The 230,686-nt window shown below is 35.5% G+C and carries 222 protein-coding genes, 5 tRNA genes and 9 pseudogenes (1 of these 236 cut by a window edge); 69 read left to right on the plus strand and 167 right to left on the minus strand.

What is annotated here, in order from left to right:
• Window positions 1-173 precede the first annotated feature (173 nt).
• The 3 genes from CD003_RS07445 to CD003_RS07455 all read right to left on the minus strand — a co-directional run bounded on the left by CD003_RS07445 (window position 174) and on the right by CD003_RS07455 (window position 4,337).
• Window positions 174-1,238, minus strand: a complete 1,065-nt coding sequence (locus CD003_RS07445; RefSeq protein ID WP_096200524.1) for a TRAP transporter substrate-binding protein — start codon at window positions 1,236-1,238, stop codon at window positions 174-176.
• A gap of 161 nt (window positions 1,239-1,399) precedes the next feature.
• On the minus strand, window positions 1,400-2,296 hold the full coding sequence (locus tag CD003_RS07450; protein WP_096200525.1) for an NAD(P)-dependent oxidoreductase: 897 nt from the start codon (window positions 2,294-2,296) through the stop codon (window positions 1,400-1,402).
• 301 nt (window positions 2,297-2,597) lie between these two features.
• A complete protein-coding gene (locus CD003_RS07455; protein WP_096200526.1) occupies window positions 2,598-4,337 on the minus strand; it encodes a dihydroxy-acid dehydratase in 1,740 nt (579 codons plus the stop codon).
• Between the two features lie 276 nt (window positions 4,338-4,613).
• Between CD003_RS07455 and CD003_RS07460 the strand changes: the two genes are divergently transcribed.
• On the plus strand, window positions 4,614-5,246 hold the full coding sequence (locus CD003_RS07460) for a Crp/Fnr family transcriptional regulator (protein WP_096200527.1): 633 nt from the start codon (window positions 4,614-4,616) through the stop codon (window positions 5,244-5,246).
• A 309-nt stretch (window positions 5,247-5,555) separates the two neighbouring features.
• Window positions 5,556-6,011, plus strand: coding sequence for an OsmC family protein (locus tag CD003_RS07465; RefSeq protein ID WP_096200528.1), 456 nt, complete (start codon window positions 5,556-5,558; stop codon window positions 6,009-6,011).
• Window positions 6,012-6,084: 73 nt separating this feature from the next.
• Here the strand turns inward: CD003_RS07465 and CD003_RS22245 are convergent, their stop codons facing one another.
• The 8 genes from CD003_RS22245 to resA form a co-directional block, all read right to left on the minus strand.
• Window positions 6,085-6,210: a hypothetical protein gene (locus CD003_RS22245; RefSeq protein ID WP_257008258.1), complete on the minus strand. Its 126-nt coding sequence runs from the start codon at window positions 6,208-6,210 to the stop codon at window positions 6,085-6,087.
• Window positions 6,211-6,383: 173 nt separating this feature from the next.
• Window positions 6,384-8,843 (minus strand): heavy metal translocating P-type ATPase, encoded by a 2,460-nt coding sequence (locus CD003_RS07470; RefSeq protein WP_096200529.1) that lies wholly within the window; start codon window positions 8,841-8,843, stop codon window positions 6,384-6,386.
• A gap of 49 nt (window positions 8,844-8,892) precedes the next feature.
• Window positions 8,893-9,084 (minus strand): hypothetical protein, encoded by a 192-nt coding sequence (locus tag CD003_RS07475; RefSeq protein ID WP_142302857.1) that lies wholly within the window; start codon window positions 9,082-9,084, stop codon window positions 8,893-8,895.
• Between the two features lie 113 nt (window positions 9,085-9,197).
• Window positions 9,198-9,863 (minus strand): response regulator transcription factor, encoded by a 666-nt coding sequence (locus CD003_RS07480; protein WP_096200531.1) that lies wholly within the window; start codon window positions 9,861-9,863, stop codon window positions 9,198-9,200.
• Window positions 9,841-11,241 carry a sensor histidine kinase gene (locus CD003_RS07485; protein ID WP_096202283.1) on the minus strand — a complete coding sequence of 467 codons (1,401 nt, stop codon included), beginning with the start codon at window positions 11,239-11,241 and terminating at the stop codon, window positions 9,841-9,843. Before CD003_RS07485 ends, CD003_RS07480 begins: the two co-directional genes overlap by 23 nt.
• Before the next feature lie 153 nt (window positions 11,242-11,394).
• A complete protein-coding gene (locus CD003_RS07490) occupies window positions 11,395-12,393 on the minus strand; it encodes a F510_1955 family glycosylhydrolase (RefSeq protein ID WP_257008259.1) in 999 nt (332 codons plus the stop codon).
• A gap of 58 nt (window positions 12,394-12,451) precedes the next feature.
• A complete protein-coding gene (locus tag CD003_RS07495; protein ID WP_096200532.1) occupies window positions 12,452-13,183 on the minus strand; it encodes an urease accessory protein UreH domain-containing protein in 732 nt (243 codons plus the stop codon).
• A gap of 17 nt (window positions 13,184-13,200) precedes the next feature.
• The gene (gene resA, locus CD003_RS07500) at window positions 13,201-13,731 is read right to left on the minus strand and encodes a thiol-disulfide oxidoreductase ResA (RefSeq protein ID WP_179295477.1); all 531 of its coding nucleotides are present in this window, start codon (window positions 13,729-13,731) and stop codon (window positions 13,201-13,203) included.
• Window positions 13,732-13,898: 167 nt separating this feature from the next.
• Here resA and CD003_RS07505 point away from each other — a divergent pair, with 167 nt between their 5' ends.
• Entirely contained in the window at window positions 13,899-15,131 is a 1,233-nt protein-coding gene (locus tag CD003_RS07505) for a TolB family protein (protein ID WP_257008354.1), read from the plus strand.
• A 159-nt stretch (window positions 15,132-15,290) separates the two neighbouring features.
• On the opposite strand, the gene CD003_RS07510 is transcribed toward CD003_RS07505, so the two are convergent.
• The 9 genes and pseudogenes from CD003_RS07510 to CD003_RS07555 form a co-directional block, all read right to left on the minus strand.
• On the minus strand, window positions 15,291-15,518 hold the full coding sequence (locus CD003_RS07510; RefSeq protein ID WP_096200535.1) for a sulfurtransferase TusA family protein: 228 nt from the start codon (window positions 15,516-15,518) through the stop codon (window positions 15,291-15,293).
• Between the two features lie 60 nt (window positions 15,519-15,578).
• Entirely contained in the window at window positions 15,579-16,712 is a 1,134-nt protein-coding gene (locus tag CD003_RS07515) for an MBL fold metallo-hydrolase (protein WP_096200536.1), read from the minus strand.
• Window positions 16,713-16,761: 49 nt separating this feature from the next.
• A pseudogene (locus CD003_RS22250) lies at window positions 16,762-16,851 on the minus strand (DsrE/DsrF/DrsH-like family protein); the annotation flags it as partial.
• A gap of 4 nt (window positions 16,852-16,855) precedes the next feature.
• A complete protein-coding gene (locus CD003_RS07525) occupies window positions 16,856-17,428 on the minus strand; it encodes a sulfurtransferase TusA family protein (protein ID WP_096200537.1) in 573 nt (190 codons plus the stop codon).
• A gap of 75 nt (window positions 17,429-17,503) precedes the next feature.
• Window positions 17,504-17,983, minus strand: a complete 480-nt coding sequence (locus CD003_RS07530) for a DsrE/DsrF/DrsH-like family protein (RefSeq protein WP_096200538.1) — start codon at window positions 17,981-17,983, stop codon at window positions 17,504-17,506.
• A 432-nt stretch (window positions 17,984-18,415) separates the two neighbouring features.
• Entirely contained in the window at window positions 18,416-20,080 is a 1,665-nt protein-coding gene (locus CD003_RS07540) for a SulP family inorganic anion transporter (RefSeq protein WP_096200539.1), read from the minus strand.
• A gap of 271 nt (window positions 20,081-20,351) precedes the next feature.
• A complete protein-coding gene (locus CD003_RS07545) occupies window positions 20,352-21,287 on the minus strand; it encodes a TRM11 family SAM-dependent methyltransferase (RefSeq protein ID WP_096200540.1) in 936 nt (311 codons plus the stop codon).
• Window positions 21,288-21,591: 304 nt separating this feature from the next.
• Window positions 21,592-22,047: a BsuPI-related putative proteinase inhibitor gene (locus CD003_RS07550; protein WP_096200541.1), complete on the minus strand. Its 456-nt coding sequence runs from the start codon at window positions 22,045-22,047 to the stop codon at window positions 21,592-21,594.
• Window positions 22,048-22,107: 60 nt separating this feature from the next.
• Window positions 22,108-23,100 carry an NADPH:quinone oxidoreductase family protein gene (locus tag CD003_RS07555; protein WP_096200542.1) on the minus strand — a complete coding sequence of 331 codons (993 nt, stop codon included), beginning with the start codon at window positions 23,098-23,100 and terminating at the stop codon, window positions 22,108-22,110.
• A gap of 114 nt (window positions 23,101-23,214) precedes the next feature.
• Between CD003_RS07555 and CD003_RS07560 the strand changes: the two genes are divergently transcribed.
• A complete protein-coding gene (locus tag CD003_RS07560; RefSeq protein ID WP_096200543.1) occupies window positions 23,215-23,814 on the plus strand; it encodes a TetR/AcrR family transcriptional regulator in 600 nt (199 codons plus the stop codon).
• Between the two features lie 91 nt (window positions 23,815-23,905).
• On the opposite strand, the gene CD003_RS07565 is transcribed toward CD003_RS07560, so the two are convergent.
• From CD003_RS07565 to CD003_RS07575, 4 genes are all read right to left on the minus strand, one after another.
• Entirely contained in the window at window positions 23,906-24,997 is a 1,092-nt protein-coding gene (locus tag CD003_RS07565; RefSeq protein ID WP_096200544.1) for a class II aldolase/adducin family protein, read from the minus strand.
• A gap of 67 nt (window positions 24,998-25,064) precedes the next feature.
• Window positions 25,065-26,288, minus strand: coding sequence for a zinc-dependent alcohol dehydrogenase (locus CD003_RS07570; protein ID WP_096200545.1), 1,224 nt, complete (start codon window positions 26,286-26,288; stop codon window positions 25,065-25,067).
• 242 nt (window positions 26,289-26,530) lie between these two features.
• Window positions 26,531-26,674 carry a hypothetical protein gene (locus tag CD003_RS21810; RefSeq protein WP_179295478.1) on the minus strand — a complete coding sequence of 48 codons (144 nt, stop codon included), beginning with the start codon at window positions 26,672-26,674 and terminating at the stop codon, window positions 26,531-26,533.
• 124 nt (window positions 26,675-26,798) lie between these two features.
• The gene (locus tag CD003_RS07575; RefSeq protein WP_096200546.1) at window positions 26,799-27,008 is read right to left on the minus strand and encodes a hypothetical protein; all 210 of its coding nucleotides are present in this window, start codon (window positions 27,006-27,008) and stop codon (window positions 26,799-26,801) included.
• Between the two features lie 50 nt (window positions 27,009-27,058).
• On the opposite strand from CD003_RS07575, the gene CD003_RS07580 reads away from it, so the two are divergent.
• Window positions 27,059-27,280 carry a Uma2 family endonuclease gene (locus CD003_RS07580; RefSeq protein WP_257008267.1) on the plus strand — a complete coding sequence of 74 codons (222 nt, stop codon included), beginning with the start codon at window positions 27,059-27,061 and terminating at the stop codon, window positions 27,278-27,280.
• A gap of 63 nt (window positions 27,281-27,343) precedes the next feature.
• On the opposite strand, the gene CD003_RS07585 is transcribed toward CD003_RS07580, so the two are convergent.
• The 10 genes from CD003_RS07585 to CD003_RS07630 form a co-directional block, all read right to left on the minus strand.
• Window positions 27,344-27,832: a thioredoxin family protein gene (locus tag CD003_RS07585; protein ID WP_096200548.1), complete on the minus strand. Its 489-nt coding sequence runs from the start codon at window positions 27,830-27,832 to the stop codon at window positions 27,344-27,346.
• A 145-nt stretch (window positions 27,833-27,977) separates the two neighbouring features.
• Window positions 27,978-29,810, minus strand: coding sequence for a UbiD family decarboxylase (locus tag CD003_RS07590; RefSeq protein WP_096200549.1), 1,833 nt, complete (start codon window positions 29,808-29,810; stop codon window positions 27,978-27,980).
• A 134-nt stretch (window positions 29,811-29,944) separates the two neighbouring features.
• Entirely contained in the window at window positions 29,945-31,207 is a 1,263-nt protein-coding gene (locus tag CD003_RS07595) for an S-layer homology domain-containing protein (protein WP_096200550.1), read from the minus strand.
• Window positions 31,208-31,486: 279 nt separating this feature from the next.
• Window positions 31,487-32,395 carry an acetamidase/formamidase family protein gene (locus CD003_RS07600; protein WP_096200551.1) on the minus strand — a complete coding sequence of 303 codons (909 nt, stop codon included), beginning with the start codon at window positions 32,393-32,395 and terminating at the stop codon, window positions 31,487-31,489.
• Window positions 32,396-32,592: 197 nt separating this feature from the next.
• Window positions 32,593-33,162, minus strand: a complete 570-nt coding sequence (locus tag CD003_RS07605) for a class I SAM-dependent methyltransferase (protein ID WP_179295479.1) — start codon at window positions 33,160-33,162, stop codon at window positions 32,593-32,595.
• A 105-nt stretch (window positions 33,163-33,267) separates the two neighbouring features.
• Complete coding sequence (locus CD003_RS07610; RefSeq protein ID WP_096200553.1) at window positions 33,268-34,680, minus strand: MDR family MFS transporter; 1,413 nt, start codon at window positions 34,678-34,680, stop codon at window positions 33,268-33,270.
• A gap of 317 nt (window positions 34,681-34,997) precedes the next feature.
• Window positions 34,998-36,113: a cysteine desulfurase family protein gene (locus CD003_RS07615; protein WP_096200554.1), complete on the minus strand. Its 1,116-nt coding sequence runs from the start codon at window positions 36,111-36,113 to the stop codon at window positions 34,998-35,000.
• Between the two features lie 30 nt (window positions 36,114-36,143).
• Window positions 36,144-36,959 carry a uroporphyrinogen-III synthase gene (locus CD003_RS07620; protein ID WP_257008268.1) on the minus strand — a complete coding sequence of 272 codons (816 nt, stop codon included), beginning with the start codon at window positions 36,957-36,959 and terminating at the stop codon, window positions 36,144-36,146.
• A gap of 92 nt (window positions 36,960-37,051) precedes the next feature.
• A complete protein-coding gene (locus tag CD003_RS07625) occupies window positions 37,052-37,345 on the minus strand; it encodes a Dabb family protein (protein WP_096200555.1) in 294 nt (97 codons plus the stop codon).
• A gap of 109 nt (window positions 37,346-37,454) precedes the next feature.
• On the minus strand, window positions 37,455-37,640 hold the full coding sequence (locus CD003_RS07630) for a BshB3 potential contributor to bacillithiol synthesis (RefSeq protein WP_096200556.1): 186 nt from the start codon (window positions 37,638-37,640) through the stop codon (window positions 37,455-37,457).
• Between the two features lie 156 nt (window positions 37,641-37,796).
• Between CD003_RS07630 and CD003_RS07635 the strand changes: the two genes are divergently transcribed.
• Window positions 37,797-38,099: a hypothetical protein gene (locus tag CD003_RS07635; protein WP_096200557.1), complete on the plus strand. Its 303-nt coding sequence runs from the start codon at window positions 37,797-37,799 to the stop codon at window positions 38,097-38,099.
• 522 nt (window positions 38,100-38,621) lie between these two features.
• Here CD003_RS07635 and CD003_RS07640 read toward each other — a convergent pair.
• The 3 genes from CD003_RS07640 to panE all read right to left on the minus strand — a co-directional run bounded on the left by CD003_RS07640 (window position 38,622) and on the right by panE (window position 42,539).
• Entirely contained in the window at window positions 38,622-40,082 is a 1,461-nt protein-coding gene (locus CD003_RS07640; protein WP_096200558.1) for a PAS domain S-box protein, read from the minus strand.
• 170 nt (window positions 40,083-40,252) lie between these two features.
• Complete coding sequence (gene megL, locus CD003_RS07645; protein ID WP_096200559.1) at window positions 40,253-41,440, minus strand: methionine gamma-lyase; 1,188 nt, start codon at window positions 41,438-41,440, stop codon at window positions 40,253-40,255.
• A 157-nt stretch (window positions 41,441-41,597) separates the two neighbouring features.
• Window positions 41,598-42,539 (minus strand): 2-dehydropantoate 2-reductase, encoded by a 942-nt coding sequence (panE, locus tag CD003_RS07650; RefSeq protein ID WP_096200560.1) that lies wholly within the window; start codon window positions 42,537-42,539, stop codon window positions 41,598-41,600.
• 158 nt (window positions 42,540-42,697) lie between these two features.
• Here panE and CD003_RS07655 point away from each other — a divergent pair, with 158 nt between their 5' ends.
• On the plus strand, window positions 42,698-43,879 hold the full coding sequence (locus CD003_RS07655) for a MalY/PatB family protein (protein WP_096200561.1): 1,182 nt from the start codon (window positions 42,698-42,700) through the stop codon (window positions 43,877-43,879).
• A gap of 59 nt (window positions 43,880-43,938) precedes the next feature.
• Here the strand turns inward: CD003_RS07655 and CD003_RS07660 are convergent, their stop codons facing one another.
• The 5 genes from CD003_RS07660 to CD003_RS07680 all read right to left on the minus strand — a co-directional run bounded on the left by CD003_RS07660 (window position 43,939) and on the right by CD003_RS07680 (window position 49,737).
• Window positions 43,939-44,682, minus strand: a complete 744-nt coding sequence (locus CD003_RS07660; protein ID WP_096200562.1) for an SDR family NAD(P)-dependent oxidoreductase — start codon at window positions 44,680-44,682, stop codon at window positions 43,939-43,941.
• Window positions 44,683-44,694: 12 nt separating this feature from the next.
• The gene (locus CD003_RS07665; RefSeq protein ID WP_096200563.1) at window positions 44,695-45,444 is read right to left on the minus strand and encodes a ThiF family adenylyltransferase; all 750 of its coding nucleotides are present in this window, start codon (window positions 45,442-45,444) and stop codon (window positions 44,695-44,697) included.
• 78 nt (window positions 45,445-45,522) lie between these two features.
• Complete coding sequence (gene moaA / locus CD003_RS07670) at window positions 45,523-46,548, minus strand: GTP 3',8-cyclase MoaA (RefSeq protein WP_096200564.1); 1,026 nt, start codon at window positions 46,546-46,548, stop codon at window positions 45,523-45,525.
• Window positions 46,549-46,576: 28 nt separating this feature from the next.
• Window positions 46,577-48,493 (minus strand): molybdopterin biosynthesis protein, encoded by a 1,917-nt coding sequence (locus tag CD003_RS07675; protein ID WP_096200565.1) that lies wholly within the window; start codon window positions 48,491-48,493, stop codon window positions 46,577-46,579.
• A gap of 11 nt (window positions 48,494-48,504) precedes the next feature.
• Window positions 48,505-49,737: a molybdopterin molybdotransferase MoeA gene (locus CD003_RS07680; protein ID WP_096200566.1), complete on the minus strand. Its 1,233-nt coding sequence runs from the start codon at window positions 49,735-49,737 to the stop codon at window positions 48,505-48,507.
• 219 nt (window positions 49,738-49,956) lie between these two features.
• On the opposite strand from CD003_RS07680, the gene CD003_RS07685 reads away from it, so the two are divergent.
• On the plus strand, window positions 49,957-50,232 hold the full coding sequence (locus tag CD003_RS07685; RefSeq protein ID WP_096200567.1) for a ubiquitin-like small modifier protein 1: 276 nt from the start codon (window positions 49,957-49,959) through the stop codon (window positions 50,230-50,232).
• Between the two features lie 4 nt (window positions 50,233-50,236).
• Window positions 50,237-50,503, plus strand: coding sequence for a hypothetical protein (locus CD003_RS07690; protein WP_096200568.1), 267 nt, complete (start codon window positions 50,237-50,239; stop codon window positions 50,501-50,503).
• Window positions 50,504-50,606: 103 nt separating this feature from the next.
• Here CD003_RS07690 and CD003_RS07695 read toward each other — a convergent pair whose 3' ends face one another.
• Complete coding sequence (locus CD003_RS07695; RefSeq protein WP_096200569.1) at window positions 50,607-52,430, minus strand: aldehyde ferredoxin oxidoreductase family protein; 1,824 nt, start codon at window positions 52,428-52,430, stop codon at window positions 50,607-50,609.
• Window positions 52,431-52,599: 169 nt separating this feature from the next.
• Here CD003_RS07695 and CD003_RS07700 point away from each other — a divergent pair, with 169 nt between their 5' ends.
• Complete coding sequence (locus CD003_RS07700) at window positions 52,600-53,589, plus strand: ThiF family adenylyltransferase (protein ID WP_096200570.1); 990 nt, start codon at window positions 52,600-52,602, stop codon at window positions 53,587-53,589.
• 473 nt (window positions 53,590-54,062) lie between these two features.
• Here CD003_RS07700 and CD003_RS07705 read toward each other — a convergent pair whose 3' ends face one another.
• The 13 genes from CD003_RS07705 to CD003_RS07765 form a co-directional block, all read right to left on the minus strand.
• The gene (locus tag CD003_RS07705) at window positions 54,063-54,797 is read right to left on the minus strand and encodes an ATP-binding cassette domain-containing protein (protein ID WP_096200571.1); all 735 of its coding nucleotides are present in this window, start codon (window positions 54,795-54,797) and stop codon (window positions 54,063-54,065) included.
• A complete protein-coding gene (locus CD003_RS07710; RefSeq protein ID WP_096200572.1) occupies window positions 54,794-55,492 on the minus strand; it encodes an ABC transporter permease in 699 nt (232 codons plus the stop codon). The genes CD003_RS07705 and CD003_RS07710 overlap by 4 nt, the downstream gene beginning before the upstream one ends.
• Window positions 55,493-55,515: 23 nt before the next feature.
• Complete coding sequence (locus CD003_RS07715; protein ID WP_096200573.1) at window positions 55,516-56,352, minus strand: substrate-binding domain-containing protein; 837 nt, start codon at window positions 56,350-56,352, stop codon at window positions 55,516-55,518.
• A 3-nt stretch (window positions 56,353-56,355) separates the two neighbouring features.
• Complete coding sequence (locus CD003_RS07720; RefSeq protein ID WP_096200574.1) at window positions 56,356-57,270, minus strand: substrate-binding domain-containing protein; 915 nt, start codon at window positions 57,268-57,270, stop codon at window positions 56,356-56,358.
• Window positions 57,271-57,554: 284 nt separating this feature from the next.
• Window positions 57,555-58,652, minus strand: a complete 1,098-nt coding sequence (locus CD003_RS07725; RefSeq protein WP_096200575.1) for an HD-GYP domain-containing protein — start codon at window positions 58,650-58,652, stop codon at window positions 57,555-57,557.
• Between the two features lie 219 nt (window positions 58,653-58,871).
• Window positions 58,872-59,969, minus strand: coding sequence for a M24 family metallopeptidase (locus CD003_RS07730; RefSeq protein ID WP_096200576.1), 1,098 nt, complete (start codon window positions 59,967-59,969; stop codon window positions 58,872-58,874).
• Between the two features lie 128 nt (window positions 59,970-60,097).
• Window positions 60,098-60,913, minus strand: coding sequence for an alpha/beta fold hydrolase (locus CD003_RS07735; RefSeq protein WP_096200577.1), 816 nt, complete (start codon window positions 60,911-60,913; stop codon window positions 60,098-60,100).
• Between the two features lie 19 nt (window positions 60,914-60,932).
• Entirely contained in the window at window positions 60,933-61,997 is a 1,065-nt protein-coding gene (locus CD003_RS07740; protein ID WP_096200578.1) for an SDR family oxidoreductase, read from the minus strand.
• A 109-nt stretch (window positions 61,998-62,106) separates the two neighbouring features.
• Window positions 62,107-63,081: a potassium channel family protein gene (locus CD003_RS07745; protein ID WP_257008269.1), complete on the minus strand. Its 975-nt coding sequence runs from the start codon at window positions 63,079-63,081 to the stop codon at window positions 62,107-62,109.
• A 127-nt stretch (window positions 63,082-63,208) separates the two neighbouring features.
• Entirely contained in the window at window positions 63,209-64,453 is a 1,245-nt protein-coding gene (locus CD003_RS07750; RefSeq protein WP_096200580.1) for a glutathionylspermidine synthase family protein, read from the minus strand.
• A gap of 104 nt (window positions 64,454-64,557) precedes the next feature.
• Window positions 64,558-64,974 carry a DUF350 domain-containing protein gene (locus CD003_RS07755; RefSeq protein ID WP_096200581.1) on the minus strand — a complete coding sequence of 139 codons (417 nt, stop codon included), beginning with the start codon at window positions 64,972-64,974 and terminating at the stop codon, window positions 64,558-64,560.
• Entirely contained in the window at window positions 64,974-66,224 is a 1,251-nt protein-coding gene (locus tag CD003_RS07760; protein ID WP_179295480.1) for a glutathionylspermidine synthase family protein, read from the minus strand. The genes CD003_RS07755 and CD003_RS07760 overlap by 1 nt, the downstream gene beginning before the upstream one ends.
• Window positions 66,217-66,708 carry a hypothetical protein gene (locus CD003_RS07765; RefSeq protein WP_096200583.1) on the minus strand — a complete coding sequence of 164 codons (492 nt, stop codon included), beginning with the start codon at window positions 66,706-66,708 and terminating at the stop codon, window positions 66,217-66,219. The genes CD003_RS07760 and CD003_RS07765 overlap by 8 nt, the downstream gene beginning before the upstream one ends.
• Window positions 66,709-67,164: 456 nt before the next feature.
• Here CD003_RS07765 and CD003_RS07770 point away from each other — a divergent pair, with 456 nt between their 5' ends.
• The gene (locus CD003_RS07770; protein ID WP_096200584.1) at window positions 67,165-68,280 is read left to right on the plus strand and encodes a histidine kinase N-terminal domain-containing protein; all 1,116 of its coding nucleotides are present in this window, start codon (window positions 67,165-67,167) and stop codon (window positions 68,278-68,280) included.
• A 63-nt stretch (window positions 68,281-68,343) separates the two neighbouring features.
• Here CD003_RS07770 and mreBH read toward each other — a convergent pair whose 3' ends face one another.
• The 3 genes from mreBH to CD003_RS07785 form a co-directional block, all read right to left on the minus strand.
• Complete coding sequence (gene mreBH / locus CD003_RS07775) at window positions 68,344-69,351, minus strand: rod-share determining protein MreBH (protein WP_096200585.1); 1,008 nt, start codon at window positions 69,349-69,351, stop codon at window positions 68,344-68,346.
• A gap of 250 nt (window positions 69,352-69,601) precedes the next feature.
• Complete coding sequence (locus CD003_RS07780) at window positions 69,602-70,270, minus strand: TVP38/TMEM64 family protein (RefSeq protein WP_096200586.1); 669 nt, start codon at window positions 70,268-70,270, stop codon at window positions 69,602-69,604.
• A 279-nt stretch (window positions 70,271-70,549) separates the two neighbouring features.
• A complete protein-coding gene (locus CD003_RS07785) occupies window positions 70,550-71,254 on the minus strand; it encodes a DUF421 domain-containing protein (protein ID WP_096202286.1) in 705 nt (234 codons plus the stop codon).
• 168 nt (window positions 71,255-71,422) lie between these two features.
• On the opposite strand from CD003_RS07785, the gene CD003_RS07790 reads away from it, so the two are divergent.
• Window positions 71,423-72,805: a hypothetical protein gene (locus CD003_RS07790; RefSeq protein ID WP_096200587.1), complete on the plus strand. Its 1,383-nt coding sequence runs from the start codon at window positions 71,423-71,425 to the stop codon at window positions 72,803-72,805.
• 237 nt (window positions 72,806-73,042) lie between these two features.
• Here CD003_RS07790 and CD003_RS07795 read toward each other — a convergent pair whose 3' ends face one another.
• Window positions 73,043-73,912: a glycine betaine ABC transporter substrate-binding protein gene (locus tag CD003_RS07795; protein WP_096200588.1), complete on the minus strand. Its 870-nt coding sequence runs from the start codon at window positions 73,910-73,912 to the stop codon at window positions 73,043-73,045.
• A 512-nt stretch (window positions 73,913-74,424) separates the two neighbouring features.
• Window positions 74,425-75,333 carry a DMT family transporter gene (locus tag CD003_RS07800; RefSeq protein WP_096200589.1) on the minus strand — a complete coding sequence of 303 codons (909 nt, stop codon included), beginning with the start codon at window positions 75,331-75,333 and terminating at the stop codon, window positions 74,425-74,427.
• A 240-nt stretch (window positions 75,334-75,573) separates the two neighbouring features.
• Here CD003_RS07800 and CD003_RS07805 point away from each other — a divergent pair, with 240 nt between their 5' ends.
• Window positions 75,574-75,843, plus strand: a complete 270-nt coding sequence (locus CD003_RS07805; RefSeq protein WP_096200590.1) for a hypothetical protein — start codon at window positions 75,574-75,576, stop codon at window positions 75,841-75,843.
• 2 nt (window positions 75,844-75,845) lie between these two features.
• Here the strand turns inward: CD003_RS07805 and CD003_RS07810 are convergent, their stop codons facing one another.
• The 4 genes from CD003_RS07810 to CD003_RS21825 form a co-directional block, all read right to left on the minus strand.
• Entirely contained in the window at window positions 75,846-76,034 is a 189-nt protein-coding gene (locus CD003_RS07810; RefSeq protein WP_096200591.1) for a hypothetical protein, read from the minus strand.
• A 458-nt stretch (window positions 76,035-76,492) separates the two neighbouring features.
• Entirely contained in the window at window positions 76,493-76,648 is a 156-nt protein-coding gene (locus CD003_RS21815) for a hypothetical protein (protein WP_179295481.1), read from the minus strand.
• A gap of 2 nt (window positions 76,649-76,650) precedes the next feature.
• On the minus strand, window positions 76,651-76,803 hold the full coding sequence (locus CD003_RS21820; RefSeq protein WP_179295482.1) for a hypothetical protein: 153 nt from the start codon (window positions 76,801-76,803) through the stop codon (window positions 76,651-76,653).
• Between the two features lie 2 nt (window positions 76,804-76,805).
• Window positions 76,806-76,943, minus strand: coding sequence for a hypothetical protein (locus CD003_RS21825; RefSeq protein ID WP_096200592.1), 138 nt, complete (start codon window positions 76,941-76,943; stop codon window positions 76,806-76,808).
• 105 nt (window positions 76,944-77,048) lie between these two features.
• Between CD003_RS21825 and CD003_RS07820 the strand changes: the two genes are divergently transcribed.
• The gene (locus tag CD003_RS07820) at window positions 77,049-77,279 is read left to right on the plus strand and encodes a hypothetical protein (RefSeq protein ID WP_096200593.1); all 231 of its coding nucleotides are present in this window, start codon (window positions 77,049-77,051) and stop codon (window positions 77,277-77,279) included.
• Window positions 77,280-77,492: 213 nt separating this feature from the next.
• On the opposite strand, the gene CD003_RS07825 is transcribed toward CD003_RS07820, so the two are convergent.
• A complete protein-coding gene (locus CD003_RS07825) occupies window positions 77,493-78,629 on the minus strand; it encodes a CPBP family glutamic-type intramembrane protease (protein ID WP_096200594.1) in 1,137 nt (378 codons plus the stop codon).
• A 161-nt stretch (window positions 78,630-78,790) separates the two neighbouring features.
• Between CD003_RS07825 and CD003_RS07830 the strand changes: the two genes are divergently transcribed.
• Window positions 78,791-79,063: a DUF1292 domain-containing protein gene (locus tag CD003_RS07830; protein ID WP_096200595.1), complete on the plus strand. Its 273-nt coding sequence runs from the start codon at window positions 78,791-78,793 to the stop codon at window positions 79,061-79,063.
• 50 nt (window positions 79,064-79,113) lie between these two features.
• Here CD003_RS07830 and dacB read toward each other — a convergent pair whose 3' ends face one another.
• From dacB to CD003_RS07845, 3 genes are all read right to left on the minus strand, one after another.
• Window positions 79,114-80,553 carry a D-alanyl-D-alanine carboxypeptidase/D-alanyl-D-alanine endopeptidase gene (gene dacB / locus CD003_RS07835; RefSeq protein ID WP_257008270.1) on the minus strand — a complete coding sequence of 480 codons (1,440 nt, stop codon included), beginning with the start codon at window positions 80,551-80,553 and terminating at the stop codon, window positions 79,114-79,116.
• Between the two features lie 103 nt (window positions 80,554-80,656).
• Window positions 80,657-81,496: a 1,4-dihydroxy-6-naphthoate synthase gene (locus CD003_RS07840; protein WP_096200597.1), complete on the minus strand. Its 840-nt coding sequence runs from the start codon at window positions 81,494-81,496 to the stop codon at window positions 80,657-80,659.
• Window positions 81,493-82,164, minus strand: coding sequence for a futalosine hydrolase (locus tag CD003_RS07845; RefSeq protein ID WP_179295483.1), 672 nt, complete (start codon window positions 82,162-82,164; stop codon window positions 81,493-81,495). The genes CD003_RS07840 and CD003_RS07845 overlap by 4 nt, the downstream gene beginning before the upstream one ends.
• Window positions 82,165-82,277: 113 nt before the next feature.
• Between CD003_RS07845 and CD003_RS21830 the strand changes: the two genes are divergently transcribed.
• Window positions 82,278-82,430, plus strand: a complete 153-nt coding sequence (locus CD003_RS21830; protein ID WP_179295484.1) for a hypothetical protein — start codon at window positions 82,278-82,280, stop codon at window positions 82,428-82,430.
• 109 nt (window positions 82,431-82,539) lie between these two features.
• Here CD003_RS21830 and CD003_RS07850 read toward each other — a convergent pair whose 3' ends face one another.
• Window positions 82,540-82,731, minus strand: a complete 192-nt coding sequence (locus CD003_RS07850; RefSeq protein WP_096200598.1) for a hypothetical protein — start codon at window positions 82,729-82,731, stop codon at window positions 82,540-82,542.
• Window positions 82,732-82,928: 197 nt separating this feature from the next.
• Window positions 82,929-83,357: a PaaI family thioesterase gene (locus CD003_RS07855; protein WP_096200599.1), complete on the minus strand. Its 429-nt coding sequence runs from the start codon at window positions 83,355-83,357 to the stop codon at window positions 82,929-82,931.
• Between the two features lie 377 nt (window positions 83,358-83,734).
• On the opposite strand from CD003_RS07855, the gene CD003_RS07860 reads away from it, so the two are divergent.
• Both CD003_RS07860 and CD003_RS07865 read left to right on the plus strand, forming a co-directional pair.
• Window positions 83,735-83,932, plus strand: coding sequence for a YjcZ family sporulation protein (locus CD003_RS07860; RefSeq protein WP_096200600.1), 198 nt, complete (start codon window positions 83,735-83,737; stop codon window positions 83,930-83,932).
• 195 nt (window positions 83,933-84,127) lie between these two features.
• Window positions 84,128-84,607, plus strand: coding sequence for a DUF456 domain-containing protein (locus CD003_RS07865; RefSeq protein WP_096200601.1), 480 nt, complete (start codon window positions 84,128-84,130; stop codon window positions 84,605-84,607).
• Window positions 84,608-84,849: 242 nt separating this feature from the next.
• Here CD003_RS07865 and CD003_RS07870 read toward each other — a convergent pair whose 3' ends face one another.
• On the minus strand, window positions 84,850-87,399 hold the full coding sequence (locus tag CD003_RS07870; protein WP_096200602.1) for a DEAD/DEAH box helicase: 2,550 nt from the start codon (window positions 87,397-87,399) through the stop codon (window positions 84,850-84,852).
• A 160-nt stretch (window positions 87,400-87,559) separates the two neighbouring features.
• Between CD003_RS07870 and CD003_RS07875 the strand changes: the two genes are divergently transcribed.
• Window positions 87,560-87,859: a hypothetical protein gene (locus CD003_RS07875; RefSeq protein WP_096200603.1), complete on the plus strand. Its 300-nt coding sequence runs from the start codon at window positions 87,560-87,562 to the stop codon at window positions 87,857-87,859.
• A 65-nt stretch (window positions 87,860-87,924) separates the two neighbouring features.
• Window positions 87,925-88,590, plus strand: coding sequence for an SIMPL domain-containing protein (locus tag CD003_RS07880; protein ID WP_096200604.1), 666 nt, complete (start codon window positions 87,925-87,927; stop codon window positions 88,588-88,590).
• Between the two features lie 8 nt (window positions 88,591-88,598).
• Here the strand turns inward: CD003_RS07880 and CD003_RS07885 are convergent, their stop codons facing one another.
• The 10 genes from CD003_RS07885 to CD003_RS07945 all read right to left on the minus strand — a co-directional run bounded on the left by CD003_RS07885 (window position 88,599) and on the right by CD003_RS07945 (window position 93,388).
• Window positions 88,599-88,970, minus strand: a complete 372-nt coding sequence (locus tag CD003_RS07885; RefSeq protein WP_096200605.1) for a hypothetical protein — start codon at window positions 88,968-88,970, stop codon at window positions 88,599-88,601.
• 116 nt (window positions 88,971-89,086) lie between these two features.
• A tRNA-Gln gene (locus CD003_RS07890) sits at window positions 89,087-89,161 on the minus strand.
• A gap of 65 nt (window positions 89,162-89,226) precedes the next feature.
• Window positions 89,227-89,301: transfer RNA gene (locus CD003_RS07895), tRNA-Gln, on the minus strand.
• Between the two features lie 65 nt (window positions 89,302-89,366).
• Window positions 89,367-89,441 (minus strand) — tRNA-Gln (locus tag CD003_RS07900).
• A 64-nt stretch (window positions 89,442-89,505) separates the two neighbouring features.
• A tRNA-Gln gene (locus tag CD003_RS07905) sits at window positions 89,506-89,580 on the minus strand.
• A 484-nt stretch (window positions 89,581-90,064) separates the two neighbouring features.
• A tRNA-Gln gene (locus CD003_RS07925) sits at window positions 90,065-90,139 on the minus strand.
• A 345-nt stretch (window positions 90,140-90,484) separates the two neighbouring features.
• Window positions 90,485-91,156, minus strand: a complete 672-nt coding sequence (locus tag CD003_RS07930; RefSeq protein ID WP_373558535.1) for a peptidylprolyl isomerase — start codon at window positions 91,154-91,156, stop codon at window positions 90,485-90,487.
• A 41-nt stretch (window positions 91,157-91,197) separates the two neighbouring features.
• The gene (locus CD003_RS07935; protein ID WP_096200606.1) at window positions 91,198-91,956 is read right to left on the minus strand and encodes an exodeoxyribonuclease III; all 759 of its coding nucleotides are present in this window, start codon (window positions 91,954-91,956) and stop codon (window positions 91,198-91,200) included.
• Between the two features lie 23 nt (window positions 91,957-91,979).
• Window positions 91,980-92,354: a hypothetical protein gene (locus CD003_RS07940; RefSeq protein WP_096200607.1), complete on the minus strand. Its 375-nt coding sequence runs from the start codon at window positions 92,352-92,354 to the stop codon at window positions 91,980-91,982.
• An 89-nt stretch (window positions 92,355-92,443) separates the two neighbouring features.
• On the minus strand, window positions 92,444-93,388 hold the full coding sequence (locus CD003_RS07945) for a manganese-dependent inorganic pyrophosphatase (protein WP_096200608.1): 945 nt from the start codon (window positions 93,386-93,388) through the stop codon (window positions 92,444-92,446).
• Window positions 93,389-93,653: 265 nt separating this feature from the next.
• Here CD003_RS07945 and CD003_RS07950 point away from each other — a divergent pair, with 265 nt between their 5' ends.
• Entirely contained in the window at window positions 93,654-93,905 is a 252-nt protein-coding gene (locus CD003_RS07950) for a DUF3918 family protein (protein ID WP_096200609.1), read from the plus strand.
• Between the two features lie 60 nt (window positions 93,906-93,965).
• On the opposite strand, the gene CD003_RS07955 is transcribed toward CD003_RS07950, so the two are convergent.
• The 3 genes from CD003_RS07955 to CD003_RS07965 all read right to left on the minus strand — a co-directional run bounded on the left by CD003_RS07955 (window position 93,966) and on the right by CD003_RS07965 (window position 96,860).
• Window positions 93,966-94,262: a hypothetical protein gene (locus CD003_RS07955; RefSeq protein ID WP_096200610.1), complete on the minus strand. Its 297-nt coding sequence runs from the start codon at window positions 94,260-94,262 to the stop codon at window positions 93,966-93,968.
• A gap of 661 nt (window positions 94,263-94,923) precedes the next feature.
• The gene (locus CD003_RS07960) at window positions 94,924-95,436 is read right to left on the minus strand and encodes an acyl-CoA thioesterase (protein WP_096200611.1); all 513 of its coding nucleotides are present in this window, start codon (window positions 95,434-95,436) and stop codon (window positions 94,924-94,926) included.
• Window positions 95,437-95,921: 485 nt separating this feature from the next.
• On the minus strand, window positions 95,922-96,860 hold the full coding sequence (locus CD003_RS07965) for a beta-ketoacyl-ACP synthase III (protein WP_096200612.1): 939 nt from the start codon (window positions 96,858-96,860) through the stop codon (window positions 95,922-95,924).
• 183 nt (window positions 96,861-97,043) lie between these two features.
• Between CD003_RS07965 and kapB the strand changes: the two genes are divergently transcribed.
• Entirely contained in the window at window positions 97,044-97,427 is a 384-nt protein-coding gene (gene kapB, locus CD003_RS07970) for a sporulation phosphorelay system protein KapB (protein WP_096200613.1), read from the plus strand.
• A gap of 46 nt (window positions 97,428-97,473) precedes the next feature.
• Window positions 97,474-97,696: pseudogene (locus CD003_RS07975) on the plus strand (BCCT family transporter); the annotation flags it as partial.
• A 93-nt stretch (window positions 97,697-97,789) separates the two neighbouring features.
• On the opposite strand, the gene CD003_RS07980 reads toward CD003_RS07975, so the two are convergent.
• The 5 genes from CD003_RS07980 to pepF form a co-directional block, all read right to left on the minus strand.
• Window positions 97,790-98,296, minus strand: a complete 507-nt coding sequence (locus tag CD003_RS07980) for a ferritin (RefSeq protein WP_096200614.1) — start codon at window positions 98,294-98,296, stop codon at window positions 97,790-97,792.
• 189 nt (window positions 98,297-98,485) lie between these two features.
• The gene (locus tag CD003_RS07985; RefSeq protein WP_096200615.1) at window positions 98,486-99,217 is read right to left on the minus strand and encodes a hypothetical protein; all 732 of its coding nucleotides are present in this window, start codon (window positions 99,215-99,217) and stop codon (window positions 98,486-98,488) included.
• Between the two features lie 81 nt (window positions 99,218-99,298).
• Complete coding sequence (locus tag CD003_RS07990) at window positions 99,299-99,601, minus strand: hypothetical protein (protein WP_096200616.1); 303 nt, start codon at window positions 99,599-99,601, stop codon at window positions 99,299-99,301.
• 13 nt (window positions 99,602-99,614) lie between these two features.
• Window positions 99,615-100,946 (minus strand): flavin monoamine oxidase family protein, encoded by a 1,332-nt coding sequence (locus CD003_RS07995; protein ID WP_179295485.1) that lies wholly within the window; start codon window positions 100,944-100,946, stop codon window positions 99,615-99,617.
• Between the two features lie 134 nt (window positions 100,947-101,080).
• Entirely contained in the window at window positions 101,081-102,868 is a 1,788-nt protein-coding gene (gene pepF / locus CD003_RS08000) for an oligoendopeptidase F (RefSeq protein WP_096200618.1), read from the minus strand.
• Between the two features lie 290 nt (window positions 102,869-103,158).
• On the opposite strand from pepF, the gene CD003_RS08005 reads away from it, so the two are divergent.
• Window positions 103,159-103,233 carry a YjcZ family sporulation protein gene (locus CD003_RS08005; RefSeq protein WP_096202289.1) on the plus strand — a complete coding sequence of 25 codons (75 nt, stop codon included), beginning with the start codon at window positions 103,159-103,161 and terminating at the stop codon, window positions 103,231-103,233.
• A 140-nt stretch (window positions 103,234-103,373) separates the two neighbouring features.
• On the opposite strand, the gene CD003_RS08010 is transcribed toward CD003_RS08005, so the two are convergent.
• From CD003_RS08010 to CD003_RS08030, 5 genes and pseudogenes are all read right to left on the minus strand, one after another.
• Entirely contained in the window at window positions 103,374-103,610 is a 237-nt protein-coding gene (locus CD003_RS08010; RefSeq protein ID WP_096200619.1) for a hypothetical protein, read from the minus strand.
• A gap of 127 nt (window positions 103,611-103,737) precedes the next feature.
• A complete protein-coding gene (locus CD003_RS08015) occupies window positions 103,738-104,310 on the minus strand; it encodes a DUF2179 domain-containing protein (protein ID WP_096200620.1) in 573 nt (190 codons plus the stop codon).
• A 273-nt stretch (window positions 104,311-104,583) separates the two neighbouring features.
• Window positions 104,584-105,650: pseudogene (locus CD003_RS08020) on the minus strand (DmpA family aminopeptidase).
• A 9-nt stretch (window positions 105,651-105,659) separates the two neighbouring features.
• Window positions 105,660-107,291 carry a M20/M25/M40 family metallo-hydrolase gene (locus CD003_RS08025; protein WP_096200621.1) on the minus strand — a complete coding sequence of 544 codons (1,632 nt, stop codon included), beginning with the start codon at window positions 107,289-107,291 and terminating at the stop codon, window positions 105,660-105,662.
• A gap of 45 nt (window positions 107,292-107,336) precedes the next feature.
• Complete coding sequence (locus tag CD003_RS08030; protein ID WP_096200622.1) at window positions 107,337-107,795, minus strand: GNAT family N-acetyltransferase; 459 nt, start codon at window positions 107,793-107,795, stop codon at window positions 107,337-107,339.
• 108 nt (window positions 107,796-107,903) lie between these two features.
• On the opposite strand from CD003_RS08030, the gene CD003_RS08035 reads away from it, so the two are divergent.
• Window positions 107,904-108,110, plus strand: a complete 207-nt coding sequence (locus CD003_RS08035; protein ID WP_096200623.1) for an alpha/beta-type small acid-soluble spore protein — start codon at window positions 107,904-107,906, stop codon at window positions 108,108-108,110.
• Between the two features lie 134 nt (window positions 108,111-108,244).
• Here the strand turns inward: CD003_RS08035 and CD003_RS08040 are convergent, their stop codons facing one another.
• Window positions 108,245-108,994 (minus strand): pirin family protein, encoded by a 750-nt coding sequence (locus tag CD003_RS08040; RefSeq protein ID WP_096200624.1) that lies wholly within the window; start codon window positions 108,992-108,994, stop codon window positions 108,245-108,247.
• A 229-nt stretch (window positions 108,995-109,223) separates the two neighbouring features.
• Here CD003_RS08040 and rarD point away from each other — a divergent pair, with 229 nt between their 5' ends.
• Window positions 109,224-110,129 carry an EamA family transporter RarD gene (gene rarD, locus CD003_RS08045; protein ID WP_096202290.1) on the plus strand — a complete coding sequence of 302 codons (906 nt, stop codon included), beginning with the start codon at window positions 109,224-109,226 and terminating at the stop codon, window positions 110,127-110,129.
• Between the two features lie 702 nt (window positions 110,130-110,831).
• Here the strand turns inward: rarD and CD003_RS08055 are convergent.
• Together CD003_RS08055 and CD003_RS08060 are read right to left on the minus strand one after the other, a co-directional pair.
• Window positions 110,832-111,086, minus strand: coding sequence for a hypothetical protein (locus CD003_RS08055; RefSeq protein WP_096200626.1), 255 nt, complete (start codon window positions 111,084-111,086; stop codon window positions 110,832-110,834).
• 182 nt (window positions 111,087-111,268) lie between these two features.
• Window positions 111,269-112,864 carry a methyl-accepting chemotaxis protein gene (locus CD003_RS08060; protein ID WP_373558557.1) on the minus strand — a complete coding sequence of 532 codons (1,596 nt, stop codon included), beginning with the start codon at window positions 112,862-112,864 and terminating at the stop codon, window positions 111,269-111,271.
• 394 nt (window positions 112,865-113,258) lie between these two features.
• On the opposite strand from CD003_RS08060, the gene CD003_RS08065 reads away from it, so the two are divergent.
• Together CD003_RS08065 and CD003_RS08070 are read left to right on the plus strand one after the other, a co-directional pair.
• A complete protein-coding gene (locus CD003_RS08065; RefSeq protein WP_257008271.1) occupies window positions 113,259-114,410 on the plus strand; it encodes a glycosyltransferase in 1,152 nt (383 codons plus the stop codon).
• 202 nt (window positions 114,411-114,612) lie between these two features.
• Window positions 114,613-116,058: a glycosyl hydrolase family 18 protein gene (locus tag CD003_RS08070; RefSeq protein ID WP_096200628.1), complete on the plus strand. Its 1,446-nt coding sequence runs from the start codon at window positions 114,613-114,615 to the stop codon at window positions 116,056-116,058.
• Between the two features lie 213 nt (window positions 116,059-116,271).
• Here CD003_RS08070 and CD003_RS08075 read toward each other — a convergent pair whose 3' ends face one another.
• Entirely contained in the window at window positions 116,272-116,895 is a 624-nt protein-coding gene (locus CD003_RS08075) for a CAP domain-containing protein (RefSeq protein ID WP_257008272.1), read from the minus strand.
• A gap of 179 nt (window positions 116,896-117,074) precedes the next feature.
• Here CD003_RS08075 and CD003_RS08080 point away from each other — a divergent pair, with 179 nt between their 5' ends.
• Together CD003_RS08080 and CD003_RS08085 are read left to right on the plus strand one after the other, a co-directional pair.
• Window positions 117,075-117,272 (plus strand): YozQ family protein, encoded by a 198-nt coding sequence (locus tag CD003_RS08080; protein WP_096200629.1) that lies wholly within the window; start codon window positions 117,075-117,077, stop codon window positions 117,270-117,272.
• A 248-nt stretch (window positions 117,273-117,520) separates the two neighbouring features.
• On the plus strand, window positions 117,521-118,282 hold the full coding sequence (locus tag CD003_RS08085; RefSeq protein WP_096200630.1) for a metal-dependent hydrolase: 762 nt from the start codon (window positions 117,521-117,523) through the stop codon (window positions 118,280-118,282).
• Between the two features lie 118 nt (window positions 118,283-118,400).
• Here the strand turns inward: CD003_RS08085 and CD003_RS08090 are convergent, their stop codons facing one another.
• Entirely contained in the window at window positions 118,401-119,252 is an 852-nt protein-coding gene (locus CD003_RS08090; protein WP_096200631.1) for a patatin-like phospholipase family protein, read from the minus strand.
• Window positions 119,253-119,382: 130 nt separating this feature from the next.
• Here CD003_RS08090 and CD003_RS21835 point away from each other — a divergent pair, with 130 nt between their 5' ends.
• Window positions 119,383-119,541, plus strand: coding sequence for a hypothetical protein (locus tag CD003_RS21835; protein ID WP_179295486.1), 159 nt, complete (start codon window positions 119,383-119,385; stop codon window positions 119,539-119,541).
• Between the two features lie 176 nt (window positions 119,542-119,717).
• Here the strand turns inward: CD003_RS21835 and CD003_RS08095 are convergent, their stop codons facing one another.
• From CD003_RS08095 to CD003_RS08125, 7 genes are all read right to left on the minus strand, one after another.
• A complete protein-coding gene (locus tag CD003_RS08095) occupies window positions 119,718-119,972 on the minus strand; it encodes a sigma-G-dependent sporulation-specific acid-soluble spore protein CsgA (RefSeq protein ID WP_096200632.1) in 255 nt (84 codons plus the stop codon).
• Between the two features lie 55 nt (window positions 119,973-120,027).
• Window positions 120,028-120,339, minus strand: a complete 312-nt coding sequence (locus tag CD003_RS08100) for a heavy metal-binding domain-containing protein (RefSeq protein ID WP_096200633.1) — start codon at window positions 120,337-120,339, stop codon at window positions 120,028-120,030.
• On the minus strand, window positions 120,320-120,526 hold the full coding sequence (locus CD003_RS08105; protein ID WP_096200634.1) for a hypothetical protein: 207 nt from the start codon (window positions 120,524-120,526) through the stop codon (window positions 120,320-120,322). The genes CD003_RS08100 and CD003_RS08105 overlap by 20 nt, the downstream gene beginning before the upstream one ends.
• Entirely contained in the window at window positions 120,519-121,061 is a 543-nt protein-coding gene (locus CD003_RS08110; RefSeq protein ID WP_179295487.1) for a helix-turn-helix domain-containing protein, read from the minus strand. Before CD003_RS08110 ends, CD003_RS08105 begins: the two co-directional genes overlap by 8 nt.
• Before the next feature lie 146 nt (window positions 121,062-121,207).
• Window positions 121,208-123,172 (minus strand): electron transport protein, encoded by a 1,965-nt coding sequence (locus CD003_RS08115; RefSeq protein WP_096200636.1) that lies wholly within the window; start codon window positions 123,170-123,172, stop codon window positions 121,208-121,210.
• A gap of 92 nt (window positions 123,173-123,264) precedes the next feature.
• Entirely contained in the window at window positions 123,265-123,456 is a 192-nt protein-coding gene (locus tag CD003_RS08120) for a YwbE family protein (protein WP_096200637.1), read from the minus strand.
• A gap of 24 nt (window positions 123,457-123,480) precedes the next feature.
• Window positions 123,481-124,752, minus strand: a complete 1,272-nt coding sequence (locus CD003_RS08125) for a DEAD/DEAH box helicase (protein WP_306453945.1) — start codon at window positions 124,750-124,752, stop codon at window positions 123,481-123,483.
• A gap of 98 nt (window positions 124,753-124,850) precedes the next feature.
• Between CD003_RS08125 and CD003_RS08130 the strand changes: the two genes are divergently transcribed.
• The 5 genes from CD003_RS08130 (at window position 124,851) to CD003_RS08150 (ending at window position 129,339) form a co-directional block, all read left to right on the plus strand.
• Entirely contained in the window at window positions 124,851-125,579 is a 729-nt protein-coding gene (locus CD003_RS08130; protein ID WP_096200639.1) for a lipase family protein, read from the plus strand.
• Between the two features lie 62 nt (window positions 125,580-125,641).
• Window positions 125,642-126,268, plus strand: a complete 627-nt coding sequence (locus CD003_RS08135) for an RsiV family protein (protein ID WP_096200640.1) — start codon at window positions 125,642-125,644, stop codon at window positions 126,266-126,268.
• 273 nt (window positions 126,269-126,541) lie between these two features.
• Window positions 126,542-127,048 (plus strand): GNAT family N-acetyltransferase, encoded by a 507-nt coding sequence (locus CD003_RS08140; RefSeq protein ID WP_096200641.1) that lies wholly within the window; start codon window positions 126,542-126,544, stop codon window positions 127,046-127,048.
• A 113-nt stretch (window positions 127,049-127,161) separates the two neighbouring features.
• Window positions 127,162-127,635 carry a hypothetical protein gene (locus tag CD003_RS08145; protein WP_096200642.1) on the plus strand — a complete coding sequence of 158 codons (474 nt, stop codon included), beginning with the start codon at window positions 127,162-127,164 and terminating at the stop codon, window positions 127,633-127,635.
• Between the two features lie 531 nt (window positions 127,636-128,166).
• Window positions 128,167-129,339, plus strand: a complete 1,173-nt coding sequence (locus tag CD003_RS08150) for an MFS transporter (RefSeq protein WP_096200643.1) — start codon at window positions 128,167-128,169, stop codon at window positions 129,337-129,339.
• Window positions 129,340-129,461: 122 nt separating this feature from the next.
• Here the strand turns inward: CD003_RS08150 and CD003_RS22595 are convergent, their stop codons facing one another.
• A complete protein-coding gene (locus tag CD003_RS22595) occupies window positions 129,462-129,905 on the minus strand; it encodes a sulfurtransferase (RefSeq protein WP_096200644.1) in 444 nt (147 codons plus the stop codon).
• A gap of 126 nt (window positions 129,906-130,031) precedes the next feature.
• Between CD003_RS22595 and CD003_RS08160 the strand changes: the two genes are divergently transcribed.
• Window positions 130,032-131,339 carry a Glu/Leu/Phe/Val family dehydrogenase gene (locus tag CD003_RS08160; protein ID WP_096200645.1) on the plus strand — a complete coding sequence of 436 codons (1,308 nt, stop codon included), beginning with the start codon at window positions 130,032-130,034 and terminating at the stop codon, window positions 131,337-131,339.
• A gap of 122 nt (window positions 131,340-131,461) precedes the next feature.
• Here the strand turns inward: CD003_RS08160 and CD003_RS08165 are convergent, their stop codons facing one another.
• A complete protein-coding gene (locus CD003_RS08165) occupies window positions 131,462-131,896 on the minus strand; it encodes a hypothetical protein (protein ID WP_096200646.1) in 435 nt (144 codons plus the stop codon).
• A 258-nt stretch (window positions 131,897-132,154) separates the two neighbouring features.
• Entirely contained in the window at window positions 132,155-132,841 is a 687-nt protein-coding gene (locus tag CD003_RS08170; protein ID WP_096200647.1) for a hypothetical protein, read from the minus strand.
• 202 nt (window positions 132,842-133,043) lie between these two features.
• Here CD003_RS08170 and CD003_RS08175 point away from each other — a divergent pair, with 202 nt between their 5' ends.
• Both CD003_RS08175 and CD003_RS08180 read left to right on the plus strand, forming a co-directional pair.
• Window positions 133,044-133,928 (plus strand): 5'-3' exonuclease, encoded by an 885-nt coding sequence (locus CD003_RS08175; RefSeq protein ID WP_096200648.1) that lies wholly within the window; start codon window positions 133,044-133,046, stop codon window positions 133,926-133,928.
• Window positions 133,929-134,005: 77 nt separating this feature from the next.
• Window positions 134,006-134,197 carry a DUF2187 family protein gene (locus CD003_RS08180; RefSeq protein WP_096200649.1) on the plus strand — a complete coding sequence of 64 codons (192 nt, stop codon included), beginning with the start codon at window positions 134,006-134,008 and terminating at the stop codon, window positions 134,195-134,197.
• Window positions 134,198-134,437: 240 nt separating this feature from the next.
• On the opposite strand, the gene CD003_RS08185 is transcribed toward CD003_RS08180, so the two are convergent.
• From CD003_RS08185 to CD003_RS22600, 3 genes are all read right to left on the minus strand, one after another.
• Window positions 134,438-135,370, minus strand: coding sequence for a D-2-hydroxyacid dehydrogenase (locus CD003_RS08185; RefSeq protein WP_096200650.1), 933 nt, complete (start codon window positions 135,368-135,370; stop codon window positions 134,438-134,440).
• A gap of 25 nt (window positions 135,371-135,395) precedes the next feature.
• Entirely contained in the window at window positions 135,396-137,147 is a 1,752-nt protein-coding gene (locus CD003_RS08190) for an ABC transporter ATP-binding protein (protein ID WP_096200651.1), read from the minus strand.
• Window positions 137,148-137,452: 305 nt separating this feature from the next.
• Entirely contained in the window at window positions 137,453-138,274 is an 822-nt protein-coding gene (locus CD003_RS22600; protein WP_373558558.1) for a CAP domain-containing protein, read from the minus strand.
• 457 nt (window positions 138,275-138,731) lie between these two features.
• Here CD003_RS22600 and CD003_RS08200 point away from each other — a divergent pair, with 457 nt between their 5' ends.
• Together CD003_RS08200 and CD003_RS08205 are read left to right on the plus strand one after the other, a co-directional pair.
• A complete protein-coding gene (locus CD003_RS08200) occupies window positions 138,732-139,247 on the plus strand; it encodes a hypothetical protein (protein WP_096200652.1) in 516 nt (171 codons plus the stop codon).
• 96 nt (window positions 139,248-139,343) lie between these two features.
• Complete coding sequence (locus CD003_RS08205) at window positions 139,344-139,601, plus strand: DUF2524 family protein (RefSeq protein WP_096200653.1); 258 nt, start codon at window positions 139,344-139,346, stop codon at window positions 139,599-139,601.
• 27 nt (window positions 139,602-139,628) lie between these two features.
• Here the strand turns inward: CD003_RS08205 and CD003_RS08210 are convergent, their stop codons facing one another.
• Complete coding sequence (locus CD003_RS08210; protein WP_096200654.1) at window positions 139,629-139,997, minus strand: hypothetical protein; 369 nt, start codon at window positions 139,995-139,997, stop codon at window positions 139,629-139,631.
• A gap of 194 nt (window positions 139,998-140,191) precedes the next feature.
• Complete coding sequence (locus CD003_RS08215; RefSeq protein ID WP_096200655.1) at window positions 140,192-141,451, minus strand: DHH family phosphoesterase; 1,260 nt, start codon at window positions 141,449-141,451, stop codon at window positions 140,192-140,194.
• 238 nt (window positions 141,452-141,689) lie between these two features.
• On the opposite strand from CD003_RS08215, the gene CD003_RS08220 reads away from it, so the two are divergent.
• Together CD003_RS08220 and CD003_RS08225 are read left to right on the plus strand one after the other, a co-directional pair.
• The gene (locus CD003_RS08220; RefSeq protein WP_096200656.1) at window positions 141,690-141,887 is read left to right on the plus strand and encodes a cold-shock protein; all 198 of its coding nucleotides are present in this window, start codon (window positions 141,690-141,692) and stop codon (window positions 141,885-141,887) included.
• 286 nt (window positions 141,888-142,173) lie between these two features.
• Window positions 142,174-142,662: a CarD family transcriptional regulator gene (locus tag CD003_RS08225; protein WP_096200657.1), complete on the plus strand. Its 489-nt coding sequence runs from the start codon at window positions 142,174-142,176 to the stop codon at window positions 142,660-142,662.
• Between the two features lie 110 nt (window positions 142,663-142,772).
• Here CD003_RS08225 and CD003_RS08230 read toward each other — a convergent pair whose 3' ends face one another.
• The 5 genes and pseudogenes from CD003_RS08230 to CD003_RS08250 all read right to left on the minus strand — a co-directional run.
• The gene (locus CD003_RS08230; RefSeq protein WP_096200658.1) at window positions 142,773-143,984 is read right to left on the minus strand and encodes a proline-rich domain-containing protein; all 1,212 of its coding nucleotides are present in this window, start codon (window positions 143,982-143,984) and stop codon (window positions 142,773-142,775) included.
• Window positions 143,985-144,004: 20 nt separating this feature from the next.
• On the minus strand, window positions 144,005-144,712 hold the full coding sequence (gene sigI / locus CD003_RS08235) for an RNA polymerase sigma-I factor (protein WP_096200659.1): 708 nt from the start codon (window positions 144,710-144,712) through the stop codon (window positions 144,005-144,007).
• Between the two features lie 135 nt (window positions 144,713-144,847).
• Window positions 144,848-145,723: a DUF5667 domain-containing protein gene (locus CD003_RS08240; RefSeq protein WP_096200660.1), complete on the minus strand. Its 876-nt coding sequence runs from the start codon at window positions 145,721-145,723 to the stop codon at window positions 144,848-144,850.
• A gap of 73 nt (window positions 145,724-145,796) precedes the next feature.
• On the minus strand, window positions 145,797-146,288 hold the full coding sequence (locus CD003_RS08245; protein ID WP_096200661.1) for a hypothetical protein: 492 nt from the start codon (window positions 146,286-146,288) through the stop codon (window positions 145,797-145,799).
• 127 nt (window positions 146,289-146,415) lie between these two features.
• Window positions 146,416-148,296 (minus strand): annotated as a pseudogene (locus tag CD003_RS08250) (DNA topoisomerase III); the annotation flags it as partial.
• Window positions 148,297-148,510: 214 nt separating this feature from the next.
• Between CD003_RS08250 and CD003_RS08255 the strand changes: the two are divergent.
• From CD003_RS08255 to CD003_RS08270, 4 genes are read left to right on the plus strand one after another with little or no spacing between them, the layout of a single operon-like run.
• Complete coding sequence (locus CD003_RS08255; RefSeq protein WP_257008274.1) at window positions 148,511-149,749, plus strand: tyrosine-type recombinase/integrase; 1,239 nt, start codon at window positions 148,511-148,513, stop codon at window positions 149,747-149,749.
• Window positions 149,742-153,209: a helix-turn-helix domain-containing protein gene (locus CD003_RS08260; protein ID WP_096200663.1), complete on the plus strand. Its 3,468-nt coding sequence runs from the start codon at window positions 149,742-149,744 to the stop codon at window positions 153,207-153,209. The genes CD003_RS08255 and CD003_RS08260 overlap by 8 nt, the downstream gene beginning before the upstream one ends.
• A 21-nt stretch (window positions 153,210-153,230) precedes the next feature.
• Window positions 153,231-154,880, plus strand: a complete 1,650-nt coding sequence (locus CD003_RS08265; protein WP_096200664.1) for a tyrosine-type recombinase/integrase — start codon at window positions 153,231-153,233, stop codon at window positions 154,878-154,880.
• Complete coding sequence (locus tag CD003_RS08270; protein ID WP_096200665.1) at window positions 154,858-155,565, plus strand: hypothetical protein; 708 nt, start codon at window positions 154,858-154,860, stop codon at window positions 155,563-155,565. The genes CD003_RS08265 and CD003_RS08270 overlap by 23 nt, the downstream gene beginning before the upstream one ends.
• 149 nt (window positions 155,566-155,714) lie before the next feature.
• On the opposite strand, the gene CD003_RS08275 is transcribed toward CD003_RS08270, so the two are convergent.
• On the minus strand, window positions 155,715-156,071 hold the full coding sequence (locus CD003_RS08275; protein WP_096200666.1) for a helix-turn-helix domain-containing protein: 357 nt from the start codon (window positions 156,069-156,071) through the stop codon (window positions 155,715-155,717).
• Between the two features lie 138 nt (window positions 156,072-156,209).
• Between CD003_RS08275 and CD003_RS08280 the strand changes: the two genes are divergently transcribed.
• Complete coding sequence (locus CD003_RS08280) at window positions 156,210-156,596, plus strand: group I intron-associated PD-(D/E)XK endonuclease (protein WP_096200667.1); 387 nt, start codon at window positions 156,210-156,212, stop codon at window positions 156,594-156,596.
• A 515-nt stretch (window positions 156,597-157,111) separates the two neighbouring features.
• On the opposite strand, the gene CD003_RS08285 is transcribed toward CD003_RS08280, so the two are convergent.
• The 5 genes and pseudogenes from CD003_RS08285 to CD003_RS08305 all read right to left on the minus strand — a co-directional run bounded on the left by CD003_RS08285 (window position 157,112) and on the right by CD003_RS08305 (window position 162,112).
• Entirely contained in the window at window positions 157,112-159,595 is a 2,484-nt protein-coding gene (locus CD003_RS08285) for an ABC transporter permease (protein WP_096200668.1), read from the minus strand.
• Window positions 159,582-160,244 (minus strand): ABC transporter ATP-binding protein, encoded by a 663-nt coding sequence (locus tag CD003_RS08290; RefSeq protein ID WP_096200669.1) that lies wholly within the window; start codon window positions 160,242-160,244, stop codon window positions 159,582-159,584. Before CD003_RS08290 ends, CD003_RS08285 begins: the two co-directional genes overlap by 14 nt.
• A 281-nt stretch (window positions 160,245-160,525) precedes the next feature.
• Window positions 160,526-160,846, minus strand: a pseudogene (locus CD003_RS08295) (toprim domain-containing protein); the annotation flags it as partial.
• A 173-nt stretch (window positions 160,847-161,019) separates the two neighbouring features.
• Window positions 161,020-161,685, minus strand: coding sequence for a hypothetical protein (locus tag CD003_RS08300; protein WP_096200670.1), 666 nt, complete (start codon window positions 161,683-161,685; stop codon window positions 161,020-161,022).
• 184 nt (window positions 161,686-161,869) lie between these two features.
• Window positions 161,870-162,112, minus strand: coding sequence for a hypothetical protein (locus CD003_RS08305; RefSeq protein WP_257008275.1), 243 nt, complete (start codon window positions 162,110-162,112; stop codon window positions 161,870-161,872).
• A 263-nt stretch (window positions 162,113-162,375) separates the two neighbouring features.
• Here CD003_RS08305 and CD003_RS08310 point away from each other — a divergent pair, with 263 nt between their 5' ends.
• The gene (locus tag CD003_RS08310; protein ID WP_096200671.1) at window positions 162,376-163,932 is read left to right on the plus strand and encodes an ABC-F family ATP-binding cassette domain-containing protein; all 1,557 of its coding nucleotides are present in this window, start codon (window positions 162,376-162,378) and stop codon (window positions 163,930-163,932) included.
• A 140-nt stretch (window positions 163,933-164,072) separates the two neighbouring features.
• On the opposite strand, the gene CD003_RS08315 is transcribed toward CD003_RS08310, so the two are convergent.
• Window positions 164,073-164,558 carry a hypothetical protein gene (locus CD003_RS08315; protein WP_096200672.1) on the minus strand — a complete coding sequence of 162 codons (486 nt, stop codon included), beginning with the start codon at window positions 164,556-164,558 and terminating at the stop codon, window positions 164,073-164,075.
• Between the two features lie 207 nt (window positions 164,559-164,765).
• Here CD003_RS08315 and CD003_RS08320 point away from each other — a divergent pair, with 207 nt between their 5' ends.
• Entirely contained in the window at window positions 164,766-165,578 is an 813-nt protein-coding gene (locus CD003_RS08320) for an alpha/beta hydrolase family protein (protein WP_096200673.1), read from the plus strand.
• Window positions 165,579-165,629: 51 nt separating this feature from the next.
• On the opposite strand, the gene CD003_RS08325 is transcribed toward CD003_RS08320, so the two are convergent.
• Together CD003_RS08325 and CD003_RS08330 are read right to left on the minus strand one after the other, a co-directional pair.
• Complete coding sequence (locus CD003_RS08325) at window positions 165,630-166,418, minus strand: carbon-nitrogen family hydrolase (RefSeq protein WP_096200674.1); 789 nt, start codon at window positions 166,416-166,418, stop codon at window positions 165,630-165,632.
• A gap of 14 nt (window positions 166,419-166,432) precedes the next feature.
• Complete coding sequence (locus tag CD003_RS08330; RefSeq protein WP_096200675.1) at window positions 166,433-167,608, minus strand: pyridoxal phosphate-dependent aminotransferase; 1,176 nt, start codon at window positions 167,606-167,608, stop codon at window positions 166,433-166,435.
• A gap of 170 nt (window positions 167,609-167,778) precedes the next feature.
• Here CD003_RS08330 and CD003_RS08335 point away from each other — a divergent pair, with 170 nt between their 5' ends.
• Window positions 167,779-168,234, plus strand: a complete 456-nt coding sequence (locus CD003_RS08335; RefSeq protein WP_096200676.1) for a DUF2512 family protein — start codon at window positions 167,779-167,781, stop codon at window positions 168,232-168,234.
• Between the two features lie 134 nt (window positions 168,235-168,368).
• Here the strand turns inward: CD003_RS08335 and CD003_RS08340 are convergent, their stop codons facing one another.
• A complete protein-coding gene (locus CD003_RS08340) occupies window positions 168,369-169,544 on the minus strand; it encodes an MFS transporter (protein WP_179295488.1) in 1,176 nt (391 codons plus the stop codon).
• Window positions 169,534-169,992, minus strand: coding sequence for a MarR family winged helix-turn-helix transcriptional regulator (locus tag CD003_RS08345; protein WP_096200678.1), 459 nt, complete (start codon window positions 169,990-169,992; stop codon window positions 169,534-169,536). Before CD003_RS08345 ends, CD003_RS08340 begins: the two co-directional genes overlap by 11 nt.
• Window positions 169,993-170,056: 64 nt before the next feature.
• Here CD003_RS08345 and CD003_RS08350 point away from each other — a divergent pair, with 64 nt between their 5' ends.
• The 3 genes from CD003_RS08350 (at window position 170,057) to CD003_RS08360 (ending at window position 173,481) form a co-directional block, all read left to right on the plus strand.
• Complete coding sequence (locus CD003_RS08350) at window positions 170,057-170,677, plus strand: SDR family oxidoreductase (RefSeq protein WP_096200679.1); 621 nt, start codon at window positions 170,057-170,059, stop codon at window positions 170,675-170,677.
• A 157-nt stretch (window positions 170,678-170,834) separates the two neighbouring features.
• The gene (locus CD003_RS08355) at window positions 170,835-172,436 is read left to right on the plus strand and encodes an ABC-F family ATP-binding cassette domain-containing protein (protein ID WP_096200680.1); all 1,602 of its coding nucleotides are present in this window, start codon (window positions 170,835-170,837) and stop codon (window positions 172,434-172,436) included.
• Between the two features lie 346 nt (window positions 172,437-172,782).
• The gene (locus tag CD003_RS08360) at window positions 172,783-173,481 is read left to right on the plus strand and encodes a hypothetical protein (RefSeq protein ID WP_096200681.1); all 699 of its coding nucleotides are present in this window, start codon (window positions 172,783-172,785) and stop codon (window positions 173,479-173,481) included.
• 209 nt (window positions 173,482-173,690) lie between these two features.
• On the opposite strand, the gene CD003_RS08365 is transcribed toward CD003_RS08360, so the two are convergent.
• The 11 genes from CD003_RS08365 to CD003_RS08415 all read right to left on the minus strand — a co-directional run bounded on the left by CD003_RS08365 (window position 173,691) and on the right by CD003_RS08415 (window position 190,490).
• Window positions 173,691-174,899 (minus strand): sensor domain-containing diguanylate cyclase, encoded by a 1,209-nt coding sequence (locus tag CD003_RS08365; protein ID WP_096200682.1) that lies wholly within the window; start codon window positions 174,897-174,899, stop codon window positions 173,691-173,693.
• Window positions 174,900-175,103: 204 nt separating this feature from the next.
• A complete protein-coding gene (locus CD003_RS08370) occupies window positions 175,104-175,883 on the minus strand; it encodes an enoyl-CoA hydratase/isomerase family protein (RefSeq protein WP_096200683.1) in 780 nt (259 codons plus the stop codon).
• 15 nt (window positions 175,884-175,898) lie between these two features.
• Window positions 175,899-177,077: a thiolase family protein gene (locus CD003_RS08375; RefSeq protein ID WP_096200684.1), complete on the minus strand. Its 1,179-nt coding sequence runs from the start codon at window positions 177,075-177,077 to the stop codon at window positions 175,899-175,901.
• 24 nt (window positions 177,078-177,101) lie between these two features.
• Window positions 177,102-177,773: a TetR/AcrR family transcriptional regulator gene (locus tag CD003_RS08380; protein WP_096200685.1), complete on the minus strand. Its 672-nt coding sequence runs from the start codon at window positions 177,771-177,773 to the stop codon at window positions 177,102-177,104.
• A gap of 22 nt (window positions 177,774-177,795) precedes the next feature.
• Window positions 177,796-179,328: a class I adenylate-forming enzyme family protein gene (locus CD003_RS08385; protein WP_096200686.1), complete on the minus strand. Its 1,533-nt coding sequence runs from the start codon at window positions 179,326-179,328 to the stop codon at window positions 177,796-177,798.
• A gap of 47 nt (window positions 179,329-179,375) precedes the next feature.
• Window positions 179,376-180,206 (minus strand): 3-hydroxyacyl-CoA dehydrogenase family protein, encoded by an 831-nt coding sequence (locus CD003_RS08390; protein ID WP_096200687.1) that lies wholly within the window; start codon window positions 180,204-180,206, stop codon window positions 179,376-179,378.
• Window positions 180,207-180,506: 300 nt separating this feature from the next.
• Window positions 180,507-181,553: a TRAP transporter substrate-binding protein DctP gene (gene dctP, locus CD003_RS08395; protein ID WP_096200688.1), complete on the minus strand. Its 1,047-nt coding sequence runs from the start codon at window positions 181,551-181,553 to the stop codon at window positions 180,507-180,509.
• A 426-nt stretch (window positions 181,554-181,979) separates the two neighbouring features.
• Window positions 181,980-183,029 (minus strand): DUF3900 domain-containing protein, encoded by a 1,050-nt coding sequence (locus tag CD003_RS08400; protein ID WP_096200689.1) that lies wholly within the window; start codon window positions 183,027-183,029, stop codon window positions 181,980-181,982.
• 3 nt (window positions 183,030-183,032) lie between these two features.
• Window positions 183,033-185,180, minus strand: coding sequence for a DNA helicase RecQ (gene recQ, locus CD003_RS08405; RefSeq protein WP_096200690.1), 2,148 nt, complete (start codon window positions 185,178-185,180; stop codon window positions 183,033-183,035).
• A gap of 224 nt (window positions 185,181-185,404) precedes the next feature.
• On the minus strand, window positions 185,405-187,015 hold the full coding sequence (locus tag CD003_RS08410; protein ID WP_096200691.1) for a 2-hydroxyglutaryl-CoA dehydratase: 1,611 nt from the start codon (window positions 187,013-187,015) through the stop codon (window positions 185,405-185,407).
• A gap of 25 nt (window positions 187,016-187,040) precedes the next feature.
• Window positions 187,041-190,490 carry a BadF/BadG/BcrA/BcrD ATPase family protein gene (locus CD003_RS08415; RefSeq protein WP_096200692.1) on the minus strand — a complete coding sequence of 1,150 codons (3,450 nt, stop codon included), beginning with the start codon at window positions 190,488-190,490 and terminating at the stop codon, window positions 187,041-187,043.
• Window positions 190,491-190,843: 353 nt separating this feature from the next.
• On the opposite strand from CD003_RS08415, the gene CD003_RS08420 reads away from it, so the two are divergent.
• The 3 genes from CD003_RS08420 to CD003_RS08430 are packed head-to-tail and all read left to right on the plus strand — an operon-like array spanning window position 190,844 to window position 193,792.
• Complete coding sequence (locus CD003_RS08420; RefSeq protein ID WP_096200693.1) at window positions 190,844-192,046, plus strand: quaternary amine ABC transporter ATP-binding protein; 1,203 nt, start codon at window positions 190,844-190,846, stop codon at window positions 192,044-192,046.
• A complete protein-coding gene (locus CD003_RS08425; RefSeq protein ID WP_096200694.1) occupies window positions 192,043-192,873 on the plus strand; it encodes an ABC transporter permease in 831 nt (276 codons plus the stop codon). Before CD003_RS08420 ends, CD003_RS08425 begins: the two co-directional genes overlap by 4 nt.
• Window positions 192,874-192,892: 19 nt before the next feature.
• Window positions 192,893-193,792, plus strand: coding sequence for a glycine betaine ABC transporter substrate-binding protein (locus CD003_RS08430; RefSeq protein WP_096200695.1), 900 nt, complete (start codon window positions 192,893-192,895; stop codon window positions 193,790-193,792).
• A 129-nt stretch (window positions 193,793-193,921) separates the two neighbouring features.
• Here the strand turns inward: CD003_RS08430 and CD003_RS08435 are convergent, their stop codons facing one another.
• The 4 genes from CD003_RS08435 to CD003_RS08450 all read right to left on the minus strand — a co-directional run bounded on the left by CD003_RS08435 (window position 193,922) and on the right by CD003_RS08450 (window position 199,977).
• On the minus strand, window positions 193,922-195,382 hold the full coding sequence (locus CD003_RS08435; RefSeq protein WP_096200696.1) for an alanine/glycine:cation symporter family protein: 1,461 nt from the start codon (window positions 195,380-195,382) through the stop codon (window positions 193,922-193,924).
• Between the two features lie 375 nt (window positions 195,383-195,757).
• Window positions 195,758-198,115: an FdhF/YdeP family oxidoreductase gene (locus CD003_RS08440; RefSeq protein WP_096200697.1), complete on the minus strand. Its 2,358-nt coding sequence runs from the start codon at window positions 198,113-198,115 to the stop codon at window positions 195,758-195,760.
• A 179-nt stretch (window positions 198,116-198,294) separates the two neighbouring features.
• A complete protein-coding gene (locus CD003_RS08445; protein WP_096200698.1) occupies window positions 198,295-198,657 on the minus strand; it encodes a DUF2294 domain-containing protein in 363 nt (120 codons plus the stop codon).
• Window positions 198,658-198,717: 60 nt separating this feature from the next.
• Window positions 198,718-199,977: an L-lactate MFS transporter gene (locus CD003_RS08450; RefSeq protein WP_096200699.1), complete on the minus strand. Its 1,260-nt coding sequence runs from the start codon at window positions 199,975-199,977 to the stop codon at window positions 198,718-198,720.
• Between the two features lie 420 nt (window positions 199,978-200,397).
• Here CD003_RS08450 and fdhD point away from each other — a divergent pair, with 420 nt between their 5' ends.
• From fdhD to CD003_RS08465, 3 genes are read left to right on the plus strand one after another with little or no spacing between them, the layout of a single operon-like run.
• Complete coding sequence (gene fdhD / locus CD003_RS08455) at window positions 200,398-201,222, plus strand: formate dehydrogenase accessory sulfurtransferase FdhD (RefSeq protein WP_096200700.1); 825 nt, start codon at window positions 200,398-200,400, stop codon at window positions 201,220-201,222.
• Complete coding sequence (gene moaA, locus CD003_RS08460) at window positions 201,212-202,231, plus strand: GTP 3',8-cyclase MoaA (protein WP_373558559.1); 1,020 nt, start codon at window positions 201,212-201,214, stop codon at window positions 202,229-202,231. The genes fdhD and moaA (CD003_RS08460) overlap by 11 nt, the downstream gene beginning before the upstream one ends.
• 45 nt (window positions 202,232-202,276) lie before the next feature.
• Entirely contained in the window at window positions 202,277-202,501 is a 225-nt protein-coding gene (locus tag CD003_RS08465; RefSeq protein WP_096200701.1) for a group-specific protein, read from the plus strand.
• 107 nt (window positions 202,502-202,608) lie between these two features.
• Here the strand turns inward: CD003_RS08465 and CD003_RS08470 are convergent.
• Window positions 202,609-202,929, minus strand: a pseudogene (locus tag CD003_RS08470) (DUF3231 family protein); the annotation flags it as partial.
• 6 nt (window positions 202,930-202,935) lie between these two features.
• On the opposite strand from CD003_RS08470, the pseudogene CD003_RS08475 reads away from it, so the two are divergent.
• Both CD003_RS08475 and CD003_RS08480 read left to right on the plus strand, forming a co-directional pair.
• A pseudogene (locus CD003_RS08475) lies at window positions 202,936-203,037 on the plus strand (YjcZ family sporulation protein); the annotation flags it as partial.
• Window positions 203,038-203,225: 188 nt separating this feature from the next.
• A complete protein-coding gene (locus CD003_RS08480; protein ID WP_096200702.1) occupies window positions 203,226-204,767 on the plus strand; it encodes an FAD-dependent oxidoreductase in 1,542 nt (513 codons plus the stop codon).
• A gap of 47 nt (window positions 204,768-204,814) precedes the next feature.
• Here CD003_RS08480 and CD003_RS08485 read toward each other — a convergent pair whose 3' ends face one another.
• Together CD003_RS08485 and CD003_RS08490 are read right to left on the minus strand one after the other, a co-directional pair.
• A complete protein-coding gene (locus tag CD003_RS08485; RefSeq protein WP_096200703.1) occupies window positions 204,815-205,405 on the minus strand; it encodes a hypothetical protein in 591 nt (196 codons plus the stop codon).
• Window positions 205,406-206,302, minus strand: a complete 897-nt coding sequence (locus CD003_RS08490; protein WP_096200704.1) for a hypothetical protein — start codon at window positions 206,300-206,302, stop codon at window positions 205,406-205,408. It lies immediately after the preceding gene.
• A gap of 130 nt (window positions 206,303-206,432) precedes the next feature.
• Here CD003_RS08490 and CD003_RS08495 point away from each other — a divergent pair, with 130 nt between their 5' ends.
• On the plus strand, window positions 206,433-206,621 hold the full coding sequence (locus tag CD003_RS08495) for a hypothetical protein (RefSeq protein ID WP_096200705.1): 189 nt from the start codon (window positions 206,433-206,435) through the stop codon (window positions 206,619-206,621).
• A gap of 173 nt (window positions 206,622-206,794) precedes the next feature.
• A complete protein-coding gene (chbG, locus tag CD003_RS08500) occupies window positions 206,795-207,523 on the plus strand; it encodes a chitin disaccharide deacetylase (RefSeq protein WP_096200706.1) in 729 nt (242 codons plus the stop codon).
• Window positions 207,524-207,715: 192 nt separating this feature from the next.
• Here chbG and CD003_RS08505 read toward each other — a convergent pair whose 3' ends face one another.
• Window positions 207,716-208,789 carry an NAD(P)H-dependent flavin oxidoreductase gene (locus CD003_RS08505; RefSeq protein WP_096200707.1) on the minus strand — a complete coding sequence of 358 codons (1,074 nt, stop codon included), beginning with the start codon at window positions 208,787-208,789 and terminating at the stop codon, window positions 207,716-207,718.
• 292 nt (window positions 208,790-209,081) lie between these two features.
• Here CD003_RS08505 and CD003_RS08510 point away from each other — a divergent pair, with 292 nt between their 5' ends.
• The gene (locus CD003_RS08510; RefSeq protein ID WP_096200708.1) at window positions 209,082-209,291 is read left to right on the plus strand and encodes an alpha/beta-type small acid-soluble spore protein; all 210 of its coding nucleotides are present in this window, start codon (window positions 209,082-209,084) and stop codon (window positions 209,289-209,291) included.
• 386 nt (window positions 209,292-209,677) lie between these two features.
• Complete coding sequence (locus CD003_RS08515) at window positions 209,678-209,887, plus strand: alpha/beta-type small acid-soluble spore protein (RefSeq protein WP_096200708.1); 210 nt, start codon at window positions 209,678-209,680, stop codon at window positions 209,885-209,887.
• A 214-nt stretch (window positions 209,888-210,101) separates the two neighbouring features.
• On the opposite strand, the gene CD003_RS08520 is transcribed toward CD003_RS08515, so the two are convergent.
• The 12 genes and pseudogenes from CD003_RS08520 to htpG form a co-directional block, all read right to left on the minus strand.
• Entirely contained in the window at window positions 210,102-211,250 is a 1,149-nt protein-coding gene (locus tag CD003_RS08520) for a LysM peptidoglycan-binding domain-containing protein (RefSeq protein WP_096200709.1), read from the minus strand.
• Between the two features lie 128 nt (window positions 211,251-211,378).
• Entirely contained in the window at window positions 211,379-211,822 is a 444-nt protein-coding gene (locus CD003_RS08525; RefSeq protein ID WP_096200710.1) for a MarR family winged helix-turn-helix transcriptional regulator, read from the minus strand.
• Window positions 211,823-211,825: 3 nt separating this feature from the next.
• On the minus strand, window positions 211,826-212,305 hold the full coding sequence (locus CD003_RS08530; RefSeq protein WP_096200711.1) for a glutathione peroxidase: 480 nt from the start codon (window positions 212,303-212,305) through the stop codon (window positions 211,826-211,828).
• A 166-nt stretch (window positions 212,306-212,471) separates the two neighbouring features.
• On the minus strand, window positions 212,472-213,776 hold the full coding sequence (gene brnQ / locus CD003_RS08535) for a branched-chain amino acid transport system II carrier protein (RefSeq protein ID WP_373558560.1): 1,305 nt from the start codon (window positions 213,774-213,776) through the stop codon (window positions 212,472-212,474).
• Window positions 213,777-213,975: 199 nt separating this feature from the next.
• A pseudogene (locus tag CD003_RS22605) lies at window positions 213,976-214,088 on the minus strand (trehalose operon repressor); the annotation flags it as partial.
• A 121-nt stretch (window positions 214,089-214,209) separates the two neighbouring features.
• Entirely contained in the window at window positions 214,210-215,886 is a 1,677-nt protein-coding gene (treC, locus tag CD003_RS08545) for an alpha,alpha-phosphotrehalase (protein WP_096202298.1), read from the minus strand.
• 172 nt (window positions 215,887-216,058) lie between these two features.
• Window positions 216,059-217,474, minus strand: coding sequence for a PTS system trehalose-specific EIIBC component (gene treP, locus CD003_RS08550; RefSeq protein ID WP_096200713.1), 1,416 nt, complete (start codon window positions 217,472-217,474; stop codon window positions 216,059-216,061).
• 460 nt (window positions 217,475-217,934) lie between these two features.
• Window positions 217,935-218,375, minus strand: a complete 441-nt coding sequence (gene queD / locus CD003_RS08555; RefSeq protein WP_096200714.1) for a 6-carboxytetrahydropterin synthase QueD — start codon at window positions 218,373-218,375, stop codon at window positions 217,935-217,937.
• Between the two features lie 179 nt (window positions 218,376-218,554).
• On the minus strand, window positions 218,555-219,292 hold the full coding sequence (locus CD003_RS08560) for a MerR family transcriptional regulator (protein WP_096200715.1): 738 nt from the start codon (window positions 219,290-219,292) through the stop codon (window positions 218,555-218,557).
• A gap of 201 nt (window positions 219,293-219,493) precedes the next feature.
• Window positions 219,494-220,447 (minus strand): methyl-accepting chemotaxis protein, encoded by a 954-nt coding sequence (locus tag CD003_RS22610; RefSeq protein WP_373558561.1) that lies wholly within the window; start codon window positions 220,445-220,447, stop codon window positions 219,494-219,496.
• Window positions 220,439-221,467, minus strand: a pseudogene (locus tag CD003_RS22615) (cache domain-containing protein); the annotation flags it as partial. The pseudogene CD003_RS22615 and the gene CD003_RS22610, both read right to left, overlap by 9 nt.
• A 594-nt stretch (window positions 221,468-222,061) precedes the next feature.
• Complete coding sequence (gene htpG, locus CD003_RS08570; protein WP_096200717.1) at window positions 222,062-223,939, minus strand: molecular chaperone HtpG; 1,878 nt, start codon at window positions 223,937-223,939, stop codon at window positions 222,062-222,064.
• A gap of 325 nt (window positions 223,940-224,264) precedes the next feature.
• Here htpG and CD003_RS08575 point away from each other — a divergent pair, with 325 nt between their 5' ends.
• The gene (locus CD003_RS08575) at window positions 224,265-224,762 is read left to right on the plus strand and encodes a metallophosphoesterase family protein (protein ID WP_096200718.1); all 498 of its coding nucleotides are present in this window, start codon (window positions 224,265-224,267) and stop codon (window positions 224,760-224,762) included.
• 122 nt (window positions 224,763-224,884) lie between these two features.
• On the opposite strand, the gene menC is transcribed toward CD003_RS08575, so the two are convergent.
• From menC to CD003_RS08595, 4 genes are all read right to left on the minus strand, one after another.
• Window positions 224,885-226,003 (minus strand): o-succinylbenzoate synthase, encoded by a 1,119-nt coding sequence (menC, locus tag CD003_RS08580; RefSeq protein ID WP_179295586.1) that lies wholly within the window; start codon window positions 226,001-226,003, stop codon window positions 224,885-224,887.
• A 26-nt stretch (window positions 226,004-226,029) separates the two neighbouring features.
• Window positions 226,030-226,854: a GNAT family N-acetyltransferase gene (locus CD003_RS08585; protein WP_306453958.1), complete on the minus strand. Its 825-nt coding sequence runs from the start codon at window positions 226,852-226,854 to the stop codon at window positions 226,030-226,032.
• Window position 226,855: 1 nt separating this feature from the next.
• The gene (locus tag CD003_RS08590) at window positions 226,856-228,004 is read right to left on the minus strand and encodes a M20 peptidase aminoacylase family protein (protein ID WP_096200720.1); all 1,149 of its coding nucleotides are present in this window, start codon (window positions 228,002-228,004) and stop codon (window positions 226,856-226,858) included.
• Window positions 228,005-228,229: 225 nt separating this feature from the next.
• Window positions 228,230-229,078, minus strand: coding sequence for a MurR/RpiR family transcriptional regulator (locus tag CD003_RS08595; protein ID WP_096200721.1), 849 nt, complete (start codon window positions 229,076-229,078; stop codon window positions 228,230-228,232).
• A gap of 257 nt (window positions 229,079-229,335) precedes the next feature.
• Here CD003_RS08595 and CD003_RS08600 point away from each other — a divergent pair, with 257 nt between their 5' ends.
• The gene (locus tag CD003_RS08600; RefSeq protein WP_096200722.1) at window positions 229,336-229,515 is read left to right on the plus strand and encodes an H-type small acid-soluble spore protein; all 180 of its coding nucleotides are present in this window, start codon (window positions 229,336-229,338) and stop codon (window positions 229,513-229,515) included.
• 211 nt (window positions 229,516-229,726) lie between these two features.
• On the opposite strand, the gene CD003_RS08605 is transcribed toward CD003_RS08600, so the two are convergent.
• Window positions 229,727-230,452 carry an HAD family hydrolase gene (locus tag CD003_RS08605; protein ID WP_096202300.1) on the minus strand — a complete coding sequence of 242 codons (726 nt, stop codon included), beginning with the start codon at window positions 230,450-230,452 and terminating at the stop codon, window positions 229,727-229,729.
• Between the two features lie 127 nt (window positions 230,453-230,579).
• Between CD003_RS08605 and CD003_RS08610 the strand changes: the two genes are divergently transcribed.
• Window positions 230,580-230,686: the 5' end (the start) of an alkaline phosphatase gene (locus CD003_RS08610; RefSeq protein WP_257008278.1), read on the plus strand. Its footprint extends 1,282 nt past the window's final position; only the first 107 of its 1,389 coding nucleotides appear in the window; it begins with the start codon at window positions 230,580-230,582; its stop codon lies beyond the right edge, outside the window.

A 230,686-nucleotide genomic window follows, 5' to 3' on the forward strand; every position in this document is an offset into this window, starting at 1 on the left:
GTATAGACATAATATTCTGAATTTAATTCAACTAAATTCTTTTATAAATTTTAGCTATTTTACTTTTATTCATTACTAGAGTAATATAGACTGTTCTAAAAAGTTCTACCCCTTTTTAGAACAGTCTTTTTTAGGTGCATACTACCATTAAAAGTTTAAAGATACTTTACTGCTTAGTTTCGGAGCTTGTTTATTTCTTCTATAAATTCATTTACAAGATCCTCACCTATTTCTTTAGAATATTTATCAACAATAGGTTGAGTTAATTCTTGCATTTTTTCTCTTTCTTCTAATGATAATTCATTTACTTCAATTAAATTATCTTTAGTTAAATATTCAATTGTTTCTTCTTCCATTGCTCTATTTACTTCTCGTTGATATAGACTTGCTTCATTTGCTGCTTCTTGTACAATCGAGCGTTCTTGCTCTGTTAATTTATCCCAAAAATGTTTACTTAAAATTATGATTGCTGGGTTATAAACATAATTTGTAAGACTGAAGTTAGTCTGTACTTCATATAACTTTTCATGATCTACCATTGGTGTTGTGGCATCTGTGCCATCAATTGCTTTACTTTCTAGAGCAGAAAAAACCTCAGAAAAACCCATCGGGGTTGGATTCGCTCCCAATGCCCGATATATTTCTAAATGTATTTCGTTTTGCATAGTACGAATCTTTAATCCCTTAAAGTCTTCGACACTTTGTATGGCATGCTTACTATTCGTTACGCTCCGAAACCCATTCTCAGCAAAACTAAGACCAATCAAATTATGTTGAGATAGATTGTTTAATAACCCTTGCCCTACTGGTCCATCAAGTACTACATCAGCTTCTTCCCCACTATTAAATATAAACGGTAAGTCAAAGATACCAAATTCTTTTGATACCGCATATAAAGGACCCGTCGAAGAAATCGCTGCTTCTTGAATGCCTCCTTGTAACGATTCGATCACTTGTCTTTCATCACCTAATGTGCCACCGTAATATAACTCAACTTTCATTTTTCCGTCACTTTTTTCTTCAATAATCTCAGCAAACTTCGCTAAACCTTGACTTAACGGGTGTCTTTCAGGACTTGGAGCGCTAGCCTTAATTACATGCTCATTTATTCCATTTGTTTCTTTACTTTGAGGTGAATCTGTTCCGTTTGTATTGCCCACATCATCACTACCACACGCCCCGAGAAGAATTACCCCAGGTAAGATTCCAAACAGAATGTTTCTAATCCACTTTTTCATAATTTCCCCCTTATAGTATAAGCATAAATTTAAAATGTACCTACAAACAAAATTAACATTTACATTAGAATGAGATAATGAAGAATCTACTCATTCTTTTTCCATTCCTAAAGTCTTAACCAGCTGTAAAGAAAACGCTTTCATTTGTGTGTAACATCACTTTAATATTCTGCTAATCTAGAATCCTTAACAATTACATTACATTGTTTTTCAATAGGTTGTATAACTGCAGACATATCTAATTCTGATAAATCTTGTTTTATAGCAGTTACAAATGCTTTTTCAGCTAAACTTCCAGTTCTTTCTTTAATACCTGCTATTTCAAAAAGTTGGTTAGCAATTCTAATATCTTTTTCCATATACTTCAATGCTCCACCAAGACCAAAATCACGTTTTAACACATGGTTACCGATATGACGACGTAGCATACGACTGTCACCATAACTCGACTTTAAAATATCGAATAACTTTTCTGGTGGTAGTCCATGCGCTGTACCTGCAACCATTACTTCAGACGCTGCTAGAGAATGAACAGCTACTAGGTACTGATTCATTAATTTAGCCACACTTCCAAGTCCAGAGTCTCCCAAAAGGTGAATTTTTTCACCAATTGTCTTTAAGATGGGTAAAACTCTTTCAAAAGCAGTTTGATTCCCACCTACCATAATCGTTAACTTGCCTTGTTCTACACCTTCTGGGCCACCACTTATCGGTGCATCAAGGTAATGAATGCCTTTCGTAGATGCCTGGCTAGCGATCCTAATACTTGTATCCATATCAATTGTAGTAAAATCAACACAAACGGTATCTGCTTGGGCAAGTTCTATTACCGTGTTGTAAACTTGTTCAACATCCTTTGGCATCGATAAGCATGTAAAGACTACATCACAATTGGTAACAAGTTTTGGTATATTTTCTGCAGGCCTAGCTCCTTTTTCTATTAATGGAGCCATCTTTTTACGAGTTCGATTATAGACCGTAACCTCATAGTCTGCTTGAAGAAATCTTTCTACCATTCGTGCACCCATTACTCCAAGACCTATAAAGCCTATACGCATAAACCTTCCCCCTTTATCTTAGTTTTGAATTTTCAGTAATTTTAAGAATTCTTAAAAAGCATTAGGTTTAATGTAAATTTATCGATAAAACAAAATATCTCAATTTATAAATACAATATCAACTATGGAATCTCCTTCTTACGGAGCGATAATCGCAAACCATGATACTGTTCCTTGAATATAATTTATCATAGAAATAAATAGGTAGTTGTAAAATCGTTTACATAATTTTAACTAATTAAATGGAACTGTAATTAACTTGTTTACGAACTTATAAAGTGTATTTTAAACTTTCCTAGTTTTAGGTTTTTTTATTGTCTTTCTTAGAAGTCGACAATGAAGTTCGAGGAAGATTGCTATCAAGGAGGAAATCAAAATCTGCTCCTTCATTAGCTTGTGTCACATGCTGATGATAAAGCCAGTCGTAACCCCGGGATGGAGATTCTGGAAGTACTAGAGTTTTTCTTCTCTCCTCAAGTTCTTCTTCATTAACAAGTAGATCAAGGCGACACTCTACTGCATCTAGTTTAATTATATCCCCATCCTTTACTAAAGCTAATGGACCGCCTATCGCAGACTCAGGTGATACGTGTAACACGACAGCGCCATCTGCAGTTCCACTCATACGACCATCTGATATTCGAAGCATATCTCTCACTCCTTGATCCCAAAGTCTTCTTGGTATTGGTATTTTCGCTGACTCTGGCATACCAGGTCCACCAATCGGTCCTAAACCTCTTAATACTAGAACACTATTAGACTCAACTGGGAGATTCGGATCATCAATACGTTTGTTCATATCATCCAACCCATCAAAAACCAGGGCTGGACCACTATGTCTCCATAATTCTCGAGGTGCAGCTGCCCTTTTAAAAACAGCACCCTTAGGAGCTAAAGAACCTTGAAGAATAGCCAATCCACCAGCATCATTTATTGGGTTTTCCAAAGAGCGTAGGACAGGAGAATTAAATTCTGTCACCTCTCCAATAGCCTCTGCCCATGTTTCTCCTTTCACGTTTATCGTATCAAGGTGCATCTTGGGTGATAGTCGTTTAACTAATGCCGGAATACCACCCGCTTCGTTAAAGTCTTCAAGTAAATAAGGACCAGCAGGACTGACAGCAACTAATTGTGGTGTTGTTTCACTCCATTTGTTGAAACGCTCAACTCCAATTCTAATTCCAAGCCGACCTGCAATTGCTTCTAGGTGAAGTACTGCATTCGTTGAGCCACCTATTGCACATACTACACGAAAAGCATTCTCTAACGATTTTTCTGTTACTATCTGATCGGGAGTACGTTTTGCTTCCGTTAGTTGTACTGCTATTCTTCCCGTTTCTTCAGCGATACGTTGACGACCGGCACTTGTTGCAGGAAGAAAAGATGAACCAGGTAACGCTAAACCTAAACTTTCGACAATTGATGACATTGTTGAAGCTGTACCCATGACATTACAAGTACCGGCACTTGGAATTAGCTCACTAATAAATTTCTCCCATTCCTGATCTGTTACTTCTCCTTTTTGTCTTTCATCTTTCTTAGACCATAAATCATGAATAGTCATGACTTTTCCACCACATTTTGATGTATTACGTGGACCTGCTGATAAAGATATTGTTGGTTTACCAGCACTAATTGCCCCCATAATTTGTGCTGGTACTGTTTTATCACAACCATTAAGTAGAACTACACCATCTATTGGACTTCTTTGAATCATTTCTTCTACATCCATCGCCATTAAATTACGTAAAATTAGTGATGAGGGATTGTTTAATTGTTCATGAATTGATATTGTCGGAAATTCTACCGGCACCCCCCCTGCAGCGAGAATCCCTCTTTTTACTGATTCTGATATGCTGCGAAGGTTAATATTACAAGGATTAACCTCACTCCAACTTGTACAAATACCGATTACTCGACGGGTCTTAAGCATCTCATTAGAGAAACCAGCACCTTGCATAAAAGCACGTGAAACATCACCTTCTATGTTATCTGATCTAAATATACTTCCGTCGATACCATTATTCTTATTATTCGACATCTTTTCTCCTCCTTATAAAAATTACAAATTATTCAATCTATAAGTCAATAAATCATATTTAAAATAGAGGTATTATTTTATTTGCAAAACATAGTATGATTATAATATGAAGGTTTTCATTAGAATCTTCCCCTACTTTCCATAGACTTTATATTTAGCTATTTAGTTTCTAAAACTAATGTAACAAAGAATCTACTTATTAGTTGTAAAAGCGTTTACAAAAATTAAAACTTATTTATCTAGCAAAAGTAACTAACATAAAAATGAGGGATTGTAATGGAGAATGAACTACAGACATCACAATGGGAAACTTACTTAAAATATGGTACAAGAAAGTTTGCAAAGAAAGAGACCATTCTTTATAACATGGGTGATAGCGCAAACGGATTTTATTATATTAAAAAGGGAATAGTAAAAATCCTTACTTACACACAAGATGGTGAAGAAAAATGTTTTGATTTTCGTGGCCAAGGACAATTATTCGGAGAATGGGGGCTTATCAAAGAGCCGTACATAACTGGAGCTATTGCAAAAGAGGATTGTATTTTATATTACTTTTCAAACGAAAGTTTCCGAAAGATGATTAGTATATCTGAGGAATCACTCAAGCTCTTTCTCGATTTTGTCTATAAAGTTATTTGGGATCGAACACAACAAAATTTTTATCCTTCTAATACTGAGCAGCAAATGGCATATGCGATAAATAAGCTAAATGAGCTTTCAACCGCTACAAACGTTATACATATTTCTCAACAAGAGCTAGCAAATTATATTGGATTAACACGTATAACAGTTAACAAGTTTTTACAAAAATTAAAAGATAAAGACATTATTGAGTTAAATAATAAAGAAATTATTATTAAGGATGTAGAATATTTCCTTCAGATTAATAAAAGTGAAACTAGGTAACAATCCAACTAATCTGACTTATTTATTGGATAAAGCACTTTATTTGATAGACGTTTGTTCAAACGCTTGCTTTGTATATTCTTACATTTAGAATCTAGAAATTAAATAAATAATCTTTCTTAGGGCCTCATCCGTTGGATAGATATACATGTTTGTGCTCATTCAAATAAATGTTTATATTAAGTATACCCCTCTTGTATTAAGAGATTTAGTTTAATTAAGCTTATTGTGAAATTTCGAAAAATTCTTTACACTTCATCAAATTTTGTATATAATTCCGATATAAATACTATGTTATGAGGTGTAAAAATGGCAAAGACAAATACGTTAGTAAAAATTTCGGCAACAGGAAAATGGGATGAACAAGTTAAATCAAGCCACAACATTCGAGAGTTCAACTCGTTTATTATGGATGAACCAGTCGAGTTAGGTGGCACTGATGAAGGAGCAAATCCAATGGAGTATATTGCGGCAGCGTTAAATGGTTGTAAAGCTGTCATGATCCCTCTCATTGCAAAGGAACAAGGTTTTACATTTACGAATCTTGATTTTGAAACGACAGGTGTCATTGATATTAGAGGTTTAATGGGAGAAGAAGGTGTTAACCCTCATTTTCAAAAGGTACGATTTACGGTAAAAATCGAAACAGAAGAGTCAGAAGAGGCAATTGAAAAGTTAAAAAGTGAAGTAGAAAGACGTTGCCCAGTATATAACTTATTAGCTGATGCAAATGTGAAAATTGATGCAATCTGGAAAAAAGCATAATAGAATGCTGAGGTACGTTGATTTTAAAGGAGATAAGGTGACACTTCGAGTAAAGAACTTATTAGCGTCACCTTTATTTTCCTCTCTGCTTTCTCCAATTACAAATTAACCCTCTTTGTTTTCCACGACTATAATTATAAATAGCAAATGCTCCCACAATTCCTATGAGTAAAGCAATAAAGAAGAATAATTCATACATAACGTTTACACCCCTTTTTAAATAATTGACCCACTTAGTATCTCACTGTATTGAGACTTTATTAATCAAAGAGTAGCTAGCTTTTAAATAAGAAAACAAGCTAAAAAATTAAGAGGTTACCCAGAAGGATTTTCAACCTTATGGACAACCTCTATGTATAGTAAATTTGATTATTAAAAATCAGATTTGAATTTTCTAAGGCGTAATGTATTTAATATAACAGACACGGAGCTGAACGCCATCGCTGCACCAGCTAACATTGGGTTTAAAAGAATACCAAAGAATGGATATAGCATCCCTGCTGCTACTGGAATTAGAACGATATTATAACCAAATGCCCATCCAAGGTTTTGCCAAATCATTTTCATCGTTTGCTTTGACAATCTTAATGCAGTTACAACGCTTCTAATATCACCACGCATTAACGTAATATTTGCCGTTTCCATTGCAACATCAGTACCTGTTCCAATCGCTATTCCTACATCAGCTTGTGCTAAAGCAGGAGCATCATTGATACCATCACCGACCATTGCTACTATCTTTCCTTCGTCTTGTAATTTTTTTACTTCTTCTGCTTTATGCTCTGGTAATACTTCTGCAATATAGTTCTCGATACCAGCTTCTTTGGCGATTGCTTTTGCTGTACGTTCATGGTCACCCGTTAGCATGATTACCTCAATCCCCATTAACTTTAAGACTTTCACTGCAGGAATAGTTCCTGCCTTTAATGTATCTGCTACAGCAATGACTCCTGCAAATTGGCCATCAACCGCCACATACATTGGCGTTTTCCCTTGATCTGCTAAGGCAATTGCTTTTTCTTCAAAGCTTTGGATATCAACCGAATATTTTTTCATTAACTTAAGGTTTCCAATTAAAACTTCTTTGTTACCTATAACTGCTAGTAAACCATGACCAACAATTGCTTCAAAGGATTCTGGCTTATCAATGTCTAGCTCTTTTTCTTTTGCAGCTTCAACAATTGCTTCCCCTAGTGGATGTTCAGATGCTGTCTCAACAGAAGCAGCTATCTTTAATAATTCATCTTCTGAAAACTTGTTAGTTGTCAATAAATCGGTTAGTTTTGGCTTACCTTCAGTAATTGTACCGGTTTTGTCTAATACAACAGTAGTAATTTTATGAGCTCTTTCTAAACTTGCTGCGTCTTTTATTAAAATCCCGTTTTCTGCCCCTTTTTCCGTACCTACCATAATTGCCGTCGGGGTTGCCAGACCTAAAGCACATGGACATGCAATGATAAGAATAGCAATAAATGTTGTTAAGGCAAAAATAAGACTTGGATCAGGTCCTACAAAATACCAAACAATAAACGATAACACTGCTGTTAGGACAACTGCAGGAACAAAATAAGCAGAAATAACATCAACAATACGCTGAATCGGTGCTTTTGATCCCTGTGCCTCATTCACCATGCGAATGATCTGCGCTAGCGCTGTTTCTTTACCAACTTTTGTTGCTCTAAATGTAAAACTACCTGATTTATTTATTGTTGCACCAATAACGGCATCATCGACAGTCTTCTCGACAGGGATTGATTCACCTGTTAACATCGATTCATCTATAGTCGACCTTCCTTTGATTACAATACCATCAACAGGAATTCGTTCACCTGGTCGCACCATAATTTCGTCATTAACTAGTACATCATCCACCTGAATTTCTTGTTCTACTCCATTACGAACAACTCTTGCTGTTTTTGCTTGTAAGCTCATTAATTTTTTTATGGCTGTAGATGTTTTTCCTTTTGCTTTGGCTTCAAAATAACGTCCAAGTAAGATTAATGTTGTAATGACTGTTGTTACATCATAGTATAGTTGATACGGAAAACCGATTTCAGTTAACTGGACAGGAAATAATGTCATTGCCCCACTATAAGCCCACGCAGCTGTTGTTCCCATTGCGACAAGAACATTCATATCAGCAGACTTATTTTTTAAGACTTTGTAACTGTTTCTATAAAATCTCCAACCTGGAACTAGTTGAATGTAACTCGTTAATAGTAATAAGAAAAAGGGATTGGCTAACCAACCAGGTACCCATCCTCCCCATCCATGCATCATATGAGGAATGCTACCTATTAGAACAATCGTTGTTAAAATTGCAGCAATCGTAAAATCTTTAAATAATTTCTCTGATTCTTCTTCGTTTTCATTTGTTGTTTCTCGTTCAGCCTTTTCATCAAGTAAGGTAGCTTCATACCCTGTTTTCTCTATTGCGTTTATGATTGCTTCCGTATTAATGACACCCTTTTTCCCTTCAACTTGAGCTTGACTTGCAGCAAGGTTCACATTAACCTTTTCTACACCTTCGACTTTAGAAATCATTTTTTCTACACGATTAACGCAAGAGGCACAAGTCATCCCTTTGACAGAGAACATTAATTTTCTCAGGTGATCTTCTTCATCTATCCTTTTTACATCGTAGCCAAGCTTTTCAATTGCTTGAATCACCTGCTCTGGTTTTACTGTTTCGTCAGCTTCTATTTGAGCTTGATTTGAAGCTAAATTAACATTAACTTCATGAACTCCTTCGACTTTAGCAACAATTTTCTCTACACGGTTTACACAAGAAGCACATGTCATACCTTTAACGGAAAAAATCATTTTTCCCATTTTATTTCTCCCCTTCAATCAAACATTGGTAAATAAACTGTTAACTTTCTTATAGTTTATTTAATTTCCCTTTTAACCGGTCGTATTCTTCTTCTGTAATATCACCTTTCACAAGTCGTTCAGTTAATAATTCAAAATTTCTGTTATTCCCCTGTCTACTAGAGTTATTCATATAATTTTTGATGAAATAAATTCCTACAAAAATTAATAACCCCCAAAACAGAATCATGCCAAACATCATAGGCCATCCCCCCATACCAGCGCACGCTTCATAAAAGTTCATCCTAATCATCTCCTCTCGATGATTAAAGTATAATTTAAAAATGTGCAGAATCTTTTGATAAAGTTATAAAATTACTCCCATTTATAACCAACACCCCAAATTGTTTTTAGGTGGTCACTAATAGGAAAGCCTGCTTTTCGGCACTTCTCACGGATATTTCGAACATGGGAATCTACTGTTCTGTCTTCAGTATCTGAATCTAACCCCCAAATCGTTTCAATTAATTTTTCACGACTAAATACAGTTTTCGGATGTTTAATCAGAAGCCCAATCATGTCAAATTCTTTTGGTGTTAATGAAATTTTATTATCTTTATAGAAAAATTCATGGTGCTTTGCATCCCAGACAAGTCCGTTGAATTCTACTTTCTCGACATGAAGAGCTCTCCGTAGTACCGCTTCAATCCGAGCTAAAAGCACATCTTCATCGAACGGTTTTGTAATGTAATCATCTGCTCCAACTTTCAAGCCTTTAACAACATCAGTACTTTGATCTCGAGCAGTTAACATAATGATAGGAATAGATGAAAATTCCCGTACTTGTTTTGCCACTTCCCATCCATCCATTTCTGGCATCATAATATCTAGTAAAATGAGATCGAACGATTGGCTTTCAATTAGCTCAAGTGCCTCACTTCCTGTGCTGCTTGTATGACATAGATACCCTTTTGGTTCTAAAAATAATGTGATTAACTGTTGCATCCTTATTTCATCGTCAACGATTAGTATTTTCATCATGGTTCATTTCCTCCTCCAAAAGGATAGTAAAAGTAGTCCCAGTACCGATCGTACTGGCTACCTCAATTTCTCCCTCGTGCCTTTCAATTATCTCTTTAGCAATCGTTAATCCTAATCCACTTCCACCTGTAGCTCGGGAACGAGATTTATCCACTCTGTATAAACGATCCCAAATAAACGGAATGTCCTTTTCGGCAATGCCTTCTCCTTCATCAGAAATAACGATAGCGATTTTACCATCTTCGTTGCCAACGGAAACTTGCACATTAGAGTTTGGTGGAGAGTACTTTAGAGCATTATCTAAAAAATTAATAATCACTTGTTCAAATCGTTGAGGATCGATACAAACATAGTGCCTTTCACTGCAGGTTAGAACAAGTGATACTCCTTCTCCTTCATAAAGTGTTTTAACTCTTACAATAATTTTCTCAAGAAATGGACGTAAGTGAACCCGCACTTTATGAATTTCAAATTGATTTTGGTCCATTTTTGCCAAATCAAATAAATCCTTTACTAATCTTGTTACATTGCTTACTTCTTCTTGTACGATAGTTAGATATTGCTCACGGTCTGTTGAAGATAGATTTGGTCGCTTTAGAATGTCTGCATACCCCTTGATGTACGTGAGGGGCGTACGTAATTCATGAGAAATACTAGCTAAAAATTCATGCCTCTCCTTCTTTAAACGCTCCAAATCATCAGATAGTGTTTGAATCGACATAGCCAGGTCACCAAGTTCATCTTCCCGGTAAATATCTAACGTTACGTCACTGCTACCTTTACTTAGCTTTTCTGTTACTACCTTCATTTGTTTTAAAGGTTCTGTAATGAGCCTGGAAAGGAAAAAGGTTGTAATACCTAATAAGAAAATGGCTAAAACACCTACAATGATAAATTGACTAGTTAAACTTCTTATCATCGTATTAATTGCTTCTGTTTGTAAAAACATGTAAACATAACCTTTTACTGAGCCATCTACATATAATGGACTTACTGTGGCTAAATAGGGCTCGGTTTTCCACCTTGATTCCAAAACGATACCATGATGAGAAAAGTTAGCAGATTGACTTCGGGCTATTATCTGTCTGATGTCCTCAGACACTTGGTTAGAAGCGTCTATTACGGAAAAATGTTCATCAGTAATTACAACGATAGTTCTTGCTTCAGATTCCATCAAGGCTACATGATGAATTGTTGATGAAGTAAAATAATTCTCTAATACATCACGGTGACTGCTCCCTCGAGATAAGAGGTTTTCGGTTTCACTATCGACACGTTCATTGACAATCGAAATATAAAGAAAGAAAAAAAGAATTGACCCTATCAATACCATAAGAGTCAGAAACAACATTCCTAATTTAAAAGTTAGTTTTTTTATAAAGCTCACCTACTTTGTAAAAATCTAATAGAGGTTGTTCATGGCCAACGTTTAAGCTAATGAACAACCTCTTGAATGACTTATTTTTTTGCACAGCCTTCATTATTATTTTCTCTAATATGGCCACATTTTATTTTAATGAATACGAGCAACTTATTGAACCAACCCGTTTTCGGCTAGTTGGTCCCAAGAGTTCCCACCATCATTAGAAATATAAACATGACCGTCAAACGTTGTAAACACGATTTCATTGGGTTTTTTTGGGTTTTGCGCTAAATACATAACTGCATCTTCTACAAGTTTGGGTAACAAAATTTGCTCTTCCTCACCACTATCAAGAGAATATTTAACAAGTGTTGGCTCTTGTCCAAATGCACCATACCATAATGTATTATCTGAGAAAAAGACCGATGTTCCTTGTTGGTTTAGAGTTAATAGATTGAAACTCTCGCCACCATCCTCTGAGAAAAATATTCCATCGTTTGTCACTGCCGCAACTAAATGTTCATCTGTAGGGTGTGTCGCTAAACTAAAAATGCCACTTCCGAGATTAGATGCACGAAGCTCTGTCCATGACTCTCCATTGTCTTTTGTAACAAATAACCCAGTGCTAAACTTTGAGTTTGGAAATTCATTAAATACGTACACAATATGACTTTTAAAACCTACCGCCATTACATGAAAATCACTTTCTCCTTCTAAACCTAGGTCTTCAAGGGTTTGTCCATTATCGAAGCTACGCTTTAACCCTATTGGATCTGGCAAGTCTACTCCTACTCCTGGGTGACCACTAGTGTAAAATCCTTTATCTACCGCATTGAAGCCCATATAATCATTATTTTGCCCTATTGTTTGATACCACTGGCCATCTTCATAAACCTTTATCCCAGTATGTGTTGCAAAGAAAATAGCGTCTTGATTCCCTGCATACCCTAAACCGTGTAGGTGGTCTAGTTTACCTTCGAATGGTTCATAAAAACTATTCGAGGCGATAGTTGAATGATCATCACTTTCAAATGTACTTTCTTCTACTACTTCCTCAGTAGCAACTTCTTCTTGGGTTAATTCAGCCTCCTCAACTACTTCACCATCACCACAGGCCGCTAAAATAAGTGCCATTGACACTACTGAATATAGTACTTTCTTTTTCAAAACAATAACCTCCTAAAATGCCTACTTATTTCGTTATACTTTTCGATTTTTTTATACCTTATAGTCCCCAATAGGTAATTGTATCTAAGATACCTATGAAAATAATAAGTGCCCCTGCAAAGCGTTGAATCCATAGGCCGATATTACGTCCTCTTTTCATAAATTTGCCGCTTAAGCCAAAGGTCCAAATTAAATACATTGCTATAAATAATGGAATCGAGGTACCAAGAGAAAATATAGCAGGAAGTACAGCACCATATGGTGTACTTAATACAAGAGGCATTAATAAAAAGAAAAATAATGAAAACATCGTCGGACAAAACCCAAGAGAAAGGCTACTTCCTAATAGAAATGCGCCCCACTTCCCTTTTAACTTTTCATGATATCCCTTCTGTCTTAGTCCTAATGTCCATTTCCATGTAATAACACCAAGTAAATAAAGTCCAATAATAATCAAGATTGGACCAAATAACTTTCGGAACAAAGGTAGGTAACCAGTTAGTTCACGCTGAAATTCAGATCCTAATAACCAAACTATAAAACCTAGACTAGAAAAAACAACTATTTTTCCAAGCTGAAAAAAGATAACCTCTACCCAAGGAATCGATTTCTGTAGAGAACGATTTCCATAAAGGGTAATCGCACCAATATTACCTGTGAATTGACAAGGTGCAGCAGCTGCGATAACACCAAGTATTAGTGCTGATAGTAACGGTATATTGGTTCCGTTAGAGAGATCTATCAACGGTTGATAGAATAATTGACTAATTGAATTAAACAGTTCATACATAACATTCACCCACTAACTTAATAAGGCTTAATACTTTCCATGTAACTAATGACCCTTTCCCCACTTTTACCACCAGGGATGATATCTTTTACTATTCCATGCTTATCAATAAGAACCGTCGTAGGTAAATGAACAACACCATAGTCCCCTAATACATTTCTATCATGATCAATAACAGTAGTAAAACTTAGATCATGTTTTTCAATAAATGATTTTACCGATTCTTCTCGTTCACCTATATTCACACCTATCACTTCTATACCCTGTTCTTTATAAGCCTGATATTGTTCTTCTACTATAGGCATATTTCTTTCACAAATTGCACAAAATGTACTCCAGAAGGTTAAATAAACTCCTTTTCCTTCAAAATCAGCTAATTCTACTGTGTTTCCATTTGTATCGATTACTATAAAATCCGGTGCAACGGCACCGATTCGTATTGGCTCACTGTTATAATCTGAAGAAAAATTTGTGTAAAAGGTATACCCAAGTGCTATGATTAATAGAAAAAGCACTGAAATTCGTACATATAGTCGATTTTTTTCCACACTGCCCCCCTGTGACACATTTATTTGGCTGATTAACTCATTTTACAATGAAAATATGAAGAAAGTATGAAGAAAGAAAAGAAAATATCAAGTGGATATCCTAATTGTTACGGGTTCAGTGTTAAACAGATATTAGTTAAGAATAATGTAGGGGAGGCAACTTTTTGATGCGAATAATTGCTACTATCTTATTAATGATGCTGACTTTACTTCCAACCGCTACAGCAGCTGAGAATATAAAAGCAAGCTTTATACGCGACGGAAATATGTGGCTTTATGTAAATGATAAGGAAAAACAAATAACAGATAGCGGAAAAGTTTTTGGAATCCCAAAGTGGTCACATGATGGAAACTGGATTCTATACCAAAAGCATTCTCCTACCAAGCGTCCAGGGATACCAGAACAGAGCGAGATTTGGGCATATGAATTAGAAACAGGAAAAACTAAGAAAATTTTTTATGATGGAGATTCACCAAAATGGGCTCCCAATAAAAATGTCATCGCGTATCTGGATAGAGGCATATTAGACATTTCCGATTTGAAGCGATTTTATAACATAGCAACAGGTGTAAATAGTTATACATGGTTCCCGGATGGCAAAGGCTTTCTTTTAGCAACTTCAGGAGATTTAAAGCCAGATGGCTGGTCAAGTGCTATTCTTTATACAAAAAAAGTTAACAATAATTATGAGGACATTCATTTATTTGGAGATGTAGATGAACTTTTTACACTACCGAAAGAAGTTGGCATACACGGCAAAAGCGTGATTGCTGTATCTGCAAGCGACTTTACATTTTCCCCTAGTAAAGACTGGATTTCGTTTATCGTTTCACCGACAGCTTCTTGGTCAATGGATAGCAATATGCTTTGTGTGATATCTAAGGATGGCAAAAAATTCGAAGTGTTAGATGAAATTATTTTTGGAGTAGGTACACCGAAATGGGCACCTTCCCTTGATACAATTGCATATATTGCAGGTGGTGGTAGAATTATATTCGGCTTTAAAAATAAAGATTTAAAAGTGCGTGAAATGCCCGTTTCGAATTCATACACGCCCGCTAATTATATGGAGCTTGATTTTGATTGGATAACAGATAATGAAATTGTTACCTCAAGAGCAGAGGAACGAGAATGGTCGAACGATTTCAACAAACATCCCTTACCGTCTCTTTACTCAATTGAAGTCGAAACAAATAAACAAGCAGAGATTACTCAACCTCCTAAAGGATATGGTGATTATAATCCGCAGTATGTGAAATCAATCAATAAACTTGTTTGGCATAGAGGAACATCAATTACCGACCCAAATCGAACACTTTGGATTGCCAATACTGACGGTTCAAATGCAAAAGAGTGGCTCCAAAATGTAGATAGCATTGAATTTTATAGCAAGAGTTAATCCTCAACTCCATCCAAATTTAATAAAAAGTTAAACGAAATATTGATTTAAAAACGAATAAAGCGTACCAATTACTATCCTAATTGATACGCTTTTTCTAATGTTTTTTGTTGTTTACCTTCCCGGCGTCTTAATTAGCAACTCTCTTCTATAAGTCTATTACCCTTTTTTAATCCAGAATTTGAACACGCCATCTCCCTCAGTATCCTGTACTAACTCATGGCCACCAGATTTCGCCCACGCTGTTAAATCATTTTTAGCCCCTTTATCAGTAGCATGGATTTCTAGGACATCTCCAGACTCTAGTTCTGTCATAGCTTTCTTCGTTCTTACGATTGGCATTGGACAAGCTAAACCTTTTGCGTCTAATACTTTAGTTGAATTCATAAAGTATCTCTCCTTTGAGTGTTTAAATAAATTTTTATAATTGAGTATTATTTACCGAAATCAGTCAGTATGATGAACGGCACAACGGTTTGGACCGATCTCTAATTCTTGCTTTCTTTCGTTATTTGCGACTTCTACACCACGATTAATCATAATAATTTCTTCAAAGTTTGGTGGTTTAACAGAACTCGCAGACTTTTCAACATCATGTAAAAAGTCTTCTCTTGTTGCATTGAACATCTTTTCATTTCGTTCACGAATGTTTCCTAACGTATCGCCAATAAATCCATCAGCATTAATTTCACTATCAAAGTCAGCATAGTGAGCAGGTAATACAATGACATCATCAGCAATTTCAGCTACTTGGTTATAGACTGTGTCATATAAATCATTTGCCCATTCTCTTACTTTATTGCCTAAGTCTGGACGACCTAGCCCACTAACGAAGATGGTATCACCAGAGAATAATAGCTTTTTATTAACAAAGAATGATACACTACCAGGTGTGTGACCAGGTGTTTTTACTGCTAAAACTTCTAGTTCTACATTTTTGAAAACAATCTTTTCATGGTCTTCGAATGGTTTGAAATCAAAAATCGCACCTTCACTCTTCATTAGGTAGTATGAGCCACCTGTTTGGTCTGCAATCTCTTTGCCTCCAGAAATATGGTCAGCATGTAAATGGGAATCAACTATATGAGAAATAGTAGCTCCATCTTCTTTTGCAGCATTTATATATTCATATACAAATCGAGCTGGGTCTACAAGTAACGCTTCACCATCAGAAACGACCATATAGGATAAGCAACCTTTCCCTACACGAACAAATTGATATACTTTAATGTCTTCATCTTCATATACCTTTGCTTTGTATAAGTGCTCACTCCAAGATTTCATACCGCCTTTAAGGTAGCTGACATTCTCTCTTTCTTCTGCTATCATTTCAGCAACCATCATCGAAGAACCTTCTTTTGCACAGACAACTAAAATCTCTTTGTCCGTTGGGATTCTATCAATGATTTCTTCAACTCCATCAAGTAATTCGAAGTAAGGAACATTCACGTATTCAAAGTTTTCACCTTCAATTTTCCAATCTGCAAAATCATTTTCAGTACGAACATCTAAAATAAATAGGTTATCTTTGTTTAACACTCTATCAGTCACTTCTTTTGCTAACATTGCTTTTGCTGTCATATCATATTACCTCCATGGGTATAATTTGTGATAAAAATTTTAGGCCTTATTAAAATGTTAATGACACTTCTGCATCTTTAGCAAAATCTAAAAATGTAACAGCGCCACCCACTTCCATTCCATCAACAAATTCTTCTTTCTACTTATTTTACTGTTTCTTCTGTTTTGCCATTCCACTCACTCATACCAGGTACTACGTTCACCACATCTTTGAACCCTTTGGCAGTTAACTGTTGAGCTACTAAATCACTACGAGTTCCTGTTCGACAAATAACATAAATCGTACTATCCGTATTTAGTTCAGCTATCTTTTCATCTAGTTCTTCTAATGGAATTGACGTAGAACCTGGAATATGTTTGAAGGCATACTCGGCTTGCTCACGAACATCTAGTAATGTAATAGCGTCACCACTGTCTAACTTTTCTTGTAGTCCTTCATTTGAAATCACGTTTGGATGCTTTGTTTCTACATTTTCTTCACCACTAGACTTTCTAAGATAATGTTTTAAAAATCCTTCTTCTTCAACAGTTCCAATATATTGATGTCCAGTACTTTCAGACCAAGCCTTTAAATCTGCAGTTGAACCTTTATCTGTTGCTTGAATCTCAATTACCTTCCCTGGTTCTAATTCACCCATAGCTTTCTTCGTTCTTACGATTGGCATTGGACAAGCTAACCCTTTTGCATCTAATACTACATTTGCTTTAATATTCATCTTTACAATTCCTCCTAGTAAATTTAGATTTATACCATTATAGGTATTTTTATTATGAAAAATTTTTAGCCGTAATTAGATAAATAGATTTACATTTCCATCTTCAGCATCTGCAAGATACGCTGCGACACCTGCATACTCAATTCCATCAATTAATTCTTCTTTTTGAAGGCCTAATAGATCCATTGTCATTGTACATGCAACAAGTTTTACACCTTGCTCTTTTGCCATATCAACTAAATCTGGTAAAGGCATCGCATTATGCTTCTTCATTACATTTTTAATTAGTTTTGGACCCATGCCAGCGAAATGCATTTTTGAAAGACCCATCTTATCAACACCACGTGGCATCATTTTAGCAAACATTTTCTCAAGGAAACTTTTCTTCAATGGAACATGTTCGTCTTTTCTAAAAGCATTCAATCCCCAAAAAGTTGTGAAAATCGTTACCTCGTGGTCATAAGCAGCAGCTCCATTTGCAATAATGAAAGCAGCCATTGCCTTGTCGTAATCACCACTAAATAAAATAATTGTGGTCTTCTTTGTCTCTGTCATTTACGTCACTCCTCTAATATTTTAATACCCTTATAGGTATATTTTTTTGTAAAAAAATATGTGGATTAAATTATATTAAACATATCAATTATACCTCTATAGGTATAATAACTGATAGTAGAAGAATAGTCAACTCGTTATATATATCTTTTATCTCTTTGCACTAGTAAATTTACAGCTTCTTGTATTAAGGTTTCTGTTTCTTCACCTTTCTCACTTGGTCCCTTACACATTGTTCTAAATTAGAGCTTACAACGGCATTTGTGTACTGACTGAAGGACTTACTCATGAGTCACTACACGATAAAACAAAGAATTCAGGGGTTTGGCCTTTTTTTAGTTCATCGAAGAATGTTGGGTCATGTTCTTTAATTGTTTGGATAAATTCTTCATTCTTTTTTCTTAATTCAAGTTCTTTCTTTTTCCCCTCTCCTTACTTTCTGATTGCCTCTAGTGCTTGCTCAATCGATAAATAGTGAATTTGGTTACCGTACTTTTTGTCCCAATCTGCTTTTTGTAATAAATCCCTTACTGGACCTTTTACGGCAGCAAATAGAAATTCAATATCTATATGCTTAAACGACTGCATTATTTCTTCTAATGAATGTATCGCAACAGCGTCAATTGAATTTACACCTGAAAAATCTAAAATAACGTATTTCGTTTGAGGTTTCTCTCCTAATCGCTCGGTGAGCTTATTTTCCAAAAAGGTCATGTTTGCAAAATAAAGCGATGCATCTATTCGGAAAATCATGACTTCTGGGTCTACTTTTGCCTCAGGATAGCGTTTGATATTTCTAAAAACGTGTTCTTTTTCTAAATACCCTAACTCCGCAACATGTGGGTAGGCACTTCTCCCAATGAAAACTAGTAAAGAAAAGGCAACACCAACTAAAATTCCTTGCTCAATACCAATTGTTAATGTCGCAATGAACGTTATGATCCACGTCCAACCGTCAATTTTTTTTACTTTAAATAGGTGTTTAGCTTCTTTTACATCAATTAAGCTATAAACAGCTACCATAATAATCGCCGCGAGAACAGCATTTGGAAGGTAATAGAAGAAACCAGTGAAAAATAATAACGTTAAGATAATTAGGACTGCTGTAATCATTGTTGCGAGTGGTGTTTTAGCACCAGATTGGTAGTTAATTGCTGAACGTGAAAACCCACCAGTAACTGGGTAGCCAGCAAAGAAGGAACCTCCAATATTTGCAAGCCCTAGACCGACCAATTCTTTATTTGGGACAACTTTATATTTTTCTTTTGTTGCAATTGCCTTTGCCATCGCAATCGACTCCATAAATCCAATAAGAGAAATAGCTATCGCGATAGGTAATAATGCTAGAAAAGCTTCTAATGTAAATGCGGGTAATGACAACGATGGAAGTCCTTGTGGAACTTCTCCAATAATTTTCACTCCAGCTTGTTGTAGTTTTAATAAATAAATTGTCAAAATGCTTAATACGACTACGACAAGTGGACCAGGTATTTTTGGTATATATTTCTTAGACACAATTAATAGAAGGATACTTCCTAATCCTATTCCGAATGTTATTGGATTGATTTCTGATATTCGGCTTACTGATTCAAGTAATATCTGGAAAACATCTTTATCCGCTTCCAAACTCACACCTAGTAAATGTTTTAGCTGACTTAATCCGATAATAATTGCAGCAGCTGATGTGAAGCCACTTATAACAGCATGTGATAGGAAATTAACTAAGAACCCAAGTCTCAGTGCACCCATTAAAAATTGAATAAGGCCAATCATTAACATCAGCAGTAGTACTAATGAAATGTACTCATCTGTTCCTGGTTCAGCAATTGTGGACACACCTGCCAAAACTAATAATGAGACCATCGCTACTGGACCTACAGCTAACTGTCGAGAGGTTCCAAATAGTGCATAAATCAGTAGCGGTATCGTTGATGCATATAATCCAATAACGGGAGGTAGTCCAGCTAACATTGCGTATGCCATCCCTTGAGGAATAAGCATAATCGCAACAATTAATCCCGCTGACATATCATCGTTTAAATCTGATTTTTTATAATTTGGAATCCATTCAAAAGCAGGAATAATTTTTTTAAGCATAGTAGTTTTCCTTTCTAAGAAGTATCAATTTTTATTATACTTATACCCCTATACCTATAATAGCTAGTTACATTTCGTTTGTCAATCTCAGCTTCTCGGTATGTACTGTTTTAATTACTGGCTATCAGCCGAAGTTTGCTAGTAAAAAAGAAAAAATCAGCAGTCGAATTGACTGCTGAATGAGTTTTAAGATTTTCTTGTTCTTAAAATAATGTACAAAGACATTTTCTCCAGTTTACTATATGTTTATAACTAACTAGTTCATTTATCATTATTGACAGACTATCACTTGTCGAGTAAATTGTCCTTTTTGTGCGATACAACGGGCAATGATTTCAAAACCAGCAGTATCAAGTAAAACATCTATCGTTTCTACTGTTATGATGACTACCTTGGTGGCAAACTTACGGGCACTTTGGAGCATTTCAAGTTGCATTTCCGGCTCTAACACAGAACAGTGATTGTATGGCATATCGATAATGGCAACATCATATCTACCAATTACGTTTCGTATGTCTTTTAAAATAACATCTCCTTCTAAACCAAAATAGGAAAGGTTTTCACGGGCTCCAATGGCAGCTAGTGGGTTGATATCACTTCCAACGATATCGATATTCATAGATAATGCCTCTATTAGTACTGTCCCAATTCCGCAACAAGGATCAATTGCTTTTATATTATGTGTCTGTGGTACAGCAATATTTACAACTGCTCTTGCTACACGGGTTCCAAGTGCAGTGGAATAGTTTCGTGGTTTCTTTTGATGGTGTAACCAAATGGGTTCACTCTTGAAATATTGACCGAAAATCCAACCTTCTTTGACTTTTATAATTCCGAACATTGCCTGAGGATTAACTAAATCGACTGTACCTTGTATTTCAAGACCGATTTTACGTTCAATTGAACGTCTTTCGTTAAAGCTCACTTTTTCTCCATTTTTAACAAATAGGACTTTGAAGGTTGTGTTTACTCGCAAATCTTTAACATTCTGAACTAATTCCTCTAAGCTATTACATCTGTATAGTATATCAATTCGTTCTTTCATGAACGGACTTCTGCTTGGGTCAATTCGTAATGTACTTTCTAACAGAGTTGATTCGGTATCAAAACCAAAAAGTGAGCGCATTTCCAACTGACATAAAGAATGCTCACCCTCATCCCATGAATAGGTGTATAGATAATTAATCCGTTCTATTGTTCGTGTCATTCAATCATTACTCTCCTTAACTAGCCAATTCAATCTCACCTATATAGTATAAACGAAAAAGCGCTTACTTGGAGGACTGAAAAAGTGTGATTTTCACTTGCATAGACTTCTTCAATTTCTACATTCTTTTTTACTTGAATCGTTATCCAAAAAAAAATTAGGCTACCAGACACCAATAAAATTTGGTGATGTGGCGCCTAAGTAGGTGTTTTTTTTCTGTCTCAAATGACTTAGTCAGTCTAGTATGCTCGCTTATTTACAAACTGCTAGATAGGTTAAAGGTTCTACTATTTCTTACTCTTTTTTAGCGAACAATAAACTCTTTTGTAACTTTATATGTCTCACCGTCCTTCGGTGTCATCCATGCTGCTAATATATACTCCCCTTGTGAAAGATTTATATCATGTAAAGTAATCTCGAATTCCAATGATTCTCCTTGTATGATTTCTTCTTTACCTAAAGTTTGTAGGAAGGTAGCAACACTTGAAAATAGGAAGAGGTTATCACCAGTTTTTGTTTCAACCGAAAAATCTATTCTTTGAGAGCTAGAAAAATTCAGTGTGACAACATTTTCGGTTTGGTTCGTTACTTGATATTGAAACACTAGTGGCCTTTCTTCAGTAAGACTTGCAGACATTTCACCAGCTACAATTTCATTCACGTTTTCATTACTAGTCTCGTCTTCGCTTGTTTGTTCACTTCCTACTCCGCATCCTGTTAATAAAAACCCTATAATGAATAGCAATGTTACTATTCGCATGATATCCCTACTTTCTTTTCGTATATCATGTTAGACGCTTTTATTATGAGGATGTTACATTTATTGAATAGTTACGACAATTCTTCCGCGTACTTCCCCTTTTAATATAGTAGGTAATACGCTAGGTAATTCTTCTATTGAAGTTTCTTTAATAATCATATCTAGATTATCTGGCTTTAAATCCGATGCCATACGTTCCCACAGCTTTTCTCTTGTTTCCATAGGACAATATACGGAGTCAATCCCAAGTAAATTAACACCACGAAGAATAAATGGGAAGACGCTTGTAGGTACTGATACTCCACCAGTTAGTCCACTAACTGCCACTGAACCTTGGTAGTTCATCTTACTCAATATAGCTGCAAGTGTTTCTCCTCCAACTGGATCGACAGCTCCTGCCCATAATTGTTTATCTAGTGGAGAAATCTTCTCTGGACACACATCTTCACGGGAAAGAATCTCACTCGCTCCTAACTCACGTAAGTATCCATGTTCAGATTCTTTTCCTGTACTTGCGACAACGTCATAGCCTCGCTTATGTAACATTGCAACTGCCATGCTTCCTACTCCTCCCGTTGCACCAGTCACTAGTACCTTTCCTTGCTCAGGAGTTAAACCGTTTTCCTCCAACCTCTGAACAGAAAGAGCTGCAGTTAACCCTGCTGTTCCAAATGCCATTGCTTCTTTTAAAGAAAGTCCCTCTGGTAATGGGATGACCCAATCTCCAGGTACCCTAGCATACTCACTATAACCTCCAAAATGAGATACCCCAAGATCATAACTTGTAACGATGACAGAATCTCCTTCTTTAAACTTTGAATTCTCAGTGGATACAACTGTACCTGCTAAATCGATACCTGGAACGAAGGGATAGGATTTTACGATTTTTCCATTAGGAGTACCTGCTAATCCATCCTTGAAATTAACACTGGAATATTGAACTTGAATAAGTACGTCACCTTGTGGTAAATCCTCAATTGAGAGCTCTTTGACACTTACTGAGAAATCCCCTTCCTTTTTATCCACTATTAATGCTTTAAAAGTTTGACTCATCTCATTTCCCCCTATTCGTTTTAAATATAGTTTGAATATAACAAAAATATTCTGACTGGTCAAAATAATTTTTTGTTGTATAATATCACTAAGACTATATTAGGTGGGAGAAATATGAAGAAGAAATCAGTTGAACGGAGAGAACAAATCTTAAAAGCAGCATTTCAAGCAGTAGCTGATAAAGGATATGAAGCAGTAACTTTACAGAATATTGCTGATTATGCAGGAGTGAGCAAAGGGGTAACGAATTATTATTTCAAAAATAAAGAGGATGTTTTTTCTAATTTATTAACGTGGGTAACGGAGCGTATTTATGAGAATGAACGTAAAGCAATTAGTATTCAAATAACTGCGATTGAGCAACTAACTGCCTATATTAACTCTGTCTTTATTAGTCCTGAAAAAAATAAAAAATTTTATCAAGTCTATTTAGATTTTATTGCTCAAGCAACTAGGAACCCTGACTATCAACAAATTAACTTGAAGTTTTATGAAAATTGCTGGAGTCTTGCTAGTGATATTATAAGTTTAGGACAAAAAGAAAAGGTCTTCTCTCCTCAATTAAAAGTTGAACAAGCTTCAAAAACAGTGAGAGCTATAATTGATGGTTGCTTGATCCAGTGGTTATTACGCAATGAGGAAACATTACATGAGGAGTATAAAAAAACATGTCTTAGTGCGATTTTAGCTTACTTAGGTGCTTTAGAAGAATAATTTAAAGAGGCCGGGACAAAAGGTCTGTTTTGACCTTTTGTCCCAGCCTCTAAGCAATGTGCGGAGTCGCTGCATCTTTAGGCTTGTCCACTTATGACATAGGTACTTGACGATTAATCTTTCCATCAATTCGTTCGAAAATATCATCTAGATCCGGTCCAGTAATTGTTAAACCGTGGTTTTTAAGTCCGATTATTGTTCTAGCTGGGTTGTCAGCTTCTCTTACAAGTTGTGCAACTGTTTCTGCTAATTCAACAGTACCACATGGGTAATTAATTTCTGTTGCTTCAATTCCATCCATCCAAGCATGAATATGAACAATCGCTCCAACTTCAGGATGCTCCTTGTATACCATCCAATGCTCAATCGCATCAACTGACGCACGCTTTGGCATGATTTCTTTAGGAACACTTACTTGTATGTTATTTTTCTCATCATTATAACCTTTAATATATAGAATATCTTGTCCAATTACTTTCATATCAGCTTTATTGATACCACTTGCACTCATCCAAAAGTTATCTTGGTCTTGTCTGGCGCTAAGATTACCATAGCTTAAACCACCAATACCATATAATTTATTAAGATGTCGCATATCTCTTGATGTTAAATATTTATCAAGAGGAAATGGTGCGGGAAGAAGGTCCATTTCATCTAATTTTTTACCAGATACACTTAGTTTTTGAGTCACATCATCACCATGCCATAACTCTTGAGGTAAATCATAGTGGAAATCATTCTCAATCACTAGATTTGATAAAGCAAGTGGTTCTAGTCGCTTATAAATGTTAAGGAACAACTCTTCTGCATTTTCACCTTGAGTGTAGGATATTTTATAGCAACCTTGCTCAGGTGTTAAAAAATAAATATCTGTATTGTCACCATAGTGTGAAATATACACTAAGTGATTTGAAAGAGAACGGATTAAATAAGGGTAAGCTTCTTTGAAAATATCATAAGTTTGACCTCTAGTTTCAAAAACGGATACAACAAAAGTCGCTTGTGCTTTTCGTCTGAAAGGTCGAACATTTTCTTCGTCAAGGAAGTTAAAAATTAATTTAATGTCATCTATTGGTTCATCGTAAAAGGTAAATCCTTGTTTAACAAACTGTTCCTTTATTCCTTCTGCAAGCCAGTTTAAAAATGATGTTTGCTTAGTACCAGAAAAAGAAAAATTGCCCATGTTGTCTTCCTCCTAGTTCAAGTTATCGTTAGACGGATAGTGTAAGTTTTATTAAAAAGAAAGGATGTTAAGGCTCTAACACCACTTTGATTGTTGAGCCATTTCCTTTTTTCATCATCATTGTAATAGCCTCACGATATTGCTCTAACGGAAACCGATGAGTAATCATTTGTGATAGGTCTACTTTTCCTTGTCGCATTAATTCTATTGCAATCTCTAATGTTCTCATTTTCTTTCCTTGATAAACACCAGTACTATAGGCAAAGCTTCCCTTTACCTCTAATTCATTTAGCCAAACTGTTGTCCAGTCAATACCATCAATAATGCCAGCAAGACCAAGCAATACAACCTTCCCTCCACTTCGAGTAAAACGAAGAGAATCATTGATACTTTTCTTCCTTCCTACACATTCAAAGACAATATCTGCTCCGCCTTGAATGACGGACTCTCCATAAATTGGCTTTAACACCTTTGCATTCAGAACCTTAGCTGCATCGTCAATATATTGCTTTCCTTTTAGAAAAATCACTTCATCTGCGCCATATGATTTCGCTAAATCAGCTTGGAAAGAATGCTTTACTAATACAACAATTCGACATGGTATCTCTAATGCACGTATAGCAGCAACTACGCAAATACCAATAACACCTGCACCTATAACGAAAACTGTATCGCCTTCTTTAGGGGGATTTCGTAATACAGCATGAAGAGCACAACTAAATGGTTCAACTAAAACACCATTCGAATCATCTACTTCATCAGGCAATCGTATTATTTGACTTTGGTGTGCCACTAAATGAGAACTCCAGCTTCCACCAGTATCGCGACACGCACCAATAAGTAAACCGGGAGAAATTTTTCCATCAGTCATGTGATTACAGAGACTGTAGTCTCCACGTTCACAAGCAGGACAGATTTTTTCAATTCCCCTTGAGATACAAGACAGTACTGGGTCAATAACAACCCTATCCCCTTGATTCAAATTCTCTACCATTGATCCTGCTTCATCAATCGTTCCTACTACTTCGTGTCCTATAGTAAAAGGGAAGGAAGCAAATGGTGATGTAGTTGGACTGTCATTTAGACAAATTAGATTAATATCACTCCCACATACACCCCCATATTTGACCTTTACTTTTACCCAATTTTCATCAGGTAATGATGGTGTAGAAACCTTACGAAAACGCAAACACGATAGTTTTGGATGCCAGTAAATTGATGGTGAAAATCGACCAACAACTTTACTTAAAGCATAGCGTGGAACACTATAGTCGAACTGTATTGAATTCATCTTACGAAATCACCCCCAAAAAGGATTATTTATTTTTAACATATTGAAATCGTACAGACAGCAATCCCCTAAATTCGGGAGTACTATTTATACTAATTTTTTGCATACGACACCAAATTTATACATTCCTATATGAAATATTTTCAAAGAGGATCTGATTATGGTAAAAGATATAATCAATGTATGAAAACCTATATATATTCAGACTAACTATTACCATTGAACGAAAAAAAACCTAGCTATTATGATAAGCTAGGCATTTCATCATTATCTTTTGTTCCTTTTTTCGATTCCATAGGAGATAAAAGTTCACCATATTCAACTTCCCAGATTGCTTCTAATAAAGAATAGCTATAGTCCTTCAATTGCTGAATATTCCTCTTCATTATGAGCCTCCTCCTAGCACTACTATAAAATAAACACCTTTAATACAGTGTTTATTTTGTTAGTTGTAGTATAACTAAATATTGGAATGTTATTCTTAATAATGAGAGAAGTTAAATAATAATCTCAAAAAAGTAAATCTGACCAATTTGTCAATGAAATATCAAGCTTGTCGATTTCATCAAGTAAAGAAACTGTCTCTTCTTCACTCTCTTTATAAAAACCTTCTGTAACAGAGTTCCAAGGAATGTTCTCAAGTAGGCAAATAAAATCTGTATAGGAAAGTCCAGCAATGTACGCAGCTCGTTCCAAAGTAATTGAATTAGCAACATACAAACTTTAATCTTACTCTAAAATAACTTACATGCTAAAATAAAGAAAAGTGTATGGAAAGGAATGGCTATATGGCTCTTCCTCATAATCAAGACAATATTAACTATGCTGATTATTTAACATGGGATGAAGAATTTCGTTGTGAAGTCGTTGACGGGAAAATCATCAATATGAGGCCTGCGCCTACCCCTAGGCATCAAAATATTACGGATGAATTAACAGCTGAATTTAAAATGTTTTTGAGAGGGAAACAGTGTAGCGCCTTTGCAGATTGAATTAATAAATATTTTTGGTAAGTAAAAGGAGTACAGTCGTATCTACGACTGTACTCCTTTTTCTTATTCCACAGCATTTATAAATTCAATAATCGTTTCTGTTGGGAGAGCTCCCCTGAAGCCAGCTGGGTCTTTTCCTTCTTCAAAGTAAACGATTGTTGGTGTGGCGACAGCTTGGTATATCCTTGCTAAATCGGTGTGCTTTTCGATATCTATGTTTAAAATAACAAGGTCCTCAAATTCATCTAATAATTCATCTAGTCTCGTGTCAATCTCTTGACAATATGTACACCAAGTGGCATAAAAGACAGTAAATAGTTTTTCCGTATTCTCTAAGTATATATCAAAATCTTCTTCATACTTTAGCTCAAAATTCCGTTCTCCTCGTTCAAATACAAATCCATTTGACGCAACAATTGGGTCATCGTGTTTTCCTTCACTGTCATCAGTATGTATCTCCCCTGACTGTGTTTCATTGCTACAGGCGATAATGATAACAATCATCAGTAATAGCGTACTTAAAGACATCGCAAAGTTAATACTTCTTTTCATACAAACCTCCTCTTCAATTATAAAATCCTAATAATCTCCATTTCTATAGCTATACTAATTTTTCCTTTTTTAGGACTGTAATTTTTAACTTAATAGAAAAAAGACCTTTACCTTTAGCAGTAAAAGCCCTTTTATCAAATAACTGTTATATTTTAATACTACTTAGACTAGCCCCGTTTACAAATAGACGTTCAATATTTTTCTCAACTGTCGGATCAGGTATTAAAGGTGGTGCATGGTGTGGTTTTAAGCGGGCGTCAATAATTAGATTATCACAAGCCCAGTGCTTATTTTCATAAAAGCTATTAACTCCATAAATATCATGTGATGGGTTACTTCTCGTAAATGTTACCCATAAAAAGTTATTCAACTCTTCACTTAAAAATTGACTATCATCACATAGAATTATCATTGGACAAGTCGGCATGTTGCCCTTTGCTTGAATAGCCTTCGAAAATTCTTCAAGTTCTTGTTGAGCATGTTCGTAAGATGAGAATTCAGAACTTTCGATTGCTACAATACCTGGCATGACTAAGCGAGGATTGTGGAAGTTACGTAATCCCTTTAACTCTTCTGGTACTTCCTTACACAGATCTCGCTTTTTGTCTCCACAAGCAGCAAAAATTACTTTACTACCTGTATTTAACCCAGTACCCGAATAATCTAATGTATCTATTGTTGTATTCGTTTGAAAATGGATATCACGGTGGAGATCGATTCGCTCTAAAAGATACGATAAAAAGTCAACTTCATCATGAGTGCTTAATGGTTTTTCTTCTTCAGCAGCGATAAAAAGGTACTTAGCTAAGCTCAGTTGTCCTGTTCCTAAAATACGGTTTGCGATTGTTAAAAGCTCAGCTGGTTGTTTTACTTTTTGATAAGGAGTGTAACGTTCGCTCCCGATAGCAAATAATAAAGGATGCACACCTGCCGGATCGACAGCATGTACTTCTTTTACACCAGGAATTTCTTGTTTCACTGCATCGCCCGTTAATTCATGAATGAGAGCACCAAAGGCTGTATCTTCCTGTGGAGGACGACCTACAACAGTAAATGGCCATATTGCATTTGGCTTTGCGTACACCTTATGCACCCTCATTAATGGGAACTCATGAGTAAGACTGTAATAGCCTAAATGATCACCAAATGGACCCTCTGGTTTTGTTTCCTCAGGATATATCTCACCAGTAATAACAAAATCAGCATCATTACTAACGCAATAACCATCAATATAGCTATAACGAAAACGTCGTCCAGCTAGTAAACCAGCAAATGTCATTTCACTTAGCCCTTCAGGTAAAGGCATAACTGCTGACAATGTGTGAGCAGGTGGTCCACCGATAAAAATACTTACTTTTAATGGCTTTCCTTGTTTAGTAGCCTTTGCCTGGTGCACACCAATTCCTCGATGAATTTGATAGTGAACGCCAATTTCTTTATCTAGTTCATACTCGTTACCACTTAGTTGAATACGGTACATCCCAAGATTGGAATTCATAATTCCTTCCTTATCAGGATCCTCAGAATATACTTGTGGTAATGTAACAAATGCTCCTCCATCGTCTGGCCAGTGCTGAATTAGTGGAAGATCTGAAATCTTAATTTCTTGTAAGGTTACAGGTTGACCACTTGTCTTCTTGTTTGGTAAAGCCTTCGAAGCAGCTAGTCCTGTTCCAATTTGTTTAAATGGATTCTTTAAAGCCTTAATAGGATCGTTTCGCAAAGCTACAACATTTTGTGCATGATCCCACGTATCGCGAAAAATAAATTTGCTGCGTTCTACTGTACCAAATAAATTAGATACAGCTCGAAAGTTTGTTCCTTTTACATTTTCAAATAACAGTGCAGGTCCCCCTGCTTCGAACACTTTCATGTGTATAGCAGCCATCTCAAGGTATGGATCAACTTCTTCATGTACTCTAATTAAATAACCATTTTTCTCTAAATCTAGAATACATTGCTCTAAATTTTGATACATGATTTACTAGCTCCCATTTCATATATATTTAGTACGTCTTTTTTCGACAACACTCATATAATTATAATAACAGAAAAGCTTATGAATCATAAATATTTAGATATGTACATCGAGATTTAAATTTCAATCTATGGTTATTTCTGATTGGTTAGGATGTTGCTAATGATAGTTGCTAGCTGTCCTCTTGTAATTGGATCATTCGGCTTAAAGCTACCGTCCTCATATCCTTTAACAATTCCTTCATTACGCATCGTTTGAATCGCTGTATAAGCCCAATGATCGTTTCTTACGTCTCTAAAACTACTAGAAGCAGCTACTAAAGATTCATTATATTGTCCGGTATTATATAAAATCTGTGCAATTTGGGCTCTTGTTACCGTAGTATTAGGTGAGAAATGGTTATTTCCTGTCCCATTCATAATCCTGTGTTGAGCAACAATAGTAATTGGCTGTATTGCAGAATGGTTCTGTCCGACATCTAAAAATGAAACATGTGTATTTGCGATTGGTTGTAGTTCTAGGAAGTTAACCATAATAATCGCAGACTGTGATCTAGTTAGTGAATTATTAGGTCTAAACGTATTATCAGGAAATCCTGAAATTATTCCTGAATCAGCTAATAGATTAATTGAATCTTCTGCCCAGTGCCCTCTAATATCTCTAAAGTGGAGATAAGACTGAACATCATACTGGTATAAGTTCCATCTATCCATTAATCTACCTACATTCTCTCGGTAATAATCCCCCCCGAGATGATTGTATCCAGCATTAGCAATATCAAAAAGATATTGTTTGGAACTTTCCTCAATACTTACTCCATTAGAAAGGTTTTGTTGGTATTGGTCTCGTGCAAATCCATATCTATTATTTTGTAATAGTGTACCAGCTAAGAAATTAATAGCATGTTCATAGGAATTAAACATTCGATACCAATTGTCTCTTCTTTGTGTTTCATCAAACACCTTACGATTGTCTCCATTGTCTGCAATGACTGGAATCGCCCGATCAAAATCTTCGTCAGGTTGTCCAACTAATTGCCAAGCATTTGATGGATTAAAACCCCAAACCTTAATACCGAAAATATTATTTGCATGATGAGCGATTCTTGTAGTTCCATAGCCACTTTCGATAATTGCCATACCAATAATGGCACTAGCTGGGACTCCCCATGTTTCACTTGCTTTCACAGCATGTTTTGACACTTCTTTTACAAAGGCTTCTTGTTGACTAAGACTTGGTCCGTTGGTAGCTGCTAAATATGCATTTGTATTTCTTCCAAGATCACTATTTTCATGTGGCACAGGTGGAAACGTAGCTGAAAAACTAGCAAATGGATTAATTGCTACTAGTGAAATTACTAAAACTATTGATAAAAGAAACTTTGAGTATATTACCAAACCTATTCCCCCTCTTCTCGTCATCGCTCTTCGAAACTATGTAACTATATAAGAGCATACCAAAGAAGATTTAGTGAGGGTATCAGTGATATTTTCCATGATTCCAAGATTAGACCAATACTGTTATTACTTAGAGAACTATCCACTACTAGCTAAAAATGAACAAGAATAAAACCGCAAGCAGTCTTTTGTTTATGTATTTTTTAATTTCCTGGCCACAAAAAAGTACCTCTCAAAGGTTTGGCCCTTCGAAAGGTACTTTAGAATCATTAGTGTCACTTACTCATCAAACAATGTAATATTATAAGCGTCTAGTACCCATCTAGGTACGAAGAACCTTGCCGTCATTAATGGATCAACAATTTGTGATACTTGTGATTGTCCAACAGCACTCATTAGCATCGTTAAGTGACTTAAACTTAAATCAGTATGAGGTATAAGGGTATCAATCATAATTTCAACTGCTTTTTTTGCCGATTCATCTAATGTTTCCATCGATACAATTGATGCAACTCCATCCTTATTTTCCACAAAAGGAAACGGAATCGAATGTCCTTTTACTACTTCTAATGTAACGGTCACTTTTCCAGGAATTTCAATACCAGAAACACCAATTTCTCCGTCTCCCATTGCTGCGTGAAGATCACCTAAACCAAATAAAGCTCCCTCATGAAATACGGGAAGGTATAGTGTAGCCCCAGTTGTAATCAGGGTCGTATCCATGTTCCCACCATGAGCTCCTGGTGTACCACACGAAATAGGTTCATCCGTTGGTGCAACTCCGATAACTCCAATCATAGGATTCAAAGGAATATGTAGCATATCATTAAAAATTGCTTTTTCATCTTGAATTGGGATTATTTTTGCTTCAAATTGGTCAATTCGGTGTCCCATCACACCTAAGTCAGGCCCAACAGCCATTACTCCTTGTTCAGCCAGTTCAATGTTATCAATTCTGACTTTCAATACATCACCAGGTTGTGCATCCTCTACATAAATGGCACCTGTAGCTGGATTAATTTGATTCCAATCAATTGAATTAAAGGCTGTTGTATTAGATTGAATTTGGTTAGTGAAGCAATCATATGTCTCGATGACAAGTTGCGTACCTGATTTTACTTTAACAGAAGCCTCATTATTTTTATCAAAGGCATAAAAGAAATGATCTTTTTCAATGAATTGTGTCATATTAAAAATCTCCTCCCATTCTGTAGATTAAACGAAATATTATAACCTAGTTTACTGTATGTCTAGGTTATATACTAGGAAAGTGAATAAGGTCACTAAAAGGGAATCCCTCTTAGTGACCTTTTAAAAGTGTGTACACTTAATTTGAAGTTGTATGCAATTGGATTGGAGTATATTTTTGAGACAGCCTCAAAGATTTAGCCCACTGGCTTCTTCCTTGCCAAAATCGTCTGCCTTCCCTCTAGTTCATGTTCCTCATAAAAAAGAATATGCCAATCAGCAAATTCGCTCAGGAGTTCATTAGAATTCAATTTGAATTTATCAGATACACCTTCTTTTTTATGGTAGGACGACTTATAAAATGTCTCCATAAAGACATATCCATTCTCATTGATGATAGTTTTAATAAATGGAAAAATTGCTCTGTCTAAATAATACGTCACTACTACTAAATCATAAATCTTATCCGATTCTATTGTTCTGCTTAATTCAGTTAAGTCACATAGTCTTGGAGTAACTGATAGTCGTTGTTCGTCTACCTTCGTTTTAATAAACTGTATAGCTACATCTGAAATATCTAAAGAATCTACTTGGTATCCCAGTTCCGCAAGATAAAAGCTATTCGCTCCTAGACCACAGGCAATATCAAGGGCTTGTTCACCTGTAAAATACGATGAGAGATTTTTTAGACGTTCATTAGGGCGCGGTTGATTGAGATTTTTAATATGTTGTTGATGCTTATTATTCCATTTCGTTTTCGTATCCAACTTTGAGTCCCTCCAAAGTATTATTTTGTTGATTTTACTTTACACAATATTAGAATACAAATAAAAACACATTAGGAAGTGTGTTCCTAATGTGCCCATTACACCTTATGAGGAAGAAGTACTTTCTGCGTGTTCAGGCTTTTCTTTTGGTAAAAAGCTTGCTACTAAAATGACACATAGAGTAGCAATGATAGCTAGAATAATGAAAACAGAATGGAGTCCTGCTGCTAAAATATCTGGTGCAACATCTGTTCCATTATTCGTATGCCCCCCAATATGTTGATTAAGGACTGCTCCTAATACAGCTATTCCTAACGTTTGACCTAATGTTCGTAAAAATGCATTTGAAGATGATGCAGTACCACGGTGGTTCCATTCTACCGACGATTGAACAATAACTGTAAAAACAGTAAATGATAGACCGAATCCTAATCCAATGAAGAACATAATCACAATAAGAATGAAGTTAGGTGTTGTTCCAGTAATAAATGTCAATGCGAATGAACCTAATGCGATTAAAATAACTCCCGTTAACGAGATTGGTTTCGTTCCTAGTTTTACAATAAATTTCCCACTAACATACGCCCCTAATGGCCAGCCAAGAGACATAGGGATTAACGTTAGTCCAGATGAAGTAGCAGCTAATAGAAGTACACCTTGCACCCATAAAGGTAGATATGCAGTTAAGCCAATTAAGATAGCACCAAGTAATAAGCCACTTAAATTTACAATCAATAAGTGGCGATTTTTCAATAAGTGAAATGGGAGCATTGGCTCTTTAACTTTAAGTTGAATAATTGCAAAAATAAATAGAAATGCAAAGGCCACTGCAAATAAAATGAACATCATACTATCATTCCAAGCAATTTCCGTGCCTCCAGATAGGAGCGCATAAAGTAAAGCAGAGGTACCAACAATGAATGTGAATGCTCCACCAAAATCAATTGAACGTTTTCGTTTTTCGATTTTTTCTTCTAAATATTTTCCGATTAAATACATTGATACAAGTCCAAATGGAATGTTGATGTAAAATATCCAATTCCATGTGAAATAATCAACGAAAAACCCACCTACCAAAGGACCAAATATACCTGCTATTCCCCATATAGAACCAATTATAGCTTGAACTCTCGCTCGTTGTTCATATTTAAATATATCTCCTACAATTGTGAAAGTCATTGGCATTAGCGCTCCAGCACCAATACCTTGTATAGCGCGGAACATGATAAGCTGTTCCATCGTTTGTGATAAGCCACATAATCCAGAACCGATTAAAAATAATATAGTTCCTGTAATGAATATCTTCTTTCTCCCGAAGAGGTCAGCAAGCTTTCCGAAAATGGGAGTCATCACTGCGTATGTTAATAGATATATAGCAAAAACCCAGCTAATTAAATCAATTCCACCAAGATCCCTTGTAATACCCGGCACAGCAGTACTAATGACCGTTACTTCTATAGCTGCTAGAAAGGTTGCGATTATTAGTGCAATTGTTATATTCCGTTGATAACGATTCATTATGTCTACCCTTTCTCCTGTGACAATGACTTCTTTTTTTATTAAGTTATCTTAACAATATTTTCCTACAAAAACAATGAAGGAGTCTCATTAAAAATTATGGAATTTCGCCTTTCTATTTGCAGGAACAGTGTCTACAAATCCACTTATGATTATAGTAGGTTTATTTATTCTACTAGCAGGGGCAAATGGAGGGAAATTGGGATTAGCTCGCTGGTTACTCCCCTATATTAGAAAAATATATAAAAAGCTAACGTCAAAAGGTCAGGTGTAATAATAAGGAAGGGCGCTCCATAGTCACGAGCCCCCTCCTTACTCTACATATTTATTAATAGCTTTATAGCATGGTCAATCTCTTCTTTTGTTGTATACTTACCTAAGCTAAATCGAATAGCTCCTTTACCATCCTCTTCCGTCACACCCATTGCTTTTAAAACAGGTGATAATGTGACTTCGCCTGAATGACAAGCAGAACCAGTTGAAGCAGCTAGTTGCGGAAGTGCTGAAAGTATATCTTGTCCAACTTGATTCTTAAAGTTTATGTTCAACGTATTAGGTAAACGGTATTCTGGGTGACCATTTAAGGAAATACTTTCTTGAAAGTGTGATTTTAATTGCTCACAAAAGTAATCACGTAACTCTTTTACCTGTTCGTTTTTAGATATATCCTTCTTTGCTATTTCACATGCTTTACCTAACCCAACATCAAATACTACATTTTCAGTGCCTGCCCTTTTGCCGCTTTCATGACCAGCACCATGCATGAAGGATTCAATTTCAATCCCATCACGAATATACAAGGCTCCAATTCCTTTAGGTGCATATAATTTGTGCCCAGCAATTGTTAGGAAATCAATATGTAATTCATTAACATCGATAAGTACCTTTCCTATCGATTGTGAAGCATCTGTATGAAATAAGATGTTCTCTGCCTTTGCTAATTCCCCAATTTCTTTTATTGGTTGGATTGTTCCAACTTCATTGTTTGAGTGCATCACTGAAATTAATATTGTATCCTTCGTTATTGCTTTTTTGATGTCTTCTGGATTGACTCTTCCATACTCATCAACACCAATATATGTAACCTTCGCCCCTTGTTGTTCAAGATAGTTACAAGGATTTATGATGGCTGGATGCTCAATCGTTGTTGTAATGATATGGTTTCCTTTTTCTTTAAAACTAGAGAATACACCCTTTAAAACATGATTATTGGACTCACTCCCACCACTAGTAAAAATAATTTCTTTCGATTGGCAATTAATCAGGCTTGCGATTTGTTTTCTAGCTTCTTCTACAGCCTTTTTTGCTTGCATTCCTTGAAAATGCATGGCGGAAGGATTCCCATAGTAATTTTCTAAATATGGGAGCATTACTTCACGAACTTCTGGTGCAATGGGTGTACTTGCATTGTAATCTAAATAAATCTGTTCCACTATACAACAACTCCTTCCGTTCTAAAGTAGTTATCGATTTACTTTGTCACAATAATTTGTTAATTCAATAATCATTGCGCCCATTCTCTCGTTATCTGGAGCAATTATGCGTTGGACTCCTTCGTCTCGTAATGCTTCAGTAGTAACTTTCCCAACTGAAACAGCGATTGTTTGATTTTCAAATGCTTCGCTAATTTCTTTTACATAATCCTTTTCCTTGGCATGCTTGAATAATGAATAAACTTGAATGGCAGTTGTGAAACAAACAGCATCAATCTCTTTATTGATGATTTCTTTACAAACTTTATCCACTGTAGCTACGTCAGGCGCGATATGTTTGTAAGGTAAAATTTGAGTAACGATTGCTCCTTTATCTTCAAGAAATTGAATCAATCTAGGTGCAGATTCACCATGAAGTTGAACCATCACATGCTTCCCTTCTAAATCATGTGACTTTAAAGAACGAATTAACCCTTGATTTGTTCCATCATCATCGGTAGCAATTGGTGTAATACCAAGTTTTTTTAATGCATTTATTGACTTGTAGCCACGAGAGCCAACCTTGGCATTGCTAATTTTAGAAACAAATTCATCATATACGTTTACTTCTTTTGCGATATTTAAAAGTGCTTCAATGCCAATTCCAGTTGTAAAAATACACCAATCATTTTCTCCTTGGACAAAATTCAGTACATCTTGTCCCACATGCTTTTCATCAAAAAAAGTTGTCCCTTGAAGAGAACGAATAAGCGGTGTACCTCCTTGCTTAGTAATTAAATTACTCATTTCCTCAAGCTTACGAGAACCACCGATTGCTATGTTCATATTTGCTAATTTATTTCCCACAAAACATATCCCCTTTGTATGTATTATAGACGAATGAAGCTGCCCCAGAATCCAATTGTATTTTGGGACAACTTAAATATAGAGATTTGAGTTTATAGTTCGAAGTCTACTCCAATGCTATCTACTCGACCCACTTCTACTATGTATGAAGCAACTGCTTTGTGTTCAGGATTTACTACATAAGCGTCAAGTGCCGCTTGGTCTTCAAAACGTACCATTAATACAACTTGGTATTCTTTATTACGGTCTAGGATATTTAACCCCGCTTGAAGGTCAACAATGCCAGTTAGATGCTCCTTTAATGCTTTAAAACGTGTTACAACTTCCTGTAATTGCTCTTGCGTTGTCTCTTCAGAAAATTTTACAAGTACTGTACGTTGAATCATATGATTGCCTCTTTTCTAATAATTATTTTCATCATTAATTTTATCTAACTACTTAAAGTAAAGCAATTCCTTTAAAATTTTTATAAAGCAATTTCTTGTAATCTATCAATTATAGAACGAATGCAAGCACTGCAACGAGTACGATTACAACTGGCAGTACAAATATGTAAATAATTGACAGATTAGAAAAACTACGACTTTTATTATATTCTGTATCAAGGTTTTTCGTAACGTTTAAAGTAGCAATTAGTGCAATTATACTAATTATGAGGGCGATTCCGATAAGGACTAACATGAATTACCTCCTTTATTCTGATTTAATCATACTTTATTTATTGATTAACAATCTACAAAATGAATAAAAAACACTGTTGAGTTTTCGTATAACTTAGAAATTAATTGGCACGATATAGAGGGTAAGAAAATACATTCACTCGGGAGGAATTCATCCATGCAACAAAACCCACAAGCACAACAAGCAGCTCAACAGGCTCAGCAAGCAGTACAACAAGCTCAACAGGCAGTTCAACAAGCGACACAACAAGCAAATCCTCAAGCTATTCAACAAGCTCAACAGCAATTACAACAAGCACAACAACAAATTCAACAAGCTCAAGGTAGTGCACAACCTGCTCAGCAACAACAATATCAACAAGCTGCTCAACAAGTTCAACAGGCTGCTCAGCAATTACAGCAAGCACAACAACAGCAACAGCAGCAAATACAACAAAATCAAAACCAACAACAACAATAACGATAACGATAAATTTGCGAAAGGGCACCTTTTAACAGGAGCCCTTTCTTATTACTTATTTACGTTAAACTTCATTGTTAATTGATATAAATCTTCGGCCATTTTTGCTAGTTCAATTGCAGTTGCGGCTGTTTCTTCTATGCCTGCCGCACTTTGTTCTGTTGACGTTACAATACTTTCAATAGCCTACACTGACTAATTCCTTCGTTTGTATTTTTTTCATCATAAGTTGATTTTTCAAAGGAAGGTAGCAAATAAAAAAAGGTGAATGCTAGAAACATTAAAATTGGGATTGAACCAAGAATTAATAACTTTCCTTTCACTCCATCAATTTTTAATTTTCTTGTAAATTTTTAATCATGTGAGTCCCCTTGCAACATTTATGCTAGTACTTTTGTTGGATCTAGCTTATTTAAACTAAGAGAAAGGTAATCGTAGAAACGGCAGTTGTCTCTTATAGAACATGAAAAAGCTCTCAAAAGATGGTAGTAATCTTTTGAAAGCTTTTATTAATGGTAGATACTATAAGTTATTCAGCTGAGTAGATAAGACGACTTCTACTGTCGTACCTTCGCCTTCTTCACTAGAAATATGTATAGAGCCTTGATGATTTTCGATAATCTTAAAGCTTACCATCAGACCTATACCTGTCCCTTTTTCTTTTAATGTATAAAAAGGCTCACCTAATTTATGGATTCTATCTTTAGGAATCCCACAACCATTGTCTTTAAATTGAATACTTATACTAGAATCTTTTATATTCTGAATAACGTCTATTACAATCTTTCCATTCGATTCAACTGCATCTATTGAGTTTTGAAGAATATTAATAAACACTTGCTTTAATGCATTTGAATCACAAATTAACGGTGTAGGACCTACTACATTAAGGTCTATTTCTATTCCTTTTAATATAGCACTCGTCTTTTCTAGTGTAAGTACCTCTTCTAAAATAATTGATAAATCATTTTCAGCAAGGTTCATTCCCTGATGAGGTTTAGCAAGAGTGAGAAATTCATAAATAATTCTTTCTACACGATTAAGTTCAGTTTCAATTAAGGTGAAATGTTCCTCGTTAAACTCTTGGTATATCTTAAATAATTGGATAAACCCTTTTATTGTTGTAAGTGGATTACGTATTTCATGTGCTACACCTGCTGCAAGCTCTCCAACAACTGATAGTTTATCTGATTTTTGTAAAAATTCTTCATACTTCTTTTTTTCTGTCACATCACGATTGATAAACTGTACTGCTAGTTTATCTTTGTAATAGATGCTTGCTGAAGTTGATTCATACTTACGAATTTCACCATCGAGAGTTTTAACCTTGTAGTTTGAGAACACTTTTTTCGATTTGTCATTTTCCATTTCCACCAATTTACTTTTAAATACTTTATAACTTTCAGGTAGTAAAAAGTCTTTAACGCACTTCCCAATTATTTCACTTTCATCTTTTGCACCAAACTGTTGTAAAAAAGCACTATTAACATATACCAACTTTTCATCACAATGGATACCTATGGCATCACTTGAGGACTCAACAATTGTACGATAACGCTTCTCGCTCTCGATTAAACTGTTTTCTTTCCAAGTACGATACTTTTGTTCTAAGCTTTTCATTTTTGATATGTCCTGTATTTGTATTGATAGTATTTCTGAATTGTTAATTACAGCAACATCAACGATCGCCCAGATAATATCGCCATTTTTATGTATGTACCTTTTTTCAATTTGAAAGCTATTTATTTTCTTATTTTGTATGTCATTATATAATTGTTTATTTTTGTAAATATCATCTGGATGAGTGAGTTCTTTATACGAACTATTAATCAGTTCATTTTCTGTACAGCCGAATAGCTCACAGAAGGTATTGTTCACTTCTAATAAAACCCCTTTGGAAGTTGCAAATCCCATTCCTATCGAAGCGGTTTGAAAGGCAGTTTTATATAAGTTATGTTTGTCTATTGCTACTTCAGGTAACATTATGTCACCCTCCCCATAAAACTTGATATCCCTATTTTAAGTCTTATCTAGCTTTTCATCTACTCTTTTCTACAATTTTTGTAAAAATCAAACGGAGCATTCCATAGATTTGCGTATAGAAAGAGGATGTACAAAATAATAGAGTAACACCCTCTTTAAAATATTTCCAGCTATATAGCTTCTAGAGCTTGCTTTAAATCTGACCAAATATCTTTTCGTGATTCAAGCCCTACTGAAAGACGGAGCAATTCATTTGAAATCCCCATCTTTTGTCTCTCTTTTTCTGGTACAACGGCATGTGTCATTGAAGCAGGATGCTGAATTAATGTTTCTGCATCTCCTAGACTTACTGCAATTTTGATTAGTTTTAATTGATTTACGACTTTCACCGTATCATCATACGTACCGTTTACCTCAAATGAAAGAAGACCACCTCCAGAGTTCATTTGTTTCTTTGCTAAGTGAGAGTCTTGGTTTTCTTTGTCACCTGGATAGTAGACTGCTTTTACATTTGGATGAGATTTAAGTTTTTTACAAAGTTTTCTTGCATTTTCGCAATGTCGTTCCATTCTTACTGATAATGACTTAATCCCACGAATTAACAGCCATGCATCAAATGGAGCCATGACTCCTCCTATATCCTTTTGTGCCCCCTTCTTTAAGTTGGCAATTACATCTTTCTCTCCGACGACAATCCCACCAATTACATCCCCGTGTCCTCCAAGATATTTTGTCGCACTATGAACGACTAAATCACAACCGAATTCAAGTGGCTTTTGTAAATATGGCGTTGCAAAGGTATTATCGACAATAACTTTAATCCCTTTTTCTTTAGCGACTGCTGCAACCATCTTTAAATCAACAAGCTTCATTGTTGGGTTAATCGGTGTTTCTATATAGATACATGTTGTATTTTCTTTGATAGAGGCTTCAATTTCCTCTCTCGTCGTTAAATTTGAAAAGGTGTAGTCTATATTATATTTTTCATATAGAAGCTGTAAAAGACCAAAAGTACAACCGTAAATACCTTTCGAACAAAGGATATGGTCATTCGCTCTTGTTAAACCAATTAAAACAGCTGATACTGCAGCCATACCTGAAGCAAATGCAAGGCCGGCTTCACCGCCCTCTAGTTCAGCCATACGTTCTTCTAATACGTTCACTGTCGGGTTAGAAAGCCTCGAGTACATATAGCCATCTTCTCTTCCAGCAAATCGATTAGCTCCTTGCTCCAAAGTTGAAAAAGTAAATGTTGATGTTTGATAAATAGGTGGAGTTAGACTATCTAAATGTTGTTTGGAATTGTAGCCAGAATGAATAGCCTTCGTTTCAAATTGATGCTTCTCCTTTTTCTTCATCCTCATCCCCCTAACTGTTATAGTATGAAAACGCTTTCTCTCCGGTAATATATTTATATTATTAAAAATTGAACACAATACCGAAAACTTCTATAACAAAAAAGTGTTCCATACGGTCGATTTTACCTTTGGAACACTCCTGAATCTCTGGTATATTCTACGAGTTGACAGAACCTTCTTGTCGTTTCCTTTTTACCTCATATACTTTTAAATTTTGATACACAACATGTAATAACGGCGCATCAATATTATATTTTTGTGCTAGATTTAATAAGTATCCTTGTAAATGGTCACCCTCAGTTACGTACCCTTTTTCCATGTCTCTCTGCATTGAAGATTTCGTTTCATAAGATACTTTTTCCAATAAAATCAAATGCTTACTTACAATATCATCTGCAAGTGGCGCCTGATGAGCGAGCATAATCGATGCAATTTCAGAAAAAAGGTTTTGAACAAAATCTTTGCCGCCGTCACTTTCAAAGATTGAACCAACTGGAGCCCTCATTAAAGTAGTCATACTTGACATAGCTGCAATTAATAAATATTTATGCCACATTTCTTGTTCAATAAATGAACTTCGTTTAAATGACGCTTTTGTTCCACTTAGTACATCTTCAATTTTTTTTATTCGTTCAGTTTCTTTATTTTCAAATTCACCAAAAGTGACTTGGTCACCTTTACTCGTATGTACAATATGCCCTTGTTTATTTAATGTAGTTTCAATAAAGCACAATCCACCTATAACATTTTCTAAGCCAAATTCTTGTTGTAATGTTGGTAGGTGCCCTATTCCGTTTAATAATGGCAAAATGACTGTATTCTCACCTACAAACGGTTTAATGTCTTGTATTGCAGCGGCTAAGTGATAGGCTTTTGTTGAAAATAAAATTAAATCGAATGGTTCAGTCTTATCAGATGCCGTAACAACGTTAGGTCGGCATGTAAAATCGCCATTTATACTTTGTATGACTAATCCATCTTTCTCTAACTCTCCCTTTCTCCGTGTTCGAACTAGGAATGTTACATCTTCTCCTTTTTCTACTAATCTACCACCGAAATATCCACCAACGCCCCCTGCACCAACAACTAAAATTCTCATAATTATTTCTCCTTCCAATCCAGAATGAATGCTTTTCATTATATTTTACCAATTTTCCGATAATATCGCTATAAAAGAAAAATTAAAAGCAAGTTCTTCATTGGTTCGTTGTTTATATGGTAGGATGGAATAAATTACAAAGAAGGAGTGTTGAGTGCATGAGTGAATATTCTTTTGATAAAGTCGTTGAACGAAGAAATACAGGCTCTGCCAAGTGGGATATGGTTGATACTCTTTATCGTGGTAAGGACCTTTTACCATTTTGGGTTGCTGATATGGATTTTAAAGTCCCTACGGAAGTGATAGATGCTCTCCAACAAAAAGTATCTCACGGTGTTTTTGGTTATCCTGCACATTCTCCAAGTGCAAATAGTGCTGTTATAAACTGGTTAGCGACTCATTTTCATTGGAACATAGAAGCACAGTCTATTCTTTTTACGTCAGGTATCATCCCGACAATTAACAACATCATACAAGCTTTTTCAAATGAGGGTGACGAGATTATCATTCAAACTCCTGTATATCCCCCTTTCTATCAGCTTGTGACGAATAATAATCGAGAATTAGTTAAAAACCCATTGAAATATGAACAAGGTACATACAAGATGGATTTCGAACATCTAGAATCAGTTATTAGTGACAATACAAAAATGCTGATTTTGTGTAGTCCTCATAATCCAGTAGGGCGGGTTTGGAAAAAGGATGAGCTTGAACAATTAGCTGATATTTGCAAACGCCATAATTTACTTGTTATTTCAGATGAGATTCATGCAGATCTACTATATGACGGACATTCACATACTCCTATCGCTTCTGTATCCGAAGATATGGCAAAACGTACGTTCACTTGCTTAACTCCTAGTAAATCATTCAATCTTGCGGAATTTCATACGTCTTATGTAGTTATTGAGGAAGTTGAACTTAGATCACGTTTAAAAAAGCATTTAGCTATTCAATTTCAAAATACAACAAATTCCTTTGGTGAAATTGTGACTGAAGCAGCTTATACGTATGGTGAAAGCTGGCTCAAGGAACTTCGAATGTATTTAAAAGGAAATTATGATTTCGTTAAAGCGTATTTTGAAAAACATATACCATTACTATCGATTATTAAGCCAGAAGGAACTTATCTACTCTGGATTGATTGTAGTAAATTAGAGCTTTCATCTACAGAAAGAAAACGATGGTTAGTAGAAGATGCTAAAGTTGCTCTAAATCATGGGCCAACATTTGGAGAAGAGGGAGAATCGTTTGAACGAATGAATATTGCTTGCCCAAGAAAAACGCTTGAAGAAGGTCTGGAGAGAATTCATAGGGCTTATCAAAAGTTAAATAAATAAATAAATAAAAAATGGGCGAATTCACCTTCAAATGAATTCGCCCATTCCTTGTAAGAAACTTATTGTGCTGTATAGCCACCATCAACTAAAAGATTAGCTCCCGTAATAAAGCTTGCATCATCAGAAGCTAGGAATGTAACAGCTTTGGCTACTTCCTCTGATTTACCAAGACGCCCAATTGGATGAAGTGAGATTAAATGGTTCTTCATCTCATCATCTAGTTGGTCAAGTAAAGGTGTATCAATATAACCTGGACAAACTGCATTCACACGAATATTTTCTTTCGCATACTCAACAGCTAATGCTCTTGTTAAATTAACTACGCCACCTTTTGAAGCTGCGTAAGGAGCAGTTTGTGCCTGACCAACATGACCTAAAATTGAAGCATTATTTACAATACTTCCGCCACCATTTTTTTGCATAGCTTTAATTGAATGTTTTGCTGCTAGGAAAACACCATCTAAATTAATAGAGACAACTCTTCTCCATTCCTCAAGTGATAAATCAGCAGTTGGGCTTAACGCTCCAATACCAGCATTATTAAAGAGAATGTCTAGTTTTCCAAACTTAGACATCGTTGTGTCGATCATCTTTTCAATATGAGCTTCATTTGATACGTCAACATGAACATAAACAGCTACTACTTCCTCTTCGTTTAACTCTTGAACTAGTTTATTACCAAGCTCGTCATTTAAATCCGCAATAACGACCTTTGCCCCTTCCTTCACCATCTCACGTGCTGCATATTCTCCAATTCCACTTGAACCACCAGTAATAATAGCAACTTTATCTTGTAATCTCATCTAAATCTCCCCTTATTGTAGACTTCTTTTATTTCTTTTGTTATAGCACTGGCATAGCAGACATTTTTCATTTGGCTTGGGACGCTCTACTTCTTTAACAGAATTCTCCCAACCATCAATTGTGAGAATAGTTCTGCGTAATGCATCTTTTTTCCCAATTAAATACTTCATTCCCTCTATCGCTTGATAAGAAGCAATAATATCCGTAACTGGTCCAAATAAGTCCATACTAACATCGTTAAATATGCTATGTAAGCGTAAGCATTCTAGGCAAGCGGTTTGTTCAGGTATAAATGTTACTTGCCTACCAGTTGATCCTTTGACAGTTCCGTAAATAAAAGGAAGAGCATTGTTATAACAGTAGGTACTTAGTAAGCTACATACTTCGGAATTGTTAGTTCCATTGAATACTAAATCAATTCCGTCGCATACTTCCTTTATATTACTTTCTGTAAGTTCTTTGTAAATTCCTTCTATTATAATGGAAGAATTTACTATTTTTAAACTTTGTATTACTGTTTGTACTTTTTGTACGGTTATTTTTTCTCTATTAAAAAGATTTGGTTGAGCAGGAGTCTCTGGGCGAAGAGTGTCTTTATCGACAATACGTATAGAGCCAACGCCTGCGCGTACCAAATGGTTGGCAAGCACAATACCTAATGAACCCATTCCGACTATGAGTACCTTACTTTGGTTAAGCTTTTCCTGACCATCTTTTCCAATATGGCTAAATAAGATTTGTCGAGAATATCTTTGGTCCATTCTCTTTTTCCTCCTAGTTATGAGTGTCCCAAAAGTCGACTGTTCCCTTTTGGGACACCATCCAGGTATGCATAAACATTATCCACCGATATGAGACATTTCAACTTTTTTTCTATTATTTAATTCAGGGGTTTCTTTTAATCTAATTTCCGAATAGTTGTCATCACGCTTGTTCCAAATTCCAGTAAGTAAATTAAGTAACTCCTCGTCACTAGCTCCCTTTCTAAGAGGGGTTTGAATATCCTTACCTGACGAGGAAAACAAACACGTATATAAATGCCCTTCCGCTGAAAGTCTAGCTCTTGTACACGATGAACAAAACGCCTGAGTAACAGAAGAAATTACACCTACCTCATTAGATTCTCCTATATAACGATAGCGACTTGCTACCTCTCCATAGTAATTTGGATCAATCGGTTCAAGAGGCATCTCCTCATTAATCATTTGGATGATATCCTTACTAGGAACGACATTTTCAAGCTTCCAACCATTTGTATTTCCAACATCCATAAATTCGATGAAACGTAAAATAATTCCTTTGTCGCGGAAATAGCGTGCCATTGGTAGAATATCTGCTTCGTTACTTCCCTTTTGAACGACCATATTTATTTTCACTTTTAAACCAACAGCTAATGCTGCATCAATTCCGTCTAGTACGCTCTGAACAGAATAATCTCGTCCGTTAATTTTGCCGAAGCGTTCATCATCAAGACTATCTAAACTTATTGAGACTCGGTGTAATCCAACTTGTTTTAGCTTTTCAGCGTGTTTAGGTAGTAATGAACCATTTGTTGTCATCGCAATATCTTGGATACCATCAACCTCTGAAAGCATTTGAATTAAAAGGTGCAAGTCCTTTCTCATTAATGGTTCTCCACCAGTAATGCGTAACTTTTCAACACCGAGCTTAGAAAAAAGCTTTGTTAATCGGACAATTTCTTCAAAACTTAGAAGTCTGTCCTGTGGTAGGAATTGAAAATCAGGTCCAAATATCTCTGAGGGCATACAATAACTACATCGAAAATTGCATTTATCAGTAACAGATATTCTTAAATCACGGAGAGGTCTTTTTTTTGCATCGATTGCGTTTCTTGATTTGTTCATTTCATTTCCACCTCTCTATCAAAGTAATTTAGAAGGAGATAGCAGTTCCTATGTTATCAAATTTATAGCCACCTAAAGCTTCTAATTTGTTTCGGAAAGACTCGCTCTTCATCGTGTTTATTAATGCTTGTCCTGAAGTACTTTCATAAAACTCTTTGCTCATTAATAAATCGTATGATTCATAAGAAACCGGTACAAAGTCAAGTCCTAATGCACTGGCAGCTGAGTAAATCCCGAGTCCAGTATCAGCAGAACCGCTTTTTACAGCAGCTCCAATACTTAAATGTGTGTACATTTCCCGTGAGTATCCTTTTATTTCTTCTCGGTTGATTCCTTCTTGGTCTAGCAAATAATCAAAAAGTAGTCTAGTACCTGCACCTCTTTGACGGTTTACATATAAGGCTTCTTTTGAAATAATGTCTTCAATTGAGCCAATTCCTTTCGGGTTCCCCTTTGGTACTATCCACCCTTGTTCTCTTTGTAAAAATTTAACGAGTACAACCTCTTCATCTTTTAAGTACTGCTTTACGTACGGAGCATTATACTCTCCTGATTCACTGTGTAAAAGGTGGATACCGGCTACATGAGCCTCTCCCTTTTTAATCGCCATAATTCCAGCCATACTACCAGTATGGGAAGAAATTAATTGCTTTGAGTGATCCTCTTGGCGTATTAATGATGACAATACATCTAGTGATAAATCGTGACTTCCAGAAAATAATATAGAGTTATTAATCTCGGTTATAGGTTTATATAATTCTATTTCCACTTCTTCTCCCTGCTCATGTCCTTGGGAATGACTCGGTACGACGAGCAAACCGTCTGCTCTCACAAGAGACATTGTCACTCCTGCACCTCTTGTTAGTGGATTTGCAATGTATTGACCATTTACATACCCAATATTCATTCGAATAAAATCCTCAGATCCCATAGTAGAAACTATTCTTCTACCTAATGTTACTTTTAATGTTTCTCTTTTAGGTGTGGGGATTCCGAGATACTTACAGACTAAAGGTTGTACAAACCATTCCATTGTTAAATAAGCAGAGACAGGATAACCAGGTAAGCCGATAACAATTGTGTCTCTTACTTTCCCTAATACAACTGGCTTACCAGGACGTGTCGCCACACCATGAGTAAAGACTTCTCCTAATTCTCCAATTATATGAACTGTATAATCTTCAGAACCAGCTGATGAGCCAGCGTTAATAATTACTATATCTGAGTCCTCTGTTGCATCAAGGATGGCTTGTCTAATATGGTCAGGTTCATCTTTGATAATCCCTTTATATACGGGATTTGCTCCCCATTCATGTAAATAGTTTTCAAAAACTCTCCCATTAAATTCAATAATGTCGCCACGTTTCACGTCGAGTGTAGGTTCAACTAATTCACTTCCTGTTGGGATAACAGCAACAGTTGGCTTTTTGACCGTTGGAATTGTCAAAATTCCACCTGCTAGTAGCGCCCCTAAGTCAACAGGCCGCAAACAATGCCCTTGTGGAAACAGCATTTCGCCACTAACTACATCTTCACCAACAGGCCTAATATGCTGCCAAGGTGTTGCAGGCTCAATTATTTCGATCGTGCCTTGTGCCAGCTCCTGTACATGCTCAATCATAATAACTGCATTAAATCGGTCTGGAATTGGATCACCAGTGTCAATGTAAATAAAATCTAGTTCCTCAGTTAACTGTAGTGGGTGCTTTTCATGAGCACCGTACGTCTCTTCTGCGACTACAGCAATTCCGTCCATAGCAGAGGCATGAAAATGAGGCATTGAAAGAGTGGCATAAATTGGTTCAGCCGTAATCCTTCCTCTTGCTTCTATCGTTTGAACCAATTCAACTTGCTGTGGTGTTTGAAATTCATCTAGTAGCTGCTTAAGTGCTACTTCTCTTGGTCTGTCCTCTAGATAAATTTTTCTTTTTACTTTAGCTGCCATTTCATTTCCTCCTATCGAAATAAATACACTGATACAGTTTCACCTTGCCTAATGCCTTCTTTTACTGAAGGTACTTCGACCATTCCATCACTAGATACAAGCGTTGAAATCAATCCTGATTTACCTAGAACTGGATAAGCTACCCACTTATTGTCTTCCTTTATAATACGAACACGAATATAATCAGACCGTCCAGCACTTGATGGTAGATTTTGTGAAATTATAGCTTCTACTTTAGTTGGTAAATCCTTTTCTGACATTCCTGTTAGAACAGTAATAATTCGTTCACCAAAAAGCTTATAAATCACCATTGCTGATGCGGGGTGTCCTGGTAACCCTAGAATTGGTTTTCCGTTACCAATTCCAAAGATGGTTGGCTTTCCGGGCTTAACTGACACACCATGAACAAGAACCCCTGGCTCACCTAGAGCAGAAATGACATCTGTCGTATAATCCTTTGCCCCAACGGAACTACCACCTGACATGACAAGTAAATCAACTTGGTCATAAAGTTCCTTCGCCTTTGAATAGAATATATCATAGTCATCAGGAACGATCCCTCCATTAACAATATCTGCATTTAACTCTTTAGACATCGCTAATATCGTTAACTGATTAATATCTCGTACTTGACCAGCTTGTAACGCTTCTGTTTCGTAAGGCATAATCTCATCCCCTGATGATAGATACCCTACTTTTACTTTTCGGTAAACGTTGACACGTGTAATTCCAACTGAACCTAATACTCCGAGTTCCTGAGGTCTTAGTTTTGTACCCTTTTCAAGAAGTGTTTCATTTTCTTCTACATCTTCCCCTGCAATGATAATGTTTTCACCAGGTGCTACTTGTTTATATGTGTTTAATAGACCGTTAATATCTTCGCAATGCTCAATCATAATAATACTATCGCATCCAGGAGGGACCATACCACCAGTTGGTATATACATTGCTTCACCAAATCCAAGCTCAGTTGTCGCTTCTTCTCCCATATGAATTTCCCCTGTTACATTTAAGAAAGCAGGCATAGATTCAGAGGATCCGAATGTGTCTCTTGCATGAACTGCATAACCATCAACAGTTGAACGACTAAAACTTGGAACATTTTCTTTCGAGACAATATCTTCAGCTAAAATATATCCAAGTGCCTCTTCAAGTGGTAATGTAATAATTTCTTTTATAGGCTTAACATTATCTATTATAATTTCTAACGTTTCTTCAACGGATTTCACTTCATAAAATAACATAGGTGCCTCCTCGGTTCTTATGATCGTCTCTCTTTCACTTTACATCAGAGAAGGGAAACATCGACCTTTTTCTTAATTAGTTAATAGATATTTCGATAAATTTTTACGAAAATCCTTCTTTGGTTATATAATATTTCTAATTTTCTATTTAAATATTGTTAATTACTAGTATTCATTAGATAATAAAGATAAGTAGACTAAGCAAAGTTGGTGATTAATATGGAAATAAAGGTATTTGCTGATTTTCGTGTGATTTGTGGTGGGAAATTCGTATCGCTTGAGAATGTAGAGGGTAAACCAATACTCGACGTATTAAATCAATTAATCTCTCGATTTCCGGATATGAAGGAAGAATTGTTTACAGAAACTTTTGAAATCAAGCCACTTGTCCATGTATTTATTAACGGTAAAAATATTCTGTACTTAAATGGACTTAATTCAATAGTTTCTGAATCCGATACAGTAGCATTGTTTCCTCCAGTAGCCGGGGGGTGATAAGGTGTACGAAAAGCAATTAGAATTTAGAGGGATTCATAGAGAAGATATTGTTCAATACCTTCTCCTTTTAGGTGGTAATCAAAAAAATAACGTGCTTGGGGATTTCGTTGGTGAACAATGGGAAGCTGTTGTATCTGAAGAAAGCTTTATGCGTTTATTTCATTCTGATATTCCAGTTGTTTTTGTAACGTTTACTTCTGAGAATGAGGAATTATGTAAAGAAGTGATTCGTAAGCTGCGGTTGAAAACATTTCGGGCTGGTGGATGATTGCATATTAACAGAACAAAATCCGCATAGCGGAATTTGTTAAAAAACAACAAGAAAGACTAAGCGTAAAAATTACACGCTTAGTCTTTTCTCTTGGAAATATTTATGCTCCGATTTCAGCTTCTGGTATGTCAAGTTCCTTTAATTTTTCTGGTGGAACTGTTCCATCAACCCAGCCTCTTACTTCATAATAATCTTTTAGCATAATAGGTAATTGACTTACCTCTCCTTCAGACCCACCTTGAGCTGGCTCAGTAAGGAATCTTTGTGGAAGAGTATCAGTTGACCCGTCAAACCCTGCTAAATTATTAAAATAACGCTCTAGGTTATACACTCTTTCACCAATTTTTAGAATTTCGTCACCTGTTAAGTCAATACCAACAACTGCTGAGTATTGCTCTGCATAGTGATCAGGATTTTCCGCAAACGCAGAGAATTTACATAAATCCAAAGAATCAGAGAATGCATGCAAGTCTTGGAATATTTTAAGTAATTCTCCCTTACCTTCTGTTTCAAGTCGGTTCGTAGGCTCAGGAATACCCGCAACCTCACTCGCTACACTGTACCCTCTTAAATGACATGCACCACGGTTACTAGTCGCAAATCCTAAACCGATACCTTGAATACCACGAGGATCGTATGCTGGGATCGATTGGTTTTTAACAACCATTGCAATGTTTGGATCACCGAAGTGCTTCGCTGCGATACCAGGTCCATCAGCTAAAATATTACCAATGCCCTCACGATTAACAATCTTTTCAACCCAGTTAATCATCGTATCTACATCGCCCCAATCAAGACGATCTTGTGTTAACCCTTTTTCATATGCTTCCATCGCTGTTGAGAAAGCATTTCCTAATTCGATTGTATCCATGCCGTATTCATTACAAAGGTTAATTAAGAAAGCAACAGCTTCTTTATTTGAAGTTCCACAGTTTGGACCTAGTGCCCAAGCTGACTCATATTCAAAGCTTTCTACCTTTGTTTTGTATTTACCTTCTTTTACTTCTACTTCAATTTTACAAGCAACAGGACATGCATGACATGTTGGATCGGCAATCTTAATTTCCGCATTAACGCTCTCACCACTAATTTCATCAGCTGTTTCAAACGTTGTAAATTGCGAATTTTTCGCTGGTAACGCACCAATTGTATTTGTAATATTCATTAGTACGTTTGTACCATAAACAGATAGTCCACCCTTTTTCGGTGCAGTTAAAGGACCATTAATAATAGCATTTAACCCACTTTTAATTGCTGCAGGATATTTATCTGGTTGTGCGGGCTGAGGCATATTTCCTTTTTGCGCTGCTTTAATTACGATTGCTTTAAGGTTTTTTGAACCAGCTACTGTTCCAGAACCACCACGACCAGCTGCACGATCCATCTCATTCATCCAGCCAGCGTATTTAACTAAGTTCTCACCTGCAGGTCCGATGGCCATAACACTAGTATTATCACCATGTTTGTCTTGTAATGCTTTAATCGTACCTCTTACACCTTGTCCCCATAAATCAGATGCGTCTTTTAATTCTGCTACACCATTTTCTACATATAAGTAGACAGGCTTATTGCTTTTACCTGTAAAGATTAGGTTATCAAAACCTGCCCATTTAAGGCGTGCAGCTGTCCAGCCCCCCATATGTGAATCTGTGATAGTCCCTGTAAGTGGTGAACGAGTAACAGTACACAAACGACCACTCATATGGATTCTTGTTCCAGTCAAAGGCCCAGTCATGATACAAAGCATGTTATCTGCTGAAAGAGGATCAACATTATACACCTTTTGGTCCATTAAGTATTTCACACCTAACCCTCTTGCACCAACATATTTCTTTACATCATCTTCATTTAACTTCTTGTACTGAACAGTACCTTCTGTTAAATCTACCCAGGCCTCGTGGTTTCTATATCCACCCAGATTCATATACAACCCCTCCTTTTGATAGTTTCAATCTTTTAAATACTACAAAAATTGATAGATTCCTTCTTATTTTGAGAAAAAATTTTATTGGTTATAGAATTTTTTTATGCTATCCTCTTACTAATCTTACTGACTGAAATACATATTTAGTACTAATAAGGGAGTTAAATTTATGGGGCTATTTAATAAAAAAACTCAAGAACTACTAAAAGAAAAAACAGTAGCAATTATTGGAGTTGGTGCACTGGGGACGGTTGCTGCTTATCACATCGCAAGAGCAGGGATTGGCACTGTTCGATTAATAGACCGTGACTTTGTTGAGTTAAGTAATTTACAAAGGCAGATGCTATTCGATGAAGATGATGTGAAACAAAATCTACCTAAAGTAATTGCAGCACAACAAAAGCTTAATTTAATTACAGGTGTGAACATTCAACCCTGTATCAATGATGTAAACGCTACTTCAATAGAGGAATTAGTTGGAGATTGTGATTTGATTATTGATGCGACTGATAATATGGCAACTAGATTTTTGATTAACGATGTAAGTATAAAACATAACATACCGTGGGTTTATGGAGGTGCAATTCATTCTAGAGGGATGTTTTTCTCAATCATTCCTGATGAAACTCCTTGCTTACAATGCTTATTCCCTGGTTCTTATGAACAACATGGTGAAACATGTGATACGGTTGGGGTACTTGGGCCATTAGTAAACATAATTGCTTCGTACCAAGTAATAGAAGCTTGTAAAATTCTCCTAGGTTATAAGAAATACGTAAACAAGCAGTTAAATCAAATTGATACATGGAACTTTGACTACGATGAAATCCCAATCGAATACTCTCAAAATCCTGAATGCCCTTGCTGTGCAAATAGGAACTTCACCTATCTTGAAAATCAAGAAAATGAAATGTTCATATCACAACTCTGCGGACGAGATAGTATCCAAATCACACCATCAAGAAAAACAAAGCTAGACTTACAGAAATGGGCAAAAAAATGGGAAGCTATCGGAAACGTAACAATAACTCCCTTCCTACTCAGACTAGACTACAGCCCCTACCAACTAACCCTATTCCAAGACGGCCGCCTCCTAATAAAAGGAGCCCAAACCGAAACCGAAGCAAAAAATATCTATGCAAGATTTATAGGACACTAAAAGCCAAAGGGCGGTTTTCCCTTTGGCTTTTAGTGTCCTGCAATGAGCGGAATCGCTGTATTCTTTTAAGTATGTTAGGAGTGGTTTTCTCCTAACAGACGCACAGCGTATGAAGCCATTGCCTCTTTTCCATAAAGGGCGTTCTTTCCTTTGCAAATTAGTTTCCTGCAATGAGTGAAGTCGCTGTTATCTTTTAAGCCCAAAAGTTCTCTCAATTTAATTAAACCTGAGCAAGTAATAGATGTAAGTGGTTGGGTGTTAAAGCCTTAAAACAAAAAAGCACGGGAACCCCGTACTTAAATTAAGTTTAGTAGCCAGTTTCTAATTAACCATTAACAATTAAAGAACCGCCCTAAAAATTCATAACTCATAACTCATAACTCATAACTCATAACTCATAATTATGAATTTCACTTCACCCAGTGGTTTTCTCCTAATAGGCGCACAGCGAATGAAGCCATTCCCTCTCTTATCTAAAGTGAATACAATTCCTTCCACTTCTGCAAGAACGGTGTTGACCCTTCATTCGGCTCTTCAATCACGTCCATCGTCATACCGTACTGCTTTACCTCTCCATCAATGATGACACTCAGCTTTTGAGTGAGATGCTTAATTTCGAATAAGTCATGGCTAACAAAAATCGTGGTCGTATTCGTTTGCTGTAGAATTTCTTTGAAATCTTGGATTAATTCGGCCTTCGTAGGAAAATCAAGCGCTGAAAATGGTTCATCTAAAAATAAAATTTCAGGTTCCAAGATTAGCGCTCTGGCTAAGTTGACACGTTGAGCTTCTCCCCCGGATAAGGAACCAGCGCTTTTATTTGCTAAATGTGAGATATGAAATTTTTCTAACCAATAAGGGACTTTATTATTAATTATCTTTTTATGTACTTTTCGTAGCTTTAATCCGATTGCTATATTATCAAAAACTGTTCCTTCTAAAAGTAGTGATTGTTGCATTGCAACAGCAAATCGTCTCCTTACTTCTAAAGGAAGAGAGTCACTATTATGCTCTGTACCATTATAAAAGACTGCTCCTGAAGTTGGTGATTGTAAAAAAGCAGCAATTTTTAATAAAGTGCTTTTACCTGCCCCGTTTGGACCGATAATTCCTACAACATCTCCTTTTTCAATAGCAAAGTAGTCGATGTCTATTATTTCCTGCTTTCGTACATTTACTTGAATATCTTTCAACTCTAATATATTCATAGTTTGTTCTTCCTTTGCTGTAATGAGGTTAGGATAAATGTAATGATAAAGGCTAATGTCATTAAAATAAATGATAGGGCAATTGCTACATCAAAATTCCCTTTTGACACTTCCATTACCATTGCTGTTGTTAAAATTCTCGTATCCCCTTTTATGTTTCCGCCAACCATCATAGCAGCTCCCACTTCAGCAAGTACCCTACCAAGTCCTGCCATAATTGCTGCCATGATAGCAAGCTTAGTCTCTCTGAGCAGTATTATTACACGCTGAAAGTTCGTTGCCCCAAGTGCTTTTAATTGCAAAAGCATTTTGTTATCAATTTGTTGAAAGGCAGCTGCAGTTAGTCCGATAATAATTGGAAGTGAGACGAGGATCTGAGCTATAATGATTGCTTGGGTTGTATAGAGAAAACCTAAATGACCAAGTGGTCCAGAACGCCATAGTAACATCGTGATATACAATCCTGCCACAACAGGTGGTAAGCCCATACCAATATTAACAAACACCATGAGCAGTCTCTTACCCGGAAACGTTCTTAGCCCTAATAATACACCAATTGGTAGACCAAAAAGAGTACTTATGAAAATCGCAGTTAAGCAGACCTTTAACGTCGTAAAGGTGATCTCGAAAACTTCTCGATCACCCGTTAGAATCATTTCAATTGCCCTTTGGAACCCATTAATAAATAAATCCATTTTCCACACTCATTTACTAAGTTTTATTCTGTATAGTTAAAAAATAGTGGCTGCCCGTATTCTTCTATTCCAAATTGACGAATAATATCTTGCGCTACATCACTAACCATAAATTCAACGAATAAAGCTCCTGCTCTACCATTGACAAGTTCATGCTTAGAATCGTTTACTTGCATGACATGATAAATATTTAAAAGGCTCTCATCACCTTCTACATGAATAACCATATGATCAAAATTTTTCGCATGAGCGAGATATGTAGCTCGGTCTGTTAACACATAACCATCTCTTTCAGCTGCTACACGTAATGTGTTCCCCATTCCTTGTCCAGTCTCCATGTACCAATCTTCATTCTGAGGATCTAGACTAGTATCAGACCAAAGCGATAACTCCATTTTGTGCGTACCAGAGTCATCTCCACGTGAGACAAACGTTGCTTTTGTTTCGTGAATTTTTTCGTATGCACTGCTTATATCTTCACTGTTGATAGATGCTGGGTCACTTTTCGGTCCAACAATAACAAAGTCGTTGTACATCACACGTTTACGATTTAAGACGTCCTCTGTTTCAAGTAACTTCACTTCAGCATCAGGGGCATGTGTTAGAAGGGCGTCTGCCTCACCTTGCTCACCCATTGCTAAGGCTTGTCCTGTACCTACTGCAATAGTTTTTACTCGAAGATTATACTGTTCTTCAAATAGAGGAACTAACACATCTAGTAAACCACTATCCTGTGTACTTGTTGTCGTTGCTAGGATTAATTCCGACTCTGGTGATTGACTTGCCTCCTCACCACTTTGGCATGCGGCTAATAAAGTAACTAATACTAGTATTACTAAAATTGATATTCTTCGTTTCACTAGTTATCTTCCTCTCGTATCAAATATGATGTCTCCTAATTTGCTCGTGTGATACCCAGGTAACACCGAAATACTATCTGAAAATTCCTTTGAACAAACTAGCTCTAACAAAGTTGTTAGCGCAGTCTCATTTTCCTTTGTCCAGCGAAAGACGATATCAAAATCTTCTTCAACTATTGATATAAAGTCTAACCCAAGTTGCTCCGCAGCCGGACGGATTCCAAAAGCTACATCTGCTTTTCCGTTAGCAATATAAGTTGCTGTTGAAAGATGTGTCCATTCCTCTCTTTCATACCCGCTAATTCGTTTTGGGTCTATACCTTGCTCATAAAGAAACGAATCAACTAGGAGTCTTGTGCCAGAGCCTCTTTGTCTATTAACATAAGTTATTTCTTTTTTTGTTAAGTCTTTGAAGTTAGTGATTCCTTTTGGGTTGCCTTTTGCTACGATAAAGCCCTGTTCTCTTGATGCTAAACGGACGACTGTCATTTTTTCAAGAACAAAGAACTGTTTGATAAATGGGACATTATACTCTTTAGAGTTCGGGTCGAACATATGAAGTGCACATACATCAGCTAATCCTCGGTAAAGCATCATTAACCCTTCAAAGCTCCCTATATAACTTGGTTGAATTTGAAGCGAGTTTTCATGTTGATCTACAAATCTTGTAAGTTGTTCAATGAGGAAGTCGTGACTCCCCATTAGACGAATCGGAGGACTTTCGATAGATTGGTTGTTTGTAGTTTGGTTTGCTTGTGTGCTTTTCTTGTAACGCGTAACCTCATCTGCTTCAATTCTCATTTTGTTTCCGACTTTAAATGCGTTTAACTCACCTCGCTTAATGAGTTCGTAGACGGTATGTTTTGATATTTTAAAAAGTTGTGCTACTTCATCTGGTGTATAGGTTAAAGCGTTCAAAAAATCAACCTCCTAGTAATACTAACTTTAAAATAACTCATTATTTGTAAAAATTCAACAATTCTATGTTGGTTTTGTTTAGTTTTGTTTGGTTTTGTTAGATTCAATGATGTTTTGTTGCGTTTTATTAAGGCTAAAAACACAAAAAAGACCACTAGAACTTCTCCTTGGTGGTCTTAAGGGGTTGGGACACAAGCTTCAATAGAGGGTGCAACGACTCCGTACGCTCATTGCTTCGAGGCCTAGACAAAAGGTCAAAAACAGACCTTTTGTCCAAGCCTCTCTTATAGTAACGCATCTGCTTCTGTAATCTCAAACCGTAAATTATTAGCAGCTGATAAGTCTAGCTCATATGGTGTAACATCTCTTTTTTCTTCTTTAATAATTCGTACGACAGGTCTACCAACAACTCCAAAATTATATTTTGATACTATTCCTTGGCGACCATCATTTAATGTAACCGTTAGACCTTGAGGATAAATAGCAACACAGTCTTTAAATAAATGAACTTGTTTATTATCAAACTGTGAGCCAGCTCCTGCATATAAGAGCTCAATTGCCTTATGAGGAAGCATCGCAGGTCGATACACTCTGTAGCTCGTTAATGCATCAAACACATCAGCAACACTTAGTATTTTTGCATAACTATGTATTTCTTTTTCCTTTAAATTTCTTGGATACCCCGTCCCATCCACCCTTTCATGATGCTGAAGCGCACAGTGGGAAACAGTGAGTGGAATTTCGTGTATTTTTCTCAATACGCCAAAGCCCAATTCAGAATGGGTTTTTATTTGTTCAAACTCGTCCTTAGTTAATTTATCTGGTTTATTTAGTATATCTGCTGAAATATAGAGCTTACCAAGATCATGAAGCATAGCTCCTAAACCTATTTCTTCAATGTTTTTAAGAGGTAATCCATTTGCGATTGCTAGTTGGCATGAATAAATGGCAACGTTTACACTATGCTGGTAGACATAATGCTCCTGTATTTTGGTTGTTGCTAATAGATTGAGAGCTGTTGGATTCTCTGATAGGCAGGAAACTATATCTTTAAATATTTTTTGAAAGCTTCGCACTGTTCGTCCCGCTTTCATCATTCCCTCAATTGTTGGTGAATTTAAACCTGCTATTGTATTTAGTCCCTCTGTTACTTGGTTTACAGCCTCATTTCGAAGCTCCAATGGCAAAGAATCAATAATATCAATTCCATCTGAAGCATCATCTTCAACATAGATGGTGAATATTTTATATTTATGTAATTTCTTAAGTAAAGGATCCGTTAGTTCAGTTCCTTTCGATAATAATACAGTTCCATTATCACTATAAATCGACTTTCCTAGTTTAATCCCAGCTTGACATCTATCTAACGTTAGTAAACGCATGTCCTTCTCCCCTTATCATAGCTCCTTCTCACTGCATATGAGTTTTCTTTTTTTATCTTATATTTTTATTCCCCAAGTATATTCAGTTTACTATATTATCGTATGAAGAATCGACATAATTCTTCATTAGCCTTTTAACAAGTTTTACTCATACTATATTTTTGTCACAAAAAAGAACAATACGGTCAGGTTGACAACGTATTGTTCTTTAATTGGTTTTTATTTTATTATCTGTAGAGATTTAGGATAAGAGGTTAAGCATTCAGGTCCATTCTCACCAATGAGAACATCATCTTCTATACGGACTCCACCTATTTCTGGTACATAAATTCCTGGTTCAATCGTATAAACCATACCTTTTTGTAAACTATCTTGGTTATTTTCACTCATAGAAGGGAATTCATGAACTTCAATACCTAAACCATGACCAATGCGATGTGGGAAATAATCACCAAATCCAGCATTGGTTATGTAGTCTCTAGCAACTTTGTCTAGTTCTCCTATTCGAGTTCCTGGTTTGCTAAGCGATAACGATAGCTCCTGAGCCCTTAATACAGTTTCATAAATTTCCTTCTGCTTTTCAGATACTTCCTTGTATACAACTGTTCGAGTAATATCAGAACAATAGCCATCTAACACGACTCCTAAATCAAATAGAACAAAGTCGCCTTTTTGGATTGTTCGAAGTCCCGGATTACCGTGCGGCTCTGCAGATTTTTCTCCTGTTAAAACCATCGTTGAAAAAGACATTTGTTGAATACCTTTTTTCTTCAATTCATATTCGATTCTTGCGATGATTTCCGTTTCAGTCTTACCTTCACTGATTTCACTAATACCAACTTCTACACCGTAATCAGCTAGCTTAGCTGCTTCTTTTAAGGTCGAGATTTCTTTCTCGTCTTTCACCATTCGAAGAGTTTGAAGAGTTTCGTCAGCAGAGACTAGCTTGGCATTAGGGAATAAACCTAGTAAATTCTCGCAACGAGCATATGAAATAACATTCTTCTCGATTGCAATAGAATGTACAGAATCAATACGTTTTTCAATAGCATTCTTTACAAGTCCCCATACATCATCAGAGTCGCTATAGCCTATTACCTCTCCATCCCAACCTGATTGACGAGCGGCTGGTACTTCCATGTTAGGACAGATTAGAAAAGGCTCTTTGTCTGGAAAAATCCCTAAGCCTAACAGTCTTTCATGAGGTTCAGATTGGAAACCAGATAAATAAAAAACATTATATTTCGATTGAATAAATGCAAATGAATAATCTTGTTGTTTCAACCATGAGGTAAAATTATGTAAGCGTTTTTTCATAAAATCCCACTTTCTACAGCTTTTTATGTAAAATAAAATCCTCAATAAACACTTAGGATCTTAAGTGTAAATTGAGGATTTCACTATACTAGTATCTCATTATTAGAAAATTTGTTCAATGGAAAAGTCTAGATAGACTTTTTTAAGTCGAACTCTTTTATTTTATGATTACTGTGTTTGTAGATAAAATTGAGTGATACCTCATTAAATTTATCAGGCTCTTCGATATTACAAACATGTCCAGTATTTTCAAATACGATGATTTCCCCTTGAAAAGATTTGTTAACCTCTTTTTGAACTAATGGTAGGAACATATAATCCTCTTCACCCATGATGCACAATGTTGGGATAGTCAGTTTAGGATCTTTAATTGCTTTATGATTTGAATCAACATCACCTGTGATTCTAAACCATTTAATAAATTCTCGTTGATTCATTTTTTTTGCTTCTTTTCCAAATAATTCACGAGATTCTTTATGATTTTTGTTAGGCATCATAATCCAGGCAAAAAGATTATATAACCACATATAAGGGATTACTTTTTTTACAAGGTTTCCAAGGAATATAAGAAACTTTGATCGGAAGTTAAATCCTAAAATTAACCCGCCAAGAATCATAGATTTGACTCTTTTAGGAGAGTGTTTAGCGATATTCCTAATAATTATGCTTCCTAGAGAGATACCTATAAAATGAGCGTGTTTGATGTTGAGATGGTCTAACACTTCAACAACATCGTTACTAGTCATTGTAAAATTATAGTGATTTTCTTCCGTTTTTTCACCTGTTGATTTACCATGTCCACGTAATTCAACTAAAAGTATATTGAAGTGCTTTCTTAATTCTTTTATTTGTTTAAACCAAATGGTTGAACTTCCACCTAAGCCATGAATCATTATGACCCATTCATGTTTAGGAGACCTTTCAAAAGTCTTATAGTAAATCATCGGCTACTCCTGTAATAAATTATTGTAATACTGCCGTTCTCTCATTCTTATATCCGGATATAATCGTTTTAAACATTTCTTCATTCATATCTAGTACCTTTTCATTTACGGTATCGAGTAACATGGTAGTATTCGTTATAGTAAAATCAATATTTCGATTAATATAGATTGAGAAATTCGAAATAAAGCTATTAAGCAGTACTTCTTCTTTAGAAAGTTTGCCACTATCAATCAGGTCAAACTCTATATTCGGTAAATCCAATACGCTCTTTATTACCTGAAACCCTTCATGATTAATTGGTGGATGTGGGTTTGTGATATGATAAATCGTTTGATTCGTTGCATGTTCTAATCCAGCCATTAATACTTTGCAAACATAATCTACAGGAACTAGATTTTGAGTGCCATATGGATTCCCGATAATCGTAAATGTTTTATTTCGATTACTTTCAACCTTAGCCATTTTCTTTTTAAAAACTTCAATACCCTTAAGAAAACCATATAGACCAAACATAGAGTCTGTTCTTCCGGTAACCGAATGTCCAACGATGATGGACGGTCTAAAGATAGCAACCTTCATACTTTCACTATAAGACATTACTAGGTATTCTGCCTTACATTTTGTTTCTTCATAGGAATTATTAAACTCTTGGTCTATCGGGTGTAAGATCTCATCTGCACGGTCTTTCTTTCCGAGTGTATAAGCAGTACTAATATAGTAATAGGATTTTACTCCAATTGATTTAGCGAATTCTAACGTATGCTTTGTACCAATTTGATTACTTTGATATAGCTCTTCACTTTTTTTGAAATCAAATGATAGTAGAGCCGCGATATGGTAAAAAACATCAATTTTTCCGTGTAATCGTGCATGATCTTCTACTGACATTCCTAAAGTATTACTTGATAGATTACCTTCAATAATTTCAATTTTCGAATGCAGATGTACAGGGATTTTATCTAAAAGTTCACGACTCTTTTTTAATGAGCGTGCCAAAACATATACATGGTGATTAGAATCTAAAAGCTGTTGAATTAACTGGGTACCTAAAAAGCCTGTACCTCCTGTTAGAAAAATATTCATCTAGTACTCCTCTCGATACCCTTTGATGAAATAGATATCGACTAATATTATACACGAAATTTACACCTTAACCAGCTTGTAAATCTTTCAATTATGTGTACAAGATTAATTATTGTAAGCTTTGATATGTCTCTCTATTACAAATAATGTAAAGAACTGCCTCGTCTGGAATTTTTTCTGCAAGACGTCTGTTAATATCTAGTAAATCTCGGTCTGCTATTAAAGTTGCACCTTGTGATAGCAAATCCTGAAATGCATCGTTATACGTAATCCATTTTTCCTTTTTTGAAATTTTATATAAATCTTCCCCATGCTGTCTGCTTATTAATTGAGAATATACCTTACTTACTCCTTTGTATAAGGCAGAACGTACAGCTAAACTAGAAATCGTTTCTTGGGATAAAATAAATTCATTCACATCGATATGCGAGAAGTTCGAAATATGTTTTTCAGTCATAACTTCTACTGTTGTATGAACGTCAGGTGCTAATCGGTCAACAGTTATAGCGACTAGTAATGATTTAGCATCTTTTAATGCATGCTCCTTAATTGAATCGTCCGCAAAAATAATTACGGCTTTTGCATTTGATATATTAGCCTTTTCAAAGCTAGTTTCCTCTGTCGGCTCTCCGTTAATAAAATGAACTCTATTTTCAGATAAATCGACTGGTGACTTCTCTAGAGTATCGACAATCACAATATCTACTTCTTTATCTGAATCAAGAATTTCTTTTAGAGCGAATTCTGTTTTATTACTCCATCCAATAATAATTACATGGTTTCCATGTGTATAGCTCAATTTTCCTTCCTCCCTCATTCTTCTAAAAATTGTAAACGAGTCAATGATTTTTCCGATAACAACCCCAAGTAAACCAATTCCAAATAAGTACATGAAAATAGCAAATACTTTTCCGGCTGTCGTTTCAGGATAAAAATCTCCATACCCTACTGTTGAATAGGTTGTAAGTACATAGTAAAAAGAGTTAAAAAGAGTACCGAAGTTTTCTGGTTCAAGGATATACATTACTAAAGTACATACAATAATAAAAATTAACGTCGTAAGAAATAAAGTCAAATTCTTCATTTTTATAAGACTCAAACTAAGCTTTCGAAAAAAATACATGGCTATCCCTTCTTCTCTAATTAATAAGCGACTTTAGTCTCGTGTTAAATAAAGAGGCTGACACAAGCAGTTGCGTCAGCCTCAGAACTTATGATTGTGTTGTATATGGGACAAACATTGATAGATTACCTGTAATCAATTCTCCTACCCGACAGAACAAGCCACTTGGTTGTCCGTTCATGACATGAGAGCCGATTAACAACTTTCCTGTATATGGCCCGTCCCATGTATCAATTGTTTGGTCAGGCATAGGAAAATATTGCTGGTAGACTGCTTGCTGTGACTGATAATATTCAGTATCTTCATCAAGAACCCTTCCATTTGAAACAATTTGTATTCCTCCACCTTCACGACCTAAAACCGGCTTCTTAACATATGATTCTAGAGCGGATGGTGAAGTATAGGTCGGTAAGAAGTATTTATCAATTGCTTCTTGCTCCATTCTTGTATACCACTCATCCTTCTTCTCAGTAATAAGAGCGAGAATTGCTTTTGACTGCATTAGTAATGCGGAAGGTGGATTAATCACATTAATCTTGTTATTCCAGATGTGACTCAGTAATTGTTCCCCAATCGGTTCTCCAGTTCCGCTTTTTTCCTCAAGAAAATATTCTAATGGATAAAGCCGATATAAAAATTCAATTGATTTTCCATTAGGTGTAGTCACACCTTCTTTGTCCACGATTATTTCTTCAAGTGGAATGTACTCACATTGCTGAGGGTATAATTTCATTAGATACTGGACTGTCTGTTTATCTTCATCATGCCAATCGGCGCATGTGAAATATAATGTGTCCGCACTTCGGATGTTATAGTCTCTTATGATTTGATTCCAAGTGTCTCGAATTCTCTGGTGTATGATAGAGTTTGGGTCGTCAGCGTTATGCTCCTTACATAACACTTGTTGAGCAATAGCTGATTCAACAAGTCCAACAGGAGTATCAGTATTTGCCTCTATAACTTTTAACCCATTTGCAGAGGCGATAAAATCATATCTAGCAAAGTAAGAAAATTGCTTATTATTAGGTACTAATAACATATCCCACAGCATCAATGGTAAGCCCAATTGATGAATAACCGATGGATTTTTGATTAGTTGTTCATATGTTTTTGTGAAAATATCATGAGCTGCCCTTGTTGCATTTTCAATTTCGCGATGCATTCCTTTAGGTACGACTACTAATGAATCACTCATATATTGATTATCTTCATAATTCTCATAGAGGGTAGCCCACGTAAAGCCTTTTTCAGCAACCTTTCGTTCAACTGCTTCCCAATTTTTTAAATATGTATCAGCATCAAACGGAGTCGTTAAAGATTTATAAGGTAGCATAAACAACACTCCTTTTTTGGGAAATGGCAAATTAGATTATTCTTTTCTAATTCGCAATTTGCAATTCATAACTCATAACTCATAACTCATAACTCATAACTCACTTAGTAGCTTATCGTCGCTGCTACAATCATACCGACTAAAACGGAAACCCCGCCTAGAAAAAGTCCGACAGCTACGTTTCCTTTTTCTACTTCTTTGGCTAAGCTTGTATTACGAGTGAATACATATTCGATAATTAGATGAAGAACTATTTGAATAATAATAGCAATTAATGCCCAAATCGCTAAATCTACTAAGTTTATTGAGCTTCGAATAGCCGATTGTAGTACAACGACAAGGCCTGCCATTTTTCCTAAAAGCTTAAGGGATACGGCAATATTCCCTTCTTTTATTAATGCTCGTTCTGAGTATGGTGTGATTAACTTAAAAATATACGTACCAATTGTGAATAACACCAATGATGCTAGTAGATAGATCAAAAATTGGTCAAATGTTTGTAAATAATAAAGTAATTCCATTAATTTGCTCCTTTCACTCCACAAGGTAAGAAATAAGATAGATTGTCTGTAATTTTTGCCCCTGCACGAAAACCAAAGGCACTAGGTTTTTCATTAACAATAAAACTTCCAATTAATAGGTGAGTTGGTTGTGGGCCTTTTTCTGTTTTTATTTCTTTCATTGGTAGTTCTGTATACTGTTGGTACACTTTTAAGTAATTGTCGTATGTTTTTTCTTTTCTAGAAAAAAGAGCACGTCCTTGTTGCTTGATTTCCACAGTGTCCCCTTCTCTACCGAATGCTGGTTTCGATACATACATCGTTTTAGTATCACTAAAAGGTTCCTCGTCAAGGTAGGTTGGGAGAAAATACTTTGCAATTACTTCATGATCATTATTTGTAAAGTAAGGATGGTTCATCTCATGCATTCCCCAGATTAAAGCCATAACAGCTTTACTTTGCATTAAAAATGCTGAAACAGGGTTTAGCATCCCGACCTTATTTTGTTGGACTAGCTTCATAAATTCAATACCAATTGGAAATTTATCATCAGTTGTGTCCTCTAATAAGGCTTCCATTGGATACGTATGACGGTAGACGATATCAATTCGTTTATCATTGGTATCATATACACCACTGTTCTCCCCTTCTGTAACAATTTGAAGTTTGCCTAAAGGGATGAATGCTGCTCCCTTTATTTTTGAAACTTGCTTCAAATAGTTCATCGTTTCGCGGTCCTCGATATCTTCTTCGTGAGCAGTAAAAACAACATAAGGGTGCGTGTGTATGCCAATAGAATTTGCACAATGGAAGACACTATTTCGAATGGCCTTTCCTAGGTTTTCTTCCTCCCCTTGATTAGGGTCCTCTAGAGAAAATTTATGAGAGACTAAACCATTAACATCAAATAGTTCTCGAATAAATGTTGGTGTGTCTGAGTTAAATTCAATTATTTTTAATCCATCATCAGTCATAGCAAAGTCAAAACGTCCAATGACAGTTTCATAAGGAATCGTTGTCAAGCGTAAAAAGGGAATTGATTTTTGAGGAAAGCCTAAATCAAGTAACGTTTCATCAGGTGCGTTTCTAATTAATTGATTCACCTTTTTATAAATTTCATATGCTTTTTGTGTTGCAAGTCTAATTTCCTCGACTTTATTTTGGTTCATTTCGAGGCAATCGTAGACAGCATATTCTGTTCCATATAAACGATCCCAAAAGGATGGTATCGCTTGATAGAATTTGTCTCGTTGTCGTTTAAAATTATCCACCAAAACTACCACCACTCCCCATACCTGAGCGAGAATTCGATACTTGGTTCGTATTCGTACTTCTATTTGTATTTGACTGATTTACTTGTTGGTTTGTATTTGAATTTGTATTTGGACTAGCTTGTTGTTGGCTAGGAGATTGGTTACGAATCGCATTGTTATTGTTTGAACTACTTCCAAGTGCTCTACCAGCCATGAAAGCTGCGATAGTTGGAAACCAGCTTCCTCCCGAATAATAATTTCCGTAGTTTTCTGAGCCTTCTTGGACACATTGATAGACTTCTCCTTCTTCATCCCATTTCCACGTATCACAATCAGCTTCATCTGGTGATGGTGGTGTATTTGAAGGTGAAGCTTGCCCTCCTGTATAGGTTTGTTCTGGGGGCATATGTTGTGTACTAGTAGAACATGCTGTTAAACTAGCAATCGCAAAACTTGTACCTATGATTCCTTTTAGAAGTTTATCTGTTTTTCTTTTTTGCACGTTAAAACACCTCCAATCGTTATAACATTACCAATAAAATAGAAATTCTGCAAATCTATAGAATGAAAAAACATAGTCCCCTTATGTAATAGAGACTATGTTTCATTCACTTATAATTTAGTTTGAATCTAATCCTCTTATATTCCACTTAGGCCCTTTGTTTTTTGTAAAAAAGCTATTTCCTCTTTGGTGAATCTCAATGCAGCATATAAGATATTTGTTACCATAATTATAAACCAAATGCCTGTTATGATTGTTAGTATAGGTGCAGCCATCCTGCTCACTCCTTCTATCCTATTAAAATGTGTTTACTAGAATTATAACAGGTTCTTGTGAAAGCTGAGTTTAAAGAATATCAAATAAAAAAAAGTTTACCTTTGAATATTTGCAGGATTTAGAAAATTAGGATAGAATTTATTTACACAATAAATGGTAACGAACGTGAGGTTTCCTACTATGAATGTAATTGAAAAAGCTGAATTAATAGAATTTCTTGAAAAAAATGAGTTGGGTTTTGTTGAGATATGGATGGAAAAAGTTAGAATTAATGAACATGATATTCATAAAGATAAGGTTAGGGAAAATGGAATTCAAATGTTTAGACTCATTAAGAGCAAGATAATTGATACTGACCTACCTGAGGATACTGTTCAAAATCTAGCTTATAAGGTAGCCAAGGAAAGAGTAGAAGCAAATATTAATATTGGTGACTTTGTTTATAATGTAAATGCAGCAAGGACGATTCTTATTAGTAGTACAATTCAATCAGATTTGTCTAAAATAAATTTGGAGTATATTGTAAGAATAGTCAACGAACAGTTTGATGACTTTTCCTATCATGCAGTTACAAGGTACACAGAACTAAAGAACAAACAAATTGAAGAGAAGAATCTATATATCAACGAGAATCATAAAGATAGATTAGCAATATTAGGACAAATGTCCTCTAGTTTTGTTCACGAATTTAGAAATCCTCTTACCTCAGTTATAGGATTTATTCAACTGTTACAAACAGAATTTCCCAAAATGAAATATCTAGATATTATTTCGCTAGAACTTGATCAATTAAAGTTTCGGATTTCTCAGTTTTTACATACTTCTAAATTAAATGTTGTAACAGAAGGAGATATCGATGCTTTCTCTCTAAAGGAATTATTAGAGGACATCATTGAATTTCTATACCCGAGTATAGTAGATAATGATGTTCAAATGAACCTCGTTTGTGTTTCTGATATCAATCTCATAGGTTGTAAAGATGAGCTGAAACAGGTTTTCTTAAATATGCTCTTCAATGCAATTGATGCCTTAAGTGAAAAAGAAAAGCCTCGCGAAATTGGTATTACGTGTATTGGTGAAAAAGATGGGGTAAATATAATAATTTCAAATAATGGTCCCCAAATTCCAAATGAAAAAATGAATACGATTTTCGAGCCATTTTATACTACCAAAGAATTAGGAACCGGTATTGGATTATATGTTTGTAAAAAAATAATTGAAAGACATAAAGGGATACTTACTTGTGAATCAAGTAAAAGCTTAACTACTTTTAGCATTTATCTTCCATACAAATAACTGAGTAAGGAATATCCTCACTCAGTTATTTTGCATGTAATGGTTTTATAAGATAGTCCTCTATTAGACAATCTGCTTGTGTAATTTAGAAAGCATTTCTAGAGACTTCCCTGTTCCGATGGCAACCGACTCTAACGGTTCAGGTGCTATGTGTATAGGTACGTCGATTTCATTACTAAGCCAATCTTGAATCCCAGTTAAAAGAGCGCCGCCTCCTGACAAAATAACTCCTTGGTCAACAATATCACCACTTAATTCAGGCGGACATTCTTCTAGTGTAACTTTAATTGCTTCAAGAATATGAGAAAGTGATTCTATCATACATTCTTGGATTTCAAAAGAAGATAACGTTAACGTTTTTGGTAGACCAGATACGAGATCTCTTCCACGGACTTCAAAAGTGCGTTCTTCATGCGTACTTGGTGCATGACCGATTTCTATTTTAATTTCCTCAGCAGTTCTATTTCCTATTAAGATATTATATTTTTTTCGAGTAAATTGAATAATATCTTCGTCAAACTTATTCCCACCTATTTTAATTGATTGACAAGATACAATTCCACCAAAGGAAATAATCGCAACCTCTGTCGTTCCCCCACCGATGTCTACTACTACATTAGCTATTGGTTCATCGACTGGCATTCCTGCCCCAATCGCTGCAGCAACAGGTTCCTCGATAATTTCTACATGCTTGGCTCCACTGTTTCGTACTGCATCTAAAATTGACCGTCGCTCCACAGATGTTGCTTTAGAAGGTGCACAAATCATCACATGTGGCTTACTAATTGTTGCACCTAATTTTTTTGTTGCTTTTTTTATCACATGTTTAAGCATCATCGTTGTAATATCAAAATCAGCAATAACCCCGTCTCGTAATGGATACACTGCGTATATGTTTCCAGGCGTTTTCCCGATCATTCTTTTAGCATCAATTCCAACAGCTAACACTTTATTCGTGTCTTTATTTAAGGCTACAACGGATGGTTCATTTAAAATAATACCTTTACCTTTACTATATACAAGGATATTTGCTGTACCTAAGTCTATTCCTAATTGTAACTTTGAGAACATTATTTCCACCTACTCTGTTATGTCATTTGCTAGACAATCTTAACAGTATGTGTAAGTTGGAAAACAGGTTCAATTAGCATAACTTCTATGTAATTTCGTGTTGAAATGTGTAATGAATTTACGTAAAGGAGGAAAATGGGCTGAGCGAAAGGGAAATTTATCAAAAAAAAGCTGATTACTAGTATAATCAGCCTATTTCTATAGTGCTTTTTCCTTTTTGGATAATAAATGTTTCTCAGTTTATAGAATCTTATGATTTTAATGTTTCTTCTTCTTTCACTATACTCTTCACTCCAGTATTACGCTTCAATTGAATGCTAATAATACCAATGACTAAAATAAGGAGAACCAAATAGATTGCGTATTGATGATTGAGTGAAATAACTCCAACTGAAAACAGCGATAAAGCAAATATGAATATAGTATTTCCAAGTAAGGTCCCTAAAATATAATCCTTTGGTTTAATATTGCTAATACCTGCGACAATATTAATCACACTTGATGGCATAACAGGAAACATACGACTTAAGAAGACTACGACAAAACCACTATCCTCTATTTTCTGTTTGAACTCTAAATGATCATATTTTTGTGCCCATGATTGGAGACCATACCTAGCAATGAAAAAGACAATCAATGAACCTATGACACTACCAACAACACTCCACATATAGCCATATACAAAACCAAATAACCAGATATTAAACATAGTTAAAACGAGAAATGGAATAAATGAAATTGCATTTTGTAAAACCATTAATGTCAATGTAATTAATAATACTCGTTTCCATTCATCCCCCATCAGCTTCTTTAAAGTAACCCAATCACCACTTTTAATAAGAGTTAACCATTCATTTTGACTGAAAAGGATGAAGGCGATCCCTATAAAAATAGAAATAAATATGAGAAGTTTATGCATAACTCTCTCCCTTTAGAGTGGATGAAGTATTTTCATATAAGAATTTGCTCCAAAAACTACTTTTTTGAATACACACTTTAATAATAACATAGTTCCTGCTTTTCCCATGCTGATAACACTTATTTATTTTGCCACTACTTTTTGAACATGCTCATCTAACAAAGTTTTTGTAAAATAAAGAACAAAAACCGCTAAGCGGTCATCTTTGAATAAGCTTTCACTTATCCATAGCTTAAGTATTCTTTAATTTCGCTAAGCCATGAAAAACAGCAAACGCTATTAGCGCTGCTGTAATTTAGGCTCGATGTATGTATTTACAAATAGTCTTTCTCCTTTTAGCCATTCCGCAAATAGTACTTGATCTGGCTTAAATACGCCATAGAAGCTAAGCTCACTTATTAACCAATCTTCATTAAATCCAGCTTGCTTTACATTGTCCCATAATACTTCCCCGTCAATTATCATTGTAATTGGAAGATTCACTTGCTGTGGAGGGATTTGTAGGTCACTTCTTGTTGGGTTTTCATAACCTGTTTTTCTTAGTACATTGACTGTTCCATTTGCTTCTAATATGGCGTACTCCACTTCCCTAATCGAAAAGACATCTTTATCACGCAGTAAATGCTGTAGCTGATTAATGTCGAGCTTATTTTTCTTTAATTGTTCTCTGTCAATTTTTCCATTTCTGATAATAATAGCTGGATTCCCTTCTAGAATCCCTCTTGTCTCTTTATACTTTTGTGTTAGCTTTTCCATGAAATAAATAAAAGCGCCCCATAACGTAATGGCGTATAGAACATAGTGAATCCCAATTTCTTTTGTATAAATGGCATTACCAATTAGCTCTCCTAGTACAAGTCCTGAAACAAAATCAAAGGGAGTTAGTTGTGTTATTTTTGTTTTCCCTAATAGCTTTGTTACGATTAGTAAACCGAAAAAGCCAACAATAAGTTCAATCGAAAGATAATAAAAGTTTGTATCCAAGTTGTATTCCTCACTTTTCCCACGTGCTTCTCCTATTTTTGACAAAAGCCCCCGAAGTTAATCATTAAATTTAATTCACTGATAGTTGTAACTCAAACACCATGGTTGTACTGTGGTAGAATAGTAAAGTATTAGACAACAACTTGAAAGACAAAGGAGTAATAAAGGATGATAACAAAGGAACCTCATCCATTCATACGCCTATTAGGTGCACTCTGCTATGTAACAACGATTTTATATTTAGTGGAACATTTCTATCCTAGCAATTTAATTGTAATTATATATAGTACGTTTGGAGCTATCTTGCTGGCATGTGCCTTTATTTTTATTTCAAATGTTAACCGATTCATTGTTTCAACCTTACTCATTGTCGGGAGCATATGCTTGTACATTGAGGGGATACCGATAAGTGTTGGAATGACTGGTTTTGGAGAAAATACGAATCTACTGTCTTTATTCTTGCTCATTCCGTTAATTGGTACATTTATGTCAACTGCAGGCTATCTTTCAGCATTAAAGGATAAGGTGCAAGAAAGAGAACAAAGAGGTAGTCAACACCCATACCGTCTAAGTTATTTTTTAACCGCATCAATTGGTGTTTTGTTAAATTACGGTTCAATGGCAATAGTTAAACGAATATCAGAGGAGAGCTTTACAGCCTATCGTGATAAACAACTAACCTTAAACATCATGAGAGCCTTTGGATTTTGTATGCTTTGGTCTCCATATTTTGTTAATGTTGGACTGATTCTTGTACTGTTTGATTTGTCGTGGTTTGATATAGGTCGATATGGCTTTTTCCTTGGGGCTATCTATTTAGTAGTATCGTGGCTTTTATTTAGAAGAATATCCTTTTCTGATGACCCAATTGTTGAGAATGTTAAACAAAAAGAGAGCTCTACAAAGCAACAATCACTGTTACCCTTTTTTACATTTAGTGTTGTTCTCATTTGTTTGTCGTTCCTATTAGACTATTTCTTAGCAGTAAATATGCTAACTGTTGTATCCTTGCTAGCACTTGTCCTCCCTTTTATTTGGGCAATGATAACAAAGGTAATAAGGTCGTATATACATGATGTAGCAGACCAAGTTCAACATTCATTTATAAGACTAAAAAACGAATTGGCTGTTTTTATTAGTGCGGGATTTTTTGGAATGGCTCTATCACAAACAGAAATTGGTTCAATTATTTCAAGTATTCTATTTCAAGCGTCGTTTGGCTCTATTTATTTATTAAGTATTTTTATTGTCGTTTTATCAATATTGCTAGCCCAAATAGGGATTCATCCGGTTATTATCGTTATTGGAATCGGAAGTGCTCTGTCTCCAGTGAAGTTTGGAGTTAGTCCTGAATATATGGCATTAATTCTTCTAGTTGCTTGGACTACTGCAACACAAATGTCACCATTCTCAGGTCAGGTCCTGATGGCATCACGTCTTATGAACCAATCGCCAACAGCACTGATTAAGCAAAATTATAGCTTTGCACTCCTACTAGCAGGTCTATTAACGACAGTAATTTACTTACTGCTTTTACTTGGGTGGATATAATCAAGAAAGCATTATGCTTTCTTGGGATTTATTATTATTTATCTCCCATGGACTAACATTGTGCTTCCTAATATTACTTAATCTCATTAAAAAAGGATGGAATTAGAGTTAAAAATAAGACGACTTATATTCCATTAAAATAGAATATAAGTCGTCTTTGCATATTATATTTTTTATATATTTATGTTCTAATCTCCACAACAATGTACTTACTTTTTACCATTAATATTTAAAATCCTACTGTATCCAGGCATTAACAAGTTCTCGATTTTCTTCTAGCCACAGTCTTGCTCCTTCTTCTCCATCTCCTGTATCTTTAATAACCGCCATTAAGTTACCAAGAGATGCGTCATCCATAAACCAGTTGTTCATCCACTGAACTACTTCTGGATAGTCCTCAGTAAAGCCTGTTCTTGTCATATAATAAATATCGTCTGGTTCTCCGTATACATTTTTCGGGTCTTCTAAATACTTCAAGTCATATTCAGAAAAAGCCCAATGGGGACTCCATAAAGTAACTACAATGGGATCCTCCCTATTGTAATGAGTCGATAATTCAGCCATCATTGCGGGGTCAGAACTAGTAATCAAATCTAAGTCTAGTCCATATTCATTGACAGCGTTTTTAGTCATTTCAGTTAAACTAGCCCCAGGGTCAATTCCAACAATTCTGCCTTTTAAATCTTCTTTTATTTCATTTAGTTCATCAATACTGTCTATATCCATATAACTAGGAACTACTAATCCAAGCCCCGTTTTCTCATACCATATATCATGCATTTCTACATTGTCCCCATAGCGTTCCATATATGAGTGGTCTGTATTTGGTAACCATACTTCAGGAGCAATGTCTAGTTCTCCTCTTGATACACCAAGCCAAACAGGCGCCTTATCCATTGCCCGTATCTCAACATCATATCCTTGTTCCTCTAATAAAATCTCCCACATATGAGAAACAGCAATATTCTCTGCCCAATTGTTTCTTCCTATAACTATTTGCCCTTTATCGTCAGCACCATCTGTTGTGTCATCTTGTCCATTACAGGCTCCTATTACAGCTGATATGAGAACAATAATAACGATAAATAGCAAGCGTAAATTCTTCATGAGTACACCTCTTTACTATATTAGTATTCTAAGCTAATCCTCCCCTAAATTTTCATTTTCTATTCTTAATAACGATGCAATTCCACTTAAATTAAAAACCGAAAAAAATTACTTGAAATTTCTCTAATTTCCTCAAACAAGGAGACGATCCATTAGACTACTATTGAAGATAATTAACAAATAATTCTGGAAAACTGCATAAAAATTCAAATGAAGAGGCTGGAACAAAAGGTCCGCTTGACCTTTTGTTCCAGCCTCGAAGCAATGCAGAGTGGCTACATATTTTAAAAGGATTGAAAGGAGGAAGCAACTGAAAAAGTCCAATCTAGACGATTCGAGAAGTGGCAACGGCTACGCGCATTAACTTAAAGGCGCGTAGCGAACCGAACCATTGCACCCTCTATTGAAGACTTGTATTCCAACCTATTGCAAAACATCAATCATTTAATTTCACAAATCTGTAAACTTTTCAGTTTCCTCCAAATAGGGTCCATCCTTTTTATCGTTAAAATTTATGCAACACTTTTTGTCTCTTTATTCTGTTTCATTCTCTGCTCAAGCATACCGGTTGTTAAGTAAACCCCGATAAAAACGAGTATTCCACCAAGGATTTGTTCTAACGTAATTCTATCTCCTAGAGCTAAGCTAATAACTGCTGTGAAGACAGGAATTAAATTAAGGAAGATACCAGCTTGGCTTGCTCCAATCTCTCGGACTGAAATATTCCAGAAAATAAAGGAACCAACTGATGAAAAGATGACCATATACAAAATTCCTGTAAAAGCAAGGCTGCTAAGCGATGATAGGTCAATAGGCTGTGTAAGAGCAAATGGCGCTAAAAGGATCATACCAAACAATGTAGATACAGCTGTTGCTGTAATGGGTGGGATTTTGACTCGTCTTCCAATTATAGAATAAAGCGTCCAAATGATTACAGCTCCAATCATCAGAAGATCACCAGTATTGTAGCTTGCGTGAAAGACATTCCATATTTTACCTTCAGTTAAAATGAGTAATGCCCCAGCTAAAGATGTTAAGAAGCCAATCCCTTGAACTCTTGTTAATTTCTCTCTGAGAAGGAATACGGAAAATAAGACAATAACCCCTGGATTTAATGCACTTACTAACGCTGCATTTGTAGCAGACGTAAAGCTAAGTGCCGAATAAAGGATTAAATTATACCCGATTGTCCCTAGAATTCCCATTATAAGAAGGAGATGCCATGACTTCTTAATTGCTTGCAATTTGGGTTTCTCTAATAGGTAAGCAATCGGAAACAAAATAAATAAGGCTAATACCCATCTAGAAAACGTAATCCATACTGGTGACATTTCTGTCACGACATATGAACCAAAAACATAATTACCTGCCCAAAACAAATTACATAAAATTAATAAAGTCCAAACTTTATACTTCTTCATAAATGTGTGAGCCTTTCTTGAATAGTTAGTATATTCTAATAGCTTACTTGATTACTATAACTTAGTTCAAGTATTTTCTTTCATTAAGAAAACCACTATTATTGAAAAAGGGAAAAAACCGTCCTATGTATATAGCCCGGTGTGTATGTATTCGAATAAAATAGTTTCCTCACCAAATGAATATAGGCGAAACGAACAAGTATATTCTTCATATTCTATAGGAATAAGGAGGTATGTAAGATGTTTTACTATTTTAGATATCCTTTTCCCTGGGTACAAAGACAGCCTGTATTCTTTCCAGCACAATTTAAGGTAAATACATTCGATCCTTATAAAGTGGAACTACCTTCGTTTCATACTGTTTCTGATAAATCGATTTACTGCAAAAAGCAATGTGCCTCCTTTGGCCTTGTACCAGGTACAGTAGTATGGCTAAACTGTATAAATGGTTGCAATTCGTATCTTGGTTCTTTATTAGACGATCCCCAGTTTATTGAAGACATGGAGTGAGGTTATTTACTTTGTGTAAACATACTTACACCAACAACAGACATAATCCCGCCTAGGATCATACCCCCATATGCCATAATTGGGTTATATGCAGTATTTGGCTCCTCTGCTAAAGAGTATTCATTATAACCAGTTATAAAACAAAGTCCACCAAGGACAACTAAAGCGATTGCCATATATTTATCTCTCAAAACATGATACCTCCATTTCACAAATGAACTAATACTATCTGTTTGGATACAAATAGAGTGAGTTCCTATCAAAAAATAAAAACAACTGAAGTTTAAGAGAGGGGATTCAGTTTCTATCCATTTTCATGTTTTTCTAGATTCTGTTTCCTCTGCTTCGTTTTTGTATTATCGACGACTACTTTGAGTTTTGGACGAGAATTCTTTCTCTTTACCACTTCTACTATAGCAAAGATTAAGACAGCACCACCTACAAATATAAGCTCTTCTATTGTTACCCCAAGGATAGCCCTCCTTATGACGTATAAAATTTATTGAAAACGCTTACATGAATAATACCAGTTGTGGATTAAATTAACAACTATAAACTGAATTTTCTAATTATTAAATCAAAAAAGATATCTCGAATTTTAGTTTAATCGAGATATCTTTTAGTTTACATAATATTATTATGTGGTATTTTACTTACTCTCTTTCTTCCTGCTTTTCCCTTGCTGTTTTTCAATCGCAACATTACGTTCTCCGCCGTCAGCAAGTTCTTCTGCAAATTCCTTACTTACCTCATTTTCTCCTAATGCTAATTCGACTGGTTTTCCACGTCTTTTATGATGTGGCATATCTATCCCTCCAAATTATCTTTTTTATCTACCTGACTGTATTCGTTTAAATATTTGTTTTCTCCTGGTGCAAATGATACGTTTTGTAGACTGCAATCGTCCTTCTCTTGAAGAAGGATTTCTTCGTAGTTTTTAGTTTCCTCGTCCTTACTCATAGTTACCCTTTCGATCCTGGTCCTGTTTTCGGACGGTTGTGGTTACTACGACGATATTGCTCCTCTACATCAGGAAGGCTTTCAGTCGGTGTCATATTATTAGTGGACGCTGCATTTTTTTGAGAATGTCTTTTACGCATGGAAAATAACCTCCTTTGGTTGAACTACGTATAGTTTGCTGGTGTTCAGATAAAAATAATCACGGTAATAATTACATAAAGATTAAGTGAACAGGAGTGATGAATATGGCAAATAAATCATCTCGTAAGAAACAAATTGAAAGTATTCAAACAGAAACGAATAGTTCTTCTGTTATTAATGACGTGATATCAAATGAATTTGAGCAATATCCTGGACAAAACGAACAAGTTACAGAAGAGGATATTCTACTTTCTTCATTTGAAAAAGATATCGTTCATCATACTGTTGATGGTAAGACATGGAATTCAATAAGTAAAAAAGAACAAAAACCGTAAAGCGGTCTTTTTTAAAAGCAATGTGCGGAGCCACTACCTGTTTTAAAGTATAGTGTGAAGTGGGTTTCTTGGCGCTATACGCGTAGTGCGTGGAGCCATTGCCCTTCTTTGAATAAGCTTTCAATTATCCATAGCTTAAGTATTCTTTAAATTCCATAAAAGAAGCTGGTACAAAAGGTCTGTTTTTGACCTTTTGTACCAGCTTTAATTTAACTAAACCTCTAAAAATTGTGTGAAACCTAAAATGAATAACACCCAAATCCCAATTAACATATGAGAAACACAAACACCAATCAGTGATTTTTGTCTGGAGTACATCCAACCCCAGAATAAACCAGGTATAAATGCAGCTAGTGCAAAAAGAGTCCCTATATGTGAATGTGCCATAGCGAATAATAGATTCGATAGAATGATAGAAAGAAACAGTTTTCCTTTTTTATTTGGGAGAAACTGATAAAATGCGGATTGTAAGCCTGCTCTGGCTATGAACTCTTGTACGATAGAAAAAATGAGGTACACAATAATAGTGAATATAAATAGTGAATACGTGAACTCTACACCAGAAAATGCAGCTGTAAGGTTAAATAATGGAATCTCTGAAAATTCTGGTATAAACGTAATGAGAGCCCATTTTAATAGGAAGAAAAATAGAAGTACAGGAATCGTTAACATGACTCCATCCTTCAAGCTCTGACGCCATCCTTTCAACGTTAAACCAAATAAATCAAGAGGATAGCCACTTTTTTTCATTATATTAAAAGTAACATAAGCAAACAATAAAATAAGTGCGATATCTACATAGGTTGAAACACCAAAGTAGTCTACAAATTGAGTGAGAGATACTAGTAATAGCGTATAGATAGATAAGATAAATAAGAGATTAGAAGATAAAATTCCTAGTGCTTTATACTTTTTCTGTTCTTTTTCAATTGCTTTCTTTTGTATGTTAGACTTTGTGTTTATATCCTTAACAACTTTTGTTAATAGTTTTATATGGAGATGTTGATAGGCATGTCCATTAATCATTTGGCTTGTATCTATTTTAAGTACCATCATGGCTGTATTTGCTTTTACAGTATAATAACTCTTCTCTTGAGTAATTGACGCTTCTCCTATAAGGTCCCCACTCTTTTTTTCTGATATATGTTCGTTTTCTTTATACAAACCTACGGAACCAGATATAATTAAATAAAGAAAATTTGATTGTTCCTCTTCAATGACAATGATGTCATTCTTATTAAAAAATTCTTTACTTGAAATAAATTTTAACTGTTCATACTCCTGCTTTGAAAATATAGTTGTAAATTGGTTTTCATTTATCTCTTGCACATGTAACGCAGTATTTGCCATAACTTCTCCTCACTAACGCACATATTATTATTTCATTATACTTTATTCTTGTGTGACGATGTAGTAATGTGAGGACAGTAAATATTAGAAGTGTAGTTGAATATTTCATTCTTATTTTCTTCAATTCGAGGGAAAAGTATTGATAAAGCGAGGTGGATCTAATGTCAACTAACGAAGAAAGAGACCATATTACAATAGAAGATGAACAAGGTATTGAAAGAGATTATTCTGTTGAAGCCCTATTTGATATGGAAGATGAGTCCTATGCATTGTTATCCTCTAGTGAAGAAATGCTTGTTATGCGTGTTGAGGAAGAGGAAGGGCAACAGTATCTTATTGGCATTACAGATTCTGATGAGCGAGATGCAATTCTTGATGCGTATGCTTTAGCTGTTGAAGCCCAACCTGAAAATGTACATCCTTATCAACATTAGATAACAAGGTTGTCCCTAGAAATTATATTGTAGGGACAACTCCTGTTAGCTTACTCCAATAGGATTGAGATGATAGCATCCTCTATTTCTTTCCCTTTTTCAGTTTCAATTACATTATTTACGATAATTGAAAAAATTAACTCTTCCTTCTCACAATCAACAAAACCAGATAGTGAGGATACGGTAGAGATTGTTCCAGTTTTAGCTAAGACTTTTCCAATCACATTTGGGGAGGTCATTCGATGTCGTAACGTGCCTCCAACAAGTTCTTCCTCTTCACCGGATACAGGGAGCGAGTTTTTGTATGTCTCAAACCATCCTCTTTCTTGTACTTTATATAATAAATTAGAAAGCTCATTTGCAGTTAAAAGATTTACATGAGAAATACCAGAACCATCTCTAAGAACAAGCGTATAGCTATCTATACCGAATTGTTCTAATTCGGAAAGGAGAACTTCAAGACCCTTGTCCCAACTTCCTTCCCCTTCCTTTACTTTTCCTAATTCTTTAATAAGTCCTTCTGCAATTGTGTTATTGCTAAGCTTCATAAATGGTATGAGAATTTCAGATAGGGGCTTAGATTGGTGACTCATCATCGTAACAGCTTTTAATGGGACTTCTCCTCTTTTTGAATCTCCCATTAATTTAATTCCATGCTCTTTCAATGATTGTTTCACAACTTCTAACACTAAATCAGTCGGCTCCCATACAGCGACTTTTTTACTTATCTCATCTGAATTATTCGGAATATCTCCATCGATTGTAATTAAATTTGTTCCATGCTTCCTAGTGATTTTTATCGTATTTTTCTCGTCATTGCCAACTGTTTTTGTATTGTTACTAATTGTTACGTAGTCAGTATTAGGGTGTAACGTAATCTCAGCCTCTTCCCCAATCTTCACACCTTCATTTATTTTGACTTGGATAGTACCGGCATCATAGTTGTTGTTAGGTGAGATAGTTAAGGCTGAAATTTGAGCACCGTAATAAGCAGCTTCATCACTCCAAGGCACATCAATAGAATAGCGTACATCATCATACCAAGTGTCATCAGCAATTACGTCACCAAGGATTACATTTACTCCAGATTCCTTCACGTTTTGAACAAGCCGGTCAATGTCTTCCTTCTGTAAAGTTGAGTCCCCTTTTCCTTTTATATAGAGATTACCATTGAGGAAACCGAGTCTGTTTTTGCCATCAGTTAGTAATTCCGTTTCAAATTTATAATCTTCACCTAATACCGAGAGGGCGCCTGCACCAGTTAATAGCTTCATATTAGACGCAGGTCTTAATCTAATATCCCCTAAGTGTTCATATAAAATTTCCCCTGTCTTACTAGAGCGAATACTTACTCCAACTAGCACACCACTCAACTCTGTATCGTTTGTAATTAAGTGGTTTAACTGTTGTGTCAGTGCTTCTTTATTTTGTATCGCATGAGACTCTAATGGTTGAACTAAAAATAGTAAAAAACATATGAAAACGCTCAATGAAATAGTGACTATCTTATTAATCTCATGTCATCCTCTCATTTAGATATAGAAAAAAGGATATGAAAAAGGTATTCTACCTTGTAACATATCCTTAAACTAGTTATTTATCCCAACGTAATGTTGATAAATCAATTTCTGGGACTAAACCTTCTTTAGCCGCTCGTCCTAATAATGAGTAAATCGCTTCATAGCCTTCGTCACCTAAGTTTGCTGAAAAGTTATTTACATATAAATCAATATGCGATTTTGCTACGTCAGGAGACATCTCTTGTGCATGTGATAGAACATAGTCCTCCGAAGCAGTCGGATTATCCCACGCATATTCAACAGATTGGCGAATTGCATTTGAAATGGAAGAAATGTCCAATATACGTTTTGCAATGATCGCACCTAATGGAATTGGTAGACCCGTATCCTCTTCCCACCAGCTACCTAAATCAACTAAACGATTAAGGTCATAATTTTGATATGTAAAACGCGCTTCATGAATAACTAAACCGGCATCTATCTTTCCATCACGTACAGCTGGCATGATTTCATGGAATGGCATTACTACTATCTCTCCTACACCGCCAGGTACATTTTCGGCTGCCCATAGACGAAACAGTAAATATGCAGTAGAGCGTTCACTTGGTACAGCTACACGTTTCCCGGTAAGTGCTCGTGGATCTGGATTGTTTGATTTAGTTAAAACTAATGGGCCGCAACCTCTCCCTAAAGCACCACCACAAGGTAGTAATGTGTACTCAGGTTGAATCCAGGGAAGAGCAGCGAACGAAATTTTGAGTATATCTGGTCCATTTGGTTTGGCAGCTAGATCATTTGTAATGTCAATATCAGCATACATTACATCCAATTTAGGGGCATTTGGTACGAGTCCATGGACTAATGCGTGAAAAATAAACGTATCGTTAGGACAGGGTGAAAAGGCTATTTTCATGTTAATACCTCCTGTAATTTTGAGCTTATAACAGTTAATGATTGTAGTGCCTCTTTAATACGCCATGCATCTCGATCTCTCGGACCGACCATATTGGAAATAGAGCGAATTTCTAGCATCGGTACGTTCATCTTTTGCGCTGCAATAGCAACCCCGTATCCTTCCATTGCCTCTACAATTGCTCCAGGGACACGTTCTTCAAGTAAATGAGCTTGCTCCATTGTTCCTGTCACAGTTGATACACTAAGTATAGGTCCTGTGTAAACTGGTATGTCCATTTTATTAATTGTAGTAACTACTTTGTCTACAAGGCTTTTGTCTACATGGACGGTGCTAGCACCAAATCCTAATTTTTCTATCGGGACAAAGCCTTCATCAGTTTCTGCTCCTAAATCAGCAGCAATTACATCACTACTGACTACGATAGAGGCTATCTCTGCTTTACCTGGAAATGCGCCACCAATACCGAGGTTTAGTACTAGGTCATAGTTGTTAATTGAAATTTCCATCGCTGTTGTAGCAGCAGATGCGGCTATACCAACTCCTGAAACAACAACAGTCAAATTGGTATCGTTTTGATCAATTCCCTGCATAATTGCTTCTTTCTCAGCTTCTACAGAAGTAACGATGAGAACGTTTCTTATTGAATCTGATTGTCGTTTATCCACTTATAAAACTCCTTTTAGTATGTAGGTAATTCTTTATTTTAAAAATATCATAAAACGAAAGAACTGGTAAATCATAATCATTGTAACGAACAATAGGAAAGGATGAAACAAATATGAAGGATAAATTTAATGGTGTAAACTTAGATGAAATTGAAGGTGCCGAAGAAATCCCTTATAAAGAAAAAAATGGAGACTTGCCTGATATATATCCAAATGTAAAAGAAACAGCAACACAACCAAAAGAAATAGACACTTTCAGAGAATAGTCTATTGAGGCCGTTTACAAGAGCGGTCTCATCTTTTTAAATAAAAATAAAAATAAAAATAAAAAGAAGTTATTACCTCATGTGAGATAATAACTCCTTCTTCCTACCATTATTCTTGAATTCGACTCTCAAAATCGTGTTGATATTCAATATTAAGTAAGTTAAAAAATGCTAGAGCAAATCCAATTACTAGTAATATAATAGGTATTACATATGATTTCTTTTTAAACGTGCTATATAATGTGAAAATTAAAGAAAAAGCTAGAAGTATTAATCCAGCGATAAACCCCCAGAATTCCATAACAGTACCCTCCATGTCATTACAATTTCTATCTATACCTTATAGTAGAATAAAGTTAACAGTTTATCTATCATTCTAGTATAAAATTCGGTAAACTGCCATTATTTCAGGAGATCATTCGTAAGGTAAAATTCCCCTTTGTAATAACCTCATGAGTTATAGAAAGACATTTTTTAGAAGGGTGCAATAAATAATCTTTATTTTTCTACACTTGTTATCATCACTGACGAAACAGAACTACCTACTTTTTTGTCATTTTGAAATAAGTCTGCTACAACATAAGCCACTTTTCTACCTAATCGTTCTACCCTTGCCTCTACCTCAACTTTTCCAACAAAGACAGGTCGATGGAAAGTTGTATGTAAATCAATTGATGCAAAACCTTGGTCATCACTTAGCTTTGATGCAATTGCAAAAGCCATCATACTATCTGCAACCGCAGTTAGGTATCCACCCATTGCTACACCAATTCCATTTATATATTTTTCATCAACTTCCCATGTACCACGAGCAATTCCATCCTCTGCAAATGTTGGTTGGAATTGCAGAGTGATATCACAGTTTGGTGGTTTAATACCTTCAGTTGTTACTCTTACTAAATCACTTGGTTTGAAAAGATCAGTCATGTTCATCCTTCTTTCTATGTTGTTTTTTGATTAATAAAAAATAATAGGTTACACAAGAGGTTCGACTTTTTGTCTACAATTCCTTCTTTTATTTAAAAAGTTTGTAAAAAGAGCTTGTTTATCTTTCTGTTCAATGTTATATTTATAAAGCGATGAGCTTATTGTGTAAGACGATGAATGCTTTAATGCACTATGTGGAGTGCTGTTTATCGCCTCAATTACGTAGAAGACGCCTACTTGTTAGGCGTCTTCTTTTATGTGTTTATTAAACAAATAGGGATAGACACCCAATTTTTTCTAAAGCGATGTTTTTTACAAACACGAATCCTTAGCTTTGCATAGGATACATTATCTCCAACAGAAGGTGGTGTATAGATATGTACGATTGCTATGGATATGGCGCAATGCCAGTAACTGGTGTTCAGCCGGGATGTGCACACACACAAGTTGCTGGAGCATACGCTCCAGCAGCTCCAGTAGCAGGTCGCGGTTTTGCTTTAATCGTGGTTCTGTTCATCTTATTAATTATCATTGGTGCTTCTTGGGCTACTCCAGCTCCTAAGAAACCTTGCTAATGTTTCACCTATCTTCTTTCGACAATAGGCTACCCATGCCTATTGTCGATTTTATTTAGTTAGCGCATCAGAACACTCGTTTTAGGTGGTTTACTTATTCAGGGTACATAGTATTTGTTTGTAAGGAACAAGAAGATTAAACATTGGAGTGGTATACTAAAATTAAACATCAAACAGACTTTGTGAGGTGCTTATTTGGACATTTTGATATCAATTTTAATCGCCATTTTATTTATTTTAAGCTTTGTCGGTCTCATCTATCCTATTATCCCGTCGGTGTTACTAATATGGGGTGGTGTCGCATTATACCATTTCTTCATTAATGCAGACGCATTGTCTTGGTGGACATGGGGTACATATATTCTTTTAACAGTTGTTCTATTTCTAACAGATTATTTGGCAAACCTTTATTTTGTACAAAGATATGGTGGCTCCAAATGGGGCATGCGAGCGGTAACTGTAGGAATTATCATAGGATGTTTTGTTATCCCACCATTTGGGATTCTAATCGTACCCTTTATTTTAGTTTTATTTACTGAGCTGTTCCAAAATAAATCTCCGGCGTATGCCTTAAAAGTCGCAACAGGGACAATTATTGCTTTTTTAAGTGGTGTGTTTGCAAAAGGTATCATTCAAACAGTGATGATCGTCGTATTTATAATTGATATGCTTTAATGTCAAAGGAGACTGGGACAAATGTCAAAAACGGGAGCCCACTGAAAAAGTCCAACCTAGACGATTCGAGAAGTGGTAATGGCTCCGCACGTTGCACGCTTGCTATGAGAAAACCACTCATAGCGCGCTTTTGAAAAGAGGCAACGGCTTCGCGCATTACTTAAAGGCCGCTGAAAAAGTGAAAATCACACTTTTTCAGCGGCCTCAAAAACGGACCTTTTGTCCCAACTCCTTTGGCCATTTTAATATTCGTCTCCCTCAAAATATTGACGCCTCTTATATTTAGCTGAGTGACAACGATTACAAATTGGAAACGCAAAATCGATTTCAAGTTTTTTTCCACAATGCTTACACTTTTTCGTCATATTCTTAACATCTGTTTTTAAGCGCTCATGTACTTCATCACTTAATTCTCCTCTTATTCGCTCCCAGTAAATGGCTTCTGTTCGTTTATCTAGTCGATATAAAAACAAAAGGTGAAGCCCAACTGATTTATAGGAAAGTTCTAAATCCTCTAAGCTGTCCTTCGTGATTTTAGGTTCTGGTAATTCTGTTCCACGTACAATTGCAAGCATTTTTTGTCGCCATTCATACGTTAAGCCAGGCTCTCGATTTGAAAATGGCAAATGTAAGAATCCATATAAATCCATGAGAGAAAGCCGACCTTCTATTTCTGTCCCTCTTATCGTTGTGTAAAGCTCTTTTTCCTCAGACAATGTTGCTTTTTTCGTTCCTATAGGGCTCTCAAACTTCTCCCAAAGGTCAAAAAATGCACCTAGGTCCCGGTAGTACTTCTGAAACCTTTCAAATATATCACTGGTTGGTGCAATCGCAAATGTATGAACTGGGATATCTTCTTGGTTAAGCAGGCGATTCATTAACTTAATATCTTTTGTGAAAGCTACCTTCCCAACATTATAAATTCCTTTACGCCCTGCCCGACCTGCAATTTGCTTTACTTCTTGGGATGTTAACCTGCGTCTCTTTACTCCATCAAACTTCTCGTTTTCTAAAAAAACAATCCTACGTATCGGTAAATTAAGTCCCATACCGATAGCATCTGTAGCTACGATGACTTTTGTTTCACCTTGAATAAATCGTTGCATTTGCTTCTTTCTTGTTTCAGGAGGCATGCTACCATAAATCATTGAAACAGAATGTCCATTATTTTGTAGTCTTGATGCTGTCTCAAGTACTCTTCTTCTAGAAAAGCAAACGAGAGCATCTCCTTTTTTCGTATGCTTCATGCTAAATTCTTTCGATTCGACCTCTAAAGGGATATCTCGGTTATATTTATGAATTTCTATATCCGAATCCCCTAATAATTGAAGGATCATCGACTTAGAATTTAAGCTACCAATAATGTGGACTTCATTCGCATTAGCTTTAGTGATCGCTTTATACCATGAAAATCCTCTATCTTTATCAGCAATCATTTGTGCTTCATCGATTACAACTACATCATAAAATTCTTTCTCATGAAACATCTCAACAGTACAGGAGATATGTGTTGCTCCGTCTAAGTCCTTTTCCTCTTCCCCTGTTTTTAAGCCACAGGTTACATCATCATTATTTAACTTATCGTACACTTCTAGAGCTAATAGTCTTAATGGAGCAAGGTAGATCCCACTTTCTCCTTCTTTCATCCGCTGTAAAGCATGGTGTGTCTTTCCAGTGTTTGTCTCACCTATATGAAGAACATATTTTATATTTCTGCCAGTATTCGGCCGATACTCTCGTCCAAATATATCTTCAAGCATACGTTCTTCTCTTTCAACCTGCCTTTTATATTCAGCTAATTCTTCCGCTCTTTTTTGTTCTCTCTTAGCTAGGTCTTGTTCATAAATTGCTTTATGATTAGCCTCATCAAAAGGTAACGAAGCAATTGTTAAAATGTCTTCAAGATACTCCTCTTGAATTTTTGATAAAAACTCCATTTGAATCAAATATAAGCTATCTGCAATCACCTTTCGTAAAACTGAGACTGATATTTGATAATACTCTACTAAAGTAGGTGGCAGTTCTTCAAGTAGCCATTTAGGTACAAACTCAAAGAGATAGTCTCTGATAACTCTGTCATAATAGTAGTAATACGTTTCGTACTCCCATTGAAAGGTTTTGTGTACGGTACCTGTTAACTCATCCAAAAAACTACCGACAAAAGTATAATTTGAAACTTTAAAATTCCCTTTAGGAACTAATTTTTCTTCTATTTTAAATGTATCAATTGTTTGAAACTTAGGATTGTTTGTTAAATCCTTTACTAATTGTTTTGATACAATATGTCGAACATGTAAGTAAAGAATCTCATACCTTTCATCAATAATGTCTTTCGCAGCATTTTCTATGGCTGTTTCTGCATTTTTCCTTTTCTCAGCAATCTCTTCTTCTTTTTTTCTAACGAGATAATCCTGTCGAGCCTGTTCATAGCGAGTTTCCCACTTTTCATGGTCTTGTACATTTGTACTCTCAAGCCAGTTCATCACATTGAATCGTTGATACTCTTTCATTTCCGTTCGAAAAAGATGGTTTATCAGCTTCCGGTCAACACCCTCTACTTCATAGCCTTTTTCATATAAAAACGACTTTTTCTCCTTTTTAGAAACGTCATTCGTCGCTTTATTAATCCAAACATTTACCCAAATTTGTTCTAGGTACTGCTTTCTATCGGAAAGGTATTGTTCATAAGATGGTAATCTCTCTCTCGTTTCAAGGTAATTGTTCATATCCTCAAAAATTTTCTTCTTTGTATGTTCTATTGCTTGAGGATAGATAGTAATTAATTTATTCAAATTATGTCTCTCCTTTCCGTATCTTATAACGGAGGAACGAATCGTATCATTAGTTTTGCCTTTGTCATTTTATTTATTACGCACTAATGTGGATGTTGTCCCTTACTGTAGTGTTTGTTGAATGGTATAATACCCCTATCTTACCAGAAGGAGAGCGAAAATGAATAAAAAAGCAATTGAAGAACAGGTTATCAGTAATTATCAGCAGGATGAACAGATGATGATTTTAGTTTTTGCTCAGTGGAGTATAAACAATGATTTAGATCCTAAAGAACTATATTTACGAGCGTATCCTGACCAAGGAAGTAACGATGCTTTACAACAAGCATTGGATTTAACCGTTTCTAAAGAAGAGGCTGGCGAAGTACCTGATGATACATTGCTAGGTGTACTATCCTTGTTTGGAAATGATGATTTAGCTTTTGTCGTCACCGAGGAAATCAATAAGAGAAAAAGATAATAACATAAGGGCTTACAGTGGGTCATATCATATTCTAAATCTATTATGATGAAAAAGGTGAGCATATGTATAATAATCAAATGTACAGTTTCCCCTCACAAGTAAGCCCTATAAAACAAAATGGGACAAATGAGCTGAAAGTTTATGGTGAAGGTAAGCTTCAACTCTCTCCCGATCACGCAATCATTACACTAGGAGTAATCAATGAAAACTCCGATTTAACAGTAGCTCAAAATGAAAATAATCAAAAGATGACAAATGTTATTCAAGCTTTACGAGAAATAGGAATTCCAGATAATGATATGAAGACAGTTATTTATCAAATTGACATGATGTATGATTATGAAAATAATAAGCAAATTTTGAGAGGATACAAAGTAAATCATCAACTCCAGGTTTCCGTTGAATCGATTGGTCAAACTGGTCTAGTCATTGATACAGCTGTACAAAGTGGAGCTAATACTGTTTCGAATGTTACGTTTACTGTAAAACAAGTTGATGATTACTATAATCAAGCATTAGTTATGGCAATGAATTATGCTTATGAAAAGGCAGTTGCAATGGCTAATTCACTTGGTGCAACTCTAAATCCGTTACCAAAACAGATAGAAGAACTCTCTGCACAAGCTAGTCCACCTCAGCCTTTCCTAATGGCACAAGCTGCACAAACACCAGTACAGCCAGGACAAATAGAAATTACCGCAAGAATAGCTGTTGATTACTTATATTAGTATAGATGCTATGCTATCACTTCTCTCTCCTTTTTTATTCCATAGAGAAACATCAGAATACCAATAATGACAAGTAGTGGCTCTAAAATATACACCTCTGGTCCGTATGTTAGACGGTGAAGTTGGAAAATCCAATGGATAACTACAATATCAAAACTTGCAAAGAACCCAGAAGCAACGATAACCCCATGAAAAAATGAAAGTGGAAAAAACTTTCTGCAAAAATAATAAAAGATAATTGTCGCTACACCGGCAAAAAGTAACGCACCAAGTCGCTGCAATGTCGTTGTAGCTGTCAATTCAATCGCATAGGCATGCGATGAGTGAAATAATAAGTCTATGTACAAAATTCCAAATAGAAAGCCTATCATTCTGTTCATATTAATCCATCCTTAGATACGTATTATATCTATTTATGGTCAAACTATTAGTTTATAAACAGAAAAAACAAGCGGAATTTAAGAATTCTGCTTGTTTTACTACATATGTATGTGTTTGGCTGGGCTAGCTGGATTCGAACCAACGCATGACGGAGTCAAAGTCCGTTGCCTTACCGCTTGGCTATAGCCCATAGACGTTTGCTACTACTAGTATGACACACATAATATAAATTATGCATTTTATAAAAAAAGAAAATGGCTGGGCTAGCTGGATTCGAACCAACGCATGACGGAGTCAAAGTCCGTTGCCTTACCGCTTGGCTATAGCCCATTGACGTTTGCTACTACTAGTATGAAACACATAATATAAATTATGCATTTTATAAAAAAAGAAAATGGCTGGGCTAGCTGGATTCGAACCAACGCATGACGGAGTCAAAGTCCGTTGCCTTACCGCTTGGCTATAGCCCATAGACGTTTGCTTCTACTAGTATGAAACGCATAATATAAATTATGCATTTTTATTAAAAGAAAATGGCTGGGCTAGCTGGATTCGAACCAACGCATAACGGAGTCAAAGTCCGTTGCCTTACCGCTTGGCTATAGCCCATTGACGTTTGCCAATACTAGTATGAAACGCATAATATAAATTATGCATCTTTATTAAAAGAAAATGGCTGGGCTAGCTAGATTCGAACGAACGCATGACTGAGTCAAAGTCCGTTGCCTTACCGCTTGGCTATACCCCATTGACGTTTGCCAATACTAGTATGAAACGCCTAATATAAATTATGCATTTTATAAAAAAAGAAAATGGCTGGGCTAGCTAGATTCGAACGAACGCATGACTGAGTCAAAGTCCGTTGCCTTACCGCTTGGCTATACCCCATTGACGTTTGCCAATACTAGTATGAAACGCCTAATATAAATTATGCATTTTATAAAAAAAGAAAATGGCTGGGCTAGCTAGATTCGAACGAACGCATGACTGAGTCAAAGTCCGTTGCCTTACCGCTTGGCTATACCCCATTGACGTTTGCCAATACTAGTATGAAACGCCTAATATAAATTATGCATTTTATAAAAAAAGAAAATGGCTGGGCTAGCTGGATTCGAACCAACGCATGACGGAGTCAAAGTCCGTTGCCTTACCGCTTGGCTATAGCCCATCGCCCCTTTGCTACTACTAGTATGATTCGTATTCTTAAGAATATGCACAGATTAGGCAATAAATTTTCTGATTCATACGTAGTTGTTTTAACGACAAAAAAGTACATTAAATGTTGTTAACATCTAATGTACTTCGTTCGTTGGACATAGTATCCTCTAAATCACTTAGAAATGAATGCTTTTGAGTGGAAACGGACATAAAAGTTTTTATTTGATGAAAAAAACGAGGAACAGCTCACGTTTTTCCTATATAACGGATTTCATGTCCATAATGTTTGTAAATGTTACGTTTATACCATAGATAACGGAACCTTTGTCCAAATGGTCATACCTTACCACTTCAATTACTCAACTACTTCTGGTTGTCCGTAATCGACACCATGTGTTTCAACTGTTACTACTTTCATACGTTGGTCTTGAAGAGGTCTATCACTAGCATTTCTATCTACTGATACAATTGCATCAACAGCTTCCATACCCTCAATAACCTTACCAAAACCAGCGTACTCACCATCTAAATGCGGTGAATCATCTACCATAATAAAAAATTGAGACCCAGCAGAATCAGGGTGTTGTGAGCGAGCCATTGATAGTACACCACGTTCATGTACTAAATTATTCTCAAAACCGTTTGAAGTAAATTCACCAGGGATGCTGTACCCAGGTCCTCCCATTCCACTTCCTTCTGGGTCACCACCTTGTACCATAAAACCAGGAATAACACGGTGGAATACTAATCCGTCATAAAAACCACTCTCTACTAATGAAACAAAGTTCGTAACAGAATTCGGTGCTACTTCTGGATATAACTCGATAAGTATTTGATCATCGTTCTCCATTGTAATTGTCACAATAGGATTCGTTTCAGATGAAAAATCATTTGTACCAGCTACTTCTTCGTCTCCATCAGTTTCCACTACCTCATCTTCAGGACTCGTCCCACATCCAACTACAAGCATTGCTAAGATAATACTCATAACCATGATGAGTAATTGTTTTGACCATTTCATTTTCATATTCAAATCTCCTTTGCAACATTTTCAAAGTTAATTATACGTTATCTAATTTCTAAAACAATAGGACAATGATCGCTTCCATAGGTTTGAGAATGAATATCTGCACTCACTAAAGAATTTTCAAGTCTATTTGATACGATAAAATAATCAATTCTCCACCCAATATTTCTAGCTCTAACATCTCTCATATAAGACCACCACGTATACATTTCTACTTTGTCTGGGTAAAAGTATCGGAATGTATCTGTGAAGCCTTCTTGTAGAAGAATAGTCATTTTTTCTCGCTCTTCCTCAGTAAAGCCTGAATTCCCTTTGTTGGATTTAGCGTTCTTTAAGTCAATTTCAGTGTGAGCTACATTTAGGTCCCCACATAGAATGACTGGTTTCCGTTCATCTAACTCTTTTAAATAGCTGCGAAATTGGTCTTCCCATTGTAAACGATAATCTAGTCTTGCTAAATCTCGTTTGGAATTTGGAGTATAGATATTTACTAAGTAGAAATCATCAAATTCCAATGTAATAATTCTACCTTCAACTTGTGGATCTTCTACTCCGATACCAACGCCATACCAAGCAGAGATAGGCTTTTTTTTTGTGAAAATTGCTGTCCCAGAATAGCCTTTCTTCTCGGCATAATTCCAATATTGATGGTAGCCCTCTAACTCTAGGTTGATTTGACCTTCTTGTAACTTTGTTTCTTGAATACAAAAAATATCTGCACCGATTTCATGAAAATAATCTAGAAAGCCTTTTTTTACACACGCTCTAATACCATTCACATTCCAAGATATTAGTTTCATAGATTTACATCCCCTGCCGTCAACTATTGTTGTAATTCATCTAGAAGTGGATACTTATTTTTTAGTCTTAAAAGAAACAGCTCATTTCGGGAACGTTTCTCAATCACACTTAATGTAATAACGATATACACTGTAAATGTTGCTATCGTACTTACAATTGCGAGCAATGAACCATAATAACTAATAAGCATAGCCACTTGCCATGATACCATTATCCCTGTTGCGACCACAATGATAAAGCATAGTGAAGCGTAGAGTGCATAGACCATTCCTTTTATACCTTCAAATCGCTCAAATAGATTTCTACCTCTTTTTAGAGGGAAATCAAGCATAAATAGTAAGTAAAATATAAGCAAGAAATATGAAAACATTCCCCAGCCTAATTCAGTTAACCCCATTTGCTCTTTCCTCCATCCACCATAATCTGAAAAAGCACACCTTTTAAAATGGTGTGCTCATCTTTTTGCTTAATTATATCAGATGGATTTTAAACGTTAGATTCCATTTTGTTGAAAATGTCTGTTAACACTGGGATAATCTGTTTCTTACGAGATACTACACCTTTAAGAACAGCCGTGTTATTTTCTAATGAAACATTATAAGCTTTTTCAACTGCGCTTGCAGAATGTCCTAAAGCAATTCCTGTTGAATCACTTGTTAAGATGTCAGTTGCAACGAAAAGGAATAAATCTAATCCTTTTTCATCGATTACTTTTGTCATAGCTGCTTCTAGCTCTTCTTGACGAGCAAGTACTTCATTAACATCAACTGTATTTACTTGTGCAACTTCAACTTTGCAGCCTCCCATTGGGAATTCTTTAGCATCTAAAGCGATAAGCTGAGCAGCTGTTTTATCTGAAAGGTCAGTTCCTGCTTTAAGCATATCCAAACCGTATGTTTCAGCCTCCACACCAGCGATTTCAGCTAATTCACGAGCAGCTGCAACGTCTTGGTCTGTACAAGTAGGTGATTTGAATAATAATGTATCAGAGATAATAGCAGATAGCATTAATCCAGCCATTTCTTTACGAATTTCGATACCATTTTCTTTATGTATTTTATTTAAAATTGTTGCTGTACATCCAACAGGCTCAGCGCGGTAATATAACGGGTCGCTTGTTTCAAAGTTAGCGATACGGTGGTGGTCAATAACTTCTAGAACACGAACTTGATCTATATCGCCAGCACTTTGTTGCTTTTCGTTGTGATCGACTAAGATAACCTCTTGTGCTTCAGCTGCTACTTTCTCAACTAAACGAGGAGTTTCGACTTTAAAATAATCTAATACATATTGAGTTTCACCGTTAATTTCACCTAAACGAATAGGTTCAGCGTCCATCCCCAATTTTGTTTTTAAATCTGCATATGCGATAGCAGAACAAATTGAATCTGAATCTGGATTTTTGTGACCTAATACAAATACTTTTGCCATGTTCATTCTCCTTTTTCAATAGGATTTAGTTTTTTATTAATTCATATCCACGCCTATTATAAAACAGTTTCTTTTTAATAGAAAGAAAAAATTACCTAATCTACTCAGAAAAACCGACTTTTCTTATCTGATATAAAATAACTTAATTGTATGTAAAAACTTCTGTATCAAGTGGAATCAACATCCTAGGATAAAATAACATAAAAAAACTGAAGCTAATAACTGTTTAACAAGGTTTATAAAATTTGAAAAGGGGCGGTTTACTATGTTTAGGAATCAAACAAGAACTGAGCAAATGATGGAAATGGTTGGACTTAACCGAAACAAGAACAAAAACAATAATGGGTTAATGCTTTCATTAGTAGGTCTTGGTATTGGCGCTGCGGCATATGGAATGATGAGGCGCAATAATGATGAAAATGAACATAATGAAGTTCATCATAATAATGACATGATGCAAAACATGAGCGAGCCGATACAGCATGCTATTGAGGATTTTCGTGATCAGCTTAGATAATAAAGTTATCTGGAAGTCAACGCTCTGCGTTGACTTTTTTTATTCTTTAGTGGTTTATTCTTATCGAAATCTGTTTAATTGTTGTAACATATTTTCTTCTTTGAGAATTTTCACTTGTCTTTCTCCTAATAAATCGAAATGAGGATAATCTTTTCGGTGATGAATTCGGTGACTTGGAATATTATATTTTTCTCCCCACTTACTAAGTTTTTCTATATTTGAACAACCAACTTTTGTTACTGTTGTAATATTAGGATAACGTTCATCAATCCAGTAGTGAGTAATGAATGCAATTTCTCCATTCTTAACACGCAATTTCCAATCTAATAGCTCTTTCCTTTTTATACCGAATGCCATAGGCAATCACCCTTTTTGCTTAATTTACATAAAAAAGAACAAGAACCGCAAAGCGGTCTTTTGTTTAAAGCAATGTTCGGAGCCACTACCTGTTTTAAAGTATAGTGACAAGTGGATTTTGTGACGCTATGCGCGTAGTGTGCGAAGCCATTGTCCTTCTTTGAATAAGCTCTCATTTATTCACAGCTTAAGTATTTTTTAATTACCTTGAAGCCATAAAAAAGAAGGAACGGTCATCTCATGTGACCATTCCTTCTAACCCATTCACCTGCTATAAGCATTTTCTACAACTGGGGTCGTAGCGATTTATATCTTGCAGAAACACCTCATTTCAGTAAAGCTTAAGAGTAGCTTAAACTGTCTTGAAATTCGTTGTACATCGCAATCACCTCATTATAAGGTCAAATCGTACTACCAATTGTACAATGAAAAACTTTATTAAGGTGTATGGGGTGAGGTGACAGTAACTGTCTCCCTCGATAATTATGATGGCCATTTTAGTAAGTATCTATTCATCTTTTTTTAAAAAGTAGATAAAATTTTTTACGAAGGCGCTGAAAAAGTCCAAACTAGACGATTCGAGAAGCGTAATGGCTCCGCACGTTGCACGCATTACTTTAAGGCCACTAAGTGAAAGTCACACTTTTTCAGCAGACTTTTTTTACTCCCACGGTTTTTCAAGTGTTAAAAATTCAGCTAATTCTTTACTTTTCTTTTTACGGGCTTTTCGGACCTCGGCACGGTCTTTTCCGGTTTCATGGAGCTTCTTCTCTTCTTCTGTTTCAGGAATGACGCTTGCAACTTTGCAGAGTGTTCCTTGTGGACATAAAGAGACAAAGGTTAAAAAGGCAGTTGCTGCAATTCTTCTTTCTCCTGTGTTGAAATTTTCCGCAATTGCTTTTACAAAAATCTCCATAGAAGTATTCCCTGTCCACGTTACAAAAGCTTCTAAACAAACAGAATCAGACTGTCTTATTGGATGAAGAAAGTCGACAGAGTCAGTAGAAGCTGTCACCACTTCTGTTCGACAATGCCTCCTAGCAGCAATAGAAGCTACTTCATCCATATTACGCATTAATATGCCACCAAACAAATTCGAATGGTTATTTGTATCATTTGGTAAGACTAAATGTGTTTGAATTACACGTGATTCTCTTATATATTTTTCTTTCATAGTAAAGGATCGGTCCCTTCTTTTATATTGAAATTATTTCAAATCATACACTTTCTTAGGTTAACAAGCAACTGAATAGAACTGGAGAAAAAAGCAAGCTATATATAGGTTAATCAAAATATTCTTAAAAAAATTACAAAGGGATTATTGAAAAACATAGTAAGCTTGAACCTAAGTTAGTATATCGGGGTTTTACAACATTTAAGTAAACTTATTCAATTAAAAGTGAAGCTTATCGAAAAAAATCATGAAGAAGCTACAAATTTATGTCATACAGTTTCAAAATCTCGCTTGAGATGCAAGTTGTACTTGAAGCATATGAAACAAAATCACTTTCCTCAATAGAAATAAATGAATTACTAAGACATACAGACATTGATAAATTATAAAAAAAGAAGGCAGTGCTCGCTTAAGCACTGCCTTCTTTTTTTGATTACTTAAACTATAGAATACCTGAATATGGATAAGGTTTACGGGTTTTGTTCTTACTTACCCCAACGTAATACAGTTGAACCCCATGTTAATCCGCCACCAAACCCGACTAAAACGATAATGTCACTATCTTTTATCTTATCATTTTCTACTTCTTCATATAAGGATAAAGGAATAGAGGCAGCTGATGTGTTGCCATATTTATCAACAGTCACAGAAACCTTGTCCTCAGATAAGCCTAGTCGTTCTCGAGCTGATTCAATAATGCGTACGTTTGCTTGATGTGGTATTAAAAAATCGATATCATTATTCGTTAATCCTGCTTTGATTAATGCGTTATTTGCTGATTCGCCTAATGTACGTACAGCAAACTTAAATACCTCTCTACCATTCATCCCTAACACGTTATCAATATAGAGATGTTTTCCACCAGAACCGTCAGAACCTAGTTCATACCCTAGAATTCCATTCCCTTCAGATACTGGTCCTAGCAATACCGTACCTGCTCCATCTCCGAAAAGTACGCACGTATTACGATCAGTCCAATCAAGAACAGTTGAGAACTTTTCTGCACCGATAACTAAAGCATATTGATGATTTCCAGATTGGATAAATTGTTGAGCAGTTACAAGGGCATAAATAAACCCTGTACAGGCTGCACTCATATCAAACGCAAATGCATTACTTGCTCCTAATCGCTCTTGTACCATACAGGCAACAGATGGAAACGGATAATCAGGAGTTGCTGTTGCGACTACAATTAAATCAATCATGTCAGGTTCAATATTAGCATTTTCTATGGCTTCTAATGCTGAATAATATGCCATGTCAGCAGTTTTCATATCATCAGGTGCAATTCTTCGTTCTTTAATTCCAGTTCTAGACTGTATCCAGTCATCGGATGTATTTAATGTTTTTTCCAGGTCTTTATTGGTAACGATGTTTTCAGGAACATACTTACCTACACTAATTATTCCTACATTTTTATTCATTTAAAAACTCCCTGTAGTTGTTGTTACTAGTACCAAGTGCTAATAAATCTTTTCTCATTTACCTAGTATACAATAATACAGGCATTCTGAAAAAATATTTGTGAAAAAAAAGAAAAAAATATTGAAATCTTTGTGAATCTCGTAGCACTCAGTTAAAATGAAAGTGTAAAGGAGGTTTTTTTAGTGAGTGAAAAATTTGAGGTTGGACAAATAGTAACTGGAATTTATAAAACTGGTAAATACATTGGGGAAATTACAATGGAAAGACCAGAGCAATATGTAATGAAGGTGTTAGCGGTTCTTAAGCATCCCGAGCAAGGCGATTTACATAACCCTAAACAAGGTAACGCAGAGATGTTTCATGAACGTCGAGCATTGGCTTATACCGAACATGTTAATGTACCAAAAACTCATATTAAACGTTATGAAGAGGATGTTCCTACCTATAAAGACTCATTACGGGTGGCATTAGAAGAAAAATATAAGTCACTTGAAAATGATGATAGTCAGTTTGCGAAAAGATCATTAGAATTACTTAGGGGTCTAGAGGCTGATTATTTCAAATAGTTCGGTATTCTAAAAATAATCAATTGTCTACTTTTTCACAAAATTCAATCCATCAAGTAGATTACGCGTATTTTGGGCTGTAGTTATGGGTGCTGTTGCTTTTGTTCTATTGGATATTGGTGAAGGAAGTCTTGGGGCATTACAGTCATTTATGGTTGTTACAGCTGTACCTGTTTCCTTTATCCTATTACCTCTATTATGGCTTTGCACCAAAAGTTGCTAGGCTCTTGGCAGATGAACAAGGAATTACTACAAAACATCATAAATAAAAGCAGTTTCCAATGAGGTAATTTGCCTACTTGGAAACTGCTTTTATTTTTGGTCTTTATAGGCTTAGTGAAATTGCTTTGATTAGAAGTATGTTACTCGCTTACTGGCGTAAATGATCTTTTAGCAAATTCATCATCAAGCATAAATAAAGCATTATTATCATCCTTAATACGCTTAAGCTTTTCGATAATACTATCGAACATTGCTTCCTCTTCTACTTGCTCGTCCAAGAAGTATTTCAGAAATTGAATCGTAGCATGCTCTCTTTCATCCATTGCAATATCTGAAAGATGGTAGATCTTTTTTGTTACCATCTTTTCATGGTCGTAACCATGATTATATACATCAAGGATTGAAGTGAACTCATTTTTCGGTGTCTCATATCCTGTAATTGTTGCACCTTTTCCACGGTCATTAATGTACGTATAAAATTTCATTGCGTGAAAGCGCTCTTCTTCAGCTTGAACTAAGAAAAAGTTTGCAAATCCATCTAAGCTCTGATTAGAGCACCAAGCAGCCATCGCCATATAAGTGTGGGCTGACTCAAATTCAAAATTCATTTGTTCATTAAGAGCATTTAATAGCTTTTCACTCATCATAATTGAACATCCTCCTAGGTAGTAGTCCTTATTAGTATTCAACTGGACTAAATTAGTACTATTCCATTATAGCAGTAATATTTACCATTGTCTGAAAAAGTATCTTGGTAATTTTGTTTTTTAAGAGTTTATTAACAATTCTGCTTTATCCTTCTTGTATGTTCGATAAAGAAAATCACTTCCAATCGATTAGGAAGTGATGTCAATAATTGATACCGTCCCAGAAGTTTCTTGTGCGATGTATTCAAGAATTTCTTCTGCGTTGTCATATGTTACATTTTCTTCTTCGAATAAGAAAAGATTATTTGTCGCGTAATCATATGTTTCATTGTTACGGATAGGCGTGTCCTCAAAATATTGAAAATCTTCTCCATAATCATGCTTTGTAAGGATTGGATTTAAATATCCATAGGAATGTAATAGTTCTACGGCTTTCAATCTCTTACACGCATATGGAAATGTAAACCTAGCCATCATCAATTTTTCTTCTTTATCATCCTCAATTAATACATTAAAATCATGGTTTGGTTTTAAGTCTTTAGCAGTATAAGACAATTTATTTTGGAAATTTTTTACATCCTTTAAACCGACCATATGTAGTATTTCTAATGTTTCAATTTTTTTAGGATCTGCATATAACCAAATCTCATTATAAAAATCGTCTCGTAGAACAAATGTGTAAACTTGAATGTTCTTAATTTGTTGTCCTAACGATGTTTTTCTAGCAGTTGAAGTATAGTCTTTCCTGTTGTAAAATACAGAACGTCTTGTTGGGTAACTATTTTGCAAAACTTCTACATAAGGTGCTGTTTTTTGATGGAAAATTTCAATTTCACGAATGTCCGAAATAAACGGTAAAATACTACGGACATAGAGTACGGTTTGTTTATGATCTCGACTAAAATAGGCAAATCGATTCATTGTCACACTCCCCTTTATGTCATCCCTTTAATTCAAGATATGCTCTAAGAGGAGGATGGAGAACATTGAATCAACTATTTGTTAATCAAATCGTGTAGTTTTTATTCCATCAATGATTTCTTCAAGCTCAATTGTAAAATTTAATTGTAATGGACCAGGAAGTAATTCTTGTATTTGTTTAACATCTTCTAGTTTCTCTGCATCCTCAAGGCTACTGGGTTTCGGCTCTAATGAAATAAACCATTTCTTGAAAACATCCACAAATTCATAAAAATGTCGCTCAAATCGTTCAGCCCATTCTGCTCCTTCATCCCCTGACGTTTTTTGCATCATAGACCAATCATCTAGCGCAGTTTGTAATGCCGACTTGACTGATTCATTCATCGTTCTCTCTCCCTTATTGAATTGATTGAATAACTTCTAATGCTGCTCGTTCGCCAGATTGGACAGCACCTTCCATATAAAGTCTCCACTCTGTTGCTGTTTCTGAACCTGCCCAATGCAATGGACCAATTGGTTCCATCATAGCATGTTGAAATTGAGTGATCACACCTGGTGCCAAATGTGCACCGTAGCCTCCTCTTGACCAAGCGTCCTCTGTCCAGTCTTTTTCAAAATAATAAAGTGGCTTTCCTGCTTTTTCCCCAAATAAATATTCTAGGTCCATTAACACGAGCTTTTGTCTAATGCTCGGTGATTTACTCCCTAAATCTCGTGCATATTTACTGCAAATTAGAGCTGTTAAAATCCCTTCTTTTTGATTAGGGTGTGAGCTATCAAATGTTGTATGAACGTATCCTTGATCCATATAAGCATTACCATTTAATTTAGCCTTCCTCCAAAAAGGATTATCATAGACAACGATACATTTTATCACAGCCGATTGACCAACTCTTTGTGTAAACTGATCACGTATTGCTGGTAGCGCGGGATGATAGTTCAACCGACTAGCTAGAGGGATTGGCAAAGTAATAATCGCTCGTTTAGCTTTGAATGTTTGCCTTTGGGAATAGATGTATACCTCGTTTTTAGTCCATTCCACCTTCTCTGCTGGCGTGTCCAATAGTAAATCGGAAGTTAGTTTATTGGCTATTCTAGTAACGAGTTCTTGAGCCCCTTCTTTAATCCAGAAGTCTTCCCCTTTTAAAATTTCTTGAAAGCCACCTGCAGATTGAACATTCCATAAAATATCAAGGAGTGATACCTCAGTTAAATCGTTGCATAATGATTCTTCTAGTACCGTTCTGAAAAAGGATTTACCTACCTTGCTTTTCATTTCGTCTATTATGCCATTCATTGTAACTGAGTCATGTTTAATTGCATCTTTTCCGTTCCATGGTCGATCAGTTGGTACATGCTTATATAGCTTTTTCATCTTCTTCAGCATCGTATATAAATCATAAAGGGAATAGAAAGAAAAAGGTGGTGCGTTTCGTTTCGTCATCATTCTTTTACCCATGAAATCATATAGAGTGTTCCCTTTTTTATAAGTTGGGACAAGCGTTAATCCAAACTCATTAATGAGTGCTTGCATACGCTTTTGGTTCGGGTTAATCCATTGTGCTCCAAGGTCAATGCAGAAATTATGGTAGTTAACCGAATGGACTCTACCACCTACACGAGCTTGAGCTTCAAGTATTAGTACTCGGTACCCCTGCTTTTTTAAATAATATGCTGACGTTAATCCAGATAAACCAGCACCGATAATAATTGCATCATATGTAGTCACAACCACCCACCTACCTTTAAATTAATAGTAAGTGAATATATTGTTTCCGAGTATTAGCAACTTACTCTCTTTAAAATTATTATAAAAAGTGTATCTCCAATTAATATGTTTGGAGATACACTTTGTAGGTTTTATTATAATTCTGCAAACTCATTAACTAGTTCGCTAAAGATAGACAAGGCATTTTGTATCGGTTCTGGTGTAGTTAAGTCAACACCTGTCGCCTTTAACAGCTCAAGAGGATAATCAGAGCTTCCACTTTTCAGGAATGTTAAATAACGCTCAAGTGTATCACTATCACCTTCAAGAAGCTTATCAGCAATATGAATTGCTGAAGCATAGCCAGTTGCATATTTATAGACGTAGAACGGACGATAAAAATGCGGTATTCGAGACCAGCCAAATTTCACTTCATCATCAAATACGAGCTCATCACCATTAAACACTCTAAATAATTGCTCATAGATTGTGTTAAACACTTCAGCATTTAATGGCTCACCTTGCTCGGATTTTTCGTGTGTAATTTTTTCAAATTCAGAAAACATCACTTGTGTAAACATCGTTCCTTTAAAGCTATCAATAAAATGATTTAGGAGATGTTTTTTCATGTGCTTATCTTCTGTTTCTTTTAGCAAGTATCGAATAAGTAGAATTTCATTCACAGTTGAAGCTACCTCAGCAACAAAAATAGAATAGCCTGCACTTATCTGTGGCTGGTGTTTTGAACTTAAATAGGAATGCATCCCATGCCCACATTCATGAGTGAGAGTAAAGAGACTATCTAAATCATCTTGATGATTTAATAAGATAAAAGGATGGACTCCGTATAAGCCTAGGTTATAAGCACCTGACCGCTTTCCAGGTGTTTCCCTAACATCAAAATATCTTTTCTCCTTAAAGCTACGAAGTGTTGAAACATACTCTTCACCAAGAGGGGCTAGACTTTTTAACATCGTATCATAAGCATCGTCAAAAGAAATTTCTTGTTTTACATCTTTTACTAATGGAACAGCTATGTCATACGCTCGTAATTCATCTAATTGCAGAATATCTTTACGTAATTTCATATAACGATGCATCGGCTCAATATTTTCTTTTGTCGCCTTAATGAGATTGTCATATACTTCTTTTGGAACCATATCACCAAATAATGATTTTTCTAATGCAGTTGGATAATTTCTCATCTTTGCCATAAGTACATTATTCTTAATAGCAGCAGATAATGTTGATGCAATGGTATTTTGGAGCTGAACATATGGTTTGTAGTAGGCTTTATAGGCTTCTATACGAGTATCACGGTTATCGTCCTCGATTAACTTTGAATACATTCCTCTAGTAAGCTCTACCTTTTCTCCGTCCTTGTTTGTAACGTCGCCAAATTTAATATCAGCGTTATTTATCATACCGAATGTATTTCTTGGTGCCGAAAAGGCCTCCCCCATTTGTGAAAGTACTTCTTCTTTTTCCTTGCTTAGTACATGAGCTTTGTATCGATACAACTCATACAAATCGTCTTCAAAATACTTTAGACCTTGCACTTCTTCTATCCATGACTGTAACGTCTTTTCTTCAAGGCTAAGTAAAAATGGATTAAAAAAGGCTGTTGCTGCACTGAGCTTTTGACCAAGCTGACTTGCACGATCAAGTAATGCCTGTGACGCTGTGACACGTGTATCTAAATCAACCTGTAGCATAGCATACACGTATAGTTTTTTATAAACCATACCGAGTTCTTCGCCAAGAGATAAGTAAGAATACAAGTCATTAGCTCCGTGAATTGCTCCATCAAACTTTTTGACGTCGTCAATCATATTACCAACTTTTTTGAAATCCTCTTCCCAGCTCTGTAAATTAGGATAAATATCTTCTAAGTTCCACTTTTCATTCAAAGGTACTTCTTCTCGAGACTTATATGCAGTCATTAAATAACCCCTTTCTGTAGTAGATACCGTCTTATTAGGAGTACACAATAATAGAGAGCTTATATTCACAAAGGTTTGCTCGTTTATAGACATATATAAAAATGTGTATAGTCTCTATAAATATTGTATGACCAATTTTAGCATAATTATGAAGGATTGGATAAGACAAGTAATATTGATACTTACGTAACGGCGAATGCCTTAATTCACGATAATTAGGCAAACGTCCAACCATATCCCTTTACGATACATATGGTATTAATGTAACACAGCTTAGGAGGTGTTATTGAATGCATAACAGTTTTGCGTTAATCGTTGTGTTGTTCATCTTGTTAATTATCGTTGGTTCTGCATACGTTGCCTAATATGTAACGTCTGAAGGTTAACGAATTAAAGGGGTTGTGACATTAGGTCGATTTTTACCTGTTGGCACAACCCCTAAGTATTGCCCGAAGTCATGAGCACAACTTTATTGAGTGGTCTATTGTGACACATTTACATACACTTATTTCACTGTTGTTTCTATAAATGAACAGACTTCTTCAGGGTCATTAATATATTTTTCAGCGTAAATTTGACTAGTTTCAGGGTCAAATACAATTGCTTTAAATTTGTCCTCCTCATAACGGAGTTCAACTGCATCACCTAAGTCCTCAGGGGGACGTACAATATCAAATATTTCAACAGAAGATTGTCCATTTTTCACTTTCTCTACTTTGTTTGTAATTTCTTTTTTATCCATGAGACTCATCCTTTCGCCAGAAGTATTGATCATATCGTTTGAATAGTAGAAGATTTTCATTCAGTAAAAAGAAAGAGGCTGATTCAAAAGGTGGGTTACCTTTTGAGTCAGCCTCTAAATCTATTTATTACATTGCTTTATGATTTGATTCTTCATTTCGTTGTTTTTTCTTGAGGAAGAGTTCGCGTCGTTTCTTCATCGCTTTTGTTATATAACCACCTTGGAAACTCCGTGGTTCATAAGATGCAACGAACGCAGATGGTTCATACTGACTTATTAGCCTATAAAATTCTTTTTCTCTATCTCTTCTAGCTGTACAATATAACAGAAACCTTGTTGAATTCATACCATCTACTTCACTAGTGGAAACACTGAATCCAACCTCTCTCAGCTTGTTTGTAAGCTCGTCATTTCTAACTGGTATGTTTGCTTCTATTGTCACATAGCCAATTGCAAGCTTTTCTTCTAGCATTCCACCAAGGTAAACACCAATACCGAAGCCAAGCGCATAGGCAACCATACTCATATAATTAGTGAGGTCACTAAAAATCATTCCTAAAGCACCAACAAAGATGATACCTTCTAAAATTCCCATTGCAGCAGCTTGTGTCTTTAACCCTTTAACAACAAAAATTGTTCTAAGAGTTAGAATTGGGACATAAAAAAGCTGTGCTACAAAAATGATAATTACTTGCAACATACCCATCTTCCTTTCCGGTAATTCAATACCACGCGGTAAGTGTAACAGAAATTTCTCACTGAGAGAACAATCATTTTATAAAAATAAAATGATTCTACAAAAAATTATTTCATCATACCCCTTTAATCTCCTAATATGTATAAACTATACAATTTGTTCAAGAACTATTGGAGAAGTTACAAAAATAACTATAAGTTCGCTTAAAGTGTTATAAAGCATAAAGCAATTAATCACATCTAATACAAAACGAAACTGAGTGAGGAAGATTCCCACTCAGTTTTTCTTTGTTATTGTGTGATATGGAAACGCTTCAACAACTCTCCCCATTCGTCCTTCGGTAGTTGTCGCTTTCGTTAATGAATTAAGTATAGCTTCTTCAGTCGATTCTACTGTGGCTTGAAATAAGGAATTCATAGTAGTTGAATCATCCCTTACTTGTATCGAAGTTTCGTTAGCTGTTTTAGGGCAATGTGAGAACGATTGTGCTGTAGAAAAGGCAATCGCGATATCTCCACTACCATTACTAGCATGACTACCTGTTCTTCCTAAACCAATTGTTGTTCGCTTTGCAATACGTTTCAGTTGTCTGTCTGATACAGGCGCATCTGTAGCAACGATAATCATAATGGACCCGTTTAAGTATTGAGAGGTTCTTGTAATTTATCCTCCGTACGATTATATTGCCAGTAACGAAAATCTTCTCTTTTACCAAAGTTTGTTAAGACAAGTGTTGCTAAAGTGTAGGTTTCTTCGTATTCAGTTGTAATTATTCGTGATGATGTGCCAATACCACCTTTATATCCAAAACAGACCATACCAGTTCCTGCACCAACAGCCCCTTCTTCAACTGCATTGTTACTAGCTGCCTCTATTGCTTCTATTGCATGTTCAGGATTCACAGGAAATGACCGAATGGAATTTAAATAGCTGTCGTTACATTCTCCAACAACAATATTAATCGTACCAGTTGTATCACCAATTTCTTCATTTTTCTTTAACATATATTCAAGAGCCCCTTGTGTTGCAGCAGGTACGCCAAACGTATTTGTAAGTAGAATAGGAGCTTCAATGACGCCAAGTTCTTCAACTTGTACTAAACCAGTCGTTTTTCCGAAACCATTAATAACATAGTGAGCAGCAGGTACCTTATCTTGAAAAAGATTTCCTGAGTGTGGGAGAATCGCTGTTATACCTGAGCAAATCGCTTCGTTGTTCTCAAGATTTTTTTTAAGTGTCACTTGTCCAACTTTAATATTACTCACATCTGTTATACAGTTTTTCTTACCTGTTGGTAATTTTCCTATTGTAACTCCTAACTCTCTAAGCTTTACTCGTTTCACTTGAACACCTCATTTATCATAACTAAACGCTGTATGTAATGCTTCTTCTAGGATTTGCTTTAAAGGTCCAAATGCATAACTAACATCTAGACGTTCTGTCCATTTATGGAGATCCTTCCCAATTGGTCCGATATTAATGACCGGTATGTTGATTTCATTCATAACCTCAAGTGGAATCGTATATCCTTTCCCCCATAGTGGCATGTTTTCCTTAAGTGCATTAAAGGTATGGATTGGTTTTTGTAAACTTGTATAGCTAGAGTCTGAAACGCCAGGAAAAAAATGAATCGGCAGTATTTCCATGTGATACTGCTCCTTTGCAGTAGCGATTGCAGTTTGAACCATCCTCTTAATGACTGGTTCATTTGGGTTTGTCACAGCCGGGTAAAAAGGTGGTGCAAAAAACGGGATAATCATCGGCCATTTCTCTTGACATAAATGAGCAAGCTTATCAATCAGTTCAATTGTGAATTGACGGTCATCTTTATGAAGCTTATTTTGGTTAATGCTTTTGTAAACTTCTTCAATTTTTTCTAATCCGTATTTTGCTGTAACAAATGCTATAAGATCTTTACAACTATATGTATGTACTTGAAATTTTTTAGTTGAATTAATTTTCATGTGTTTGCTTCTTCGATGATTGTATGTCTCTTCAATTAAAGTGGCTGCCTTTTTTGAAACTTCGCATAATTGATCGTACAAATGATCAACTGGCTTATCCATTAAAAATAGATTAAACATAGTCACGGCATGATGGCTTACTACAGCTGAGTATTCCTTTTTTAAGCTTTCCTGAAGCATTGTCGTTGGTGGTGGAGTTGTCTCTCCTAAGAATTGTTCTGTAAAGTGGTGATTTAGCTCCATTTCACGTGTGATTTCAGCAACCATATAATTGGCATTTAACCCTGAAAACGGTTCGCCTACATGAGCTTCCTTCCCATAACAAAGGAATCCAGCATTTACTTTACCGATTGAACCAGTATAAAGATAATTACTGTCATCACCTGGGTATTGACTAAGTACAGGTTCAGAATTAAGACAAGCGGTTAATTGTAAGTTGTGTTTCTCTGCTAATGATTGAATGATAGGGACGGCTGTTCGCATCCCAACAGAGTTTGCTTCTTCATCACATACACTACAAAATAAGATATTGCCTTCAAATGGGTTATCAGGTTGACTTGCTTTTTCTATTATTGATAAATGAAGAGCTATTCCTGATTTCATATCAAGTGTACCCCTCCCAAATAACCATTCACTTCCTGATAATTCATTTGCTACGTTTTCAGGTAATGTTTCAGGATGTTCATAGAAGTAATCTGTCAATTGTTCTGCGTCAAATGCGATAGATTCAAATGGGCCATAATCTTTAACACCTACCACATCAAAATGACTTACTAATACGACGGTTCTCTTATTATTGCTAGATGTTTTCACTAAAGACGTAATCACCTGACGATTATCCTCTGTATGGTGAAGTTGTAAATAATCAGGGTTTTCCTGAAAGTAAGGTAATGAGTGTAGAAGTTCATATATATGTTCACTCATTCGATTCTCATCTAGTGAACTAGTAACACTTGGTATCCGTACAAGTGATTGTACTAGCTTTTTTAATTGCTCTTTCGACTGCCAGTTAAGCTCCATTCCCCTTTTCCCCCTTTAAGTAAGCTATTAATTAACCATTAACCATTAGCAATTAACTATTAGTCCCCCTTTTTTCATATCTAGATGAGGAATTTTATCTTCTAAATAAATTTCTGAAATTGGTTCGAATCCAAATGAACTATAAAACTCTTTTAAATAAGATTGTGCTTGAATTTTGATTACTTTTTCATCTAATTCTGTTTCTAAAAATTCGATAGCTCGTTCTAATAGTTCTCTTCCTAATCCGGAACCTCTAAACTCTTTTTTCACAATAATTCGTCCGATGGTTGCTTCTTTATAAATTATGTTGTGACGTAAAACTCGGGCATAGGCGATAATTTCCCCTTCATTTTCTTTAAAAAGATGATAAGCTGCTTGATCATAATCATCTAGTTCGTGATAGGGGCATTGCTGCTCTACGACAAAGATAGATACTCGTTCTTTCATAATAGCGTACAACTCTTTAGTTGTTAGTTCTTCAAATTTTATTAGCTTCCATTCCATCTTTATAGTTCTCCTTTTATATTGGGAATTTTTACTTTAATGAAAGTTGTATATTATGTTGGAAATGACACACGATATGGGTACACCATACAAAGGAGGTCTTTACAAATGGCTAACAACAATAGTTCAAACAAATTAGTAGTGCCTGGAGTGCAACAAGCGCTAGACCAAATGAAGTATGAGATTGCACAAGAGTTTGGTGTTCAACCAAACGCAGATGCAACTTCACGAGCAAATGGTTCAGTTGGTGGAGAGATTACAAAGCGTCTCGTTCAAATGGCTGAGCAACAAATGAGTGGCTCTCAACAGCAATAGTCAGCAACACCCACCTCAAACTAGCTAAATATAATGGATTATAGGAGCAGGTAACCCCTGCTTCTATACATAGTAAAAGGCTTTCTCATTAGTGTCTACTTTTTTATAGTAGTGATCATGAGAAAGCCTTATTTTTATTTTGGATAGAGACGATAATCAACAGTTGTTGGTGCTTTAATAACGATTAAACGAACTTCTTCATCATCTGTATCAAAAGAAACAAGCTCATCACTTTCAACTTCTAGGATGATGAAATCTTTATGATTATATTGTTGGTTGTTAATTTTACCATTCCCTCTTATGGCTAAAATGGCTAATGAGTAGCCTTTTTCAATAGGAAACTGAAGGTTTTTATTTGATTGTATTATTATGTCCCACATTTGAATATCTGCCACTAACTCCACTGGAGAATCTTGTCCTATCACTGTTTTCAGTGTCGTTCCATCCTTTTCTTTCAAAGGAAATCCTTCATGAGTATACTGATTATAAGTTGGTGGTCTTCTCACTGCTTCGTTAATATAAGGTTCAAACCAAATTTGAAATGCCTCCATGTCTGGGCCAACAAAGCCTTCTTCATGAGCAACACCTGATCCTGTTTGCATGACTTGTATTCCGCCAGGGCCAACTACACTTTTTGTTCCTAATGAGTCCCCATGTTCTGCCTTCCCATTAATAACATACGTAATTATTTCAAATGCCTCGTGAGGATGTCTAGGAATGTAACCTGCTTTTTCTGCTTGTGCCCATGACCAATAAAAGAGTGGTCCAACCCGTTTTACATGTGCACCGTCCCCTGGAAATCCTATTGGTTTTTGTTCAGTTATTTTCCCTCCGTCAAATTGTCCTACACCCTGTTTATCTGGTCCGTACACATTTATTTTCATGGATGTAAACCTCCTACTAATATATCTTGAATTCGAGATAATTTTATACTAAACAAAAAGGAAGATCAACTAGTAGGATTTGATTATTGCATAAATGACTGTTTAGCCCTAAACTAGGATTAGAATTTTATTTCGAGATGCGAAAATACTTAGTAATCGTACATATGAAAGAAGAATTGAGGGGAATACATTGGAGCAATCAAATAATAAAGAACATCTTTTGGGTGCTATGTTTGCTATTGGAGCATATATTACGTGGGGATTTTTGCCTCTCTTTTGGAAACTTCTTGACCATGTGCCAACAGAGGAGATATTAGCCCATCGCGTCATATGGTCATTTGTCTTTATGCTAATGATTATTGGTGTCTTAGGTAAATCGAAAACATTTGTCACCGAAGTGAAAGAGTTAATGAAACAAAGAAAAAAGCTAATTAGTATCATTTTAGCTTCGGTTTTAATTAGCATTAACTGGTTTCTATTTATTTGGTCCGTCAATAATGACCTAGTAATCCAAACAAGCTTAGGCTATTATATTAATCCGTTAGTAAGTGTACTCTTGGGAATCCTTATTTTGAAGGAAAAATTATCATTTTGGCAAACAGTTGCAGTTATTCTTGCAGCAATCGGTGTTTTTAATATGACATTTCAATTTGGAAGCTTTCCATGGGCTGCATTAGCATTAGCAGTTACTTTCGCTTTCTACGGTCTCTTTAAAAAAATGGCGAATGTTGGGGCGTTGACTGGACTTACAATTGAAACCTTTTTTATTACACCATTTGCATTAATTTTTATTGGGTATATTTGGAGAACAAGTGGCTCGTCATTTACTTTCGAAGCTCCGTTGAACATCTGGCTTCTTCTTGGTGCTGGTATTGCAACTGCAGTGCCTCTACTATTATTTGCAAGTGGGACTAGAAGAATTTCTTTATCGTTAATCGGCTTTTTTCAATACATTGCCCCTACGATCATGCTAGTGTTAGGAATTTTTCTATTCAATGAACCTTTCACAACGTCACATCTAGGTTCGTTCATATTCATTTGGTGTGCATTACTTATTTTTTCTTTAGGAAAAACTAAATTTTTTGTCCGTCTTGAACCTAAATTTTTTGTACGAAAAAAATCATTACAAGGTTAGATAGAAAAAGAGGCTGTGTAAAGGGAATTTCCCCTTATTTCAGCCTCTTCTTTATTTAAATCTTATTTCAAATGGAAAAAGCAAAGGACGTTTTTTGTAGAGAAGAAAGAATGGCCCCTTAAATAACCTTTTCTTTAATGGGACTTTGAATTTAACAGAGAAAAATATAGCTGAGAAAATTGATAAAACCCATGTCACTAACGGCTTTATAGTGTATAAATAAGCATAAACATATATTTTTAAATAGACGAGAAGTGACCAATAGAGATTCCAGCGATGTTTGAATCTAAGTATGTTCTTCCTGACTAAGTAGTACTCAAATATGAATGAAGCGCATAGCCAATTTATTAAATAAACAGTTTGTTGAGAAATCGAGTTTGGTAATTTAGTTAAAAATAATAACACTAATGAAGGAGTAACATAAAAAATATGTACAGCTCTTAAAAGCCTCCATTTGAAGCATACGTGTGTAAACTCCCAAACTAAATGCCTTTTACAGAGGTAATAATAAAATGAATTTAAGAAACTTATAAAAAACATTCCTTTGTAGTACTTTGGAAACATTCTCCAGGATTTGAACTTGATATGCATTAGTGTAAGTAGTAGTACGATGATTAGTTGCTGCCTCTTCTTACTCACATTGATTAACTCCTATAACTGTGTTTGAAATTATCTTGCCCTTCTATTCACATTATTATAGGTTTAATTTCCAATTAGTTGGTAATCGGATTTAGCCTCTAGCGTACAAACAGTCATACTATTAATAAATGTACTCGTATTATCGACGTGTAAAATATATATTGTTTCCCCGTCTTTTTCATAAATATCATTCACTTCATGACCATCATTTGTTGTAATAACAGCTTTTCCAATTACAGAAAATCCAATGTCTTTGAGTGCTTCCATTGGTTGCTGATACTCTTTTGTGCGGTCTACTTCAAGTACTCTTATTTTCATACTTTGTTACCTCCAGAATTAGTTTTTTGTTAAATATACTATATTTAGATTGGAAAATGTTGATATTTCTGAATTATTAGTTGTAACATCCAATAATTTTTTGATCAATTATTGGATGTTCTTTGTATAAAAAAAGACCTGTCAAATTGGTTCGTTTAACAGGTCCTAAGAAAAAGTCATAATTAAATTTTAAATTTATTAACTTCAGTTTGTAACTCTTCTGCCATTCGAGCTAACATTTCAGAAGACGCAGTGATTTCTTCCATTGTTGCTGTTTGTTCCTCGGAAGAAGCGGCAACTTCTTCCGTACCACTTGCAACATTTTGTGATAAGTTCATAATTTGCTCGGAGCTAGAAACGATCTTTCTAGTACCTTCACCAATTTCAGTAGCAGAGTGAGTCACTTCACTTATTTGGCTATTTACATCTTCAATAGCGGTAATGATTTTGTTGAAGGATTCTGAAGCTTCAATTACAACTTGTTGTCCGTCTCCAACTGCTTCTGTATTTTCTTTCATTGCCAAAATAGTATTATAAATCTCTTTATTAATTTGTTCGATCAAATCAGCAATTTCTGATGCTGATTTACTTGATTGTGCAGCGAGCTTTCTAATTTCATCAGCTACGACAGCAAAGCTTTTCCCTTGCTCACCAGCTCTTGCAGCCTCTATTGCCGCATTCAGTGCTAAAAGATTCGTTTGCTCACTTATATCATAAATTGTTGAAATAATCCCTTTAATCGATTCTGAACGCTCCCCTAAATGATTGACCATTTTATGAGCTAATCCTGACTTTTCTGTAATATCGCCCATTTCAGTAATAACATTCTTTAAGTATGTTTCACCTTCTTCAGCATAAGTGGTAGCACTTTTTGATTTCTGGTTTACTTCATGTACATGGTTAATAATTGAATTAATTTGTTCACTCATACTGTTAATTGAATCTGTTGAGTCTGATGCAGATTCAAGCTGTTGCTCAGATGAGTGGGCAATTTCTGTTGAGCTAATGGCAATTTGTTCTGAAGCTCTTGCACTTTCATTCGCATTTGCTGTTAACTGTTCAGAAGACGCAGCTACCTGTTCAGAAACGTCTTGCATTTTATGAAGCATTCGTTTAATCGATGCAATCATTTCGTTATATATCTTAGATAATTGACCAACCTCGTCAGTAGAAGAAACATTTACACTCATTCGTAAATCACCAGTTTCAGCTACCTTCATTGCCTTTACTAATTCCTTCATTGGGTTAGTTATTTTATTTACAATAAAGAACCCGATAATAATTGCGGCAAGTGAGAAAATGAAACTAAGGATAAACATATTTTTCTTTACTGGTTCGATTGGTTTATACAAATCATCTAACGGTAATGTTATCGCAAAAATCCAACCATTATTTAATTCTTCGTATGAAGCTACCCGCATCTCCCCATCCCACGGGTATTCATAGTAACCAGTTTTTGTCGATAATATTTCTTTTGCCCAATCAAACTCAGACGTATCAAAATTAACTAAATCTGGATTTAGATGAAATTGAGCGATCCCCTTTTCGTCAATTACATAGCCATAACCACTTAATCCAGATGGCTGATAAAAATTTTGGTGAACATCTTGGATGATTTCATTAAGTTCCTCTCTTTTTTCAGTACTAATTGTTGAGTCTCCATCTAATACTTGATTAAGTTCATTTGCCTTTAGTGTTGTAATGTATTCTAAATCTTGAACGGCAATTGAGTATAAAGCACTAGATGATGTTTGGTAATTGAAAAAACCAGCGAGCATTAACGGAATTAACGTAATAAGTAGTACTGTGGTAAGTAATTTAAACCTAATCGATGATTTTAATTTTTGTAACAATATTCATCCCCCCATAGTCCTTATAAACTTTAATTATAGCTAAATAATGGAATATAGTCAAAAAATTATAAAAATTCTAGGTTCATGTAATGACGATATAAAAATATTATGTAATTCTAACTTTTGTCATGTATCCGTCCTAATAAAAAGCCAATAAGGATACACAAATCCCTCATTGACTTAATTGAAATATACTACTTACTGGAATAATATTCAAAATATTCTATCTGTAATATTTTCCACCCTATGCCTACCAATATTAATTAGGTGATGAACGATCTTACTTTTGATACACTAGAGAAAAATAAATGTGGGTGATATGATGCTTTTAACCGTTCTTAGTTACATAACTTGTCTATTTTGGATTGTTATTTTAATAGATTCAGCTATTGGTATGAGAAAACTTCCGAAATTAGAAAATATAAAAGAAAATAAACAGCTGTTGAATAATGGTCCTCTCTTATCGGTTATTGTTGCTGCGAGAAATGAAGCTGGTGCTATTGAGGAAAGCTTACGTTCTCAATTCCGGCAGACGTATCAAAATATCGAATGGATTGTTGTGAATGATCGATCTACGGACGAAACAGGAGCCATCATTGACCGATTATCTAGTGAAGAACCTAGAATGACACCTCTTCACATCACGTCTCTAGATAAAGGATGGTTAGGAAAAAATCATGCACTATATCACGGCTACCAGGCTTCTAAAGGTGACTATTTACTGTTTACTGATGGAGATGTAATGTATGAAAAAGATACAATTGAAAAATCAATTACGTACACGGTGGAAAATCAAATAGACCATCTCACACTCTCCCCTAACATGAATGTGGAGCGATTTTGGACAAAGGCATTTATTACGTTCTTTTTATTTGGATTTTCTTATTTTAAAAGACCTTGGAAAGCAAATGATGACAAAAATAAAGCAGCGATTGGAATTGGGGCATTTAATTTAGTAACGAGAGAAATGTATGAGCTTATCGGTACACATGAGAAGATTCGTGAACGCCCAGACGATGATTTAATGCTAGGTGTTCAAATTAAGAAGAGTGGTGGAAAACAGCGACTTGTTACTGCCTTATCCCATTTACAAGTGGAGTGGTATCCATCATTAAAAGAAGCATTGATTGGATTAGAGAAGAATACATTTGCTGGACTTTATTATCGCTATTCAATGGTCCTTTTTGCAATAGGTGGAGTGTTTCTCTCGCAGGTATGGCCATTCATTGCGCTATTTGTTACGGATGGTTTGACAAGATTTTTATATAGTATTTGCATCGTCCTTCTCTTTCTTGTTTACAGTCAAACAGTGAATTTAATGTCTGATAATGCCCTTCGCTACTTCTTTGTCTTTCCTATTACTGCATTGTTGTTTATTTATTCAATTATTAGAGCGACTACACTTACCGCAAAACGTGGTGGTATTGTATGGAGAGGTACATTCTATTCTTTAAAAGAGTTAAGGAATTAAAAGGTTGGTCCAAGTCTGATTGGGCCAGCCTTTTAATTTGAAACTGGGAGTTAAAGTTAGTTAGGGGTGTATTAGGTAGAGAGCTTAATTCTTATTTCCATCTATTAAATTACCAGTAACCCCCTGTTACAGTATTGTATTAATAGAGGTAAGATTTAGTAGAAGGAAGATTTATCACTCTATTAGTTTAGGAGGAACTAGTATGAAACGTAATCTTTTTATGGTCTTCATTGTTATGTTACTGGCCTTCTTACCAGTTGTGACAATTGAGTCTGAAGCACGGGGTCCCGCTTGGAAACAAACAGATGATAGTACTGTAGATGATTCTACGAAGAGCAATGGACCAGGGAATGCCGGGAATAATAGTCGGCATAATCGTACTGAAGAAGTAGTTGAAATTGAAACACCACAAGAAGAACCTGTACAAGAAACTGAGACAGAAGAAGTTATAGAAATACCTGAAGAGAAGTTTGAAGAACCAATTGTATTAGACGAACCCGCTCAAAATGATGAACAACTTGTTACATATATAGTTCAGTCTGGTGACACCCTTTGGTTAATTGCTAACAGATTCGGTGTATCTGTTCAACAAATTAAAGATACTAATCAGTTAACAAGTGATGTGATTTTTGTTGGACAGGTACTTATTATTCCTGTTTACTCACCTATTATTGACGAACCAAAGGAAGAGAATCAAATTGATGACTTCCTTGTACTAGGGTATTATACGAAATATTGGACAAATGATTTAACGTCTTATCAGTCACTAGGAAACTATCATTCTTCTATTAATTCAATTGCTGTTACAACCTATCAAGTGAATGAGCTTGGTTCAATTGAAGTAATTGATGCACCAGAAGCACGTGAATTAGCAAAACAACACAATATTAAAACGTATGCAACGATTCAAAATCACTTTCAACCAGAACTTACGCACACTATCTTATCAAATGCTGAACTTCGTCAGAAAACCATTGAAAACATCTATCATGTTGTGACTGAAAAAGGCTACGATGGGGTCAATATTGATTTTGAAAACATGTACGCTTCCGATCGTGCACTATTTAATCAATTTATTAAAGAGGCGTCAGAATTCTTTCAACCTAGAGGCTATGATTTTATCGTATCTGTAACAGCAAAGACTGCAGATCATCCTACGTGGGCTTGGAGTGGTACATTTGACTATGAATTTTTAGGTCAATATGCAAAATTACAGCTAATGTCATATGACAATGCTGGAATCTGGTCACTACCAGGAGCAACTTCTGGAGTAGATTGGGTTGAAAATGTATTGAAATATGCTACTTCAATCGTCCCTTCAGAACAATTACTTATTGGCTTACCTGCCTATGGATATGAATGGTATAGCTCAACGGGTGAAGGAATTAGGGCTCTTTCACTTAAACAAATTGATACGATTCTAGCATCATCAAATGCAACAGTACAATTTGACACAAAAACTCAATCCCCTTATTTCTATTACATGGATGAAGCGAGCAAAGAGCGTGTAGTTTGGTTTGAAAATGAATCAAGTATCTCCGCAAAAATGGAGCTTGTTCAAAAATATAACCTAGGCGGCATCTCAATGTGGCGCATGGGACTTGAAAATGACATGTTTTGGAATACTGTAGATTCATTTTTGAAATAAGAAAAAGGCTTACTCTCCCCTACTTAATTTTGGGAAGATAAGCCTTTTTCGCGTTGTGCCATTTATAAGTTGAGATTGAAAGCATATTCATAGATGGGCAATGGCTTCGCACACTACTCGTTCAACGCCAAGAAACCCACTAGTCAATGAACTTTATACATGTAGTGGCTTCGCCCATTGCTTCCAACAAAATCCGCAAAGCGGATTTTGTTTTTAACGTGCTTTAATAAACATTTGAACCCATGCTCCATTATAGAAGCCAACACCGATTGTATCAAACTGTCCGCTTAAAATATTTTGACGATGACCTGGAGAGTTCATCCATGCATTCATTACCTCTTGAGGTGTTTTTTGACCTTTAGCGATATTCTCACCTGCTGCTGTGTAGCTAATGCCAAATGTACGTAGCATATCAAATGGCGAACCATAGTTTGGACTGTTATGAGAGAAGTAATTTGAATTAATCATATCTTCCGCTTTTCTATGCGCGACATTTTTTACATCTGCACGATGAGTAAGTGGAGACAATCCATTTCTTGCACGTTGTTGGTTTACTAATTCCACAACTTGGTCTTCAAATGCACTATGATGTGCTGAATCGGGCTTTAAACGAATAACTGAACCTACTTGCATGTTTGTCGGTACAACATCTGGGTTTAATCTCATTAATTCACGATAATCAAGTCCATAACGCTTAGCGATAAACCAAAATGAATCACCAGGAGATACCTTGTAATGTGAAAACGGTGGCTCTTGGAAAAATTTAATTTCTGCTTGCGAAAACATCGGAAAAGCAACGAACAATGCCAAAGTTAAAACCATGATTTTTCTTACCAATTTTATCCCTCCAAATTTATGTAGTGCATGTATACTTTTCTAGCTTTCGTCACTTTGAGAATAATATGTAAAATTTTTTGAAGTGCTCATTAGTTTGAGTACTTTAATCACATTTACATAATTAGTTATAGGAATGTAAAAAGTAGTAATGGAAAAATTATTTTTTGGGAGGAATAAAGATGGCTAAAGAAAAAAAGCAAACAGAAGAAATCGCAGATAAAACGTATGAACCTGCTTACTATCAAAGCAATGATGAAATCGAACAAGGTTTAGCAACGACGCATGAGCAAGTGAGCGATGCTTACATGGAAGGAACAGTTGATGGAGAAATAGACGATCTTGATTCAAAGGATAAACAAATCCCACGTCAAGAATAGGATTTGTACTAAATATTAACCATTTCTGTCCATTACTTAGGGGGGATCCCAAAAGATAAAACTATCTTTTGGGATCCCCCTCTTCTTTTTTAATAGTAAAGGATATTTTCTACATATACTTTTTACACAAACATTGTTACTTCGACTGGTGTTATGTTAGAATATTTTACAGTTAAAACCTTACTAGATTAGTAGTTTTAACCACTAAAGAGGTAGATATAAAATGTTAAGGGGAGAGTGTTATTTAAATGAAAATCACACGTTTAGGTCATGCAATGTTCACTTTAGAAACAAAGAAAGGGTTTACGATGTTATTTGACCCGTTTATTGGGATGAACTCAGTTTACAAAGAGCTTGATTTCTCAACAATTAATGCGGTTGTATTAACGCATGGTCACTTTGACCACACAGAAGGAATGGGCAAAGTGAAAGAAGCTAATGCAAGCATTCCTGTTATTGCTCAATATGAGCTTGCATTACAATTCATGGGCGAAGGTTTTGGACAAGTCATTCCAATGAACTTCGGTGGAACAGTGGCTCTTGGGGACGTTTCAATTACTATGGTATACGCACAGCATACGAGTAGCTATAAAGAAACTCAAGGTGTACCTGTTTATGCTGGTGTTGCATGCGGTTACATTATTGAATGCGCTGATGAGCCAACGATTTATGTTTCTGGAGATACTGGATTAACAAAAGAGATGGAAGTTATTCAGGATTGCTATAAACCTGAAATCGCTTTACTATCTGTAGGTGATTTCTTAACTATGGGAGTTCGTGAATCAGACTATGCAGTTAGAAACTTACTAAACGTAAAGAAAGTTGTGCCATTACATACATTCCCTACTAGAGAAAACAGTGAAAGCAAGGAAGTATATGATGCATTAAAGCAAAACTTCCCAATCATTGATGCAATGACCAGCCAAGGTGTTGAGTTAAAAGAGCGATTAAGTGATCATTCAACTGAGGTTGTTCTTGTAGACTTCAACGAAACTGTTGACTTAGGGTAAGTAGTAAAATAGTATGAAGAGAATTTTCTTATAAGCAATATGCGCGCCACTACTATGTTAGTCTACCAGCAAGCCAGTTTCTTGTTGGTAGACGTAGTGAGCCGTTGCCCATATTTTGTTATGAACTTATCCACTTAGTTAATTCACCCCACTGCTTCTTAGCATCCTCATACCCTAGTTCATAAAGATCTATCAATTTTTTTTGATTACGTTCAATTGGACTGACTGGTAATTCAATACTAGGTTGAATGATGAATGTGCTCCCCTGTTCCTCTTCCTTTTTAAGAAAACTTAATGTTTCATTGTATACCTCATGTCTAGTTTGCAGTAAACCTGAGATTGTTGGATAGGAACGGTAAAAAAAGTTTGCTAGTGAAGCTAGTTTAGTAGGCTTCCTTTGAAAATCTTCCGCTTTCGTCATGATAACGACATTTTTGTTAAAGCCTTCCATTTGCGATTTCCTTATTGGTATCGGATCAATTAATCCCCCATCAAGAAGCACTTTCCCATCATAATGCACAGGTGGCGCGATAAAAGGTAACGAACTTGACGCTCTTATGATTTGTAACATATTATCTCCATGCTCGTTCTTTTCAAAATATGTAGCTTCTCCTGTGTAACAATCCGTTGTTCCTACACTAAAGCGTTCTTTTCCATTTAAGAACGTATCAAAATCAAAAGGGACTACTTTATTCGGAATTTCATCAAATAAAAAATCCATACCAAATAGCTGTCTTTTCGTAAAAAGATTTCTGTAGGACAAATACCGTGGGTCATGAACAAGCCCAGTGTTCACCTTTTTATTCCGACCTTTTTGACGTGATAAGTATGTAGCTGCCATACAAGCTCCAGCTGAAACCCCAACTACATAAGGAAAAAATAATTCCTGCTCTAAAAAATACTCAAGGACACCTGCTGTATATAGTCCACGCATGCCTCCCCCTTCTAAAACTAACCCTACGTTCTCCATTTTGTTATCCTCGAACTTTCTTTTTATAAAAAGATAGTATCATGATTTAATTATCAACTGCAATTGAACTGAATTTATAGGTTATAGTCGGGGAAAATAAGCAAGAGTTCTGATGAAAGGAGGACTTCGTATGAGTAAAAACAAAACTGAGGATACTGGTCATCGCGGTGAAAGCTATGAAGTTTACAGTGTAGATGCGAACAAAACCCAATTTGAAGCTTCCTATGAGTTTGCTAGTGGAAATCGAACGGCAAATTCTAAGTCGAAGGTGAATGATGGGGAGAAGTAAGTGAATTTTTAGCTCAAATATAGCCTGAGTTTACTCAAAGTAGATCAATGGCTTCGCACACTACGCGACCAATAAAAAGAACACCACTTTTTATTGGTCTTAAAGAAAGGTAGTGGCTACGCTCATTGCTACAAGTACGTTACAAAAGGTGAAAACAGACCTTTTGTAACGTACTCTTAAAACAACAACTCATAAACTTCATTTAATTCTTTCACCCGTTTTTCGTCTTGTTCTTGTTGGGCGTGGTGTAATTCGATTGATACGACTTTATTTAGATAGTGCATTTCAATGTCGTTTAAGTCTTTTATAAAGTCTTCTTCATTTTGATAAGATTTTTGCTCTAATTTTTTATAAATTTGATTTCCTAGTTCTTGGTCGTCATCTGTATAATTGGAAAGAGATTCTCGCAAATAGCCTAGTGTATTATCCATCTTTATGTCATCCTTTCATGTATCTATTCATATATAGGATGCTTAAAAAGAAAGATTAAATACGGACTGCCGTACCATAGGCGACAATTTCTGATGCCCCACTCATGACAGTTGAGGTTTGTAATCGGAATGCAACGATAGCATTTGCTCCTTTTTCTTCTGCATCCTTAACCATTCGACTTACAGCCACTTGGCGTGCTTCGTCTAACATTGCACCATATTCTTTAATTTCTCCACCTACGATCCCTTTTAATGAAGCCATAATGTCGTTACCGATATGCTTTGCTCGAATCGTACTTCCTTTTACATACCCATATACTTCTTTAATTTCTTTATTTACGATTTGTTCAGTAGTCACGATTAACATAATCATCTTCCTCCTTTTTCTCTTTTCTTCTTTCGACTATAAAGACAACTAGTAACAACACGAGTGCCAGAAGATAAATACAGGCAAATAAGACGACTTTTGACGGTTGAATAAAAATAGAAATAATCGCACCTAGTTGAAAGATAACCGAGATGAGCAGTAAAAAATACTTTAGAAATTTATTCATTTTGTCGTCCCTTCTTCTCAGGAATTAATACTGTAGCGAGTGTTCTTTTTCTCCGATTAGTGGCTGGTTCGTTCTTAATATATTTTTGTAGAACAGTACCTACTTCTTGTTGAAATGCTAGCAGCTCCTCGTCATTTAAATACAAATCGACTTGAGTATAACCAAATCCATCCTTCTCCATCTGGATTTCTTCGCTTTCCAAGTATGCTTCAGTAGATGAGATTAGATTCGTCATGTAAGTAATGAAGAATTGTAGGTGGTCTTCTTTATCTACAGAGTTAAGCTCTTCAGCAGATAAATGCGTCTTTTTTGGATGCAATGAATAGGTTCTTTCATAAGCACCTCGCACTTTTTTTTCATCAACAATTATAATAATGTCATTGTCTTTTAATGTGTTTAGATGACGATATAATGTAGCTTGCGGAATATCAGGCAACCATTCCATTAGTTCCTGAACAGTCAAATTTCGTTTTACTAGTGCTTGGATGATACTCATTCTTACTGGGTGTAATAGTAAGTCTGCGATTTTTTTCATTTTAAGTACTCCCTTACAACAAACCGTTATCATTATTGATAATGATAACGGTTTGACGGATGAATTGTCAATAGCGTTGACCTTGCCCCGCTGTCCTCAAACCATTTAAAATGACCCAGACAAACTAGTCTGAGCCATGAATTACTTTATTCTTCTTCTACTCTCGTCAATGAAAGCAAGTATTCAATTAACGCGTCCTGTTCTTCCTGAGTAAAGCCTGTGGTCTCATCAACCCAATATTCATGCCCTATTCCTTGAACGTGCACTTCCTTTAAGTGAGGTGCTTGTTCATTTGCTGCGATAACTTTTTGTCTAAGATCTTTGTCTAGTAATGCTCGCAAGCTATTGTATGGGTCAGGATTAATTGCCTTGTCTAACGTATTTGGAATACCTAGATCAGTTTCGATATTTGGTCCAACAGCGACTCCCCCATCATGTAAATAAGGCGCTGACCAAGCTAAACCAATTAAACCCTTTGTTTTATAGCCACCAGCTTTATCGGGGTCTTGTGCAAAAATAAGTTGTTTTTGTTCTTCGTCTATATGATCTGTCGGTATTCGTATTACCTTTGCGCCTTCTCTAATTGGAACAGTTGTATCAAAGGAATAGATATACGGTTCCTCTAGAAGTTTAGGCAAATCTTGAAATGCCTCTGCTCTTGAAGGCTCTGTTTTTATGTCCTTTTGTGATATTACCTGATGGTTTGTATAGCCTGCACCGGCGTGGCAGCTTATACACCCTGCTCGATTATAAACCTCGCGTCCAGCAGCCCTTGTCTCTTCATCAATTTCATATGTCGGTGGTACAAGGGAATTTTGATAGGCTGACATTGCATTAATTTGTTCAGCAAAGCGAAAGCCTGGTGAATTAATAACTGTCCCGTTTGGTGAAAACATTGACACTTTTGGGAAGGTTGGGGGCTTCACCATTTCATTCACACCTGGCACGTCAGGATTATCATCAATCATAGACATAAAATGAGAAGCGCCAACACCTTCCTGTGGCTTATAACGATAGTTTTCGTTTGCTGCATTTTGGAGAATCGTACCAATAAAAAGCTCCTTATCAATATCAAACAATTCATCACTTTGCTCTGCTTGTGCTAAAATATCTGAGTTTTGAGCATGAACATTATTATTAAGAACGCTTAAACCATTAAATGGTCCTATTCCAGCAAATCCATTCCAGCCATACGGATGGTCCCCTAGTGTAAAAGAATCAGGAATTTGTGCTGGGTTATTGACTAGGTCCATTGTAGAGTCAAAATTTCCTGCTGGCCATTTTATAAGCATTTCATCGACAGCAGCTTCTAGCATTTCTGGGTCAGGTAGCTTTACCTCTTCCCCGTTTGAAGCTATCATTGTTTTAGAGTTCTCCGTAATGTATTCCTTCAGCTTATCCATATCAACATCTGTATTTGTAAAATATGCAGCTGAATTCGATGCCATTGCTAGCAATAAACCACCGTTAAAATTCAGATTTGGGGCGCCTTCAATAACACGCCCAGTATCTCTATCAACTGTTGCATGACAAGCTGCACAAGTTACTCCGGCTTTTAAACGTCCTTCTGAAAATTTTACTGGCATCCCCAGTGGAGTTAAAGCTCCTTTAGGAACATCTAATCCAGTATCGACTTTCTCCCCTTTTTTGTATGTCCGGTCACCTATTGTAATATCTTCTGCTAATTCAACGCGAAGATTATCTGTATGTCCACCTCTAAGCTCTAGAATTGCTTTAGCGACATTTGTAATCGTAATTGGCCCATCTAAGATTCCGAGAATATCTGTTAGAAACTCTTCATTTTCAAACGTTTCTTTATAAAAAACATCTCTTCCAAGATCGATAAATGCTTCATCGACCATCACTGCCCCGTTTTCTGGAGAAAGGGCATGCATTCCTAGTGCACCTAGTCCATTTGAGGTTAGCTCTTCTTCACGTATTGTCTCACCCCAAAGGTCATAGCTCGTCCCTACCCCTATTGGACTTGTTTCATTATTTATGACATCTACCCTACGAGGCATGGTGGTTATTTCAGGCTCCACAATAAAAACACCAATGACCGTCACTCCGATAAAACCAATTATGATCCAAAATAAAGCCCACTTTTTCATACGCTCCTCCTCATATACTAAAAGTTACCTTTACTACTTTTTCCAAAGGAAGGTAATGTATGTAGTGGGCATAATGGTAATGTATTCCATTGTTAATGGATGTTCTTTACTCTTCCAACTTGTCCATCTTGCAAACGTACTTTTATCCCATGAGGGTGATTTGGTGAATTCGTGAGGATGTCTTTCACAATTCCTCGCGTTGTTGCTCCAGTACGTTGGTCTTTTTTTAAGACGATATCAACCGCTATTCCAGGTTGGATATTCTTTCGTTGTTGTCCATTCACTCTATTTCCTCCTCTTATTATCTGTTATCGTGTTCGTGTTCGTTTGTGCTTCCTAGTATTTTTAGAAGATAAATGTGGCTTTTCTTTTTTTGAATCAGTTTGTCGGTTCCCTCGTCTTGGACGATATTTATCACTTTTTTCTGTACTATTCTTTTCTGAATAAGGAGCTTTTGAAGTTGTAATCTCCTTTATTTTTAATTTTTGTTTAATTCCTGCTTCGATCATTTGTAAGCTTTGCCGATCCTTTGAAGCGACTAAAGTTAGTGCTACCCCTTCATCTCCCGCTCTTCCAGTTCTTCCTATTCGGTGGATATAGCTTTCAACATCTTGGGGGATATCGTAATTAAAAACATGGGTAACTCCTTCAACATCTAGTCCTCGTGCTGCTACATCAGTTGCAACGAGTAAATTAATTTGCCCTTCACGAAAACGCTTCATCACTTCTTCACGCTTTGCTTGTGATAGATCTCCATGAAGTTCTTCTGAATTATAACCATGAACTTGAAGTGCTTCTTGTAATGTTTTGGCTCTTCTTTTCGTTCGACAGAAAATCATTGCGAGCTTCGGTTTGTATTCATCGAGTAATTTACGTAATGTTGATTGTTTCGTACGGTCCGTTGTCTCTACGACAAGCTGATGAATTTCATCTAATGTAATGTTTGTTTTTTGTATCGATACTTGTTCTGGATAATACATATAATTTCGTGCAAGCTCCCGTACTTCAGTTGGCATTGTCGCTGAGAATAGCATCGTTTGTCGGCTTTTAGATGTTTGGTTAATAATCTCCTCCACTTCATTACTAAAGCCAAAGTGAAGCATTAAATCAGCTTCATCAAGAACAAGCATAGTCACATTATCTAAATGAATTGTCCCTCTTCGCATATGATCTAACAAACGACCAGGTGTACTAACAATGATTTGTGTTTTTCGATTAAGCATGCTGATTTGATGAATGACATCCTGGCCTCCATATACAGCTAAGGCATGTACATCTTCAAACTCTGCAAGCAACTTATTCACTTCAGTTGTTATTTGTAACGCTAACTCTCTCGTTGGAGAAACAATCAGTGCCTGTACTTCAGAGCTGGCTGGATCGATTCTTTCTAATATCGGTAAAAGGAAGGCGAGAGTTTTCCCTGTTCCTGTTTGAGCCTGAGCAATTACATCTTTTCCTTCTAACAATAATGGAATAGCTTTTTCTTGTATTGGTGTCGGTTCAGTAATGTCCAATGCTTCTAATGTTTTCACGGTTTCGGTTCGAATTCCAAGGTCTATAAATCTTGGCAAATTAGACACCCCTTTCTTTTTCATCGAATAAATATAAGTAAAAAGTAACTAGGCAAACGAGGTTGTTCAATTTTAAAAACAACATTATGTAACAAGGAGATAATCATATGAAAATTCTACCTTATTTTAATAAAAAGCTCGCTTTATCCTTACTTGATATTTGTAATTTAACCTATAAGCAATATAAACATGATGGGTACTTCCATGTACCAGATGGATTCCGTTTAGTTCAAACGTTCAAAGGTGTACCCAATGGTCATCCTGAATGGTTTGGTTTTATCTTAGAATCGAATGATGCAGTTATTACTGCTTTTAGGGGGACACAATCTGACACAGATTGGATTGCAGATTGTGAAGTTTTTCAAAATCCTTATCCTTATACAAACGACGGTGGGCATGTCCACCATGGATTCCTCTCGATTTATGATTCATGTAGAGACGTTATTATGAGAACGTACGAAACCTTATCTAAAGAGAAAAACCTCTATATAACTGGGCACAGTTTAGGGGCTGCGATAGCTACATTACACGCACTTGATGTTTCTGCTAATTCACCTTTTAAGGAAACTATTATGTATAACTATGGCAGTCCTCGTGTTGGAAATAAACAGTTTAGTGAAAAATATAACTCATTTGTTCCCTTTAGTATTCGTTATGTTAACACAGAAGACATTGTACCCATGGTACCACCTAGACAAATTTACTGTCCATTTACAAGAAAGGTTTGGGACTATAAACATGTTAATGAGTCAATCGATTTTACGATACAAACAGGGTCAATAAGGAAAAATCATTATCCAAAGTCATACCGTACAGGGATTGAAAGTCTGTCGTAAAAGGGAACAAACGCCTACCCCTCTCCATATGATATAAGAAACGAGTAGAGAGGATATCAAGAATGAATTATTATCAATTACCTATACCAGTTGAAAGTAAAATTATCACAGCACCTCAACTTTCAATTACGTATCCACAAATTAGTTGGCCAATTAATTTTCACATTCAGCATAAACTTAATAGTGAAATTGTACATGAGGTTGAACAATTATTTCAGCTAGTGAATCAGCAAGGATATTTTGAAATCGGGAAAACAAATTTGGTAGGTGGCTATGAAATTAAAAATAACCAAAGAGGTATTCTTAGTTTAACGTTAAGCAATTCTGCAATGAAATATACAATGGCACACCCTGTTGAACACCTCACATCAATGACATCAGGTCTAAGAACGGGAAAAATCTATTCTTTAGGAGAGTTATTTAAACCTAACAGTCATTATGAAGCTGAAATTTCTCGGATAGTAAAAAAACAGATTGAGGATAGAAATCTCCCATTATATGAAGAGTTTCAAGGAATTAAACCGAACCAAGAATTTTATCTTGCTGATAAGACATTAGTCATTTATTTTCAACGATATGAAATAGGCCCTCGTCCAATGGGCTTTCCTATCTTTCCAATTCCGCTGTACGAATTAGATTCTATCATCGATTTTGATGGACCCCTAGGTATTCTCTATTCTGATATTTAACAGTATTTACAATGAACGAAATAGCAATTTAAGAGGAGAGTCCATCGAAAAAGTGTTTTTCACTTTTCGATGGGCTCTTTTTCCTTACAATACCCAATCTATCTTCATAATAAAAGCTTATATTCGTTTATATCTACTTTCCTCACGATTTCTCATCATTTGAATAGAATATATACCATCATACCATTTGCAAGCACTAGAAAACTCTAGTAAAATCAATATTTGTTTGATTTACCATAGGAATGCATTGCATTTAACAGAAAGGATAGGATCATGTTTTCTACAAATGTAATTGAAAAACAAGACAAAGAAGAGATCTTAAAAGATAAAGAAGAGTTAGAATTTCAGCTTTATAGAATGCAAGATAATATGAAAGAAATTGCGAAGAAGCATCAAGTGTTAGGGATTGACCAAACAAATGATGACAAATGGGTTATCGTCTCAGTATTCGACGATGGTTATTCATGTAAGGTTATGTTGAATGACTGTGAAACTGCGTACCGTGGTTCTTGGGATTTTTCAATTCAGGCAGTATATTCAGACGATAACACCATTCATATTGGGGACATTAAAGGGGAAGAAAATAAAGGCTATGGCTCAATTTGTATGAACTTCCTTAAAGATGTTGCTCGTGAACAAAACATTCAATATATTAAAGGTGATATTGCGAAACGTGATTGGGACCATCTCGATCGATTAGTACATTTCTATGAAAAGCATAATTTTGATGTATCGATTGATTACAGTAAGCAAGCTGGAGAGATTGTATGTCATCCTTAATGAGTTTCATTTCTTACCAACTACCTTTATAATATAAGAAAACTGACATCGAGGCACTGAAAAAATTTTTTTCAGTGCCTTCTTAATTCTCGCTTTAGAGAGGAAGAATTGGATTGACAAAGAAAGAACCGCAAGCATGGACAAGAATAGCAATTACGTACTTTATCATCTTGATGACCCTATATATCCCAATTGGGTTATTTAATCTATATCCAGGTAGCTTTACCTTTGAGGATACAAATGAAGCTTTGTTTGTTGAACGAGGGACTATTAATAAGGAAATCTATACATTTAACAAAGAGGACTATGTAGCTGGAGAGCTATTCCAGCTACAATATAATATTCGTTCACTTCAAACATTAGTATCAATGGGGATACCTCTACTTTCTTTTATTATTGTTGGATTTCTATTCCAATTTTCTAAGGTATTCAAAAATATGCCCGGTATGGCTTCAAGTCGAAAAAGAGCACTTCTATTAATTATCTTTTCGATTATCATTATTCTGTTTTGGACGGGTACATTTATCGACCGAATTGATTCACTTACGACTCAAATTGAACAATTAGAAAAAGCTAAGCACGAGTGAGAAAGGGGACTGAAAAAGTGTGGTTTTCACTTTTTCAGTCCCCTTAAAGTTGCAACGTGCGAAGCCATTACCGCTTCTTGAATCATCTATTTGTCACTTTTCCAATGCGCTTTTTTTGCATAATAAAAAGACGAATCCGTGATGACGCGCCTTGATTATATAAGTCTTATGATAATATTTTACTTCAAATCCTGCCGTGGTAATATCTCAACACTCTTCTTTAAAAACCTTAAATAACGAAAGCCCTGCCTCTCTTTCATCGTTACGGTTCCTTGACCGTGCCATTGAAATAAGGGATAACTTAAAGCTTCCTGAGGATGCCTATATGACTTTACAATAAATATCTATGTGCACTGTTAATTATCTTTAAACACATCTGTTCATAAGTACTAAATTTAATAATACAACAAAAAAGCAATAATTGCAAGTCAAGGCTACAAAAAAAGTGTGATTTTCACTTATGTTCTGAAACGAAAAAGAGAAATTGTACATGTTGTAAAACATACAATTCTAGTGGAAAGGAGTGTTTCTATGGAGCAAATACGTTTACATGAAAAGAACAAAAGGCTTGCGCTATTGCCAATCTCTATTTTAACGATTACAGCCATATTTGTTGTTTCAAATATTTATATATTAATTCCTCTTATCCCTTCAATAGCAACTAGTTACAATCACTCGATTCAGGAAGTGTTTGTTGCTTCATCAATCTTTACTTTTGTTTATTCATTTGGGTTAATTACATTTGGTCCGTTGTCACAGCGTTATGGCTATAAAAAAATGTTGATTGTTGGGTTAATATGTACAGCTCTTGTGACAATATCGTTGGGATTTGCTACTTCATTTCAAGCCTTTTTCACAATACGAGGACTGCAAGGGTTTGTTGCTGCTTCCTTTGCTCCAGTAGCTTATCTATATTCCTTTGCTTTATTTCAAGGGAGACAGTTAACAGTCGCTCTAACTCTTATTAACGGTGGTTTTCTTTTAGCGGCTGTTGTTGGTCAGGTAGCTAGTGGAGTCATTCAACTATTTTTTCAATGGCAATTTGTTTTTATCCTGTTTGCTTGTATTTATCTCGTTATTGCGTTCGTATCGTTTACCTCTTTGCCTAAAGAAAAAGTTGATACAGATCCAACTGTTTCGTTAGTGAGTAGCTGGGGTACTATGTTTTCCCTTTTACGAAAGAAAGAAATTATCGTTTGTTGTATAGCGACTTTTCCATTGTTACTAAGCTTCGTTGCATTTTATTCAGCGATAGGTGGTTATTTTGCTAATGAATTTGGATTAGGTGAAAAAGACATGCTTGTCATCCGCTCGATAGGCTTACTCGGCATTATTGCTGCCCTTATTTATACAGCGAAAACAACGATAGATGATGCAAGAAAAACAATTATTGTTCTTTACACTGCACTCACTAGCATTTTTATAATTATGTTATTAGCAGACAGCCAACTCTTTTTAGTGATATTATCTGTGTTCTTTGTTGCTGGAATTAGTACAGTTTTTCCGTATATTATTAGGTTAATGGGAAGGTTCGGAGGTAATCAACGGGCACTCGCTATTAGCTTATATACGTTTGTTTTACTTAATGGAGCCGCATTTGGAGGTTTATTAGCGAGCTTTCTTACATTTAAAGGTATCGCCATTGTTCTTGCAGGGATGTTTTCATTCTCAGCCTTGTTGTTGTCTCGGATTAAAGTAAGGTAACTACTAAAAGGATGAGGCCTGCCTCTTCCTTTTAGTAGTTATACAATTTTTACAAGTTAAAAAATACGTGAACCATTATTTTTTAAAAGCAAATATAAGAAAGATAACCAAAAAGACAATAGCTAGTCCGTAAAACCAGCTAGGTATATAACTTCCAGTAAACACGATATTCCCCTCCCTAATGAAGGATTTTCTATTGGAGTGGTCGAATCATTTCCCCATTCTGCCCACGAGCCTTCATATACACGTATATCATGATATCCTAACAAGCGCAACGTGAAATACATATGTGCAGAGCGTACAGGTGTTTGACAATAAATAATGATAATTTTCTCATTTGTTATACCGAGTTCCATTAGCTCTTTTTGTATTTCATTAGACCTACGAAAATGTGGAATATTCTCGTCATCTATTACATTAATCCATTCGTAGTTTACAGCTGAAGGAATGTGTCCACCTCGTTTTGCACGTACGTCTTCTCCTTTATATTCAGCTGGTGAGCGAACATCTAAAATGATAAAACCCTCTTTATTGATTGCTTGTTTAACATATTCCTTCTTTACAATAAATTCAGCTCATGCATGTTATTCTTAGCCTCATATTCTGCCAATTCATTTATTACATATTTTACATAATAAGATGATTACTTGGAAGAATACACAATACAATAACTATTTTTGGAGGACATGTTTATGGAGATTGATAAGCACAAAATAGAAGCAGATATATTAACCCACCCTCATAAGAACCCTTATGATATTGTGAAAGAGCTTTTAGAAGAGACAGTAACCGCATTAAATTTAGATAGAAATATATATGAAATCCTAAAGAAGCCTATGAGAGTAATGGAAGTGTCAATTCCGGTACGAATGGAGTCTGGTGAAATTAAAAACTTTACTGGCTACCGCTCTCAACATATGGATGTACTTGGTCCTGCAAAAGGTGGAATTCGTTTTCATCCGTCTGTCAATCTTGGAGAGGTTAAGGCTTTATCTATTTGGATGACGCTAAAATCTGCTATCCTAGGACTTCCCTTAGGTGGCGGTAAAGGTGGGGTTATAGTAAACCCTAATGAGTTAACGGAACGTGAGCTAGAAGATTTAAGTAGGAGCTATATTCGTAAAATTACGCCGATTATTGGTCCTGAAAAAGACATTCCTGCTCCTGATATCAATACAAACCCAGAAATTATGGGTTGGATGTTAGATGAGTATGACAAATTAAGAGGTTATAATATCCCTGGAATCCTTACCGGAAAACCAATTATAGTTGGTGGGTCAGAAGGAAGATTCGAAGCAACTGGACGAGGGGTTGTTATTACTATTAAAGAAGCGGCGATGGAATTAAATATTGACCTTAGCCAATCAACAGCTGCTATTCAAGGGTTCGGTAATGTCGGAAGTATGACAGCAAAATTTTTACATGAACTAGGTGTGAAGATCGTTGCTATTACAGATGCAGATGGCGGAATCTATTCAGAGGAAGGCTTTAATATCCCTGAATTAATGGACTTTAAGTCTGGTGGTAAGAAACTAACAGAGTATCCAAATATTAAACCAATTACGAATGAGGAAATGTTTGCCCTTCCTATAGATATATTAATTCCAGCAGCACTTGAAAATCAAATTACAGCGAAAACAGCCCCGTTAATAAAAGCGAAAATTGTAGCAGAAGCTGCTAACGGTCCTACAACTCCAGAGGGCGATAAAATTTTAAATGAGAATGGTGTGTTTGTTATTCCAGATATTTTATGTAATGCAGGTGGTGTAACTGTTTCTTATTTTGAATGGGTACAGAATACGATGAATTACTATTGGAAGGAAGAAGAAATTAATCAAAAGCTAGAAGAAAAGATGGTCAGTGCCTTTGATAATGTATTAGCAATGAAAGAAAAGGATATTACGATGCGCCAAGCGTCATATATGGTTGGAATAAACCATCTTGTCAAGGCATTACGAGCAAGAGGCTGGATTAAAAATTCAGATCTTTCTAGAATGTAATGCAAGAACAAAATCCGCAAAGCTGTCTTTTGTTTAATAAGCTTTCATTTATCCACAGCTTTAGTATTTTTTAATTTCCTGCTAAGCCACCAAAAACTGCCGTACTTGAGTAGTCAATCAAATTACTCTTGTACGGCATTTAAGTATAAATGTTTTTTCTTAACTGGGTATCTCTTTCGATAAATGAACTTTCTAATATCCTCATCTGAAATAGCATTCTTATCAATATAAGTAAAGAGTAGTGATTTATATTCTGAGAAGTTTTTCATAATAAACAAGGCAAGTTTTTTCCTTTCGCCCTGTGCTTTAACTTGTAATTCACGATTTGTTAGAAACCCCTCTACAGTTTGTCTTACATACTCCTTCTCCTCTTCCCACACGTCTCTTCTTTTTTCTAGTATATCTTTACCGTAATCTGGAAGCTTGTCTATCACGTCGTCAATATATCCATATGCCCACATCCTCATTTTTTCTTTCTCTGTGAGCTCGAGAACCATTTTTAATAGTTCTATTTCATTAATAGACTCACCTCTTGCATATTTGCCAACCTTATTCATCATACGCCTCCTTTCACTTGTTTAATAAAGACTCACCGCTATGAGGAGGTCACTAAAAAAAGTGTGATTTTCACTTTTTTAGTGGCCTTGTCGAAGTAATGCGCGAGGCCGTTGCCTCTTTTAAAAAAAACCTGCTATGAGTGGGTTTACTCATAGCAGGCTGGAGCCCTTACTTTTTCTTGAATACTCTACCCTTGGACTTCTACCGTGCTCTCCTATAAGATGTTTCTTGGTGACCCCATTTTTTGTGTGTTGAAATTATTGTCTTTCGTCAAATCCGTCCATTAAGTCGATATTATTTTCAATTAATTCCATGATCGTTCCCGCTTCTTCTTTGCTAAAGATGAAGTTAGTTTCATCTTCTATCATTTCGTCTTCTTCGGTCATAATACGATTTACTCTACGAAGGACACCATCACCAGTATCTTGTACAATACCGAATTGATAAGCAACCTCTACTTCTTCCATGTAGGAATACGCTAATACTTCGGGACTTGTCCAGTCAACATCAACAATCTCTTCATAAATTTCTTCATCGTCATCTTCGTCGTCATCATAATCATCTTCTTCTAAGTATTCTTCTTCATCTAACTCATCAACCAGTTCACCATCTTCGTAAACTAATGCATCTTCGTCACCCATAAATTCGTGGAAAGCCTCATGTACGTCTTCTACAATATCCTCAAAATCATTAAGTATAATTCGTGTCGTTTGTTCTCCAAGTGTGTCAAATTCCTCAACATAAAATTCTTCATTATTTGGGTCGAAGAATAATGTATTGAAATATTCCCTTTCATCTTCTTCATTCTCAACGAAGAAGTCTATACTTGGGTGCTTCGCTGCTCTATTTATCGTCATATGAGCTAACTCATCATACTCCTCACAAATAGACTCCAGATAATCTTGAAGCTCTGCGCATACCCGATCAAACCATTCTAATGCCATAAACTTCTCCTCCTTTCGATTCTTTCTTAGTATCCCTAATTCTGTGATTGTTCCTCATGTTATTATTTGGTAATTACATTCGCTTGATTTTCCTCAAATTTCAGGAAATCATTTATAATTCAAAAAATTATTTTTTACATGAAATCAAGCAGTAAAACATGGTAAAATAAATAGTCACAGAAGTTAAAAAGGAGATTTTTATTTGGACAAAAAAAAACTACTACTCATTGATGGCTTTAATTTATTAAGTCGAGGTTATTTTGCCACTTCATACGGAAGAGATGAAGACCAGTTATCAAAAAACAGTGATGGATTATATACGAATGGATTAAGTGTCTTTTTTCAAAAATTATTTAATTTGATAAGTGAGCATGAAATCTCTCATTTAGCTGTAGCATGGGATGTTAAACGCGAGGAATCAATCAGACGATTGGAACATGATTTTTATAAAGAGACTCGATCTGAGCTACCGCCTCCCCTAATTCAGCAGTATGAAACTTGTACAAAGATACTTGACGCTATTGGTATTAAACAGCTTGTTACTCCACCTTATGAAGCAGATGACGCTATTGGTACTCTTGCTTGTAAATGGTCGAAGGAGATTGATGAGTCTTGTTATATATATAGTAATGATAAGGACTTATTACAGTTACTAGATAAAAACGTCTCGCAAATTATCGCGGGTAAAAAGGGCGAAGTGACTTATTCGGTTGATCACTTTCAAACTGAATATGAAATCACTCCCGAACAATGGGTTGATGTAAAAGCATTACTAGGAGATAAAAGCGACAACATTCCTGGCTGTCCAGGTGTTGGTGAAAAGTCTGCTCTTCCACTCATTCAACAATATACCTCAATTGAAAATCTTTACGAAGGAATTGAGGACCTTGATCCTAAGTTTAACCGTTACAAGAAAAAGCTAATTGCCGGTAAAGAAACTTCATTCCTAAGCAAAAAGCTATCTAAAATCATTTGCGATATTCCGGAACTTGGATGCTTTGAGTTTAACGACTTACAGTTTGACCTTGATAAGGACAAAGCCAAGGAAGTACTAGAAGGAATAGAGCTTAAGATAAAATTATACTAGCTGTTATTCTGAATGGTTTTTCGAACTATTAGGAAGAATAAGCAAGCAAAATATATTAGAAAAAGGAAGTGATACATATGACAGAGGAAATGGAAATCTCAGTCCAACCAGGAGATGCTATACAAATTACTGAAGGTGACTTTAAAGGTGAAAAAGGAACTATCATTGCTGTATACAACAATTCATCAGCTATTGAACTAGATAAAAGAGAAGCAAATGGGAAACCAACAAAAACAGTTTTAGCTCATAAAAAATATGAAGTAATTTAATATGTAGTGTTACAGAACAAAACCGCAAAAGCGGTATTTGTTTGATGCAATGTGCGGAGCCACTACCTGTTTAGTATAGTGACAAGTGGGTTTCTTGACGCTATACGCGTAGTGCGCGGAGCCATTGCCCTTCTTTGAATAAGCTTTCACTTATCCACAACTTAAGTATTTTTTAATTTCCTAAACCATGAAAAAAGGACGTTTACTATGAGTCTTCATAGTGAACGTCCTTTCATTTATTTAAAACCCTTTCTTAACATCAACTTTATTAGAGAGTGGTTCACCTTTCTCTATCTTTTCTAAAGTCTCAATAAAGCAATCGACTGCTTCTTCAGGTGTAGTAACGGCTGAGATATGAGGTGTAATGAAAACATCCTCACGTTCCCACAATTGGCTCTCTACTGGTAAAGGCTCTTCCGGAAAGACATCAAGAACTGCTGATTTTACATCCTTATTGTCAAGTGCGTCAATGAGGGCTGTTTCCTCAACCGATTGCCCTCTACCAATATTAATAAAGACAGCCCTTGAAAAATGATTAAATCTCTTTTTGTTAAATAACCCTTCTGTTTCAGCCGTTAAAGGTAATGTATTAATAACGTAATTCATTTCTTTTAGTACAGAGAATTCATTATCAATTGTTAGGACGCTATGGAATCCATCTTTTTGCTTTCCGCTTTGTGATACACCATACACTTCAAGACCTAGAGAAGTTAGTAATTGACCAACCTCCTGTCCAATTACACCAGTTCCGTAAATAATGACCTTTTGTTCGTTTAATAATTTCGGAGCGATCGGTGTCCACTTTTTCTCTGTTTGCAATCGTTGAAACTTTCTATGAAGCTGGATGTCACGTAATATGTAGCTCAAACAATATTCACTAATCCGCTGACCAAACGAACAAACAGTTCTTGTTAGTAAAACATCCTCTTTCCATTCTTTGTTATAAAGAAAGCCATCAACCCCTGCGCCTATCGAATGTACCCATTTAATATTTTCAAATGAAAAAGAAGGGCTCGGTCTAAAAGAGACAAAGGCATCTGCCCATGATAAATGCTCTTTAGTGACTTCATTTTCAGGTAAGTACTTAAATTGCTTATTTATATTCTTTTTCTCGATAATATCTTTAATTTCATCATAAATACCACTTGAAACTAATATATTGTTAATTTCCATTGTTATTCCCCTCTCTAGCTCTTAATCATGTAGATGATAAAAATTGCTCTTCCACTAATTTTCGGTATAGAGAATGCGTTTCTACTAACTCTCCATGCGTACCTACCCCTGTTACTTCCCCTTCTTCTAAAACAATAATCTGATCGGCATGAATTACCGTAGATAAACGATGAGCAACAACGACGGTTGTCCGATTTTCCATAAGTTTATCTAGTGCCTTTTGAACAATTCGTTCAGATTGGGAATCGAGTGCTGATGTAGCTTCATCAAGTAATAAATAGGCTGGATTTCTTAGGAAGGCTCGGGCTATCGCTACTCGTTGGCGTTGTCCACCAGATAGCTTAATTCCCCTTTCTCCTATCTCTGTTTCGTATTGTTCAGGAAGCTTTTCAATAAAGGAATGGGCATTTGCCATTTCTGCAGCCCACATTACTTCTTCTTTTGTAATATCTCTTGATATCCCGTAGGTTATATTATCAATAATCGTCCCAGCTAATAAAGGATTTTCCTGAGATACATAGCCTAGCTTACCACGCCAATCATGTAAATGAAAGTTCGTTAGCGACTCACCATTTACCGTTATTTCTCCTTTAACAGGAGTGTAAAACCGTTCAATTAAGGAAAAAAGCGTCGTCTTTCCACTGCCACTAGGCCCTACAATGGCAGTGACTTTTCCATAAGGAATCGTTAACGAAACATTATGAAGAATAGGGTCTTTTCCATATGTAAAGGAAACGCAGTTAAACTCAATTGAATGCTGGCCACTTTCATAAGAGCGTTGACGCTCATACACCTCGGAATCTTCATGTAAAATCGTTAAGATTCTATCTGTTGCTCCTCTAGCTTTTTGTATGCTAGTAAAAAATTCCGCGATACGACTGAATGGGATCACTATTTGAAATAAGTACAAAATGAATGCGACTAGTTCCCCTGCTGTTATATCACCATTAGCCATTCTGAAAACACCATAGGCAATAATAATGATAAATACAACATTGAGAGTCAGTCTAAGTAAAGGCATGAGGGTAGCTTGAATTTTTGCTTCTTTTACCCCATAACTGAACAGTTTTTCAATATCGTCATTTCCACTCTCTTGCTCTTTCTTTTCTGTACCATATGCTTTAACTAAACGGATTTCGGAAAGCATTTGTGAGATAAGTGCCGTAAAGCCAGCCATTCGTTCTTGAGCTGCCTTTGCGATACGCCTTAATTTTCTTCCGACTGGTATGACAATTAACGTCATGACAGGAACTGATAGTAAAATCATAAGTGTCATTTTTAAATCAATGTATAGTAAGATAATCACAGCTCCAACAATTGCAACTATGCTTGTTAAGAAATTTACGACTTGATTGGATAAAACATTCATGATTGTTGTTGTATCATTAGTAATTCGACTAATTGTTTCACCTGACCTCGATTTATCGTAAAATGGTATCGGTAATGAAAGCACTTTTTCCCATAATAACTTTCTCAGGTTGGCAACAATTCTTTGCCCGATTAGTCCTAATAAATAAATTGAAAATCCTAAGGTAATAATTTGAACTATAAAAACCGTTATAAGAATACCGATTAGCTGAAAGCTCAAAGAATCTGTTGTGAGGACATCAATTAAATCTTTTGTAAACCATGGGATCAATAATCCTGCCGCTGTCTGAATTAAACTCAAGATAAAAGCAATAATTAATAACCGATAAGGCGGGTTAGTCTGTTTAATGAGCCACCAAAATTCCTTCCAATCACCTTTATTCGTTTGTATACTGTTCGTTTCCTTCATTATGTAAACTCCTAATACAAAATTCTTTCCTTACTATAATCACATATTCGAATGAAAAACTCCAATTTAAAAAGGGTATCCCAAAGAAGGCTGCTGAAAAAGTGTGATTTTCACTTTTCCAGCAGCCTTCTTAAGTAATGAGCTTAGCCGTTGCATCTTTTAAAGCTTGCTATGAGTGGTTTTTTCTCAAAGCAAGCGCGCAAAGCGCGGAGCCATTACTGCTTCCTGAATCCACTATATTGGACCTTTTTTCAGCGGTTTCATCTCGTTTATACCTTTTGGGATACCAGTGGTTACAGCCATTTTTATTTAGTTATAAACATTTGTGTCCAGTGGTGGCCATTTTGTTCATAGCCGACACCGATGTGAGTGAAGTTTCCATTCATGATATTTTTTCTATGGCCTTCACTATTCATCCAAGCTTGTACAACTTCTTGTGGTGTTCTTTGACCTTGAGCAATGTTTTCTGCTGCTGCAGTATAGGAAACACCTTGGTCTCTCATCATATCAAATGGCGAACCATACGTAGGACTTGTATGTGAGAAATAATTGTTTTGTTGCATATCTGTAGACTTTTTACGTGCTACACTACTTAGTTGCGTATCTGCTTGTAAATCTGATAAGCCGTTCTTTCTTCTTTCTGCATTTGTTAATTCAACTACTTGAGCCTCGAAATCACTTAGACCTTCAGCACGTGCTTCTGGTGCTTGTTCCTGTCTTTGTTCAGCCTCAGGCTCAGCTTCTGGTTGCGTTGGAGCTGGTGTTGGTGCCTCAGGACGAGCTTGTTCAGGAGCAGGCGTTGGTGCAGGTGTATCTGCTACTGGCTCACGAGCTTCTGGTGCTTCTCTGTCTGGTGTTGCTTGTGGTGTTTCTCTTTCAGTATCTGGCTGTGGTGCCTCTGGTGTTGCCTGTTCAGGCTGTTCACCTGGTGTTGGTGCAGCTTCTCCAAGTTGGTCACGAACCATTTGTTCTAGTCTGTCAGGTGAAAAACGTTGCAATTCATCTTGTGAAATACCATCAAGTTGATGACGTAAAGCGTTTTTAATTTGGTCGGGCGAAAATTGTTGTAATTGAGCAGGAATGTCGCCCTCATCTACATTTATTTCCCCATCTTCAACTACATAAATAAATTTAGCCTCTTGAACTTGAACCGCTTTTGTTTCAGGGTATTGATCACTAGGTATAGAAGTTTCTTCACTTGAAATATTCCAGTTAATCCCTTCTCTTGTACCACTTTCATGTTGACGTCCCGCATCAATTCCCGTTAAATTTCTATCTGCTGGATATGGATGTGGAGAATGAGTTGTACGTTCTTGAGCATCAAGAGCTTGACCACCAGTTCCACATCCGACTAAAGCTAGCATAAGTATGGCGGTAATAACTGCAAAGATTTTTTTAATTTTCATTTTTTAGTCTCCTTTTGTTTTGTTCTCGTTAGTATTTTAATTAGTTTGATTAAAAATATTTGTGGGAAAACTGAACAATATCCCTTATATTTACTAAAAGTTGTATAATAGAGGAAAAAACACTTTTGAATACATAGTTACTATTCATCACATTCACGTGAATTTGGAGGCAATATTGATGTTCGATCCAACTATTTTTGAAAATATAAAAGTTGTGCTTGAAGGAGCAATATATGATTTAGATCTTTCAAATGATTTAAAGGTTATTAATAGACGTGACATTGTAGACTTGGCAACTATGTCTAGAGAATTTATTATGCAAATTCAAACGTTTGATAATGAACGTCCTTACCCATTTGTTGAAATAAGTGTTCAATCATCTATAGAAGATTTTACGGTAGAAAAAATTGATGAAAATGAGAAAGATGCAGGTTGTAATTTAGAGGTGAGCTTTTTTACGAGGGTGAATGATATAGACCATGATTGTATTGACATTGAAAATATGCTAAATAATCTTTGGAATAGACGCCCACTTATCCATCAAGAAATATTCTTTGAATATGGGTCTTCAAATCAATTTTATAATCGCGTAAATTTGCATTTTAGTCGAAAGATAAATGAAGATCAGATTGAAGATATACAAAGTTTTATAGAGCTTACAATACACTCGTTAAAATACTTTGAAAAATTCTAGGTATTATAAAAGGATATACTTTCTTAGGGATTGTTTACTTACTAGTGGAGAGAATAAAGTAGTAAGTCATAACAATAGAACAAGGGAGGTACTATTGTGAATCATTATGAAAATGTAAATGTTTTTTTAGACAAAGTTCAAGCTACTGTTGATGAAGCACTCAATGAGCTTATGGAAGTGAAGATGATTAGAGAAAATGATGTAACTGAATATTCCAGCCTACAGCATGAATTGAATCAATTAAGAGATGAAGCTGATATACTAATGTTATCAATGCCTCAGCACCATAAGAAGCTAAAAGAAGTTCAAGCAAAAATAGATGAAATACAAGAGGTAATGATTAGAGGCTGTTAATATCGCCTCCTCATTACCTCTTTATATTTAATTTCTAATATACTCCGCATTATATGAATTCCCCCCAGAATGAACAGCTACTAATGTATTTGCATAACCAACTAAACGGTTAATAGTTTCATCTGCAATTGCATATACGAGGGTATGGTGTTTTTTATCATAAAGAGTTTCATCATCAATTATGATAGTTGTATTTAAAAAAATATCTCTATTTCCTTGGAGATCATAGTGAATAATTATTTTCCCAAAAGCTCCCCCACTTTTTGGATCTGAGTAATGTGGATGAAAAATGAACCATTCTTCAGCTGTAGCAGAACGAAAATTCTTTGTAAATGTGAGCTGGTTTATTTCATTTTCTATCTCAGGAGTTATTAAGTCTCGAATATTATTTTCCAATCCGTACACTCCTTTTGTCGGATTTAGTTATTATTATGACTATAAAATACTTCAATGTAGATAAAAACACATATTAAAGGAAGGAGCAATTGCTTAGCACACTACACGTTTATCAATAAGAAAACATTTCCCTGAACCTTGTAGCGCGCTACGCATATTGCTTCAACAAAATTGTGCTTATACAGATTTTCTTTCTAATGAGATATATGTGCGTTTCCACCTTCTTTATTATATTCAGAAATGATTTGGTCGATAGTTGCTGTGCTAGTTTGTTTCCTCATTTCTTTTGCCTTTTCTTTTAGATAATGGATATATTGCTCATCTCTTACTAACCATGCACCATGTTCTCTTTTTATATGACGTTCTACATCTTCAAAGGAAGAGTACTCTTGGTCTTGCTTCACATGATTAGATTCAAGTGCCCACTGACCAGCCTCTGTTTCGTAAATAAATAATTGATCTTCATCCCTACTTTCATAAAGACAACCTGTAGAATCACCCTTATGGTTAAAACGATTTCTGAATGAGTCAATTCGGAGCGGGTCCATTTCAAATGGTTTTGCGACAAAGTATTCATAGGCTCCGGTCGTTAATGAGCACCCAGCTGCTTTTGCATGACCTCCACCACCATATTTATTTGCGACCTCTGATACATCGACGTGGTCATGAATAGTTCGGAAACTTATTTTCTTACCACCCAAATTTAGAATAGCAATATAATCAAGGTGAGGACTTTCCTTCCCTAGTTCATTACCTAATTCAGAATGATAAGATTCGGCATGAACTATCCCTGTACAGTATTCACTGATAAAGGTTTGAACCATTTCCCTCCGCTTTCGACGAACATATCTTTCAATTTTTTCTTCTTCTAAATCTAATAGTTTCTTTTCAAACTCATCAAATGAGAATTGGTCATTATTTTTAATACGATGAATCATTCTTTCTTCGAATTCATCAATGGAAATCATAAAGAAAAGATCATTCAGCCGTTTCGCATCGATGTTTTCATTTTTATCCCATTCCCACGTATCAAACTGGCGTACCTGCTCAACGAATTGTTCAAGGGCTGGGGACGATTGAATTTCATTTCTAGATAAAAAGTATTCATATAATAACGATGTGGCTGATGTTTGACGACCATCCTCGTATTCGACCTTCACGTTTCCCCAATTATAATCATTAAAATGAAGAGCAGTTTTATGGTGGTCAATTAATTTAGCCTGTCCTCCTTTGAGAACAAAATCATTAATACGCTTTTCATTATTCTTATTTACAGATAGGTCAGTAATTAATAAGTAGTCATCCTTATTCCCCTTTTCGAGGAAGCGTTCTACTTGAAAATCTAATCCTGTAACTGAGTTATAGCGAATATCAACATTATCGCCAAACGCTAGTTTCGCAACAATACCACAACCTACACCATCAAGGTCATTATGTGTAAATAATCGATACATAAGTAAGTCCCCTTTGCCGTTTTCTAGTGATAGTATGTGTAGGTTATCGCAAATTATCGTAAATGGTTACCTTGCTTTTGTTAAATAGGCCGTGATAATATGGTATTTGCTTATTTTTGTAGCGTATGGAATCAGATGAATTAAGAATTAACGTTTCAATTTCGTCTTGAACAGTACCAAAACAAGAATAGTAATACAACTGTGGAAGAGAAATTTCCACACTAGGAGGATTTTCATTATGTTAGAAGGAAAAGTTAAATGGTTCAATGCAGAAAAAGGTTTCGGTTTCATCGAAGTTGAAGGACAAGAGGACATATTTGTTCACTTCTCTGCTATTCAAGGCGAAGGTTTCAAAGCTTTAGAAGAAGGTCAATCAGTTACATTTGAAATCGTTGAAGGTGCTCGTGGACCACAAGCAGCTAACGTTCAAAAGTAATTATATATAATGGGTGAGGAATTCGTTCCTCACCCATTTTTCATTTCTAAAAAAACGTTAGAATAATTTCAAAAAATTAACATAAGCTAATAAAGTATGAAAATTACAGCGCTTGTTTTATACATAATGTACACATAATAAGTAGTTCAAGCGTAATGGTGGTAAGTGGATTTTGTAGCAAAAAAAATCATTGACAACACTTTAATAAGAATGATAAAATTGAAAATTTGATAATTCTTATCAAATATGTTATAATGATTTTAAGACTCAAGTTGGGAGGCTAGCTATGTTTGAAATTGGTGATAAGGTTGTTTATCCGATGTATGGTGCCGGTATTATAAAGGACATCGAAGAAAAGGAAATTCTTGGTGAGAAACAGCAATATTATATCTTTAATATGACTCATAGTAATATGGAAGTGTCTATTCCAATGGGCAATTCATCAAACTTAGGAATCAGAGAAGTTGTTGATGATGAAACAATCGAGAATGTCCTTTCTGTTTTTACTGATGGCGAGCCTGATATGACTGTGAATAGACATCAGCGTTACCACAGTAATATGAAACGTATGAAGAGTGGTGACATTCAAGAAGTCGCTCATGTTATTCGTGATCTAATGATGCTTAGTAAAGATAAAAAAATTGGAACTGAAGACAAAAACATGCTAGATAACGCCCTTCAGATACTTACAAGTGAACTGATTCTTGTTAAAGAAATTACGCAAGAAGAAGCTACGGAGCTTATCAATGAGGTAATGAATAAAGTAGAAGAATAAAAAGAGCTTTTGCACTTTTTAAAATTTACTTTTAATGTAATCCAGTTGGATGAAGAAAGCCACCCGAAATGGGTGGCTTTCTTCATCCTGTTTCCATTCATATAACACTGTTACTGACCTTTCTTTTCACCATTTCCTTGAGGCCCATTTCCACGTTCACCAGGAGAAGCTGGTTTATTTGGTTGATTGCTATTTCCTTGTTGATGTGGTGTTTGTGGCTTATTAGGTTGATTGCTATTCCCTCGTTCATGTGGTGTTTGTGGCTTTTCTAGCTTCTTTCCATTTCCTCGCTCATCATTAGGCGTAGTAGGATTATTTGAATGTCCACGTTCACTTGGATTCACTCCATTTCCCCTCTCTGGAGTAGCAGGCTTCCCTATACCGTTTCCATTCTCCTTCTTCTCTGCTTGATTAGTTTTTTCACTTGCAGGAGTTGGAACATTCTTTGGTGGACCATTTCCGTTGTTAGCATTTGAATTCGGATTCGGTATTTGTTTCTCCTTATCGACATTCTTTCCTGGAGCAATCTTTGACGGGTGATTATCAACTTTCTCGTTATTTCTCTTGTTGTTCATTGCATCATTTTTCTTCTTCTCTTTTTCAAGGTGCTTCATCTCACGAATGCTTTTATCTTTGACTTCTGAAATGTCGGTAATTACACCTTTCTCTTTAAATTCTTTGTATAGTGAATACTGATTCACGGATGGTAGTATTGCTTTGGCTTCCTCATAGAACTTTTCACTTTCAACAGATGTAGTTAATTGAACTGATTGATTGTTTTGTTCTGCTGTTTCTTTTAATACATTTTCAATGTCTAGTACATCGAGAGTTTCAGTAACTAAAGGAATGATGGTTGTTGAAACTAACGCTGTTTCGTCTTCAGCAATATACCCTAATTCAATTGAATGTATTAATACCTCTTCAAGTATATTTGTTATAGTCATTTTATTTTGGTTCAGGTGCTCAATTAGCCTTTCCCCATCAAGATTTTGCGCCTCTATTGAAAGTATTTGATGATCTTTATTTGCCTTTATTTCGATACTTGGATTAATATCTACAGCAACAATATAAGCAGCATTACTATCAGTAAAAGGTAAGAATAGGTAAGAAATAATAGCAAGAATAAACACTGCTGCAATAGAAGCGTATTTTACTGATGATATTTTTGACTTTGTCTGCTCTGTGTAAGCTAATGATTCACCAAGAACAGGCACTTCATCATTACTAGTTCGGGGCAAGTTCTTAAAAGTCCCATCTTCTGTAATAATCGTCGTTACGTTTTCACTAACACTGACAACTGTCCCTTTTTTTACGATTTTCATCACGGACTCCCCTCCTCTTTTTATGTTTTTTGAATATATTGAGATAAATGGATCCAATTTGGATGAAGGGTCAGGAGTATTAACGTAATTAAATACTTACGATATCGTTCTAACGTTTTAGGTCTATAGTTATGTTTTTTACAGAAGGCAGTGACTGGTAATCGTTTTTTTGTTAGGAACAGATCTACACATTCTTGATCTTGACTTAAAACTGAAGCAATTTCCTTTAGGTTTTCACGAGTATCTTTATGCTTGGGACAAAACTGCTCAAGTTCATCAAAAGCAATTGAAAAACCTTGTAATGCTAGATTTAATTCGAGTATTTCCTCTACTAGTTCACTAGTTTGTACAGATTGTTTAAATGATTCAATGGACTTATTAGCTTCCATTTCATTTAACGTGATGTCATCATCATTGATATTTTGGTTTAATGAAAGATGATGCTCTCTTTTTTCGCGACGATAAAAATCAATCAGATCTCTTTTTATTAAAAGATAGACATAATTTAGAAACTTTCTACCTCCGTTTTTATCAAATGTGTCAATGGCACGATTGAAAGCTAGTAAACCAATGCTAGCTTCTTCATCGCTCCATGTACGATACTCACGACATATATGACCTACTGTATTAATAATATATGGTCGATAATGTCTAATTAATTGTTCTCGAACTAACTCATTACCCTTTTTCGCATCTTCTAGTTGATTAACTAATTCTACTTGATCCATGTCAATTACACCTACTTATCACATTCCAAACACGCTCTTTAAGCATACTTTATCTTATAAGGTTGGTAAATAAACGATAAGGAATAGGCAATAACTCCCTTGAACTGGAATTATTGCCCTTTAAAAATGGTGCATTTATGGTCTATTACTATTTCGTCCATTTCCATTTTGGGAAGGGTGATTTTCTCCCTTAGCTCTTGCTTGTTTTGCTCTTTCTTGACCTTTACTCTTACCGTTATTTGCTCTTTCACTTGCATGTTGCCTAGCTTGAGCAGCTTTTTCATTACCTTTTACTTTTGTAGGTGAAGCAATTATTTCTTTTGCTTCTTCTTCTACTTGCTCTTCCTTCTCTTCAACTTGATTAGTTCCAACTGTATATTCTAGTTTAAGTGATGCTGTTTCTTCTTTATGTTCTTTTATTACTTGATTTTCGTTATGTTCAGTTTCTTCTACCTCAGACTCTACTTTACTCTCTTCTTCCATTTTAATGCGTAGTGCTTTTTTCATTTCTACTCGAAGTTTTGCTTCCGCACGTTTTTCCATTGCTCTTTCTTGATTAGCAAGTGCTCTTCTAATACCTGCCTTTGCTTGCTCTGGTAAGTTCTCCCTTTCAAGTAATACAAGAAGGTTATTTCCACGGTTTGAATGATGAAGTACTACTTCCTCTTCAATCTCAGTAATGTCCTCTCCATTTTCTTCAGCTTCATCAAGCTTTTTCTCTATTTCTTCTATATTTTCTTGAATATGCTCTATAATTCTATTAGCTAAGTCAGGATCAACTACCTCATTTTCTTCAATCTCTAACATACGCTTATTCGCATTTTCTAGTAAAATATCAATCTTTTCTTCCCAATCTTCTGTATACTCATACTTAACTTTTTCAATCGCATGAATTAATTCATATAATGGAGAATTAGGGTCATTCACATAGGTTGTTTCTTGCTCCTCAGCGCTTGCCGTACCAACAACTAAAATTGAACTTAACATAACACAAATTGTAAAACGTTTCATAATAATATCTTCCTTCCAGTATGTTTTTGAAAATGATTTATATAAAAGGACTTTACCCTCCTATTATTAGATTTTATTTGAATTCCATTATGATACCTTGGTTTTGTTCATATTCATGTAAAGGTGTGATGAGTGTAAATATCGTTGTTTTTCCGTCTACCTGTTCTGTAAAAATATCTGTTCTAACACTATCTTTCCTGTCGGTCTGATAAGCTAGATGGTTCTTTGTCTGTTCGATTACGATAACATTCCCAGCACTTCGTAGTAATTCTTCCTGTATAGAGATAATCGCTTTATCAGTTTCTATTACTGAGAAAACCCCTTTTACATTTTGTTTTTCATGAATGATTGAAATTGTTGGTGGATTAGCACTTATTTCCTTCTCGATCGACCAACCTTGCATTTCGTTTAGCTTTTCATATAATGACATCGTTTCTACTTCAACTAGTTGGACAACAGGCTTCTTTTCCTCGACTTCATAAGAGGAATGTACCACATCCTTTGCACAACCAGTGCTTAGTAATAACGTAAATGCTGCTCCGATTAGGACAAATCCCTTATTCATATGTCTATCACCTCACAAGTAACTTGCTCATTTATGTACCTACTAATCTATACGACTAGCGTTTTGTTTTTTAGGGGGAAAATGAAAAAAACTCACCCTACTACTTAAGTAAGATGAGTGAATCACGTTATTTTTTTAGATTTAATTTGGCTAATGCTTCTGCTAATGCTGGGTTAAATGGTTCTTCATCTGTATTTGGTTGTTTCTTTAAATATTTATTTACATCTCTTTTAGATGCTTTGCTTCCTTTTTCCTTTTCTTTTCTTGCATTAAAACTAGATAGCTTTTCTCTATGTCCACATACACATGCAAAGGTTTGTCCTTCTCCTTCACCTCTTAATTCAAGCTTCTTTTTACACTTCGGACATCTAGCGTTTGTAACTTTTGATTTTCCTTTACGGTAGCCACATTCTCTGTCCTGACAAACAAGCATTTTTCCCTTTTTTGAGCTAACTTCGAGTAAGAGTTTGCTACATTCAGGACATTTTGTTCCAGTAACATTATCATGTTTAAATTTCTTTTCACTATTTTTAATCTGATGAACTACTGTTTTTGCATAACTCTTCATTTCTTGTATAAAGGTATCTTTGTTTAATGTTCCTTTTGAAATAGCTTCAAGCTTTTGTTCCAATTCAGCTGTTAATGAAGGTGAGCGTAAATCTTCAGGTACTAGTTCTAATAATTGCTTTCCTTTCGACGTAACAAAAATATCTTTGCCTCTTTTTTCAATTAAGAAGCTGTTAAAAAGCTTTTCAATGATATCAGCACGAGTAGCTACTGTTCCAAGTCCACCTGTTTGCCCGATTGTTTGAATAAGGCTTTTGTCTTCATTCGCCATGTACTTAGCTGGGTTTTCCATAGCTGATAGGAGTGTTCCTTCATTAAATGGAGCTGGTGGTTGTGTTGACCCTTTTGTTTGAGTTATTGACGTTATTGAAAGCTTGTCTCCTTTAGATATTACTGGCAGCGTCTGATTGACATCAGTACTGTTTTCATCTTCTTCAAACTGATTGTCATAGACTTCTTTCCAGCCTTGTGATAGGACAATCTTTCCCTTAGCGATAAACGTTTCATTATTTATAGATGTAGTAATACTAGTTTGCTCATATTCATGAGGTGGATAAAGTACGGCTAAAAACCGTTTGACAACTAAGTCATATATTTTACGTTCCTTATCGCTAAATGCTCTGAGACTTGGTTGGTCTTCAGTCGGTATAATTGCATGATGGTCTGATACTTTACTATTGTCAACAAAGGATTTCACTGGTTTGATTGGTTGATTGACTAGTATACCAGCGAGTTTTACATATGGCCCTACCGAAATTGCTCGTAGACGGTCCTTTATTGTATCGACAATATCAGTCGATAGGTGTCTAGAGTCTGTTCTTGGATATGTTAAAACTTTATGTTGTTCATATAATTTTTGCATAATAGATAAAGTCTCTTTCGCTGAGAAACCAAATCGTTTATTTGCATCGCGTTGTAATTCGGTTAAGTCATAAAGCATAGGAGAAAAGCTTTGTTTCTTCTTTTTCTCAACCGAAACTACCTCAGCTTCTTTAGACGCTAGAATTTTAAGTAATTCGTCAGATAGCTCTTTATTAAATGTTTTTGTATCCTTTGTTTTATTATCTTGCCATACTAACTTTACTCTTTCTTTAGTTGATGCAGTAATCCCAAAGTATGGCTTTGGTTTAAAGTTTCGTATTTCTTCTTCTCTTTTTGCAATAATCGCCAATGTAGGAGTCTGCACTCTGCCACATGATAGCTGAGCATTATATTTCGTAGTTAATGCTCTTGTTGCATTCATCCCTACAAACCAGTCGGCCTCTGAACGAGCTACGGCTGAAGCATATAGATTCTCATAGTTTTTGCCACTCTTTAAATTGGAAAAGCCATCCTTAATAGCTTTATCAGTGACTGATGAAATCCACAATCGTTTCACTGTTTTTTTCACATTTGCTTTTTCAATAATCCATCTTGCAACTAGCTCTCCTTCTCGACCCGCTTATCTCTATCATTATGCACATAATTAATTATGCACACTATACTTCATTAAAAAGGTTGGTAAAATAGTTTATTTCAAGAATAGCAGAAGATTTTAATTGCACATAAATAGGTATAATGCTAGAATTTGTAAGTAGGGATCTAACATGACGTATCCTACTGAAAACTGTACATAAATCGGAAGATGTAACTAATTTTAAGTTAGGGGGACAATTTTGTCTAATAACAATATTCTCTTATTTGAAAGTAAAAGTAGTAGCTTCAAGTTTATTGCAATACCTATTTGGATAGATTATCTATTTTTAAATAATGGAGAAGTTAAAAAGAAGCAATTAACTTTAATTGGATTAAAAAATACTAATCTCAATGTACATGTCATACACCCTCTTTCTCAATTCATTATGCACTATTGGGGTTCAAGGAAATATAACACTCAAAGAAAGTACTCAAATAATATAGTAAAGTTTCTAAATTATTTGCTTGAAAATCAAGGACAGTTTCAGATTGAATCCCTACAAGATTTAAAAATTGTTCATGGAGATAAATATTTAAACTCCCTTACAGTTGAAGGTGTTCGTAGAGACACCGTAAGAAATGCTGAACGAACTCTAGTTTATTTTTATAAATGGTTAGTAAAGGAAGAGTGTTCTATTCACTTTGATACTAACAAATTTGAAAAGAAACAAGGTCAATACGGATATTATTACGAGTCACCATTTAGACCAATTTATCCAGAAAAAAAACCGAACAAAGTTGAACACGCCTTTCCACCTAGTTATATTCCATTATTCCTTGAGGTAGCAATCGCTGTTGCGAAACCAATTGCCCTAGGGATATATTTACAATTTTTTGGTGGATTGAGGATTAGTGAAGTAATTAACTTAAGAAGAACACAGGTTACTAGGAGTATGAATAAAGGTGATTTTGTATTTAAAGTTGATAACCAGCATTTTAGGACAGACATAAAAGATCACGCTAGTGTTAAGAAGGTTAGAACGCAACGAGTTTTCCAAATAGAAGATTGGGGAAATATCCTTTTAAATGACCACTTAAAAATATTTAAACCTATTGATCAAACTAACGCATTGTTTGTTAATCAGGATGGAAAAGCCATGTCGCAAAGAAGCTATAGACAATACTTTGAAAAAGCAAAACATAAATTTATTGAATTACTTATTAGCCATGGTGATAGTGAACAAAAGTTACTCGGTCAACACCTAAAATATATGAAATGGTCAACTCATATTGGCCGTGGCACATTTACAAATCTATTAGCAGAGTATGCCGAGAACCCATATGAAATATCACAACCACGCGGCGACAGTAGTATAAACTCATCCTTAACCTACATGAACTCAACAGAACGTTTACATAAAAAAATAGAAGAAAAATTCTCAAATTTACATGAGCATTATATTCCTAAATTAATAGATAGAGAGGGAGTACATGAATAGAACAGAGGGGTTCCATACAGTAAAAGAAGCTGCTAATAGATTAGGTTATAAAAGTAAAAACAGTATTTTAAATCTTATAAAAAAAGAAGATATATTTCCTAATGCATTTAAAGAAAAAGGTATTTGGAAAATACCCTTATCTGATGTCGAGAAATATGAGGAAAGAAGTAAAAAGTTATACGAAAACGTTCTCACTGATAAGTTAGGTAGTTCTACTTATCTATCCGTAAAGGAAGTTGCAGATAGATTAAGTTTTAATAGTACCACCAGCGTGTTAAATCGTCTAAAAAATGATGTATTCTCCAATGCGATTTTAATTAAGAATGAGTGGAGAATACCACTTCAGGATGTCGAGGCGTTTGAAGAAAGAATAAATATAGTTAAAGAGAGAACGAAAACATGTTTAAAAGCACAGGACGTTGCTGAAAGATTAAGTATAAGTTCCAGTTATGTCATTTATCTAATAAAAAACGAAAGTACATTTCCTAATGCCTTTTTTAATAGCGGTAAGTGGTGGATACCTCTTTCTGATATCGACTCTTATGAAAAAAAACTATTAGAAGAAAGAAAAAAAACTAGTTTAAATTTGCAAGAGGTAGCTAAAAGATTTGGTTTGCAATATGGCACCGCTATAAACTTAAAGAAAAACAGAAGCCTATTCCCGAACGCCATTAAATCCCAGGGTGTTTGGAGGATTCCACTTTCAGATATTGAAGAATTTGAGGAAGGGAAAACTTATTTAACTGTTAAACAAGTTGCTGACAGACTAGGTTACAGCAGTACCTCAAGTGTTTTAAATCTTATTAATAAAGAGGATATTTTCCCAAACGCATTTAAAGACAAAGATAATTGGAAGATACCTCTTTCAGATATTGAAACAATCGAGGAGAAAAGTGAAAATAGTATAACCTCACCAGAGGCTTCTGAAAGGTTAAATATAAGTAATAGGCAGGTCATTTATCGAATAAAGAACGAAAGTTTATTCCCAAATGCCTTTAAATTCCAAGGTGTTTGGAGGATTCCACTTTCAGATATTAAAGAATTTGAGGAAAGAAAAACTTATTTAACTGTTAAACAAGTTGCTGACAGACTAGGTTACAGCAGTACCTCAAGTGTTTTAAATCTTATTAATAAAGAGGATATTTTCCCAAACGCATTTAGAGACAAAGGTAATTGGAAGATACCTTTGTCAGATCTTCAAACAATCGAGGAGAAAGTTAGCAAATGTTTATCTTTAACAGAAGTTGCGATTAGATTAGATTGTAGTAATGACACTGTTCTATACCTTATTGACAAAAAAGACGAATTTCCGAATGCATTTATATTTTTGAATAGTTGGAAGATACCATTATCGGATGTTTTATCATACGAAGAGGTTCTTAGCTTCAAATCAAAAAACTTTTATTCACCATCTGCTGCAGCAAAAGCAATAGGTGTACAGTTAGTAACTGTCATGAAACTAATTAAAAAGAATAGATTTCCTAATGTAAAAGAGGATAATTTGGGTAAGCCACTAATCCCAAAATCAGATGTGGAAAAATTTATAAGTACAGAGACTGAATATAAGAAGAGATTTTTATCAATTAGGGAAAGTGCACAAATGGTTGATAAGAGCTTTGTTGCAATAAAACAGAAAGTGAAAGATTATTTTCCTAATGCAGTTAAAAACTTTAAGGGTGAATGGAGAATTCCCCCTTCTGATATAGAGTCACATAAAGATAAGCAAGATTATAATAGCAAAATTGCCTTAAAAGAATTGTTATCCTTTATAAACCATAACCATAATGTAGGAGGAAACAACTTCCCAAATACAATAAGGCTGTATAAAGAATACGTTACATTGCAATTCAATAAAATGTCAGGATCACCTGCGTATATCCGTGATAGATACTCAACCTATGAAAAAATTTTAAAATACCTTGTTGAAACTTTAAAAGTAGAAGTCTACTTTTTAGCAATAGAAGAATTGCAAGAGTTAATTAGTGAAGCGAAGAATAAGCAACAAAAAATTATTATTCCGAGATTTTTAAATTATTGTTATAGAGAAATGGACATAGAACCAAAAGAAATTATTACAATTGAGAAAAAAGACAAAGAGAAAGAGATGTATATTTACCCTCCTGAACTGTTTAATAGATTATATAATTATACAAAGGAAGTTGAACTCCACAAAATTAAGGCAATTAATGATCAATTCTATGCAAATATGTGGGCATATTCCCTACTATTACTCACCGATTTCATTCGAGGTGGAGATTTAATTTTCCAAACTCCAAATATACAAGTCGAAGAGCTAAGAGTGACTTCATTAGAAGGGTTTTCAGAAAATAATCTATTAGATATAGAGTCACAAAAAGTAATCAATCAATTATATATTCACTTTAGAAATCGAAGGGCAAGCAAAACTGGTGAACTCCTAACATTTATTGTTTCACCTGATTTAGTATCTCCTCTTGCTCACGCATTGGTTATTAGTGAATTCCATAGAAAATCAAATAATATGGATTTGCTCCTAGGAACATTTATTAGTACCACTAAATATAGAAATTTATATACTAGTGGCATGAAGCGTCACCAGAAATTTTATTGCGACCATCCCGAATTTAAAGAATTCAATTTTAAAAGTAGAATAATGAATAGAACTGTTGCGACTTACCTCTTTTACAGCATTGTAGAAGAAGATGGAGAGGATGCTGATTTAGCTTTATTTTTAACAGAAAGGGCAAGATCACATAAACAGTCTGATTCAACAGCAATTTACATTCAGGCTACCAATAAAGATGGTGCAATTAGTCGAATATCACACAACCTTTTTAGAAGAGGTCACTTTGGCTGGTTGTATAATTATTTAATAATTTTCGCTTCACAAAATAGTGAAACCAATCACACATTAGAAGAAAGAACAAAAATGATTGAAGATATTAGGGTGAATTATTCTCCTTCTTTATTAGAATCTTTAGGTAAAGTCTTATTAAATCACATTTCGATAACACCTAATAGTTTTGAAAAAAAGGATATATCATACCAACTAAACCAAATTTACGAGAATCGACGTTCAATCGTTTCTAGATTAAGAGAGTATTCACAGGAAGAAGTTAAAGAAATTGTCCTAAAACTTTCAAAAGGCGAAATGCCTTCAAAATCTGAGTATGGACAATGTTTTCTTTATCCTGGTTGCAAATATCCGAAACGACAAAACTGCTTTGGTTGTGAATATCTTATACCTCAAAACTTAATATTAATAGAATTAAAAAGTGAAATTAACAGGTTGATTGACAATATTAAAAAAGCTACTAACGAAGTGATCTTAGAAAGAGAAACTAACTTTTTAATGCATGTGCTATTTTTATGGAAAGAAGCACGAATGTGTTTTGGTGATGAAATAACTAGTGCATATATACCTATAGAAATAACCTGGGATAAAATTGAAGGGGTTGCCTCAAAAATAAAAATCAACTAATCTATAAAAGGTGTGAAATAGATGGAGTTAAAATTAAAAATCAACACCATTAATGAAAATTATTCAATAAATAAAATAAAAAAAATAGATATTCAATCTTTCAATGAAAACGAATACCTACAAATGTTTCAACAATTAGTTGATCTTAATATATTTGCATGTGAATTTGATGATATTCATTGGAAGGTCTTTGATAAGGTACAAGATATGTATGTAGAATTCACATTTAATATTGAAGTATTTACTCAGCTGAATAAAGCATTAAAATATTTCACAATTCTTCGGCTAATATCAGAAAAGAAACCATTAACTGTATATAATGAATTACAAAATTTGAAACGATCGATCCTTGCTAGTAATGGTTTAACCAACACGAGCCACCTAGAAGTTTTTTTGAAAAATGAAAGTTTAAAAAGCAAACCACATGGAGGCCGGTTAGCAAGTCATTTGTTATACTTTCTCTCTTTCATCACGATAGAAAATGAATTAGAAATTAAAGAAATTTGCGATAAGCATCCGTTAGTAAAGAATGAAAGTCGCAATTTACCAAATTTTCAGGATGTAATTAAGTTTGACGACATAGTAAATGATTTTTTTAGAAACAATGACACACAAACTATTTTTGAATATCTTCCTATTATGATGTGGTGGCTGCTAACTAATGTTCTTCCACTTCGACCAACCGAGTTTTTAATGCTTGAAAAGAACTGTTTGCGATCCACAATGCGCCATAATAGACAAGTATATTCAATTAAAGTTTCTAGAATTAAAGAAAATCCAAAAGATGAAGATATCGAAATTGATGAACATACGTATAAAATACTAAGCAAATCGATTTCAGATATTGATTATAGAGTAACTAACGATTCTCCTTACCTCTTTACTACAGACCTGTATTATTTTAGTAAAGAACGTAAATTAAAAAGAACAAAGTCAAACACAAGAATGAACCGAAGAGATTTTTATGACATTTTAAATAGATTTTATAAAAATGTAGTAAAAGGCATTTATCAAGAATTTGAACTCGAAAAAATTAAATTTGGTGATACTAGACATTTTGCTATTATCAATATGTGCCTACAAGGTTTCAATATGCTGTCAATTGCAAAAATGGCTGGACATAAAGATATTTATACTCAGGACAATTATTTCTCACATGCAAGCCAATTTGCTCAATCTTATGTTTATTCTTTAGCTCAAAAGAAATTGGAACATTCCATTACCACCAACACCAACAACGGCATAATCGGCTGGAAAAGGTTTGTTTATGATAAAGGTAAGGTACTTTCAACTTCCAACCTTGATCAGAACAAAATTGTAGGGAGAATACAATATGGATCTTGCACAGAAAGCAAAGATATTTTCCCGAGCAATTGTATTGAGGATTGTCGTTTTTGTAATAAATTTCTTTTCAATCCTACAATCTCAGAGTATGAAGAAGGAATTAAATGGCTGGGTGATTGCTCTCAAACAATAAAAGTAAAAATTTCCGAATCTATTCAGTTGATGCGCGAAATTGCATCTAAAGGAAACGGTAATACGTATAATAACTTCTCATCTGAAAATTTATTAAAAACTACATCAAGAAAACTCACCTCATTGATGGATATGAAGGCTACTCTCGATGCTAAAATTATGGAGGCTACAAATGAGCAAAAAGGAAAGGACTAATCGTGGAAAACCTCAAGAATGGACAGATCAGGATTTAAAACAGATGGCCTTAGAAGTAAAATACAAATTAAAAGGCCAAAAAATAACTCCATCACTACTGCAGCGTGAAACCGGCGTAGGGCGAAATACATGGAGCCGTCGAATGAAAGACTTGCTAGAGGAATTAAATAGCCCTATTATTCGTTCTATTCCTTTAAACGAAAACAATGACATTAATTTACCAAATATTGAACTTATCTTTGAAAAATACGCAAACAATAAAAGTATGCTTAAAAATGAGCTACTTCAGCTTGAAGTTATAATTTATCAGTTATATGAGGAACTGACAAAATACAAGGAAGAACTATCCAGTGATCATATTAATTATGAAGAAGTTCAAGATTTAAAAGAACAACTAAATAAAGAAAAAAAACGCGCTGACCATTATGAGCAACTTTATAATACAATAGTTGCTTCAAGTCTATATCCTCACCTACACGACCAATCTCCTTTACTAAAGGAGATTGGAATAAAAGATAAACTGGTCAAATTCGGAACTAATAAAGAAAGGAATCTGGACCTAAAAGATTTATCAAGAAATTTTCCTGATAGAAGTGAAGAAGCTAAAAGTAATGACGCTTCTGAAAAAACGGAATCAAAACGTCTAGAAATATTGTCTAAACTTAAAGGTAAGTTTGATTTGTGACTTACTAATTGTGTAAAAATCCCAATAAAAATGTCTTATCAACGACAAAACAAATAAAAAGGCAACCTTAATTTTACAAATTATTGGAAAATTAAGGTTGCCTTTTATCTTCTAATATAGCTACTTGTCATACTTTAGTTTTCAAAATTTCAATTTCTTTGTTTATCTATTAAATATAAAAGTTCTTTTGTCATCTTTTGCAACATTCTAATCTCATCTTCACTTCTATTAAAAAGCAGGTTTCTGTGACTTTCGATCAATGTTCTTTTATCATTTAAAACGTCTTGTTTTAAATCATCAAACTTTAGTAACTCATACGGAAATACTCCTAGACCTTCTGCCAATGTTTCAATAGTATTTAATGAAATATTTCTCTCACCACGTTCTATACCACCAATATAAGTGTTTTGTATTCCACATTGCTCCGCTAACTCTTCTTGTGTCATCCCCTTTTCTTTTCTTAATAAGCGAACCTTATTACCAACTAAAACCAAAAAGCTAGACATTTCCTTTCACCTCTCTAACTTAAGATTAGAGCAATGATTAGAAATAAAAAGATAACCATATTGTTTATTAAATAGAAAATAATACTTATAAGTATTATTTTTTATGTTAATAATGAGTTTTATGTAGGAGGTGCTGTAATGGAGAATGATACAAAGAATATAAAACAGAAACCCGATTGGAAATTGGTCGAGATAAAAGGCATAACATATTTCAGCGAAAGAGGTTATTCAATTCTATTTAAGATAGCCGACAACGAGGGTTACGATTTCGTAATCGAAAGAAATGGAGAATTTAAAAGAATCAATGTAAAAGTAGCTTTTAATGATAAAGTTAAGGTAAATAGTTGGTCAATATCTGCACCAGGTAATAAGACATGGCGATATAAACAGTATTCAGTAGATATTTATTTGGTTTGGCTGCCAGATAAAGAGAAATTTATTGAATTAGATGGAACATTTCTTGATGGAATTAATTCAAAATCAAGAACGATAACTAGGTACATAAAAGAGACCGAATCTTCCTAACCAAATCCTCTCCAAGAGCAGATTTTTATACAAAATATATTATCATTAGTAGTATATGCTATATTACAGGTTAACTGTTTTTCGAAAGGATGTTTAAAATAGTGAAAAAAAGGCTTTATATAAACAAGTTATGCATTATATCTTGTTTATATAAAGTCTTATAAACAAAAAAAACCACCAGAATTTTCTTAACGGGTTTACTTGTGAGGTGCAAAATCATAAATCGCACCACAATTCACAAAGTAATTCGCACGATTTTCACAACTGATTTCACAGTATAAATCACACTTAAAAAGGCTTAGAGAATTTTATCTCTGAGCCTTATTTTTTATAATTGCTTCCTCAACTAACGCACCCGTTACTTTAAGTACATTTTTTCACAAAGTTAGGAAGAAGAGATATTGTTTGAATGCACAGTATCGTTATACTGTGCTGCAAGTGACTTTCTTTTGTTTAATATTAAACAAAAAATAAATCTTTAGCATCACCTTTAAGCTATTAATATCTTTGAACAATTACACCAATTTTCTCAATGTATTTCTTACGATTGTAATTGCAATTCCTAACGCAACAAAAATGAGAAATGAAGTTGCAACAAATGTAATGAACAGGAATTCTAAAGAAAAGGTATACATGACACTTATAAATAGGATATTAATCAGCATACCTAGCATAATCGAAGGTACGATCCATGCTATTGACTCTTTTACAAAAGTAGAAGATACTTCTCTGAATCGCCATCCTATGTCTCTCATTGTCAAAATTTCTTCTTTTCTAATAAACAAAAAAGAAGATATGCTCTCTATAATGGTCGATACGGTAAGATAAACGCTAGCAACGAGTATAACAATTAATGAGAACACTAAAATACTATTAACATGTTCGCCTAGATTAGTTTGACCTGTAAGCTGATTTGTTGCAAACAAAGAAACAGGTACAAAATTAAACAATAGAGTGATTAAAGAAATTTGGATAAAACTGAGTAATATAAAACTTCGGTAATACATAAGGTTCTTTATCCAAATAGACTTAAACTTAATTATATTAGTTGTAGAAAAATTATTATGTCTGTCCCTTTTTGTACTTGTCCAGCTTATTAAAAATATAAGTAGTAAAATAATTAGAAAAGATGTAAACGAATAAATGTTTACTACTTCATATAAATAAAGACCTATTACCACAGTACCTGAAAATAACCCAGCAAATATCATGAGAAAAGTGTTTTCGAGCAAATAAAATTTTTGAATATGTCTCTTCTGCCAACCCAAATCGAGAAGTAAATCTCTTTCGCTAAGTCGAACTTGCTTTTTAAAAAGGTTGTTGTTAATGAAATATAGAATGCTGATGGTTAAAAATAAACCGGCTATGATCAGATTTGTTTGATTCCAACCGGTTGAAATAGATGCAGCTGCTCCAAGGCTTGTCCATGACTGCTTTACTTCACCGATTCCTTCTACATCCATGGTCATTTTAGATGGAGAAGCGCCTGCAACTATATCAATTTGGAAATTACCTATTTGGGAAACATCAATGATAATCTCATTAAGTTTTTTAATCGCATCGTCATTATAGGATTGAATACCACCAACCCTTAAACGAATCGCATCAATGGGTGCCTCCCCTTTTATATAAGTCGTATCATATAAGTTCATAATTCCATGTGCCGGGGAACTCACAAAGCTACCAGGTGTGACAGTTTCAAGAAGCATGGTTCCATCGTTCAAAGTTGATGGTGCCTGCTGATAAATTCCTAATGGACTAGCAGCGAGTGAATCTTGATGTGAACTCGTTGAAAAAGATCCAACTGGATACAATAAGAAAGGAATTTTATCACCAGTCATAACAGATTCTCGAGCAGAATAACCTCTCTCTTCTATTTTCCTATATGTAGGAACTCCACTATCTTTTCCAAACTGCTTAACTTCTAGTGTTTTACCATCTCGAATATCATAGTTTATCGGTTTTGCATGATAATAACGAGAAGATTCACCAACACCAAAACTAAAACCATCAGGTTCACTAAAGGTTCCATCATATTTATATAAGAGAGGTTCATAAAAGAATGGTCTAATATGAGCAGAAAGATCAATCTCAAAGTCTTGCATGTTTAATTGTTCAATACTTGTTAATTCTTTGAGAAAAGTGTGTGGATAATCCTCATGAAAAAAAAAGGGATCGTCTTTTTGGATATTAAACTGGTCTTTTAACTCTAATGTTTGGTTATTCCCCCAATCTAGTTGTGATACTGTTACTTCAGCTATTATTGGGATAAAAGAGTCTGATAAGTAAATAATAGGAATATGTTTACCTACCTCTAAATCCATATAGTTACTAAGTAAGTCTATAGGAATGGGCTTTTCAAGTGCAGATAGATCAATTCCAGTCAATTTCTCTTCTTCTTCCCTGTCGACTCCAACAGTTAAATGATAGGTAAGAGGCATATTAAACTCTGCTTTCATATCTTGACCATTGAAGCTGAGACCAGATTCTTCAACATAGTCATACCCTTGAGAATAGTCATGTTGTTCTAGAAAATAATAGTACCCACCCTTGTTACTTAGGGGATAATAATTAACACCATCAAATGTTTTATACTTCAGGTCTATATAGCTACTAAAACCCGGATAATCTAGTTGAAATGTTTTATTTTCTCCCGTAAAATACCCAACTGAAGCAACCGGGGCTGCAATTTCTACACCTTCTAATTCTTTTATCTTTTTCCATTCATCAATGGTAATCCCGCCATCACCATTCGTTAAATAGTTTTCTTCTACTTTCCCTAATGCCCGTTCTACAGGCGTTTGAGTACCTTCAGGACGTATTAAAATATCATAGCTACCTCTAGAATGTTGTTCAATGCTATCTTCCACTGTTGTATGAATATCAAACAATACCGAGATACAAATAGGACCCGCTATTAAAATAGCTACTAGTGAACAGAAAAATAACAATGAAGATCTGAAATTATTTCTTATTGAGTACCAACTATAACGTATCATGGTGTAATACCCCTTCAATAATCGAAATGACACTATCTCCCTCTTTTGCAACAATTTCATCATGAGTAGCTAAAACGATTGTGTGTCCCTTTTTACTAATTTGCCTTAATAGTTCTAGTATTATGTCACGATTATTAGTGTCCAAGTTCCCTGTTGGTTCATCACATAATAGTATCTTGGGTTCAGTTATTAACGCACGAGCAATTGCAACACGTTGTTGTTCTCCCCCTGAAAGTTGGTTGGGGAAATGTTCAATTCGATGACTTAAGCCAACTTCTTTAATTAATTCTAAAGCCTTCTCCTCAATTTTTTTTCGCTTTTCGTATGGTACCAGTGGTAGCATGATATTTTCTATAACGGAAAACTGAGGAAGCAACCTGAATTGTTGATAGATCGTCGCTACATTTTCTCGAATAAAATCATGCTTTCTGTCCATGGATAAATCTGAGAAATTCATTTGGTTAAGCAATATTGATCCATTCGTTGGTTCAATGGATCCAGAAATCAATTTTAAAAGAGACGTCTTCCCCGACCCAGATGGACCAACTAATGATACCCACTCTCCTAATCTAATTTGTAAGTTTATGTTGTCTAAGGTAGGGATATTCATATTCTGATAAGTTAAGTTTACATTTTTAAATTGGATCATTTTTATTAACTCCCAATTATCTTGTCTTTAATTAGTAAGAAGCAACTAAATTTTTTTGGTTCCTCCGATTCCAAAATAATTATAACACGTGGAAAGTTTTTGGGGACCTAAGTAATATATTTTTTGTCTTTTGGGCACTTAAAAATGCACATAACTAAATAAAATAACTCATTATGTGCATACAAAACAATTATGTGCAAATTATCTTTGTTATTTCATCTAATGTTATTAAAGTGTGGGATAAAAAACTAAATTATGTACAAATGAATTTATAGAGATATGCCAGTATCTGTTGCGATAACGATTTCATTAACGTCTTTGCGATTTAATTGCGATTTAACCGTTTGAAACTGCTTCCCTGTCTTTTTAATCACGACTAATTTTAGATGTGATGGTAGCATCGGTAAATCTTCTAATTTCCAAGACTTATACTTTTCGTCATATGTTTCTGGATCTGCTAGTGTGACTAAATGACCTAATGCCCACGTAACAATATATTTATCTCCTTCAAAAAATCCATTTCCTTTTTTCGTACAGTTTAATACTTTCGCTATATCTCTTCCCACGGAAGGCTTTTCTGCTAAAACGACAATTTTACTCATAAGAACATCCTTTCAAAATAACTACCCTTAACTATACCATAGATTGGGAATGATTAATTATATAGTAAGTCTATTGACGTTACAGCAAAAGACTCATGAAAATGACGAAAAAAAAATAGAGGATTTCAAAAAGCATATTCGCTTCTTTAAAATCCTCTAGTATTTATTGACTATTATTGTTGTGCTGAAATTGTATCTAACATTGCCCAGAAGCTTGGTCCAGCACCTTCTGCTGCTTCTTTTAATGGTAGAAATACTGTGAATTTAAATAAGTTCCCATTATAGTCTTTCGCTACATGGATTAGAGATGTAATCTCATTGTCTGTACGTATTTCTTCTAATATTGAATACTCAACACCGTCTAAAGGTACATCTGTATTTTCATGGATTGTTCCTTCAGCATGTTCTAAAATGGTTGCTTCTACTGATTCAACATTTACATCAGTACCTAATGGTTCAATACGCACAAAGAATTCATTATCATAGTCCATTAATAGTACATCTCTACCTGGTTCTTCAGCTTCTAATGAATACCCTTCAAGTACAAATAGAGAATAATCTAAATCACTAACTGTTAAATGAGCGATTCTTTTCTCTACTTCGCCTTCAACGATAACTTCTAGTTCTTTCATTTCTGGAATTAAGAGTTGTTCTTCATCATCTGCTGGCGTATCACCATTTGTTTCATCAGTCGGGCTTTCACCTGTACCGTTATCCTCATCAACTATTTCTTCTGATGGTGTATCATCAATCTCTTCTTCTGGTGAAGTTGTAGTCCCACACGCTGCAAGTGCTCCGACTAAAATTGCTGAAAGGATAATTGTTTTTAATTTTTCCATTTTAAAGTCCCCCTTTATATGTTTTAAGCTTGATTCAAATAGTTAGTCGTTATTTAAAATGAAAAGGTTACACAAAAGTCCACCATCAACAATTTGTTACGTTTGTAAATGGTGGACACCGATTATGCTAAAAGATGCTTGTATTCGATTGTCCAAAATAATTCAAACAAGGTTTAGTGTAAAATCAATCTTCATCCTCGCTGTACATATCATCTATCGCTTGAAGCTTTGCAATTTCATAGAGGCCTACTACTTCAGTATGAAACATATCTGTCCACCCTGCTACAACTGTGCCATCTTTTTTCTTATATACATAGGCAATTGATTCAACGTCACCTGATTCAAGTTCTTTTTTTAGCATCTCCACTAACATTTTCGGAGTGATTCTTCCTTCTTTCTTAGCTCTGTACTCATTTACATCACTCAAAAGAAATCCTCCTTATATAATGAATTTCTTAAACAGACACAATCTTTATTATACATGCTCTACACCAAAGTGGGTATATAACTTTCATTTGAATTTTTACTTTGAAACAAATGTAGGAGTCGTATATAATCTAGTAAGTGTGCAATTTTTTAAATGCAAAAATTATTATATCACAAGAACCAACTAGTTTACCCTCGTAAACTTTAAAAAATATAAGTATAGTAAGATAATTGAATTTAAATAGAGAAAGTAAGGTGTCGAACATGAGTGTGTTAACTGTACAAAATTTAAGTCATGGCTTTGGTGACCGTGCGATTTTCCAAAATGTTTCTTTCCGTTTATTAAAAGGCGAACATATTGGTTTAATTGGGGCAAATGGTGAAGGGAAATCTACCTTCATGAACATTATCACTGGGAAGCTAATGCCTGATGAAGGAAAAGTATTTTGGTCTAAAAATGTGAGAGTAGGTTATCTTGACCAGCATACAGTACTTGAGCGCGGAATGACGATGCGTGATGTGTTGAAAACAGCATTTAAATATTTATTTGATATGGAAGCTGAGATGAATGAAATCTGTGACAAAATGGGAGATGCAACCCCTGAAGAATTAGAAAAGCTTCTTGAAGGTTTAGGTGTGATTCAAGACTCTCTTACGAATAATGATTTTTATATTATTGATGCAAAGATTGAAGAGATTGCGCGCGGCCTAGGACTTGATGAAATCGGTTTAGAAAAAGATGTTCAAGATTTAAGTGGTGGTCAACGTACGAAAGTATTACTTGCGAAGCTTCTTCTAGAAAAACCAGATATTTTATTACTTGATGAGCCGACGAACTATCTTGATGAACAGCATATTGAGTGGTTGAAGCGGTATCTTCAAGAGTATGATAATGCCTTTATCTTAATCTCTCATGATATTCCATTCTTAAATAGTGTAATCAACCTTATTTATCATATGGAAAATCAAGAGTTAAATCGCTATGTAGGTGATTACGATAACTTCAAAAAGATCCACGAGGCAAAGAAACAACAAGTAGAATCTGCATTCAAAAAGCAACAACAAGAAATTTCTGAGTTGAAAGACTTTGTTGCTCGTAATAAAGCTCGTGTATCTACACGTAATATGGCCATGTCTAGACAGAAGAAGCTAGATAAAATGGATGTAATCGAACTTACAAAAGAAAAGCCAAAACCAGAATTCAACTTTAAAGAAGCAAGAACACCAAGTAAATTAATTTTTGAAACAAAGGATTTAGTTATCGGTTATGATGAGCCATTATCAAGACCCCTAAACCTTCGGATGGAACGTGGACAAAAGATTGCTTTAGTTGGGGCGAATGGTATCGGTAAAACAACGTTACTTCGTAGCATTTTAGGTGAAATCAACCCTATTTCAGGAACGGTAGAACGCGGAGAAAACCAATTTACTGGCTATTTCGAGCAAGAAGCAAAAGGAAATAATAACAATACGTGTATTGATGAGATTTGGAGTGAGTTCCCTGCATTAGGACAAGGTGAGGTTCGTTCTGCTCTTGCCAAATGCGGCTTAACAACGAAACATATTGAAAGTAAAATTATGGTATTAAGTGGTGGAGAAAAAGCAAAGGTTCGCCTCTGTAAATTAATCAACAGAGAAACAAACATTCTCGTACTCGATGAGCCAACAAACCACTTAGATGTTGACGCGAAAGACGAACTAAAACGAGCGTTAAATGCGTACAAAGGATCTATCCTACTCATATCCCATGAACCTGAGTTCTACCAAGACGTAGTAACAGAAACATGGAACTGTGAATCATGGACAACTAAATTAGTATAAAAGAAATCCCAAAAAGGAATTACTTATTCCTTTTTGGGATTTCTTTATGCAATGAGCGAAGTCGCATCTTTATAGCCTTGAACCTTTCAAGGCGCGTAGCGAACGGAGCCATTGCCATCTTGGGATACCCTACTATATCACTATTTCCTTATCGTTACCTGCCCTGAGTACGTCCTTCTACCCATCAAACTCTTTCCAAACGCCACTACTAACAGAACAATATTCATCAGCACAATCACACTAGATGCAAATATTATTAGTGCATTTCCTCCGTTAAACACTAACGCACCCATTACCATGATTAGTAGACTCATAATCACTATTTTAGCTAGTGACTCCTCAAGTTTTTCTGTATCTAAATGTAAATATAGTAACCTACATGCAAGGAACATGCAGATAATTGCAGAAGAATAAATTACACCAGGTATCAGCAAATCTAATAGAAGGTGAAAGCTAAACGTCGCTGGTCCAAACCCTTCTCCATTTGATAGTGCAACTAGTGTAAGAGCTTCTTTAAATTCCAATATAGTTTTAGCTAATGGTAATGTATTGGCGTCGTTCGTAAATAGTTTTCCTAGGAATGCTAGAATAAATCCTATAAATGCAAATAAATAAGAGTAAAACAAATTAGCCCCCCTCCCTTTCTATACTAATCTATTCAAATGAATGCTAGATTAGGACCATTTTCTAGTATGGGAGACTAATTTTTTATCTATATAAACGATTTGTAATTAATATTATTAGAAAAGCTGTTGACGGTTATGTAGTACCATACTATAATAAAACCAACTAAACATATATGAATTATAAAATATAAGGAGCAGGTGAACAAAATGACCGTAAAAAACATCTATTTCCCATTTGAAAATGTACATTTATCAGGAGTGTTTCATTATCCGAAACCAGAGCAGAATAGCAAGAAGCCTGCAATTGTTTTCGCTCATGGCTTTGTTGGAAGTAAAGTTGGTGAGCATCGCTTATTTGTTAAGGCTGCACGCTTTTTTGCTGAAAGAGGGTACATTGTTTTTCGTTTCGATTTTCGTGGGTGTGGTGAAAGTGATGGGGATTACGGTGATGTTACTGTTTCAAATCAAATAAAGCAATTAGAGGCTGCAATTAAGTATGTAAAGGCTCAAAAGGAAGTTGACGGCAATGATATTACCCTTATTGGCCATAGTTTAGGTGGTGCAGTTTCTACTCTAACTGCTTCAACGAATGACGATATTCAACGTCTTATTCTTTGGTCACCTGTTGCACGACCATATAAAGACATTACAAGAATTACTGGTATGGCAGCAGTGAAAACAGCAAACGAAACAGGGAACTATGACTATCTAGGGTTTAATATAAGCAAAGAATTTTTTCAAGATTTAAAAGTCCATCATCCTCTTGAAGCGATTTCGTCTTACGAGAAGCCATTTTTCGTCTTACATGCTGAAGTTGATGAGGATGTCCCGAAGGAAAATGCGTTCGATTATAGTATGAGTTACAATAAACGTTCACAACAAAGCAAGAAAAATTATACTTTAATTAGAGAGTCTGACCACACATTTTCAGGTACAAATTTTGAAAATGACTTATTTGAAAAAACATTTCAATGGCTACTTGTCGAAAGCCAGCTAGAATATAAACGTAAAGCTATCTAAGTTAAAAATCCCCACATTGTTTTTTATGACAATGTGGGGATTTTTATATATTTACTTGTATAAATGTGGTACTCTGCTCTCGAACACAGGTACATTATTTCGAACTTCTTTAACTTGTTCTAACTTCATTTCTACAGTCAGTGTTTCTTCCTGATCTTTTGTACCTTCGCAAATAATTTCACCCCAAGGATTAACTACTAACGATTGTCCTGCAAATTCCACTCCATCATACTCTCCAACACGATTACATGAAACAACAAACATTTGGTTCTCGATTGCTCTTGCTAATTGTAGGTATTTCCAATGATCTTTTCTTGCATCTGGCCATTCCGCGACAATAAATAATACTTCTGCACCTTCTAATGCAAGTGAACGAGCTAGTTCTGGAAAACGTAAGTCATAGCATATAATAATCCCCATTTTCTTACCTTCTAGCTCAAATGTTACACTGTGATTTTTTCCACCTTCTAAAAATAAATGTTCATTGAGCATTGGCACTAGGTGAATCTTATCGTATACATATACTTCTTCCCCTTTTCGATTAAAAACAACTGCACGGTTGTACACTTTATCATCTTCAACCGTCGCGAATGAACCACCGACAATATTTACTTGATGGTGTAAGGCAAGTTCACGCAAAAAATGATATGTATGCTTTTCGTTTGTTTCTGCTACGTTCTCTAAATCAGTCAATGTATAAGCAGTCGTCCACATTTCGGGAAGTACAAGTATGTCTGGCTTTTCCTGGTTCATAACCTTTACCGTCCAGCTTTTTACTTTATCTCGATTTGCAACAGGATCACCAGGTATGATATCCATTTGATATATCGCTATTTTCATGAATCAAACCTCCCTTATTTAAAAAGTTTTAATTTATCGATACGTTCAACTGCTTCGAGAATTCGTTTCTCATCCTCTAATAAACCTACACGTACATACCCTTCTCCTGTTTCCCCAAAACCTCTGCCTGGGGCAACTGCAACATGTGCTTCGTTTAAAAGTTTTGTGGCAAAATCATCAGAAGACATTCCATTAGGACAAGCTAGCCATGCAAAAAAGGACCCTTCTGGTGCTGTTACGTTCCAGCCAATTGACTTTAAGCCATTAATTAAAGTATTCCTTCTTGTCTCATAAAGGGAAACAAGGTCTTCAACACAATTCTGAGGACCTAACAAAGCTGTAGCTGCAGCTTGTTGGATACCCCCAAATAAGCTCACATACATATGATCCTGATATAAATTTAACGCTTCTATCACATCAGGGTTTCCAACAGCAAATCCTACTCGCCACCCTGCCATATTATATGTTTTTGAAAGCGTATATATCTCAATCCCTACATCTTTTGCACCTTCTACCTCCAAAAAGCTCGTTGGCTTCTTTCCATCAAAACCAATCGCGCCGTAGGCAAAATCATGAACTACACAAACATCTTCTTTTTTCGCAAAAGTGACCGTTTCGTTAAAAAATTCCTTCGACGCAACGGAACCTGTCGGGTTATTAGGATAATTAAGAAAAAGTAATTTCGCTTTTTCTAATGCTTCTCGTGAAATGGAGTTATAGTTTGGCAGAAAATCATTTTCTTCTTTAAGAGGCATCATCTCCATTTTTCCACCTGCTAACGCAACCCCAGACCAGTAATCAGGGTACCCAGGGTCAGGTACAAGTGCCACATCTCCAGGATTTAGAAAACATTGACTAATTTCCACTAAGCCACCTTTTCCTCCAAATAAAATACATACTTCACGCTCCGGATCAATCTTCACATTATATTCTCGCTCATAAAATTCTGCTATTGCTTCCTTGAGAAAAGGGTAGCCACGAAACGGTGGATATTTATGAAATTTAGGATTATCACTGGCATCTTTCAAGCTCTTCACAATATGTGATGGTGTCGGTTGATCAGGGTTCCCTTGTCCGAAAAGAATGACGTCGTTTCCTTGTTTTTTTAAATTGTTAATATTCTGAACTAATTTCGCGAAATATTGTTCAGGTAAGGCGTTCATTCGGTCATTCATTTTAAAATGTTTCATCTTCTCCTCACTCCTACACGTACTTATATCTTTGTTATGTTAAACGTTATTTTACATGAATGTAGTTCTAATGTTAAGAAATAAATGGTACCTACTCTGTTAGTTATTTGAGGATAAGGTACATGGCTTACGAGCATGATAAGAAAAAACTTATAGAAAGGAGTTTTTAAATGAGACATGCAAATGCCCTTTTAATAAAGTTTTTAATGGTTGCTGTAATACTGTTCTTAGTATTGACACTCGGTATTGGTGTATCGGTATTTAATGTGTTGATTTTCAGTGCTATTTTATCCTTACTCGCCTATTTTATAGGGGATTTACAAATTTTACGTCATTCGAATAATATCACTGCAACAATAGCTGATTTTGCTCTCTACGCAATTGGTATATGGTTGCTTGGAACATGGCTCCTTCCTCCAATAGCTGGATTTATCGGGGCTGGTATTATCGCTGCTGTTTTTATTTCAGTTGGAGAATGGTTTTTTCACAGATTTATGGGAATGTTCATTTTTATTGGAGAGTTAGAGTCAACGAATGTGCTACAAACAGAAGATGATAAGCTCGTAACAGAGTTTGCGGAAGATGAAGAAATAGAAAAAGCAATTAAAGAAAAGGAAGAAGAGTAGATTATATCTAATATAAAGAAGCTCAGTCTGTTATGTGGAAGGACTGAAAAAGTCCAATCTAGAAGCCGCTGAAAAAGTGAAAATCACTTTTCAGCGGCCTCTGTTATGTGAATTGAGCTACTTTTTCTACTTATTTAAGCCGTTAATTGAACTTCTTCGGGTTTTTGTCTTTTCATCGAAATTAAATAGGAGACAATAAAGATAAACATAAATAAAATTGAAAGTTGATACATTAGCGCATAACCGGTGAATGAAGCGACCACACCAAGAACTACAGCTCCCCCAGCTACACCTAAGTCAATTGAATTTAAAAACATTCCATTTGCCATCCCTCTTTCACTAGGGAGAGCTTCTCTTATCATCCATGCTTGGAGTGTCGGCTGGATCGCTCCATAGCCTAGACCATATAACAATCCGGCTAGCATAAGCATCCAGTTATTCATCGATAACGATAATGTTACTAAACTACTAATTGTAAAAATTGAACCTCCAAGTAAGACAAGCGTTGGACCTTTAACATCGTAGAACCTCCCTGCAAATGGACGAACCGTTACCATTGCTAGTGCATGAAGTAAGAAGAATAATCCTACATTGCCTATATTTGCTTCAGCTCCATATAAAGCAATAAATGCAATAATTCCACCAAATGTTAACGAAAGCATAAGGTTTAAGAAAAATGGGAAAAACATTTTTTTATCGAAAATTTTAACCTTACCGGTACTTTCCATTTTAGGGCTCGGTAGTTTTCTGACTGATAACGCTAATGGAATAATGAGTAATAAGACTACAAGAGTTGTCAGGATAAGAATACCAAAGCCATGATTGCCTAATAAAAATAAGCCGGCAAATGGGGCTAGTGCTAAAGCAAACCCGATTGACAAGCCAAAATACCCCAATCCTTCCCCCATACGCTTTATAGGAATTGCATTAGATGCCATTGTAGGAAAGGCTGTACTCGTCATACCAAATCCAAAACCGAAAGTAAGTCTTAATAGTAAGAGTATAAATAAAGATTGGACGAAGTAATATCCAATCGTTGAGATAATAGCTATCGCTAAACCAACAAAAAGGATTGTATTTCTACTTCCTTTTTGAATTGCTCTCCCAGAATAGATTCTTGCCCCTATCGCAGCTACTGACGCAAAGGTTGTAACTAAACTAAGTACGAATGCATTTGGGTTATATTCTTCCTGAACATATAAAGGGAAGCTCGATACAAGCAAATGTAAGTTCACAAAAACAAGTAAGTTACAAATAATTAAAATGACAAAGTCTTTCGACCATAGCTTTTCTTGTTGATCAATCTTCATGATGTTCATTCTCCGTTATCATTGTAATATTGTTGTTCACTTTAAAAAGTAACTCCTTTAATAAATGCCGTTCTTCATCCGTAAACCCCTTGGTCAAATCTTCCCATACACTTTTTTCAATAGGGATAGTTTCTTTTAATACAGACCTTCCTTTCTCCGTCACAAATACAAGGGAAACACGACGATCTTTCTCACTGCTCTTTTTCTCGATTAACCCTTTCTGAAACAATGAATCTAATATTCTTGTAATAGTCGGTTGATCCTTTTCCGAACGGATTGCGATCTCCTTCTGAGAAATACCGTCTTTATCACTTAAACGGTAAAGTACGGACCACTGCTCTGGAGTAATGCAAAACACTTTTAATCTATTCAATACTACTTGACTAGACCTACGATGTGTCACACTAATCAAAAAGCCAAGAGATTGATTCATTAAATTGTAATTCATTTCATTCTTCTCCTCAAAAAAATACTTGTTATGACAATTATATGCACGACAAGTATTCTCGTCAATGGATAAAGCTAGGTTGATAATGCAAAGTATTATTAGTTACTTAAATGAACATGATTTTCTTACAAAGATGACTTCTGCTAGTTCACGTGCTATAAAAGTAGATAAGTATGGAAAGATAGATATTTTAATAAACAACGCAGGTGTTTCCCGTTTTAAAAATGTATATGAGCTAACTGTAGATGATTGGGATGATGTGTTAAATAGTAATCTTAGAGGTACGTTTTTATGCTCAAAAGAAGCTGCAAAATATATGAAGAAAAATAAAAGTGGAGGATCGATTGTAAATATCTCTTCCACCCGAGCAACAATGTCCGAAAAAAATTCTGAAGCGTACGCTGCCTCAAAAGGTGGGATCCTTTCACTGACACATGCTCTTGCCCTTTCACTAAGTGACAACGCAATTCAAGTCAATGCAATCAGTCCTGGATGGATTGAAACAGGTGATTACAACGAGCTAAGTGAAATTGACCATAAACAACACCCTTCTCAAAGGGTTGGAAAACCAGAAGATATTGCACCAGCATGCCTCTTCCTCACGAATAAACAAAATAATTTCATCACAGGTGAAAACCTAGTCATCGACGGCGGAATGACAAAAAAAATGATCTACAAAGAATAACCAAGAAAAAAAGAACTCGAATTACCCATTAACAATTAGCAATTCGCAATTCATAACTCATAATTCATAATTCAAAAATCCCCCTCCCACTACTACTCTCTTCTCATTAATGTTATACTGGTCTATAGATTGTTTTTTTATGGAGGAATGAATATTCATGATTACTGTTAATAACGTTGGTTTGCGCTTTGCAGACAAAAAGCTTTTTGAAGAAGTAAATATTAAATTTACTCCAGGTAACTGCTATGGACTAATTGGTGCAAACGGTGCGGGTAAATCAACATTTTTAAAAATTTTATCTGGGGAAATTGAACCTCAAGCAGGGGATGTACATATTACACCAGGTGAGCGTCTTGCTGTACTTAAGCAGAACCACTTTGAATTTGAAGAGCATGAAGTATTAAAGGTTGTTATTATGGGCCACGCTCGACTTTATGAAGTGATGCAAGAAAAAGATGCTATTTATATGAAAGAAGATTTTTCTGATGAAGATGGCATTAAAGCCGCTGAACTTGAGGGTGAATTTGCTGAAATGAACGGTTGGGAAGCAGAGTCTGAAGCAGCAATCCTACTAAAGGGTCTTGGTGTTTCTGAAGAATTGCATAATAAGAAAATGGAAGACCTATCAGGTTCTGATAAAGTAAAAGTCCTCCTTGCCCAAACACTATTCGGTAAGCCTGACATCCTAATAATGGATGAGCCTACCAACCACTTAGACCTTAAAGCTATTCGCTGGCTTGAGGATTTCTTAATCAACTTTGAAAATACGGTTATTGTCGTATCCCATGACCGTTACTTCTTAAATAAAGTATGTACACACATTGCTGACTTAGACTTTAACAAAATTCAGCTTTACGTTGGTAACTATGACTTCTGGTATGAATCAAGTCAATTAGCATCGAGAATAGCGAATGATGCAAACAAGAAAAAAGAAGAAAAAATTAAAGAGCTACAAGCGTTCGTTGCAAGATTTAGTGCCAATGCCTCTAAATCAAAACAGGCAACATCTCGTAAGAAGCTTTTAGATAAAATTACATTAGACGATATTAGACCATCTTCTCGTCGTTATCCTTACGTACACTTTACACCAGAACGTGAAGTTGGAAATGACTTATTATTAGTTGATGGATTATCAAAAACAATTGACGGTGAAAAGGTATTAGACAACGTTTCTTTCCGTATCAACCAAGGTGATAAAATCGCCCTTGTAGGAGATCAAGAGATTGCAAAAACTACACTTTTCAAAATTCTTATGGGTGAAATGGAAGCGGACAGTGGTTCTTTCAAATGGGGATTAACAACATCTCAAGCGTACTTCCCTAAAGATAACTCAAAGTATTTTGAAGGCTGTGACCTAACTCTTGTAGACTGGTTACGTCAATTCTCACCTCAAGATGATAGCGAAAGCTTCCTACGTGGATTCTTAGGAAGAATGTTATTCTCAGGTGATGAAGTATTAAAGAAAGCAAGTGTCCTTTCAGGGGGAGAAAAAGTTCGTTGTATGCTTTCAAAAATGATGTTAAGTGGTGCAAATGTTCTTCTATTAGATGAGCCTACCAACCACTTAGATTTAGAATCAATTACAGCTGTTAATAATGGTTTAACGAACTTTAAAGAGTCATTAATCTTCTCTTCTCATGACCACCAATTCATTCAAACGATTGCAAACCGCATCATTGAAATTAAATCGGATGGTACGATTATTGATAAAGAAATGACGTATGACGAGTATCTAGAGTCTTATAAGTTAAGTAGCTAAAGAACATATTACAATAGAGTTTTTTTCTTTTGTATAGTTCGAAGCAACGAGCGAGGTCGCTACATGTTTGAATGTCAGCCTATGAGTGGGTTTCTCAGGTGACGAGTAGCGTACGGAGCCATTGCTCTCCAGTGAATTACTTCCAATTTTTTAAAATTCTATCAAAAAGGACTGTATTCAATTTCACGAATACAGTCCTTTTTTCATTTTCTCACCTATCTTATCTTGCTTTCACTAGTACCCTTCAGTTATCACTCTTTTAAGTACTAAGTCAAGATAATTTACATGCAATCTTTACACGCATATGGTACTCTAACTGATAGAATTAATGGACGAAAGGACTTAGATGATGGAAAGTAATCTTCATGAACATTTTAAAAGACAAGCCCTCTACTGGCTGAAAGGAAAAATGACGGATTTATGTGCTAGCGAAGTGAAACTATTTGTCCGAAGAAAAAAATTAAAAGCTGATTCTCTCGGCATTAATTTAAAAAGAAAAGAATCGCGAATTATTGAAGTCAAAGTGTCTAGAAGTGATTTTTTGCGAGATGACGTTCTCCATGCGCCATATGGTTATCATGCCATTGCAGATTATGCCTATCTGATGACACCTGTCAACCTACTTAAAAATGAGGAAGTACCTAAAGGGTATGGTCTATTAGAAATCGATGAGTTTGATAACATCAAAGTAAAGAAAAATCCGACACGTAATCCAAAACCAATCATGACTCTTGATACACTTATTAAACGTACAGGACGTGCGGCTACAAATGCTGTTCTTTTTCAGGAACTATCAAAGGAAACGAAGGATACAACAGCTGGTGCTTTTTCTAAGAAAGCAAAGATACATCTAATAAGCGCAACTTGCCCTACGTGTAAAAAACGAAACAAATATTTAATTAAGACTGATCAAGATGAAGTAACTTGTAAAGGGAAAAGATGTAAAGAAACAATTCCTTTAGAGCGAGCTCGAGTGCATGTTGTTACTTCTTACAATGAAGATTTCTATGAAGAAATTAAAATGTTGATGGACGGGGAGTGTTAATGTTGAGTTATGTTTTTTGAATTATGGATTGAAAACCTTTTTAATTTCTAAAGTGTAAGTGCTGTTGGCACTTACGCTTTTGCTTGTTACTATGCTTTTTTCCATGAGTCGTTAAGATATTATTGCTATTTGGAAAGCCATACATTAAATACCGGGATTCATAATAAGAAAAATCCTACCCAAATTGGATAGGACTTCCACTACTTTATTTAATTCCGATTAAATATTTTGGCATTTTGTATCGCATCGACCCATTTATCTAGAAGCCCTACTTTTTTAACTTCTAATTCATTTAAGTCAGACGTGTAAATTTTAAAGTTATTTTTTCCGTTATTTTTTGCAAAATACATTGCCTTGTCCGCATGGTCGATCAGTGTTTCTTTATCTTCACCATCGTCTGGGTACATACTTACACCAATACTTAGTGAGATCTTCGCTTCTTGTTCATTAATCAGATATGGTTGGCTAACATTATCTAGAATTCGTTGGGCAATTGTTTCAATTTCTTCATTATTCGTTTCTTCAAAAACAACGATGAATTCATCCCCACCAATTCTTGAAATTAAATCCTCGTCTCTAATTGAATGATTGAGTCTACTTACCACTTCTTTAAGTAGTGTATCTCCCGCTTCATGACCTAACGTATCATTTACAATTTTAAAATCATCTAAGTCGATAAACATTAATGTAAAGTTATGGTTGTGTCTCTTCGAACGTGCGAGCGCCTTTTCAATATGACGGTCTAATAATTTCCTATTAGGTAAGTCTGTTAAATCATCAAAATAAGCAAGTTGCTTCAATTCATTTTGTAAGAGTACTCGCTTAGTAATGTCGATAAGTTGACCATTTATTTTAGTCACTTTTCCTTCTGAATTCTTAATTGGCTCTGCTTTTTTTATCAGCCATTTTTCTTCGGATTCTGGGTGAATAATTCGAAACTCTACTTTCGTTGAATGCCCAAGCATTAATTGTTTTTCATCTTCTTCGATTGTTACACGATCATCAGGATGAACAAATTCCTTCCAGAAGTAAGGATTATGACCAAATTCTTCTTCTAAATAATACCCAAAAATTTGTTCAGCACCCTTTGAAAAATAGACTTGGTTCTTTTGTAATTCTAACGAAAATACGGCACCATCTAAGGAGTTTATTAGTAACTCATAATCTTTGTTTTGTTGTTCTAATTCTTTCTGGCTCTCTTCTAATTTATCATTTTTTACTTTCAAATCCTGAGATACGACTATAAGTCTCTCATACCTTTTACTGAGCCATATTGATAGAGTAGCAATGAAAATAACTATGAGCATATTCATAAAGTGTATAGAACTATAATCATTTCTTATTATATCAAATACGGTATATGCAGCAAGTAAAGTTGTAAGTAATGCTCCTAATGTTATAATACTTTTTTGTTTCATGATCCACCTATTTCCAAACGTAATTATTACTATCTAAATGTGTTTAACCCTAACTATCATACCTTCTTCGCCTAATGTTTTCAATAACAAAAGTACATCTATCAATGACATTATGTTTATAGTAGATTTTCAATTTTTTAGTAAAAAGATAGAAGTTGTCTTACAGGTGTATAACAACCTTTTAAGACAACCTCGCTATATATCTTATTTATTCCTTTTCGTTAAAAATGCTTCAATTCTTTCTTTTTTTTCCTCTGTTTCAAAACAAGCTCCAAAAAGTTCTGCTTCTGTACGGTAACCCTCTTTTTCTGAACCAAGCCAACCTGCATTTATTGCTTGCATACAATACTTAAGTGCTATCGCTCCATTTTGCGCTATTTTTTCTGCAAGTTCTTTTCCTGCATTATCAAGTTCGTCATTCGCATAAACACCGTCAAGAATTCCAAGCTGCTCAGCCTTTTCAGCACCAATTTTTGCGCCTGTTAATATCATTTGTTTCGCTTTTGAAAGGCCAATGACTTTTGGAAGGCGCTGCGTTCCGCCTGCACCTGGAATAAGTCCAAGTGTTACTTCAGGGAAACCATATACACTATTCATAGCTCCAAGACGAATATGACAAGCTAGAGCTAATTCCATCCCTCCACCAAGACAAGCTCCTTCAATTAATGCAATGATAGGTTTTGGAAAGGATTCCATTCTATCCATAAGGTGATGTCCGATATAAGAAGTTTCAGTTCCTTTCGCTTTTGTATCGATTTCATTAAACTCATTTAGCTCTGCTCCAGCCATGAAGTGACCATTACTACCTTTTAAAATGACAGCTTTTATCTTATCGTTATTTTCAATCACGGATAACGCCTCATGTATATCACTCATCGTTTTAAAGCTAATTGTATTTACAGGGGGATTATTTAATGTAATGTATGCAATCTCTTCCAGTAATTCTACTTGTACATTTTTTTTAACTTTGTTTTGGTTCGTCATATTTTCCTCCTAATATTACATTCTCTCAATAACTACCGCTCCTCCAAGACCACCACCAACACAAAGAGTAGCAATTCCATACTGTTTGTTTAAGTCTTTGAGTCCATTTAGCAATGTAACTAGTAATCTAGCTCCTGTTGCTCCGACGGGATGGCCTAAAGCGATTGCCCCACCAAATGGATTTACCTTTTCTCTATCAATACCTAATCTACTAATACAAGCTAATGTTTGTACGGCAAACGCTTCATTTAATTCAAAAAGGTCAATGTCATCGATTGTTAAATTAGTCTTTTCTAATGCCTTTGGAACAGCGTGTACAGGACCTAATCCCATTCTCTTTGGATCAACCCCTACACTAGCATATGACAACACTTTAGCAAGTGGTTTATAGCCTAATAACTCTGCTTTTTCTTTGCTCATAAGAAGTAATCCAGCCGCACCATCATTCATTCCACACGAATTACCCGGTGTTACTGTCCCTTCTTTTTTAAAAGCAGGTTTTAGTTTTGAAAGACGTTCATAGGTAATACCTGCTCCTGCAAGCTCATCTTCTTCAATCGTATAAACCTCTCCTCTTCTTCCTTCTACTTGAACAGGAACGATTTCTTTTGCAAAAACACCATCTTTATTCGCTTTTTGTGCTTTTTCGTAGCTTGAGATTGCGTAAAGGTCTTGTTGCTCCCTTGTAATAAATTCCTCCTCAGCAACTACTTCTGCGGTTTCACCCATCATCATATTTTCAACCGGGTCATGTAACATTTCCCATAATTTATCGGTGAGCTGTTGATGTCTCATTTTAAATCCATTTCTTGCTCCACGTACAATGTATGGAATCTGACTCATACTTTCAGCGCCAATTACTAGACTAACCTCAGAATCACCCGCTTTAATAGCTTGAACTCCATTGATAAAAGCTTGTAACCCTGAGGCGCAATTTTGAGCAACAGTATAAGAGGAAATCTCTGTTGGTAAACCTAACTCTAACGCTGCAATTCTACCTAAGTTAGGTGCATCTGATGATTGATCTACGTTTCCTGCAATAATTTGGTCAATTTCCTTTGGATTTAACTTTGTTTCATCTATTAAATCTTTTATTACGATTTTCGCTAAATCTTTGGCTGTAATATCTCTAAGCTTTCCATTAAATTGTCCAATCGGTGTTCTTTTTGCACTTACAATTACTACTTCATTCATTGTTCCACCCCTAACTCTCTTTATCTACTTACTATCTATTGTTCCCTTATTATTAAAAGGTTCTACTTGTCTTACAGGAGAGACTAACGGGAACTGACCAAGCTGTGAAAAATCATAAACAGATTGCAATAGTAATTTATAAACTTCTTCAACCTTCGTAATTAATAAATACTTTTTATTTGATAAAACCCAACAAGTAACTACTTCATCTAATGAGCCAAAAATTACTTTTCTTATTGTTCTTGCTGATATATCATTTCTAAAAATTCCTTGGCCCTGTCCTTTAGTAATGGTTGTTTCAATTAATTGAAAATAGCGTCGTACACCTTCTAACCGCGACTCTCTTATATTTGCATTAGACTGCCTTGACTCGATTTGAATCACTCTTGCCAATTCATAATCATTACCAAAGAAATCTAAATGATTTCGAATTAATTCGTACAGCATCATTCTCGGATCATGCATATGTTCAATAATCGTTTCAGCTCTTGGGACAAACTGATGATAGATTGCTGTATGGAAGAGTTTTATTAAAATATCCTCTTTATTTTGAAAATATAAATAGATCGTACCGTCTCCAACCCCTGCTTCTTTCGCGATTCGAGATACTGATGTACTATGATAGCCTTCATCTGCAAATACCTTCTTAGCAGCCGTTAATATTAAATCGGATTTATTACTTTTTTTTCTTGTCATTTTTTCACCTTTGTTTAATTATTTATGTCGTCGCCATATCACGTAAAGGTCCTTTTGTAATTTTACCTACTGCATTCTTAGGAAGTTCTGTTAATTTAATAACTTTCTTTGGACAACGGTAATTTGCCATTCTTTTCTGACAATAATGAATAATATCATCTTCAGAAATTGTAGCCTTCTCTCGTAATACAACATAAGCGAGAACTTCTTCTCCGTATAGCTCATCAGGAACACCAACAACAGCAGCTTCTAAAACCTCTGGGATTTGATACAGTATTTCTTCAATTTGCTTAGGGTAAATGTTCATACCACCACGAATTATTAAATCTTTCTTTCTATCTACAATATAAAAGAAACCATCTTCATCTTTATACCCTATATCACCTGTATAAAGCCAGCCATCTTTAAGAGTTTTCTTCGTTTCGTCATCTCTTTTTAAATAGCCTTGCATCACATTAGGTCCTTTTATTATTAATTCACCTTTTTCTCCCGTTGGAACTTCACTACCTTCTTCATCTACAACTTGTAATTGTTGACCAGTAAGGACACGCCCTATAGAACCGACTTTCCTTTTTCCATCAATTGGGTTTAATGTTGTGGCACATGTTCCTTCAGAAAGTCCCCAACCTTCAATCAATTTAAAAGGGTAACGAGATTCAAACCGTTCAAATAAATTTAAAGATACTGGTGCTGCACCACATATGCCAAACCGTAATGATTGTAAATTATACTTATTTTCTTCATTTTTTGGAAGGTTTGCTAGCATTCCGTATATCGTTGGAACTGCCGAAGTGAAAGTTGGTTTGTATTGTTCGATACATGAGAGAAATTCATCAAGCACAAACTTTTTTCTAATTACAGCACTTCCACCAACCATTAGAACAGACGTTAGCGTAAAAATAATCCCATTTACATGGAATAAAGGTAATATTAAAAATGAACGGTCTTCCTCAGTGAGTTCTAATGACGAAATAGACATATAAACCATTTCAATAATATTAGAATGAGTTAGCATAACTCCCTTTGGTTTACCAGTCGTACCAGATGTATAAATAATTAAACCTATTTCATTTATAGATATGATTTCATCTTTAGGTAATAATGAATTAGATTCAAAAACCTCTGTAAATTCTAGTTCATCCTTCAATTTAGTCCCATTAAAAACAATCTGCAGAACCCTCTTTTCTAATAATTTCACAGCCTCTCTTGCTTTGTCTCCAATATAGCCTTCATATATGAAGCATTTTGCCTCAGAATTTTCTAGTTGAAAGTGAATTTCTTCTGATTTTAAAGCTGGATTTAATGGTGTTAGTGTTGCTCCTATTCGCCAACATGCAAAAAGTGTAATCACATATTCAACACTATTGGAGGATTGTATCGCAACGACATCTCCCTTTTTTATACCAAAGTTGGTAAAAAGGCCAGTTGCGAATCTACTAACTAAAGAGTTTAACTCGCTATACGTATACGTATCTTCATAAAAAAGTATTGAATTTTTATTAGAATGTTTCTCTGATTGCTTTTCAAGAAAATCAACTAGTAATGACTTTTTCATATCAATCCCTCCAATTTCTTACTTATAAAATTATTTGATAGACAACTTTACTCGTAGTTATAAAAGCCTCGACCCGTCTTTCTTCCTAGGTGTCCAGCCGTAACCTTCTGTCTTAGTAGGTTTGATGGGCGATAGTGATCCAAGCCTGTTTGGTTATGTAAATGTTCTAAGAAGTGTAATAACGTATCTAAACCGATAAAATCAGATAATTCTAATGGCCCCATTGGGTGCCCCATTCCAAGCTTCATCGCCTGATCAATATCTTCTTTTGAAGCAACTCCATTGTCTAGCATATGCATCGCTTCATTTAGCATTGGTGTCACAATTTTATTAACAACAAAGCCAGGTACATCTTTCGCTAAGATGGGAGTTTTCTCTAATGCCTTTACAAACTCACTCGCTTTTTCTGTAACCTCACTTGACGTTTCAAGACCATTAATTACTTCTACTAATGGCATCTTTTGTGCTGGATTAAAAAAATGTAATCCTATGACTCTATTTCGATAGGTACAACTAGAAGCAATTGCTGTAATAGAAATACCCGATGTGTTAGAAGCTAGAATTGCATGTTCTGATACGACATTTTCCACCTGTTGAAAGATGCTTTTTTTCACGTCAAGTTTTTCTGTAGCTGCCTCAATAACAAGATCACAATCTTGAAAATCCTCTATTTTGTTACATGATTCTAAATTTTCAAGCCCTTGTGCTAGTTTTGGCTGAGCTTTTCTTTCTGCTGCATTTTTTACTTTTATCACAGCTTTTGACAAAGCCTCCGAATCAATATCGTAGAGCTTTACTTTAAAGCCAGATAGAAGACATGCTTCAGTTATTCCTCTCCCCATGATGCCTGAACCAATTACTCCAATTTGATAACTCATTTTATTTCCTCCCTATGTCAGCCTTACACTGAATGTAAAAATAGTTTCTGTAACAAAACAAAGAAAGTGTGTATTGAAATGGAGGGTACTGAAAAAGTCCAATCTAGACGATTCAAGAAGTGGTAATGGCTCCGTACGTTGCGTGCTTGCTATGAGTAAACCACTCATTGCAATCTTTTGAAAAGAGGCAACGGCTGCGCGCATTACTTCAAGGCCACAAAAAAGTGAAAATCACACTTTTTTGTGGCCTTATTGAAACGACACTTTTTTTGTTTGTCAAATACTACCTATGTTGTAATCTTATTCAACTGCACGAATTCGTTCAATTAAATCACCAAAACGTGCTCCTTGCTGCTCGTATACTTTTTCAACAGCAACTTGGAATTTATCAATATCTATTTCGCTACTTTCAACAATATCAACACCTAGTTCTTTCAAATCAGCTTTTTGCTTTTCTTCCATATCTTGATTCATTTGGCGTTGAATTGTTTTGCATTCTTCACCTTTTTCAACAAGGATTTGTTGAATATCCGCAGGAAGTGATTCAAATAAATCAATATTCATTAAAACTGGTGCTGCAGCATAATAAATTCCAACTTCACTTAAATGATTTTGAACCTCATACATTTTGGTTGAGTGCTTTACTCCATAAGATAGGTCTGTACCATCTACTAATCCTTGTGAAAAGGATGTATATAATTCAGGGAAAGCAATTGGTGTAGGATCTGTACCTAGTGATTGATACGTACTTACGTAAATATCATTTTCTACAGTTCTCATCTTTAAGCCATTCATATCTTCCGGTGTAACGATTGGCAGCTTGTTATTTGTTAAATGTCTAAAACCATTTTCCCAAATTCCGAGTGTTTTAAAACCAGCACCATCTAATAATTCCGTTAGTTCAACGCCAACTTCTCCATCTAACGTATTATATACATGGTCAATATCTCTAAATAAGAAGGGCATTTCTAGTACAGAAAATTTGTCTACAAAGTTTCCTACTGGACCTGCAGTTACGATTGTCATATCAAGTGAGCCTAATTGAACTTGTTCAACGACATCACGTTCTCCACCCAGCTGTCCGTTACCATAAATTTCAAATTCCACTCTTCCATCAGTTGCTTCTCCAACCGCTTCAGCGAAAGCCTCTATTCCTTTTGTGTATGAATGCTCATCTGGTGCAATATGTCCTAATTTAAATACAAATGTTTCTTCACTGTCAGAGCTTGATGAACCATCTCCCTCAGTGACATCTGATTCAGTACTCGTATTACATGCAGATAATAGTAAAACGACTAGTGCTAGAGCAAAAAAGCTACTAAATATTGAGTTTTTTCTAAATACCATACTTTTGTAACCCCTTTCATTTTTAATTATTTATTTTATATTCAGAATATTACATAAATAATTTGGTTAAGTCAATACTTTTTAGTATATAAGTGAGAACTAATTCATTTTTTAAATTATAAAACCAATATTTTGCCTTTCAATTTAATTTTTATTATTTAAAATTTTAAATAGTGATGTTCAATTCATTTATATAAACTCAGTATTATATAGCCACGCTGACCATTTTTAGTTCAGTTACATTTAAAATTCTATTATTTAAATATAATCATTCATGAATACGAAAACGAGCTTCAATCTTTTTGTCTTTTTTCTGTTTCACTTCATTTCCTAACCCCAGTCAAAATTTATTTTTCACAAAAAAAATAACCAAGAACCAAGCTCAATTACGACTTGGTTCTTGGTTCCCTTAAAGATAACAGGAATTTATCCACGCCTACCTATCTTCTCTATCACCTCATGCAGTTCACCAGGCTTTAGCATCTCTACTGGTGAGTGTCCACTTCCAAATTCAATTCCATCCCCTTCGATAAGGAGAATGTACTTCCCATTCACTTTGGCAATATGAACACTATCACCAAAATCAGAAAGTAGTGCTTTGATTTGAATATTGTCTAGCTTCATTTTCAATTCAAGCTCTGGCATTTGTTCTACTAGATGTGCTGAAGCTTCTACTACTTGCTCTTGTGTCCATTTTTCTTGTATTTCTCTTTGAGGACTCGTTGCCCATGCTTCTAATGCACTTTCTTCTTTTCCACGTTCTTCCGATTCTTCTTGATACGTTTCGGCAATGTATTGTGAAGCCATTTCGACTACCTGCGTACTGACGATATTTGTAATTGTTTTCTCGTATTCAACATATTTGAGGAAGTCTTCAAAATAACGAGCATGTGAAGCTTGATGGACCTTTAGCTCCCATGTTTCGAGCATTCCCTCTTCTGGCATGTATGGGTACATGATTGACTTCATATTTTTCGCACTAATGGCAGTCTCTACTTGACGAATTAATGTCATCTCGTTCGTAATCGAAGCAATCTTTTGTTCAAAATCACATTTAATAACAAACACAAATGGTTCATCAAAATATTTGTTCAGTTTTGCTTGTGCAATTAATAGAACACCGCCTCTTACTGCACTTGCATCCAAGTAGGTGCGAACAAGCTGATTGCTTGCTGTCGTATAGTCATCCTTCGTATCAGCATTACGAATACGTTTAAATAGATTATAATTAGGGTTACTACCTAAGTCATACCCTTCTTCTACAACAAAGCGGCCAATTTTCGTTGGAACCTGATCTGATTTAGGATGACGCTCCACTTTACGATTTGTAATTCTCATTAATTCTCCATCTAAAAATGTCTTCAGCTCACTAGCATCATAGCCAGTTTCATCAAGTGTCTGATAATGCTTGTAAACCTTTTCCTCTTGCTCGTCTTGTACTACAAAGAACGATATATATTTAACTATGAAATCCATCTGTTACTCCTCTATAGTTGTAATTTCATCCAAAAGTGTATCCTGACAGCCTAGTACGAGTCGAATTTCTTCATACCCAACTTCTTCTGGTAATGCATCTTTAATTGGCTTTAATCTCTCGGCACCCACTTCTCTTATCGCATCTAAAATTAATTTGATGTGCTCTACTTTCACTAATGGTTTCACATCTACTTCTTTTCCATCATTGTTACATTTAATAATGTGATTAATTATTGTTGTATTTGAGAGTCCCCGTTCCTTAGCAATCTCCTCAACAGACATTCCTTGCTCGTACAATTCTAATGTCTCTAAATGGCTTTGACCAGAAGAAGATGTTGTCTTTTTAGGAGCGGAGTGTATAGGTTGATTCAATGTTGTGGATTTCTTTTCTTGAAATTCTTGTAGCAACTCTAGGAATGAAGAACCGTATTTTTCTAATTTATTTTGTCCTACACCAGAAATATAGAGTAGCTCTTCCTCTGTTAGAGGAATGACCTGGCTCATCTCTCGTAATGTTTTATCAGAGAAAACGAGGTACGGTGGAATATGGTTTTCTGACGCTACTTCTTTTCTAAGCTGACGAAGTGCTTCAAATACTTCATTATCCTCTGTTAGATTTTGGATTACGACCTGCTCACGCCTAAAGACTGTCCCTTCTCCTTTCAGAATAGATAGACCTTTTTCACTCACTGTTAACGTAGGAAAAGCTCCATCTGAAGGTTGAACTATTTGTTCCGCAATTAAATAATCAATAAACTGTGTGATTTGCTTACTGTTCCACTGCTTGAGTATGCCATAGGTTGATAGTTGGTCAAATTGAAATTGCTTAACCTTTTTGTTACCTGAACCTGCTAATACTTGAGCAACCATTGTTTTACCAAACTTTTGTTTCATACGAATGATACATGACATGACCATTTGCGCTTCCTTTGTCATATCTAAGACTTCACCTGTATCAAGACAGTTACTACATTTACCGCACGGTTCCCCTGTTACATCGGCAAAGTAGTTTAGAATATATTGAAGTAAGCAAAGCTCTGTATGGCAGTAATCAACCATTTGTTGAAGCTTCTTATACTCATTTGATTTGCGTTCATCATCATATACAGATTGTTCAATTAAAAATTTCTGTACTTGTACATCCTGAGGGGAAAATAATAAGATACATTCACTTTCCTCCCCGTCACGCCCTGCACGTCCAGCCTCTTGATAGAATGCTTCTACATTTTTCGGGAGGCTATAATGTATCACATACCGTACATTACTTTTATCAATTCCCATTCCAAAGGCATTTGTTGCGACCATCACCGTAATATTATCTTTTAAAAATTCATCCTGATTGTAGGAACGCTCTTTTTCACTCATCCCACCGTGATATTTTCCTACTTCATATCCTTTTGCTTGAAGACGGTCGTATACTTTTTCTACTTCTTTGCGTGTAGAAGCATAGATAATCCCAGAGTCATGTTTATTTTTCTCTAGATATCTATCAATATATAAAAGCTTGTCTATCCCCTTTTCTACCTTAAATGATAGATTTGAGCGCTGAAACCCCGTAACAATTGTATTCTCATCTGTTATGTTAAAAAACGAACATATATCTGTTTGAACTTGTGGGGTAGCTGTTGCTGTCAACGCCATCACTGTTGGCTTTGGTCTAATCTGTTCAATATACTGAGGGATACGCCTGTAACTAGGTCTGAAATCATGTCCCCATTCTGAAACACAGTGTGCTTCATCAATCGCAATTATTGAAACAGGAATTGATTGTAACAATTCCATAAAAGCGTAATCTTCTAGTCTCTCGGGCGCCACATACACAAGGCGATATTCATCGAGTTTAATTTCTTCTATACGATTTTTGTATTCACTAGTTGATAGAGTACTATTCAAATAAGTGGAGGGAATTCCCACTTCAGTTAAAGAATCTACTTGGTCTTTCATGAGTGATATTAAAGGAGTAATAACAATCGTAATCCCTGAAGCCATCACTGCCGGGATTTGGTAACAAATAGATTTACCGCCCCCTGTTGGCATGATTCCCAGTGTATCTTTATTTGTTAAAGCACGTTCAATAATGTCTTTTTGTCCTTCGCGAAAAGAAGGATAACCAAAATAATGCTGCAGATGCTTTTCAGCCTGTAGTAGCATATAATACCTCTTTTCTTCAAGTAATCTACTAACCTATTATACGGGTTATCAAACTAATTTTATAGAGAGAAGAAAAAATAAAGTGGGATATCATTTGGAAAATAAGAAGGTTTGTAACAGGGGAGTTATATACAAAAAACATGTCTACTTTTATAAATAATAGCATAATTTTTACATTAAAAACGCACAAACTTATTAATAAATGAAATTTGTGCGTTGTTTTATTATTTCACTGTGTTACTAACTTGGTGGATCGTTCTCTTAATCTTAGACTTTCTACTATTTGGAAGTTCATAAATGAAATTTGCTGCTGTACATGCGACTCCGTTATGTTTAATTGATAATGGATTAATGGAGTGTTGTTTTCTCGTCTCTTTAACATCCTCAACCGTAAGTCCTTTAGATTGCAATACTTCATCAAATTCTTTCTGAGCTGCTTTTTTTGCTTTGAACAGCATCATTTGGATTCGACTATAAACATTGACCGCACCATCTCCCGTTGTTTCAATTGGAAGAAAAATTGCCTCAGGAAAACGCTCAGTAATTAGAGATTGAACACCATCTGATACCCCAGAAGAAGGCATACAGCCAAATGGCTTAACTGAAATTGTCATGTTTACTTTGTTCTTCTTCGCATTTAATATTAGTTTTCCGACTTCCATATGACCTTCGCCACCACGTAAATGATTATTATAATGGGCATTTGCGGCTTCAGCCAATTCATCCATATTCGGAAGAGTGTAATTTCGCAGTCCAAGGGTCTTTGCATAGGCTTGAAAAACTATTCGAACTGCTTTGTCGGTAACCCCTAACAAACCTAACCGATAATATGGGTTTTTCCCTTTCAATCCTGTTTTTCCTGAATCAGCTTTTCGTAAATTCATTCGGCGTTTTGTATCGTAGCGCCCACCCCAAATTAAGTAAAGAATCCATGCAGTTACCGATTGAACTTCTACTTCAGCACCTTCTTCCTCTAAAAACCTCTGAAGCTGATAATTTCCATCCCCTTCTGTTGTCATAGCCCAAAATTCACCGATAAGGCTCACTTTTGGTTTAACAATTGCGGGATTTACTTTCACTTGAGTTAGTTCTTTTCGGCATTGCTGTAACACAGGGAGAAGCCATTTTCGATTACTAAGAGCATGATATAGCTTTTGTTTACAATTTTCTAATGCCTTATCTGTTGCTCCTTTCTCTATTTCATAAGGTCGGGTTTGATATCCAATTGCATTTAAAATGTCACCGAGCATGATAATTTTCATAATAGAGAGGAAAAAGGAGCTCTCTAATTTAAGCGCGGACTCTTCGCCTGTCACTTGCTTAACCCCTTCTGTTTGTTGAAAGAGAAGGACTCGAAATCCGTCAAAGCCTGCATCACGTAATGCTTTTCGATATTCTGTTACGTACGTACCAAAACGACATGGTCCACAAGAACCACTCGTCATAAATAAATATTGACTAACGATCTCTTCCTTTGTTTTACCTTCTACATCTCGTAAATAAATGAGATGTTTAATTAAATTCCCAACTGTAAAATATGTAGGATTGCATTGACCGCGGTTACCAAACTCTTTACCTAATCGTAATGATTCAGTATCAGCACAATCCAAGCTTTTAATTTTATAGCCAAGACCTTTCATGACTCCTTCAAACAAATAATCATGAGCAACTGTTAGACCACCAGTAAGAATAGTTGTTGATTGTTTATCTTTTTTTAAGAACTTTCTAGGCACAGGATCAAACCATTGACTTTTTGTTATCCCCAATTGCTCTTCTTGCTCTTTTTTAAATTGTTCAAGCTTCTCTTCAATCTGGTCAATATCTTTAACAGTCATTAATATAAGCCTCCTTTTTTGTAGATTAGTTAGAATTCCTTAGTTCATTACGCTTTTCTTCAATGAGAAGTTCAAGTTTTCTTTTTTTACTTGCTATATCCTCTAGTCTTTCTTGATGAAGCTCTAAGCTATGGGCGTATGTTTTCACACGAATCTTTATTGAGCCAGTTGGTTTATTTGCATCAATATCATGTAGAGCTGAGTAGGCTTTGCCTGCAGTTGAAACAATCGAGTCAATGAGGCCGTATGTTGGTGCATCGTGACCGCATTTAAAGCTTGATAAATCTAGTAAGGCTACATTCGGATGTCGAGCAGCAAATTTGGCAGCCCATACCTTCTGTGCACTATTCGAACTGAAATTCTCTGGCCATACGTCTGTTACTTCAAGAGAGTGCTCTACTCTTCCACTATCAAGATCCTCCAGAAAGAATCGCTTCAACCATTCTTCATCTTTTGGAATTGAACGCATTGACAGAATTGGATATCCTAATACTTGAAATTCATCTAGTACCCCATGATTTAATCCTGGGTCTAAGTGATACGGTCGACCAATTAATAGAATTCCTAGCTTATTGTCTTTTTCTAACTGTTCTAGGATTGCTTTCCCCTTCTCCTGCATCTCTGCATCAAATAGCTTCAATGCTTTCCAAGCTTCTTCTACTGCAAAATCACTTTCATCCTCAGTCACTTGTAAAAATTCCTCAAAGGCCTCAAATAGTTGCTTTTTCAACATGTTAGGCTCTGTAAAAGTTACAGCAGGGTCGAAGTATTTGACGCCTTTTTCTTTGAAAAAGTCGGTTTCCTTTGTAAATGCGGCTTTGATTACATTTGGTGCTCCTGCAACAATTGGACAGCATGTGGAATCCATCACATTTTGTAAGTAAGTCGGTATGTGAGTAATGCAAGGAAAAACGATTCCATGTAATGGATTATCTTCGCGGTGACGCTTATACAAAAGATGATGAACATGTGCTTGAGCTACTTTTGATGGATAGCACGGGTCAATTGAGCCGTATTTTCCACCTTGTTGCAACATTTCTTCTGTTGTGTCGTGACTGAAAGTAATATTCTTCTCATTTACACCGAGTGCTTCAAAATAAGTTCGCCAAAAAGGAGCGGTAGACCACATATTTAGTACTTTTGGTATGCCAATTCGTATTTGATTACGCCATTCTTGAGCTTCTATCGATGAGCGATTAAATTGACGCATATATGATACTTGCTTTTTACGTAATCCTAAAAGTACGGGCTTTTGCTTAACATCTTCAATCATAGTACCTTCTTTAGGGAGTGTGTCTGGTTCATAAAAATGTTGAAATAATCGCCTAGCTTCATAATCTACTATGTTCGGATATTCCTTTTTTAACTGATTACGTTCACGAGTTAGTTGTACGACAGCTTTCTTATCTTCTACCGTACCTTTTTCACAGCTAAATCCAGAAATATAGCGAGCGGTTTGACCATTAGGTGTGACAGTATCGATAAATGTGCGGCTACATAGATTAGGACAGAATCCACAACGAGTAGATTCATCATTTCTAGAAGAATAAGAAATACCTATTGCTGCGTCTAACCCTAGGAAGGTTGTGTAGCCTCTACGATTAACAACACGCAATGTTTCCATCGCTGCTCCAATAGCGCCTGCTTCACCTGAATGTGGGTGAACATACACTTCTGCATCAGGAACTCTCTCTTCTATGTAATCAACTTGTGCTTTTACAGCTGCTAAATTATGCTGTGTTCCTCCTTGAAGGACAAACTTCCTACCTAATTCCGCCATCCGTGGAATTTGTACAACATACTGCCAGACGTTTTTTGGTAACACTAATGCAAGTCCCGCTAGTAATTCTTCTTTTGAATAACCTTCTTTTTGAAAATTGACACGATCCGAATCTAAGAAAACGGCACAGCCATAAGAGAATTTAGGTGAAAGCTCTGCTCTAAATGCCGTATCTGCATACTCTTGAATTGGCACGCCAAATTGATCGGCTATCGCTTGAAGAAGCATTCCATTTCCAGCCGAGCATTGATTTGATAATCTAAAGTTTCGAATATCACCATTTTTTAAAAATAATACTTTTATATCCTGACCACCAATATCACAAATGACATCTATATCATCAAAATAATGAACAGCACTATTCATATGCGCCACTGTTTCGACAATATTTACGTCAGCATGTAGAGTTTTTTCTAATACATCTGCGGCATAGCCTGTTGCACCAAAACCTAAAATTTCAAGAGAAGCCCCTTGTGAATAGACTTTGTCTCGAATCTTCGTTAATAGTTCCTTCGTATCCTGTATCGGATTCCCTTTTGAGAGTTGATATTCTTTTAAGAGAATTTCCCCGTCGGTTCCAACAAGGACAGCTTTCGAAGAAGTAGAACCTCCATCAACACCAATAACAGCTCTCACTGTTTGACCCTTCTTGAACGTTGGTGGGCTGAATTTCGGAATACTATACTTTTCTCTAAAATGATGTAACTCATCTTCTGTTTGGACAAGTGGGTCACCCGCTTTTTCACCGAGTTTCGCTTTACGTCCATGGGTAATAAATGTTTTTAGTTGTTCAATTCCTTTATAAATCCCAACATCAGCAGGTTCGTGAATTCCGTACATAACAGCTCCGTACGCTGCATAATACTGTGAGTTCTCTGGTATAAAAATCAATTCTTCTATCGGAAGTTCTGTTGGGTATTTATATCCTCGTTGTTTCCATGCTTCAGGTATTCGCTTTCTCCAACACTGTTGTAAGAATGGTAAGTATGTATTTGGACCTCCAAGTAAAAGTACTTTATGTTTTAATGTATTACCTCTTGTTAATACCGAAAGATTTTGCATGACGATAGCATCTGCTAGTGAGCACATAATCTCAGTTGAAGGAATACTACTTTTTACTAGATTGACGATATCTGTTTCTGCAAAAACTCCACACTTTGCCGCTACATGATGAAGTTTTGAATCATCAAATTGAAGCTTGGCTACTTCAGCTTCTGGTAAGCCTACTTTTATCATGCATTTATCAATAGTTGCACCTGTCCCTGAGGCACATTTATCATTCATAGATGTAATTGCTTGCTTGTCACCAGTTTCTTCGTTTTCTTTAAATATGATGATTTTTGCATCCTGACCACCAAGCTCTACAACACTTCCTACATCAGGATGGAGTTCCTCAACTGCCATTGTGACCGCGTTTACTTCTTGTACGAATTTCGCACCAATGTATTCTGCAATTGATCCACCACCAGAACCTGTTATGAATACTCGAATGTCTTGTGTAGCTACATGAGAAAATTGGTTTCCGATTGTTACTAGAAACTCTAGTACCTTTTCTGCTTGTTTCGTATGGTGTCTCTTGTAATCGGACCATAAAATTTCTTTTGTATATGGATTAACGACTGTTGCTTTCACTGTTGTGGAGCCTACGTCGATACCAATGATTAAAGAATTACTGCTTTGGTTCCCACCCGTCACAAAGACCACATCCTATAGATTTTATGTTTTTTAATTTATGGAATTAATTAACAATATATACTTAGTTTTAATTATGAATACCATGAATGGATTAATTTTCCTCAATCATACTTTAACACAATTTAAAATTATCAAACAATACAAATAAAATGGTCCTTTCCTACATATTTTCGAATTCCTCTTAAAATTGTTTGCTGACATAATTTTTCTGAAAAAGATTTAATTTTTCATGTTATAACAATAAAAACATCACGAATCGTCTATTTTCTTTGTGAGTCATGTATTTTATAACCAAAGTTACAAATATTAAATTTAGTCCTACTAGATCAGTTTCTAAAGTAAGGAGTTTGTTTATGGATAAAATTGAAGTGAAAAATCTAAGTAAGGTTTTTGGACCTATGCCAGTTGAAGGAATAAAGCGACTAAAGGCAGGTCACTCAAAAGAGGAAATTTTAAAAGAAACTGGAATGACAGTTGGGGTAAATTCGGCAAATTTCACCGTTAAGGAAGGCGAGTTTTTTGTTATTATGGGCCTATCAGGTAGCGGAAAATCCACACTCATTCGGTTAATTAACCGTCTTATTGAACCGACTGATGGTGAGATTTTAATTGATGGTAAGGACATTGCCAAGATGAACAAGCAGGAACTTATGAATGTCCGCCGTAAAAGTCTTGGAATGGTTTTCCAAAAGTTTGCCTTATTTTCTCATCGTACAATTTTACGAAATGTTGAATACGGTCTTGAGGTTCAAGGTGTACCGAAGGAAGAACGAGAAAAGCGTGCATTAGAATCAATTCAAGTGGTTGGACTTAAAGGCTATGAAAAAAGCTACCCAGATGAATTAAGTGGTGGAATGCAACAGCGCGTTGGACTTGCTCGTGCTCTTGCTAATGAAACAGACATTTTATTAATGGATGAAGCCTTTAGTGCCCTTGACCCACTTATTCGTAAAGAAATGCAAGATGAATTATTACAGCTTCAAAGCAATTTAAAGAAAACGATATTATTTATTACTCATGATTTAGATGAAGCGTTAAAACTAGGGGATCGGATAGCAATTATGAAGGATGGAAAAATTGTTCAAATAGGAACATCAGAAGATATCCTTTCTAACCCTGCAACGGAATACGTCTCAAACTTTGTTCAGGATGTGGACAGGTCAAAAGTATTAGTAGCTTCTAATGTTATGAAAAAGCCTGATGTTGTGACAACAATGAAGGATGGCCCTCGTGTCGCAATTCGTAAGATGGAGGAAAAAGGGATATCAAGTATTTTTGTTGTTGATAAAGAAAGAAAGCTTAAAGGTTTATTAACAATCGATGATGCATTAAAAGCATTAAAGGAAAATAAATGGGTTGAGGATACATTAGTGACTGATTTCCCAACTACTTCCCCTGATACACCTCTTCATGAATTAATTGGGGTTGCAGCAGAAACAAAATATCCAATTGCGGTTGTTGAAGATGATAAGTTTTTGGGAATCATCGTAAGGGTATCAATCCTTTCTGGTTTAGCATTAGGAAAAGATGATGAGGAAGAGGTGAATGAAGCGTGAATTTTTTCTACCTCCCTTTAGAAGAATGGACAAATGATTTTGTTGACTTTTGGTTGCTTCCCGTTTTAGGTGGTTTCTTTGATGTAATTAGTACGTATATTGCAGCTATATTAAATTTAGTAGGATCGATATTAATTGGAATTCCACCTATTGTTATGACGATTATCATTGTCATATTAGCATGGAGATTAGCAGGTAAAGGTGTTGCCATTTTTAGTATTATTGGGCTTGTTTACTTAGGGAGTGTTGACCTTTGGGTTGCGGGGATGCAAACTCTCTCCATTGTTCTTGTTGCTACATTATTATCAATTATAATTGGTGTGCCAATAGGGATTTGGAGTGCAAAATCCGAAACAGCAGAGAGCGTTATCCGTCCGACATTAGACTTTATGCAAACATTACCGAGTTTTGTCTATTTAATCCCTGCTATTTTACTGTTTGGATTAGGTGGTGTTCCAGCAGTTATCGCAACGTTTGTCTTTGCCACTCCCCCAGCTGTGCGCTTAACGGGCCTTGGTATTAAGCAAGTACCTGAAGATGTAACGGAAGCAGCAAGAGCATTCGGCTCGACATCATGGCAAATGCTTACTAAAGTACAATTACCATTAGCAGTACCTACAATCATGGCGGGTATTAACCAAACGATTATGCTTTCCCTTTCAATGGCAGTTATCGCATCCATGATTGGGGCACCTGGTTTAGGCTCGACAGTATTAGCTGGGATATCTAGTGTCAATGTTGGGTTAGGCTTAGTCGGTGGATTAGGTATTGTAGTTCTGGCGATTATTTTAGACCGAGTAACTCAAGGTATCGGAAAACGAAATTAATAAAAAGGAGTTAAATCACATGAAAAAAATAATGAAGATATGTATCATGTTATTACTTTTCTTTTCTATCATGGCTGGTTGTGGAGCGGCAGAACCGGAAGAGGAAACACCAGCTGAAGATACGGAAGAAGCTACTAAAGAAGAAGCAAAAGATGTAGAGATAACATTTGGGGTTACACCTTGGACGAGTACAATCCCTCCTACTTATGTTGCTAAACAAATTTTAGAAGACATGGGTTATACAGTTCATTTACAAAGCGCAGACGCTGGGGCTGTCTATACAGGCTTATCTCGTGGTGATATCGATGTATTTATGGACTCATGGTTACCAGATCTGCATGCAAATTATATGGAACGATATGGTGATACAATTGATGATACAGCTGTAAGTTATGAAGAAGGTGAGCTTGGTTGGGTAATTCCGGCTGACATGGACATTAACTCTGTTGAAGAATTACAAGGAAACGAAGATTTGTTTGATGGAAAAATATACGGTATCGATGAAGGGGCTGGTATAACAGTTACTTCACGAGAAATAATTGAAGATTATGGACTAGACCTAGAATATGTATCATCTAGTGAAGCTGGTATGCTTTCACAAGCACGACGTGAAATTGGACAGGGTAACCCTGTATTGTTTTTAGGATGGAGACCTCACCCAATGTTCGTTAATTGGGATTTAAAAGTGTTAGAGGAAGACAGAGGATATTTCGAAACTTCACAGGTTCATGTTTTAACGAATATAGACTTTAAAGATAAAGCACCTGAAGCATATGAGTTCTTAAGTAATTGGAATATACCAGTAGCTGATGTGGAAGAAATGATCGTTAAAATTGATGAAGGTGAAGATGAAGATGATGTAGCAAGAGAATGGATTGAAAATAATGAGCAAAGAGTTAATGAAATGAAGGGCGAATAATAAAGGAAAATGAGAAGGGAATGTCCAGAGGTACAATTTCACCTTTGGACATTCCCTTTCTATTTAGTGATTACTTTAAAATACATTTATGTTGATAATCAAACAAATACCGCTTTTGCGGTTTTGTTCCTATGATGCGTTTTTATCATCTTTCACGTGCTCATTTTCCCAATAATCAGCATTCTTAATTCCAAGCTTTTTCGGATCAAACTGTGGGTCTAATCCTTGTTTCTTTTGACTTTCATAGTCCTTTAAAGCATTTAGCGCAGGCTTAGCTAAAAGAACAATCGCAATCATATTTAACCATACCATCAACCCTAAACCAATATCTCCTAACGCCCAAGCAAGCTCTGCTTCACGTATAGCCCCGAAAATAACAGCTAGTAGTAAAACAACTTTAAGTACGAACATCCCAATACTACGTAAGCTCTGCTTTCCTTTTGTTAGATAAGCAATATTTGTTTCTGCGATATAGTAATATGCCATAATCGTAGTAAAAGCAAATAAGAATAATGCAACTGCTACGAACCCAGCACCAAACCCTGGAAGTACTGATTCTATTGCTGCTTGAGTATAGGCGGGACCAGCAGTAATATCACCTAAACTATTAAAGATAAACCCACCATTAGGGTCTACTGTATTATACATTCCAGTAAATAAAATCATAAAAGCTGTTGCTGAACACACAAGTAATGTATCAATATAAACAGAAAAGGCTTGCACAAGTCCTTGTTTTGCTGGATGTGATACTTCCGCTGCAGCTGCTGCGTGCGGTCCTGTACCTTGACCAGCTTCATTCGAATAAATACCACGTTTAACTCCCCATGCAATCGCTAAACCGACAATTCCACCAAATACAGAATCAAACGCAAATGCACTACTTATAATTAAACTAATAACTGCTGGAAGCTCAGTAATATTAACCGCCACAATAATAAGCGAAAGTAGTATATATGCTAAAGCCATAAATGGTACAACAATCTGAGCAACGTTTGCAATACGTTTCACTCCACCAAAAATAATAACCCCAATAATTGCAATTAATATAAGACCTGTGTAAAGTTCAGGCAAACCAAACGCACCCTCAACAGCAAGGGCAATTGAATTTGCTTGGATTCCTGGCATAAGTAAGCTCATTGCTAGTAAAGCTGAGAAAGCAAATAGTACAGCATACCACTTCCACCCTAGACCTTTTTCAATGTAATATGCTGGACCACCTCGATATTGTCCATCTTGCTTTTCTTTATAAATCTGTGCCAATGTTGATTCGATAAAAGCACTTGCTGCTCCAATAAAAGCAATCATCCACATCCAGAATACTGCACCTGGACCTCCAAAGGCGATCGCAGTAGCCGTACCTGCAATATTCCCTGTACCTACACGCCCTGATAATGCAATTGTTAATGCTTGAAAAGAAGAAATACCTGCTTCTGAACTTTTTCCTTTAAACATTTGCATGACCATATCTTTTACAAGTCGAACCTGTAAAAAGCGAGTAAGAATAGAGAAAAGTAATCCTACCCCTAAACAAAGAATAATCATCGGTGTACTCCATAGAACACCATTTAACCAGTTCACAACCACTTCCATAAAAAACCCCCATTTCACATTTTTTCTTTTCTGTTAATTCAAAATTATAAGATACACTTTACCACAATACAATAGTAAAATATTTTATTTCTAAAGTATTGAAAGTTGTTAGATTTTATAACACTGTTTATGAAAGAAAAAAAGCAATCCCCATAAAAGGAATGACCCTTTTGAGAGAGGGCACTGAAAAAGTCCAATATAGACGATTCAAGAAGTGGTAATGGCTCCGCAAGTTGCGCGCTTACTATGAGAAAACCACTCATAGCGTGCTTTTGAAAAGAGGCAACGGCTTCGCGCATTACTTAAAGGCCGCTGAAAAAAGTGAAAATCACACTTTTTCAGCGGCCTCCTTTTGAGATTGCCTTTACATAATATTTAGCTTACTGTTTCTTCTAATTCATTAATTGGTTTTTCGTAATACTTAGTATCTTTACGTGCATTAAAACGGTCCGCTTTCTCTACTTTTACAGCAATATTGTAATCTGGCATGCCGGCAAATTTCTCGTAGCGTCCTTTCGGTAGTAGGAAGTTACCTTCTGGGAAATGAACGCCCAGATTCCCTCTTTTAATAGAAACAAATTTCGCGCGTCCTTGGAATACACCAAATTGGTTGTGAACGACGATCCCTTCACCCTCTTGGATACTTAACTCCTTAGCATCTTCTTCATTAATTAACACATCAAAACGCTCAGAGCGGTTAAATGGGTCGGTTTCACTATAGACCATTGAGTTAAACTGCTTACCACGTCTTGTTGTAATATAGAAGTCACCAGGCTTCTTATTTAAGTCTGGTATATCAACTGTAATTAAGCTACCTTTTCCATCTGCTGTTGGGCAAATACCGTCCTCACATAACCATGCACCACCCCATTGGAACACGTCACCTTGCTTTTTCAGATGCTGGACTCCTTCATAGCTCGGATTTGCTTTTGCTATTTCGTTACGGACTTCTTGTGCATTTTTAAAATCTACTAAATGAGCACTATCTGGTTTCACTCGCTTCGCCAAATCTACGTAAATCTTCCATTCAGTACGTGCTTCTTCAATTTTGTTTTTATTGCCTTCAATTTCAGGAGAGAAGTATACCATGCGTTCAGTTGATGTTGATGTACCCCCGCCCTCTTGCTCATAGCGTGTTTTTGCAGGTAAGACAATGACTGCTTCTTTCGCATCAACGAGGGTTGACGTGTTTAAAATGATATCTTGATGAACGCGAATATCTAATTCAGATAATGCCTTTTCAACGAAATCAGGGTCAGGCATTGTTTCTAAGAAGTTACCGCCAGATAAATAATAAAGTTTGATTTTACGTTCGTGTTCCTTTGGAAGAACGATATTTTCAAGTGTTACCCCAACAATATCCCCTTGCCATCTAGGTAAATTAAAGCCCCATAACTTTTCAATTCGACCGATGTTATCACCTTTAAAGTCTCCACCTGGTAATACAAATGGATCAGCTCCCATTTCACCACTACCTTGAACAGATGAGTGACCACGGAATGGCATTAATCCGTTATATTTACGACCTAAGTAACCACGTAAAAGGGCTAAGTTTGCCACTTGTGAGATATTATCAGTTGCAAAAGAATGCATTGTTAAACCTAGTGACCAAGCAAACACCGCGTTTTTACTTCTAGCTAATAGCTCTGATAATTCAATAATTCTTTCTTTCGTGATTCCTGATGATGCAATAATCTCATCCCATGATTGTTTTTTGACTTTAATTTTTAGCTCTCCATAACCATTTACATGGTCCTTAACAAATGAGTGATTAATAGCAGAGCCATGTTGCTTCTCTTCCATTTCAAACCAGTGCTTCATAATTCCGTGCATGAACGCAATATCTCCACCTATGTTTACTTGATAGAAATCATCAGCAACTTTTGTACCGAAAAGTGCTGATTCTGGAACAGAAGGAACCCAGTATTCATCCATAGAAGGCTCTCTGTAAGGATTGACAACAATAATTTTTGTTCCTTTTTTCTTCGCTTCTAACATATATTTTGTTGAAACTGGCGATGCATTAGAAGCAACACTTCCCCAAAATAAAAGGACATCCGTTCCAATCCAGTCTTGATAGTTCGCAGTAGATGCGCCCACGCCAACTGACCTTTTAAGTGCAGTCTTACTTGGTGAGTGACAAATACGAGAGGCATTATCAATATGATTTGTTCCTAGAAAACGAGCTACTTTCGCTGCTACATAGTAAGACTCATTTGTAATCCCTCTTGAGGTTAAGTAAAAAGCATATTGTTTAGGGTCTAGCTTTTTCATTTTCTTCGCGATCATATCCATTGCTTCATCCCACGATAATCGAGAGAATTTTCTTTCACCTGGACGACGAATTAAAGGATACGGAATACGACCTAGTTTTCTTAGTTCTGTACTTGAGTATTGTCGTAATTCATCAATATCAGCATGAAGAATTTCCTCTTTAATTGCTGGCATTGTGTTCAAACGAAGTACGTTAAACCTTGTTGTACACATATGTGGTCCTGTTAATGTTTGATCATATAGTCCAGATACCCCAAGTGCACAGCCATCACAAACACCTTTAGTAATAATGTTTGCTGCATAACCTAAATTGTCTTTATTCTCCCAGACTGTTTTAAAAGACTCACGAATATGCTTTGGCTTCACTTTGCCAAGACCAAATGGAATCGGACTTACCCAGTGTTTAGGCGCTGGCATTTTTGATTTTTTCATTGGTCCAGTATGTTTTGTTTTCCCCATTTATAACAACTCCTTACTTACTTTTAGGTTCTCTTTTTTTCAACATCATCTATAGGATTAATTCAGTTTACTTTTCATGAATAGTAAATCTTTTTAAAAAAACCACCGTAATGTTTCTTATTATAGTAAGAAAGCTACGGTGGTTGAGTCTTGGGCAGGGTCGCTGCTAAGTGCCAAACCTACTTATTAGAAAATTTCTGTTCAATGTCTTCATCAAAAACGAATATGGACATTCCTAAATCACGTTCGATATTAATATCTACGAATAGTTCAACAAATTTGCATTGCAGAAATTCTTCCATTTCTGCTGGTGGATTTTTACGATACAAATCCTTAACCATTTCTGTACGTGCTGCACGAAGCATTTGCTTCCCTTCATCTGCACTTGCTATAAACTTTTCAATTGGAGATAAGTTTCCTTCCATCTCACAAATCGCCCAGTTTTGACAGAACCTTGTATTAATCTTACTCGGTCCCTTCCCCATGTGCTTTTTTCTAAATGCCCGTACTAAGTTACTAAATTCCGCCTCATATTTATTCATATTAGTCAACCCTCTAACTTTATTCTTATTTTTAAAGGGTAGTATTTACGATACTATCTGTCAACTTGCTAATTTTTCAGATTCATTTTTCATCCGTAATTGATTAATATCCACTCGAATGACTACTGAAACAATTAGAGCAATAACAAACATTCCAGCAAAGATATATAATGTACCTGCATAACTATCTGTTGTTTCACGTACCCATGAAGCGATAATTGGGCCAGCTAGTCCTGCACATGACCATGCAGTTAAAATGTAACCATGAATTGCTCCAAGTTGTCTCGTACCAAATAAGTCTCCAATATAAGCTGGAATAGAAGCGAATCCTCCACCGTAGCATGTTAAGATTAAGAAAAGCACCGCTTGAAACATGATGGCATGTGTAATACTAGGTAACACGAAAAATGATACGATTTGAATGACAAAAAATGTTGTATACACATTTGGTCGCCCAATGTAATCAGAGATTGACGCCCAGCCAAGTCGTCCAACACCATTGAATAGACCCATAATACCAACCATTGTCGCAGCTGCTGCTGCAGAAAGTCCTGCAATTTCTTGTGCCATCGGTGATGCTACTGAAAGAACGGCAATACCACATGTTACGTTAATGAATAACATAACCCATAAATACCAGAATCGTTTTGTTTTAATTGCTTGATTTGCAGTTAATTGAGATAAATCAGCTAAAGGTTTTTTTACACCTGATTCTACTTGTTGCTTCATTCCTTCTGGCAACCAGCCTTCAGGTGGTCTTTCTAAATAAAGAGCAGAAGCAATCATGATTGTGAAATATACCGCGCCTAAAATAAAGAATGTATTGGCTATCCCAACAGAACTAATCAAGTTTGCCATAATTGGACTAGCAATCATGGCCGCAAATCCAAAGCCCATAATTGCAAGACCAGTTGCTAACCCACGTCGGTCTGGGAACCACTTGATTAGTGTTGATACAGGAGTTATGTAGCCGACACCTAAACCAATACCACCTAAAGCTCCGTAAGTAATATAAAATAATGTTAGGCTCCCCATATTGATAGCAATACCTGAACCTATTAATCCAACACCAAAAAAGATTGCTGACACTAACCCTGATTTACGGGGACCGTGTTTTTCAACAAAGTGCCCCATGAACGCGGCAGATAATCCTAAAAAGATAATAGCAATGCTAAAAGTTAACGAAATAGCACTTAAGCTCCAGCCGAACTGCTCTTGCAATGGATTTGTAAAAACACTCCATGCATAGACAGAACCGATTGAAATATGTATACCTACAGCTGCTAGGGCAATTAGCCAGCGATTTTTTACTTTACCCATTCTAATTTCCTCCTTATTTAATTGTAGAGTTGAGTTTTTCCACACAAAAAACCGCCGCAAATTTCAGATCTATTGTTGTAAAACAATATCATTGAAAGTGGCGACGGTTAGTATCAAGCAGGTTCACTACTATAGGACCAACTAGGACGCTTAATTTAGCATGTTCTATTTTAGACCGATGACAGGTTCGCTATCTCGCATCTGAAATGTTACATGTTTGTGAATTCTCTTAAATAATACCTTGATAGTATTTGTTTTTCAACACATTTTTTTCACAAATTGTTAACAAACATTTCATAGTTTTCTCAAAATGGTAGAAATTCTTTAAAATTTAAAATAGTTGTCAGGTAGAAAATTATATGGTTATATTTCATTTAGAATATTTTGAGTCGGCATATACGATTACTGGAGGTGTAAAAAATGAGTAAAAATACGAGTATACAAAGGAAAATTGTACGTTATAGTGAAGCTAAGTTGAATGTGGTAGAGGATGAAATTGTAACTGAGTTTCCATTAACAATCCTAGTAAACAATGATGAATTTGCAACGATCGTCTGTACGCCGAGTCACCTTGATGAAATGGTGGTTGGTTTTTTGGCATCAGAAGGAATCATTCGTATGAAAGATGATATAAAGGACCTGTCAATTGATGAAGGGAAAGGATTCGCCTATGTCCAATTACATTCACAACAAATAACAAATCAACAATACTATTCTAAAAGATTTATAGGCTCTTGCTGTGGAAAAAGCCGACAGTTTTATTTTCAAAATGATGTACGTACAGCTAAAACATCTACTACTAAAACAACGATTACACCAGAAGATTGCATAAGTTTGATGAAGAACTTACAAGAATCTAGTAATATGTTTCATCAGACTGGTGGAGTACATAATGCTGGGCTATGTGACTCTACTACTATGTTGGTTAGTCGAACAGATATTGGTAGACATAATGCCATAGACAAACTTTTTGGATATAGTATAATTCATAAGATACCCGTACGAGACAAAATACTTGTTTTTAGTGGAAGAATATCTTCTGAGGTTTTAACAAAAGCCGCAAAAATTGGTGTTGGCATTATTTTATCAAAGTCGGCTCCAACTGATTTGGCGATACAACTTGCAGAAGATTTAAATATAACGGCAGTTGGTTTTATCCGTGGTTCGTCCTTTAATATCTATTCTCATCCTGAGCGGATCGTTTTATTAGCAGAACAGAAAAAGGAGGATACGAATAGTGAATAATCAACCGATACTAGATAAATTAGAACGTCCCTTAAGAGATTTACGAATCTCTGTAACTGATAAATGTAATTTTCGCTGTAGTTATTGTATGCCTGCTGAATTATTTGGCTCGGATTACCCTTTTCTTCAGCGCAAAGAGCTCCTTTCATTTGAAGAAATTGAACGTTTAACAAAAATATTTGTACAATCCCTCGGGGTTAGGAAAATTCGTATTACAGGTGGAGAACCGTTAATGCGACGGAATTTACCCGAATTAATCCACATGATTCATGAAATTGATGGTGTCGAGGATATTGCAATGACAACAAATGCCTCTCTTCTACCTCAATATGCAATACAATTGAGAGAAGCTGGTTTAAAGCGTGTTTCTATAAGCCTCGATTCACTAGACAATGAATTATTTAAAAAGATTAACGGTAGAGATGTATCTGTGGAAACTGTACTAGCTGGTATTGATGCAGCTAGTAATGCAGGTCTACAAGTTAAAATTAATATGGTTGTAAAACGTGGAATGAATGAAAAAGAAGTTGTTCCGATGGCAAAATTCTTTCGTGAAAAGGGACCTATACTACGTTTTATCGAGTTTATGGATGTTGGGAATACTAACGAATGGAAACTTGATGATGTTTATTCGAAGCAACAAATTATAGAAGATATTAACAAAGTTATGCCCCTCTCCCCTATTTCTCAAAACTATACTGGTGAAGTAGCGAAGCGTTATAAATATAATGATTCTGATGGAGAAATTGGCGTTATATCATCTGTGACAGATGCATTCTGTGGTAGCTGCAATCGTGCTCGCTTATCTGCAGATGGAAAACTATATACATGCTTGTTCTCTTCGGTTGGCCACGACATTAGAGAGCCAGTACGTTCAACAATGACAGACATAGAAGTTGCCAACTACTTACAATCTATCTGGAATAAACGAGATGATCGGTATTCGGAAGACCGAGAACAACTTCAAGCTACAAGGAAAAAGGTTGAAATGTCCCATATTGGCGGTTAGAATGAGCTATAATGGCATGTTCAATCAATAAAGGGGGAAATTGGAATGAGTTCATGTAAATTAGACCATCCGGTAGAAGATGTTCGTAAAAAGCTTGCTGATCAGAAAACGTTTTTACCTGTAGAATTAGTTGAAGGTACGTCAAAACTATTAGATCAAGGACCTTCTCAACAAGTGTTAAATGAAGTATTTCACCTTCTTAAGAAATACGATTTATCATCTAAGGAAGAACAACAATCACGAAATGAGCAATTGAAGAAGTATATATAAGAATATAAAACAAGGCTGTCTCACTTTTGAGACAGCCTTTACTCTTTTTTACTGTGGACTTTAATCAGTTAAGTTGAAGGGATAATGAAGCTCTTTCAAATGATTCTTTATTTCACCTTTTGTTTACGGTCTTCCATTTGGGGTGGCTCTTCCATCCAACCATTTTTGATCATAATTTTTCCACCCTTATGGGCATATTCAAATATGTCTTACATGAAAATTGACATTTTGGTTAGTAAGTCATTTCTTAAACTAAAAGCAGATCCAAGTGAGTTACTCCCCATAGAAAAACTACAAAAAAGACTTGTACAATACATCATCAGTTTATCGGAAAATGGAGCAACTGTTGAACGAGTCGCACGCCCACCTGCCGGCTGAGGGGTTGGTATATCAACTTGAAGTAACAATTCACTAAAGCAGGATACCATCATTCCTCTGGTAGAGGATTTGCGTTAGTTGTCGTCGTTATCATCCTACTACTAATACTCGGTGCAATGTGGTACTACTCTCATTCAAGAACTCCGAAAGCTTATTAAACCATGCTAAAATTTAAAGGCTATGCTATTGAAAAGAGAGTCTGAAAAAGTGTGATTTTCACTTTTTCAGACCCCTTAATGAAAAATGGCATAGCTTTTTTCCAATTCACAAGAATAGTTTTCAATTCCATACATTGTTTTCCTATTTTTGGAGAAAATAATGGCAAATGATTTTGGAGGATTGCCTAATGAATAACAATGAAACAAATCATCAATGGGACAAACAGCCTGAACCATACTGGAGAAAAAATATAGATATCGCCTCTTTCGATTCCTTAAATGAAGATGTAACAGTAGATGTTGGGATTGTAGGTGGAGGAATTACAGGTATCACTACTGCTTATTTACTCAGTAAAGAAGGCGTAAAAGTTGCTTTAATTGACTCAGATCCAATTTTAAATGGCACGACAGGTCATACAACTGCAAAAGTTACAACACAGCATGGTGTTATTTACGATGAGTTAATACAGCATTTTGGATTAGAAAAAACGCAACAATACTACCAAGCTAACGATAAAGCGCGTGGATTTATTAAAGATACAATTCAACTACTAAGGATTGACTGTGATTGGGAGGAACAAGACGCTTACATATATACGAATCAAGAGAAAGAGTTAAGCAAGCTAACAAAAGAAGCACAAGCTTATGAAAAATTAAATATTAGTGGAAGAATCGTTCCTTCTATGCCACTTGATATACCAATGATTTCAGCACTTGTCATGGATAAACAAGCCCAATTTCATCCGTTAAAATACTTATTCCCTCTTACGCAGAAAATTCTTGAAGCTGGAGGTAAAATTTATGAAAATACGACTGCCCTTGACATTGAGGAAACCGCAACTTACGCCAACATCATTACAAGCAAGGGTCATAATGTTAGATGCGAAAAAGTTATCTCATGCTCTCATTACCCGTTTAATGATGGAAATGGACTTTATTTCACCAGACTTCATGCTGAGCGTTCTTATGTTGTAGCAATGAAATCAAACAAGCCTTACCCTGGAGGAATGTATCTTAGCTCTGAAAGCCCGAGTCGTTCTGTACGTACAACTCCGATTGGAGATGATAATCTACTACTCATCGGTGGCGAAGGCCATAAAACAGGACAAGGAATAAACACAATGAAGCATTATGAAGCACTTGCTGACTTCGGAAAAGAAGTTCTAGGACTAACGGATATTCACACACGCTGGTCTGCTCAAGATATCTATACTTTAGACAATGTCCCTTATGTTGGTCAGATGACTTCAACGAATGACACTATCCTTGTCGCAACTGGATACCGTAAATGGGGTATGACAAATGGAACAGCTGCTGCGATGATGCTTAAAGAGTTAATCATTAATGGCAAGAACCCATATGAAGAAACATTTACACCGTCAAGATTTAAAGCAGATCCGAGTATTAAAACATTTGTAACACAGAATACGGATGTAGCAGTTGAATTTGTAAAAGGAAAAGTTGGTTTAGGACAAATCCACCCCGAGCAAGTTAAAAATGGTGAAGCTGCTCATGTAAGTATTAATGGCCAAAAAACATGTGCTTATCGGGATGATAATGGTGAACTACATTTAGTTGATGCTACTTGTAAGCACCTTGGCTGTGAGGTTGAATGGAATGAAGGAGAAAAAACATGGGATTGCCCTTGCCATGGCTCGAGGTACACGATTCAAGGCGATATAGTAAATGGTCCCACGGTTGAACCTTTGGATGAACGAAAAATAGACTAAAAAATACGAGAGCACTGAAAAAAAAGTCTGTTTCAGAAGAGGCTGATTTAATGCAAATCTGCCTCTTCCCCTTGTTTATCATTTAACATATCCCCCGCTCGTTTTATTGTTACTAAAAGCATAATCTCAACAACAAAGAATGTAATGAGCATAACAATAACTAAAAATGCGGCAAGATGCATTTGAACACTTATGAGGAATGGTTGGATTAAAAGAAGTATTACATTTACAACTAGATAAATATTCCACGTAAACGTAGTTCTTGTGAGAAGTTCATGTAATCCGTTCCCTTTTGCCATTTCGTAGATTGCCTTGATAATGTAATATACCATAAATAATTTCAGCACGTTCTCAATCGTATAAACAACCAATATAAATGTGGATGCGACTGTCACAGTTACACCTTCTACAGCCCCACCTTGAGCTTCATAGATTGAAAATATAGAAATAAAGACAAGAATGTAAGCGAAAGGTCTTGCTTTTCCAAATATTTCGTTTTGGCTTACTAACAGTCCTAGACTTGAAACAACCATCATATAGCCTATAAAGTCAGGTAAAATGTCTAAGCCATTTAATCGAAAACTAAGAAAAACAAGAAGTAACCCCCAAAATAATCTGTGATAACCTTTTCTATACATTTAAGAGTCACTTCCTTCTTTAATTAAATCCTTTACAGTTCCTTCATCCAAATAAGGAGTATAATGTATATTTGTTGTTTGACTAAATTCTATTCCAGCTTCTGTTTCAAATAGCAAACTTGTATCTAGTTTGTAAAAATGAGTACTTTCAATTTCATTTCGGAACCTAAAGGCATAAGAAAGTTTAAAATGATCCCCTTTGGTAAAAGTAACAGGCAATGAAGTTTTATTAGCATAGTCATGAGGTAATTTATCAGTAAAATAATTTAGATTCCCTCTACTATATAGAATTTCTTGATTTTTTTCGATTGTAACAAGTAAAGAGTCTACCAAGAATTCTTCATAAGGTATTTGTACGTCTATTAAATGCAATGGCTCTTGAATGCCGAACATATCAAAGCCTGTGTGATCTGAACCACTCCCACTTGAACGGTAGTCGACTAAATTTTCTTGAACGACTTCTCGTTCTTTGATATCTCGAATGCGAATAGTACCTATGTTAACACTTTCACTGTCGCCATTACTGTAATGTACAATCATATCCTCAAAATCTAGTGTATCAAATAGTTCAGAGTCTATACGAATCATCAACTTCATCAACACTGTATGGGTGAAATGCTGATGAGGGTAATTTCCTTCAATATGGACATAGTCTACTCCAGGTATATCTACCCGGTAAATATAGTTTCCTTCCTGATAATTGGAATTGGTTAGATAATATAACTCGACGTAATTTGTGTCACCCCAACTCAATACATCATAATAATGCTCCATAAATAAGGGCTTAGACAGTTGATGACTTTTGTAGTATAGAATATTTCCTGTCCAAAGAATGGCAAGGATTATTAAGCCAATAACAACTGTCGTTTTGTTAAAAGATAAAAGTTTATTTGTCATATAAAAACTCCTTTAATAATGTATCTACTTTGTTTACGTCCATCGCAAATGATTAGTTTCAGAAAACGAATACAAACCTAATTTTTACACAAATTAACTTTATTAGAAAGATTTTTTTAGGAGGAATTAGATGAAGTACGAGGAATTAAAACAGGTCATACTGCTCGTTCAAGACGCTAAAAATATTGGCTGGGATTTTACTCAAGACGGAAAGTTACTACAGGCGAATAACGGAAATTATGACCATGAACCTGTCACATTTACGAGTGAAGAGCAGTTATTAGAATGGCTTGAAGAACAATATGATGCTGAAATGTAATGATTTGTTACTGACTCCATTATCTAGTTGGATCAGAGTGAAAAAGTATGTCCACACTTTTCCACTCTGATCCTTTTTGTTCTTTGAAATGCTTTACCAATTTTCGTTTTGCGGGTTTTGTTCTTTATCACTCAATTTCTGATAAAATAAATAGAAAATGAGGAGTTAAGCTAATGAAATTAATTATTAATGCTGATGATTTTGGTTATTCAAGAGGTATTAATCACGGCATAATTGATAGCTATAAGTACGGTGTACTAACAAGTGCTACGATGATGATGAATATGCCGGGTACAGAACATGCTGTCCAACTTGCGAAGGAGCATCCTGGTTTAGGCGTTGGAGTTCACTTAGTATTAACAACGAGAAAACCTTTGCACCGAGATGTTCCTTCACTAATTTCACATGATGGCATATTTAAAACAAGAAAAGAAGTGTTTGATTTTACATCAATAAACATAGAAGATATTGAAAAGGAATGGACCGAACAAATTGAGAAGTTATTGTCCTTTGGATTGAAACCATCTCATTTAGATAGTCATCATTTTGTTCACTCTCATCCACAAATCAGTCCAGTTCTATTTAAGTTAGCTGAAAAATATCAGATTCCTGCAAGAAATCATTTTCTGGTCGAGAAACCGCCTTCTATCCGAACGACAGATGTATTTATTGATAAGTTTCATAAGGATGGTATCACATTGAAAACATTTTTTGAGCTAACACTATATAAAAATCAAACAGTTGAAGTGATGGCACATCCTGGTTATTTAGATGAGGAAATATTGAATCACTCCTCCTACTCTTTTCCAAGAACTAAGGAAGTGGTCATATTAACCTCAATGGAATTAATGAGTTGGATAGAAAAAGAACAGGTTAAATTAATAAATTTTAACCATATATAAATAACCACATAGGAGTACATTTGCTATTTTGGAACGTGTTCAGTTCAGTTATTGGGGAGAAGAAAAGTAAATTCACTTCTAACAATACATTTTAGCATATGAAACAGAAGGAAGACGAAATTTAAAGTTTTTTAATAAAGAAGCTAAAACCTCTATCTTCTTCCAAGATTTTTGGTTGGTTTTCTTTTTATATTACTTTTTCAGTAATACATTAGCTTGCTTCATCACATTTGTTACTAAATCGTCAACTGTTTGATCCTTTGCTAGTCTTGGGCTTTGCCCTGACCACAATGACATGTACTGTGGGTTATTTTGACCTACTGATGCTTTTCGAATAGCGCTTGTCAGGGTGTTTTGCACTGGATAACTAGGAAGTTCGCATTCAATATCTTTCATTTTTTCAATGAATTCATTTTGAATACCTCTTGCTGATTTACCCGAAAAAGCTTTTGTCAAAGTAGTATCGTTTTCTTTTGCTTCAAGAAGTGCCTTTTTATATACTTGGTGTGCACCACTTTCTTTGCACGTAAGGAATGCTGAGCCCATTTGAACTGCTTGTGCCCCTAGGCAAAAAGCAGCCATTAAACCACGCCCATCCATAATTCCACCTGCTGCAATAACCGGTATCGTTACAGCATCAGCTACTTGCGGGATGAGTGACATGAGGCCAATCATTCCGCTATCACAGTCTCCAGTAAATGTCCCTCGATGTCCACCAGCTTCACTTCCTTGAACGACAACTATATCCATTCCCGCTTTTTCATTAAGAATCGCTTCTTCAACAGTTGTTGCTGTTCCGATTACGATAGTTCCATTTTCTCTTAATTCGTTAATTATGTCTTTTGGCGGTAATCCAAAAGTAAACGAACATACTGGAACCTTCTCATCTCTCACTACCTTCACTTGCTCATAAAAAGTTGAAAAACCCTCCTCAGCAGTAGCAATTTGGGGGTTATCATCCTTTATCACTAATTCGTCTCGAAAAGGTTGTAATAACTCATTTGCTATCTGTAACTCATTTTCAGTAATTGTAAACTCACTTGGTATAAAGATATTGACACCAAAATTATATTTCGTCATATTGCGAACTTCTTGAATCTGTTGTTTAATTTGGCTTGCATTCATATAACCAGCGCCAATCATGCCTAATGTACCTGCATTCGATGCTGCACTTACTAAAGCCGAGGATGTAATGCCACCTGCCATAGGTGCTTGAATGATTGGGTGTTCTATCTTTAAAAGTTCTGTTACATGGTTTTTAAACATTGATTATTCCTCCCACTTTACTACTTAATTTATTTTCTCAAAAAAGTACAAACAGTTCAAAATATTTTATAAATAAATTTGTTTAGGACAAGTTTTGATTTGGGTACATCATTTATACAACAAGCAATTGCTTGATTATATAGATATAATCGAAAAGGCCACATGAGATTGGTTGTTCCCCCTCCCATCTCGTGAGGTCTTTTATTACATACAATTTCCAGTTAAAAAATCTACATAAAAAACGTTAAAACGAGCAGATTAACTAGTACATCATACAAAGGAGGTCATTTAGATGCAAAACAACAACAGTAACAACTCAAATCAATTAGTGGTACCTGGAGTTCAGCAAGCACTAGACCAAATGAAGTATGAAATTGCACAGGAATTTAACGTACAGTTAGGTCCTGATGCTACTTCAAGAGCAAATGGTTCTGTAGGTGGCGAAATTACGAAGCGTCTTGTTCAAATGGCTGAACAGCAAATGAACGGCACTATTCAATAGTTCTTCTTAAGAATTTAATATTTGGCTTTTTGAAGCAGGCATTTGCCTGCTTCTTTTTTCGTTTAGGATTTACTTTCATTTTTAGATGTAAAATTTTTTAAATAATATTGTTTAGGACAAGTTTTGATTTGGGTACGTCATTTATACAACAAGCAACTGCGCTTGATTATATAGATAGACAGAGTTTTGTGAGATTGAAATAATCGTTTCAATTTCACAACGTAATTCTCCTCGTGTGATTGGCTGTTCCCCCTCCCGATCCCATGAGGTTTTTTACTGTCTTAATGATTCTAACAAAATTCCACCATTTTCTAATGAAAAAACCTACATAAAAAGCGAAAAAAAGCGCAGATTAACTAATGAATCATACAAAGGAGGTCATTTAGATGCAAAATAACAACAGTAACAACTCAAATCAATTAGTGGTACCTGGAGTTCAACAAGCACTAGACCAAATGAAGTATGAAATTGCACAGGAATTTAACGTACAGTTAGGTCCTGACGCTACTTCAAGAGCAAATGGTTCTGTAGGTGGCGAAATCACGAAGCGCCTTGTTCAAATGGCTGAGCAACAAATGAACGGCACGATTCAATAATAACCAACTTACCCAACTTCCAATTTCAATCAATTTAATATTTGGCTTTTTGAAGCAGGCGATTGCCTGCTTCTTTTTTTAGTAGAACAAAAACCGAAAAGCGTTCTTTTGTTTAAGCTTTCACTTATCGACAGCTTAAGTATTTTTAAATTTTCTAAGCCATTAAAAAATCCAGTGACAAGAGAAACTTGCCACTGGAATTATATGCTCATCATTAATGCGCAAACACATGGTTTTCAATAACAACTGAGACCGTTCGACTTCTTACCCATTGGTCGTTTGTTTTGGCTGGATTGTAGAAGTAAAGAGAACCATTAGTAGGGTCTTCTCCGTTTAAGGCTCGTCTAGCTGCCTCTCTGTTATTTCTATCAGGAACTGATGAGTGAATGATGCCACTACCTGCTGGACTAAATTGATAATGATCGTGGCTTTTTTCGAATATAACCCCTCTTATCGTATTAGGAAAGTCACGATGGTTCATTCGATTTAGGATTACTGCTCCTACTGCAATTTGTCCTCTAAGGGACTCTCCTCTAGCTTCTGCGTGAATCATTTTTGCTAGCCATTCAACTTCTTCTTCGCTTATTCCTGTTGCTGTACGTTGTGCTGTACCTGGAATTAATAAAGTTTGTCCAATTAATATGTTTGAAGAAGAGAGATTATTAGCGCTCATAAGAGCATTGACAGTTGTACCATATTTATTGGCAATTTGTGATAAGGTGTCTCCTGCAACGACTCGGTAATGTGATGTTTGACTGTGAGTAGTCCCAGTGCGTTGTTGAGGAGACAATTGCAGTACCTGTCCAACATGTATCATATCTGAAGTGAGATTGTTCATTCTTTTAATATTTGCTACCGTTGTTCCATGTCGATTCGCTATTAGGAAAAGAGTATCACCTTGCCGGACTCTGTAAGAACTTGTAGTTCTTTGAGTATCGCCTTGAATTCTCAACGACTGACCTACATATAATGTATCACCAGTTAAATTGTTAATACTTCTTAAATGCTCTACTGATGTACCAAATCGATTGGCTAAAATCCATAATGTATCACCTGAAGAAACTATGTACGTATTTTGTACTGCTTGTTGTTTTGTACGTGGTTCAGCGGCATGTGTTTTAGATTCTGTATTTACAAAAGCTAATGAAGTGACTAACACTGTACCTGCCATAACCTTTGCACCAAGCAATTTAAAGTTTGGAAATTTCTCATCAATATAATTCTTGGCTTTTGTCTCAATAGATTGTGCATCTTCTTTTATTTCCTCAAATTCTGTAGCAAATTCAACCGAATGGGTATCTAAAAATAAAATGATTTCATATCCATCATGTAATTTCTCTAGTTTATAGTGAGTAAAATTCATCTTTATATCCACCCCTTCCTGCCCTATTGTTTCCAAACTTCTTAATTTTGATAAAAATTTGTGTATCGGATGATATAAGAGCACGACAAAAAGCACAGTGGAAAATTTCCACTGTGCACTTAAAGCGATTATTTAGTAATTTGTTGCACCTGTATAAGCATTTCTTGCAGTCGACTCTGTAGCGTATGAACGTCTGTCCCATCAGTAGTTGCTTTTTTCATTAAGAGTTCTGGAATATTGCATGCAGACTCTCTTAACTTCTCACCTTTACTTGTAAGAGACACTATAACAACGCGTTCGTCTGAAGATAAACGCTTGCGTACAATCAGTTCATTCTCCTCCATCCGCTTTAACATTGGAGTTAGCGTTCCTGAGTCTAAATAAAGCAGTACACCCATTTCTTTTACAGAAATTTCAGAGTGTTCCCATAATACAAGCATAGCTAAATATTGAGGGTAAGTTAGTCCTAACGGTTCAAGTAATGGCTTATATAATTTCGTTATTTCTCTTGAGCAAGCATAGATAGTAAAACATAATTGATTCTCTAGCTTTAATATTTCTTCAGAGTTCAATGGTTACGCCTCCAGTAAACCTTTTATATCCGATTCAATTTTACCTGGTTTCGTTGCAGGTGCATATCGCTTTATAACGTTTCCCTTTTTATCGACTAAAAATTTAGTGAAATTCCATTTGATTTCTGATGAAAATAGTCCCTTTTTTTCTTTTGTTAGATGCTTAAAAAGAGGATGAGCATTAGGTCCCTTTACTTCACTCTTTTTAAAAAGCGGAAATGTAACACCAAAGTTCAGCTCACAAACTTGTGAAACCTCTTCATCTGTCCCAGGTTCTTGATTCAGAAACTGATTGCTAGGGAAACCTAGTACAACAAAGCCAATTTCTCCATATTCCTCATAGAGTTTCTGTAGTTCTTTAAATTGAGGAGCCAATCCACACTTGGTTGCTGTATTAACAATTAACATTACCTTACCTTCATAGTTTGATAAAGACACTTCTTCACCATTAATCTTTTCTACTGTAAATTGATGTACTGACATACGAATACCTCCCTGGATAAAATAACTGATTGTGGTTAATTTAATTGTGCGCAATTTAATTATAGTGAAAGTATATATTGCATCTAATTTATTTACAAGTAGAATACCTTATATTTTAAAAAAATCCCTCCACTCAAAATTTGTGAAAGGGATTTCATATAACATATTATTTTTTTTCACCAATGAAATAGCCAATAATACCGCCGATAACTGCTGGTACTAGCCAGCCTACACCCTCACTGTACAGAGGGATATATCCATATAAATCATGTAAAAATGTAATTTCAATACTAGCTATTGCTAATCCATCAACTATACTGACAATTGCTGCTCCAATAATAGCTCCGATATAAACGTTTGAATGAATTATTTTATCAATAAAGGAAAGAAGTATTAGCACCATTGCTATTGGATAAATAGCAATGAGAATTGGTAAAGAAAAAGCAATTAATTGGGAAAGACCCATATTTGCCATCGTTAAACTGAATAAGCATAAAATCGCGATTACAACTCGATAGGACAAACTTGGCATAAGTTTAACAAAATACTCTCCACAAGCTGAAACTAAGCCAATCGATGTTGTCAAACAAGCAAATGTAATAACTAACCCTAAAATAATCGCACCAGTTGAACCAAATAAAGCAGATGCAACTCCAGATAGAATAGCTCCACCGTTATCTAAGTATCCTATACTTGCTACACTACTTGCCCCTAGGTAAGCAAGGACAAGGTAAACAATAGACAAACCTAATCCCGCTATCAAACCAGCTTTTATAGTCGCTACTGCAATCGCTTTCTTTTCCGTGATGCCTTGTTCAGTTATTCTAGAAATAACAACGATTCCAAATACTAAGGCAGCAATCGTATCCATCGTTAAATACCCTTCAAGAAACCCTTTAAATAGCGGTGCAGACTGATACGCATCAAGTGCATGAGGGATTTCACCCATCGGTGTTAAAAATCCTTTTACAGCAAAAATCGCAATTAAAATTAATAAAATCGGGGTAAGTACCTTACCAATCCGTCCAACTAGCTTGGCTGGATTTAGAGCTAACATGTATGTAATTCCAAAAAATATAACCGTGTAAATAAATAAAGTTAAACCAGAATCAAGCAATCCCTCAGACAAAAAAGGTACAACTCCTATTTCGTATGCTACTGTACTCGTCCTAGGAATTCCAAAAAACGGGCCTATTGCTAAGTAAACTGTTAATGTAAAAGCAACAGCAAACAATGGATTGACCTTAGATGCTAGTGTTTGTAGATCTCCCCCTGTTCTAGCAATGGCTATGACTGCAAGAACGGGTAACCCTACACCAGTAGTTAAAAATCCAACCGTTGCCATCCACACATTCACACCTGCAGCTTGCCCCATCGCTGGGGGAAAAATTAAATTTCCTGCCCCAAGAAACAGTGCAAACATCATTAAACCAATGGCTATGTTTTCCTTTGTTGACATCTCTCTCATGATAATCCTCCATTATTACCTTCTAATTCTATAGCTTTTTTATACTATCATAATTTTTAAAAAATTATATCAAGATATAAAAAGTCTATATATTTTGGTAATTCTGTCTTTTGTCGTTCATCTAATAAGTATAAAGAACATCCCTTTAAAGAGAGAGGCCACTGAAAAGTGTGGTTTTCAGTGGCCTGATGAAGATTCCTATTAGTACAACTATATTTAAATAGCCTTCTAAGTCAAGTAATTCAATGTCTTCCACTGTTGGACCCTCTACTGTAATTTCCTTTTTAGCGAAGCTAATACTAGTCCTAGTTCGATCTCTTGCAGAACATGTACATTTGTTGTGGCTCTTTGTTCAAGTTTACTTGCCAATTCTTTAAAGCTAACTAATCCTGATACTGGGAAATCGAACTTTTTAATACCAAGTACAAGTGTATCATTACTTCTTTATGTGATAAACAATTGACTCATAGGGACGTAACTTTATTTCCTTTGCCATCTGGCTAGAGTCGGTGTAGTTTGATAATAAGATTGATCCACTCTTAATAATTGATACTAAGTCAACTGGTAATTCAAACATCGTCCCAATTCCAAAGAAATTATTAACAACTAGAAGAAGCTCTTCTTCATATGTTCTAGTATAAGCAAAAATTTGGTCGTGTTCTTTTAGTAAGAGCTTATAATCACCATGAGTGACTAATGGTAAATCCTTACGAAGCTGATTTAACTTTTTGTAATGATAAAAGATTGAATCTTGGTCATTTAATGCAGCCTCCGCATTAACTTCCGGGTAGTTACTAGCAACATTAATCCACGGTGTTCCTGTTGTAAAACCCGCTTGTGGTGAATTGTCCCATTGTACTGGTGTTCTAGAATTGTCACGGGATTTACGTTTGATAATCTCCATAATTTCTTCTTCTGGAATATCTTTTTCTTTCATGATGTTATAGTAATTTAATGTTTCAACATCACGATATTCAGAGATGTGATCGAACTTAGGGTCAGTCATTCCAAACTCTTCCCCTTGATAAATATAAGGAGTTCCTTGCATCATATGAATCGTTGTTGCTAACATTTTCGCAGATTCTTTGTGGAAAGTTTGGTCGTTTCCATAACGAGTAACAACTCTTGGTTGGTCATGGTTACACCAGAATAGTGCGTTCCATCCGCCACCTTTATGCATTTCTACTTGCCATGTTGATAGGATGTCCTTTAATGATTGGAAATCAACCTCACCGATTGCCCATTTTTCACCATTAGGATAGTCAACCTTTAAATGATGAAAGTTGAAAGTCATACTTAGTTCATTGTTTTCTGGGTTTGTATACTGGATACAATGATCGATCGTTGTAGAAGACATTTCTCCTACTGTCATTACATCATACTTTGAGAACACTTCTTGATTCAATTCCTTCATAAATTCATGAACTCTAGGACCATCTGTGTAAAATTTTCGTCCATCACCAGGGGCTACTGAGCCATCATCATTAGGAAACTGCTGGTCTTTTGAGATAAGGTTGATTACATCAAGGCGGAATCCGTTAACACCTTTATTGAACCAAAAGTGCATCATATCATATACCTTTTGTCTAACCTCATCGTTTTCCCAATTTAAATCTGCTTGTGTTACATCAAATAAATGAAGATAATATTGCTCTGTTTTCTCATCATACTTCCAAGCTGAACCACCAAATTTAGAAATCCAGTTAGAAGGCTCCTTACCATCTACTGGGTCCTTCCAGATGTAAAAGTCACGATATGGGTTGTTTTTCGATTCCTTAGACTTAATGAACCACTCATGTTCTGTAGATGTATGATTCACAACGATATCCATAATGACTTTAATGTTACGTTTATGTGCTTCTTCTAGTAGGCGATCAAAATCTTCCATCGTTCCATATTCATCATGTATAGAAAAGTAATCACTAATATCATAGCCATTATCTTTTTGTGGTGAGCGATAAATCGGAGTTAACCAAATAACATCAATTCCAAGCTCATGTAAATAATCTAGCTTCTGAATAATTCCTTGTAGATCTCCTACACCATTCCCTGTCGTATCATTAAAGCTTTTTGGGTAGATTTGATAGACTACTGCATTTCTCCACCATTCCATTTTATTCACGTATATCACTCCGGAATTTTAAGTCTAAATTTTTAGAAAAGAGTTTGTCTCAGTACTAGTTTCGCTCCTCATGGTTCTACGAGCAACCTACTAATAGTAAGACTTCAAAAGAAGATTGTCTCAAAAGTAAATAACAACATTTGGACAACCCTTTTCATGTTCACTATGCTTGCTTTTTAATTTTTGCAACTGTATATGTCAGTACAAATGGGACTATAATTGCAATTAACATACCGAAAAAGAACGGTAGCCATTTGTCAGGTACTATTGAGAATATACCTGGTAGTCCACCTACACCAATAGACATTGCTAATACTTTATTTACTGTAATCACAACAGCGGCAATTGCTGAACCAATAATTGCACATATAAACGGGTATTTAAATCTCAAATTGACCCCGAACATTGCTGGTTCAGTAATCCCTAGATAAGCTGACACGGATGAAGTGAAAGACAACCCTTTCAATTTCTCATCCTTCGTAGCGAACATCATCGCAAGGGCAGCAGAACCTTGTGCTATATTTGATAATGCTAAGATTGGCCATAAAAATGTTGCTCCGGTTGTTCCAATTAACTGAATATCGACTGCTAGGAATGTATGATGCATCCCTGTAATAACTAAGGGCGCATAAATTGCTCCATATAATAAACCGCCTAATGCTGCAAAATTATCAAAAATACCAACAAATAAAGCTGTTATACCATTACCAATTGCAAATGTAACAGGTCCAATCACGATAAATGATAAGAAACCAGTAACTAATAAAGCAATAGGGGCAACGAGCAATAATTGAAATGCATCAGGTATCCGCTTACGTAAGAAAATCTCTAATTTTGCTAAGATATACGCTGCAAATAAAATCGGTAAAACTTGTCCTTGATAACCGATCATGGCAATATCTAAACCAAATAAGTTCCAATAAGGCACTTCTCCCGCTTCTTTCGCAGCACCATAAGCCCAAGCATTTAATAAATCTGGATGAACTAACATAAGACCTAATACAATCCCGAGCAATGGATTTCCACCGAATTTTTTAACAGCTGACCAACCAATCAAACCAGGTAAAAATACAAATGCGGTATTGGCAATTAAGTTGATAATACTAGCAAAGTCAGCCCACTGCTGATGGACATCAACGATTGATTGTTCATCATAAAAGATTCCAGGCCCTGTTAAGATATTATTGATACCCATTAGTAAACCAGCAGTAACAATCGCTGGTAAAATAGGAATGAAAATATCAGCAAGCGTTTTAATTGCACGCTGTAAAGGATTCATTTTCTTTGCGGCTGCATCTTTTGTTTCTTCTTTCGTTGCTTCACCAATACCTGTTATATTGACCATTTCCTTGTATACCTTATCTACAAGACCTTGCCCAATAATGACCTGATATTGACCATTCGTACTAAAGGTACCCCTTACAATGTCAAGATTTTCTAGTGCTTCCTTGTTTACTTTAGATTCATCATGTAACACGAATCGTAAACGTGTGACACAGTGTGTAGCTGTAGAAATATTATCTTTCCCACCAATCGCTTCTACGATTTGTTCTACAACTTGTCTATTCACGTCTGCCATTTCTGTACCCTCCTGATGATAGCGATTTTTTAGTAAGTATTTAACTTAGCTATGTATATTAAACGCCCCTTCGCAAACTTGTATATACATGTTTGAGATAATTTCATCTTGTATATACAAGTTAGTTAATTAATATTTCATTGTTAATATGCTCAGAAAATAGGTAAATTAGTGATGAAATGTGCAAGAAATACCACCACTCTTATTAAGTACTAGTGAAATACAAAACAAAAAAGCTCAGAAAATATCTGAGCTTTCCCCTTATAATATGGACATGTAATTCGCTATTCATCAGAATCTTTTGATTCCTAAGTTTTCCGGACAAGAGTTCCTTTATATATAGTCAATTTTAATAATAATACCGAACTATTTAGTGATAACGGAACCTAAGTCCGCTTAATAATAATCTACCACCAAAATCGAAATATAACGTAATCAATGTCCTCTATCTTTATCACAATTATTTTGACAGTATATCCTGAGGGCGATAAATCACATAGCTAGTAGGTGTTTCTCTCACGATTACTTGTATACACTTCGGTTTATTATCTGTGTTGTCTAAGTACTTCTGAATATTTTCCCAGATCGTTCTTGCTACAACCTCTGTTGTCGGAAAATAATCTGGGTCTCTATCATTATAGTCTTCATTGTGGTCATTCAATAAACTGTGGTCATAACGCTTATGAACCAATTCCTTTAATATTTGAAAATTTACTAGAAATCCACTATCATTCAGTACATTCCCGGCAACAGTTATATTAACGAAATACGTGTGGCCATGGACATTTTTGCATTTACCAGCTGCATCATGTGGAATAAAGTGAGCTGCTGCAAAATGAAAATCTTTATTAAGCTCAAATCTATATGGGTGAGGTACTTGCGGATAAAATTGTTGCAACATCGTTGTTATTCATCTCCTTAATCATATAACACACTTCTACAATATACTTTTTATTATACGATAACAAGTATATCCTTTATTTTAAACTTGTTCAAAACGTTTAGTCCTACTAGTTAAAATACATAGTTAAAGCCTGATACAAGTTAGTCTCATATCAGGCTTTAACTAAAACTATTGTTTTAAGAAAAATCAATTGAGTTTTCTTTTTTGTTTTTCGAGAAAAATGATACCCATTGTAGCCAGTTCCTCTTAGTATTTTCTTCTACCTTAGAAGCAGCAACTTCTCTGTAATCAGTTACAAATTGCTGAAAGAGTTCTTCTCTCTCTTCTAGCTTATGTTGAATATACAATTTCTCTTCTTCATCCTTCTCTATATTCGTTCTTAGTTTATTAATTTCTTCATACGTATTGTTCGTTGTTTCTACAATACATTGCGAGTAATTTTCAAGAACCGTTTTACTTTGCTTCTGACCAATTTGAATTTCTTTCTTTATTTCACTCTTTAGTTCTTCTTTCACTTCATTAAGAAATTCGTCCTTTAATAATGAAAAAGAATCTTTTAAACTTTCTACATGTCCAACCGTTTCTTCATGTAGAGCAATCATATTACTATAATTTTCATTTGCTTCTTCTTGTACACTAGAAGTATCAACACTTACAAATTCTTCTTGAATTTCATCTATACTATTTCCTTCTAAAATATATCTAATATCCTCATCCTTTACATTCTTGTCCTTTAAGATTTTAATCTTACTTAGCATGTCAATCTCATACTCCGTATACATTCTCGCACCCGTCTTACTACGTTGAATATATAAGATCGTATTAAAGTTGTCTTCCCACTCTTTTAACTTACCTACTTGAAGCCTTAATTTCTTAGCCACTTCTTTCGTTGTATACCTTTTTACATCTGACATCTCCAACACCAACCTTTTCTATTATTTGTTCTATATACACAATTAGAGAAGGGTAGGTCATTTTTCCTTCTTAACGACAAATGTTCTAAAAAGAAGCGACCATTCTGCAAATGTTCCTAATTAATGCAGTTCTACTATTTAAAACCCTTAACGGAGCTTAGTCTTTTTCCGTTAAGGGTTCTTCATATATTACGTCATATTCTATTTTCCCGTTTTAAACATCGTCATTACTTCTCTTAATTCTACAGCTAGCTTTGCTAGGTTTTGAGCGTCATTCGCAATTTGGTTAGCGGATGATGCTTGCTGGTCTGTAGTTGCACTTACTTCTTCTGCACCTGCTGAAGCTTGCTGTGTGACAGCTGAAATACTTTCCATATTCCTACCGATTTCTTCGCCGATTCTTTCTAAATCCTGTACAGACTCGAAGATTGATTTGTTCCTTTCTAATACCTCATCCACATAAGCTGCAATTTCTGTAAAGGCTTGACTTGCTTTTTGTACAGTCTCAGTCCCTTCCTTTACAACACCTTCTCCTTTTTGGATTGAGTTTACAGCACGTTGACTTTCTGTCTGGGTATCCTTGATGAGCCTAGAAATCTTATCAGCTGACTCACTTGTCTCACTAGCTAATTTTCGGACCTCATCTGCTACAACTGCAAATCCCTTTCCGTGCTCCCCTGCTCTAGCTGCTTCAATTGAAGCGTTTAATGCAAGAAGGTTTGTTTGTTCTGCAATACTTGTAATCATCCCAATGATATGTCCTATTTCTTTTGATTGGTTATCCAATCGACCAATTGTAACTGATGTTTCTTTTACTGTCATATCCACATCATTCATCTTCTCTAATGCATACTGAGCGGATTGTAGTCCTTTTTCAGCTGAGCTTTTACTATTTGTAGATGTGTCGATAACTTCATTAGTGTAATTTGATATTTTCTTTACTGTATCAATCATTGTATTCATTCGACTAGTTGTGTTTGTTACTGAATCAGCAATATCTGTTGTACCTTGAGCTAATTCTGATATCGTAACAGCTACTTGCTGGGATGCCTCCTTCGTTTCAGAGCTAGAACGTATAAGGGTATCTGATGAATCTTTGACAGTAGAACTAACATTGTCTATTTTATAAAGTAATTCTTGTATCTTCTTTACCATTTTATCAAAGTTATTACTTAGTATCCCAACCTCATCCTTAGATTGACTTGATGATGATACGGTTAAATCCCCTAATGCCACTTGAGATGTTAAATCACTAAGCTTTTGGATTGGACTTACTAGACTTCTTGCAAAAATAAATACTATGATAATACTAAATAAAAGAACTACTGCAGCCGTGACAAAAGATAGCATCGCTAAATATGAAAGATTACCTGTAATTTCTTTAACTGGTGCAGAAATGACGAATCCCCATTTAGTTAATGGAATCATCGTATAAAAAGCATAGCTTTCTACCTGATTATCCTTATAAACAGCCGTACCTGTTTCATTATCTAACACATTAGAAACAATTCCCCTTAGTTCACTATTCTCACTCTCTAATAAATTAACATCCATGATAACGCTTTCATCTGGATGAGCAATAACTGTACCTCTCTCATCAACCAAAAAGGCGAACCCGTCTTGCCCAATAGTAAATTCTCCAACTAATGTTTGAATATCTGCAATTGGCACAGTGGCAATGAAGACTCCAGAAAAAATTCCATTAGAGTATATCGGAGTACTTACTACTATAATCATTTCCTCAGTTGCTCGTGAAATAAGTGGTTCTGATAGGACTGTTTCCTCTCTTGCAACTGTATCTATATAATACTGACGATCTTTAACGTCTACTTCTCCCCCGGAATCTACATATGCAACCCCATCTAAACTAACGATTCCAAGCGAATCAAAACCATTTAACCGTCCTATTTCTCTTGCTATGTAAGGTACTACTGTTGTTGGGTTCATTGTTTGAACCAATTCAGTATTTGCTATTAACTCTACTTCACTTACTTTTTGTGAGAAAAAATTATTAATATCATTTCGTGCACTTTCTAAACTGATTTCCGTTTTTTCCGCAAACTCAAGCTCCAGGAATTCTTTGGCTTTGTTATGGTTAATAATCGCAACTAGTACGAGTGCTATAACTAAAACAGGCAAAACAACTAATAATAATTTCGTGCGCAAACTCTTCACATCACCATCCCCTTTCAAGTGTTTTTAATGACATTTAGCTTAAAGGTGCTATAGTCCCTCTTTGTCATCGGACGTACTATAAAACACTGCTATTGTCAGAAAAATAAATCTATTTACCTACTATCATACCAAACTATCAAATAAAGGCAATATAATATAAAGAATATACTGAATTGCATCCATAAAAAAATATAAGTTACAGTTTATATGCTAATTATTTCACCTCTACTATTATTTTTAAAAGAAATTTAAACAAATGATATAGCTTACTACCTAGTATATTGTATATATTTAACATATTATCATAATTATTCTATATCAACTATTTCTATTTTTACAATTCTTCATAGAACAAAACCGCAAAAGCGGTATTTGTTTGATGCAATGTTTTGATGCAATGTGCAGAGCCACTACCTGTTTTAAAGTATAGTGACAAGTGGGTTTCTTGGCGCTATACGCGTAGTGCGCGGAGCCATTGCCCTTCTTTGAATAAGCTTTCACTTATCCACAGCTTAAGTATTTTTTAATTTCCTAAACCTCAAAAAAAACGAATACCACCTCGCTTTCGAAGGTAGTATTCGCTCTGAGTATTTCCTATTTCATAACTTTACACATATTATTAGTAAATTCTACTGGGTCTTCAAGCGGTAATCCTTCAATTAGAAGCGCTTGATTGTATAGTAGGTTAGTGTAAAGGTTTAATTTTTCTTTATCACTTTCAAAAGCAGACTTTAAAGAGCTGAAGATTTCATGACTTGTATTAATTTCTAATACTTTATCAGCCTGTACATTTTGATTATCAGGCATCGCCTTAAGAATCTTCTCCATTTCAATACTAACTTCACCAACAGTTGATAAGCAAACCGGGTGATTTTTTAATCTTTTTGATACCTTTACATCTGTTACTTTTCCTGAAAGAATTTCCTTCAGTGAATCAAAAAGCTCTTTGTTGTCACTTTGCTCTGCCTCTGCTGACTCTTTTCCTTCGTCTTCAATCCCTAAATCTCCACTTGATACTGATTTGAATTCTTTTTCTTTATATGCCATAAGCATGCGAATTGCGAACTCATCCACTTCATCTGTAAAGTAAAGAATCTCATAGCCTTTATCTGCAACTAGCTCAGTTTGTGGCATTTTTTCGATTCTGTCATATGATTCACCAGAAGCATAATAGATGAATTTCTGGTCGTCTGCCATTCTAGATACGTATTCATCTAGAGTCACCATCTTCTTCTCTTTTGAAGAATAGAACATTAGTAGGTCTTGTAATTCCTCTTTATTTGCTCCAAAGTCACTGTATACGCCATACTTTAACTGGCGACCAAATGAATTATAGAATTCTTCGTACTTTTCTCTTTCATCCTTTAATAAGCTTTGAAGCTGACTGCTGATTTTCTTTCTGATGTTTTTTGCAATTAGCTTTAATTGGCGGTCATGTTGAAGAATTTCACGTGAAATGTTTAATGATAAATCCTCTGAATCAACCATCCCTTTAACAAAGCTAAAGTAATCAGGAAGTAAATCAGAACATTTCTCCATGATTAACACACCGCTAGAATATAGCTCTAAGCCTTTTTCAAATTCCTTTGTGTAGTAATCATAAGGCATTTTTTCTGGAATAAATAAAATCGAATTGTATCTAACAGCTCCGTCTACACTAATATGGATATGCTTCAGTGGCTTGTCAAATCCATAATGCTTCTCAGAATAGAAGTTTTCGTAATCTTCTGTAGTCAACTCATTCTTATTCTTTCTCCAAATAGGAACCATGCTGTTAATCGTTTCTTCTTCTTGATATTCAACAAATTCCTCTTCGTTATCTTCTTTAGGCTTGGACACAGTTACGTCCATTTTAATAGGGTAACGAATAAAGTCTGAGTATTTCTTTATAATAGATTTAAGACGGTATTCTTCTAAATACTCATCGTATTGGTCATCTTCCGTGTTTTCTTTGATTTTCAAAGTAATTTCTGTACCGACAGATTCTTTTTCAGTTGGAACAATTATATATCCTTCTGTCCCCTTTGATTCCCATTTGTATGCTTCTTCACTACCACGTGCTTTACTGATAACTGTAACCTCATCAGCAACCATAAATGATGAGTAGAACCCTACTCCAAATTGTCCGATGATATCATGACCATCTTTACTTTCATTTTCATTTTTAAAAGCTAATGAACCACTTTTCGCGATAGTTCCAAGATTATTTTCTAATTCCTCTTTAGTCATACCAATACCAGTATCTGTAATCACTAATAACCTATTTTCTTTATCAGCTGTTACTTTTATGTAATAATCCCCTTGGTCAAAACTTATAGTATCGTCTGTCAATGCCTTATAATACATTTTATCAATTGCATCACTTGAGTTAGAAATTAATTCTCTTAAAAATATTTCTTTCTGAGAATAGATAGAGTTAATCATCATTTCTAACAATCGTTTTGATTCTGCTTTAAATTGTTTCGTTGTCATATTCAGTTCTCCTTTCAAATGTCACTTTCTATATTAGCACTCTACATACGAGAGTGCTAATTCATCTCCTTATTTTACATATCCAACAGAAAGTGTCAAGAATTGTAGGTAATTTACCGATCGAGAAAAAGTAGTTTTTTTGTCTTAATATGCGCTTGCCCGGAAAATATTTCTAAAGACAAGTGCAGTAATTGAACTTTTTAGTTTGCCGGTGATAGAATTATTATAAGTTAGTATAAAATGGCTTGATTGTAGGCAACAAATAACTTTTACGTTTGGTTTATTATTTCTCTGTTTTTCAGTAGTCATTAAATGAGGTGATTTAATGAAGCTTGTTGTCATTTCAGACACACATATTCCAAAACGAGCTAAGGGGCTACCTTCAAAATTGATAGCTGATTTAAAGGATGCAGAATTGATAATCCATGCTGGTGATTGGCAAACGGTAGATATTTATCATGAGTTAGCTACTTATGGGGAATTAAAAGGTGTTATCGGCAATGTCGATAATGAAGAATTACAAAGAATATTACCTGAGTCGTTAGTGCTAGAAGTTAACAACTTTAGAATTGGAGTCGTACACGGACATGGGAAAGGGCTAACAACTGAGAAACGTGCGCTAGCTACATTTAAAGAGCAGAACGTAGACTGTATTATATTTGGTCATTCGCACATACCCGTTAATAAAATGCATGAAGGAATCTTACTCTTTAATCCAGGAAGTGCGACAGATAAACGAAGACAAGCACAGTATTCCTATGGGGTATTAACATTAAATGAAGAAATTTCTGCACAGCATGTATTCTATGATGAGAAACATTGAATATGAAAGAAGATGTTGAGACAAAAGGTCCGTTTTGGAGGCTGCTGAAAAAGTGTGATTTTCACTTTTTCAGCGGCCTTTCGTTTTGACCTTTTGCCCAAACCTCCCTTTCTTCTCTTTTTTTAATTTGAGCGATATGTTTTCGTCGAAACTGTATAGTCTCTAAGTTGAGCACGGTCTACTTCATAACCGATTCCTGGTGATTCCGGTACAATAATTGTTCCATTTTCTACAAGTACTTCAGGTTCTATTATATCTTTTCTCCAGTAGTGAGAAGATGCCGCCGTATCACCAGGCATCACAAACTGAGCTAGTGTTGTAATTGCAATATTATGTGCTCGACCAATCCCGGCCTCTAGCATCCCACCACACCAAACTGGAATATTATGCTGTGCACAATAATCGTGAATTTTAATAGCCTCGGTTAAGCCACCTACACGTCCAATTTTAATGTTTATAATTTTGCAACTTCCTAATTCAATTGCTTTTCTAGTATCTTCAAGTGAATGTATGCTCTCATCCAAGCAAATCGGAGTTTTTATTTCTTTTTGTAGTGTTGCATGGTCAATTATGTCATCATGTGCAAGTGGTTGCTCAATCATCATAAGATTAAATTGATCTAATTTTTTAAGGTGATCAATATCTTTTAAAGTATAGGCAGAGTTCGCATCAGCCATTAGTAATATATCAGGAAACTTTTGGCGTACTTCTCTTATGACATCAATATCCCAGCCTGGCTTAATTTTAATTTTTATTCTTTTATAACCATCTTCTACATTACGGTTTACTTTCGTAAGTAAATCATCTATTGAAGGCTGTATGCCTAAACTAACTCCAACATCAATAACCTTTCTATCCCCACCAATAAGTTGATATAAAGGCAACTTGCATTTCTTTGCATATAAGTCCCAGATGGCACCCTCTATACTTGCCTTTGCCATTGTATTTCTTCGAATAGGAGCAAATCGTTCTGCCACCTCTTTTGGGTGATGTATTGTTTTTTCGAGCAAGGCTGGAATAAGAAAATCTTCGAGAACATGCTGATTCGTTTCAACTGTTTCCTCACTATACCAAGGAGAAGAAAAAGCAGCAGATTCTCCCCAGCCTACCGTACCATCCGCATCCTTTGCTTCAACGACAATAAAATCTTTGTCATGAAATGTGCCAAAGCTCGTTGTGAATGGGGAATTTAGCTCCATTTGAACTCTATGTAATGTGATAGATTCTAAGTTTATGATTATGTCCTTCATCGGCTTCCTCCTCCTTTTCATCCTAAAAGTAATTGTTCTTTACGGACAAATAAATAAAAATGTACATCAGAGTTACGTTGTTTGACTATTTTTGACGCTACAAATCCAGCTCTTAATAATGCTTGAAAAGCCTTTCTCGTTTTCAATCGCCAATCCAATGCCAATGATGGATCTGCTTTTTTTATATGTTGAAATTTTTCTGGTAACGGAACCCACCAATGGTCGTTTTCTTCTAGTTGGACAACTTCTTTTTCACGTAATTTAGGTAGTCCTTCGCTTGTTATTTCATTATCGAATAATGAATGGTCATTGCTGTAAGTAAACTCATCTAACCATGGCTGTTCCATTTCAACATGTCCAGAACCGATGAACCACTCTACTTTAAAACGATCTGTTGGTAGACCTTTGTTTAGTGAGTCATTTAACTCTCCGTAACAATTCTCAATATAAACAGCTCCTATTCCACGAAGCTTCGTAAGATTTAAGTAGCCATTAACACTTTCTAATGGATCATAAGTCCAAGTAATTTTTGAATATCCTTGCTTCAATGCGATATTCCGTTGTTTCAGCTTCAATTGTCGACCAATGCCACGCCCCTGGTATTGTGGTTGAATTCCCATCATATGTGAGCAGAGATACGTTTTTCCATTCTCAAAACCAGGAAACGAATAATTAAATCCAATTAAGTAATCGTTAACATAAGCTCCTATCATAATTCCCCCATTTTTAATCGCTGTTAGCGTTTGGTGAATAGGGACTGGAGCCATTTCCCACACTTCTTCCTCTAAGCGTTGGACTTGTTCTAATTCAGGAATCGTCGTGATATTTTTAAATGTAATCACTTTAGTCAACGTTACCCTCTCCTTCTAGCTTTTTAAAAGTTAGTTGGACTGTCCTTGTTAATATTTCTATCCCTTTAAGCATCGCATCTCTATCAAATGACATATGCGGATGATGTAAGCCCGGTTTTAAATCACACCCTAACCCAAGCATCGTTGCTTTGAGATGAGGACGTTCAATCGTATAAAAGTGGAAGTCTTCTCCACCCGATGTAATAACTGGAGAGACAAGATTTTCTTCACCTATTGATTGGGCAATTGATTCAGCCATAATAGCTTGTGCTTCTTCTGAGACCTCGGCAGCAACTACACGACCTTCATATGATATTTGTATGTCAACATCATGAAATTCTGCTAAAGATTTTACTATTCTCTCTGCTTTTTCAACAAGCTCATTCATAGTGTGATTCGTTTGCGCACGTAAATCTAAGCTGAATTGAGCTGAGCCAGGAATCGTATTTGCATTTTCTCCTCCAGCGGTAAATTGTGTAGGTTTAATTGTATATGGAACCATTGGATTCAAATGAATTCCTTTAATTTGAGATAAAATATCCATACCAACTTCAATCGCATTCGTACCAAGGTGAGGTCTTGCTCCGTGTGTGTCAGTACCGATAATATTTAGCTTCATAAATAAAGCCGCTCCGTGAATAATCGCTGGACTTGCCTTTCCATTCTCAACCTCTTGAATCGGTCTTAGATGAACACCATAAAGGTAATCCACATCATCTAATACCTTCTTTTCAATCATCTTTAAAGCGCCTTCCCCCATTTCTTCTGCTGGTTGGAAAAGTAACTTTAACGTTCCTTTTTTAGGAGTAAAATTCATTTTTTCTAAAGTTAAAAGTACACCCAACGCCATTGTCATATGTGCGTCATGTCCGCAAGAGTGGTTACCGCAAAATTGTCCATCAACCTCTTGCCATAATGCATCCATATCAGCACGGACTGCGACAACTGGCTTTCCACTACCAATTTCTCCGACGACCCCTGTGCAATCTTTAAATGTTGTCGTTTTATATCCGTGTTCTTTTAATAAAGTTTCTAAGTATTTTGTCGTTTCAAATTCCTTCCAGCTAATCTCTGGATTTTGATGTAAATGGCTAAATATTTCTGTAACCTTCGTTTTTATTTCGTTTATCATTAATTCCATTGAAAATACCTCCTAATAGTAAAGAGAGCACTGAAAAAGTGTGATTTTCATTTATTTAGTGACCTGAAATAGAAGTAATACTCGAAGCCGTTGCCTCTTTTCAAAAGCCCGCTATGAGTGGTTTTTCATAGCACGTGCGCAACGTGCGAAGCCATTACCACTTCTCGAATCGTCTATCATGGACTTTTTCAGTGCCCTCATTGTAAACCTGGTCTATTTTCTCCTCTAACTAGAGAAAAAATCATCTAGTTGCAATGCTTCATACTTTTGCTTACGCTGTTCAAATCGTTCTCTATCATGTACAGTAACACCGGCTATAATTGCATTCATTAATGAAAAGACTGCCGGTCCATGGTCAAGTGTTGATTGTCCTTGAAGTTGTATCGGAATATGGTAATCTGCATGCTCTGTAATTGGTGCAACAATAGAGTCTGTAATCGCTATTACACTTCCCCCTTGTCGCTTCACAACTTCAGCAAGCTTAATTGTCTCCTTTGCATAGCGATGGAAGGAAAATGCTATGAATGTACTCTTTTCATTCATATTTGATAAAAGTTGAATCAGGTCATCAGTTCCAGGGTGAAATAACTTGGTGTTTCCACGTACCACATTTAATGTAAATGAAAACCACTGTGCCAGCGCATATGATGTCCTAAGTCCTGAAACTAGGATTTGCTCTGATTCGATAATCTTCTTTACAACACGATGAATATCCTCGTCATTTATTTGGTCAATCATTCGTTGGATCTTTCCTTGGTCTTTCTTCATTGCTTGTAAATAAAATTGAGGCTCATCTCCAATATCTTCTTTATCTACTTGAAAACTATGTAGGCTACTTTTTGTGTTCAGAAGGTGTGTTCTCACTTCCTTCTGAAGCTCACTGTAACCACTATAATCTAATGCATAACAAAAACGGATGACTGTCGTTTCACTAACCTCTACTTCTTTTCCAACTTGAGCTGCAGATTGCATTGCAAATGTTTCGGGATTTGCAAGTAAATAGGAAGCTACTTTCTTCATCCCTTTTGATAGGGTTATATATTCACTTTCTATTTTATGCTTGTAATTATTCATTTGTCCATCTCCCTATGAAGTTACCACTTCAACATTAACAAATAGTGAAGTCTAGACTTTGCTGATGATTGTAACATTTAATTAGAAATTTCACAATTATTGGATGTAATTTTTTAGAATGAAATGATATTAAAGGATTAAATGTTCGTACTAAGTACTTACAGCTTAAAGTTAACTATAAAAATTTTAGATGAATAACTAAGCTTCTTGAAACAAATAGTAGTAGCATTGATTATGTTATGAAGGAGGTGTGAAGAATGGACGCACAACGAGCGCAAGAAATCTCTGCTTCTACAACGATGGCGAATGTGATGTTTAATGGTGAACCTGTTTACATAGAACATGTGGACCAAAGTAATGGAAAAGCAACAATTCATGCCCTTAACAATCCAAATAATAAACAAAGTGTTTTAGTTACGAATCTACTTGAGCAATAATTATAGGATGGGTATCGCAATAAGGTAATAAAATAGACCTCTTGCGATACTTTTTAAATTTTTAACGGTTTAGCCAATCACCACATGGAGTTTTATTTAATCTGCTTGCCTTTAATCTAGGAAATACATAGACAAGTCTTCAGTTTCTACTGTACAGGTCACTCTTTCATACAATAAAAAGGCTATCACCATCAGTGATAACCTTTTTTTCCTATTTCATTTCAAACAAACCTTCTTGTTTTGTTAATATTCCATAGAGGTCTTCAAGTGTTCCCCTATCATCAATTGCATAGCTAGGCTCGCCCTTGTCAATCACATATCCTTCAACTAAGTAGGTTTTCATCCCAATACTAGAAGCAATCATGTCTTCTTGAATATGATTACCGACCATCATACACTCGTTAGGTTGTACGCCGAGACGTTCACAAATCTCTTGATAATACTCTACATGAGGTTTAGTATAGGAGCTCTCCTCATATACCGTTACTACTTCAAATGGTAAATCATCAATTCCAGCCCATTTTAATCTGTGTGTAATTGCTGACTTTGGAAACACTGGATTCGTTGCGATAGCGACACGGTAACCTTGCTTCACGGCTTCCTCCACTACTTTTCTTGCAATCGGTGTTGGCTGACATAACGTAGAAAACGTCGGGAAAACATTGTCATAAAAGTGGTCCAATGTTGGCCAAATCTCTTCTTTTTTAACGTTTGCAAGAGATAAGAATTTTTGTTCGAATACCTTTTCATTCGTTAAAGACCCTTCCATGTTCTTCATCATGGCATCAGTCCCTGCCAATAAAGCTTTCACAAACTCTTCTGGATCCATGATATGTGCAACTCTTGGTGCTAGTTCTTTTATGTAATGTTTGACGAATGCATTCGTATCCATAGGGAGCAATGTCCCATCTAAATCAAATAAAATCGCTTTAATCATTGTAGAAAATCCTTTCATTTTAAATTATATACTTCCTCAAACTATATCATATGTCGCTCTGTAGGAATAATAATTGCATAGTAGAAGAGGATAAAAAGTAAATATTATGAATAAGGATGTTGTTATTTTGTTACGAAGAATAGTATTGATAACTTGTGTACTGTTTCTAATTGGATTTACAGATCATTCTCTCTTACGTGTTGCAAAAGCTACTGAAGAACAACCGAAAAATGT

It is taken from the genome of Bacillus sp. FJAT-45350 (assembly GCF_002335805.1).
Lineage (GTDB): Bacteria > Bacillota > Bacilli > Bacillales > NISU01 > FJAT-45350.

Coding starts and splice junctions, on each gene's coding strand:
- CD003_RS07445 (WP_096200524.1), bottom strand. CDS start 1,238: ATGAAAAAGTGGATTAGAAACATTCTGTTTGGAATCTTACCTGGGGTA.
- CD003_RS07450 (WP_096200525.1), bottom strand. CDS start 2,296: ATGCGTATAGGCTTTATAGGTCTTGGAGTAATGGGTGCACGAATGGTA.
- CD003_RS07455 (WP_096200526.1), bottom strand. CDS start 4,337: ATGTCGAATAATAAGAATAATGGTATCGACGGAAGTATATTTAGATCA.
- CD003_RS07460 (WP_096200527.1), top strand. CDS start 4,614: ATGGAGAATGAACTACAGACATCACAATGGGAAACTTACTTAAAATAT.
- CD003_RS07465 (WP_096200528.1), top strand. CDS start 5,556: ATGGCAAAGACAAATACGTTAGTAAAAATTTCGGCAACAGGAAAATGG.
- CD003_RS22245 (WP_257008258.1), bottom strand. CDS start 6,210: ATGTATGAATTATTCTTCTTTATTGCTTTACTCATAGGAATTGTGGGA.
- CD003_RS07470 (WP_096200529.1), bottom strand. CDS start 8,843: ATGGGAAAAATGATTTTTTCCGTTAAAGGTATGACATGTGCTTCTTGT.
- CD003_RS07475 (WP_142302857.1), bottom strand. CDS start 9,084: ATGATGTTTGGCATGATTCTGTTTTGGGGGTTATTAATTTTTGTAGGA.
- CD003_RS07480 (WP_096200531.1), bottom strand. CDS start 9,863: ATGATGAAAATACTAATCGTTGACGATGAAATAAGGATGCAACAGTTA.
- CD003_RS07495 (WP_096200532.1), bottom strand. CDS start 13,183: ATGTATGAACTGTTTAATTCAATTAGTCAATTATTCTATCAACCGTTG.
- CD003_RS07505 (WP_257008354.1), top strand. CDS start 13,899: ATGCGAATAATTGCTACTATCTTATTAATGATGCTGACTTTACTTCCA.
- CD003_RS07510 (WP_096200535.1), bottom strand. CDS start 15,518: ATGAATTCAACTAAAGTATTAGACGCAAAAGGTTTAGCTTGTCCAATG.
- CD003_RS07515 (WP_096200536.1), bottom strand. CDS start 16,712: ATGACAGCAAAAGCAATGTTAGCAAAAGAAGTGACTGATAGAGTGTTA.
- CD003_RS07525 (WP_096200537.1), bottom strand. CDS start 17,428: ATGAATATTAAAGCAAATGTAGTATTAGATGCAAAAGGGTTAGCTTGT.
- CD003_RS07530 (WP_096200538.1), bottom strand. CDS start 17,983: ATGACAGAGACAAAGAAGACCACAATTATTTTATTTAGTGGTGATTAC.
- CD003_RS07540 (WP_096200539.1), bottom strand. CDS start 20,080: ATGCTTAAAAAAATTATTCCTGCTTTTGAATGGATTCCAAATTATAAA.
- CD003_RS07545 (WP_096200540.1), bottom strand. CDS start 21,287: ATGACACGAACAATAGAACGGATTAATTATCTATACACCTATTCATGG.
- CD003_RS07550 (WP_096200541.1), bottom strand. CDS start 22,047: ATGCGAATAGTAACATTGCTATTCATTATAGGGTTTTTATTAACAGGA.
- CD003_RS07555 (WP_096200542.1), bottom strand. CDS start 23,100: ATGAGTCAAACTTTTAAAGCATTAATAGTGGATAAAAAGGAAGGGGAT.
- CD003_RS07560 (WP_096200543.1), top strand. CDS start 23,215: ATGAAGAAGAAATCAGTTGAACGGAGAGAACAAATCTTAAAAGCAGCA.
- CD003_RS07565 (WP_096200544.1), bottom strand. CDS start 24,997: ATGGGCAATTTTTCTTTTTCTGGTACTAAGCAAACATCATTTTTAAAC.
- CD003_RS07570 (WP_096200545.1), bottom strand. CDS start 26,288: ATGAATTCAATACAGTTCGACTATAGTGTTCCACGCTATGCTTTAAGT.
- CD003_RS21810 (WP_179295478.1), bottom strand. CDS start 26,674: ATGAAGAGGAATATTCAGCAATTGAAGGACTATAGCTATTCTTTATTA.
- CD003_RS07580 (WP_257008267.1), top strand. CDS start 27,059: ATGGAAAGGAATGGCTATATGGCTCTTCCTCATAATCAAGACAATATT.
- CD003_RS07585 (WP_096200548.1), bottom strand. CDS start 27,832: ATGAAAAGAAGTATTAACTTTGCGATGTCTTTAAGTACGCTATTACTG.
- CD003_RS07590 (WP_096200549.1), bottom strand. CDS start 29,810: ATGTATCAAAATTTAGAGCAATGTATTCTAGATTTAGAGAAAAATGGT.
- CD003_RS07600 (WP_096200551.1), bottom strand. CDS start 32,395: ATGACACAATTCATTGAAAAAGATCATTTCTTTTATGCCTTTGATAAA.
- CD003_RS07610 (WP_096200553.1), bottom strand. CDS start 34,680: ATGAATCGTTATCAACGGAATATAACAATTGCACTAATAATCGCAACC.
- CD003_RS07625 (WP_096200555.1), bottom strand. CDS start 37,345: ATGATTCAACGTACAGTACTTGTAAAATTTTCTGAAGAGACAACGCAA.
- CD003_RS07630 (WP_096200556.1), bottom strand. CDS start 37,640: ATGTTAGTCCTTATCGGAATCGCCCTCATAATTAGTATAATTGCACTA.
- CD003_RS07635 (WP_096200557.1), top strand. CDS start 37,797: ATGCAACAAAACCCACAAGCACAACAAGCAGCTCAACAGGCTCAGCAA.
- CD003_RS07640 (WP_096200558.1), bottom strand. CDS start 40,082: ATGTTACCTGAAGTAGCAATAGACAAACATAACTTATATAAAACTGCC.
- megL (WP_096200559.1), bottom strand. CDS start 41,440: ATGAAGAAAAAGGAGAAGCATCAATTTGAAACGAAGGCTATTCATTCT.
- panE (WP_096200560.1), bottom strand. CDS start 42,539: ATGAGAATTTTAGTTGTTGGTGCAGGGGGCGTTGGTGGATATTTCGGT.
- CD003_RS07655 (WP_096200561.1), top strand. CDS start 42,698: ATGAGTGAATATTCTTTTGATAAAGTCGTTGAACGAAGAAATACAGGC.
- CD003_RS07660 (WP_096200562.1), bottom strand. CDS start 44,682: ATGAGATTACAAGATAAAGTTGCTATTATTACTGGTGGTTCAAGTGGA.
- CD003_RS07665 (WP_096200563.1), bottom strand. CDS start 45,444: ATGGACCAAAGATATTCTCGACAAATCTTATTTAGCCATATTGGAAAA.
- moaA (WP_096200564.1), bottom strand. CDS start 46,548: ATGAACAAATCAAGAAACGCAATCGATGCAAAAAAAAGACCTCTCCGT.
- CD003_RS07675 (WP_096200565.1), bottom strand. CDS start 48,493: ATGGCAGCTAAAGTAAAAAGAAAAATTTATCTAGAGGACAGACCAAGA.
- CD003_RS07680 (WP_096200566.1), bottom strand. CDS start 49,737: ATGTTATTTTATGAAGTGAAATCCGTTGAAGAAACGTTAGAAATTATA.
- CD003_RS07685 (WP_096200567.1), top strand. CDS start 49,957: ATGGAAATAAAGGTATTTGCTGATTTTCGTGTGATTTGTGGTGGGAAA.
- CD003_RS07695 (WP_096200569.1), bottom strand. CDS start 52,430: ATGAATCTGGGTGGATATAGAAACCACGAGGCCTGGGTAGATTTAACA.
- CD003_RS07700 (WP_096200570.1), top strand. CDS start 52,600: ATGGGGCTATTTAATAAAAAAACTCAAGAACTACTAAAAGAAAAAACA.
- CD003_RS07705 (WP_096200571.1), bottom strand. CDS start 54,797: ATGAATATATTAGAGTTGAAAGATATTCAAGTAAATGTACGAAAGCAG.
- CD003_RS07710 (WP_096200572.1), bottom strand. CDS start 55,492: ATGGATTTATTTATTAATGGGTTCCAAAGGGCAATTGAAATGATTCTA.
- CD003_RS07725 (WP_096200575.1), bottom strand. CDS start 58,652: ATGCGTTTACTAACGTTAGATAGATGTCAAGCTGGGATTAAACTAGGA.
- CD003_RS07730 (WP_096200576.1), bottom strand. CDS start 59,969: ATGAAAAAACGCTTACATAATTTTACCTCATGGTTGAAACAACAAGAT.
- CD003_RS07735 (WP_096200577.1), bottom strand. CDS start 60,913: ATGATTTACTATAAGACTTTTGAAAGGTCTCCTAAACATGAATGGGTC.
- CD003_RS07740 (WP_096200578.1), bottom strand. CDS start 61,997: ATGAATATTTTTCTAACAGGAGGTACAGGCTTTTTAGGTACCCAGTTA.
- CD003_RS07745 (WP_257008269.1), bottom strand. CDS start 63,081: ATGAAGAATTTGACTTTATTTCTTACGACGTTAATTTTTATTATTGTA.
- CD003_RS07750 (WP_096200580.1), bottom strand. CDS start 64,453: ATGCTACCTTATAAATCTTTAACGACTCCGTTTGATGCTGATACATAT.
- CD003_RS07755 (WP_096200581.1), bottom strand. CDS start 64,974: ATGGAATTACTTTATTATTTACAAACATTTGACCAATTTTTGATCTAT.
- CD003_RS07770 (WP_096200584.1), top strand. CDS start 67,165: ATGAATGTAATTGAAAAAGCTGAATTAATAGAATTTCTTGAAAAAAAT.
- mreBH (WP_096200585.1), bottom strand. CDS start 69,351: ATGTTCTCAAAGTTACAATTAGGAATAGACTTAGGTACAGCAAATATC.
- CD003_RS07780 (WP_096200586.1), bottom strand. CDS start 70,270: ATGCATAAACTTCTCATATTTATTTCTATTTTTATAGGGATCGCCTTC.
- CD003_RS07790 (WP_096200587.1), top strand. CDS start 71,423: ATGATAACAAAGGAACCTCATCCATTCATACGCCTATTAGGTGCACTC.
- CD003_RS07795 (WP_096200588.1), bottom strand. CDS start 73,912: ATGAAGAATTTACGCTTGCTATTTATCGTTATTATTGTTCTCATATCA.
- CD003_RS07800 (WP_096200589.1), bottom strand. CDS start 75,333: ATGAAGAAGTATAAAGTTTGGACTTTATTAATTTTATGTAATTTGTTT.
- CD003_RS07805 (WP_096200590.1), top strand. CDS start 75,574: ATGTTTTACTATTTTAGATATCCTTTTCCCTGGGTACAAAGACAGCCT.
- CD003_RS21815 (WP_179295481.1), bottom strand. CDS start 76,648: ATGCCACATCATAAAAGACGTGGAAAACCAGTCGAATTAGCATTAGGA.
- CD003_RS21820 (WP_179295482.1), bottom strand. CDS start 76,803: ATGAGTAAGGACGAGGAAACTAAAAACTACGAAGAAATCCTTCTTCAA.
- CD003_RS21825 (WP_096200592.1), bottom strand. CDS start 76,943: ATGCGTAAAAGACATTCTCAAAAAAATGCAGCGTCCACTAATAATATG.
- CD003_RS07820 (WP_096200593.1), top strand. CDS start 77,049: ATGGCAAATAAATCATCTCGTAAGAAACAAATTGAAAGTATTCAAACA.
- CD003_RS07825 (WP_096200594.1), bottom strand. CDS start 78,629: ATGGCAAATACTGCGTTACATGTGCAAGAGATAAATGAAAACCAATTT.
- CD003_RS07830 (WP_096200595.1), top strand. CDS start 78,791: ATGTCAACTAACGAAGAAAGAGACCATATTACAATAGAAGATGAACAA.
- CD003_RS07840 (WP_096200597.1), bottom strand. CDS start 81,496: ATGAAAATAGCCTTTTCACCCTGTCCTAACGATACGTTTATTTTTCAC.
- CD003_RS21830 (WP_179295484.1), top strand. CDS start 82,278: ATGAAGGATAAATTTAATGGTGTAAACTTAGATGAAATTGAAGGTGCC.
- CD003_RS07850 (WP_096200598.1), bottom strand. CDS start 82,731: ATGGAATTCTGGGGGTTTATCGCTGGATTAATACTTCTAGCTTTTTCT.
- CD003_RS07855 (WP_096200599.1), bottom strand. CDS start 83,357: ATGACTGATCTTTTCAAACCAAGTGATTTAGTAAGAGTAACAACTGAA.
- CD003_RS07860 (WP_096200600.1), top strand. CDS start 83,735: ATGTACGATTGCTATGGATATGGCGCAATGCCAGTAACTGGTGTTCAG.
- CD003_RS07875 (WP_096200603.1), top strand. CDS start 87,560: ATGAATAAAAAAGCAATTGAAGAACAGGTTATCAGTAATTATCAGCAG.
- CD003_RS07880 (WP_096200604.1), top strand. CDS start 87,925: ATGTATAATAATCAAATGTACAGTTTCCCCTCACAAGTAAGCCCTATA.
- CD003_RS07885 (WP_096200605.1), bottom strand. CDS start 88,970: ATGAACAGAATGATAGGCTTTCTATTTGGAATTTTGTACATAGACTTA.
- CD003_RS07930 (WP_373558535.1), bottom strand. CDS start 91,156: ATGAAAATGAAATGGTCAAAACAATTACTCATCATGGTTATGAGTATT.
- CD003_RS07935 (WP_096200606.1), bottom strand. CDS start 91,956: ATGAAACTAATATCTTGGAATGTGAATGGTATTAGAGCGTGTGTAAAA.
- CD003_RS07940 (WP_096200607.1), bottom strand. CDS start 92,354: ATGGGGTTAACTGAATTAGGCTGGGGAATGTTTTCATATTTCTTGCTT.
- CD003_RS07945 (WP_096200608.1), bottom strand. CDS start 93,388: ATGGCAAAAGTATTTGTATTAGGTCACAAAAATCCAGATTCAGATTCA.
- CD003_RS07950 (WP_096200609.1), top strand. CDS start 93,654: ATGTTTAGGAATCAAACAAGAACTGAGCAAATGATGGAAATGGTTGGA.
- CD003_RS07955 (WP_096200610.1), bottom strand. CDS start 94,262: ATGGCATTCGGTATAAAAAGGAAAGAGCTATTAGATTGGAAATTGCGT.
- CD003_RS07960 (WP_096200611.1), bottom strand. CDS start 95,436: ATGAAAGAAAAATATATAAGAGAATCACGTGTAATTCAAACACATTTA.
- CD003_RS07965 (WP_096200612.1), bottom strand. CDS start 96,860: ATGAATAAAAATGTAGGAATAATTAGTGTAGGTAAGTATGTTCCTGAA.
- CD003_RS07980 (WP_096200614.1), bottom strand. CDS start 98,296: ATGATGAGTGAAAAGCTATTAAATGCTCTTAATGAACAAATGAATTTT.
- CD003_RS07985 (WP_096200615.1), bottom strand. CDS start 99,217: ATGAATCGATTTGCCTATTTTAGTCGAGATCATAAACAAACCGTACTC.
- CD003_RS07990 (WP_096200616.1), bottom strand. CDS start 99,601: ATGAATGAATCAGTCAAGTCGGCATTACAAACTGCGCTAGATGATTGG.
- pepF (WP_096200618.1), bottom strand. CDS start 102,868: ATGACTGCATATAAGTCTCGAGAAGAAGTACCTTTGAATGAAAAGTGG.
- CD003_RS08010 (WP_096200619.1), bottom strand. CDS start 103,610: ATGGATAAAAAAGAAATTACAAACAAAGTAGAGAAAGTGAAAAATGGA.
- CD003_RS08015 (WP_096200620.1), bottom strand. CDS start 104,310: ATGTTGCAAGTAATTATCATTTTTGTAGCACAGCTTTTTTATGTCCCA.
- CD003_RS08025 (WP_096200621.1), bottom strand. CDS start 107,291: ATGGAGCTTAACTGGCAGTCGAAAGAGCAATTAAAAAAGCTAGTACAA.
- CD003_RS08030 (WP_096200622.1), bottom strand. CDS start 107,795: ATGGAATGGAAGCTAATAAAATTTGAAGAACTAACAACTAAAGAGTTG.
- CD003_RS08035 (WP_096200623.1), top strand. CDS start 107,904: ATGGCTAACAACAATAGTTCAAACAAATTAGTAGTGCCTGGAGTGCAA.
- CD003_RS08040 (WP_096200624.1), bottom strand. CDS start 108,994: ATGAAAATAAATGTGTACGGACCAGATAAACAGGGTGTAGGACAATTT.
- rarD (WP_096202290.1), top strand. CDS start 109,224: ATGTTTGCTATTGGAGCATATATTACGTGGGGATTTTTGCCTCTCTTT.
- CD003_RS08055 (WP_096200626.1), bottom strand. CDS start 111,086: ATGAAAATAAGAGTACTTGAAGTAGACCGCACAAAAGAGTATCAGCAA.
- CD003_RS08060 (WP_373558557.1), bottom strand. CDS start 112,864: ATGCTCGCTGGTTTTTTCAATTACCAAACATCATCTAGTGCTTTATAC.
- CD003_RS08065 (WP_257008271.1), top strand. CDS start 113,259: ATGATGCTTTTAACCGTTCTTAGTTACATAACTTGTCTATTTTGGATT.
- CD003_RS08070 (WP_096200628.1), top strand. CDS start 114,613: ATGAAACGTAATCTTTTTATGGTCTTCATTGTTATGTTACTGGCCTTC.
- CD003_RS08080 (WP_096200629.1), top strand. CDS start 117,075: ATGGCTAAAGAAAAAAAGCAAACAGAAGAAATCGCAGATAAAACGTAT.
- CD003_RS08085 (WP_096200630.1), top strand. CDS start 117,521: ATGAAAATCACACGTTTAGGTCATGCAATGTTCACTTTAGAAACAAAG.
- CD003_RS08090 (WP_096200631.1), bottom strand. CDS start 119,252: ATGGAGAACGTAGGGTTAGTTTTAGAAGGGGGAGGCATGCGTGGACTA.
- CD003_RS21835 (WP_179295486.1), top strand. CDS start 119,383: ATGAGTAAAAACAAAACTGAGGATACTGGTCATCGCGGTGAAAGCTAT.
- CD003_RS08095 (WP_096200632.1), bottom strand. CDS start 119,972: ATGGATAATACACTAGGCTATTTGCGAGAATCTCTTTCCAATTATACA.
- CD003_RS08100 (WP_096200633.1), bottom strand. CDS start 120,339: ATGTTAATCGTGACTACTGAACAAATCGTAAATAAAGAAATTAAAGAA.
- CD003_RS08105 (WP_096200634.1), bottom strand. CDS start 120,526: ATGAATAAATTTCTAAAGTATTTTTTACTGCTCATCTCGGTTATCTTT.
- CD003_RS08110 (WP_179295487.1), bottom strand. CDS start 121,061: ATGAAAAAAATCGCAGACTTACTATTACACCCAGTAAGAATGAGTATC.
- CD003_RS08115 (WP_096200636.1), bottom strand. CDS start 123,172: ATGAAAAAGTGGGCTTTATTTTGGATCATAATTGGTTTTATCGGAGTG.
- CD003_RS08130 (WP_096200639.1), top strand. CDS start 124,851: ATGAAAATTCTACCTTATTTTAATAAAAAGCTCGCTTTATCCTTACTT.
- CD003_RS08135 (WP_096200640.1), top strand. CDS start 125,642: ATGAATTATTATCAATTACCTATACCAGTTGAAAGTAAAATTATCACA.
- CD003_RS08140 (WP_096200641.1), top strand. CDS start 126,542: ATGTTTTCTACAAATGTAATTGAAAAACAAGACAAAGAAGAGATCTTA.
- CD003_RS08150 (WP_096200643.1), top strand. CDS start 128,167: ATGGAGCAAATACGTTTACATGAAAAGAACAAAAGGCTTGCGCTATTG.
- CD003_RS08160 (WP_096200645.1), top strand. CDS start 130,032: ATGGAGATTGATAAGCACAAAATAGAAGCAGATATATTAACCCACCCT.
- CD003_RS08165 (WP_096200646.1), bottom strand. CDS start 131,896: ATGAATAAGGTTGGCAAATATGCAAGAGGTGAGTCTATTAATGAAATA.
- CD003_RS08170 (WP_096200647.1), bottom strand. CDS start 132,841: ATGGCATTAGAATGGTTTGATCGGGTATGCGCAGAGCTTCAAGATTAT.
- CD003_RS08180 (WP_096200649.1), top strand. CDS start 134,006: ATGACAGAGGAAATGGAAATCTCAGTCCAACCAGGAGATGCTATACAA.
- CD003_RS08185 (WP_096200650.1), bottom strand. CDS start 135,370: ATGGAAATTAACAATATATTAGTTTCAAGTGGTATTTATGATGAAATT.
- CD003_RS08190 (WP_096200651.1), bottom strand. CDS start 137,147: ATGAAGGAAACGAACAGTATACAAACGAATAAAGGTGATTGGAAGGAA.
- CD003_RS08200 (WP_096200652.1), top strand. CDS start 138,732: ATGTTCGATCCAACTATTTTTGAAAATATAAAAGTTGTGCTTGAAGGA.
- CD003_RS08215 (WP_096200655.1), bottom strand. CDS start 141,451: ATGTATCGATTATTTACACATAATGACCTTGATGGTGTAGGTTGTGGT.
- CD003_RS08220 (WP_096200656.1), top strand. CDS start 141,690: ATGTTAGAAGGAAAAGTTAAATGGTTCAATGCAGAAAAAGGTTTCGGT.
- CD003_RS08225 (WP_096200657.1), top strand. CDS start 142,174: ATGTTTGAAATTGGTGATAAGGTTGTTTATCCGATGTATGGTGCCGGT.
- CD003_RS08230 (WP_096200658.1), bottom strand. CDS start 143,984: ATGAAAATCGTAAAAAAAGGGACAGTTGTCAGTGTTAGTGAAAACGTA.
- sigI (WP_096200659.1), bottom strand. CDS start 144,712: ATGGATCAAGTAGAATTAGTTAATCAACTAGAAGATGCGAAAAAGGGT.
- CD003_RS08240 (WP_096200660.1), bottom strand. CDS start 145,723: ATGAAACGTTTTACAATTTGTGTTATGTTAAGTTCAATTTTAGTTGTT.
- CD003_RS08245 (WP_096200661.1), bottom strand. CDS start 146,288: ATGAATAAGGGATTTGTCCTAATCGGAGCAGCATTTACGTTATTACTA.
- CD003_RS08260 (WP_096200663.1), top strand. CDS start 149,742: ATGAATAGAACAGAGGGGTTCCATACAGTAAAAGAAGCTGCTAATAGA.
- CD003_RS08265 (WP_096200664.1), top strand. CDS start 153,231: ATGGAGTTAAAATTAAAAATCAACACCATTAATGAAAATTATTCAATA.
- CD003_RS08270 (WP_096200665.1), top strand. CDS start 154,858: ATGAGCAAAAAGGAAAGGACTAATCGTGGAAAACCTCAAGAATGGACA.
- CD003_RS08275 (WP_096200666.1), bottom strand. CDS start 156,071: ATGTCTAGCTTTTTGGTTTTAGTTGGTAATAAGGTTCGCTTATTAAGA.
- CD003_RS08280 (WP_096200667.1), top strand. CDS start 156,210: ATGGAGAATGATACAAAGAATATAAAACAGAAACCCGATTGGAAATTG.
- CD003_RS08285 (WP_096200668.1), bottom strand. CDS start 159,595: ATGATACGTTATAGTTGGTACTCAATAAGAAATAATTTCAGATCTTCA.
- CD003_RS08290 (WP_096200669.1), bottom strand. CDS start 160,244: ATGATCCAATTTAAAAATGTAAACTTAACTTATCAGAATATGAATATC.
- CD003_RS08300 (WP_096200670.1), bottom strand. CDS start 161,685: ATGGAAAAATTAAAAACAATTATCCTTTCAGCAATTTTAGTCGGAGCA.
- CD003_RS08310 (WP_096200671.1), top strand. CDS start 162,376: ATGAGTGTGTTAACTGTACAAAATTTAAGTCATGGCTTTGGTGACCGT.
- CD003_RS08320 (WP_096200673.1), top strand. CDS start 164,766: ATGACCGTAAAAAACATCTATTTCCCATTTGAAAATGTACATTTATCA.
- CD003_RS08325 (WP_096200674.1), bottom strand. CDS start 166,418: ATGAAAATAGCGATATATCAAATGGATATCATACCTGGTGATCCTGTT.
- CD003_RS08330 (WP_096200675.1), bottom strand. CDS start 167,608: ATGAAACATTTTAAAATGAATGACCGAATGAACGCCTTACCTGAACAA.
- CD003_RS08335 (WP_096200676.1), top strand. CDS start 167,779: ATGAGACATGCAAATGCCCTTTTAATAAAGTTTTTAATGGTTGCTGTA.
- CD003_RS08340 (WP_179295488.1), bottom strand. CDS start 169,544: ATGAAGATTGATCAACAAGAAAAGCTATGGTCGAAAGACTTTGTCATT.
- CD003_RS08345 (WP_096200678.1), bottom strand. CDS start 169,992: ATGAATTACAATTTAATGAATCAATCTCTTGGCTTTTTGATTAGTGTG.
- CD003_RS08350 (WP_096200679.1), top strand. CDS start 170,057: ATGGATAAAGCTAGGTTGATAATGCAAAGTATTATTAGTTACTTAAAT.
- CD003_RS08355 (WP_096200680.1), top strand. CDS start 170,835: ATGATTACTGTTAATAACGTTGGTTTGCGCTTTGCAGACAAAAAGCTT.
- CD003_RS08360 (WP_096200681.1), top strand. CDS start 172,783: ATGATGGAAAGTAATCTTCATGAACATTTTAAAAGACAAGCCCTCTAC.
- CD003_RS08365 (WP_096200682.1), bottom strand. CDS start 174,899: ATGAAACAAAAAAGTATTATAACATTAGGAGCATTACTTACAACTTTA.
- CD003_RS08370 (WP_096200683.1), bottom strand. CDS start 175,883: ATGACGAACCAAAACAAAGTTAAAAAAAATGTACAAGTAGAATTACTG.
- CD003_RS08375 (WP_096200684.1), bottom strand. CDS start 177,077: ATGAATGAAGTAGTAATTGTAAGTGCAAAAAGAACACCGATTGGACAA.
- CD003_RS08380 (WP_096200685.1), bottom strand. CDS start 177,773: ATGACAAGAAAAAAAAGTAATAAATCCGATTTAATATTAACGGCTGCT.
- CD003_RS08385 (WP_096200686.1), bottom strand. CDS start 179,328: ATGAAAAAGTCATTACTAGTTGATTTTCTTGAAAAGCAATCAGAGAAA.
- CD003_RS08390 (WP_096200687.1), bottom strand. CDS start 180,206: ATGAGTTATCAAATTGGAGTAATTGGTTCAGGCATCATGGGGAGAGGA.
- dctP (WP_096200688.1), bottom strand. CDS start 181,553: ATGGTATTTAGAAAAAACTCAATATTTAGTAGCTTTTTTGCTCTAGCA.
- CD003_RS08400 (WP_096200689.1), bottom strand. CDS start 183,029: ATGGATTTCATAGTTAAATATATATCGTTCTTTGTAGTACAAGACGAG.
- recQ (WP_096200690.1), bottom strand. CDS start 185,180: ATGCTACTACAGGCTGAAAAGCATCTGCAGCATTATTTTGGTTATCCT.
- CD003_RS08410 (WP_096200691.1), bottom strand. CDS start 187,015: ATGACTGTTAAAGATATTGACCAGATTGAAGAGAAGCTTGAACAATTT.
- CD003_RS08420 (WP_096200693.1), top strand. CDS start 190,844: ATGGATAAAATTGAAGTGAAAAATCTAAGTAAGGTTTTTGGACCTATG.
- CD003_RS08430 (WP_096200695.1), top strand. CDS start 192,893: ATGAAAAAAATAATGAAGATATGTATCATGTTATTACTTTTCTTTTCT.
- CD003_RS08435 (WP_096200696.1), bottom strand. CDS start 195,382: ATGGAAGTGGTTGTGAACTGGTTAAATGGTGTTCTATGGAGTACACCG.
- CD003_RS08440 (WP_096200697.1), bottom strand. CDS start 198,115: ATGGGGAAAACAAAACATACTGGACCAATGAAAAAATCAAAAATGCCA.
- CD003_RS08445 (WP_096200698.1), bottom strand. CDS start 198,657: ATGAATAAATATGAGGCGGAATTTAGTAACTTAGTACGGGCATTTAGA.
- CD003_RS08450 (WP_096200699.1), bottom strand. CDS start 199,977: ATGGGTAAAGTAAAAAATCGCTGGCTAATTGCCCTAGCAGCTGTAGGT.
- fdhD (WP_096200700.1), top strand. CDS start 200,398: ATGAGTAAAAATACGAGTATACAAAGGAAAATTGTACGTTATAGTGAA.
- CD003_RS08465 (WP_096200701.1), top strand. CDS start 202,277: ATGAGTTCATGTAAATTAGACCATCCGGTAGAAGATGTTCGTAAAAAG.
- CD003_RS08480 (WP_096200702.1), top strand. CDS start 203,226: ATGAATAACAATGAAACAAATCATCAATGGGACAAACAGCCTGAACCA.
- CD003_RS08485 (WP_096200703.1), bottom strand. CDS start 205,405: ATGTATAGAAAAGGTTATCACAGATTATTTTGGGGGTTACTTCTTGTT.
- CD003_RS08490 (WP_096200704.1), bottom strand. CDS start 206,302: ATGACAAATAAACTTTTATCTTTTAACAAAACGACAGTTGTTATTGGC.
- CD003_RS08495 (WP_096200705.1), top strand. CDS start 206,433: ATGAAGTACGAGGAATTAAAACAGGTCATACTGCTCGTTCAAGACGCT.
- chbG (WP_096200706.1), top strand. CDS start 206,795: ATGAAATTAATTATTAATGCTGATGATTTTGGTTATTCAAGAGGTATT.
- CD003_RS08505 (WP_096200707.1), bottom strand. CDS start 208,789: ATGTTTAAAAACCATGTAACAGAACTTTTAAAGATAGAACACCCAATC.
- CD003_RS08510 (WP_096200708.1), top strand. CDS start 209,082: ATGCAAAACAACAACAGTAACAACTCAAATCAATTAGTGGTACCTGGA.
- CD003_RS08515 (WP_096200708.1), top strand. CDS start 209,678: ATGCAAAATAACAACAGTAACAACTCAAATCAATTAGTGGTACCTGGA.
- CD003_RS08520 (WP_096200709.1), bottom strand. CDS start 211,250: ATGAATTTTACTCACTATAAACTAGAGAAATTACATGATGGATATGAA.
- CD003_RS08530 (WP_096200711.1), bottom strand. CDS start 212,305: ATGTCAGTACATCAATTTACAGTAGAAAAGATTAATGGTGAAGAAGTG.
- treC (WP_096202298.1), bottom strand. CDS start 215,886: ATGGAATGGTGGAGAAATGCAGTAGTCTATCAAATCTACCCAAAAAGC.
- treP (WP_096200713.1), bottom strand. CDS start 217,474: ATGGCAGACGTGAATAGACAAGTTGTAGAACAAATCGTAGAAGCGATT.
- queD (WP_096200714.1), bottom strand. CDS start 218,375: ATGTTGCAACAATTTTATCCGCAAGTACCTCACCCATATAGATTTGAG.
- CD003_RS08560 (WP_096200715.1), bottom strand. CDS start 219,292: ATGTCAGATGTAAAAAGGTATACAACGAAAGAAGTGGCTAAGAAATTA.
- CD003_RS22610 (WP_373558561.1), bottom strand. CDS start 220,447: ATGGTAAAGAAGATACAAGAATTACTTTATAAAATAGACAATGTTAGT.
- htpG (WP_096200717.1), bottom strand. CDS start 223,939: ATGACAACGAAACAATTTAAAGCAGAATCAAAACGATTGTTAGAAATG.
- CD003_RS08575 (WP_096200718.1), top strand. CDS start 224,265: ATGAAGCTTGTTGTCATTTCAGACACACATATTCCAAAACGAGCTAAG.
- CD003_RS08590 (WP_096200720.1), bottom strand. CDS start 228,004: ATGGAATTAATGATAAACGAAATAAAAACGAAGGTTACAGAAATATTT.
- CD003_RS08595 (WP_096200721.1), bottom strand. CDS start 229,078: ATGAATAATTACAAGCATAAAATAGAAAGTGAATATATAACCCTATCA.
- CD003_RS08600 (WP_096200722.1), top strand. CDS start 229,336: ATGGACGCACAACGAGCGCAAGAAATCTCTGCTTCTACAACGATGGCG.
- CD003_RS08605 (WP_096202300.1), bottom strand. CDS start 230,452: ATGATTAAAGCGATTTTATTTGATTTAGATGGGACATTGCTCCCTATG.